Annotated in this window: 209 protein-coding genes, 2 tRNA genes, 1 other RNA gene, 1 pseudogene, 1 riboswitch and 6 other annotated features (2 of these 220 cut by a window edge); of the genes and pseudogenes, 29 read left to right on the top strand and 184 right to left on the bottom strand. The window is 39.4% G+C overall.

Translation table 11 applies throughout. From position 1 onward, the window contains the following. The 4 genes in view from mnmA to ACFW35_RS06540 are tightly spaced (at most 39 nt apart) and all read right to left on the bottom strand, a layout consistent with a single transcriptional unit that may run on beyond the window. Positions 1–427 carry the 5' end (the start) of a tRNA 2-thiouridine(34) synthase MnmA gene (mnmA, locus tag ACFW35_RS06555; RefSeq protein WP_379844578.1) on the bottom strand. The gene continues 701 nt to the left of window position 1, outside the view, so only the first 427 of its 1,128 coding nucleotides appear in the window; the start codon lies at positions 425–427; its stop codon lies off the left edge, out of view. A gap of 39 nt (positions 428–466) precedes the next feature. After that, positions 467–1,606 carry a cysteine desulfurase family protein gene (locus tag ACFW35_RS06550; RefSeq protein WP_379844576.1) on the bottom strand — a complete coding sequence of 380 codons (1,140 nt, stop codon included), beginning with the start codon at positions 1,604–1,606 and terminating at the stop codon, positions 467–469. A 14-nt stretch (positions 1,607–1,620) separates the two neighbouring features. After that, on the bottom strand, positions 1,621–2,040 hold the full coding sequence (gene cymR, locus ACFW35_RS06545; RefSeq protein ID WP_379844574.1) for a cysteine metabolism transcriptional regulator CymR: 420 nt from the start codon (positions 2,038–2,040) through the stop codon (positions 1,621–1,623). Continuing rightward, a complete protein-coding gene (locus ACFW35_RS06540) occupies positions 1,973–2,683 on the bottom strand; it encodes a YczE/YyaS/YitT family protein (protein WP_379844573.1) in 711 nt (236 codons plus the stop codon). The genes cymR and ACFW35_RS06540 overlap by 68 nt, the downstream gene beginning before the upstream one ends. A gap of 156 nt (positions 2,684–2,839) precedes the next feature. Between ACFW35_RS06540 and ACFW35_RS06535 the strand changes: the two genes are divergently transcribed. Next, the gene (locus ACFW35_RS06535) at positions 2,840–4,174 is read left to right on the top strand and encodes an AAA family ATPase (protein WP_379844571.1); all 1,335 of its coding nucleotides are present in this window, start codon (positions 2,840–2,842) and stop codon (positions 4,172–4,174) included. A 347-nt stretch (positions 4,175–4,521) separates the two neighbouring features. Further along, complete coding sequence (locus ACFW35_RS06530) at positions 4,522–5,328, top strand: RsfA family transcriptional regulator (protein ID WP_379844569.1); 807 nt, start codon at positions 4,522–4,524, stop codon at positions 5,326–5,328. Positions 5,329–5,946: 618 nt separating this feature from the next. Here ACFW35_RS06530 and ACFW35_RS06525 read toward each other — a convergent pair. The 11 genes and pseudogenes from ACFW35_RS06525 to ACFW35_RS06475 form a co-directional block, all read right to left on the bottom strand. Beyond that, positions 5,947–6,714, bottom strand: a complete 768-nt coding sequence (locus tag ACFW35_RS06525; RefSeq protein WP_379844568.1) for a tRNA threonylcarbamoyladenosine dehydratase — start codon at positions 6,712–6,714, stop codon at positions 5,947–5,949. A 119-nt stretch (positions 6,715–6,833) separates the two neighbouring features. Next, positions 6,834–7,014, bottom strand: a non-coding RNA gene (ssrS, locus tag ACFW35_RS06520) — 6S RNA. 90 nt (positions 7,015–7,104) lie between these two features. After that, positions 7,105–8,883: an aspartate--tRNA ligase gene (gene aspS, locus ACFW35_RS06515; RefSeq protein WP_379844566.1), complete on the bottom strand. Its 1,779-nt coding sequence runs from the start codon at positions 8,881–8,883 to the stop codon at positions 7,105–7,107. A 14-nt stretch (positions 8,884–8,897) separates the two neighbouring features. Beyond that, a complete protein-coding gene (hisS, locus tag ACFW35_RS06510) occupies positions 8,898–10,166 on the bottom strand; it encodes a histidine--tRNA ligase (protein WP_379844565.1) in 1,269 nt (422 codons plus the stop codon). A gap of 85 nt (positions 10,167–10,251) precedes the next feature. Then, positions 10,252–10,481: a binding site (T-box leader), on the bottom strand. 45 nt (positions 10,482–10,526) lie between these two features. Beyond that, the gene (locus ACFW35_RS06505; RefSeq protein WP_171978763.1) at positions 10,527–10,700 is read right to left on the bottom strand and encodes a hypothetical protein; all 174 of its coding nucleotides are present in this window, start codon (positions 10,698–10,700) and stop codon (positions 10,527–10,529) included. A 67-nt stretch (positions 10,701–10,767) separates the two neighbouring features. Then, the gene (gene dtd / locus ACFW35_RS06500) at positions 10,768–11,211 is read right to left on the bottom strand and encodes a D-aminoacyl-tRNA deacylase (protein ID WP_379844563.1); all 444 of its coding nucleotides are present in this window, start codon (positions 11,209–11,211) and stop codon (positions 10,768–10,770) included. A 21-nt stretch (positions 11,212–11,232) separates the two neighbouring features. Continuing rightward, entirely contained in the window at positions 11,233–13,416 is a 2,184-nt protein-coding gene (locus tag ACFW35_RS06495) for a RelA/SpoT family protein (protein ID WP_379844561.1), read from the bottom strand. 153 nt (positions 13,417–13,569) lie between these two features. After that, a complete protein-coding gene (locus ACFW35_RS06490) occupies positions 13,570–14,082 on the bottom strand; it encodes an adenine phosphoribosyltransferase (protein ID WP_130294702.1) in 513 nt (170 codons plus the stop codon). 20 nt (positions 14,083–14,102) lie between these two features. Next, positions 14,103–16,454, bottom strand: coding sequence for a single-stranded-DNA-specific exonuclease RecJ (gene recJ / locus ACFW35_RS06485; protein ID WP_379844560.1), 2,352 nt, complete (start codon positions 16,452–16,454; stop codon positions 14,103–14,105). 72 nt (positions 16,455–16,526) lie between these two features. Next, a pseudogene (gene secDF, locus ACFW35_RS06480) lies at positions 16,527–18,744 on the bottom strand (protein translocase subunit SecDF). Positions 18,745–19,341: 597 nt separating this feature from the next. Then, positions 19,342–19,596, bottom strand: a complete 255-nt coding sequence (locus tag ACFW35_RS06475) for a post-transcriptional regulator (RefSeq protein WP_379844558.1) — start codon at positions 19,594–19,596, stop codon at positions 19,342–19,344. 97 nt (positions 19,597–19,693) lie between these two features. Between ACFW35_RS06475 and spoVB the strand changes: the two genes are divergently transcribed. Continuing rightward, a complete protein-coding gene (gene spoVB, locus ACFW35_RS06470; protein WP_379844557.1) occupies positions 19,694–21,244 on the top strand; it encodes a stage V sporulation protein B in 1,551 nt (516 codons plus the stop codon). Positions 21,245–21,264: 20 nt separating this feature from the next. Here spoVB and ACFW35_RS06465 read toward each other — a convergent pair whose 3' ends face one another. Then, positions 21,265–21,924: a DUF421 domain-containing protein gene (locus ACFW35_RS06465; RefSeq protein WP_077359180.1), complete on the bottom strand. Its 660-nt coding sequence runs from the start codon at positions 21,922–21,924 to the stop codon at positions 21,265–21,267. 189 nt (positions 21,925–22,113) lie between these two features. On the opposite strand from ACFW35_RS06465, the gene ACFW35_RS06460 reads away from it, so the two are divergent. Next, a complete protein-coding gene (locus tag ACFW35_RS06460; protein WP_379834966.1) occupies positions 22,114–22,497 on the top strand; it encodes a TIGR04086 family membrane protein in 384 nt (127 codons plus the stop codon). Positions 22,498–22,528: 31 nt separating this feature from the next. Here ACFW35_RS06460 and yajC read toward each other — a convergent pair whose 3' ends face one another. The 12 genes from yajC to nadB all read right to left on the bottom strand — a co-directional run bounded on the left by yajC (position 22,529) and on the right by nadB (position 33,910). After that, positions 22,529–22,798, bottom strand: a complete 270-nt coding sequence (gene yajC, locus ACFW35_RS06455) for a preprotein translocase subunit YajC (RefSeq protein WP_066291308.1) — start codon at positions 22,796–22,798, stop codon at positions 22,529–22,531. Positions 22,799–22,821: 23 nt separating this feature from the next. Further along, on the bottom strand, positions 22,822–23,964 hold the full coding sequence (tgt, locus tag ACFW35_RS06450) for a tRNA guanosine(34) transglycosylase Tgt (protein ID WP_077359182.1): 1,143 nt from the start codon (positions 23,962–23,964) through the stop codon (positions 22,822–22,824). Positions 23,965–23,980: 16 nt separating this feature from the next. Then, on the bottom strand, positions 23,981–25,009 hold the full coding sequence (gene queA, locus ACFW35_RS06445; RefSeq protein ID WP_379844555.1) for a tRNA preQ1(34) S-adenosylmethionine ribosyltransferase-isomerase QueA: 1,029 nt from the start codon (positions 25,007–25,009) through the stop codon (positions 23,981–23,983). Positions 25,010–25,027: 18 nt separating this feature from the next. Next, a complete protein-coding gene (locus ACFW35_RS06440) occupies positions 25,028–25,219 on the bottom strand; it encodes a DUF2905 domain-containing protein (RefSeq protein WP_379844553.1) in 192 nt (63 codons plus the stop codon). Then, positions 25,216–26,217, bottom strand: a complete 1,002-nt coding sequence (gene ruvB, locus ACFW35_RS06435; RefSeq protein ID WP_379844552.1) for a Holliday junction branch migration DNA helicase RuvB — start codon at positions 26,215–26,217, stop codon at positions 25,216–25,218. Before ruvB ends, ACFW35_RS06440 begins: the two co-directional genes overlap by 4 nt. A 14-nt stretch (positions 26,218–26,231) precedes the next feature. After that, entirely contained in the window at positions 26,232–26,825 is a 594-nt protein-coding gene (gene ruvA / locus ACFW35_RS06430) for a Holliday junction branch migration protein RuvA (protein ID WP_077359186.1), read from the bottom strand. Positions 26,826–26,947: 122 nt separating this feature from the next. Next, positions 26,948–27,535, bottom strand: a complete 588-nt coding sequence (locus ACFW35_RS06425) for a YhcN/YlaJ family sporulation lipoprotein (protein WP_379844550.1) — start codon at positions 27,533–27,535, stop codon at positions 26,948–26,950. Between the two features lie 72 nt (positions 27,536–27,607). After that, entirely contained in the window at positions 27,608–28,594 is a 987-nt protein-coding gene (locus ACFW35_RS06420; RefSeq protein ID WP_379844548.1) for a phosphotransferase, read from the bottom strand. Continuing rightward, entirely contained in the window at positions 28,587–30,296 is a 1,710-nt protein-coding gene (locus ACFW35_RS06415; protein ID WP_379844547.1) for a LysM peptidoglycan-binding domain-containing protein, read from the bottom strand. The genes ACFW35_RS06420 and ACFW35_RS06415 overlap by 8 nt, the downstream gene beginning before the upstream one ends. 140 nt (positions 30,297–30,436) lie before the next feature. Then, the gene (nadA, locus tag ACFW35_RS06410; protein WP_379844545.1) at positions 30,437–31,537 is read right to left on the bottom strand and encodes a quinolinate synthase NadA; all 1,101 of its coding nucleotides are present in this window, start codon (positions 31,535–31,537) and stop codon (positions 30,437–30,439) included. Further along, complete coding sequence (gene nadC / locus ACFW35_RS06405; RefSeq protein WP_379847408.1) at positions 31,534–32,373, bottom strand: carboxylating nicotinate-nucleotide diphosphorylase; 840 nt, start codon at positions 32,371–32,373, stop codon at positions 31,534–31,536. Before nadC ends, nadA begins: the two co-directional genes overlap by 4 nt. Next, complete coding sequence (gene nadB / locus ACFW35_RS06400) at positions 32,327–33,910, bottom strand: L-aspartate oxidase (RefSeq protein WP_379844543.1); 1,584 nt, start codon at positions 33,908–33,910, stop codon at positions 32,327–32,329. Before nadB ends, nadC begins: the two co-directional genes overlap by 47 nt. Positions 33,911–34,005: 95 nt before the next feature. On the opposite strand from nadB, the gene ACFW35_RS06395 reads away from it, so the two are divergent. Next, positions 34,006–35,157, top strand: coding sequence for an IscS subfamily cysteine desulfurase (locus tag ACFW35_RS06395; protein WP_379844541.1), 1,152 nt, complete (start codon positions 34,006–34,008; stop codon positions 35,155–35,157). Beyond that, positions 35,148–35,684, top strand: coding sequence for a transcription repressor NadR (locus ACFW35_RS06390; RefSeq protein WP_379847407.1), 537 nt, complete (start codon positions 35,148–35,150; stop codon positions 35,682–35,684). The genes ACFW35_RS06395 and ACFW35_RS06390 overlap by 10 nt, the downstream gene beginning before the upstream one ends. A 245-nt stretch (positions 35,685–35,929) precedes the next feature. On the opposite strand, the gene ACFW35_RS06385 is transcribed toward ACFW35_RS06390, so the two are convergent. The 20 genes from ACFW35_RS06385 to ACFW35_RS06290 all read right to left on the bottom strand — a co-directional run bounded on the left by ACFW35_RS06385 (position 35,930) and on the right by ACFW35_RS06290 (position 56,179). After that, a complete protein-coding gene (locus ACFW35_RS06385) occupies positions 35,930–36,376 on the bottom strand; it encodes an ACT domain-containing protein (RefSeq protein ID WP_077359195.1) in 447 nt (148 codons plus the stop codon). Between the two features lie 568 nt (positions 36,377–36,944). Then, a complete protein-coding gene (gene obgE / locus ACFW35_RS06380) occupies positions 36,945–38,231 on the bottom strand; it encodes a GTPase ObgE (protein WP_379844539.1) in 1,287 nt (428 codons plus the stop codon). A gap of 18 nt (positions 38,232–38,249) precedes the next feature. Continuing rightward, on the bottom strand, positions 38,250–38,786 hold the full coding sequence (locus ACFW35_RS06375; RefSeq protein ID WP_379844538.1) for a Spo0B domain-containing protein: 537 nt from the start codon (positions 38,784–38,786) through the stop codon (positions 38,250–38,252). Positions 38,787–38,945: 159 nt separating this feature from the next. Beyond that, on the bottom strand, positions 38,946–39,236 hold the full coding sequence (gene rpmA, locus ACFW35_RS06370; RefSeq protein WP_066291343.1) for a 50S ribosomal protein L27: 291 nt from the start codon (positions 39,234–39,236) through the stop codon (positions 38,946–38,948). Then, a complete protein-coding gene (locus ACFW35_RS06365; protein ID WP_379844536.1) occupies positions 39,229–39,582 on the bottom strand; it encodes a ribosomal-processing cysteine protease Prp in 354 nt (117 codons plus the stop codon). The genes rpmA and ACFW35_RS06365 overlap by 8 nt, the downstream gene beginning before the upstream one ends. Before the next feature lie 5 nt (positions 39,583–39,587). Then, positions 39,588–39,896: a 50S ribosomal protein L21 gene (gene rplU, locus ACFW35_RS06360; protein WP_066291353.1), complete on the bottom strand. Its 309-nt coding sequence runs from the start codon at positions 39,894–39,896 to the stop codon at positions 39,588–39,590. 14 nt (positions 39,897–39,910) lie between these two features. After that, positions 39,911–39,983: a sequence feature (ribosomal protein L21 leader region), on the bottom strand. 46 nt (positions 39,984–40,029) lie between these two features. Next, positions 40,030–41,496, bottom strand: coding sequence for an Rne/Rng family ribonuclease (locus ACFW35_RS06355; RefSeq protein ID WP_379844534.1), 1,467 nt, complete (start codon positions 41,494–41,496; stop codon positions 40,030–40,032). A gap of 41 nt (positions 41,497–41,537) precedes the next feature. Continuing rightward, positions 41,538–42,389: a site-2 protease family protein gene (locus tag ACFW35_RS06350; protein ID WP_379844532.1), complete on the bottom strand. Its 852-nt coding sequence runs from the start codon at positions 42,387–42,389 to the stop codon at positions 41,538–41,540. Further along, on the bottom strand, positions 42,382–43,107 hold the full coding sequence (locus ACFW35_RS06345) for a peptidoglycan DD-metalloendopeptidase family protein (RefSeq protein ID WP_379844531.1): 726 nt from the start codon (positions 43,105–43,107) through the stop codon (positions 42,382–42,384). Before ACFW35_RS06345 ends, ACFW35_RS06350 begins: the two co-directional genes overlap by 8 nt. A 194-nt stretch (positions 43,108–43,301) precedes the next feature. Further along, entirely contained in the window at positions 43,302–44,096 is a 795-nt protein-coding gene (gene minD / locus ACFW35_RS06340; protein WP_379844529.1) for a septum site-determining protein MinD, read from the bottom strand. A gap of 15 nt (positions 44,097–44,111) precedes the next feature. Then, complete coding sequence (minC, locus tag ACFW35_RS06335) at positions 44,112–44,789, bottom strand: septum site-determining protein MinC (RefSeq protein WP_379847405.1); 678 nt, start codon at positions 44,787–44,789, stop codon at positions 44,112–44,114. Between the two features lie 63 nt (positions 44,790–44,852). Then, positions 44,853–45,371, bottom strand: coding sequence for a rod shape-determining protein MreD (gene mreD, locus ACFW35_RS06330; protein ID WP_165389375.1), 519 nt, complete (start codon positions 45,369–45,371; stop codon positions 44,853–44,855). After that, positions 45,371–46,243 (bottom strand): rod shape-determining protein MreC, encoded by an 873-nt coding sequence (gene mreC, locus ACFW35_RS06325; protein WP_379835002.1) that lies wholly within the window; start codon positions 46,241–46,243, stop codon positions 45,371–45,373. Before mreC ends, mreD begins: the two co-directional genes overlap by 1 nt. 14 nt (positions 46,244–46,257) lie before the next feature. Further along, positions 46,258–47,295 carry a rod shape-determining protein gene (locus ACFW35_RS06320; protein ID WP_289494963.1) on the bottom strand — a complete coding sequence of 346 codons (1,038 nt, stop codon included), beginning with the start codon at positions 47,293–47,295 and terminating at the stop codon, positions 46,258–46,260. A gap of 72 nt (positions 47,296–47,367) precedes the next feature. Further along, a complete protein-coding gene (radC, locus tag ACFW35_RS06315) occupies positions 47,368–48,039 on the bottom strand; it encodes a RadC family protein (RefSeq protein WP_139343039.1) in 672 nt (223 codons plus the stop codon). A gap of 44 nt (positions 48,040–48,083) precedes the next feature. After that, on the bottom strand, positions 48,084–48,665 hold the full coding sequence (locus tag ACFW35_RS06310) for a Maf family protein (protein ID WP_379844527.1): 582 nt from the start codon (positions 48,663–48,665) through the stop codon (positions 48,084–48,086). A gap of 269 nt (positions 48,666–48,934) precedes the next feature. After that, positions 48,935–49,933 carry an SPOR domain-containing protein gene (locus ACFW35_RS06305; RefSeq protein ID WP_379844526.1) on the bottom strand — a complete coding sequence of 333 codons (999 nt, stop codon included), beginning with the start codon at positions 49,931–49,933 and terminating at the stop codon, positions 48,935–48,937. 402 nt (positions 49,934–50,335) lie between these two features. Continuing rightward, positions 50,336–52,057: a sensor domain-containing diguanylate cyclase gene (locus ACFW35_RS06300; RefSeq protein ID WP_379844524.1), complete on the bottom strand. Its 1,722-nt coding sequence runs from the start codon at positions 52,055–52,057 to the stop codon at positions 50,336–50,338. Positions 52,058–52,159: 102 nt separating this feature from the next. Continuing rightward, on the bottom strand, positions 52,160–53,455 hold the full coding sequence (locus tag ACFW35_RS06295) for a bifunctional folylpolyglutamate synthase/dihydrofolate synthase (protein ID WP_379844522.1): 1,296 nt from the start codon (positions 53,453–53,455) through the stop codon (positions 52,160–52,162). Between the two features lie 75 nt (positions 53,456–53,530). Then, positions 53,531–56,179 carry a valine--tRNA ligase gene (locus ACFW35_RS06290; protein WP_379844521.1) on the bottom strand — a complete coding sequence of 883 codons (2,649 nt, stop codon included), beginning with the start codon at positions 56,177–56,179 and terminating at the stop codon, positions 53,531–53,533. A 47-nt stretch (positions 56,180–56,226) separates the two neighbouring features. Beyond that, positions 56,227–56,453 (bottom strand) — a binding site (T-box leader). Positions 56,454–56,620: 167 nt separating this feature from the next. Between ACFW35_RS06290 and ACFW35_RS06285 the strand changes: the two genes are divergently transcribed. Beyond that, entirely contained in the window at positions 56,621–56,815 is a 195-nt protein-coding gene (locus tag ACFW35_RS06285) for a hypothetical protein (protein WP_379844519.1), read from the top strand. Between the two features lie 34 nt (positions 56,816–56,849). Here ACFW35_RS06285 and ysxE read toward each other — a convergent pair whose 3' ends face one another. From ysxE to hemA, 9 genes are all read right to left on the bottom strand, one after another. Further along, positions 56,850–57,914, bottom strand: coding sequence for a spore coat protein YsxE (gene ysxE / locus ACFW35_RS06280; protein WP_379835015.1), 1,065 nt, complete (start codon positions 57,912–57,914; stop codon positions 56,850–56,852). Further along, positions 57,911–58,822, bottom strand: a complete 912-nt coding sequence (locus tag ACFW35_RS06275) for a hypothetical protein (protein ID WP_379844517.1) — start codon at positions 58,820–58,822, stop codon at positions 57,911–57,913. The genes ysxE and ACFW35_RS06275 overlap by 4 nt, the downstream gene beginning before the upstream one ends. A gap of 14 nt (positions 58,823–58,836) precedes the next feature. Further along, positions 58,837–60,315: a LysM peptidoglycan-binding domain-containing protein gene (locus tag ACFW35_RS06270; RefSeq protein WP_379844515.1), complete on the bottom strand. Its 1,479-nt coding sequence runs from the start codon at positions 60,313–60,315 to the stop codon at positions 58,837–58,839. Positions 60,316–60,642: 327 nt separating this feature from the next. Then, a complete protein-coding gene (gene hemL, locus ACFW35_RS06265; RefSeq protein WP_379844513.1) occupies positions 60,643–61,929 on the bottom strand; it encodes a glutamate-1-semialdehyde 2,1-aminomutase in 1,287 nt (428 codons plus the stop codon). A gap of 18 nt (positions 61,930–61,947) precedes the next feature. Beyond that, the gene (gene hemB, locus ACFW35_RS06260) at positions 61,948–62,922 is read right to left on the bottom strand and encodes a porphobilinogen synthase (protein WP_379844512.1); all 975 of its coding nucleotides are present in this window, start codon (positions 62,920–62,922) and stop codon (positions 61,948–61,950) included. Between the two features lies 1 nt (position 62,923). After that, a complete protein-coding gene (locus ACFW35_RS06255; protein WP_379844510.1) occupies positions 62,924–63,685 on the bottom strand; it encodes a uroporphyrinogen-III synthase in 762 nt (253 codons plus the stop codon). Then, entirely contained in the window at positions 63,685–64,614 is a 930-nt protein-coding gene (gene hemC, locus ACFW35_RS06250) for a hydroxymethylbilane synthase (RefSeq protein ID WP_379844508.1), read from the bottom strand. Before hemC ends, ACFW35_RS06255 begins: the two co-directional genes overlap by 1 nt. 20 nt (positions 64,615–64,634) lie before the next feature. Next, the gene (locus ACFW35_RS06245) at positions 64,635–65,453 is read right to left on the bottom strand and encodes a cytochrome C assembly family protein (protein WP_066291412.1); all 819 of its coding nucleotides are present in this window, start codon (positions 65,451–65,453) and stop codon (positions 64,635–64,637) included. Between the two features lie 37 nt (positions 65,454–65,490). Then, positions 65,491–66,858, bottom strand: a complete 1,368-nt coding sequence (hemA, locus tag ACFW35_RS06240; RefSeq protein WP_379844506.1) for a glutamyl-tRNA reductase — start codon at positions 66,856–66,858, stop codon at positions 65,491–65,493. A gap of 231 nt (positions 66,859–67,089) precedes the next feature. Here hemA and ACFW35_RS06235 point away from each other — a divergent pair, with 231 nt between their 5' ends. Then, the gene (locus ACFW35_RS06235; protein WP_379844505.1) at positions 67,090–67,566 is read left to right on the top strand and encodes a hypothetical protein; all 477 of its coding nucleotides are present in this window, start codon (positions 67,090–67,092) and stop codon (positions 67,564–67,566) included. Positions 67,567–67,824: 258 nt separating this feature from the next. On the opposite strand, the gene yihA is transcribed toward ACFW35_RS06235, so the two are convergent. From yihA to ACFW35_RS06080, 31 genes are all read right to left on the bottom strand, one after another. Next, entirely contained in the window at positions 67,825–68,412 is a 588-nt protein-coding gene (gene yihA, locus ACFW35_RS06230; protein ID WP_379835032.1) for a ribosome biogenesis GTP-binding protein YihA/YsxC, read from the bottom strand. Then, a complete protein-coding gene (lon, locus tag ACFW35_RS06225; protein WP_379844503.1) occupies positions 68,409–70,727 on the bottom strand; it encodes an endopeptidase La in 2,319 nt (772 codons plus the stop codon). The genes yihA and lon overlap by 4 nt, the downstream gene beginning before the upstream one ends. Positions 70,728–70,868: 141 nt before the next feature. After that, entirely contained in the window at positions 70,869–72,536 is a 1,668-nt protein-coding gene (gene lonB, locus ACFW35_RS06220; RefSeq protein WP_379844502.1) for an ATP-dependent protease LonB, read from the bottom strand. A gap of 305 nt (positions 72,537–72,841) precedes the next feature. After that, positions 72,842–74,116: an ATP-dependent protease ATP-binding subunit ClpX gene (gene clpX / locus ACFW35_RS06215; protein WP_066291429.1), complete on the bottom strand. Its 1,275-nt coding sequence runs from the start codon at positions 74,114–74,116 to the stop codon at positions 72,842–72,844. Between the two features lie 323 nt (positions 74,117–74,439). After that, positions 74,440–75,732 (bottom strand): trigger factor, encoded by a 1,293-nt coding sequence (gene tig, locus ACFW35_RS06210; RefSeq protein ID WP_379844500.1) that lies wholly within the window; start codon positions 75,730–75,732, stop codon positions 74,440–74,442. Between the two features lie 107 nt (positions 75,733–75,839). Then, positions 75,840–76,856, bottom strand: a complete 1,017-nt coding sequence (locus ACFW35_RS06205; protein WP_379844498.1) for a hypothetical protein — start codon at positions 76,854–76,856, stop codon at positions 75,840–75,842. A 214-nt stretch (positions 76,857–77,070) separates the two neighbouring features. Then, positions 77,071–78,021 (bottom strand): threonine ammonia-lyase, encoded by a 951-nt coding sequence (gene ilvA / locus ACFW35_RS06200; RefSeq protein ID WP_379844497.1) that lies wholly within the window; start codon positions 78,019–78,021, stop codon positions 77,071–77,073. 42 nt (positions 78,022–78,063) lie between these two features. Beyond that, on the bottom strand, positions 78,064–78,657 hold the full coding sequence (leuD, locus tag ACFW35_RS06195) for a 3-isopropylmalate dehydratase small subunit (protein ID WP_379844495.1): 594 nt from the start codon (positions 78,655–78,657) through the stop codon (positions 78,064–78,066). Then, complete coding sequence (gene leuC, locus ACFW35_RS06190) at positions 78,644–80,080, bottom strand: 3-isopropylmalate dehydratase large subunit (RefSeq protein WP_379844494.1); 1,437 nt, start codon at positions 80,078–80,080, stop codon at positions 78,644–78,646. Before leuC ends, leuD begins: the two co-directional genes overlap by 14 nt. 18 nt (positions 80,081–80,098) lie before the next feature. Then, a complete protein-coding gene (leuB, locus tag ACFW35_RS06185; RefSeq protein WP_379844492.1) occupies positions 80,099–81,193 on the bottom strand; it encodes a 3-isopropylmalate dehydrogenase in 1,095 nt (364 codons plus the stop codon). A gap of 18 nt (positions 81,194–81,211) precedes the next feature. Beyond that, positions 81,212–82,753: a 2-isopropylmalate synthase gene (locus ACFW35_RS06180; RefSeq protein ID WP_379844490.1), complete on the bottom strand. Its 1,542-nt coding sequence runs from the start codon at positions 82,751–82,753 to the stop codon at positions 81,212–81,214. Then, positions 82,740–83,765: a ketol-acid reductoisomerase gene (gene ilvC, locus ACFW35_RS06175; protein WP_379844489.1), complete on the bottom strand. Its 1,026-nt coding sequence runs from the start codon at positions 83,763–83,765 to the stop codon at positions 82,740–82,742. Before ilvC ends, ACFW35_RS06180 begins: the two co-directional genes overlap by 14 nt. A gap of 15 nt (positions 83,766–83,780) precedes the next feature. Then, positions 83,781–84,299, bottom strand: a complete 519-nt coding sequence (ilvN, locus tag ACFW35_RS06170; protein WP_066291458.1) for an acetolactate synthase small subunit — start codon at positions 84,297–84,299, stop codon at positions 83,781–83,783. Continuing rightward, positions 84,296–86,014, bottom strand: coding sequence for an acetolactate synthase large subunit (gene ilvB / locus ACFW35_RS06165; protein WP_379844487.1), 1,719 nt, complete (start codon positions 86,012–86,014; stop codon positions 84,296–84,298). The genes ilvN and ilvB overlap by 4 nt, the downstream gene beginning before the upstream one ends. A gap of 606 nt (positions 86,015–86,620) precedes the next feature. Next, the gene (gene ilvD / locus ACFW35_RS06160; protein WP_379844486.1) at positions 86,621–88,288 is read right to left on the bottom strand and encodes a dihydroxy-acid dehydratase; all 1,668 of its coding nucleotides are present in this window, start codon (positions 88,286–88,288) and stop codon (positions 86,621–86,623) included. 24 nt (positions 88,289–88,312) lie between these two features. After that, positions 88,313–89,215 (bottom strand): branched-chain-amino-acid transaminase, encoded by a 903-nt coding sequence (ilvE, locus tag ACFW35_RS06155; RefSeq protein WP_379844484.1) that lies wholly within the window; start codon positions 89,213–89,215, stop codon positions 88,313–88,315. A gap of 325 nt (positions 89,216–89,540) precedes the next feature. Then, positions 89,541–89,617 (bottom strand) — tRNA-Arg (locus tag ACFW35_RS06150). A 190-nt stretch (positions 89,618–89,807) separates the two neighbouring features. Further along, positions 89,808–89,881, bottom strand: a tRNA-Gly gene (locus tag ACFW35_RS06145). A 93-nt stretch (positions 89,882–89,974) separates the two neighbouring features. After that, positions 89,975–90,493 carry a metallophosphoesterase family protein gene (locus tag ACFW35_RS06140; RefSeq protein WP_379844483.1) on the bottom strand — a complete coding sequence of 173 codons (519 nt, stop codon included), beginning with the start codon at positions 90,491–90,493 and terminating at the stop codon, positions 89,975–89,977. Then, positions 90,478–91,086 carry an XTP/dITP diphosphatase gene (locus ACFW35_RS06135; protein WP_379844481.1) on the bottom strand — a complete coding sequence of 203 codons (609 nt, stop codon included), beginning with the start codon at positions 91,084–91,086 and terminating at the stop codon, positions 90,478–90,480. The genes ACFW35_RS06140 and ACFW35_RS06135 overlap by 16 nt, the downstream gene beginning before the upstream one ends. 99 nt (positions 91,087–91,185) lie before the next feature. After that, positions 91,186–92,232: a GerMN domain-containing protein gene (locus ACFW35_RS06130; protein WP_379844479.1), complete on the bottom strand. Its 1,047-nt coding sequence runs from the start codon at positions 92,230–92,232 to the stop codon at positions 91,186–91,188. A 342-nt stretch (positions 92,233–92,574) separates the two neighbouring features. Next, the gene (racE, locus tag ACFW35_RS06125) at positions 92,575–93,378 is read right to left on the bottom strand and encodes a glutamate racemase (RefSeq protein ID WP_379844478.1); all 804 of its coding nucleotides are present in this window, start codon (positions 93,376–93,378) and stop codon (positions 92,575–92,577) included. Positions 93,379–93,855: 477 nt separating this feature from the next. Further along, on the bottom strand, positions 93,856–95,571 hold the full coding sequence (gene ptsP, locus ACFW35_RS06120) for a phosphoenolpyruvate--protein phosphotransferase (protein ID WP_379844476.1): 1,716 nt from the start codon (positions 95,569–95,571) through the stop codon (positions 93,856–93,858). After that, a complete protein-coding gene (locus ACFW35_RS06115) occupies positions 95,571–95,837 on the bottom strand; it encodes a phosphocarrier protein HPr (protein ID WP_066294869.1) in 267 nt (88 codons plus the stop codon). The genes ptsP and ACFW35_RS06115 overlap by 1 nt, the downstream gene beginning before the upstream one ends. Before the next feature lie 13 nt (positions 95,838–95,850). Then, complete coding sequence (ptsG, locus tag ACFW35_RS06110) at positions 95,851–97,923, bottom strand: glucose-specific PTS transporter subunit IIBC (RefSeq protein ID WP_379844474.1); 2,073 nt, start codon at positions 97,921–97,923, stop codon at positions 95,851–95,853. Positions 97,924–98,131: 208 nt separating this feature from the next. Further along, complete coding sequence (gene glcT, locus ACFW35_RS06105) at positions 98,132–98,977, bottom strand: glucose PTS transporter transcription antiterminator GlcT (protein ID WP_379844473.1); 846 nt, start codon at positions 98,975–98,977, stop codon at positions 98,132–98,134. A 190-nt stretch (positions 98,978–99,167) separates the two neighbouring features. Then, complete coding sequence (locus tag ACFW35_RS06100) at positions 99,168–99,392, bottom strand: helix-turn-helix domain-containing protein (protein ID WP_066243534.1); 225 nt, start codon at positions 99,390–99,392, stop codon at positions 99,168–99,170. A 155-nt stretch (positions 99,393–99,547) separates the two neighbouring features. Then, on the bottom strand, positions 99,548–100,015 hold the full coding sequence (locus ACFW35_RS06095; RefSeq protein WP_379844471.1) for an acyl-CoA thioesterase: 468 nt from the start codon (positions 100,013–100,015) through the stop codon (positions 99,548–99,550). Between the two features lie 160 nt (positions 100,016–100,175). After that, complete coding sequence (gene sdhB, locus ACFW35_RS06090) at positions 100,176–100,931, bottom strand: succinate dehydrogenase iron-sulfur subunit (RefSeq protein ID WP_066291494.1); 756 nt, start codon at positions 100,929–100,931, stop codon at positions 100,176–100,178. Between the two features lie 2 nt (positions 100,932–100,933). Further along, a complete protein-coding gene (gene sdhA / locus ACFW35_RS06085) occupies positions 100,934–102,694 on the bottom strand; it encodes a succinate dehydrogenase flavoprotein subunit (RefSeq protein ID WP_379844469.1) in 1,761 nt (586 codons plus the stop codon). Positions 102,695–102,709: 15 nt separating this feature from the next. Continuing rightward, the gene (locus tag ACFW35_RS06080) at positions 102,710–103,318 is read right to left on the bottom strand and encodes a succinate dehydrogenase cytochrome b558 subunit (protein WP_379844467.1); all 609 of its coding nucleotides are present in this window, start codon (positions 103,316–103,318) and stop codon (positions 102,710–102,712) included. A gap of 305 nt (positions 103,319–103,623) precedes the next feature. Here ACFW35_RS06080 and ACFW35_RS06075 point away from each other — a divergent pair, with 305 nt between their 5' ends. Beyond that, positions 103,624–104,070 carry a YslB family protein gene (locus ACFW35_RS06075; RefSeq protein ID WP_066291502.1) on the top strand — a complete coding sequence of 149 codons (447 nt, stop codon included), beginning with the start codon at positions 103,624–103,626 and terminating at the stop codon, positions 104,068–104,070. Positions 104,071–104,111: 41 nt separating this feature from the next. Here ACFW35_RS06075 and ACFW35_RS06070 read toward each other — a convergent pair whose 3' ends face one another. From ACFW35_RS06070 to zapA, 18 genes are all read right to left on the bottom strand, one after another. Further along, positions 104,112–105,350 carry an aspartate kinase gene (locus tag ACFW35_RS06070; protein WP_379844465.1) on the bottom strand — a complete coding sequence of 413 codons (1,239 nt, stop codon included), beginning with the start codon at positions 105,348–105,350 and terminating at the stop codon, positions 104,112–104,114. A 114-nt stretch (positions 105,351–105,464) separates the two neighbouring features. Next, positions 105,465–105,653, bottom strand: a riboswitch (Lysine riboswitch). Between the two features lie 65 nt (positions 105,654–105,718). Further along, positions 105,719–107,470, bottom strand: a complete 1,752-nt coding sequence (uvrC, locus tag ACFW35_RS06065) for an excinuclease ABC subunit UvrC (protein ID WP_379847403.1) — start codon at positions 107,468–107,470, stop codon at positions 105,719–105,721. A 363-nt stretch (positions 107,471–107,833) separates the two neighbouring features. Further along, positions 107,834–108,574: a glycosyltransferase family 2 protein gene (locus tag ACFW35_RS06060; protein ID WP_379844463.1), complete on the bottom strand. Its 741-nt coding sequence runs from the start codon at positions 108,572–108,574 to the stop codon at positions 107,834–107,836. Positions 108,575–108,577: 3 nt separating this feature from the next. Then, on the bottom strand, positions 108,578–110,035 hold the full coding sequence (locus ACFW35_RS06055) for an alkaline phosphatase family protein (RefSeq protein WP_379844461.1): 1,458 nt from the start codon (positions 110,033–110,035) through the stop codon (positions 108,578–108,580). After that, positions 110,032–110,970, bottom strand: a complete 939-nt coding sequence (locus tag ACFW35_RS06050) for a lysylphosphatidylglycerol synthase transmembrane domain-containing protein (RefSeq protein ID WP_379844460.1) — start codon at positions 110,968–110,970, stop codon at positions 110,032–110,034. Before ACFW35_RS06050 ends, ACFW35_RS06055 begins: the two co-directional genes overlap by 4 nt. Continuing rightward, a complete protein-coding gene (locus tag ACFW35_RS06045) occupies positions 110,957–111,910 on the bottom strand; it encodes an NAD-dependent epimerase/dehydratase family protein (RefSeq protein WP_379844458.1) in 954 nt (317 codons plus the stop codon). Before ACFW35_RS06045 ends, ACFW35_RS06050 begins: the two co-directional genes overlap by 14 nt. Before the next feature lie 120 nt (positions 111,911–112,030). Then, a complete protein-coding gene (trxA, locus tag ACFW35_RS06040; protein ID WP_077359253.1) occupies positions 112,031–112,342 on the bottom strand; it encodes a thioredoxin in 312 nt (103 codons plus the stop codon). A 116-nt stretch (positions 112,343–112,458) separates the two neighbouring features. Then, positions 112,459–113,049, bottom strand: a complete 591-nt coding sequence (locus ACFW35_RS06035; protein ID WP_379844456.1) for a histidine phosphatase family protein — start codon at positions 113,047–113,049, stop codon at positions 112,459–112,461. Positions 113,050–113,357: 308 nt separating this feature from the next. Beyond that, on the bottom strand, positions 113,358–114,329 hold the full coding sequence (locus tag ACFW35_RS06030; protein WP_379844454.1) for an electron transfer flavoprotein subunit alpha/FixB family protein: 972 nt from the start codon (positions 114,327–114,329) through the stop codon (positions 113,358–113,360). A 12-nt stretch (positions 114,330–114,341) separates the two neighbouring features. Next, positions 114,342–115,112, bottom strand: coding sequence for an electron transfer flavoprotein subunit beta/FixA family protein (locus tag ACFW35_RS06025; RefSeq protein ID WP_379844452.1), 771 nt, complete (start codon positions 115,110–115,112; stop codon positions 114,342–114,344). A gap of 17 nt (positions 115,113–115,129) precedes the next feature. Further along, on the bottom strand, positions 115,130–115,903 hold the full coding sequence (locus ACFW35_RS06020) for an enoyl-CoA hydratase (RefSeq protein ID WP_379844450.1): 774 nt from the start codon (positions 115,901–115,903) through the stop codon (positions 115,130–115,132). Positions 115,904–115,926: 23 nt separating this feature from the next. Continuing rightward, positions 115,927–116,526 carry a TetR/AcrR family transcriptional regulator gene (locus ACFW35_RS06015; RefSeq protein ID WP_379844449.1) on the bottom strand — a complete coding sequence of 200 codons (600 nt, stop codon included), beginning with the start codon at positions 116,524–116,526 and terminating at the stop codon, positions 115,927–115,929. A 262-nt stretch (positions 116,527–116,788) separates the two neighbouring features. Next, positions 116,789–118,474, bottom strand: a complete 1,686-nt coding sequence (locus ACFW35_RS06010) for a long-chain-fatty-acid--CoA ligase (RefSeq protein ID WP_379844447.1) — start codon at positions 118,472–118,474, stop codon at positions 116,789–116,791. A gap of 268 nt (positions 118,475–118,742) precedes the next feature. After that, positions 118,743–119,147 carry a DUF350 domain-containing protein gene (locus tag ACFW35_RS06005; protein WP_379844446.1) on the bottom strand — a complete coding sequence of 135 codons (405 nt, stop codon included), beginning with the start codon at positions 119,145–119,147 and terminating at the stop codon, positions 118,743–118,745. 87 nt (positions 119,148–119,234) lie between these two features. Then, positions 119,235–121,592: an endonuclease MutS2 gene (locus ACFW35_RS06000; protein ID WP_379844444.1), complete on the bottom strand. Its 2,358-nt coding sequence runs from the start codon at positions 121,590–121,592 to the stop codon at positions 119,235–119,237. Positions 121,593–121,624: 32 nt separating this feature from the next. Next, positions 121,625–123,343, bottom strand: coding sequence for a DNA polymerase/3'-5' exonuclease PolX (polX, locus tag ACFW35_RS05995; protein ID WP_379847402.1), 1,719 nt, complete (start codon positions 123,341–123,343; stop codon positions 121,625–121,627). A gap of 337 nt (positions 123,344–123,680) precedes the next feature. Next, complete coding sequence (locus ACFW35_RS05990) at positions 123,681–124,217, bottom strand: CvpA family protein (RefSeq protein ID WP_379844443.1); 537 nt, start codon at positions 124,215–124,217, stop codon at positions 123,681–123,683. 1 nt (position 124,218) lies between these two features. After that, a complete protein-coding gene (gene zapA, locus ACFW35_RS05985) occupies positions 124,219–124,482 on the bottom strand; it encodes a cell division protein ZapA (protein WP_066291524.1) in 264 nt (87 codons plus the stop codon). A 154-nt stretch (positions 124,483–124,636) separates the two neighbouring features. Here zapA and rnhC point away from each other — a divergent pair, with 154 nt between their 5' ends. Next, the gene (gene rnhC / locus ACFW35_RS05980; RefSeq protein ID WP_379844441.1) at positions 124,637–125,581 is read left to right on the top strand and encodes a ribonuclease HIII; all 945 of its coding nucleotides are present in this window, start codon (positions 124,637–124,639) and stop codon (positions 125,579–125,581) included. Between the two features lie 602 nt (positions 125,582–126,183). Here rnhC and pheT read toward each other — a convergent pair. From pheT to ACFW35_RS05965, 3 genes are all read right to left on the bottom strand, one after another. Next, a complete protein-coding gene (gene pheT / locus ACFW35_RS05975) occupies positions 126,184–128,607 on the bottom strand; it encodes a phenylalanine--tRNA ligase subunit beta (protein WP_379844439.1) in 2,424 nt (807 codons plus the stop codon). Positions 128,608–128,625: 18 nt separating this feature from the next. Further along, a complete protein-coding gene (gene pheS / locus ACFW35_RS05970; RefSeq protein WP_379835100.1) occupies positions 128,626–129,660 on the bottom strand; it encodes a phenylalanine--tRNA ligase subunit alpha in 1,035 nt (344 codons plus the stop codon). A 39-nt stretch (positions 129,661–129,699) separates the two neighbouring features. Then, positions 129,700–129,922 (bottom strand) — a binding site (T-box leader). An 82-nt stretch (positions 129,923–130,004) separates the two neighbouring features. Next, positions 130,005–130,769, bottom strand: a complete 765-nt coding sequence (locus ACFW35_RS05965) for a TrmH family RNA methyltransferase (RefSeq protein ID WP_379844437.1) — start codon at positions 130,767–130,769, stop codon at positions 130,005–130,007. A 103-nt stretch (positions 130,770–130,872) separates the two neighbouring features. Between ACFW35_RS05965 and sspI the strand changes: the two genes are divergently transcribed. Then, positions 130,873–131,079 carry a small acid-soluble spore protein SspI gene (gene sspI, locus ACFW35_RS05960; protein WP_066291537.1) on the top strand — a complete coding sequence of 69 codons (207 nt, stop codon included), beginning with the start codon at positions 130,873–130,875 and terminating at the stop codon, positions 131,077–131,079. A gap of 70 nt (positions 131,080–131,149) precedes the next feature. On the opposite strand, the gene ACFW35_RS05955 is transcribed toward sspI, so the two are convergent. After that, positions 131,150–131,644 (bottom strand): dUTP diphosphatase, encoded by a 495-nt coding sequence (locus tag ACFW35_RS05955; RefSeq protein ID WP_379844436.1) that lies wholly within the window; start codon positions 131,642–131,644, stop codon positions 131,150–131,152. A 235-nt stretch (positions 131,645–131,879) separates the two neighbouring features. Continuing rightward, positions 131,880–132,482 (bottom strand): TVP38/TMEM64 family protein, encoded by a 603-nt coding sequence (locus ACFW35_RS05950; RefSeq protein ID WP_379844434.1) that lies wholly within the window; start codon positions 132,480–132,482, stop codon positions 131,880–131,882. Between the two features lie 143 nt (positions 132,483–132,625). On the opposite strand from ACFW35_RS05950, the gene ACFW35_RS05945 reads away from it, so the two are divergent. Next, positions 132,626–133,966 carry a cytochrome ubiquinol oxidase subunit I gene (locus tag ACFW35_RS05945; RefSeq protein WP_379844432.1) on the top strand — a complete coding sequence of 447 codons (1,341 nt, stop codon included), beginning with the start codon at positions 132,626–132,628 and terminating at the stop codon, positions 133,964–133,966. Positions 133,967–133,983: 17 nt separating this feature from the next. Next, a complete protein-coding gene (locus ACFW35_RS05940; RefSeq protein ID WP_379844431.1) occupies positions 133,984–135,009 on the top strand; it encodes a cytochrome d ubiquinol oxidase subunit II in 1,026 nt (341 codons plus the stop codon). Between the two features lie 4 nt (positions 135,010–135,013). On the opposite strand, the gene ACFW35_RS05935 is transcribed toward ACFW35_RS05940, so the two are convergent. From ACFW35_RS05935 to ACFW35_RS05895, 9 genes are all read right to left on the bottom strand, one after another. Continuing rightward, positions 135,014–135,265 (bottom strand): DUF1294 domain-containing protein, encoded by a 252-nt coding sequence (locus tag ACFW35_RS05935; protein WP_379844429.1) that lies wholly within the window; start codon positions 135,263–135,265, stop codon positions 135,014–135,016. Positions 135,266–135,342: 77 nt separating this feature from the next. Next, positions 135,343–135,702: a 50S ribosomal protein L20 gene (rplT, locus tag ACFW35_RS05930; RefSeq protein WP_379835112.1), complete on the bottom strand. Its 360-nt coding sequence runs from the start codon at positions 135,700–135,702 to the stop codon at positions 135,343–135,345. 39 nt (positions 135,703–135,741) lie between these two features. Beyond that, positions 135,742–135,945: a 50S ribosomal protein L35 gene (gene rpmI / locus ACFW35_RS05925; RefSeq protein WP_066291545.1), complete on the bottom strand. Its 204-nt coding sequence runs from the start codon at positions 135,943–135,945 to the stop codon at positions 135,742–135,744. 23 nt (positions 135,946–135,968) lie between these two features. Then, on the bottom strand, positions 135,969–136,472 hold the full coding sequence (gene infC, locus ACFW35_RS05920; protein WP_066291547.1) for a translation initiation factor IF-3: 504 nt from the start codon (positions 136,470–136,472) through the stop codon (positions 135,969–135,971). A gap of 639 nt (positions 136,473–137,111) precedes the next feature. Beyond that, positions 137,112–139,022: a threonine--tRNA ligase gene (gene thrS / locus ACFW35_RS05915; RefSeq protein WP_379844428.1), complete on the bottom strand. Its 1,911-nt coding sequence runs from the start codon at positions 139,020–139,022 to the stop codon at positions 137,112–137,114. 49 nt (positions 139,023–139,071) lie between these two features. Beyond that, positions 139,072–139,299: a binding site (T-box leader), on the bottom strand. Between the two features lie 92 nt (positions 139,300–139,391). Next, positions 139,392–140,234, bottom strand: a complete 843-nt coding sequence (ytxC, locus tag ACFW35_RS05910) for a sporulation protein YtxC (RefSeq protein ID WP_379844426.1) — start codon at positions 140,232–140,234, stop codon at positions 139,392–139,394. A 101-nt stretch (positions 140,235–140,335) separates the two neighbouring features. After that, complete coding sequence (locus ACFW35_RS05905; RefSeq protein WP_379835118.1) at positions 140,336–140,992, bottom strand: amino acid ABC transporter permease; 657 nt, start codon at positions 140,990–140,992, stop codon at positions 140,336–140,338. Between the two features lie 17 nt (positions 140,993–141,009). Next, a complete protein-coding gene (locus ACFW35_RS05900; protein ID WP_379847400.1) occupies positions 141,010–141,780 on the bottom strand; it encodes a basic amino acid ABC transporter substrate-binding protein in 771 nt (256 codons plus the stop codon). Positions 141,781–141,910: 130 nt separating this feature from the next. Continuing rightward, positions 141,911–142,636 carry a Crp/Fnr family transcriptional regulator gene (locus ACFW35_RS05895; protein WP_379844425.1) on the bottom strand — a complete coding sequence of 242 codons (726 nt, stop codon included), beginning with the start codon at positions 142,634–142,636 and terminating at the stop codon, positions 141,911–141,913. A gap of 355 nt (positions 142,637–142,991) precedes the next feature. Between ACFW35_RS05895 and ACFW35_RS05890 the strand changes: the two genes are divergently transcribed. Next, entirely contained in the window at positions 142,992–143,501 is a 510-nt protein-coding gene (locus ACFW35_RS05890) for a hypothetical protein (protein ID WP_379844423.1), read from the top strand. A 20-nt stretch (positions 143,502–143,521) separates the two neighbouring features. On the opposite strand, the gene ACFW35_RS05885 is transcribed toward ACFW35_RS05890, so the two are convergent. The 21 genes from ACFW35_RS05885 to ACFW35_RS05785 all read right to left on the bottom strand — a co-directional run bounded on the left by ACFW35_RS05885 (position 143,522) and on the right by ACFW35_RS05785 (position 166,566). Continuing rightward, a complete protein-coding gene (locus tag ACFW35_RS05885; RefSeq protein WP_379844422.1) occupies positions 143,522–145,153 on the bottom strand; it encodes a b(o/a)3-type cytochrome-c oxidase subunit 1 in 1,632 nt (543 codons plus the stop codon). Beyond that, a complete protein-coding gene (locus ACFW35_RS05880; protein ID WP_379844420.1) occupies positions 145,150–145,620 on the bottom strand; it encodes a cytochrome c oxidase subunit II in 471 nt (156 codons plus the stop codon). The genes ACFW35_RS05885 and ACFW35_RS05880 overlap by 4 nt, the downstream gene beginning before the upstream one ends. Before the next feature lie 12 nt (positions 145,621–145,632). Beyond that, positions 145,633–145,779: a cytochrome c oxidase subunit 2A gene (locus tag ACFW35_RS05875; protein WP_379844419.1), complete on the bottom strand. Its 147-nt coding sequence runs from the start codon at positions 145,777–145,779 to the stop codon at positions 145,633–145,635. Between the two features lie 461 nt (positions 145,780–146,240). Then, positions 146,241–147,347: a cyclic dehypoxanthinyl futalosine synthase gene (gene mqnC, locus ACFW35_RS05870; protein ID WP_379844417.1), complete on the bottom strand. Its 1,107-nt coding sequence runs from the start codon at positions 147,345–147,347 to the stop codon at positions 146,241–146,243. 130 nt (positions 147,348–147,477) lie between these two features. Then, complete coding sequence (gene dnaI, locus ACFW35_RS05865; RefSeq protein WP_379835129.1) at positions 147,478–148,422, bottom strand: primosomal protein DnaI; 945 nt, start codon at positions 148,420–148,422, stop codon at positions 147,478–147,480. Positions 148,423–148,434: 12 nt separating this feature from the next. Beyond that, on the bottom strand, positions 148,435–149,817 hold the full coding sequence (locus ACFW35_RS05860; protein ID WP_379844416.1) for a replication initiation and membrane attachment family protein: 1,383 nt from the start codon (positions 149,815–149,817) through the stop codon (positions 148,435–148,437). 130 nt (positions 149,818–149,947) lie between these two features. After that, the gene (nrdR, locus tag ACFW35_RS05855) at positions 149,948–150,409 is read right to left on the bottom strand and encodes a transcriptional regulator NrdR (protein ID WP_066291564.1); all 462 of its coding nucleotides are present in this window, start codon (positions 150,407–150,409) and stop codon (positions 149,948–149,950) included. A gap of 72 nt (positions 150,410–150,481) precedes the next feature. Beyond that, positions 150,482–150,877: a cytosolic protein gene (locus ACFW35_RS05850; protein WP_379844414.1), complete on the bottom strand. Its 396-nt coding sequence runs from the start codon at positions 150,875–150,877 to the stop codon at positions 150,482–150,484. A 437-nt stretch (positions 150,878–151,314) separates the two neighbouring features. Further along, on the bottom strand, positions 151,315–151,698 hold the full coding sequence (speD, locus tag ACFW35_RS05845; protein WP_066291566.1) for an adenosylmethionine decarboxylase: 384 nt from the start codon (positions 151,696–151,698) through the stop codon (positions 151,315–151,317). A 287-nt stretch (positions 151,699–151,985) separates the two neighbouring features. After that, the gene (locus tag ACFW35_RS05840; protein WP_379835135.1) at positions 151,986–153,029 is read right to left on the bottom strand and encodes a glyceraldehyde-3-phosphate dehydrogenase; all 1,044 of its coding nucleotides are present in this window, start codon (positions 153,027–153,029) and stop codon (positions 151,986–151,988) included. A gap of 537 nt (positions 153,030–153,566) precedes the next feature. Then, positions 153,567–154,172 (bottom strand): dephospho-CoA kinase, encoded by a 606-nt coding sequence (gene coaE, locus ACFW35_RS05835; protein ID WP_379844413.1) that lies wholly within the window; start codon positions 154,170–154,172, stop codon positions 153,567–153,569. 14 nt (positions 154,173–154,186) lie between these two features. Continuing rightward, positions 154,187–154,819, bottom strand: coding sequence for a sporulation membrane protein YtaF (gene ytaF / locus ACFW35_RS05830; RefSeq protein WP_379844411.1), 633 nt, complete (start codon positions 154,817–154,819; stop codon positions 154,187–154,189). Positions 154,820–154,879: 60 nt separating this feature from the next. After that, positions 154,880–155,701 (bottom strand): DNA-formamidopyrimidine glycosylase, encoded by an 822-nt coding sequence (gene mutM, locus ACFW35_RS05825; RefSeq protein ID WP_379844410.1) that lies wholly within the window; start codon positions 155,699–155,701, stop codon positions 154,880–154,882. A 63-nt stretch (positions 155,702–155,764) separates the two neighbouring features. After that, positions 155,765–158,401, bottom strand: a complete 2,637-nt coding sequence (gene polA, locus ACFW35_RS05820) for a DNA polymerase I (RefSeq protein ID WP_379844408.1) — start codon at positions 158,399–158,401, stop codon at positions 155,765–155,767. Between the two features lie 607 nt (positions 158,402–159,008). Continuing rightward, positions 159,009–160,742, bottom strand: coding sequence for a two-component system histidine kinase PnpS (pnpS, locus tag ACFW35_RS05815; RefSeq protein WP_379844407.1), 1,734 nt, complete (start codon positions 160,740–160,742; stop codon positions 159,009–159,011). Continuing rightward, positions 160,742–161,455 (bottom strand): winged helix-turn-helix domain-containing protein, encoded by a 714-nt coding sequence (locus tag ACFW35_RS05810; RefSeq protein ID WP_379844405.1) that lies wholly within the window; start codon positions 161,453–161,455, stop codon positions 160,742–160,744. The genes pnpS and ACFW35_RS05810 overlap by 1 nt, the downstream gene beginning before the upstream one ends. Before the next feature lie 377 nt (positions 161,456–161,832). Further along, the gene (locus ACFW35_RS05805; RefSeq protein WP_379844404.1) at positions 161,833–162,309 is read right to left on the bottom strand and encodes a MaoC family dehydratase; all 477 of its coding nucleotides are present in this window, start codon (positions 162,307–162,309) and stop codon (positions 161,833–161,835) included. 80 nt (positions 162,310–162,389) lie between these two features. Next, positions 162,390–163,328: a malate dehydrogenase gene (gene mdh, locus ACFW35_RS05800; protein ID WP_379844402.1), complete on the bottom strand. Its 939-nt coding sequence runs from the start codon at positions 163,326–163,328 to the stop codon at positions 162,390–162,392. Between the two features lie 78 nt (positions 163,329–163,406). Next, positions 163,407–164,675: an NADP-dependent isocitrate dehydrogenase gene (gene icd, locus ACFW35_RS05795; protein WP_379844401.1), complete on the bottom strand. Its 1,269-nt coding sequence runs from the start codon at positions 164,673–164,675 to the stop codon at positions 163,407–163,409. 110 nt (positions 164,676–164,785) lie between these two features. Continuing rightward, on the bottom strand, positions 164,786–165,901 hold the full coding sequence (gene citZ, locus ACFW35_RS05790) for a citrate synthase (RefSeq protein WP_379844399.1): 1,116 nt from the start codon (positions 165,899–165,901) through the stop codon (positions 164,786–164,788). A 206-nt stretch (positions 165,902–166,107) separates the two neighbouring features. After that, on the bottom strand, positions 166,108–166,566 hold the full coding sequence (locus tag ACFW35_RS05785; protein ID WP_379844398.1) for a DUF441 domain-containing protein: 459 nt from the start codon (positions 166,564–166,566) through the stop codon (positions 166,108–166,110). Between the two features lie 46 nt (positions 166,567–166,612). On the opposite strand from ACFW35_RS05785, the gene ytvI reads away from it, so the two are divergent. Then, positions 166,613–167,734: a sporulation integral membrane protein YtvI gene (gene ytvI / locus ACFW35_RS05780; RefSeq protein WP_379844396.1), complete on the top strand. Its 1,122-nt coding sequence runs from the start codon at positions 166,613–166,615 to the stop codon at positions 167,732–167,734. Positions 167,735–168,069: 335 nt separating this feature from the next. Here the strand turns inward: ytvI and ACFW35_RS05775 are convergent, their stop codons facing one another. The 8 genes from ACFW35_RS05775 to dnaE form a co-directional block, all read right to left on the bottom strand. Beyond that, the gene (locus tag ACFW35_RS05775; protein ID WP_379844395.1) at positions 168,070–168,465 is read right to left on the bottom strand and encodes an FxsA family protein; all 396 of its coding nucleotides are present in this window, start codon (positions 168,463–168,465) and stop codon (positions 168,070–168,072) included. Between the two features lie 393 nt (positions 168,466–168,858). Beyond that, positions 168,859–170,613: a pyruvate kinase gene (gene pyk, locus ACFW35_RS05770; protein WP_379847399.1), complete on the bottom strand. Its 1,755-nt coding sequence runs from the start codon at positions 170,611–170,613 to the stop codon at positions 168,859–168,861. Between the two features lie 89 nt (positions 170,614–170,702). Then, positions 170,703–171,662 (bottom strand): 6-phosphofructokinase, encoded by a 960-nt coding sequence (gene pfkA / locus ACFW35_RS05765; protein WP_379844393.1) that lies wholly within the window; start codon positions 171,660–171,662, stop codon positions 170,703–170,705. Between the two features lie 118 nt (positions 171,663–171,780). After that, positions 171,781–172,758 carry an acetyl-CoA carboxylase carboxyl transferase subunit alpha gene (gene accA, locus ACFW35_RS05760; RefSeq protein WP_379844391.1) on the bottom strand — a complete coding sequence of 326 codons (978 nt, stop codon included), beginning with the start codon at positions 172,756–172,758 and terminating at the stop codon, positions 171,781–171,783. Positions 172,759–172,760: 2 nt separating this feature from the next. Beyond that, on the bottom strand, positions 172,761–173,615 hold the full coding sequence (gene accD / locus ACFW35_RS05755; RefSeq protein ID WP_379844390.1) for an acetyl-CoA carboxylase, carboxyltransferase subunit beta: 855 nt from the start codon (positions 173,613–173,615) through the stop codon (positions 172,761–172,763). Positions 173,616–173,631: 16 nt separating this feature from the next. Beyond that, a complete protein-coding gene (locus tag ACFW35_RS05750) occupies positions 173,632–174,279 on the bottom strand; it encodes a FadR/GntR family transcriptional regulator (RefSeq protein WP_379844388.1) in 648 nt (215 codons plus the stop codon). A 20-nt stretch (positions 174,280–174,299) separates the two neighbouring features. Further along, complete coding sequence (locus tag ACFW35_RS05745) at positions 174,300–175,541, bottom strand: NAD(P)-dependent malic enzyme (RefSeq protein ID WP_379844387.1); 1,242 nt, start codon at positions 175,539–175,541, stop codon at positions 174,300–174,302. Positions 175,542–175,655: 114 nt separating this feature from the next. Beyond that, positions 175,656–179,039, bottom strand: coding sequence for a DNA polymerase III subunit alpha (gene dnaE, locus ACFW35_RS05740; protein ID WP_379844385.1), 3,384 nt, complete (start codon positions 179,037–179,039; stop codon positions 175,656–175,658). 162 nt (positions 179,040–179,201) lie between these two features. Between dnaE and ACFW35_RS05735 the strand changes: the two genes are divergently transcribed. From ACFW35_RS05735 to ACFW35_RS05725, 3 genes are all read left to right on the top strand, one after another. Then, positions 179,202–179,534: a YtrH family sporulation protein gene (locus ACFW35_RS05735; protein ID WP_379835170.1), complete on the top strand. Its 333-nt coding sequence runs from the start codon at positions 179,202–179,204 to the stop codon at positions 179,532–179,534. Then, on the top strand, positions 179,534–180,043 hold the full coding sequence (ytrI, locus tag ACFW35_RS05730; RefSeq protein WP_379835172.1) for a sporulation membrane protein YtrI: 510 nt from the start codon (positions 179,534–179,536) through the stop codon (positions 180,041–180,043). Before ACFW35_RS05735 ends, ytrI begins: the two co-directional genes overlap by 1 nt. A 120-nt stretch (positions 180,044–180,163) precedes the next feature. After that, positions 180,164–180,346 (top strand): hypothetical protein, encoded by a 183-nt coding sequence (locus ACFW35_RS05725; RefSeq protein WP_379844384.1) that lies wholly within the window; start codon positions 180,164–180,166, stop codon positions 180,344–180,346. 69 nt (positions 180,347–180,415) lie between these two features. Here the strand turns inward: ACFW35_RS05725 and ACFW35_RS05720 are convergent, their stop codons facing one another. Further along, entirely contained in the window at positions 180,416–181,363 is a 948-nt protein-coding gene (locus ACFW35_RS05720; RefSeq protein WP_379844382.1) for a DHH family phosphoesterase, read from the bottom strand. A gap of 85 nt (positions 181,364–181,448) precedes the next feature. Here ACFW35_RS05720 and ACFW35_RS05715 point away from each other — a divergent pair, with 85 nt between their 5' ends. After that, positions 181,449–181,748, top strand: coding sequence for a YtpI family protein (locus tag ACFW35_RS05715; protein WP_379844381.1), 300 nt, complete (start codon positions 181,449–181,451; stop codon positions 181,746–181,748). A gap of 573 nt (positions 181,749–182,321) precedes the next feature. Here the strand turns inward: ACFW35_RS05715 and ACFW35_RS05710 are convergent. The 7 genes from ACFW35_RS05710 to ACFW35_RS05680 form a co-directional block, all read right to left on the bottom strand. Then, entirely contained in the window at positions 182,322–183,638 is a 1,317-nt protein-coding gene (locus tag ACFW35_RS05710) for a DRTGG domain-containing protein (protein WP_379847397.1), read from the bottom strand. 82 nt (positions 183,639–183,720) lie between these two features. Then, on the bottom strand, positions 183,721–183,960 hold the full coding sequence (locus tag ACFW35_RS05705; protein WP_379835177.1) for a hypothetical protein: 240 nt from the start codon (positions 183,958–183,960) through the stop codon (positions 183,721–183,723). 54 nt (positions 183,961–184,014) lie between these two features. Next, entirely contained in the window at positions 184,015–184,695 is a 681-nt protein-coding gene (locus ACFW35_RS05700; protein ID WP_379844379.1) for a metal-dependent hydrolase, read from the bottom strand. Positions 184,696–184,836: 141 nt separating this feature from the next. Further along, a complete protein-coding gene (ald, locus tag ACFW35_RS05695; protein ID WP_379844378.1) occupies positions 184,837–185,961 on the bottom strand; it encodes an alanine dehydrogenase in 1,125 nt (374 codons plus the stop codon). 308 nt (positions 185,962–186,269) lie between these two features. Continuing rightward, on the bottom strand, positions 186,270–186,431 hold the full coding sequence (locus ACFW35_RS05690; protein ID WP_379844376.1) for a hypothetical protein: 162 nt from the start codon (positions 186,429–186,431) through the stop codon (positions 186,270–186,272). A gap of 66 nt (positions 186,432–186,497) precedes the next feature. Continuing rightward, positions 186,498–187,883 (bottom strand): argininosuccinate lyase, encoded by a 1,386-nt coding sequence (gene argH / locus ACFW35_RS05685; RefSeq protein ID WP_379844375.1) that lies wholly within the window; start codon positions 187,881–187,883, stop codon positions 186,498–186,500. Next, the gene (locus ACFW35_RS05680) at positions 187,880–189,082 is read right to left on the bottom strand and encodes an argininosuccinate synthase (RefSeq protein WP_379844373.1); all 1,203 of its coding nucleotides are present in this window, start codon (positions 189,080–189,082) and stop codon (positions 187,880–187,882) included. The genes argH and ACFW35_RS05680 overlap by 4 nt, the downstream gene beginning before the upstream one ends. A 215-nt stretch (positions 189,083–189,297) precedes the next feature. On the opposite strand from ACFW35_RS05680, the gene ACFW35_RS05675 reads away from it, so the two are divergent. After that, the gene (locus ACFW35_RS05675; protein ID WP_379844372.1) at positions 189,298–189,612 is read left to right on the top strand and encodes a hypothetical protein; all 315 of its coding nucleotides are present in this window, start codon (positions 189,298–189,300) and stop codon (positions 189,610–189,612) included. A gap of 38 nt (positions 189,613–189,650) precedes the next feature. Here ACFW35_RS05675 and ACFW35_RS05670 read toward each other — a convergent pair whose 3' ends face one another. The 11 genes from ACFW35_RS05670 to ACFW35_RS05620 all read right to left on the bottom strand — a co-directional run bounded on the left by ACFW35_RS05670 (position 189,651) and on the right by ACFW35_RS05620 (position 199,401). Continuing rightward, complete coding sequence (locus ACFW35_RS05670; RefSeq protein WP_379844370.1) at positions 189,651–190,157, bottom strand: MogA/MoaB family molybdenum cofactor biosynthesis protein; 507 nt, start codon at positions 190,155–190,157, stop codon at positions 189,651–189,653. Between the two features lie 11 nt (positions 190,158–190,168). Next, complete coding sequence (locus ACFW35_RS05665; RefSeq protein ID WP_077359317.1) at positions 190,169–191,005, bottom strand: EcsC family protein; 837 nt, start codon at positions 191,003–191,005, stop codon at positions 190,169–190,171. An 80-nt stretch (positions 191,006–191,085) separates the two neighbouring features. Next, positions 191,086–191,961: a helix-turn-helix domain-containing protein gene (locus tag ACFW35_RS05660; RefSeq protein ID WP_379844368.1), complete on the bottom strand. Its 876-nt coding sequence runs from the start codon at positions 191,959–191,961 to the stop codon at positions 191,086–191,088. A 208-nt stretch (positions 191,962–192,169) separates the two neighbouring features. Then, positions 192,170–192,841, bottom strand: coding sequence for a GNAT family N-acetyltransferase (locus ACFW35_RS05655; RefSeq protein WP_379844367.1), 672 nt, complete (start codon positions 192,839–192,841; stop codon positions 192,170–192,172). A 52-nt stretch (positions 192,842–192,893) separates the two neighbouring features. Next, on the bottom strand, positions 192,894–193,559 hold the full coding sequence (locus tag ACFW35_RS05650) for a GNAT family N-acetyltransferase (RefSeq protein WP_379844365.1): 666 nt from the start codon (positions 193,557–193,559) through the stop codon (positions 192,894–192,896). Positions 193,560–193,589: 30 nt separating this feature from the next. After that, complete coding sequence (locus tag ACFW35_RS05645) at positions 193,590–194,471, bottom strand: carbon-nitrogen hydrolase family protein (protein ID WP_077359321.1); 882 nt, start codon at positions 194,469–194,471, stop codon at positions 193,590–193,592. 185 nt (positions 194,472–194,656) lie between these two features. Beyond that, positions 194,657–195,844, bottom strand: coding sequence for an acetate kinase (locus ACFW35_RS05640; protein ID WP_379844363.1), 1,188 nt, complete (start codon positions 195,842–195,844; stop codon positions 194,657–194,659). Positions 195,845–196,050: 206 nt separating this feature from the next. Next, positions 196,051–197,049: a class I SAM-dependent methyltransferase gene (locus ACFW35_RS05635; RefSeq protein WP_379844361.1), complete on the bottom strand. Its 999-nt coding sequence runs from the start codon at positions 197,047–197,049 to the stop codon at positions 196,051–196,053. 625 nt (positions 197,050–197,674) lie between these two features. Then, on the bottom strand, positions 197,675–198,172 hold the full coding sequence (gene tpx, locus ACFW35_RS05630; RefSeq protein ID WP_264191145.1) for a thiol peroxidase: 498 nt from the start codon (positions 198,170–198,172) through the stop codon (positions 197,675–197,677). A 90-nt stretch (positions 198,173–198,262) separates the two neighbouring features. Further along, positions 198,263–198,727: a GerW family sporulation protein gene (gene ytfJ, locus ACFW35_RS05625; protein ID WP_379844359.1), complete on the bottom strand. Its 465-nt coding sequence runs from the start codon at positions 198,725–198,727 to the stop codon at positions 198,263–198,265. Positions 198,728–198,729: 2 nt separating this feature from the next. Then, complete coding sequence (locus tag ACFW35_RS05620) at positions 198,730–199,401, bottom strand: DUF2953 domain-containing protein (RefSeq protein WP_379844357.1); 672 nt, start codon at positions 199,399–199,401, stop codon at positions 198,730–198,732. A gap of 147 nt (positions 199,402–199,548) precedes the next feature. Between ACFW35_RS05620 and ACFW35_RS05615 the strand changes: the two genes are divergently transcribed. Continuing rightward, on the top strand, positions 199,549–200,346 hold the full coding sequence (locus tag ACFW35_RS05615; protein ID WP_379844356.1) for an NAD kinase: 798 nt from the start codon (positions 199,549–199,551) through the stop codon (positions 200,344–200,346). Between the two features lie 280 nt (positions 200,347–200,626). Here ACFW35_RS05615 and ACFW35_RS05610 read toward each other — a convergent pair whose 3' ends face one another. The 6 genes from ACFW35_RS05610 to ezrA form a co-directional block, all read right to left on the bottom strand. Then, a complete protein-coding gene (locus ACFW35_RS05610; protein WP_379844354.1) occupies positions 200,627–202,234 on the bottom strand; it encodes an amidohydrolase in 1,608 nt (535 codons plus the stop codon). An 85-nt stretch (positions 202,235–202,319) separates the two neighbouring features. Further along, on the bottom strand, positions 202,320–203,894 hold the full coding sequence (gene mbcS, locus ACFW35_RS05605; protein WP_379844353.1) for an acyl-CoA synthetase MbcS: 1,575 nt from the start codon (positions 203,892–203,894) through the stop codon (positions 202,320–202,322). A gap of 142 nt (positions 203,895–204,036) precedes the next feature. Then, positions 204,037–204,225 carry an alpha/beta-type small acid-soluble spore protein gene (locus ACFW35_RS05600; protein ID WP_066291687.1) on the bottom strand — a complete coding sequence of 63 codons (189 nt, stop codon included), beginning with the start codon at positions 204,223–204,225 and terminating at the stop codon, positions 204,037–204,039. 553 nt (positions 204,226–204,778) lie between these two features. Then, positions 204,779–205,990, bottom strand: coding sequence for a tRNA uracil 4-sulfurtransferase ThiI (thiI, locus tag ACFW35_RS05595; protein ID WP_379844351.1), 1,212 nt, complete (start codon positions 205,988–205,990; stop codon positions 204,779–204,781). A gap of 5 nt (positions 205,991–205,995) precedes the next feature. After that, positions 205,996–207,138, bottom strand: coding sequence for a cysteine desulfurase family protein (locus ACFW35_RS05590; RefSeq protein ID WP_379844350.1), 1,143 nt, complete (start codon positions 207,136–207,138; stop codon positions 205,996–205,998). 170 nt (positions 207,139–207,308) lie between these two features. Continuing rightward, on the bottom strand, positions 207,309–209,000 hold the full coding sequence (gene ezrA / locus ACFW35_RS05585; protein ID WP_379844348.1) for a septation ring formation regulator EzrA: 1,692 nt from the start codon (positions 208,998–209,000) through the stop codon (positions 207,309–207,311). Between the two features lie 213 nt (positions 209,001–209,213). Between ezrA and hisJ the strand changes: the two genes are divergently transcribed. After that, positions 209,214–210,047: a histidinol-phosphatase HisJ gene (gene hisJ, locus ACFW35_RS05580; protein ID WP_379844347.1), complete on the top strand. Its 834-nt coding sequence runs from the start codon at positions 209,214–209,216 to the stop codon at positions 210,045–210,047. Here hisJ and refZ read toward each other — a convergent pair. After that, positions 210,012–210,698: a forespore capture DNA-binding protein RefZ gene (refZ, locus tag ACFW35_RS05575; RefSeq protein WP_379835219.1), complete on the bottom strand. Its 687-nt coding sequence runs from the start codon at positions 210,696–210,698 to the stop codon at positions 210,012–210,014. The genes hisJ and refZ overlap by 36 nt on opposite strands. Before the next feature lie 151 nt (positions 210,699–210,849). Between refZ and ACFW35_RS05570 the strand changes: the two genes are divergently transcribed. Next, the gene (locus ACFW35_RS05570; protein WP_379835221.1) at positions 210,850–211,335 is read left to right on the top strand and encodes a GAF domain-containing protein; all 486 of its coding nucleotides are present in this window, start codon (positions 210,850–210,852) and stop codon (positions 211,333–211,335) included. 42 nt (positions 211,336–211,377) lie between these two features. Here the strand turns inward: ACFW35_RS05570 and megL are convergent, their stop codons facing one another. Further along, positions 211,378–212,556, bottom strand: coding sequence for a methionine gamma-lyase (gene megL / locus ACFW35_RS05565; RefSeq protein ID WP_379844345.1), 1,179 nt, complete (start codon positions 212,554–212,556; stop codon positions 211,378–211,380). 344 nt (positions 212,557–212,900) lie between these two features. Here megL and rpsD point away from each other — a divergent pair, with 344 nt between their 5' ends. Next, positions 212,901–213,503: a 30S ribosomal protein S4 gene (gene rpsD / locus ACFW35_RS05560; protein ID WP_077359336.1), complete on the top strand. Its 603-nt coding sequence runs from the start codon at positions 212,901–212,903 to the stop codon at positions 213,501–213,503. 88 nt (positions 213,504–213,591) lie between these two features. On the opposite strand, the gene ACFW35_RS05555 is transcribed toward rpsD, so the two are convergent. The 3 genes from ACFW35_RS05555 to tyrS all read right to left on the bottom strand — a co-directional run bounded on the left by ACFW35_RS05555 (position 213,592) and on the right by tyrS (position 216,886). Then, a complete protein-coding gene (locus ACFW35_RS05555) occupies positions 213,592–214,521 on the bottom strand; it encodes a methyl-accepting chemotaxis protein (protein ID WP_379844344.1) in 930 nt (309 codons plus the stop codon). A 137-nt stretch (positions 214,522–214,658) separates the two neighbouring features. After that, positions 214,659–215,561 (bottom strand): aldo/keto reductase, encoded by a 903-nt coding sequence (locus tag ACFW35_RS05550; RefSeq protein WP_379844342.1) that lies wholly within the window; start codon positions 215,559–215,561, stop codon positions 214,659–214,661. A gap of 65 nt (positions 215,562–215,626) precedes the next feature. Next, positions 215,627–216,886, bottom strand: a complete 1,260-nt coding sequence (gene tyrS / locus ACFW35_RS05545; protein WP_379844341.1) for a tyrosine--tRNA ligase — start codon at positions 216,884–216,886, stop codon at positions 215,627–215,629. A gap of 54 nt (positions 216,887–216,940) precedes the next feature. Further along, positions 216,941–217,166 (bottom strand) — a binding site (T-box leader). 125 nt (positions 217,167–217,291) lie between these two features. Between tyrS and ACFW35_RS05540 the strand changes: the two genes are divergently transcribed. Beyond that, positions 217,292–220,147, top strand: a complete 2,856-nt coding sequence (locus ACFW35_RS05540; RefSeq protein WP_379844339.1) for a transglycosylase domain-containing protein — start codon at positions 217,292–217,294, stop codon at positions 220,145–220,147. A gap of 29 nt (positions 220,148–220,176) precedes the next feature. Here ACFW35_RS05540 and acsA read toward each other — a convergent pair whose 3' ends face one another. After that, a complete protein-coding gene (gene acsA / locus ACFW35_RS05535; protein WP_379844338.1) occupies positions 220,177–221,892 on the bottom strand; it encodes an acetate--CoA ligase in 1,716 nt (571 codons plus the stop codon). 160 nt (positions 221,893–222,052) lie between these two features. Here acsA and ACFW35_RS05530 point away from each other — a divergent pair, with 160 nt between their 5' ends. Genes ACFW35_RS05530 through ACFW35_RS05520 form a run of 3 tightly spaced genes read left to right on the top strand, consistent with a single transcriptional unit; the run spans position 222,053 to position 224,524 of the window. Further along, complete coding sequence (locus tag ACFW35_RS05530; protein ID WP_379844336.1) at positions 222,053–222,685, top strand: GNAT family N-acetyltransferase; 633 nt, start codon at positions 222,053–222,055, stop codon at positions 222,683–222,685. 44 nt (positions 222,686–222,729) lie between these two features. Continuing rightward, positions 222,730–223,380: an acetoin utilization AcuB family protein gene (locus tag ACFW35_RS05525; RefSeq protein ID WP_379844335.1), complete on the top strand. Its 651-nt coding sequence runs from the start codon at positions 222,730–222,732 to the stop codon at positions 223,378–223,380. Beyond that, the gene (locus tag ACFW35_RS05520) at positions 223,370–224,524 is read left to right on the top strand and encodes an acetoin utilization protein AcuC (RefSeq protein ID WP_379844333.1); all 1,155 of its coding nucleotides are present in this window, start codon (positions 223,370–223,372) and stop codon (positions 224,522–224,524) included. Before ACFW35_RS05525 ends, ACFW35_RS05520 begins: the two co-directional genes overlap by 11 nt. 195 nt (positions 224,525–224,719) lie before the next feature. Here the strand turns inward: ACFW35_RS05520 and ACFW35_RS05515 are convergent, their stop codons facing one another. The 3 genes from ACFW35_RS05515 to ACFW35_RS05505 form a co-directional block, all read right to left on the bottom strand. Beyond that, entirely contained in the window at positions 224,720–225,430 is a 711-nt protein-coding gene (locus ACFW35_RS05515) for a 5'-methylthioadenosine/adenosylhomocysteine nucleosidase (protein ID WP_379844332.1), read from the bottom strand. A gap of 12 nt (positions 225,431–225,442) precedes the next feature. Further along, the gene (gene ccpA, locus ACFW35_RS05510) at positions 225,443–226,441 is read right to left on the bottom strand and encodes a catabolite control protein A (RefSeq protein WP_379844330.1); all 999 of its coding nucleotides are present in this window, start codon (positions 226,439–226,441) and stop codon (positions 225,443–225,445) included. A gap of 245 nt (positions 226,442–226,686) precedes the next feature. After that, on the bottom strand, positions 226,687–227,775 hold the full coding sequence (locus ACFW35_RS05505) for a bifunctional 3-deoxy-7-phosphoheptulonate synthase/chorismate mutase (protein ID WP_379844329.1): 1,089 nt from the start codon (positions 227,773–227,775) through the stop codon (positions 226,687–226,689). Positions 227,776–227,903: 128 nt separating this feature from the next. Between ACFW35_RS05505 and ACFW35_RS05500 the strand changes: the two genes are divergently transcribed. Beyond that, on the top strand, positions 227,904–230,057 hold the full coding sequence (locus ACFW35_RS05500) for a cell division protein FtsA (RefSeq protein ID WP_379844327.1): 2,154 nt from the start codon (positions 227,904–227,906) through the stop codon (positions 230,055–230,057). A 300-nt stretch (positions 230,058–230,357) separates the two neighbouring features. Here the strand turns inward: ACFW35_RS05500 and ytxJ are convergent, their stop codons facing one another. Beyond that, on the bottom strand, positions 230,358–230,686 hold the 3' portion of the coding sequence (ytxJ, locus tag ACFW35_RS05495) for a bacillithiol system redox-active protein YtxJ (RefSeq protein ID WP_379844326.1). It continues 10 nt past the right edge of the window; only the last 329 of its 339 coding nucleotides appear in the window; its start codon lies beyond the right edge, outside the window; its stop codon occupies positions 230,358–230,360.

The raw sequence follows: 230,686 nt of genomic DNA, 5'->3' as shown, positions 1-230,686 counted from the left end.
CATCTATTTCAGCCACACGTGCATAGTGGCCTGTAGCTACGTAATCTGCACCTAAGTTCATGGCATGCTCTAAGAAGGCCTTGAATTTAATCTCCTTGTTGCACATCACATCAGGATTAGGTGTTCTTCCAGCTTTATATTCTTCCAAAAAGTACGTGAATACTTTATCCCAGTATTCTTTTTCAAAATTCACAGCGTAATATGGAATGCCGATCTGGTTGCAGACCGCTATCACATCGTTGTAATCTTCTGTTGCTGTGCAGACGCCATTTTCATCGGTATCATCCCAGTTTTTCATAAAGATTCCGATAACGTCATAGCCTTGCTCTTTTAGTAAAAGTGCGGCAACTGAAGAATCCACACCGCCACTCATTCCAATAACTACTCGTGTATCTTGAGGTGCCTTTTTGTTTGATTCAGTTTGCATGCTGTCCACCTCATTTCTTCATATGACAAACATTGTAACTTATTTTGCTAAACGTTTCACTATTTTTGCTGTCTCGCGGGCAGCATATTCAATATCTTCCAATTCATTGCCTAATCCAAAGCTAAATCGAACGGATGATTTTGTACGTTCATCTTCTCCAAACATGGCAGCCAATACGTGCGAAGGCTCATGAGAACCAGCTGTACAAGCGGATCCGCTTGAAGCTGCGATACCTGCTATATCCAGATTAACTAAAAGCACTTCAGTCTTTACTCCAGGAAAACTGACATTTAAAATATGCGGCAGAAAGTATTCGTTACTGCCATTCTCTAAGTAATGAATGTTATCTTCATCCCATATTTTTTTCATCTTTTCCCGATAGTTCATGTATTGTACGAAGCGTTCATCCCGCTCTTTCATTGCTAAGGCGGCTGCTTTATTAAGTGCGGCGATTCCCGCGACATTCTCTGTACCAGCACGGCGTTTGCGCTCTTGCTCACCGCCAAAGCCTTGGGGAAGAAAAGGTACCGATTCTTTTACATATAGAAAGCCTGTCCCTTTTGGACTGTTGATCTTATGTCCTGACGCACTCAATAAATCGATGTTCAGTTCTGCAACATCTATCGGAATAAGTCCATAAGCCTGAACTGCGTCAGTATGAAATATAATATTTTTCTTTTTTAATAAGCTCCCGATCTCTTTAATGTCTTGTGTTGTCCCCGTCTCATTGTTGCAATACATTATAGAAACGAGGGTCGTGTCTTCTCTCAGGGACGCTTTTAATTCATCAAGGGAGATCCTTCCGTTCTTATCGACTGATAAATAAGTAACTTCAAAGCCTCTCTTTTCAAGCTCATGAAAGGTATGAAGAACAGCATGATGCTCCACTCGTGTCGTGATAACATGTTTTCCTTTTTCCATTAAAGCTGAAGCTGTACCCAGTATTGCCAGGTTATCACTTTCTGTTCCCCCGCTAGTAAATATAATTTCATTGCGGGCAGCATTAATAGAAGAGGCTATAGTAGTACGAGCATCATCAAGAACTTTGCGTGCACGTCTTCCGAATTGATGTATGCTAGAAGGATTTCCAAAATGCACCGTTAAATATGGGATTATCTCTTCGATCACTTCAGGATGAACAGGTGATGTTGCAGCGTGATCCAAATAAACGTTTTTCATGATCAGATTCCTTCCTAAATATAAAACATGTAGGCGTCCTGTGTGCCTTCGTCTTCATAGTTCGCTAGATCTTCTAATGTTGTAGAATCGAGCACATCCTTTACAGCATCACGAATCTTTATCCATAGATTACGCTTTGCTGGTTCCTCATCATCCATCACTTCTACGGGTGATATTGGTCCTTCAAGTACACGGATAATGTCTCCTGCAGTTATAGTGGAAGCGTCGTTAGCTAAAATATAACCCCCGTACGCCCCTCTTATACTTTTAACTAAACCTGCGTTTCTTAGCGGTGCGATAAGCTGCTCAAGATAATGTTCTGATAAACTGTGCTCTTTAGCAATCAGTTTTAAAGCGATAGGACCTTCACCTGATCTCTTTGCTAATGCCATCATGATGGTTAATCCGTATCTGCCCTTTGTTGATATTTTCATAATGTTCACTCCGTTCTAAAACAAACTTTACTGCTTTTTGACATAAAGGCAATGTTCTGCCTACGATTGCGCCAATAGTAACACAAAATAGGATAGTTCCATAAGAGATCGGCCCTTGCAGAACCCATCCGAAAAAAAGTACAAACAATTCCATGAATAAACGAATTCTGGAAACTTTCATTCCTGACTTTTCTGTTAAAGCCAGCATTAGACTATCCCGTGGTCCTGCTCCTCGATTAGAGGAGATATACAGACCGATTCCAAATCCTAAGATTAGTATTCCGATTAAAAGGTAAAACCATTTCCCTGCTAAAGTTATCGGGTTATGGAAAAAAGGAAGCCATAAATAAAAATCGATAAACAGTCCGACAAATATCATATTTAAAAAAGCTCCTGTTTGAGGAAACTTCTTTGTCAGCATCGCTGTTGCTAAAATAACGAAAAATCCCATAATGATCGACCAAGTTCCAATCGTTAATCCAAACTGTGAAAACAGACCAATGTGAAGAACATCCCAAGGGGCACTGCCCAGTTCAGCTTTGATCATGAGAGCAATTCCAAAGGCCATTATAAATAAGCCCACAAAAAAAACAGACCACTCAAACAAAAATTTGCCCGGTCTTGATTGCTTTTGGTCTTTCATTTTCCAAATTCCTTCCTGCCTGAAGCTCTTAAAGCAGCCTAAAATGATAAATCTAAAGCTTATTATAGCACGAAATAGTTTCACCTTGCATGAAGGACTGATGTATAGTATTGTCATATGACAATTAAGAACAAGTGTACGGAAGGATGAACATATATGGACTTGTTTTCCTATAAAGATGAAAGTTCTCATTCATTAAAACGACCGCTTGCCAATCGAATGCGTCCGCGGAAAATCCAAGAGTTTATCGGTCAGGAGCATATTGCTGGAAAAGGCAAGCTTTTAAGAAGAGCTATTGAAGCTGACCAGTTGACTCCTATGATATTCTTTGGTCCGCCTGGAACAGGAAAGACTACTTTGGCCAGAATCATAGCAAATTCCACATCAGCATGGTTCGAACAATTAAATGCCGTAACTTCTGGAGTTGCTGACTTAAAAGCTGTAATGAATGCAGCTAAAGAACGGCTTTTATTAGAGGATAAAAAAACAGTGTTATTTATTGATGAGATTCATCGGTTTAACAAGAATCAGCAAGATGCCCTTCTTCCTTTTGTAGAAGATGGAACAGTAATATTAATCGGCGCCACAACGGAAAGCCCGATGTTTGAAATCAATCCAGCACTATTGTCAAGATCCAGGCTATTCCGATTTGAACCGTTAACAGACCAACATATCGCAAAAATTATTGAGCAAGCACTGAATGATAAAGAAAGAGGATATGGAAAGCACCCGGTTAAGATGGAAAAAAAAGCATTGAATCACATCGTTTCTATAGCAAACGGAGATGCACGGACTGCACTTAATGCTGTGGAACTCGCTGTACTTACGACAAACCCGGATAAGAATGGTGATATCAATATCACACTGGAAATTGCAGAAGAATCTATACAGCAAAGAGTTCTTCAATATGATAAAAAAGGAGACAATCATTATGATACAGTCTCTGCATTTATTAAAAGCATTCGCGGTTCAGATCCTGATGCTGCCCTATACTGGCTTGCCAAAATGATTTATGCAGGCGAAGATCCACGTTTTATTGCACGCCGTCTAATGGTTCATGCAGCAGAGGATATTGGCCTGGCTGACCCTAACGCTTTACTGGTTGCACAGGCTGCCAGCTATGCAGCTGACTTTATCGGAATGCCAGAAGCAAGAATACCGCTTGCAGAAGCAACGCTTTATTTAGCAACCGCTCCAAAAAGCAACAAAGTTATTTTAGGGATTGATAAAGCATTAGAAGCTGTAAAAAAAGAAAAAACAGGTCTTGTACCCATTCATCTTCGTGATGCTCATTATAAAGGTGCCAAAGAATTGAACCATGGCGCTGACTATAAATACCCTCATAATTTTGAAGATGGCTATGTACCGCAAGAATATTTACCACAGCACATGCTTGGAAAATCATTTTATGAACCGACTGAACGGGGATATGAAAGAAATATTAAAAGAAGATTGGATTATTTTAATGACCGTAAGAAAAAAGGTGAGTAAATCTATCATTCTTTTAACTGTCTTATCAAACTAGCAAAATTTTTGTTCCTAAGTGTATAGGATTTTCTCTCTTTGGTAAACATGAAAATATTAAACGATATTTTAAAGGCTCTTTTTGCAAAACTTTGTTGCTCTTGAAAGTGGTTGATTTCCGTTCCAGGATGCTCGCTTTCCGCGGGGCGTGCGGTGAGCCTCCTTGGCGCTTCGCACCATTAGGAGTCTCACCTGTCCCGCTAATCCCGCGGGAGTCTCGCACCTTGCACTCCAATCAACTTATCAACGATGAGAATAAAAAAAGCAACAATCTTTCAGAGAAATGCCTTATAAAAGCTAAGGAGAGGATTTACGTGTCAAAAATCAGACAGGACGCTTGGTCAGAAGAAGACGATCTGCTCTTGGCCGAAACGGTTTTGCGCCATGTCCGTGAAGGAAGTACACAGCTTCATGCCTTTGAAGAGGTTGGAGATAAATTAGAAAGGACGAGTGCTGCAGTTGGTTTCAGGTGGAATGCGATCGTCAGGAAGAAATATGAACAAGCTTTAAAGATTGCTAAAAAGCAAAGAAAAGAACGCCAGCGTGCTCTAGCTAAGTCACAGCAGCAGCCGCAGTCCAAAACTGTATCGAAGCCAGCCATTCAGCCAGTTCAAACACCGCAGATGCATGATGATGAAACCTATCATCCTGAGGAATTCTTTAAAACCCCTTATACGTATGATAGAGGAGCAACTGCATCTTCAAATGTATATGACACACAGCCTGCCGCAAAACCTGCTGTACCAGCAGTAAACAATATACCAGCTGCATCTGCCAATTCTAGTTATCAAGCGCCGCAACCTAGTAAACAAGAAGAATTAACATTGGATGAAGTAATAGACTTCCTTAGTGGCTTAAAAAGAAACGGAATGTCGAGCGGAAAGCTTGTACAGGAAAACATGGAGCTTCGTTTGCAGATGAACGAATTGCTTCAGCAGAACAAGGTAATGAAAGAACAGCTTTCTGTCCTTGAGAAAGAACATCAAACTGTTCAAGAAGATTATCAAGCTCTTATTCAGATTATGGACCGAGCACGAAAGATGGTTCTATTTCAGGATGAAGAATCAAATCAAAGCTTCCGAATGGATAAAAACGGGAACTTAGAGAAGCTGGCGAAATAAATTATGGCTAAACTCAGACGATGAATTGTTTGAGTTTAGCCTTTTTATTTAGGAAATTCCGGAATATGCGTAATGTTTTACGGTACGTGTTCTAAAATTTTCGTAAACACTGTTGCTATTAGAAGTGTTGATTTGCGCTCCAGGATGCTCGCTTTCCGCAGGACGTGCGGTGAGCACCCTAGGCTAAACAAGCCTGCCGGGGTCTCACAAGGAAGTATCTGTGCTCCTGCGTCTGCCAAAAACCCTGCCGACGCCGGCTTCCTCGTCGCATGCCTTACGAGATGTATAATCATGTAGGTGGCACGCTAATCCCGCAGGAGTCTCGCACCTTGCGCTCCAATAAACTAGTCAAAGAAGCATACACCTCAAAAAATGTTCAAAAGCTACAATATTTTAGAAATGATCTAAAATTTTTACACGTTCGTTCAACAACTCTAGGTTTCACGCCAACTGCTTCGACTTTCACGCGTTTTACCTTCTGTTTCACGCAAAGTCCTTTTACTTCCACGCAGAAAACAAGCATATTCACGCAAAACAAAATTAATAAATTTTAAAAAGCAGAAAAGCTGCCCTGCAATAGTACAATCAGACGTGTACTTTACGGTCAGCTTTATAATTTTATCGAATTCGTTCCACTTTAATGTTATTTTTCTCGATAATTTTATTGATTACATACCCAGCCATGTACAAACCTGATACGGATGGAACAAATGCGTTGGATGATGGCGGCATTTTAGCTTTACGGATTCCTGGTGCATTCTCAGGAACGATTTCCTGCCTGATTTCCTCACGAATCTGAATCGGTTTTTCGTCTGAAAATACTACAGGAATACCTTTCGTAATTCCTTCTTTTCTAAGTCGCTGGCGAATAACCTTTGCGATTGGGTCATAGCTGGTTTTAGAAATATCAGTAATTTGGAGCTTTGTTGGATCCATCTTATTTGCTACACCCATGCTTGAGATGATCGGAATCTTACGGTTAAGACATTCCTTCATTAAATGAATTTTATAAGAAATCGTATCAGAAGCATCAACTACAAAATCCAAGCCGTATTCAAAAATTTGTTCATATGTTTCTTCTGTATAGAACATCTTTAGGGCGATAACTTCGCACTCAGGATTAATTAAAGCAATCCTTTCTTTCATTAAATCGACCTTCGGCTGTCCTACTGTAGTAACTAGAGCATGTATTTGACGATTGACATTGGTGATGTCTACATCGTCTTTATCTATAAGGATTAAACGTCCTACACCTGATCGGGCAAGAGCTTCTGCTGAAAATGAACCAACTCCTCCGATTCCCAGTACAGCTACAGTTGTGTTTTTTAGAACGTCAATTCCATCTTTTCCTATTGCAAGTTCATTTCTTGAAAATTGATAAAGCATAACTAATTTAAATCTCCTTTCAAAGTGCACATGAATAAAGAAAATGCATCTTTATCAGCATATCCACTTTTCAAAACAAAATCAATATGCTTACTCGGTTTAATTTAGACGCACAAAAAATGAGCCCCAAAAATGCCGTCTTCCCTTAGTTTTGAACCTGCTCTCGCAGGTGGGTGCCCTGTTTCGCATTTTGTCCGTCCCCTATCTTTCAGGGCGTGGACGCTGTGAGAAAACACAAGCTCCCAAGTAAATAATGTTGGCTCAAAACTTTCGGGTTGTAAACGGTCATCATAGGACCCATCGTTTAAATAAATACTATCATAGGAAATCATCATTTACAAGACAAAATGTGTCTTCGTAAAAAACAATTCTTATTTTTCTAAATTTTCATTAATTTGACTCTTTCTTTAAATTTAAACCTAAATGAAGCTCATCCAATTGCTTTTCATTTACAGGTGATGGAGCATTTGTCAGAAGACATGATGCGGATGCTGTTTTAGGGAAAGCAATGGTGTCTCTTAAGTTAGTTCTTCCTGCCAGCAGCATCACCATACGGTCCAGACCAAGTGCTATACCGCCGTGTGGTGGGGTACCATATTCAAAAGCATCAAGTAGGAAACCAAATTCCTCGCGAGCACCTTCTTCACTAAATCCTAATGTTTTAAACATTTTTTCCTGTACATCACGTTCGTAGATACGCTGCGACCCTCCGCCTAACTCATATCCGTTAAGAACTAGGTCATATGCTTGTGCTCTAACTTCTGATGGATTTGAATCCATTAAATGAAGATCTTCAGTCTTTGGCATTGTAAAAGGATGGTGTAATGCAACATAGCGCTCTGCATCCTCATCATACTCTACAAGCGGGAAGTCAACGACCCATAAGAAGTTGAATTTTGACTGATCAATTAATCCCAGGTCTTTTCCTAATTTTTGACGAAGAGCTCCGAGACTATCTGCTACAACAGAAGACTTATCCGCTACAAACAGAAGTAAATCTCCTTCTTCAGCATTTAATGCATTTGTAAGATTAGCTGCATCTTCTTCGTTAAAGAACTTGGAGATTGGACCTTTCAAACCATCCGCTTCCACTTTCATCCATGCAAGACCTTTAGCTCCGTATCGAGCCGTAAACTCAGTAAGACCATCAATGTCTTTTCTGGAATAATCAGCAGCTTTTCCTTTTACATTGATCGCTTTAACTTCTCCGCCGTTTTCAACAGCAGCAGCAAATACTTTAAAACCAGATTGCTTTACAACATCAGAAACATTGATGAGTTCAAGTCCAAAACGAGTATCAGGCTTATCTGAACCATAACGGTCCATCGCTTCTTTGTAAGTCATTCTTGGGAAAGGTTTTGGAATATCCGCACCTTTCACTTTTTTAACTAATCCTGTCATCATTTCTTCCATCATTGAAAGAAGCGCTTCCTGTCCCATGAACGATGTTTCGATATCGACTTGAGTAAATTCAGGCTGACGGTCTGCACGCAGATCCTCATCTCTAAAACAGCGAACGATTTGATAATATTTTTCAAATCCTGCAACCATTAAAAGCTGTTTAAATAATTGAGGTGATTGCGGCAAAGCATAAAATTCTCCCGGATGTACACGGCTTGGCACAAGATAGTCACGTGCTCCTTCAGGCGTGCTTTTCGTAAGCATCGGAGTTTCCATTTCCATGAATTCTTCTGTTTCTAAAAAGTTACGGATATAACGGGTAACTTCGTGTCTCATTTTCAAAGTTTCCTGCATCACTGGACGGCGAAGGTCTAAGTAACGATATTTCAAACGTATATCTTCATTCAGTTCCATATCTTCACTAATGGAAAAAGGAGGTGTTTTCGCACTGTTTAAGATTTTAATTTCTTCTCCTGAAATTTCAATCTTACCTGTGTTCATTGCAGGGTTCACCGTACTTTGATCTCTTTCTAGAACCGTTCCTGTAACTGTGAGTACATATTCACTTCTTACCTTCTCAGCTGTTTCCAAAGCTTCAGCAGAAACTTCAGGTGAAAATACGATTTGCACGATCCCTGATCGGTCACGCAGGTCGATAAAGATCAGTCCGCCAAGATCGCGTCTTTTTTGCACCCAGCCAGTTATTGTTACTTTTTCACCAATATATTGTTCAGTAATTTTTCCGCATTGATGTGTGCGATATTCCATAAGATGTATCCTCCTTATTTTCCTTGCTTAACAAAAGTGCTCAATTCCTCTATACGAATCTCTTTTTGTTCCCCGGATTCCATATTCTTCACGTTAATAATTCCTTTAGAGAGTTCTTCTTCCCCTAAAATAGCTACAAATCTTGCTTTTAAGCGGTCCGCTGCTTTAAACTGTGCTTTCATTTTTTTATCTAAGTAATCTTTATCACTTTTTATTCCAGCATTCCGAAGGTCATTTAAGATAGAGACTGACTTTTTCTTTGCATCGTCTCCAAGTGCAACAACATAACAATCTAGGTCTTCCTCAGTTTCTAATGTGATGCCTTCAGCCTCAAGTGCTAAGAGAAGGCGTTCGAGACTCATCGCAAAACCAATGCTTGGCGTTGCAGGGCCGCCTAAGTCTTCAACAAGACCGTTGTATCTTCCGCCGCCGCTTAATGTTGTTATTGCACCAAAGCCTTCAGCTTCGCTCATAATTTCAAATGCTGTGTGATTATAGTAATCTAGACCCCTCACTAGTGTTGGATCGATTACATATTGAATGTTCATATCATCTAATGATGTTTTTACTTGATCAAAATAGCTTTTAGATTCTTCATTTAAATACTCTAAAATAGAAGGTGCCGTCTTCATAAGTTCGTGATTGCGGTCTTTTTTACAGTCAAGAATACGAAGCGGATTTTTTGTTAAACGGTTTTGACAATCAGAACAAAACTCTTCAATTCTTGGTTCGAAGTGAGCAATTAATGCATCTTTATGAGCCTTTCTGCTATCTGCGTCACCAAGTGTATTTATCACTAATCGAAGTTTCTTCAATCCGAGTTCTTGATAAACCGTCATAGCTAGGGAAATAACCTCTGCGTCTATCGCTGGATCAGCTGAACCCATTGCCTCAATCCCGAATTGAACGAACTGGCGGTAGCGTCCTGCCTGTGGTCTTTCATAGCGGAACATCGGCTGGATGTAATAAAGCTTTACAGGCTGGCCTGGAAGTCCGAACAATTTATTTTCAACGTAAGATCGTGTTACTGGTGCCGTTCCTTCTGGACGAAGAGTTAAGCTTCTGTCTCCTCGGTCCGTGAACGTATACATTTCTTTTTGAACGATATCTGTAGAATCCCCTACTCCTCTTTGAAACAAATCAGTGTGCTCAAAAACAGGTGTGCGGATTTCTTTGTAATTAAATCTTGCAGATACTTCTTTTGCTTTTCTCTCAATTATTTGCCACTTTTCCACTTCTCCTGGGAGAATATCTTTAGTTCCCCTTGGAATATTAATACTCATTTCGTTTCATCCTCCCGAATGTTAATTAAAATTAATTATGAATAAAAATAAAAAAACTCCCATCCCTCATGAAATCAACGATTTCATAAGGGACGGGAGTTCCCGCGGTGCCACCCTGCTTCGAAGCAAAAAATGCTTCCTCATTTTGCAAGTAACGATTGCCCACGTGTAACTCTACTGAGGTTTAAACTAACCGTTCGAATTAAAACCTATGAAGTGTCTTTCACTTTATCATCAGGTAGAAATGCTTTCAGCCGAGGCATTTCCTCTCTAACCCTGTGGGGTAAAGATACTTTTCTTCGTCATCAGTTTTATCATTTTGGAATTGTAGATTATCATACTTTTCAAAGGGGCTATATGTCAATAGTTTTCTCGTTTTATTTTTTTCTTTAGCTGATTGACCTGATAAAGATCCAACCCGAATTCTTCAGCAAGCTCCATGTTGTTTGCCGATTTTTCTAAAGAAATAAAATCATGAAAACTTACCTGTTTCCATTGTGATACTCCTTCAATGCCCTTGCGATTCTGTCTCATAAAAAAACTCCTCCGCCTTTTTGGTTAGTCTGTCCATCAAGGCGAAGGTTTCATTCATTTCTTTTTCTTAAGCTCTAGAATCAATGATTAATGTCACAGGACCGTCATTAGTGAATTCAACATCCATCATCGCACCAAAAACACCCGTTTGGACACGGACTCCTAATGTCTTTATCTTTTCATTGAAATAATCATAAATTTGTTTAGCATGGTCCGGCTTAGCAGCCTCCATAAAATTCGGCCTTCTGCCCTTTTTCGTATCCCCATATAACGTAAATTGTGAAATCGAAAGGATACTGCCTTCTGTATCTTTTAATGATAGATTCATCTTGCCGTTTTCATCTTCAAAGATACGTAAATTAATAATTTTTTCAGCTAAATAATCAGCGTCTTTTTCTGTATCTTCATGTGTGACGCCTACCAAAAGCAATAAGCCGCTGTCTATTTGCCCTTTTACTTCAGAATCTACAGAAACAGCTGCATTTTTGGCTCGCTGAAGCACTATTTTCATTTTGAGGTCACTTCCCTATACCTATTGCATAATACGTCTTACTGCATAAATGTCTGGGATCCGCTTAATACGTTCAACTACTTTTTGCAAATGACTAACATTGTGAATTGAAATAGACATACTGATTGTCGCCATCTTATTTCGGTCTGATTTTCCGCTTACAGCTGTAATGTTTGTCTTTGTTTCGGCAACAGCGTGAAGGACTTCATTTAGCAGACCGCGTCTGTCAAATCCATTAATCTCAATGTCAACATTATAATTTTTCGGCTGCTCAAGATTGCCCTCCCATTCAACAGGAAGCAATCGTACTTGTGCATCTTCATTGTGGACGTTGACACAATCTTCACGATGGACAGAAACGCCTCGCCCTTTTGTAATATATCCGACAATTTCATCACCCGGTACCGGATTACAACATTTAGATAGACGAATCAGCATGTTATCGATGCCTTTAACAACGATGCCGGAGTCCGTTCTTCGTTTTACTTCAGGCTTATCTGCCGAATCCCTGATTGCATCCAGGAGTTCGGAATTATCAGGATCCTGCTCTTTTTTACGTCGGACTTTATCGGTTAAGCGAGTAGCGATTTGTGCTGCGGTAATGCCATTATAGCCGACAGCAGCATACATATCTTCGTCGCCTGCAAAGTTATATTTTTGAGCTACATATTGCAGGTTTTCAGTTGTGAAAATTTCTTTTAAATCATAGCCGCGGTTCTTGATTTCTTTTTCAACAAGCTCTTTCCCTTTAGCTACGTTTTCTTCTCTTTTCTCACGTTTAAACCATTGACGGATCTTATTCTTCGCATGTGAACTTTGCGTAATCTTAAGCCAATCCTGGCTGGGACCATAGGAATGTTTGCTCGTTAAGATCTCAATAATATCCCCGGTTTTCAAGCGGTAATCAAGTGTAACCATCTTTCCGTTTACTTTGGCACCAATACACCTGTTTCCGATCTCGGTATGAATGCGGTAAGCAAAGTCAATCGGGACTGACCCAGACGGCAGTTCATAAACATCACCTTTAGGAGTGAAAACGAAGACCATGTCTGAGAATAGGTCCACTTTTAGTGATTCCATAAACTCTTCCGCATCAACAACATCGTTCTGCCATTCTAATATTTCACGGAACCAAGTCAATTTATTTTCAAAAGAGCTGACAGGAGCCTTTGTAGCTCCCTCTTTATAAGCCCAGTGTGCAGCAATCCCGTATTCTGCTACACGGTGCATATCTGAGGTACGGATCTGGACTTCTAAAGGATCGCCTTTTGGTCCGATTACAGTAGTATGAAGTGACTGATACATATTTGCTTTAGGCATAGCTATATAGTCTTTAAAACGGCCAGGCATCGGCTTATAGCATGTATGAATAATACCAAGTGCCGCATAGCAGTCTTTAATATTCTGGACGATAATCCGAACAGCGAGAAGATCATAGATCTCATTAAACTGTTTACCTTGCTTCGCCATCTTCCGATAAATACTGTATATATGCTTCGGTCTTCCAGAAATATCAACGGTAATCTGGACTTCCTTCAGCTTGGATTTCATCTCGTCCATAACTTGCTGAACATACTCTTCACGCTCAGCCCGTTTTTGCTGCATCAAATTTACAATCCTATAATATTGCTGAGGATTTAGGTATCTCAAAGAAACATCTTCTAACTCCCACTTAATCGTCGAAATACCGAGACGATGAGCGAGCGGAGCGAAGATTTCCAAAGTTTCGTTCGCTTTTTGTATCTGTTTTTCTTTTGGCATATGTTTTAGCGTACGCATGTTATGAAGCCGGTCAGCGAGTTTAATTAAAATACAGCGTATATCCTGCGCCATTGCAACAAACATTTTTCTATGATTCTCTGCTTGCTGCTCTTCTTTGGACTTAAACTTAATCTTTTTAAGTTTTGTAACACCATCAACCAGCATTGCCACTTCTTCGTTAAATTGATTAGAAATATCCTTTAATGTGACGGACGTATCCTCAACAACATCATGAAGAAACCCTGCTGCTACTGTTACAGGATCCATTTGCAGGTTCACCAGAATACCCGCTACTTCAACAGGATGGTGGATATACGGCTCTCCGGATTTACGGAATTGTCCTTCGTGCGCACTTTTTGCGTATTCATAAGCCTTTGTTATAAAAGCGATATCGTCTTTTGACAGATAGCTTTCCGCTTTTTGCAACACTTGCTCAATCGTCATGGAATCACCTTACGTTGTCATTGTATATTGCTTCTATTATCGTTAAATTGAACCCTCATGTAAAGCGAAAAACGAAATTTGTCGAATGAATGGGCAATTTTTGTGACAGGAATGTAAAAAAGAGCACAAAACTAGTGCTCTTTCTCTTTATACTTAGTATTGGGTTAATGTGAAAATATCATAACCATTAAGCTTGCTGCGGCCATCTAAATATGTTAATTCAATCATGAATGCAATCCCTGCAACAATTCCGCCAAGCTCTTCAACAAGCTTGATCGTTGCTTCGATCGTTCCGCCAGTTGCGAGCAAGTCGTCAGTGATTAAAACTTTTTGACCTGGCTTGATAGCATCTTTATGCATTGTAAGTACATCCTTGCCATACTCAAGACCATAATCAACTTTGATCACTTCGCGGGGAAGCTTGCCTTCTTTACGAACTGGAACAAATCCTAATCCAAGCGTGTATGCAACCGGACAGCCTACAATAAAACCTCGTGCTTCAGGTCCGACAATAACATCAACATCTTTTTCTTTTGCATATTCTGCAATATCGTCCATCGCTTTTTTATATACAGCTCCATCTGACATAAGAGAGGTAATATCTTTGAAGCGAATTCCTTCGATAGGAAAATCATTTACTACTGAAATATACGGCTTATAATCCATGAATCTTTGCCTCCTGAAAATTACAAACTCGCTTTTGGCCGAGCTTGCTCTGTAAACCAGCTTTTTAATGAATGATAGGAAGAATAAACGAGCTGATTTTCTATATCTGCCTGTTCAAACTTTTTCTGATAAGTTTCAGAGCTATCAAGTTCTCTTTTTCCTGGTTCACTATTTATTGTAATTACACCATCGTCTATTGTAACAAAACCCAGCTCAAAAAACACCTGTGACATAAAATCTATTGTTTCTTTAGACCAGCCTTTCCACCTTGCTAGTTCTGTTCCATCTTTCTGAACATCGAATTTTTTTCTTTTAGCCAAGAAACCATAGTACCATTTAAAATGCTCTCGTGTCGGCAATGTTGTGAAAAAGTGATCTGCGTTTTGGTGAAAAACGGCATAGATCCTGGCCGGTTCACCTTTTGTTTCGATTATTTCAGCAAACTTTGCAAGTGAACAAGGAACATCTAAAAAGACAATATACTTATTTTGAAAACTGTTATTTGGGAGTCCTGCTAATTCTTTTCCATTTATTGTTTGCGAAGACAAGCTCTCCAATCCCAGCTCTGTCAAAGTATTATCGTTAAATGTTATATAATGTGTTTTTGCTTTTGGCAGATCCTTTAGCCTTTTTCCTGCATCTTTTAAGCCACGATAATCAAACAGCTGAAAATGTGGAACTGAAAGGTCTTCCAGAAGCATTTGAGGTTTTCTGTATCCGTTCCATTCGTTCAACTGTATTTGGCCAACAAGTGAAAGTATGGAGTAAGGCGTCATCTCATCAAGTAAATGGCCTTTTTGAAATCCAATACAATCCAGGACAGACATCTCGCCATTTCCGACTTGTAATTTTAGATGGTTAGACTGACTCCCTATTTTTTTCATCTCGCGGATCGGCACTTGATCAATAAGCACCCGCGGCGAAGGATTTCCGATACCAAATGGAGCCAGCGTACTAAGCATTTCTACCGTATCTAAAGAAATCTCATCTAAAGAAGCTGTTAGATCGATCATCGTCACTGGCAAGAAATCTTCTGGTTTTAGAATTTCTTTCGCCTGCTTTACTAACCGCTCTCTGAGAATGCCAACATCATCAAGAGCCAATGTCATACCTGCTGCCATCGGATGCCCTCCAAAGTGAGGAAGGATATCGCGGGACTCAGAAAGATTTTCAAACATATCAAAGCCTTGTATGCTTCGTGCTGACCCTTTTGCCGTTCTTCTTTCCGGGTCTAAACACAACACGATGGTAGGGCGGTAGAATTTCTCTACAAGCCTTGATGCAACGATCCCGATTACCCCTGGATTCCAGCCCTCTTTCGCAAGAACAAGCACTTCATTCTCTTCAGGAGGAAAACTTTCTTCCACCATGGCAATCGCTTCTTTCGTTATTTCATTTACGATCGCCTGGCGTTCTTTATTTACAGAATCAATTTCTTCAGCGAGCATTGCTGATTGCTCACGGTCATTTGATGTAAACAATTCAACTACAGGCATCGCTGATCCAAGCCTTCCTGCAGCATTGACTCGAGGCCCAACAGCAAAACCAACATCTTCTGCTGTTAATTCTTTTTCATAAAGCCCTGCAACTTTTAAAAGTTCCTGCAAGCCAATTTTGTCTGTTTTTGATAAAGCTTCAATTCCAAGCTTAGCTATGATTCTATTTTCATCTACTAAAGGAACAAGATCTGCAATTGTACCTATACAAGCATAATCCAGCAAGTGCATTGGAGGGTTTCCATGTAATGCATGAGCTACTTTAAACGCAACACCAACACCTGCAAGACCAGAAAATGGATATGTACATCCAGGCTTTTTAGGGTTAATGATGCTATAGGCGTCTGGCAATACAGGGGGGGCCTCGTGATGATCGGTAATAATGAAATCAAGCCCAATCTCTTTTGCAAACGCAGCTTCATGAACAGCTGAAATTCCGGTATCAACTGTAACCACAAGTGTATATCCGTCTTCCTTTGCTTTTCTTAACGCTGGCTCATTTGGACCATAGCCTTCTGTAAACCGGTTTGGAATATAATAGTTGAAATCGGCACCTAATTCTTTAAGTGCATAATACATAACGGTTGTACTGCTTACACCGTCTGCATCATAGTCACCAAAAACAAGAATCTTTTCATTCGATTCAACCGCTTTATGTATCCGATCAACACTCTCTTTCATGCCATCTAATAAAAATGGATCATGAAATTGATTTGTATCTATTTTCAAAAAAGCTCGAGCTTTCTCTATAGAATCTATTCCTCGTATCGCTAATAGATTTGCAATCAATAGCGGAATATCCATTTCTTGCGACAACCATTTTGCCTTTTCTTCCGAAGTTTCTTGAATCTTCCACCTCGTTCTTGGCTCCAGCATAAAAATCACCTCTTAACCTATTCATTATACAAAACAGGATAAGAGGTGACAATTTATGAATCGATATTTACTTTAGATTTTTGGTTCTGCTTCAACAGGACGCGTCTTTTTATTTTTCAATTGACGTGCCTTTAAAACATACCAGAGCTGTGAAGCAATAAAAATTGAGGAATAAGCACCAAACGTTAATCCAATCAATAGTGCAATTGAGAAATTCCGTATTGATTCCGCACCGAATATCAATAATGCTAAGGCTGCAATAACAACTGTTAGTACAGTGTTTATAGAACGACCTAATGTTTCATGAATACTTCGATTTACAATTTCAGCTAGCTTTTCTTGTGTTTTAACTTTTTCCAGCCTCATGTTCTCTCGGATACGGTCAAACGTTACAATAGTATCGTTAATGGAATAACCTACAATTGTAAGTACGGCGGCTATAAAAGGCAGATCCACCTCAATCCGGAACATACTGAAAATTGCAATGATCATAAAAGCATCATGCAGCAGGGCAATTACTGCTGCAACTCCCATTGACCACTCAAACCGAAATGCTACATAGATGATGATTCCTATTGAAGCAATTACTACAGCTATTACCGCATTTTGTGCTAGTTCACGACCGACTGTCGGAGTAACTGTACTTATACTCGGTGTTTCACCGTATTCTTTTTCAAAATGAGTGTTCAACTTTGCTATTTCTTCTTTTGAAAGTACTCCTTTAAAAGAGATATTTGCTTGGTTGTTATTTTTTCCTGCCAGTACAACTGTTGCGTCTTCGATACCTAAGTCTTCAAACTCCGATAGAACCTGCTCGTTTGTCAATGGTTCATTCGCATGAATATTTACACGGGATCCACTTTCAAAATCAATACCCAGTCTCAAACCTGTTACCAGCAAGAATACAAGCCCTATAACTGTCAGGAGAGTAGAAATAATAAAGTAAAGGTTTCTGTTTTTTACAAAATCGTACTTAAAGCGCACGGATGTCACTCTCCTTTACACCAAACAAACCTGGCTTTTTATCCATTAAACGAGACTGCACCCATAATCCAAGGAAAAGTCTTGTTCCGAAAACGGCTGTGATAAAGCTTGCTAGAACTGAGATGATCAGTACTAATGCAAATCCTTTTACAGAACTTGTTCCATATGCAAATAAAACAGCAGCAGCGAGGATCGTTGTAATATTCGCATCAAAAATTGTTGTAAATGATCGGCGGTTTCCGGCTTTAAATGCGCTTAAAACGGATTTACCACTCCTTAATTCTTCTTTGATACGTTCATACGTAATAATGTTGGCATCAACCGCCATACCTACACCTAGTATAAGTGCAGCGATACCAGGCAACGTTAATACACCATTCATCAAGTAGAATATGGCTAATATCAACCATATATAAATCGTTAAAGTTAAGACTGCTATTATTCCTGGTACTCGATAGAAGATCAGCATAAATAAGAAGATTACAGCTATACCAATAAAGCCAGCGAAAATTGTTTCATTTAATGCTTTTTCACCAAACTTGGCACCGATCGACGTTGAATATACTTCATCAAGCTTAACAGGAAGTGCACCTGCATTTAAAATCTTAGCAAGACTTTGGGCTTCTTCCACTGAAAAATCACCCGTTATCGTAACATCGCTCTGTGTAAGAACTTCATGTACAAAAGGAGCAGAAATATATTTAGGCTCTTTTCCTGCCATCTCTTTTTTAACTTCTTCTCTAAAAGAATCCCCTTTTTCATAATCCAGCCAGATAACTAAACGATTTTCTCCTTGAGGCTGACGCTTTAATATTTCTTCAGTTACTTTAGCAAATTTATCAGCATCTTTAAGCTTCAAGGACACGATCGGCTTGTTGGCATTAGGCTCAAACGTTTGTTTTGCTCCGTTCCCTTTAAGATCAGAACCATCAAGAAGCACTTTATCATCAACATCACGGAACGTTAATTCAGCTTGTGTAGACAATAATTCACGCGCTTTGTTCTGATCAGTAACGCCAGCCAGCTGCACACGAATCCGGTTATTACCCTCGATTTGGATTTCCGGTTCTGAAACTCCAAGGACATTGATACGGCTATTTAATGCTTCTACAGTACTCTTTAGCGTATCTTCTGTAACCTTTTGACCTTTTTTGACTGGCTTTACTTCATAAAGCACTTCAAACCCGCCCTGAAGATCAAGTCCGAGCTTTGTTCCCTTTACAATCTTTTCTGTTGTTAGACCTATAAGTGCGGCAAACATTAGAAGCACCACAAAAAAGATAACAATCTTACTCCGTTTTACCACTTCAAGAAACCTCCTTCATGCTGCATCAAAAACAACACTATGTATAAGTACGAATACTAACCCTTCCCATTATAGCGATTGTTGTTTTTTTCTGTCAATTTGTCCAGGAAATATTCATAAATAAAATGAAAAAAGGTGATGGCTCAAAAGCATAAAAACTTTTGTGGTCATACTTCTTTTTATTAGGATAATTTCTCAAAAATTGTTGCATTTTGGATGTTTTTGTAAAGTCGCTTCTTAGGTAGTTGTTTGGAGTGCAAGGTGCGAGACTCCTGCGTGCCAGCTACCTGAATATACTTCTTGCAAGGCATGCGACGAGAAACAAACTTAGATGCTGTTTTGCTTGCAGACGCAGGAGCACATATAATTCCTTGAAGGTGAGATCCCTAAGGCGCAACGTGCCAGGGGGGTCACCGGACGCCCCGCGGAAAGGGAGCATCCTGGAACGGAAATCAACCACTTCCAAGAGCAACAGAGTTTATGAAAAAATCCTGATAAGATAGTTGGAATCCAAGGATTTTATATATTTTTTATTTTGTAAAAATAAAAAATTGGGCTGCCAAAAGTAAGTTTACCTTACTTTTGGAACAGCCCCTTTTACTTTTTAACATCCTCTTTATAAGACTGGATCGTCAGCCAAGTCATAAAATCATTAAGTGAAAGTGACAAAATATAATCTACTAGTATATGCAGACGAGGTTCTTCTTTCTTTTTCTTCAATCTGGCCAAAACACAATTCCAAATTTCTTCCTCTGTAACACTTTCATAACCCAAATAATGAAATTCCTCTTTTTTACTTTTAACTGCTGGCCGAACTTCGTCTCTCCATTCCGTAAAATGTATGTTTTCCATATTCGCTTCCCCTTTCAATATGAAACAAGCTGTCATGACGGTTCACTCATCGTGCATATAGTTAGATATGAGATTGTCCCAGAAAGGACAGGTTAACATGACTAAACAAACACTCGTTCAAGGAACATTATTGCTTATTTTAGCTGGGCTCATTACGCGAATTCTCGGATTTGTGAACCGGATTGTAATGGCCAGGGTAATGGGACACGAAGGTGTCGGACTCTACATGATGGCGGTCCCGACTTTTTTGCTTGCTGTTACCCTGACCCGGCTAGGTCTTCCAATAGCTATCTCTAAGCTAGTCGCTGAAGCCGACGCAACAGGAGATCGATCAAAGGTAAGAAAAATATTAATCGTATCTTTAGCGATAACAGGAGTTTTAAGTTTCGTTATTACGATAGGGTTATTTATTGCTGCTCCTTTGTTAGCCGAACACTTTTTTACAGACGATCGGACGATATGGCCGTTACTTGCGATTGCGCCCGTTGTTCCTGTTGTTGCTGTTTCATCCGTTTTGCGGGGATATTTTCAGGGTCTTCAAAATATGCGGCCATCCGCTTACTCACAAGTAATTGAACAAGTTGTAAGAATTGCACTGGTAGCACTGCTTACAGGATTATTCCTTCCATACGGTGTACATTTCGCTGCAGCTGGAGCCATGATATCCGTCATCATTGGTGAGCTAGCTTCTCTTCTATACATGTTTTCCATGTTTAAGGTTAAAAAGAAGATGCGAATCCGAAAAGGTTTTTTCAAACAATTAAAACAAGGTCATCAGACACTTAGGGATTTATTGAATATCGCACTTCCTACAACAGGAAGTCAACTGATCGGATCGGTCTCATACTTTTTTGAACCGATTGTTGTTGCTAACAGTTTAGCGATCGCAGGTGTTACTACTGCTGTCGCAACTGCGCAATATGGCGAACTGGCAGGTTACGTAATTCCTTTATTATTTTTACCAACGTTCATAACCTATTCGCTTTCTGTTTCTCTAGTCCCTGCTATCAGTGAAGCAAATGCACAAAAAAAATACCATCTTATCGAGCATAGACTGAATCAGGCATTAAAATTGTCTATGCTTTCTGGTGGAATTGCTGTTGTTATCTTATATGTTTTTGCGGTGCCAATCATGGATTTAATGTACAATTCTCCGGCATCAGCTTCATATGTAAAAATCATGACGCCTTTTTTCTTTTTTCTTTATTTTCAAGGACCTCTTCAAGCCGTTCTTCAGGCACTCGATCTTGCCAGATCTGCTATGATTAACAGCCTAATTGGTGCTTTAGTAAAGCTTGCAGCTATTTTTGCACTTGCCACCCGTCCTGAATTCGGCATAATGGGTGCTGCGCTTGCAATCGTCATTAGCATTGTTGTAGTAACATTGCTTCATTTTGCTACCGTTATTAAAGCGATAAGCTATACGATTGTGGTTAAGGATTTTGCCTATTCTCTGTTTTCAATATTTATTACAGGAGCAGGTGCAGTCTATCTATACCGCTTCATGATGCCGAAGTTCCCTCCTGTCCACGGGCTTGTAATATGCGTTACAGCTACATGCGGAATTTATTTATTCACACTCATCTTCTTCAGGCTTTTAGGTAAAGATGATCTTAAGCATATACCTATAATCAAAAAATGGGTTTAAAACAGCCAATATAGGCTGTTTTATTTTTTTTCATTCTTTTCGTCCACGTATAAGGAACCATCTTCATTTAACGTACAAAAAGATATTCCTTTTATATCTTTAAATCCCGCTTTCTTTAATTCCTGCCTTAGCCAAAATGCTGTCTTATCGACTTTCTCCAAGTTGTCTTCCAGAACTTTTCCGTCTAATACAAGAGGAAGGATCATCTGCAGAGGACTTCTTTCAGTATCTTCATTCTTTTTTATTACTGACAATTTACCCGTCGTTTCTAATACGCCAAATTCGACTTCATTCAGACTTCTAATATTATTTTCCCTTAACTGCGTTAGCAGATCATCAAAGTTATACCTCTGTTTTCGCATTTCTTGTTCATCTACTTTTCCTTCTTTAATGATGACAGAAGGTTTCCCGTCAACAAGCTCTCTCATCTTTCTGCTTTTTAAAGAGATAATCGCCAGGATAAGCTGAATTCCCAGTAAGACAAATATGGATACAAGGGAATTTACCATTGGAATTTTCGGATCTTCAATCGAAATAACGGCTAGTTCAGCAATCATGATGGATACGACAAAATCGATCACTGATAATTTTCCGATTTCCCTTTTACCCATCATACGAAATACGACAACAATTAAAAAATATATAAAAAGCGTCCTGAAGATAATCGTATATAACTCCATAAATTCCCCTCCTTCCATATTATTTTCTTTGTTAGTGTGGCACAGATATGAAAAATCATGATACGAAGGTTTTGCCAAGTATTGAAATTATGGAAAGTAGAGGGAAAATCAATTGCTTGTACTTCTATTTCTAATTAGAGATGAATAAGGTATATAGAAAGCTTGCAGGATAAGGAGGACAAAATGAGGATGAAACATATGTTTTCTTCAATGGGACGCGGTTTGGCAGCAATTCTTCTTATGATTATGGTTTGCAGCTTAGTTCTTTCACTTTTATTGCGATTTACTGGCCTGACAGAGTCGTCTTTAAAATGGGTAACAATTGGATTATCTTTTTTATCTTTATTTATCGGAGGATTTATTTCAGGGAAAAAGGGACAAAGCAAAGGCTGGCTGCTCGGAGGTGGAACAAGTCTTCTGTTTTCATTTCTTGTTTTTCTAATACAGTATTTAGGGTATCAAAGCACATTTAACTCATCGCAATATATGTATCATGCTCTGTTCCTTGTATTAGCGATGATCGGTGGAATAATGGGTGTTAATTTAAGCAGCCATAAACAAGCATATAAATAAGACCCGTCAATCGACGGGTCTTACTTTTTTGTTATAGTGCAGCTTCTTCTTTCACTTCACGGATAGCGTTACGGTCAAATGTTAATTTTGCTCCATCATTTGAACGAATAACTGCGATTGTATCATCAATACTCTCTAATGTTCCGTGTAAACCGCCAATTGTTACAACTTTGTCGCCTTTTTTCAAATTAGACTGCATATCTTTAACAGCTTTTTGTCTCTTTTGCTGTGGACGGATTAGCAGGAAATAAAAAATTGCAAACATAAAAATAATCGGCAATAAACTTTTAATTGCATCCATTCTTCTTCACCCCTTTCTATTGGTTAAAAATTACGAGCATTCGGTTTGTTAAACCCATACATTTCAAAAAATTCATTTCTAAAATCAAGAAGTCTGTCTTCCATGATCGCTTGTCTGACTTGCTTCATTAAGTTTACCAAAAAATAAAGATTATGGTAACTTGTTAATCTAAAACCAAAAGTTTCGTTTGCTTTCACAAGGTGACGAATATATGCTCTGGAATAAGTACGGCATACGTGACAGTCACAATTTTCATCGATCGGACGGAAATCACGGGCATATTTTGCATTTCGCACGACAAGCCTTCCTTCACTTGTCATACATGTTCCATTTCTCGCAATACGTGTTGGCAGTACACAATCAAACATGTCTATCCCTCTAATAGCTCCGTCGATTAATGAGTCTGGAGATCCAACACCCATCAAGTAGCGAGGCTTGTTTTCAGGCAAGTGAGGCGTTGTGAAATCCAAAACGCGATTCATCACATCTTTCGGTTCCCCAACAGACAAACCTCCAACTGCATAACCAGGAAAATCTAATGAAACAAGATCACGAGCGCTCTGCTTTCGAAGTTCTTCATATTCCCCACCTTGTACGATGCCGAATAACGCTTGATCCTGTGGACGGGCATGTCCTTTTAAACAGCGTTCTGCCCATCTGCTTGTCCGTTCTACTGAAGCCTTCATATATTCATATTCAGCTGGATAAGGAGGACATTCATCAAAAGCCATCATTATATCAGAACCTAATGCATTTTGAATTTCCATCGCCCCTTCAGGACTCAGGAAAAGCTTTTCACCGCTAAGGTGGTTTCTGAAATGAACACCTTCTTCTTTAATTTCTCTTAGATCACTTAATGAAAAGACTTGAAAACCTCCAGAATCGGTTAGAATGGGACGGTCCCAGTTCATAAAAGTATGCAGTCCGCCGGCTTCCTTAACGATATCATGACCTGGTCTCAGCCATAGATGATACGTGTTGCTTAAGATAATTTCAGCACCAAGTTCTTTTAACTCTTCGGGGCTCATTGTTTTAACAGTAGCTAACGTGCCAACAGGCATAAAGATAGGAGTTTCAAACGAGCCATGAGGTGTATGAACTTTTCCAAGTCTTGCACCTGACTGTTTGCATGTTTTTATTAATTCATAGGTTACAGCTGGTTTCATCTAAAGATTATCCCCCTTAAAGTATAAGCATCGCATCACCGAAACTGAAAAAACGATACTTTTCTTCAACGGCTTCATTGTATGCTTTCATAACAAACTCTTTACTTGCAAATGCACTTACCAGCATGATTAATGTCGATTTGGGCAAGTGGAAATTCGTAATCAAACCATCAATAGCTTTGAATTCATATCCTGGATAAATAAATATATCAGTCCATCCAGAGTCCTCTTCAAATTTTCCATCAAATTTATTAGCAACGGTCTCTAAAGTGCGTGTACTTGTAGTCCCAACCGTTATAATTCTTCCGCCTGATTCACGGACATGATTTAAAAGTTCAGCTGTCCCTTTTGTTATTTGATAAAACTCTGCATGCATATCATGCTCAAGAATATCTTCAACACTTACAGGCCGGAATGTTCCAAGACCTACGTGCAGCGTAATAAAAGTTACATGAACGCCAGAAGCTTTAATTTCTTCAATCATTTCTTCAGTAAAATGCAAACCTGCAGTAGGAGCTGCAGCAGAACCTTGATGAACAGCATACACGGTCTGATAACGATCTTTTTCTTCAAGCTGTTCCTTGATATAAGGAGGCAACGGCATTTGGCCGAGATCATCTAAAAGCTCATAAAAAATCCCTGAGTAGATAAATTTAAGATGCCTTCCTCCATGATCACTTTCGCCTACACAAACCGCTTGCAACCTTCCATCACCAAACGTGATTTCCGTTCCAGGTTTTACCCTTTTAGCTGGTTTAACCAGCGTTTCCCAAGTATCCTGACCTTCTTCTTTTAAAAGCAGAATTTCAACTTTAGCTCCCGTATCCGCCTTTTGGCCAAATAATCTGGCTGGAAGGACTCGTGTATCATTTAATACGAGGCAGTCTCCCTTTTTTAAATGGTTCTTCAAATCGTAAAAATGTTCATGTTCTATACTTTTATTTTCCTTATCTAAAACCATCAGCCTTGATGAAGTTCTGTTCTCTAGCGGTGTTTGAGCAATCAGTTCCTCTGGCAGATGAAAATCAAAATCATTTACTTTCATTGATATAATTCCTGCTTTCTATTTAAATCGTCCAATAATCATAAAGATAAATGTAAGTACAACGCTAATGATAATAGAGGTCATTATAGGAAAATAAACCGTCGTGTTTCCTTTTTTCCACACCATGTCTCCAGGGAGTTTCCCAATAAACGTACCTATTAATCCTATAATAATCAGAACAATCCCTGCAATAATAAAAAGCCGGTTCATTCAGTGGACGCCTCCAGTCCAAAGTATTGATAGGCCTGTTCGGTTACCATTCTCCCTCTAGGAGTCCGCTGCAAAAAACCAATCTGCAGAAGATATGGTTCATAAACATCTTCAATCGTCATGGATTCCTCACCGATCGTTGCAGATATGGTTTCAAGGCCTACAGGACCACCTTTGTAAGTATGAATGATCCCTAGTAATAATTTATGGTCAATATGATCCAAACCTAAACGGTCAACCTGAAGCATCTCCAGTGCTTTTTGGCAAATTGGAAGTGAAATCATATCTTTGCCCTCGACTTGGACAAAATCCCGCACTCTTCTTAAAAGTCTATTTGCAATCCTAGGTGTCCCTCTCGATCTTCTAGCTATTTCTTCAGCCGAGAGATCATCAACTTTAATTCCAAACACATCACCGGTACGTCTCACGATTTCAGAAAGTTCATCTGGTTTATAATACTCCAGTCTTGCCATCACTCCAAAACGATCTCTAAGCGGCGCAGATAATGAACCAGCTCTTGTAGTGGCGCCGATAAGAGTAAATGGCGGCAGATCCAAACGAACAGATCTGGCTACTTCACCTTTTCCAATAACTATGTCTAGACAAAAGTCTTCCATCGCAGAATACAATATCTCTTCTATCGCACGTGAAAGCCTATGGATTTCATCGATAAACAGCACGTCACCCGGTTCAAGGGATGTCAGTATGGCAGCAAGGTCCCCTGGCCGCTCGATAGCGGGACCGCTTGTCGTTCGCAGGTTAACTTCCATTTCATTCGCGATAATTGAAGCAAGTGTTGTCTTTCCAAGGCCAGGAGGACCATAAAGAAGCACATGGTCCAACGGCTCATTCCTCAGTCTTGCAGCTTTAATAAATACCTTAAGGTTATCCTTAACTGATGATTGACCGATGTATTCATCTAGAGCCTCCGGACGCAGACTTAGTTCCATGACCGCTTCATCCTGGCGTTCTTCTGAAGAAACTATTCTCTCTTCCATCCATCCTCACGTCCTTATGCATTCATTAACTTTTTTAAAGCTGCTTTTACGTACTCATTGGCAGACATTTTTTCTTTCTTTAACTCCGGTAAAACCTTTTGGATCTCTTTTCTTCCGTAACCTAGAACAGTAAGAGCTTCAATCGCTTCATCGAGTTCGTCACCTGTAGTCTCAACCTCTGCAAAAAGACCTTCCGTTATATCAGCATCAGCAAATATTGACAGCTTGCCTTTCAAATCTAGTATCATTTGGCGAGCTGTCTTTTTGCCAACACCAGGAAACTTAGTTAAAAACTTTTCATCTTCATGTTCAATCGCATTTACAACTTGTTCCGGCTGTCCAAATGCCACAATCGCTAAAGCGCCTTTTGGACCGATTCCAGAAACATTTAAAAGTTTTAAAAACAGATCCCGTTCTTTTCTATTTTTAAACCCATATAAAGCAAGTACATCTTCTCTGACATAATGATAAGTGTATACACTTTTTTGTTCGTTCATTTTATATATAAATGGGTTTGGACAAATTATTTTATATCCAATACCGTTATTGTTTATGACAATGTATTCCGCTGTTATGTATTCTACATTTCCTGTAATGCTTTCTATCAACTTTTTCTCCCCTTAAACTCTTTACCCGAGCGTATGTTTCTATTTCTTATTGTAACATAGCACACCCCCTAATTCCTTATCAATGAACAAAAAAAGAGAACAGCGAACTGTTCCCTTAATATTTAACGATTATTCTCGAAAGGACGTTTTATCGCATTCCCAAGGTTGCTTCCAGCATCTACGATGTCTCCCATGATTCCGCGTACATCAGTTTCTACTTCCGTGTAGGCACGGCCATCACGCAGGTCATTATCGACATTCTCAATACGATCAACAATCTTTTGATCTGAAACAACTTTTACATCACGATCTGGTGTCATCTTTGCTGTGGTTTCCCTGACTTTTTTCGTCAGTTCTTCCTTTTTGTTTTCCTTCGTGTCTACTCCTACAATGACGTTGTTATCCTCAAGAATAACGTGAGCATCGTCTACACCACGAATGTCATTCACCTTATTGGCGATACGTTCAGCAAGAGCACCATCATAATCCTCGTGATAGGTTGAGGTATGATCTTTTGTATCTCGATCTGCCATATCAGAAATGAATCCACTGCCTCGGTCAAGATCACCGCGATTATCACCCTCATTAGAATAATATCCAATTGGGCGAACATCATTGTCATTCCTGTCCTGAGATTCATTTACACCGTTACAGCCCACAAGACCTCCAGCGAGGATAGTAAAAGCGAGCGTTTTCGCTATTGTTTTCAATGGAAAAACCTCCTTTCACCTATTAGGGTGGCAAGAGGAGGCATGAAATAATCTGTTAAATGTAGGATGAAATCAATTTATCTTTTTTAGTATCCTATCCACAAATTTTTTTCTGTGCGAAAAATCACGCAGCGTAAACTTTTCGACACCTTCAATCATCTCTTGATCTCCGGATTTCAGTGCACGGTTCCACTCTCTATATAAATCCGTTGGGAAGACCAAGCAAATAACGAACCACTTTTTATTAAACCATTTCAAATAATCCTGATTGCCCATCTCTTCCATTTTTGAATAAGACCAATACCAAAAAGGAAGTATTCGATTTGCATATTGAAGCCAGTCATAGGCTTGGGGAACAGCTGCAAAAAGGTCAAAATCGATTAGATATGCTTCTTTTGACTTTTCTTTATTCAAAACAAAATTGTGAGGTGCAACATCCCCATGTGTGATTTCCCTTCTTTTATATGCTTTTTTTTCTAGGGATTCAACTGCAGAGTGATCAAAGTGATCCAGACACCATTTTCCCCACATGAGGATATCTGGTATCAAAGGCTGCATCTCTTTGCTCCATCTAGCTTTTTTAGCATGATATTTAAATGCATCATACCGTTCACTCCATTTTTTATAGAGTGAATAAGTTGAAAGACTGTTGTATACATCGTACGGAAGATTTTTTGAAAAGGAATGAAATCTGCTTATAGCGTCCATTCCAGCAATAACGTCTTTCTGATTGCCAAAATGAAGACCATCACCTTTGTAAAAAGGCATGATTGCCCAAAAGTATTCTCTAAATTCTATATACCCTTTATCGTTTGGAAAAACGGTATAAGTACCCATAATTCTCGGTTTCTGGCCTTTATATAATTTTGAGATCTTTAATTGTTTTCTGCATGTTTCTTCTCGGCGAAATCCTTTTAAAACATACTTTCCTTCTAATGTTTTTATCCATATTACATTATCACGAAAAAAGCCAAAATCAATAATATCAAGACCGGCCTCTTTCATTTTTTTTAAAAAAAGACGATCTCCACGGAAACCGTCTCTATTATCCCTATTCATTTTCTTCCGATTCCTCTGCATCACCTTGTTCAGATTCACGGGATTGTGCTTGAGAATAAGGGTTTGGCATATTACCTAAACCTTGACCTTGTGGCATCATACCCATTTGACCCATTTGAGGCATTCCACCGTATTGAGGAATTCCTATCTGACCTAATTGAGGCATACCTGGCATCATACCCATTGGCGATCCGCCATTCTGTTGCGGCATCATACCCATCTGACCCATTTGTGACGTCCCTGGCATCATACTCATCTGACCGGTTTGCGGCATTCCTGGCATCATACTCATCTGACCCATTTGCGGCATTCCTGGCATCATACCCATCTGGCCCATCTGTGGCATTCCTGACATCATACCCATCTGGCCCATTTGAGGCATTCCCGGCATCATACCCATCTGACCCATTTGCGGCATTCCTGGCATCATACCCATCTGGCCTATTTGCGGCATTCCTGGCATTATACCCATTTGGCCCATTTGCGGCATTCCTGGCATCATACCCGTCTGGTCCATTTGAGGCATTTCTGGCATCATACCCATTTGACCCATTTGTGACATATCACCGCCTGGCATACCCATTGGCTGCATGCCCAACGGCATACCTTGCTGAGATTGCGGCCCACCTGGGGTATATTCACCAGCTGGCATTAAATCCATATCTGAGTCAGGAAATTCACCAAACGGCATTCCGCCCTGCTGCATCCCAGTACCTTGCTGACCACCCTGTGGGTATCCGCCACCATACAGTTGCGGCATTCCGCTGAATCCTTGCGGAGGCATCATTCCATAGCCTTGCGGAATAGGTGAATATGTTTGCGGTTTAGGGAACATCGGCGGCATTGAACCATACATATTTTGCATCATCCCTGAAGATTCTTCCATCAAAAATGGATGTTTATTCGGTTGATAGCTGTCTTTCCCGGAAGGATATAAACCATGTTTACCTGAAACATTCGGCTGATTTGCTATGTTTGGTAGATTAGCCATATTGGGCTGATTAACCATATTGGGCTGGTTAGCCATATTGGGCTGGTTAACCATATTCGGCTGGTTAGCCATATTGGGCTGGTTAGCCATATTCGGCTGGTTTGCTGCATTAGGGTAGCCCATTGGAACATAATGACCAAGGTTTGAGGATTCCATCATTCCTGCAAAATCTTTATCATGCAAAGGCGCCATTGGTGCTTTCATTGGAGCAGTATAGGTATCTTTTTTCATTGGAACATCTTTATGTTCCATCTTTGGTGATGGTTTCATTGGTGATGGTTTCAACGGTGATGGCTTCATTTCTTTTTTTGCCGGTGCCGGTTTCATTGGCGCTGGCTTCATTGGTGCTGGCTTCATTTCTTTCTTTGGTACAGGCTTCATCGGCGCTGGCTTCATTGGCACTGGCTTCATTGGCGCCGGTTTCATTTCTTTCTTTGGTGGTGCAGGTTTCATTGGTGCGGGCTTTGGTTTTTCCTGAACAGGTGCAACCGGTGCCTCTTGAACAGGAGCCATAGGTTTAGGCTGTTCCTTTATAGGTGCTTCTTTTTTTACTCCCGGCATTTTTATAGGGATCTTAATCTTTTCCCCCCGCTCGATTACATCCGTTCTAGAAAAGCCAGGATTTGCTTTTCTTAGTTCATTCACAGGAACATCATATTTTTCAGCTATTTTGTCAAGTGTGTCCCCTTTTTGCACAATGTGAATTCTCACGCTGCAAAACTCCCTCCTGCCAAATTTCCTTACAGTATATGAACATTTGGGCATATTGCTACATCTTAATGAAGTGTCAATATTTATTCCTTTATCAATTTATGCCTTTTAAAAGGAGGATATGACAGGAGGTAAGTCCATTACATCATGCGGTTTAACGCGATTATTGCATACTTTTTTGTTTCCTCATCTACAGAGATAATATTTCGCGGTTTTCCTTCAATGATGTTTTCTAATGACCATAACAAATGCGCCAGATCAATTCGATTCATCGTCAGACACGGACAAAGATTCGGATTAAGCGATACAATTTCCTTATCAGTGAATTGTGCTGCCAGACGATTAACTAGATTCATCTCAGTCCCCACCGCCCATCTCGTCCCAGGGCTTGCATTTTTAATCTTTTCAATAATGTAATGAGTGGAACCATTGTAGTCACTTGCTCTTACAACTTCATGGGTACATTCTGGATGTACAATGATTTTAAAATCTGAATGGTTCTGTCTAAATCCATGAATTTGTTCCACTGTAAATTTTTCATGAACTGAACAATGCCCTTTCCATAAAATCACTTTAATTTCTTCTAGATCAGAACCTTCATAGATTAATTTATTTTGGAGGGGATCCCAAACAGCCATGTCTTGAAGTTTAATACCAAGGTCAAACGCTGTATTTCGTCCCAAGTGCTGATCAGGTAAGAAGAGAAGTCTCTCCTTTTGTTGAAATGCCCATCTAACCATAGATTTAGCATTTGAAGAAGTAACTGTAGCCCCTCCATTTTTACCGCAAAACGCTTTAATGTCAGCAGTTGAATTGACATAAGTTAAAGGAAGAATGGTATCGCCAAATAATTTAGTTAATTCAATCCATGCTCTTTCTGTTTGATGAATATCAGCCATATCAGCCATTGAACAACCAGCTTTTAAATCAGGGATTATGACAGTCTGATTAGGATGACTTAACATATCAGCTGTTTCAGCCATAAAATGAACACCGCAAAACACAATATAATCGGCGTTTCTATTTTCTGCAGAAATTTTGGCCAATTGCAGAGAATCACCTGTAACATCAGCAAATTGAACGACTTCATCTTTTTGATAATGATGGGCAGGTAAAAATAACTTATCTTTTAATTGATCCTTAATTTCACGAATCCTCATCTCCATTTCGGAAGAAGTCATTTTGGAGTAATGATTTGGTATGGCTGCAGCAGTCTTAATAAATGTTTCTAGAATAGTCATGCTTTTACGGCTCCTTTAACATTTAAGCTAATATCAAGCGCTTTGTTTGAGTGTGTGAGAAAACCTAAAGATATATATTGAACCCCAGTCCGGGAGTATGCATCTATCGCATCAAGAGCAATACCACCCGAAGCTTCAGTTACAATTCCTTGTGGTACATATTTTAGTCTTTGAGTTATTTCTTCAGGTGCACAATTATCGAACATTATGATGTCTGCACCCGCGGAAACTGCTTCTAACACCTGCTCCTCTGTTTCTGTTTCCACTTCAATTTTTATTGTGTGGCCTAATTTTTCACGAGCTGTCTCTATCGCTTCTTGGATAGAGGAAAATCCAGCAAGGTGATTATCTTTTAACATAACCGTGTCATACAATCCAAATCGATGATTATATCCCCCGCCGCAGCGAACAGCATATTTTTCAAGCATTCTTAATCCTGGCGTTGTCTTTCTTGTATCACATATGCGTGTTCTTCCATCCGCAAGTGAAACAGCTTGAGCAGTGACTGTTGCAATTCCAGAAAGCCGCTGCATTAAATTTAATAATACTCTCTCACCTGTCAAGATATTTTTTCTTCTGCCTCTGATTTCTGCCAATATCATACCGCGTTCAATGTAATCACCGTCTTTTATATAAAGCTTTGTTTTTATACTTGAATCAATTAATTCATATCCAAGAGTCAGAACTTGATATCCTGCGAATATCCCATTCTCTTTTGCTATTATGGAAGCCGAGATTTCTGTTTCATCTTTAAAAAGGGCTGTTGATAAGTCACCAGTCCCAATATCTTCAATTAAGAATTCCTGCAGCTGCTTTTTTAGCAATAAGTGATTCATCACGCAGCACACTCCTTATTATCTTTTTTTGTTCCCACTCTTTTAGTGCGAAGGGAAAATCTCTTCGATAATGACTGCCTCTGCTCTCCTTGCGTTTAAGGCAGCTTGTTACTGTTAACCAAGCCATTGTCTGCATGTTTAATCTTTTGATTAACGCTATGGGCTGATCAAGGAGAGCAGGATTGAAATTCCTTAGCTGCAATTTATCTTTAGCCTTTTTCAAACCCTCTTCATCCCTGCAAATTCCGGCATATTTATCCATTATTTCTTGGATATCGTTTGTTTCAAGCAGTGCATCATTTAACCAGTAATCAGCAAAATAGGATTCTTGTAATAATGACAAGGAAAAGGAGAATGTCCTTTCATGCTTTTCAGAAATAATACATTGTGCTGTCTGTTTAGCAAAAACTGCACCTTCCAGCAAAGAATTGCTCGCAAGTCTGTTCGCTCCATGAACTCCTGTGTTTGCACATTCTCCAACAGCATACAAACCTCGCAGAGATGTTCTCCCAAATAGGTCAGTCTTAATTCCTCCCATCGTAAAATGGGCACCTGGAGCCACCGGAATTAAACCGGCATCTAGAGATATTCCAGCATTTTCACACAATGTAGTTACGCCGGGAAATTTTTTTTCAAAATTAGAAATACCTTTTATGTTCAAAAAAACAGACGCTCTTTGATTATGAATCTCAACAAATATTCTTCTTGAAACAATATCTCTTGGTGCAAGGTCTTTTAACGGATGGTCCCCCTCCATAATAGGTAAGCCGTTTGAGGATACAAGAACTCCGCCTTCACCTCTTACAGCTTCAGTAATCAGCCCGCTCATTTTTCCGCTTTTTAGTAATGTAGGATGGAATTGAACAAATTCTAAGTCTGCAAGTTCAGCACCAGCACGGTAAGCCATACATACTGCACTTCCGTCAGATCCATATGCATTTGATGTTGCAGAATAGATTCCTGCATATCCACCTCCCGCTAAAATGGTATGAGTTGATTTGTATAACGTGATGCTGCCATCATCATCTTTACAATAAACGCCATAACAAATACCGTTTGCTGCCAGCAAGTCAACAGCATATTGACCTGTTTCGATTCTCACTTTGTCATTAACACGACGAATTAAGGCTTCTATGACTTTCTTTCCTGTCTGATCGCCGCCTGCGTGTACAATTCGATTACGATGATGGCCGCCTTCTTTTCCTAACATAAATTGTCCATTTAGATTACGGTCAAACGGAACTCCCCAACAGGAAAGAGAATCTATAACATTACTTCCTTCTTTCACAAGAACCTCAGTCATTTCCGGTTCGTTATGAAAATGTCCGGCTTGAAGGGTATCCATATAATGTTCTTGCCATGTATCGTTCTTATCAATAACAGCTGAGATTCCGCCTTGAGCCAAATATGAATTTGAATGCTTGATATCAGACTTTGTGATAACTATCACATTCTTATTCAAGCTTAAATATTCAGCAGCTATTAAACCGGCTATGCCACCTCCGATTATTAACACTTCAGCTTCAACTATATCCAATCACAAACACCTCGACTTTACATGTGTCTTGACACCTATATTTACATAGAATTAAACTTGTTACAAGAATTTTATTATTTAATGAGGTGAAGGCCTTGATATATTTGGATTATGCAGCAACAACACCTATGTCAGAAAATGCTATCGAAGCTTTTATCCGTACTTCAAGAAATTACTTTGAAAATACAGAGAGTCTGCACGATGGAGGACTAAATGCGAAGGAACTATTAGAACATGCTCGAACTACTTTTGCAAAGGTGGCTGGCAAAGATTCAAACGGAATTTATTTTACGGGGGGAGGATCGGATGGAAACTTTTTAGCTATCACATCTTTAGCCTTTGGTTCAAAACGAAATGGAAGGCATATCATTACATCTAATGTTGAGCATCCATCTGTCGATTACGCTCTCAAGTTTTTAGAGGGCCAAGGGTTTGAAGTCACTCGGGTTCCCGTAGATTCATCAGGTAAGATCAGCATTGAACGAATAAAGGAAAATCTAAGACCTGATACTGTATTAGCAACAATACAGCATGTAAACAGTGAAACGGGCAACATCCAAGATCTTAAATGCATGAGTGATTTTTTTAAGAGAAACGATATTTTGTTTCACAGTGACTGTGTTCAATCCTTTTCAAAAGTAGACAAAGACTATTTTAATTCCATAAACATAGATTCTTTTACAGTTTCAGCCCACAAAATTCATGGTCCAAAGGGAACAGGAGCCGTGTATATATCACCTGCTATCCACATTTCTCCTCTTCTTGCGGGGGTCACCCATGAACGGGGATTTAGACCTGGAACAGTAGATCTCCCTTCTATCGTTTCTTTTGTGACGGCTGCAGAAGAATCTATAAATAAACAATCATCACATTATGTTCAAGTAGCAGAAATGCGAAAACTGTTTATTTCGCTTATACTTAATAATAGAGAGGTTATTTTAGAAGGAAGTTTGGACGGTTCGCCATATATACTTCCATTTAGAGTTAGAGGAATAGAAGGACAAATCGTAATGCAGGAACTAAGCAGGAGAAAGATTGCTGTTTCAACAGGATCAGCCTGCAAGAATGGACTGCAATCTCCTTCTAAAACCTTACTTGCTCTTGGCCGGACCGATAGTGAGGCACATGGTCTTGTACGAGTTTCGTTAAGTCACCTTACTACTACAGAAGATATTTACACGCTCTGCAAAGCGTTAAATGAGATAACGAATCAATTTTTATCAGTTAGAGAGGTTGCATTAAAATGAATAAGGCAGAAAAATTAAAAGGCGATGATAGAAGAACACAGCTTATGAGCTGGCTAAAAGAATCTTCAGAGCCCTTGAGCGGTTCATCACTCGCTGCAAAGACGAATGTCAGCAGACAAGTAATTGTACAGGATATGTCGCTCTTAAAAGCAAGCGGTGAACCAATTATGGCAACTGCTCAAGGTTATATTTACATGAAATCTGATAAGGGAAATTCATTCTCTTGTGTTGTCGCATCTGTCCATTCCCCTGAAGAAACCATCGAAGAATTGTACACAATCGTAGATCATGGAGTAACTGTTGAAGATGTAACAGTTGATCACCCTGTTTACGGTGATATCAAAGCATCACTTAAGCTGTCAAATCGTAACGATGTAGAGGATTTAATGAATCGTCTAAAGGAAACGAATGCTCCTCTTTTAAGTGAACTTACAGACGGAATACACATGCACACCCTATCTGCAGATTCTAAAGAAAAATTAGACAAAGCATGCCTTGCATTGCGCAAAAAAGGATACTTATTATAAAGCCAAACAAACAGAAACGAGGCTGACTCAAAAGTACAAAAAACTTTTTAAGTCATATCTCAATTTATTTAAACCTATTTAGATAACGTACATCGTACATCGTTATATAGTAGGTTATCTAATAAACTCGATTAGATAACGAAATTTTGGCGATTTTATTTATTTTTTATTTTGACAAAAATAAAAAATTAGGGGCTGCCAAAAGTAAGTTTACCTTACTTTTGGGACAGCCCCGTTTCTTAAAATTAAGCTCCTGTTCCTACCACTTCAACTCTTTCAACAGTTTCCATTCGATTTAAAGTTGCTAATAAGTCTTTCATATCTCCTTGCAGCATATTTGTTTCGATGGTCAGTGTAATATGCGCACGTCCTTGGAGAGGAATGGTTTGATTAATGGTTAATACATTGCATCCTTGTGAGGCAACGACGGTAAGAAGACTTGAGAGAGCACCGGATCTGTCTTCTAGATGGATGGACAGTGTAATAATTTTTTCTTTCACCATCGTATGGAACGGAAAAATCCCATCACGATATTTATAAAAGGCACTGCGGCTTAATCCTACTTTTTCAGCAGCTTCAGCTACAGTTTTCACTTTACCGCGATCTAATAGAGATTTAGCTTCTAACGCTTTTTGCATGGATTCTGATAATACATCTTCTCTTACCATATAGTACTGTTTATCATTTTTCATAAAAATTTCCTCCGGTGTAAATCTTACACTCATTATAATAAATGCAAAAGAAAATGTCTATTCCACACGGACATATAAACAAAAGAAGAATTGTTGTTCTTTGATAAACTTCTTGCAAGCGATTAGTTGATCGGAGTGGGACCTCTCATGGTACAAAAAGCACCGAGGGACTTACCACAAGCCAGCGAAAAGCTAATATCTTGTAGCGGAAATCTACCCTACTCTCACATGATTGGATTCATTTTCAACGGCTCATTTCCTAAATGATTTAGCTTTTGAACATTTTTTGAGTACGCTTCTTCGCATGGTTGATCGGAGTGCAAGGTGCGTGCCAACCACATGAGAGGCTTCTCGCTAGGCATGCGACGAGGAAGCTCACATCGGCAGCATTTACTTGTAGACGCAGGTGCAAGGATACTTCTATGAAGCGGGACAGGTGAGACCCCTCATGGTGCAAAATGCACAGAGGGGGCTCACCGCACGCCCCGCGGAAAGCGAGTACCTGGAACGGAGATCAACCCTTCTAGAGAACAACCTAAAAAACAGCCCTAGATGAGGGCTGTCTTGTTTAATCAATAAATTCAAATTCATATTTGAGGATTCGTACAACATCACCATGTTCTGCACCGCGATCTCTCAGTGCTTGGTCAACACCGAGCGTACGCATTTGACGTGCAAAACGTTTAGTTGCTTCTTCTCTAGAGAAATCTGTCATCTTAAACAATTTCTCAATCTTCGGTCCATTGATAACAAATATTCCAGCTGGATCACGAGTAATATAGAAACCTTCATCTTCTTTTTCGTGCTTATAAAGAACACGCTGCTGTTCAACCCCATCATCATGAATAAGAGGGAACTCAGGAGTAACTTCAAGAATATCTGCAGTTGTAAATAATACTTCACGAATTCCTTGGCGAGTAATGGCTGAAACAGGGAAAACTTTAACGTCGTCTCCTGCTTTTTCCTTAAACGCTTCTAGGTTTTCTTCCGCTCCAGGAATGTCCATCTTATTAGCAATCACAATCTGAGGACGTTCCATCAATCTCATATTGTATTGATTAAGCTCTTCATTGATCTTCACAAAATCCTCATATGGGTCTCGGCCTTCCATACCGGACATATCGATAACGTGAAGAATTACACGTGTTCTTTCAATATGACGCAGGAACTGATGTCCAAGTCCTACACCTTCATGTGCACCTTCAATTAATCCCGGCAAATCAGCCATAACAAAGCTTCTGCCGTCCTCAACTGGTACAACTCCTAAATTAGGTGTAATTGTTGTAAAGTGATAAGCCGCAATTTTAGGTTTTGCTGCAGAAACGATAGATAAAAAAGTTGATTTCCCTACACTCGGGAACCCAACAAGTCCAACGTCTGCTAAAACTTTTAATTCTAATGTTACTTCACGTTCTTCACCTGGTTCCCCATTTTCAGCAATTTCAGGTGCTGGGTTTGCAGGAGTCGCGAAACGAGTGTTGCCTCGGCCGCCTCGGCCGCCTTTTGCAATAATTGCTTGCTGCTTGTGATGTACCAAATCAGCAATTGTTTCTCCCGTATTCGCATCCGTTACAACTGTTCCTGGGGGAACCTTTACGATCATATCGTTAGCTTTTTTTCCATGCATGCCTTTAGACATTCCATGTTCGCCTCGAGGTGCTTTAAAATGGCGGTTATAACGAAAATCCATCAGTGTACGAAGTCCTTCTTCCACTTCAAAGATAACGTTCGCGCCTTTACCTCCATCACCACCGGCAGGACCGCCGTCTGGCACATATTTTTCGCGGCGGAATGCAACCATCCCGTTACCGCCGTCACCAGCTTTTAAATAAATTTTGACCTGATCGACAAACATTTGATTCTCCTCCTTTCATTAGGAAGTTAACTGAAATTCAAAATAACACTTATTCTCCTGAATATAGCTTTCGATGAGTGCCATGCTTTTATGTGTTGAAAAAATATTCTTCATTTTTTCGAGTGTATTCTCCTGATCGGAGAGATTACCCACAAATGTATAACTAACATGAAGATCTTCAGGTTCAAATGTAACAGTAAGTGAGTATTCCTCATATCCCGAAATCGAATTGTTCAGCACATCGCATAACTCATCCGTTGTATGTAACAATTCATCTTCAAACAAACTAAAATCTCCGCTTTCACCTTTAACTTTTCCATACAATTTCACCGGATGCTTCAGCCAATTATAGGTTAGTAAGTACTCTGATAAATTCGGGGTCTTCAGGTTAGAGATTCTGGATTCTTCCCGGGATAATTCAATAACTTCATTCATTATCTCTTTTGCCCGCTCCGTGCGGTCAAGAGACAGATTTGCTTTTATAAGCTGAAGCTGGTTTAGCCAGTCATGCCTGGCATGGCGCAAAAGATCGACAGTCGTCCATTTTTTTGACATCATCGCACTTCCAGCCTTTCCTTTTAATATGGCTATACCTTACACCAACAAATTTAGCGCAGTACTCAAACTTTTGTAAATGATAAAGAAACTTGGCCTATTTTACTATAGTGCAAAGAAAAAACCCTAACCAATCTGGTTAGAGTTTTTATCTCCCTCTTACGCTTCTTGCGCGATTGGGTAAACACTTACCTTTTTGCGGTCACGGCCATAACGCTCGAAACGAACGATTCCGTCAACCTTAGCAAATAGAGTGTCATCTCCGCCTTTACCAACGTTTGTACCAGGATAGATCTTAGTACCGCGTTGACGGTAAAGAATTGAACCACCAGAAACGAATTGTCCATCAGCACGCTTAGCGCCTAAACGCTTAGACTGTGAATCACGACCATTCTTTGTGCTACCTACCCCTTTTTTAGAGGCAAAGTATTGAAGGTTTAATTTAAGCATTCGTTGCACCTCCTTCATGTTCAGTCAATTTTATATACTCACTGTATCCTTCTTCAATCGAAGCAAGAGATACAATCATGCCTTCCAAAAGCAATTGCGTTTTTTGATAGGTCGAATCATCTAGATTATTCGGTACTTTGCACTTTAGAAATCCACCATCTTCATGAGTGGTCACTTCAGGCTCATAGCCGCAAAGTTTTTCAATAGCATTAATTGTACCGAACGACACTGCTGTTGCGGCTGCACAAACCAAATCCTGGCCATGTGGAGCAAAATCAGCGTGTCCATCCATCGTAAACGAAAGTACGTTTTGATCACTGTTTCTGAAAATAGAAACTGAAATCATGAGAATTACCCGTTAATCTTGTCAATCACAACTTTTGTGTATGGTTGACGGTGTCCTTGCTTACGGCGATAGTTCTTCTTCGCCTTAAACTTGTAGACAACGACTTTCTCGCCACGGCCATGTTTCTCAACTTTTGCCGTAACTGTAGCACCTTCAACTAAAGGAGCTCCAACTTTCAAGCTGTCTCCACCGACCATCAATACATCTTCGAATGTTACTGTTTCACCAGCTTCAACATCTAGTTTCTCAACATAGATTGCTTGACCTTCTTCAACTCGAACTTGCTTACCACCAGTTTGAATAATTGCGTACATCAACGTGCACCTCCTCTTATACTCAGACTCGCCATCCTAGGTGTATATAAAATACTTAAAACCTAGTCTGTGCGGTTGGAGCGGGTGCTCCAAACACTAACGAAAAAAGTTTACCATGTTTGGGACTGCTGTGTCAATGTGAAAATCGCTTTTTTATATCATTTGCAGCGCCTGTCTGTCTAACAATAATTTCACGATTTATCGAACCAGGAGACACAAATATCATGCTTCCGTACTTTTTCTCGATATAAGAGAGCTTGTCCTGATGATTTTGGAGCCATTCAGCAAAATATTGCGGAACATCTAGCCAAATCGCTTCATCAGCGTGATACTCATATTCCATAGCTATTCTTTCAAGCTCATAATAAAAGGTTTCCGGTCGAAGCTGGTGACTGTCCATTATATCGCTTTTTGGCTTTTCGGTAAGCGTTTCCAATAACGATGGCCGCTCTTTTTTTCTGGTCAGTTCAAAAAGCCCCATTTTTGTGAAGCCGTACAAATTAATTGTTGAAGAATCTTTTTTGATTTCTTCTTTTAACGCAGAGAAGATCATGTCTTTGTCTGAATTAGACTGCATAGTGATAAAGTCAATCACAATCATTCCCGCTAAATTGCGCAGCCGCAGCTGCTTCATAATTTCTTTAACAGCTAAAGCGTTTGTCTCTGCCACGGTTTTTGACCGGTCTTTTTTCCCGGTAAATTTTCCAGTGTTCACATCAATAACTGTTAAAGCTTCTGTAACATTGAAATAAAGTGAAGCACCATTTTTCAGCCAAATATGGGGCAACAAACTTTTTTGAATTTCTGCATCAATACCATACTTTTTAAAAATCGGTTCTTTTTCGTTATATAGTTTAACTTGAAAAGGTGTACGATACGTAGCTGAGTACTCTTTAAGCTGTGAATAAGTATCATGATCATCTACAATGATCTCTTCCACATTTGAATTAAGCCATCTTTCTAAAAAAGTATAATAAAATGGCGGACGGACAATTAACATTGGCGCTTTCATCCCCTCAGCCATTTTTACGGCTTCTGAAAATTGTTTCTTTAAGTTTTTTAATTCCAGATTCATTCCTTTTTCAGGAAAGGTTTCACAGCCAGTCCGGATAACCATTCCTTCTTTTTCATTGACTTGTTCAGAACCCCACTTTAATAAAACATCTCGCTCAGATTCTTTTATTTTTTTTGAAATCCCAATATGCGGAGTGTACGGGAAATATACGAGGAGATGTCCTGTAAAAGATAGGAGGGCCGTAAGTTTCGCACCTTTATCCCCGCTTTCTTCTTTTGCTATTTGAACGAGGATAGATTCTCCTTCTTTAATCAGGCTGGAAATTGATATTTTCTTTTTATCTTCATTAGATAACATCTGGAATGCAGGCAGGTCATCTCTATGCAGGAATCCGTTCTTTTTCGTTCCAATATCTACAAAGACAGCCTGCATGCCTGGAAGCACTTTTTGGACTCTTCCCTTATATATACTCCCTGTTGAAGGCTTTTCATCTGGTCTCTGATAGGCACATTCTACAAGTTTCCCTTTTTGAAGGAGCGCCGTTCTTTTTTCCAGACCAGCCGCATTGATTACTACCTGTTGCATAGTTATTACACATCTCCCTGTCCATGGTTCGTTTCTCTATTTTAACGAAAAACTTGGCCAATTGCACATTCAGGAGAATGTTTATGAAAATACGCTTCTAATAGTTCTTTTTCTTCTAATGTTATCGGGTTGTGGTCTTTGACAACTATGGAGTGTGAAATTCCTTTAATTAATCGGCTAGTGACTTTGGATAATGGCATTGTTGGGGGTACGATCAGTGTACGAGTTCGTTTTGAGGGATTCTGCTGCATTTTACTTAATAAAAAACGTATAAACACATAATGTCTTCTTTTCCATTCTAAAATATGAGCAACTAATATAAAGGCACAAATAACCCAAAGGTTTAAATGATTTGGCTGGAGATAGAGCTGCCAAGCTCCTCCAGTAATTAAAAGGAATGCTGACCAAAGCAGAAATTGACGCTGTGCAAATTTAAAAGGCATCCACTTCGTAAATAACGCAAAAGCTATCTTCCCGCCATCTAATGGCCAGATAGGCAATAAGTTAAATGTGAATAAGGTAAAATTCAAAAGCAGGAACCAAGTAAAATCATCTGGAGATATGATGCCTATGCTGTTAAGCATTAAAGCCAATCCTGTCATCCATACATGCTGCAGTGGCCCAAGTATAGCTACCCAAATCTCCTCATGAAATGGCCTTGTGCCGTGTTCTTCTACAACCGCAGCTCCACCAAAAGGAAGCAAATCAATTCTGGAAATTCTCCATTTAAAAAGATGGGCCCCGGCAAAATGACCCATCTCATGTATAAGCACAACGAAAAACCATACGATAATTTCTCTGAAATGTCCTGTAAAAACAGCGCCGAAAATAACAATCCAGAATGCCGGATTAACCTTTATTTTTCGGATAAATTGTACAATCAGGTTAATCAATATCAATCACCTTGCTTGGATCAATGAAGCTCTTGTCTTTTTTTATTGCGAAATAAAACTTCCCTGTTTTACCACCGTCATTTTCTGAAACTTTCCCAAGCCGTGTTCCGCTTTCAACATAGTTATAGAGTTTAATGGATTTATCGATTTCTTTTAGATCACCATACCAAGATTCTTGTTCATCAGAATGCTGAATAATAACGGTATACCCGAGATCTTCTTTTTTGCCCGCAAAAACGATATACCCGTCTTTTGCAGTCTCCACTGACTCTTCCTTGCTTCCTGTCTCTATCCATATTCCTTTGCCATTTGAACTGAAGGTTTCATAAACTTTCCCATCAGCCGGAACAGCGTACACCTCACTTGCTTGTTCAGGTTCGTCTTTTATCAATTTATCTTTCGGGAGCAATGCAAGTGGTTTTCCAAATTGATTTTCATACCAGTCTTTTGCTGCTGCAAAATGGAATTCGTCTTCATAAACATGCTTAATGAAATTTTGAGCTTTAGCCGTTTGTTCACCATTATTTTTAAAGATAATGCCAACGATTAAGAATAAAATAATAGAAAACATCACTTGCATTAAAAAGGCATGACGGTTAAATAGAGGGTGATTTTTCTCCGAGTCATCTCTGTTTATAGACACATTTTTTTCTTTTGATGTTCCTTGTTTTGATAAGTTTCCATACTTTTTTCGGATTTCATCTGCTCTATTTTTCATAACCGTTCCTCCATTTTTTCTCATATATATGTACATCCTATGACTTGTCCTCTGAAGTTATGAGTAAAATGAAATCCTAAAGAGCGATTATTGGAGGAATGGTGTTTTTAAAGAGTATTCTGAGCGGAAATCAACAACTTCCGATAGCAATAAAGTTTGCGAAAAATGAAAAAGCACTGGACTGAGCCAGTGCTTTATTTCATACCTAATAGTGTTTTAATCTTGCCAAAGAATCCTTTTTCTTCCTCTAATGACAAAAGAGGAACTGATTCTCCTAAAATTCTTCTAGCGATATTACGGTAGGCAATTGAAGCTTTAGAATCCGGCTGCATTACTACCGGTTCGCCTTTATTTGCTGCCTTAATTACGTTTTCGTCATCAATAACTACACCTAAAAGCTCAATGGAAAGTACTGATACAATCTCGTCAACATCGAGCATATCACCGCTCTTTGCCAGGTGATTACGCAGTCTGTTTACGATTAGTTTTGGTGCTTCTACTTCTTCTTGTTCAAGCAAACCGATAATACGGTCAGCATCACGAACTGATGAAATTTCTGGATTTGTTACAACAATTGATTTATCTGCTCCTGCTACAGCATTCTTAAAGCCTTGTTCAATTCCAGCTGGACAGTCAATAATAACATAATCATAATCTTGCTTTAATTCCTGTACAATTTTCTTAACTTGTTCAGGTTGAATAGAAGACTTATCTTTTGTTTGAGCTGCTGGCAGCAAATACAAACATTCAAAGCGTTTATCTTTAATTAAGGCTTGATTAAGTTTGCAGCGTTCTTCTGCTACATCTACCAGATCGTAAATGATCCTGTTCTCAAGTCCCATTAATACATCAAGGTTACGCAACCCAATATCGGTATCTACGAGACATACTTTTTTCCCAGAAAGAGCTAGAGCAGTCCCTATATTGGCTGAAGTCGTCGTTTTACCGACTCCACCTTTCCCAGACGTAATGACAATCGCTTCTCCCATGCTTCATTCCCCTTTCTATACCAAGCTGTTCAACGTCGGTCTAATTCGGTGGACAGCACTGATCCGATCAATCCGAATCTTTTGTTCCTCTTTGGATATGTAAGCAAACTCCATCTCATTCCTCAAATCCGGATAAGAGTCTGGTGCTCTATTAATATGATGTGCAATCCTTAGCTGAGAAGGTTTCATGACAGAAGCAGCAATTATCGCTTCTTCATTCCCTTTGCTTCCGCATTGAGCAATTCCTTTTAAGGCACCTAGAATATAAATGTTACCGGTAGCGATTACTGTTCCACCTGGGTTCACATCACCTACCAGGAGCAGGTCGCCCTGAATATCTAAAACCTGTCCAGATCTAACAATCTTTGAAACGGTTACAACTTGTGCATCTTTTCTCAGTTCCTCAGCTTCTGCCTTGGTGATAACATCTGATTCAATATGTTCTAAGACTAGATTCTCTTTTTGTTTTAAAACTTCCCGCAATTTCTCTTCTTGTTCAGCAGTAACATATCTATTTCCTGCTTTCACCTTCACAGAAATAACTGGACCATTAAGCAGCTGTCCACTGTTTGCAGTTAATTTATCATAGAGTTCCTCAATAATTTTTTCGAAGGAACATTTATCATCCAACAACAAAATGAGGCCGTCTTTTGTACCTTTTATTGTTACGTTGTGCTGCAGTTTCTGTACCATTGCCATTGTTCACCTCAACGTACTAACATTCGACAGCTAGGTCTAAATTCCTTTTTGCTGCTGTTAGTTTTCTTTTAGAGTATCCTTCAGCAGGTTTAGCTGCTTTACATATGGATAATAAATGAGTATCGCGAAGAAACCGTTTAAGATGAGGGTAGGCAACAATCTTTTATAGAGAAACATATCTATCATTTGATTGCTGATCCCGATAAGACTGTTTAAACCATATACAAAAAACTCCAGAATAGAAACACCGACAATGGAAAGAAGCAGGGTTACAATAAGATTTCCGAAAAGATATCTTGAAAAGACAGATGTAATATACGCAGTTGCAGCCATTGAAAATAAGTAAACACCGATAATATCTGTATAAAGCAAATCAGTAAGAAGTCCAAATCCTAACCCATAGACCAGTCCATACGTTGAATTTAAATACATGGCAATAAATAAGATCATTACCATTGAAAACCGAGGAATAAATTGCCATTCCATATTATTCTCCTGCGGCAATAAAGCTTGCATCAAGGAACTCTCACTAATAAATGCTAAATAGATAAGAAAAGGAAGAAGGATTTTTTTCATCATTCTTCCTCCTTTTCTTTTAAACTTTCATCTACTGCCGGCATCTCTCTTTCGAGAACCATCACATGATCCAAATCATACAAATCAGCAGACGGCTTTAAGTAAGCTGTCTGAGTTAAACCAACTTCATCCGGTTCAATATCAATAACTTCCCCGATTAGAAGATCAGGAGGAAAAACATCTCCAAGTCCTGAAGTAATAACTTTTTGACCTTTTTTAATCTTCGCATCTACTGGAATCTTTTTAAACAGCAAAGCCTGGCGTTTCGGATCGTATCCTTCTATCGTTCCAAAAATGTTTCTTTCTCCTTGAACAATAGCAGAAAAACGGTTTGTCCGATCATTATCACTTATAAGCTGAACAGTGGATTGAAACAGAGAAACATTCGTCACTTTACCTATAAAACCTTGGGGTGAAATAACTGCCATCTTCGGCTTGATTCCGTCTTTTTCCCCTTTGTTAATATAGATAAATTGATTCCATTGATCAGGAGATCTGCCGATCACAGTTGCTTCCCGCACCTTGAAGTCAGTTAAATCTTCTTCTTTATCAAGCTGCGCTTTTAACGTTTCGTTTGTTTTCTTAACTTCCTTGTACTGAACATATAATTTTGCGTACTCATCTAACCTTGCTTTTAACATTTGATTCTCTTTGTAAAGCTGTTTCATTTCAGCTAAATTCTCAAAGAAACCCGCTATTGTATTAGCGGGTTTATAGAAAATCGTTTGTGTTAGTCCTGCAGAATCTTTTAAAAACTGTTCAGGTAAGGTTAGGCTTTCCCTTTTTTTCATCGAAAAACCAATCAAAGCTACTAGAATAATAATACTTACTAGCAGGATGATAAGCCGTTTATTCGAAAAAAAATGTGGCATGAAAATACACCTACTTACTTGGATTTAGATCTAGAAGTTATACCAGCTTTGGATTTGAAAAGGTGCAGATTTTCAAGCGCTCGGCCAGTTCCGACTGCTACACAATCCAATGCGTTTTCCGCCACGATAACAGGCATCTTTGTCTCTTCGCTAATGACTTTATCCAAGTTTCTTAATAAAGCACCTCCACCTGTAAGAACAATACCGCGGTCCATAATATCAGCAGCCAGTTCAGGCGGTGTTTTTTCAAGAGTAACTTTTACAGCATCCATGATACTGTTCACCGTATCACGCAACGCGCTGGAAACTTCTTCCGCCGTAATCGTAATTGTTTTTGGAAGACCTGTCAATAAATCGCGTCCACGGATATCCATATCTTCAATACCTTCAGGCGTACCTGCAGAACCAATATCTAGTTTAAGAGTTTCTGCCGTTCTCTCACCTATCATTAAGTTATAAGTCTTTTTAATGTAAGCAATGATTGCATCATCCATCTCATCACCAGCGATACGAATTGACTGACTAGTTACGATACCTCCAAGAGAGATAATGGCAACTTCTGTCGTACCTCCGCCGATATCAACAACCATGCTTCCAGTTGGCTCCCATACAGGAAGATCAGCGCCGATTGCTGCCGCAAACGGCTCTTCAATCGTATAAGCTTCACGAGCACCAGCTTGCTTTGTAGCATCCTCAACAGCACGTTTTTCCACAGCTGTAATTCCAGACGGTACACAAACCATTACATAAGGCTTACGCGCGAATACAGAACGGTTCTTTTGTGCTTGCTGAATAAAATACTTCATCATAGTAGCAGTAGTTTCAAAGTCCGCAATAACCCCGTCCTTCATTGGTCTTACAGCCACAATATTCCCCGGTGTACGGCCGATCATATTTTTAGCAGCATTACCTACTGCCTCAATTGAACCTGTGTCAGTACGCAAAGCAACAACGGAAGGTTCACGCACAACAACACCCTTGCCCTTCACGTAAACAAGTGTGTTTGCAGTTCCTAAATCAATTCCTAAATCTCTTGAAAATCCACCAAACATTTATGTAAACTCCTTTCATCAAGCAAAACTCATACGTTTGATTATACGCTATAAAAGAATCAAAAGACAATGTTAAACATATCCTTTTTCTTTTAAACTTACGTATTTTTGATCACCTATAATAATGTGATCCAGCACTTCAATCCCTAGCATTTTTCCACACTCTACTAACCTTTTAGTAACTTCAATATCTTCCCTGCTGGGAGCAGGGTCTCCACTGGGATGGTTGTGAAAACAAATGATCGAAGCACTCGATCGTTTCAAACCCTCTTTGAACACTTCTCGCGGGTGTACGATAGAAGTATTCAAACTGCCAATAAAGACTGTTTTCTTATGCAGGACCTGATTCTTTGTATTTAAATACAAGCATACAAAGTGTTCCTGGTGCAAAAAGCGCAGTTCATCCATTAAGTATCTTGCACCATCTTCTGGGGAGCGGATCGTGTATCTCTCTTCAAATTGAAGACGGCTGATCCGTTTACCTATTTCAATAGCAGCAATTAATTCTACCGCTTTTGCAGGCCCAATGCCGTTAATTTCTTTCAGCTCGCCAATCGAAGCATCTTTCAAATGTCTTAATCCTTCAAAATGCTGAATGATATGGTGTGACAACTGTATGGCAGACATCTGTTTTGTTCCGGTACGTAAAAGGATGGCTAATAATTCATAGTTGGACAGGGTATCAGGACCGTCTTGCAACAGCCTTTCCCTCGGTCTTTCCTGTAAAGGATAATCTTTAATCATAAGCGGTTTTATTGCCACTTACGTTCCTCCCTCGTTTATTCAGTCTATATGACTGACCCGGTGAAAGAAAATCCAAAATCACTAAGTGTTCTTGCCACTTTGGATATCGGCAAACCTACAACACTAAAATAATCGCCATGAATCTTTTCTACGAGTAAAGAACCTGAACCTTGAATGCCGTAGCTTCCTGCTTTATCAAAAGGTTCACCTGTACTGATGTACCAGCGAATCGTTTCTTCGCTTATCGGATAGAATGCCACACTTGTCTTAACTGAAAATAAACGTTTCTTTTCTTGATCCATAATACAAACACCCGTGTAAACATCATGTGTCTGACCTGACAGCATCCTTAACGTTTCAGCAGCTTCTTGTTCATTTTGAGGCTTCCCAAGTCGCTTGTTGCCATAAACAACAATTGTATCAGCACCTAAAATAACATCATTTGGTTTATATGTAAGTACATCTGATGCTTTTTGTTCTGCAAGTGATTCTACCAATTGACTTGGACTGAGATTAGGATCCATTTTTTCTTCGAGTGTACTAGGATATGTTTCAAATGGAAGAAGCGTTAATGACAGAAGTTCATATCTCCGAGGTGAAGAAGAGGCTAAAATGAGGTGTTTCATGTAATCACCTTTCAATTCGTTCATTGATGTTAAATTTGTACAGTTTTACAATAACAAACTTGTAAAAAATAGACAAACAGCGTCAAAAACTTACTTCTATTAGTTTTTCGGCATTTTCGGCTTTTTTATGTGGGCAAATGGCAACATTTATAGACGATTTTTGACAAATTTCTCGAAAGTACCTAAAAAGACAGACAAAGCAGTTGCAAACTACAGCAGAGAAAAAAGCAGAGAAAGGGGAGGTATCTCTGCTTTTCTAAAGAACTTTTCTATTTTAATGTTTGAAGCAACTGTTTATAAGATTGAAGACTATCCATAGCCTTTTGCTGAAATGCCCAGTTAAGCTCGCCTTTCTTTGTATCTTTCAACGCTAGAAAAGCACCTTCTAGCTGTTTTTCGAAGTCTGATGCAGCATTAGCTGTTTCGTCCTTCCAGTTTTTCTTTTGGTTCTGTCCGTATTGTTTCCATTTATTAAAACCACTTAAAGTTTGATCAAGTCCGGAATCCTTTGTGCCGGACATTTGCGAAAGGGTTAATACATTCTGCAAAAGAATCTTGCCATTAGTGAAGTATGTTTCGTCTAAGCTGCTTGGTGTTTTTAGGTTATCGAATGAGAAAGACAGTTTTTTTACGATTGGTTTTTCCATTTTATTTTGATAGATTTCACCATAGCTTTCTAATTGGTGTTTTTCATTTGCTATCCCTACAATTACCGCATATTTTTCATCACCAGCTGAAATGATCACTGCAGAAAAGCCATTATCTTCAATGGATTTCACAACGTCTTGAGCTCTTTCTTTTGTTGAAAACACACCAGCCTGCAGGGCTGAGAATTCTAAGTTGATAGGAGGCAATGTGACAAGTTTTTTTCCAGATGAAGACTCTTCTTTTTGAACAGGAACCGTTTCAGCTTTAAGATTACCTGCTTCTGTTATATCAGTTGAAAATACCATCAAAACCATAATTCCTAAAACGGTACCTGTTACTACTGCAGCCATAACTGCTGCTAAGATCTGTTTTGGCAATGTTTTTCCTTTTTGAGGAAGATAAAAGCCTGTCCTTTTTGTAGAAAACAAATTCATTTTATTCCTTTTAAATACTATTTCATTTTTCTTTAACGGTTCTGCAAGCACCATGTATTTATCTTTATCTAGAACTTCAATAGCCGCTGCTACCTCATTGCTCGAATGCTCTTGATCGTTGTGGGATTTACTTTCACTATATCGTTGTTCCTTCCCATTTATTAATATCGAAATCTCCTGTTTCAAGCTCATCCGCTCCTCTCTAGCATCTACTAAATCATATGCAATTTGAAATTTAATAGAACAGAAGAAGCAGAATATAATTCAAAAATAAAGGCATTTTTGCTATCCTTGTTGTTCATATAAGTGGTTGATTTCCGCTCCAGGATGCTCGCTTTCCGTTGGGCGGGCGGTGAGCCTCCTCGCGCTTTGCGCCTTTGAGTGGTCTCACCTGACAGCTTCATGGAAGTATCCTTGCTCCAGCGTCTAAAAGTAAATGCTACCGATGTGAGCTTCCTCATCGCATGCCTGCGAGAAGCTTCTCATGTGGTAGGCACGCACCTTGCTCTCTAATCACTTGCAATGAATGGTTTTTTAGAACAAGGCCATAATAAAAGACCCCAGATGAATTCCTGTGGTCTTTCGGGACTATCCTATATAAGCTGCCACTTTATTGCGGCCTTGCTGTTTTGCACCTGTATACATTGCTCTGTCGGCATTTCTTATTAGTGTTAAAGGGTCTTCTCCTTGATGAGGAGCAGTAGCTACCCCAATACTCGCAGTTATGTATATCTTATGTTTACACTGATCGGTTAAATCGTTGTGTATTTCAAATCCATTGTCCGAAATAACAGAACGAAGCTGTTCAGCTATTTCTAAACATTCTTTCCCGCCAGATTCAGGCAGAAGAATAATAAATTCTTCCCCGCCATATCGGGCTACAGTTCCACGTTCCCCAATAAAATTTTCCAGCCTTCTAGCAAGCATTATTAGTACATCATTGCCGCTTTGATGACCGTAAGAATCATTTACTGCTTTGAAATGATCGATATCTAGCAATATAACAGAGAATTGTTTTCTGAAGTATTCGTAGTTGTTATACATACTAGCCAGAAGATCCTCAAAGTACCTGTAATTATAGAGACCAGTTAATGGACACTGCTCACTTTTGAGCTTTGTAGATTCATAGTTTCTAGCATTATCAATGGCAACCGCTAAATAGTTTGCCAAAATCTCTAAAATAATCAGGTGATGTTTTTGGTAGGCATGTTTTTTCTTAGAAGCAAAAGTAATAATGCCAACGATTTTTTGGTTTCGAATCATAGGAACGGCCACTACAGATTCTGCTTTACTCTGAAAGAAGGTTTCAGATATTCCTCTCCAGGCTTTGATCTTGCAGTACCTTATACTTTTACCGGTAGACCAGACTTTTCCGCTGATCGCTTCATGCTTTTTAATAGGGACAGATGCCAGAATCCCTTCTTCACTTTCATACTTTCTTATAATTTTTAAATGTTCACCAGCATCTGCGTCATAAATAAAGGCAAAATCAACAGACATAAATGCAACAAGTTTTTCAATAAAAATATCTAAAATATGATTTACTTTTAAATGTTCCGAAAGCTGCTGACCGATCTCGCTCGCTTTTTGCAAAGAAACATTGATCTGTTCACTCGAATGATAGAGTTTAATGATAAATGAAAGTGATACAAACGGTAGCCCTACATAAAAAATAGCAGGCTGTCCTAATTGGGAGTATAGAACGTACAGCATCAATCCAACTGGTATAGCAAGAACTTCTGAAACTAGATCCCATAATGCATCTCGTTCAATAAAACGACTGGATTGCTCATAAAGCACAGTAATAATGAAGTACAATCCAACATGATTCAGTATTAATCCTGTGAGAACATACCCAAACACAGGTATTAAATTGATCGATTCATTTAAGTCGAATGCTCCTGTTTCCCCGCCAAGAAAGTAAAAAACACTCGCTTCGCAAATGATAATCCATGAAAACATAAGCGTATTGGCCATATATCTGTAATACTCTTTGAAAATATGAGCTTTAAGTGATAAAAACATAGCAATTACAGATATAAGTGTCATAGATAAAGCTACTGTTAAACCATAGTATAAAAAGACAGCTAAATTTATACCTGACATAAAAGAGATATTTGTATTAAGAACCCTAATAGGAAACATAGAAACAATAATTGCTAAAACCGCAATTATGCCCAAGTCGATCAATTTTAAATCCGGCTGGTTATTGGTCATTTGAACAGCAGTCCACCAAGCCAAAGGGAATAAAATCAGCCATGCAGCTATTACATATTTGCGTTTTCTCATATTGTTCATCTGTGATGCCATGGCTTTTCCCTCCCCTATTAAGGTTTATATACACATCTATTTTACTAGTACATTTATCTTATCTTTTTATTTTATCAAAAGTTCAAAAAATTACAATAAATGTTATTCCATATTTTGAAAACTTTTTCTAACCTCTGAAATAAAGTAAAGAGATCCCGTGATGATAAGGACATCCTTATTTTCGAGCTTCTTCTTTATCTCTTCTAAAGCTACTTTCCAATTAGAGTTTGAACATGACCTTTGAAAAGGACTTTCAGCCAGTAACTGTTCTGCAGACGCTGCTCTCGGAAAATTAAATGTAGTGAAATAAGCCTCATGAATAATGTTCTCAAGCTCTTTCATCATGTTCTTATAAGCTTTATCATGCAATGCTGCAAACAGCAAATACATTTTTCTGCCCTTATAATGGTTTTCTATTGTTTGTTTCAGTGCTTGTATTCCTTGATGGTTATGAGCACCGTCAATGATTATATCGGGTGAAGATGAAACTTTTTCAAACCTGCCCGCCCAATTTGCACGAAACAATCCCGCTTTTATTTTTTCTGAATCAATTCTGTAAAAACCCTTTCCAGTCAAATATTCAACAGCAGCCAGAGCAAGTCCCGCATTTTTCACTTGATGTGTGCCTTTCATTGATATTTCCGCTGAAATATTTGAATCTTTAAGCCCCGTATATAAAAAAACTTCTCCATTGTCAGAACTCTTCTTATGCAGAACAGAAAAATCTCTGCCAAAAATATATGTGTCAGAATTCACTGTTTTAGCTTCCTTCTCTATCACATTTAAAGCTTCAATTTGTTCAACGGTTGTAATTACCGGAACATCTTTTTTAATGATCCCAGCTTTTTGAAATGCAATATCCTCAATTGTGTCCCCTAAAATTCCCATATGGTCATATCCAATATTTGAAATCAGACTTAAAATTGGTGTAATTACATTTGTTGAATCATATAAACCGCCTAATCCTGTTTCATAAATAATAATATCCGGCTGTTTTTCTGCAAAATATAGCAATGATATGACAGTGATCACTTCAAACTCTGTCGGACTGCCTAAAGAAGTTTCAGTTAGTTCATCAACCAACGGCTTTAGCAATTTTGCATATTCCAGCAATTCATCGTTTTTAATAGGTTCTTTATTAATTGAAACTCTTTCATTAAAAGTAATGAGATATGGAGAAGTAAAGGTTCCAACATTGTATCCAGCTTCATTAAAAATGCTCCGTAAATACTCAACGGTAGATCCTTTTCCGTTTGTTCCGGCAATATGTATACATTTAATTTTTTCCTCTGGATTCCCTGTTCTTTGCAGCAGCCATTCCACTCTCTTTAATCCTGGCTTTATACCAAACTTCAATAAACCATGTATCCATGTTAATGCCTCATTATAAGAATTCAAATTTAAGCCCGCCTTTCATAACGTAAAAGAAGGCGAATCCTGCATAGAAAGGATCCGCCTCGTAATCGTAAACTGTTAGCTTTGAAGCTCTTTAATACGTGCCTGAACGTTATCATATTTTTCCTGATAATCACTTTCTTTTGCACGCTCTTCAGCAATAACCTTTTCAGGTGCTTTTTTCATGAAACCTTCGTTGCTTAATTTTTTCTGTACACGCTCTACTTCTTTCGCATATTTTTCTGCTTCTTTTTCAAGACGCTTGATCTCTTCTTCAATATTCAGCAATCCTTCAAGAGGGAGATACATTTCGAGACCAGTTAAAACGGTACTCATGCTTTTTTCTGGTGCTGAGATTTCATCAGAAATCAAAAGCTCGCTCGGGTTGCAAAAACGTACTAAATAGTTGCGGTTTGACTCAAGAGCTTTTAAAATCTCTTTATTTTTTGGCTTGATTTGAAGTTCGATCTGCTTGCTCGGTGCAACGTTCATTTCTGAGCGGATGTTACGAACAGAGCGGATCACTTCCGTTACAAGAGCAAATTCGTTTGCAGCTTCTGGGAAATGAAGGTCATCTCGTTTTACCGGCCAAGAGGCAACAGTGATAGATTCACCTTCGTGTGGCAGATGCTGCCAGATTTCTTCTGTAATAAACGGCATGAACGGGTGAAGCAATCGAAGTGTCTGGTCAAGAACATAAGCCAAAACAGAACGAGTTGTTTTCTTAGCTTCTTCATCTTCCCCATATAGCGGAAGCTTTGCCATCTCGATATACCAGTCACAAAAATCATCCCAGATGAAGTTATAAAGAAGGCGTCCAACTTCTCCAAATTCATAAGCATCAATGAGTCTTGTAATGTTTTCTGACGTTTCGTTCAGGCGTGTCAAGATCCATTGGTCAGCAAGTGACTTTTTGCCGCTCAAATCAATCTCATCGTATTGCATACCATCCATATTCATAAGTGCAAAACGGGATGCGTTCCAAATTTTATTTGCAAAGTTCCAAGTAGACTCAACTTTTTCCCAATAGAATCGAAGGTCGTTTCCAGGAGAGCTTCCGGTTGTTAAGAAGAATCTTAGTGCATCTGCACCGTATTTTTCGATAACATCCATCGGATCTACACCGTTTCCAAGTGACTTACTCATCTTACGCCCTTCAGAATCTCGAACAAGTCCATGAATTAAAACATCATTAAATGGCTTTTGATCAGTGAACTCAAGCGATTGGAAAATCATTCTTGATACCCAGAATGAAATAATATCATATCCCGTTACAAGCACATTGCCAGGGAAGTAGCGTTTAAGATCAGCCGATTCTTCATCCGGCCATCCCATTGTTGAAAATGGCCAAAGAGCTGATGAGAACCATGTATCTAGAACATCTGTATCCTGATCCCAATTTTCAGGGTCACTAGGTTCTGTTTTTCCAACGTAGATTTCACCTGTTTCTTTATGGAACCATGCCGGGATACGGTGTCCCCACCATAGCTGGCGTGAAATACACCAGTCACGGATGTTTTCGATCCAGCGCATATACGTGTTTTCAAACCGATCTGGAACGAAATTAACTTTGTTTTCGCTGTTTTGAAGCTTGATCGCTTCTTCTGCTAACGGCTTCATTTTTACGAACCATTGTGTAGATAAGTACGGCTCTACAACAGCACCGCTTCTTTCAGAGTGTCCAACCGAATGCATATGTTCTTCAATTTTAAACAGAACTCCTTGATCCTGGAGGTCTTTTACAATCTGCTTTCGGCACTCGAAACGGTCAAGCCCTAGATATATTCCGGCGTTTTCGTTCATCTTTCCGCCTTCGTCCATTACCAGGATACGTTCAAGATCATGTCTGTTTCCTATCTCAAAGTCGTTCGGATCATGAGCAGGTGTAATTTTGACTGCACCTGAACCAAATTCCATATCTACGTAATCATCGCCAACAATTTCAATCTCACGTCCCACAATTGGCAAGATTGCTTTCTTGCCGATTAGGTGCTGATAGCGTTCATCTTTCGGATGTACTGCGATAGCTGTATCACCGAGCATTGTTTCAGGACGAGTTGTAGCTACTTCAATATGTCCAGAACCATCTGCAAGAGGATATTTCATATGATAGAAAGCACCTTGAACGTCCTGGTGAATAACTTCTATATCAGAAAGTGCTGTTTTGGTTTGGGGATCCCAGTTGATGATGTATTCTCCGCGATAGATCAAACCTTTTTCGTATAACGTTACAAATACTTCTTTTACTGCTTCTGAAAGCCCTTCGTCTAATGTAAAACGTTCACGGGAGTAATCTAACCCAAGACCAAGCTTAGCCCATTGCTGGCGGATAAAATCAGCATATTCCCCTTTCCATTCCCATGATTTCTCAAGGAACTTTTCACGGCCAAGATCATAGCGCGAAATTCCCTCTTCACGAAGCTTTCCTTCAACCTTAGCTTGAGTTGCAATACCTGCGTGATCCATTCCAGGCAGCCATAAAACATCATAGCCTTGCATGCGTTTTGTACGCGTAAGAATATCCTGCAGTGCAGTATCCCAAGCATGACCAAGGTGAAGCTTTCCTGTTACATTCGGCGGGGGAATTACAATCGTATATGGCTCTTTCTCTTTGTTCCCTTTTGCTTCAAAGAATTTACCTTTCAGCCAGAATTCATAACGGTTTTCTTCTGTTGCCTTTGGATCGTACTTAGTCGGCATCGTCAGTTCTTTCTGTTCGTTCGTCATCATTTCTCCTCCTTTTATTGCTAAAAAACACAAAAAGCCCAATCGTCTTAAAGGACGAAAGGACTTTTCCGCGGTACCACCTTAATTTACGGCAAGTTCAAATAACCTGCTGTACTCTTAATCGATAACGGATTTACCGTCTTCTTCTACTTCATCGTTCAAAGAAGATGCTCAAGGGCGACTTCCAACCAACTGGCCTTAAGGATTCTTTCAGCAGATGAACCCTCTCTCTAAAAGGTGTTGCATTTGTACTATTCCCTGTCTACGCACAATATAGAATCTGATTATATTTTATACAAGAGTGCTAATTTTAGTCAATAGGATAACCTTAACTTGTAAAAGTTATTCTATGCAGAAAAATAAATATGGTGAAGCCCGTCTTTCACGTCTTCAAACCCGATGCATAAGTTATAAAAAAGAGGCGAATGGGGGGGCTTCTTCTTGGCTCGGAGATATTTTAGGAAAGCCCGCTTTCCTGGCTGGCTTTTAACCGTTAAAAACACAATTGGACAATTAACAGTGCCGCTTATTATCTTTCAGCTGATCCGGACTTTATTATTTCCTTCAGCTGTAGATTTTTTCATTATTTTAATTCTCCTTGCACTGCATTTTGGTAGTGCCTATGAACTATTTTAAGATCAAACTAAACAAGAAGATCACATATATGTTGCTATATGTGATCTTCTTCATTATTTATATGAATTTTATTTGGTGCATTTTCTTCAAGAGCTGGCGGAGGAGCCATCATAATAGCATCACAAAAATCTCGTATTTTTTTCATCGCTCTTATCCTGCTCTCAAGCCTGTGCACCAATTCGATTTGAGAATATTGAGTTCTTTTGCTGCAGTATAAATCAACTGTATTAAATACTGGCTCTGGATATGATAAGTAGCTGATTAATAATCCTCGTTCTTCATTTAAAAGCGGTACATGTTTCTCATATAAATCCAATAATAACTTACCTTCTTCAATCGCCCAGTCTCTCTGATGTGCAGCTCTCCGAAAATATACAGCCAAATCTCTTACAGGTGTGTCCAGCACAGCTTTTTCAAAGTTCAGCAGATGACCTTCCCCAGTAGGATTAAATATCAAATGATTACGGGAAACCTTGCCATGGCATAAGACACTTCTATATCGTTTTTCACGCTGACAAGTATCGTACCAGTCTTTTAATCTTCTTTTGGCTTCTTCAGTCATTCTCATTATTTGATGAAAATGGCTTAAATAGGTTAATTCAAAAGGAGACATATACGTTTTTTGTTCAGCTTCCTCCGTAAACCTTTCCATTTCAAACTGCCTGTTTTCCCATCTGTTCATTAAATATTGATAAGAATGTTCGACGACTTCATTTGAAAAGTCCTGTTCTTTGAGTGTCAGAGCATGCACTTTGCCAAGATGATCAAGCAGCACTTCATCCTTTGCTCTTTCATTTCTCTCATCAGATGCAAACCATGGCATGAGGTAGTAGGTTTTTGGTCCAAGCTGAACGGTATAGTCACCAAATTTGGTTGGATACAATGGTACTACCTGATGGAAACCAATTTCTGAAAGCCTTTGAATAACATGTGTGAACCAGCTTCGTTCTTCCTCGTTCATCTCTGCTTCTTTAAGTGCAAAAGTTCCTCTTTTCGTTATGACCTTCTTTACTTTTCCGTGACGTTCAAGCTTTTCAGGAAATAGATCATAATGAAAAAGGACGGGCCCGTAATTTAGTGTTTCCTTTTCCGTTGTCATAGGGCCACCTTCCTTCTGTTTTCATCAAACCATTCAGTAACTGTTTTAAGAAAAGTCCGGTTTGCATCCCAAATGGCTTCGTACATGTTCATGCCTTCAACCATCTTTTCTAAACTGGTATTGTCTAATCGATTCAGGCATTCAGTTAGTTCCCAAGGTGTTGTAATTTCGGCTAACAATAGTAACCCATGATCACCATGTAATGGGAATATACGATCAATTTCAGACAGAAGCATTTTTAATGACAAGGGTGAATTGTGTTCCAGCCATTCGAATAGGAAATTTCGTATCGGCATATAACTTTGTACCGGTTTGGAATCACCACCTTGGTAAAATAAAAAGTGAAAGATTCGTTTTCCATTGGCAATACTTATTTCATTTTCCAAAATTGGAACTTCGGTGTTTTGAACTTTTTTATTAAGCGCTTCAGAGAATAATAGCCTCTTTTTTGCTTCAGCTAAACTTGTATTTAAAATTTGGAAAGTTCCATCCGTGTATTTTTGAGCTAATTCCAAGCAATGGTTAAAATCAAATACAGGGTGTTCAACAGCTAGATTTTTTTTATAGTTTCCTTGTACAGAAGCCGTTAACAGCTGACCAATAAATTGTCCCCACCGTTCTACTTCTTCGCAGCCAAACAAAGTATCTGCATAGTCATGAAGGGTAATCCAGTGCTTGCCGTCAAACACCGCTGCTTCTCCGTCTCTTGTTCGAATCATTCTGTCAGGTACGGCGCCAGAGCCTTTTGAAGACTCATCGCGCCATCTGACATGCCATTTTAACATCTCATCATCTTTCCAATACCTTATTCGTTTCTCTCCAAAATCTGTCATGATAATATGAGGCTCCTGCTTCCATCTCACCCCATATAGATCATATTCATTTTCTAAGAGGTTAATGAGCCCCATGGCAGCACCTCATTTTAGCGTGAACTTACAGGAATATAGATAATTTGACCTTCAGATACTTCACCCTGCTGCAATTTATTCATGCGCATCAGCGTATTTAGGGAGATATCATATCTTTCACAGATGTGTTCTAAAGAATCTCCGCGCTGAAGGATATACATTCTCATTTTTGAGAAGCGATCTTCTTTGCCTGACAGCATCTTCGTTAAATACAAGGCATTTTCATCCTTTGGTTCATCATCCCTCTCTGCTTGCTGTACTTCTTGTTCTTCATAGCTGCTGGCTTCTGCTTCATATTCATAGGACTGATCTTGTTCTTCTGTATGCTGATAGCTTTGATCATGGTATTCTTGTTCATCATGATACGTTTGTTCTCCATACTCTCCTGCTTCATATGGACGGTCTCCGTAATTTTGTGCCTGGTAATCCTGATAATTGTTTCCTTGCGTCGAGTAAGATTGCTGCTGATACGGATTATATTCATACGGTCTTTCTGGTTGTTGATAGGATTGCTGATTCTGATAAGGGTTCTGCTGATAATTATAGGCATCTTGAGCCTGATAATTCTGTTCTGCATACGGCTGATCATAACTCGCGTATTCCTGCTCTTCTGAATGGCTCTCATTAAATTTGAGTTCTTCTTGAGCGTCTTCATATTCCGGCAGGTAATGTTCTTCTGTTTCTGGTTCTTCTGTTTCTGGTTCTTCTGTTTCTTCCTCATTATTAGAATTCCTCATATCCTCATTAGAGAAAGCAATTGACTTTAATGAATCAAAGGTCGCATCCATCGTTGTATCATCAATTACTTCAAAATGCGGTTTGAATTCGAAAGCTGTTTTCTTCTCAGATCTAACTTCAGAAGCTTCCTCTCTAAAACTAGCTTGAAATTCATTTTGATCAGACTGAGAAGGTACACCTCCGCTTTGGCGAGCTTCAAATTGAAAAGGGGTAAATATCTCTGACTTCTCTTCATTCTGATCAGAACGTTCCTCGACAGCTGAGCGTACTGTTTCTTTCGGCAGTTCAAAGGCCTGACTCTCCTGGCGCTGTTTTTCATCCTTTATTCCATAAATACAGATTGATGCTGAAAGTTCAAAGCAAGTCGAGTTAGGAAGTTCATATTCAAAAGACTCTACTTCAACCTTCACCTGGTTTGAATCTTCAACACGATAGGACGGAATCGTAATGTCAACAGGAAAGCGATGAACCAGTTCTGCAACACCATCTTCTGCAACATTCAGCTGAGTAAGGGAACGATATGATACACCTTCAGATAAAGGATTCCCTTCTAAATTTGACCCGTCGTTATCAACTTGATTTTCTGCACGGTATTTACCGCTTAAAATAAGAGCTCCCTTGATATAAACCTGTCCGGCTTCCTCACTGATGTTTATTTCAGGATTAAGTGACATCGACAAAACTTCAGCTACTTCCTGTCCTTTCTTAAGCCAAACAGACTCCTCAATGGAGAAACGCAGCTTTGATTGACTCATGCCCTTCTCCTCCTTTCAATTGCATATAGTTATACAATATAGGTGTATGAGAGAACAGGACGAAATATGATTCCGAGTTCAATCGGCAAAAATAAAAATAGCGCCCGTTTTGATAAACGGACGCTATTTCGCATCTTGAAAGTAGTTGATTTCCGCTACAGGTTGCTCGCTTTCCACGGGGCGTGCGGTGAGCCTCCTGCCGCTTTGCGCCATTAGGAGTCTCCACCTGACCGCTCGTCCCGTAGGAGTCTCACACCTTGCGCTCCTATCAACTTGCAATTGATGAGTACAGAAACAAACAAAAGCAACAATCTTTTAGAAAACAGCCTATTTTAATAATGAAAAAGCTTTTCTGAATGCATCAACTGTCTTGTTAATATCATCTTCAGTATGTGCAGTGGATAAGAATAATCCCTCAAATTGTGAAGGAGGAAGAGAAACCCCTTCATGCAGCATCGTGCGGAAACAAGAATTAAAATGATCCAAGTTTGATAACTTAGCTGTTTCGTAATTAATTACATCTTGATTAGTAAAGAAGAAACCAATCATGCTTCCTGCACGGTTGATCGTATGGTCGATCCCGTAATGTTCTGCCGCTTCAGATATTCCTGCAGCAAGCTGATCACCAAGCTTTTTAAAATAATCGTAACTTTCTTTTGTTAGCTGAGAAAGAGTAGCATAACCTGCAGCCATTGCTAATGGATTGCCGGACAATGTTCCTGCCTGATAAATAGGTCCGCTAGGTGCGATTTGCTGCATGATTTCACGCTTGCCTCCATAAGCACCAACAGGAAGCCCCCCGCCAATTACCTTCCCTAAACATGTAAGGTCAGGTGTGACTCCGAAATATCCTTGAGCGCATTCAAAATCCACTCGGAAACCTGTCATAACTTCATCAAAGATTAATAGAGAGCCATGTTGTTCCGTCATTTTGCGGACTCCCTCAAGGAACCCTTTTTGAGGAGGTACTACACCCATGTTCCCTGCCACAGGTTCAACGATTACACAGGCAATATCTTCTCCGAATTGATTGAAAGCAACTTGGAGACTTTCAAGATCATTGTACGGAACCGTGATCGTATTTTGAGCTATCCCCTCAGGTACACCTGGAGAGTCTGGCAGGCCAAGAGTCGCTACACCTGAACCAGCTTTGATCAGCAATGAGTCACCATGACCATGATAACAGCCCTCGAACTTAACTATCTTGCTTCTCCCCGTATATCCGCGCGCAAGACGAAGCGCGCTCATCGTTGCCTCTGTTCCGGAGTTGACCATACGAACCACTTCTATAGAGGGAACACGGTCAATAACAAGTTTCGCCAGTTTCGTCTCCATCTCGTTAGGAGCTCCAAAACTACTTCCTCGTTCAGCAGTCTCTTTAAGAGCTTTTACCACTGCTTCATCTGCATGACCTAAAATTAATGGGCCCCATGATAGTACATAATCAATATATTCATTTCCATCGATATCATAAATTTTAGATCCTTTGCCGCGTTCCATAAATACAGGATCCATATTCACTGATTTAAAAGCACGTACAGGACTGTTAACACCGCCAGGCATATATTCTTTCGCTTCTTTGAACGCCGCGATTGATTTTTCAAAGTTTCTCATACTGATACCCTCCCCCATTTATTGGTTCTCTTTCAGCCATCTTGCCGCATCTTTAGCAAAGTATGTGATGATGAGATCTGCTCCAGCTCTTTTCATAGAAATTAATTTTTCAAGGACGATACTTTTTTCATCTACCCAGCCATTTAAGGCTGCTGCTTTAATCATGGAATATTCTCCGCTCACATTATAAGCAACGAGCGGAAGAGGATATCTATCCTTTAATTCCCGAAGAATGTCCAGATATGAAAGTGCCGGTTTAACCATTAAGAAGTCTGCTCCTTCAGCAATATCTGACTCTGCTTCACGAAGAGCTTCCAGGCGGTTTGCCGGGTCCATCTGATAGGTTTTTCTGTCACCAAACTGCGGTGTGCTGTGTGCAGCATCACGAAACGGACCGTAAAAGGATGAAGCATACTTTACAGCATAAGACATAATCGGAATTTCTGTATAACCCGCTTCATCCAATCCTTGTCTGATCGCAGCAACAAAACCGTCCATCATATTAGAAGGCGCTATAATATCAGCTCCTGCTTCTGCTTGAGAAACTGCTGTTTTTGCCAAAAGTTCAAGCGTTTCGTCGTTACGTACATAGCCGTTCTCAATAACACCGCAATGGCCATGATCTGTAAACTGACAAAGACAAGTATCTGCGATTACAGTTAGAGAGGGTGCGATCTCTTTAATTTGACGAATGGCTTTTTGTACGATTCCGTTATGGTCATATGCAGAACTTCCGCATTCATCTTTCTCAACAGGTACACCGAAAACTATAATAGACTGAATACCTAAGCTTTTAACCTCTTTAATTTCTTCCTCCAATAAATCGAGTGAAAGATGATAAACGCCTGGCATTGAAGGAACTTCTTTTTTAACATTCTCACCTTCCACAAAAAATAATGGATAAATGAAATCAGATACATGAAGATGTGTTTCTCGTACAAGTGAACGCAATGAGGCAGTTCTTCTTAAACGGCGATGACGCTGGAAATTCATATTAGCTTCCTCCTTGAAAATAAATTGCAGCAAGTTTCACCATGTCCTCAGCTGTATATCTTTCAGGCATAAAAACATGTTGGAACCCTTTCTCGACCGCTGCTTTTTTTGTAGTCGGCCCAATACAAAAAGCAGGGGTTTTCAAAATCCTGCTGTTTTGTTTCTTTTCATAATACGAAGTCATAAATGAGACAGCTGAAGGACTTAAGAAAAAGCAGCAATCTGCTTTTAAGACTAAACCCCAGTCAAGGTCCTGAGCGGGTTTTGTCTCGTAGACTACTAGTTCTTTCACATCTGCTTTATCTTTAAGTTGATCTTTAATGAAAGAAGGAGCGAGACTTCCCTTTGGAAAAAGTACTTTTTCTCCAACTTTAACTTCTTTTTTTAAAAGTTCAGCAAGTGCTTCAGCATCATAACGCTGCGGAACAAGGATCGAATGGATTCCCCGCTCCTGCATCGCTTGTGCAGTTTTCTCTCCAACTGCAGCAAATTTATGCTGGTCAAACGATAATTCCTTATCTTTGATTATCCGAAAAAAATGATCAACACCATTCTTGCTGGTGAAAATAATCCACTTAAAGCGGGATAGATGCTGTATCGAATACTCATCTAAAGTTTTGTCGGTTCCTGTTATTGTCACAACCGGAAAAGGGAGCGGGATGCCCCCTTGATCTTTGATTAGTGATAACAATGAATCTGCTTGCTCTTTAGGCCGGGTAACAAGTACAGTTTTACCTGCTAATGGACCGTCTGGTGTCTTCATTAAATGTCCAGGTCCTTTTTTACATCATCAAGAATCTTTTTTGCGCCGATTTCTTTTAATTTTTGAGCGAGTTCAACCCCTACCTGATGAGGGTCTTTTCCTGTTTTCATTTCTTTTAATACTTTTTTTCCTGACGGGTCAGCAACTAGTCCTGTTAACGTTACTTCATCATTGGTTAAAGTTGCATATGCAGCGATAGGTACTTGGCAGCCGCCTTCTAAAGTATCCAAGAAGGCGCGCTCCGCCTGAACCGTCTGAAACGTATACGAGTCATTTAAAGTGGCTAATAACTCTTTTACTTCATCGTCTTCATTTCTGCATTCGATCGCCAGCGAACCTTGTCCTACTGCAGGTAAACAAAGATCTGTATCCAAAAACTCCGTTACAACATCCTTAGACCAGCCCATTCTCGCTAACCCAGCTGCAGCGAGAATAATAGCATCAAATTCACCGGATTTCAGCTTTTCCAATCGAGTATCAATATTTCCTCGAATGGACTTAATCGATAAATCAGGGCGGGTATGTAAAAGCTGTGCCGCTCTTCTTAAAGAACTTGTTCCAACAACAGCACCCTCTGGCAATTCACGTAAAGAAGAGTATTTTTCAGAAATAAGAGCATCTCGCGGATCCACACGTTTAGGAGTACATGCAATCTCAAGACCTTCTGGCAGAGCTGCAGGCATATCCTTCATACTATGGACTGCTATATCAATCTCTTTATCTAACATAGCCTGCTCAATTTCTTTAACAAAAAGACCTTTTCCGCCTACTTTAGATAAGGTAACGTTTAAGATGACATCACCTTTTGTTACAATCTCTTTCACTTCAAACTCAAAAGGAAGACCTGTATTCTTTAACTGGTCGATTACCCAGTTCGTCTGAGTAAGAGCCAGTTTACTTCTCCTTGAACCTACTATTATTTTTCTCATTTAATAAAACTCCTGTCTCTTTACTTATACCAAAGATGAAACTCAGTAAATGTAGATGCTAAAAAGTAATTTATAAGGACTACCAGAAATGCTGCTGTGTTCCAGAGAGCAAGGGTTTTGCCTTGAACACCTCTGGCTACTTTTTGGTATAAATAAGTGCTGTAAACCAAAAGTACGATAAACGATGAGATGACTTTCACATCGAGAAGTGTAAAGTTATTTATCTTCCAGAATGCCCATATCACACCTAATATTAAACTAAGCAGCAGCAGCGGAACACCCACTGTATTTAAACGGAACGAAAGCTTTTCGAGATAAGAAAGACTTCCGAAACGCTGCAGCCTTTTGCTCCACTTTTTCTTTTTCAGCATGCCGTGCTGAATTAAATACATAAAAGAAAAAATAAAAGATAAAGAGAAAGCTCCATAAGATATAAAAGCCATCGTAATGTGAATGATTAATAGTTCTGAGATGAGCTGTTTTTCTATAACCGCACTCGCTTGCCCGGTTGGTGCAAATAAATGGATGGATACAAGCAAAAATCCAAGTACGTTCGTAAAAAATACGAGGAAGTCCACTCTAAAAAATTTACTCATAACAACAGAAAAAGTAACGAGGATCCAAGCATAAAAAAACAGGCCTTCTGACGGTGTTAAAATTGGAAAACGCTGATCTTCCAGCATCCGTAACACAAAGAAGACCGTTTGCAGCACCCAGACAATAGAAAGCAACCAGAAAGCAAACTGGTTCGCTTTCCGGTTGTTTTGAAGAAAATCTATAAAATAGCCCGTGATGCTTAGTGCATATAAGACAATTGTAAGATCATATATCCAATTCATTTTGCTCACACTCCATGAGCCCGAGGGAAACAATAAATTAAGTTCTTGCCGTAAAAGGATTGACAGCCTCATCAGATAAAGATGCTTTGTCTTCTCTGTTTGCAGCAAAACCTGTTTCCAACTGCTTTTGTTTATCTAAATAATCTTCCAATGCAAAAATCTCTGTAAATAACTGCAGCTGTTCTTCTGCATCAGCTTGTCCTGCTATTTCTTTAGCTCTCGTAACAGGATCACGCAAAAGCTGGTTTACAATACTCTTTGTATGTTTGCTTAAGATCTTTTTCTCTCGATCCGATAAATCAGGCAATTTGCGTTCTATACTCTGCATCGTTTCGGCTTGAATGTTCAATGCTTTTTCACGAAGAGCAGAAATTAAAGGTACTACACCAAGCATTGAGATCCAGGATTGGAAATCAACGATTTCTGATTCAATGAGAACCTCAATCTTTTCCGCTTCTTTTTTGCGCTCTGCCAAGTTTGATTCAACGATTCCTTCTAAATCATCAATATCATATAAGAAAACGCTGTCCAAATCATGCAATTCAGGATCTAAATCCCTCGGAACTGCAATATCCACCATAAATAGCGGAAGCCCTTTCCGTTTCTTAATTGCAGGTGCAGCCATTTCTTTTGTGATAACAAAATCACTTGCTCCTGTGGACGAAATAACTATATCGGCTCTAACAAGTAATTTCTCTAAATCGTTAAAAGGGTGAGCGACGCCATGAAACTTTTCTGCTACTTCTTTTGCTTTTTCGAATGTACGGTTAATTACCAGTACTTCATTGCCGCCGCTGGCATGAAGGTGTTTAGCTGTTAACTCGCCCATTTTCCCTGCCCCAACGATTAGAATCGTCTTATTCTGCAGTCCGCCAAAGATTTTCTTTGCAAGTTCAACAGCCGCGTAGCTGACAGAAACTGCGTTTTCTCCAATATCAGTTTCGGAATGGCACTTTTTCGCAAATGTAATTGCCTGCTTCATTAATTTATTAAAGATGGTTCCTGTAGCTGATAGCTTTTGTGATTCAAGAAAGCTGTCTTTTACCTGGCCAAGAATTTGAGTCTCTCCGATTACCATTGAATCCAAACCAGCTGATACACGGAATAAATGCTCCACAGCTGCTTCTCCGTCTCTTATGCTTAAAAAAGGAGAAAGTTCTTCTTTGTCAATGTTAAACCAATCTGCTAAAAACGATTTGATGTAGTATCTTCCTGTATGAAGCTGATCGGCAACCGCATAAATTTCAGTACGGTTACATGTAGAAACGATTACACATTCAAGTATACTTTTTTGTTTGCGGAGTAAAGAGATCGCATCCTGTATTTCAGCGGGCTGAAAAGCAACTTTTTCCCGGATTTCCACGGGAGCCGTTTTGTAATTAAGTCCTACCACTAAGATATGCATGCGCTCACCTCCTTTTTATGTATGTTTTCTGTGTTTATTATACCATGGACAAAAATACAAATTGCCGGTATATTGTGAACAGAATTTAAACGTTTATGCTATGATAGGATTAATAATTTTATGGTATGTAACTGTCTTATGATTTCCTGAACTTCTAAAACTTAACACCATTATTTAAAATAACAAATTTCGACCAAATTAGCAAAGGTTATACGCAATATTGGAGGACTTATGAAACAACAAAGCAAATTCAGCGGATTTATTTTGATTGGTATTGGTTTATTCTTTTTCGCAATTCAGATGAACATTGAAATGATCCAGCCTTATCTAACATGGCCAACATTGATTCTAATAATTGGACTGGCACTCCTTATACAAGCAGGTTCCGGCAAAGATTCAGCAAGTCTGTTTTCAGGTGTTTTCCTTACAGGACTCGGCATCCATTTTCATGCTGTTTCAAAGATTCCTTCCTGGCCGGAGCCGCTGCAAATGATTACTTTGCTTACAGGGATAGCATTCTTAATCCAGTATAAAAAGGCGAAAGACGGTCTTATTCCTGGACTATTGTTAACTAGTTTGTCACTTTGGCTTATCTTTTTTAACAATAATACCCCTTCTGTAGAAAATATATTTGCAAAAGCAGAAAGTTTCTGGCCGATCATCCTTATGGTTCTAGGAGCATACTTCATATTCTTCAAGAAAAAATAAAAGCAGTGTTCAATTTTGAACACTGCTTTTTTCTTTGGCTCTTTTCTAAAAGATTGCTGCTATGAGAAGAAGTTGATTTCCGCTCCAGTATGCTCGCTTTCCGCGGGGTGTGCGGTGAGCCCCCTAGGCTATTAAAGCCTGTCGTGGTCTCACCTGTCACACTGATCCCGCAGGAGTCTCGCACCCTTCCGCTCCAATCAACTAGTCAATGAAGCGTATTCAACAAAATTGTCAAAAGCAACTTTCAGAATGGTCCTTTTATTTTGTTAAATAAGAGTTCAGCACTCCCCAAGCCTCGTCTTTCCCATGTCCTGTTTCAGAAGAAAAAAGAACGATCTTGTCTGTCGGATCCATGTTTAATGTTTCTTTAACTACCTTTTTGTGCTTATCCCATTTCCCTTTTGGAATCTTATCACTTTTTGTAGCCACAATGATAACCGGCAGTTCATGATACTTAAGCCAATCATACATTAAACAATCATCCTTTGAAGGAGGATGCCTAAGATCGACAAGCTGGACAACGGCTTTCAGCTGATCCCTCTCAACAAGATATTGTTCTATCATCTTGCCCCAGGCTTCTCTTTCTGTTTTAGAAACTTTAGCAAATCCATAGCCTGGCACATCTACAAAATAAAAGCTTTCATTTAAAATATAAAAATTAAGAGTTTGCGTTTTTCCTGGCCTTGAAGAAGTACGCGCTAAATTTTTACGATGGATCATTTTATTGATAAAGGAAGATTTTCCTACGTTTGACCGGCCTGCCAGGGCAATTTCCGGAAGATTGCCTTCCGGATATTGTTTCGGACCTACGGCTGATATAACTATCTCTGCTGTATTAACTTTCACTTTTCATCACCTGCTAATGCTACTTTTAAGACTTCATCCAAGTGGGAGACTAGGATAAATGAAAGACCTTCTTTTACAGTTTCCGGAATTTCTTCAATATCCTTTTCATTCTCTTTAGGAAGAATGATTGTCTTTATACCCGCTCGGTGTGCGCTTAAAGATTTTTCTTTCAAACCGCCAATAGGCAGAACACGCCCTCTTAGCGTTATCTCACCTGTCATGCCAACATCACGCCTCACCGCTCTCTTTGTAAGGGCAGAAACAAGGGCTGTGGCAATTGTAATCCCCGCAGAAGGTCCATCTTTTGGAGTAGCACCTTCTGGGACATGAATATGAATATCTGTTTTCTCGTAAAAGTCTGGAGCAATCCCCAATTCTTCTACTTTCGTGCGGACATAGCTCAATGCTGCTTGTGCAGACTCTTTCATTACATCGCCTAGTTTACCTGTTAAAATAAGCTTGCCTTTTCCAGGAGACAAGGCTACTTCAATAGAAAGTGTATCTCCGCCTGCAGTCGTATAGGCAAGGCCTGTAGCGGCTCCAATCTGATCTTCAAGCTCAGCCTGACCATATCGGAAACGAGGCTTTCCAATGTAATCTTCAATGTTCTTAGCAGACAAGATTACCTTTTTCTTTTCAGACGACACAATTTGTTTTGCAGCTTTTCTGCATAAACCAGCAATCTGACGTTCTAAATTACGCACACCAGCTTCACGTGTGTAATTACGGACGAGTTTTAAAATACAATCATCCTTGAACTGAATCTGGCTCTTCTTAAGACCATGTTCTTTTAATTGTTTAGGAATTAAGTGATTTTTGGAGATATGAAGTTTTTCAACTTCTGTATATCCGGCAATCGAAATTACTTCCATTCTGTCTAAGAGCGGTCCAGGAATTGTAGAAAGTGAGTTTGCAGTCGTCACGAACATAACTTTAGATAAATCATAAGGCTCTTCGATGTAGTGATCACTGAAACTGCTGTTCTGCTCGGGGTCTAACACTTCAAGCATAGCTGAAGATGGATCACCTCTAAAATCACTCGACATCTTATCGATCTCATCCAGCAAAAATACAGGATTTACTGTTCCAGCTTTCTTCATACCTTGAATCAATCTGCCTGGCATAGCACCTACATACGTTCTGCGGTGGCCTCTGATTTCTGCTTCATCCCTGACTCCGCCTAAGGAGATTCTAACAAAGTTGCGGCCGATGGCCCGGGCAATAGAACGCGCTAAAGAAGTTTTACCAACTCCTGGCGGTCCTACAAGGCATAGAATAGGGCCTTTTAATGAATTCGTCAGTTTTTGAACAGCTAAATACTCTAAAACTCGATCCTTCACTTTTTCAAGCCCATAATGATCTTCATTCAGAACTGTTTCCGCATGCGGGATGTCCAGATTATCTACAGTCTCTTGTTTCCATGGCAAGTTAACAAGCCATTCTATATAAGTCCGGATTACAGAACTTTCCGCAGAAGAATTAGGCATTTTTTCATATCGGTCCAATTCTTTCCTTGCTATTTCCATAACGTGTTCAGGCATATCAGATGCTTCGATACGTTCCTTCAATGAGCTGACTTCGCCTATTTTACCTTCTTTGTCGCCCAGTTCCTTCTGAATGGCCTTCATCTGTTCACGCAAATAATACTCTTTTTGCGTTTTTTCCATCGCCTTTTTTACCCGCTGGCCAATTTTCTTTTCAAGTCCCAGCACTTCTTTTTCGTTATTTAAAAGTGCCAGCAAATGTTCAAGTCTTTCCTTAACATTAAAGATCTCCAGGATCTTTTGTTTTTCTTTAATCTTCAAGGAAAGGTGTGAAGAAATAACGTCAGCAAGTCTGCCAGGTTCTGTTATATCTTGTACAGACGCCAAGGTTTCAGGAGTTACTTTTTTAGAAAGGTTTATGTATTGTTCGAACTGCGCCAAAACTGCCCTCATCAAAGCTTCCGTTTCAGCTTCTTTCTCTTCCACTTCATCTGTTAGCTCTATTTCTACTTCAACATGTGTCTTTTCATCCATAAAAGAAGTAATTTTCCCACGCTGAATACCTTCTACCAATACTCTTATCGTGCCATTAGGCAGTTTAAGCATCTGATTGACTTTTGATAAAGTCCCAACATTGTAAATTTCCTCTTCAGCTGGATCTTCGATAGAAACTTCCTTTTGAGTTGAAAGAAAAATCATTTGGTCATCGAGCATCACCTTTTCAAGTGCTTGAATCGACTTTTCTCTTCCAACATCCAAGTGAAGCACCATTGTCGGATAGACCAACAATCCGCGTAGAGGGAGGAGCGGAAGAACTCGTTTTTCCCCCATTAAAAACACCTCCGAAAACTACTGTGTAATCATTATTTATATGCATAGTCTTTGTACAATTCTACCGATAATGCTTAACTTTGTCTAATGTTAGCTATCCCAAAAACTTTTATTAAACAAAAAAGAAACCCCTTCTTCTCCTTAAACTGAAGAAGGAGGGGAATTTAAAGCTGCTGAAGCTGGAATTGACTCCTCAGAGCTGTCATCTAAAAACACATATTGAAACACTTCTGTGAGTTTTTTCACCGGAATGATTTCTACATCTTCAATGCTTTCAAATATCTTTTGGTTGTTCTCAAATGGAATGAGCACACGTTTCGCTCCAGCGTCCTTAGCAGCTAAAATTTTTGCCATTACACCGCCAACTGGTTTTACTTTACCATGAATACTTATCTCACCTGTCATTGCTACTTCATGATCAACGCGTACTTTATGGATCGCAGAATAGATTGATGAAGCAATCGCGATTCCTGCTGATGGACCATCCACAGGTCCTCCTCCAGGGAAATTCACATGAATATCGTACATGGAAGCATCAACACCCATAAATCGAAGGACTGTTATAACATTCTCAACAGATCCTTTAGCCATACTTTTTCTTCGAATTGACTTGGACTGATTGCCGATGCTCTCTTCTTCAGCAATTCCTGTAATCGTAATAGATCCTTGCTTCTTAGCTGGAAGTACAGTTGTTTCTATTTCAAGAAGCGCACCGCTTGTCGGACCGTAAACAGCCAGTCCATTTACTAACCCGATTTTCGGTTTGCTGCCAATCTTTCTCTCAGGCCTTGGCGCCATTCTGCTTGAATGAGTAACCCATTCAACGTCACCTTTTGTAATATTCTCTCGCTGTTCAGTAATGGCTAATCCGGCGGCAATTTGTATCATATTAACTGCCTCACGTCCGTTTTTAGCGTATTGAGCCATATATTTTAGAGACTCATCGTCAATTCCAAGCTGAATTTTATCTGCAGCACGTTTTGCAATCTGCTCTATTTCCACAGGCTGAAGCTCTCTAAAGAAGACTTCCAGACATCTTGATCGGATTGCAGGTGGAATCTCGTCCGGCATACGAGTAGTGGCACCGATCATTCTAAAATCAGCCGGAAGTCCATTTTGAAAAATATCATGAATATGGTGCGGTATGTTTGCATTTTCTTCTGAATAATAAGCACTTTCAAGATATACTTTGCGGTCTTCTAATACTTTTAATAGCTTGTTCATCTGAATAGGATGCAGTTCTCCTATCTCGTCAATAAAAAGAACACCGCCATGCGCATTTGTAACGGCACCTTGTTTAGGCTGCGGTATACCGGCTTGCCCCATTGCACCTGCACCTTGATAAATAGGGTCATGAACTGAACCAATCAGCGGATCAGCTATTCCGCGTTCATCAAAACGAGCCGTTGTTGCATCTAATTCAACAAATACTGCTGTTGAACGAAATGGCGACGTTTTGTTTCTTTTTGCCTCTTCAAGAACCAATCTTGCTGCTGCAGTCTTACCAACCCCAGGCGGTCCATACACAATTACATGCTGCGGGTTTGGACCGCACAATGCTGCTTTTAATGCCTTGATGCCATCCTCCTGGCCAATAATATCTTCGAATTTTCCTGGGCGAACCCGCTCAGACAATGGTTCAGATAGCGAGATAGACCGCAGTCTTCTTAATTGTTCCATCTCTTTTCTTGACTCTTTATCTACGCTTACTTTTTGGGACCGCTGGTTTCGCAGCAAGTTCCAAAAATACAGACCGATTATAATCCCAAAGAATAATTGAATGATTAACGCTATCCCTGTCCAGTTCATCATTTTCCTCCCGGTACATATGTAGTGATAACCATAGTATCTCCGAGGATATGAGGACCTAAACGGTAATAATGCTAAAACAAATTTTGTTTATATGGAAGATTGTGGGTAGATGGAAATACATTAGGAAGTTCTGAAGTAAAGTGGACAAGCCCACATAATAAATTTCTATTTATGAACCTTCAAGGAAACTTATGAGCCTTCGTCCATTTTCATAAAGTTGATTTGGCTTAGCAGATAAAATATGGCAAAAAAAGACTGACTCAATCTGCCGTTAATGATAACAGCCATTGAGCCAGCCTATATTAAGCACTCTCTTTAGGAGTTTCTTTTGATTGTTCGATAACAGTACCATCTTCAAGTTCTAAAGTTGGTGGTACCTTATCAGAAATTGTTTCTTTTGTAACTATACATTTTACAACATCTTCACGAGAAGGGAGTTCAAACATTACATCAAGCATTACACCTTCAATAATCGAACGAAGTCCCCGCGCACCTGTTTTACGTTCAATGGCTTGTGCTGAGATTTCACGAAGTGCTTCATCTGTAAACTCAAGCTCTACTCCATCGATATCTAAAAGTTTTTGATATTGTTTTACCAAAGCGTTTTTAGGTTTTGTCAGGATTTCGATCAGTGCATCCTCATCCAATGGATTCAAGTTAGAGATTACTGGCAAACGGCCGATAAACTCTGGAATTAACCCAAAACGAAGTAAATCTTCAGGAAGCACTTTAGATAAGTATTCACCTGCTTTTAAATCTGCTTGTTTTGAATCTGAACTGAACCCAATAACTTTTTTACCTAAACGGCGTTTAATAATTTGCTCAATTCCATCGAATGCTCCGCCACAGATAAATAGAATATTCGTAGTATCGATTTGGATGAATTCTTGATGTGGGTGCTTTCTTCCGCCTTGCGGAGGAACACTCGCAACAGTGCCTTCTAGAATTTTAAGAAGAGCCTGCTGCACACCTTCACCGGAAACATCACGTGTAATCGATGGGTTTTCTGATTTACGTGCAATCTTATCGATCTCATCAATGTAAATGATTCCTTTTTCTGCTTTTTCAACATCATAATCAGCAGACTGAATTAATTTAAGAAGGATGTTTTCTACGTCCTCACCTACATAACCAGCTTCTGTTAAAGATGTAGCATCAGCAATAGCAAAAGGCACATTTAAAATTCGCGCTAAAGTCTGTGCAAGCAGCGTTTTACCGCTTCCTGTCGGTCCGATCATCGCGATATTACTTTTTGCCAGTTCAACTTCATCGGATTTTTGAGAAGAATTGATTCTCTTATAATGATTGTAAACGGCTACAGAAAGCGATTTCTTCGCTTGATCCTGACCGATTACATACTCATCAAGAATTTTCCGGATTTCTACTGGTTTTGGTACTTCTTTTAGTTCTACATCCTCTTCTGTACCTAATTCTTCTTCTACAATTTCAGTACAGAGTTCGATACATTCATCACAAATATATACACCTGGTCCAGCAACCAGTTTTCTAACTTGATCTTGTGTTTTACCACAGAAAGAACACTTCAATTGCCCTTTTTCATCATTAAATTTAAACAATGATATCACCCCTAAAACGATAATATGGATGAAACGCTTGACCTTTTTACAAATTCTATAGTACAGGTCTGTATTTATTTCTACTGCTTAAGCATTCCGTTGATTATAATGGATTGTATCACACTTCCATAATAAAACGGAAATAAAAACCCTTATTAAATATGTATGGTATGGCTCTATATAAGTATGAACAAACCTGCGTGTTTTAAAACCTATTTTTCAAATAGCAGTAGAAAATACCTAAATAATGTTATGTATTGCAAAACAAGGCACGATAGTAAGAATCGCGCCTTGTTTCATTTCTTGCATTGATATTATTGTAATTAAACTGTTTTGCTGTTTTCAACAAGGAAGTCGATTGCTTTGCGGACTTTTAAGTCAGCAGCAACTGCATCGTTTCCACCTTGCATAGCAAGCATTTGCTTAATTTGTTCAACTTCCATCTTGTACATTTCAGCCATCTTGTTAAGCTCTGCATCGATTTCTTCTTCAGAAACTTCAATGTTTTCTGCTTCAACAATTGCTTCTAGTACAAGGTTTGTACGAACACGCTTCTGAGCGTCTTCTTTCATTTGCTCACGAAGTGCTTCTTCACTTGTTCCAGAGAACTGGTAGTAAAGGTCAAGGTTCATGCCTTGCATTTGAAGGCGTTGACCAAACTCTTGAACCATACGGTCTAGCTCAGTGTTAACCATAGCTTCTGGAATTTCGATTTCAGCATTTTCAGAAGCTTTTTCAATCACAGTTTCACGTGTTTGATTTTCGGCTTCTTGTTTTTTGCTTTCTTCAAGCTTCGTACGAAGTTCTTTTTTCAAGTCTTCAAGTGTTTCAGCATCGCCTTCAGCTTCTTTTGCGAACTCATCGTTAAGTTCTGGAAGCTGTTTTGATTTGATGTCATGAATTTTCACTTTGAAAACTGCAGGCTTACCAGCTAATTCTTCAGCATGGTACTCTTCAGGGAAAGAAACGTTAACATCTTTTTCCGCTCCAGCTTTTTCACCAACTAGTTGTTCTTCAAATCCTGGAATGAATGAACCAGATCCAATTTCTAATGAATAGTTTTCAGCTTTTCCGCCTTCGAAAGCTTCTCCGTCAACAAATCCTTCGAAATCCAGGTTTACAGTGTCGCCATTCTCAATAGCACCATCTTCTTTAACAACTAATTCAGCTTGTTGTTCTTGTAAACGAGTAAGTTCGTTTTGAACATCTTCATCAGTTACTTCAGTTTCAGTTTTTTCAACTTCAAGACCTTTGTACTCGCCAAGTTTAACTTCCGGCTTAACGATTACTTTAGCAGTGAATACAAGGTTGCTTCCTTGCTCCATTTTTTCGATATCAACTTCTGGACGATCTACAGGCTCGATTCCTGTTTCTTGAACTGCATCACCATAAGCTTTTGGCAATAAAATGTCTAAAGCATCTTGGTAAAGAGACTCTACACCAAAACGTTGTTCAAAAAGTCTGCGCGGCATTTTCCCTTTACGGAAACCTGGCACGTTTACCTGTTTAACCACTTTTTTAAACGCTTGGTCTAGCGCTGTATCTACTTCAGAAGCCTCAACTTCAACAGTTAAGACACCTTGATTACCTTCTAACTTTTCCCATTTAGCACTCATTAATATATTCCCTCCAACATCGGTATTTCCATAAATATCATATAGATTACAACCATTCCATTATAGCATAGACGTACTGTATTTCAACAAGTTACATCACTTTCTCATCAAGTCTGCAAATAAAATCTTTCCAGTTCGACCAGAAGCTTTACTGCTTTCTGTATTTCAGAGTCTTCATTTTCCATGTCTTCTTCAATTCCGCATAAGACAGAAGCAGCTATTACAGAAGCTTCGAACCACAAAAGTTTATTTTCCGGCTGAGGAACGAATGGATAAATCGCTAACGTGTAGTCCTTCCAGACAGCCAATGCTATATCAAGTAAAGACGGGTTTTCTTGTTCCAATTCATCTTGAATTAAAGCTTTTACTTCCTTATAAAAGGGATGTTCGTTCCATTCCATTAATTCCTGGATTTCTACATCCTCTACCCGGCCATACTTTTCAAGCTTGACGACTTTATTAATTTGATTTTCTTTTAAATATTGGAGAATTAAACTTTTTACAGCTGGGTGTTTCGATTCATCAAGCAAAAAAGATTCAAATAAAGGCACCGTTAATTCGGGTCCCAGTTTTTTTAGCTGTTGAACTGCCATCCATTGAGAGTCCGCTCTTTCACTTTGGAGCATATCCTTTAAAGCACTTAAATTAGGATTTTCATTTGACACTGTTTCTTCAGGATTTATCTTTACTTCTGGAACTCCTTCTTGTTCGATGACCTTCCTGCTGAATTGAAGGAGCTGATAGAAGGTTTCTGCTTTATCAGCCGGGATTTTTTGTTCTTCTAAAACTGCTTCAATAACTGATACGACCGTTATGTACTCTGATAATTGAACAAGTATGCTTAAATAGATTTGAAGCACATCATAATACTCCCCAATTCCCTCTTTAAGCATCCTGTCACAGCGTGTTTTTGCTTCCTGCAATCTTCCTAACTCGACCAAACTTAAGACAAGTCCGAGATTTCCTTGTGAATGCATCGGATCCGTATGCAGCAGCTGTTCAAAACAAGACAGCGATTCATCGTAATGCTTATTTTTCAAAGAATCCATACCTTTTTCTAAAAGCCGACCTGTTAAATTTGGAAACCGAATGATATTGTTTTTGTTTTCCTTGTCGTTTGTCATCACAATTCTCCGCTTCCGTATAGATTTGACTAAAGAATATCAGTTTCGACTTCGGAACTCAAGAAACGGGTGGCTATTCCCATTCGCTCAGCATCTATAGAAGGATGATTCTCTTTGAGAAATACACGAAATCCACAGGTAAAGAGAAAAAGTTTAAATAATCATATAAAAAACTCTTAAAGGAGCAAGTTCTCCTTTAAGAGTTTTCTTAATATCAGCTGATCCGTTTCATGTTAAGTTTGTCAGCCATTCCTTTGTATTGTGACCATTTGTGAGGATCGACATTACCGCCGCTAATAATCACGCCTACTTTTTGATCTATAGCGAGTTGATTATTAAAAAGTACAGCTGCAAGGCTCGCCGCACCTGCTCCTTCAACTACTACTTTTTCACGCTCCAGCATGAACATCATCGCAAATGCAATCTGTTCTTCTGTTACGGTAACCATTTCATCTACATATTTTGAAATCATGGGGACTGTAAGCTCTCCTGGTTTTTTCACCGCAATTCCATCTGCTATCGAAGAACGGGACAATGTTTTTACATTCGCACCTGTGAATGCTTGATAGACGGCACTCGCATTTGCAGATTGAACCCCAATGACTCGGACGTCCGGTCTCAGCCTTTTAACCGCTAGACTGATGCCAGCAAGAAGACCTCCTCCACCAACAGGGACGATGATCGTTTTCAATTCAGGCTTTTGCTGCAGCATTTCAAGCGCTACTGTACTTTGTCCTGCAATAACGTCATAATCGTCAAAGGCATGAACAAACTTAGATCCGTTCAATTGTTCTTCCCTTTTAGCAGCTTCAAAGGCAGCTTGATAGTTTTCACCGTGCAATACGATATCTGCTCCATAAGACTTTACAGCTTCTATTTTAGATAGAGGAGCATTTTCCGGCATAAAGATTTTTGACTTAATGCCCCGTTTAGAACATGAAAGAGCCAAGCCTTGCGCATGATTTCCTGCAGAAGCTGCAATTACACCTCGAGCAGCTTCAAAGTCGTTGAGAGTAGAAACTTTATAATAAGCACCTCTTAATTTAAACGACCCTGTTTTTTGAAGGTTTTCTAACTTCATATAAACCTTGCCGCCCGTCCACTTGTTTAAAGTAGCAGATTGTTTTAAAGGTGTACGGTGTGCAATTTTCGAGACTTCCTCCATCGCATGAAACAACCTTTCATTCGTGACTGTTAAATCCCCATGTCAATTCACAATCCTTTCAAATTCAAATTTTTTTATTTTATCTTCATATTGAAGTGTTACTGAAATTTCGTCCCAGCCATTTAAGAGCATCTTTTTCCAATACGGATCGAATTCGAAATCAATCCGGTCACCGCGTTCATTCACAACTTGCTGGTTCTCCAAACTGACGGTTAAGTGATGGATAACAGCTGCGGAACGATCGGTATTTAATTGATGAATCTCATTTGCCGAAAGCCTTATTGGCAAAATGCCATTTTGTACACAGTTATTAAAAAAAATATCTGCGAAACTCTCTGCAATAATAATATCAAAACCATAATCTTTTAGCGCCCAGGGGGCATGTTCTCTAGATGAACCGCATCCAAAGTTCTTACCTGTAATTAAAATAGAAGAACCTCTTGTTTCTTCTTTATTAAGGTCAAAATCCGGATTTTCTTGTCCTTGTGAATGATATCTCCAATCAAAGAACAAAAATTCTCCATATCCCGCTTTATCGATTTTTTTCAAAAATTGTTTCGGGATAATTTGATCGGTATCCACGTGGTCCCTTTTTAAGAAAGCGGCTTTTCCCGTATGTGTTTTAAATCCCGACATATCGGTCCACCTCCGGATTTTTTGTTTGCAGCATTGATCGGACATCCGTAAATTTCCCGTTAATTGCAGCTGCGGCGGCCATAATCGGACTAACGAGATGCGTTCTTGCTCCTTTTCCTTGTCTTCCGGCAAAGTTCCGGTTCGAAGTAGATGCACATCTTTCCCCTTCAGGAACAATGTCATCATTCATCCCTAAACACATAGAACAGCCAGAGTCCCGCCATTCAAAACCTGCATTCAGGAAAATCTTATGAATCCCCAGACTTTCTGCTTCCCGTTTTACCGATTGTGACCCCGGTACAACGATAGCCCTCACATCAGGATGAACCTTTTCACCTTCAACCACAGCTGAAGCTTCTATTAAATCACTTAATCTGGAGTTCGTGCATGAGCCGATAAAAACATGCTGTACCTCTACATCTTCTAACCTTTCATGACCATGAAAACCCATATAAGAGAGTGCGCTCTCTATCGATTGCTTTTCTTCTATTGATAAATACGATTCTGCTGCGGGAATCTGCCCGCTTATCGGCAGGCACATAGATGGAGTAGTTCCCCATGTAATCATAGGTTCAATGTCAGTAGCATTAATTTCGATTACATGATCAAATAATGCATCAGTATCTGAAACAAGCTTTTTCCAAGCCTCGCATTTTGCGTTAAACTCACTTTCTTTTGGGGCATAAGGTTTCCCCTGAATATAGCTGAACGTTTTTTCGTCCGGCGCAATAACAGAGGCCTTTGCACCTGCTTCAATTGACATATTACAAAGCGTCATTCTTTCTTCCATCGTAAAATCACGAACTGTACTCCCTGAAAATTCAATGATGTAGCCTGTTCCTGCATTTGTACCATAATTGGCGATAAACCATAAAATTATATCTTTTGCTGTAACTCCATAGCCCAGCTCCCCTTCAATCTTTACGTTCATCTGTTTTGGTTTGTTCTGCCAGAGCGTTTGCGTAGCCAAAACATGTTCTACTTCACTCGTGCCGATTCCAAAGGCAAGTGCTCCAAATGCTCCATGTGTCGAGGTATGGCTGTCGCCGCAAACAATCGTTTTCCCGGGAAGAGTCAGCCCCAGTTCAGGACCGATTACATGAACGATTCCTTGCTGAAGGGAATCAAGTCCCTCCAGTTTAATCTCGAATTCTTCACAGTTTTTTTCGAGCGTCTGAACTTGAAGTCGAGAGGTATCATCTTTAATATTGAACCGGTCTACTGTCGGGATATTATGATCCATAGTGGCGAAACATAGATCTGGTCTTCTTACCTTCCTGTTCTTTTCTCTTAAACCAGCAAACGCCTGTGGAGAAGTGACTTCATGAAGCAAATGCAGATCAATATATAAGAGGTCGGGTTTATTCACTTCTTTTGCTACAACATGACTATCCCATAATTTATCTATTATTGTTTTACCCAATGGCTCTGTCCTCCCTTCTTACACATACACCTCAAGCAGTGTTGCACTTGTTGAATCTTCAATCATCCTGAAATGAATCTGATTAACCATCTCTTTCGTGGAAACAAGATTGCCCGTTCCATCATAAATATCTTGCGTTCGGTACCCTGCTTGCAATGTTTCAAAAACTGCCAGTTCAACAGCAGCAGCTTCTTTTTCGAGCTTGAACGAATGGCGCAGCATCATAGCTGTACTTAAAATCATTCCAATAGGATTCGCTTTCCCGCTTCCAGCAATATCTGGTGCTGAACCATGAATCGGTTCATACAGGCCGGGACCCTTTTGACTAAGAGAAGCAGAAGGCATCATGCCAAGAGATCCTGGAATAACAGATGCTTCATCAGATAAAATGTCACCAAACATGTTTTCAGTTACAACGACATCAAAACTTGTAGGACTGCTGATCATCCTCATTGCAGCATAGTCAACTAGTAAATGCTCTGTTTCAACATCGCTGTATTTCTTTGCTGTTTCTTCAACGATTTCTCTCCACAGCTTACTTGTCTCCAGAACATTCGCTTTATCAACTGAAGTAACTTTTCTTCTTCTCACTCTCGCCAATTCATACGCTTTTTCAATAATTCTTGTAATTTCTTCCCTCGTATAAGAAAGCGTATCAACAGCAAGTTTTTCGTCTCTTGTTTTCGGCTCTGAAAAGTAGATTCCACCCGTTAATTCTCTTACAAATACAAAATCCGCACCTTTAACTCTGTTTGATTTAAGGGGAGATAGATTTTCAAGACCAGGAAAGACTGTAACAGGTCTTAAATTGGCAAACACATTCAATTCTTTTCTTAATGCCAAAAGTCCTTGTTCGGGTCTCACAGTTTGACCGTCCCATTTAGGTCCTCCAACTGCTCCTAGCAGAACTGCATCACTATTTTTACAAGTTTCTAAAGTATCGTCAGGCAAAGGTTTGCCAATTTGGTCAATGGCTGTACCTCCAAACAATTTTTTTGTTGTTTGAAATTCGTGGCCGAATCTTGCAGCAACACCGTCTAATACTTGCAGAGCTCCCTTCATCACTTCAGGACCGATTCCGTCACCAGGCAAAACTGTTATCTTCTTTTTCATCTAACATCCCTCCCTAAATTAAATGCTCATTCTTTCATAGTTTGTTTTATCTGAATGAAGCTGAAGTTTATTAAATGCATGAACATAAGCTTTAGCAGAAGCTTCAAGAACATCCTGCGCTGTACCGCTTCCGTTGATTTCATGCCCATCACAGACGATCTGCACAAACACTTGAGCAAGTGCATCCCTGCCGGCTCCAACAGATTGAATACGGTAATCCTTCAGTTTCAATGATGATGGAAGCATTTTTCCGAGAGTATTATAAATAGCTTCTACGCTTCCAGAACCTGTTGCAGCATCCTGAATCACCTTTCCATCAGGAGTTAGGAGTCTTAATGTCGCAGTAGGAATCTGGTTAGTTCCATAGTTCACCTGTAAATCTTTTAATTGGTAAAGCGGAACTTCCGGCTGAATTCTATGATCAATTAAAAGTGCGAAAATATCTTCTTCTGTCATTTCTTTTTTCCGGTCAGCAAGTAATTTGAAATCTTCAAACAAAACTTTTATTTTGCTTTCTTCTGGCTGAAAGCCTAATTTGGCTAAATAATCTCTAAATGCATGACGGCCAGAATGCTTGCCAAGCACTAACTGGTTAGAAGGTACTCCGACAAGCTCAGGTGTAATGATTTCATAGGTCGATTTTTCTTTTAGCACGCCATCTTGATGAATACCCGACTCATGAGCAAAAGCATTCTTGCCCACAACAGCTTTATTTGGAGGAACCGCAATTCCTGTTAGACGGCTGACTAGCTGACTTGTACGGCTGATCTCCTTTAACACCAGGTTGGTTTTAGCCTGATAAAAGTCTTCTCTGATGGCTAACGCTACAGCAATCTCTTCTAAAGAAGCATTTCCAGCTCTTTCTCCGATCCCATTGATCGTGCATTCGATCTGATTTGCTCCGTTCTCAACAGCTGAAAGTGAATTTGCCACAGCCATTCCAAGATCATCATGACAGTGAGCAGATAAAACAGCTTTTTGTATGTTCGGTACATTATTTAATAGATAGCGGAATATTTTCCCGTATTCTTCCGGATTCGTGAATCCCACTGTATCAGGGATATTGATTATGCTCGCCCCTGCATCGATAACTTTTTCAACAATTCGTGCGAGGAAAACAAGATCTGACCTGCATGCATCTTCTGCAGACCATTGAACAACCGGGAATTTCTTCTTTGAATATTTAACCGCTTCAACTGCAGCTTCCACCACTTGATCAGGTGTTTTTTTCAATTTGTAAGTCATATGAATCGGAGAAGTTGCGATAAATACATGCAGCCTCGGTTCTTCAGACTCTTTCAATGCTTCCCATGCGTGATCGATATCTGATTGATTCGACCTTGCCAAACCTGTCACAGAGGAATTTTTAATAATAGATGCCACCTTTTTTACTGCATCTAAATCTCCTTTAGAGGCTGCAGGAAAGCCAGCCTCCATAACATCTACACCTAATCTTTCAAGCCTTTTTGCAATCTCTATTTTTTCTTCTGTATTTAAATTAACACCCGCTGTTTGTTCTCCATCACGCAGCGTCGTATCAAAGATTTCAATTGTTCGCACTGATGACAGCCCCCTTCTTTTGTTTTGCTTTAACAAACGGCATCATCGCACGTAATTCCCTCCCTACTTTTTCGATTGGGTGATTTTTTTCCTGATAATTTACTACATGGAATACAGGACGATTCGCTTGGTTTTCCAAGATCCAATTCTTTGCGAACTCACCAGATTGAACATCTTTTAATACTTCCTTCATCGATTCTTTTACTCTGCCATCAATAACACGGGGACCTGACTGGAAATCTCCCCATTGAGCGGTGTCAGAGATAGAATGTCTCATTCCTTCTAATCCGCCTTCATACATAAGGTCAACGATGAGCTTTAACTCATGCAGACATTCGAAGTAAGCAACCTCTGGCTGATATCCTGCTTCCGTAAGTGTTTCAAATCCAGCTTTAACAAGTGAAGTTAATCCGCCGCAGAGTACAGCCTGTTCTCCAAATAAATCTGTTTCGGTTTCTTCCTGAAAGCTTGTTTCCAGTACACCAGCACGGGCTGAACCAATGCCTTTTGCGTAAGAAAGAGCAGTTTCTCTAGCAGTACCTGTAGCGTCTTGGTAAACCGCAAACAATGCAGGTACCCCTTCACCCGCTTCAAAAGTCCTGCGTACTAGATGACCCGGACCTTTAGGGGCGACCAAGAACACATCCACCTCTTCAGGTGGTACAACTTGGTGATAATGAACATTGAATCCATGTGCAAATACAAGAGCATTTCCTGGAGAAAGTTCTGGCAGAATTTCATTTTTATATACCTCAGGCTGTCTTTCATCCGGAAGCAATACCATAACAACGTCGGCTAGACGAGCGGCCTCGCGAACGGGATATACTTCAAATCCGTCTTTAACTGCTTCATCAAAAGATCTTCCTTCTCTGACACCAACTACAACATCATAGCCGCTGTCTTTTAAGTTCAGTGCGTGTGCATGCCCTTGTGAACCATAACCAACTACTGCTACCTTCTTATTTTTTAATACATCATTTGATAGTTCGTTTTCGTAATATACTTTAGCCATTTTTAATAGTCTCCTTTACATAATAGAATAGGGGTGAAGCTCCAAAACTTTCTTTTGTGTTCCTCTTGGAATAGCTGTAATGCCAGTTCTTGAAATCTCTTTGATTCCATAAGGACGAAGCAGTTCTATCAGAGCATCTACTTTTTCACTGTCGCCGGTTACTTCCAGCGTTACGTTCTCTAATGAAACATCGAGAACTGTAGCCCTGAATGGTTCAATCAGCATTTTTATTTCACTTCGTGTATCCGGAGTGGTTAATACTTTAATAAGTGCCAGCTCTCTTGAAACAAGAGCCATATTTGTGAGGTCACGGACTTTTAAAATATTGATCTGCTTATGAAGCTGTTTAACCAGCTGTTCGGCTTTTCTGTCATCCTCAACCCAAACTGTCAAAGTCACTTTTGAAACGGCAGGGTCCTCCGTATGTCCAACTGTAATGTTTTCAATGTTAAATTGCCTTTTTGTAAGCAAACCAGTTAAGCGATTCAGAACACCGCTTTCGTTTAACACTGTTGCAGAAATAATACGTCTCATCCTCTCACTCCAATCATTTCATGAAGTCCTTTTCCTGGAGCAATCATCGGATATACATTTTCATCAGCCGATACTGCGCAATCTAATACGAAAGGTTTTTTTGAAGAAAGTGCAGCCTCTAATGCCTCCCTTACTTCAGCTTCGTTTTCAGCACGCCTGCCTTCAATCCCATATGCTGCTGCCAATTTTACAAAATCAGGCTGTATATCAAGGAGAGAATGCGAGTATCTTTTTTCGTAAAAAATCTCCTGCCATTGCCGGACCATACCTAGTGATTTGTTGTTAACAATCACCACGATCACCGGAAGTTCCCAATCCTGCAGAACACCCAGTTCCTGCAAGGTCATCTGGAATCCTCCGTCTCCTACAACGGCGACTACCGGAAGATCTGGTCTTCCTACTTTCGCTCCTATTGCAGCCGGAAAGCCAAAGCCCATCGTTCCTAATCCTCCAGATGTAATCCATCTGTTTGAAGTTGAAAACGTATAATATTGTGCTGCCCACATTTGATGCTGTCCAACATCTGTCGAAACGATTGCAGCACCTTTTGTAACTTCGTGTAAAATCTCCATTAATTTTTGCGGTTTTAATTCTTTATCATTGGATTTATACGTGAGTGGAAGCTCGCTTCTGTATTTTGAAAGCTGTATCACCCATTCGTTCGAATTGCCTTTTTCACCCCATGTATGGTTTAAAGCAGATAAGGTTTCTTTGGCACACCCTACAATAGGTATCTCTGTCGGAACATTTTTTCCGATCTCCGCGGGATCTATATCGATATGCGCAACGACCGCTTTTTTAGCAAAATGCTCTAGATTTCCGGTTAACCGGTCATCAAATCTAGCACCAATACCTATTAAAAGATCGCAATCATAGAGCGCCATATTTGCTGCATATGTGCCATGCATACCTGCCATTCCGTAGCATAAAGGATGATCTGCCGGGAAACCTCCAAGTCCTAGCAGTGTTTGAACAACAGGAATCTGATAATATTCCGAAAAGGCTAAAAGTTCTTCCTCAGCATTAGCAGCAAGTACTCCTGCTCCTGTAAGGAGAACAGGCTTCTTTGCCATCTGCAAAGCTTCGTTCAGCCTTTTTACTTGGAGGATGTTTGGTTTCAAAGTCGGCTGATAACCGGGCAGATGGATGTCTAAAACCTCTTTTAAAGGCGCTTTATTTACTGCGATGTCTTTTGGTATATCGATTAACACTGGTCCTTTTCTGCCAGTGTTCGCAATATGAAAAGCTTCTTTCATGATCCGAGGCAGATCCTCCGCCTTTTGCACTTGATAATTGTGCTTTGTGATCGGCATCGTAATCCCTACAATATCCGCTTCTTGAAAAGCATCAGTTCCAATTACTTTTGTAGCCACTTGCCCGGTAAAAATAACAAGTGGGATAGAATCAATCATGGCATCAGCAATGCCGGTTACAAGGTTGGTAGCACCTGGACCTGAAGTCGCAAGCACTACACCTGGGTTTCCAGTCACTCTCGCATAGCCTTGAGCCGCGTGAATCGCACCTTGTTCGTGCCTTGTTAGTACATGCTTCATTTCTGCTTTGTAAAGAGCATCATATATCGGAAGCACCGCACCTCCTGGATACCCAAAAACAACTTCTACCTTTTCATTCTTCAGTCCTTGAATAAATAGTTCAGCGCCAGAGACTAATGAAGATTCAACTGTTTTTTGTTCAGCCACCCAACTGGCCTTCATTTTCATTCCTCCTTCATCTTTTGAACCCTTTTATTTTTAAGAAAGAGACTCTTTTCTAAAGACATCGTTGACAAGTTGATTGGAGCGAAAGGTGCGAGACTCCTCGAAAATGAAATTCACATTTTCTTCGTGCGATGTAACGCTGTCGAAGCCTTCCTTGTCCTGCGGGATCAGGGTGACAGGTGAGACTCCTAACTGTGCATTGCACAGAGGAGGCTCACCGCACGCCCCGTGGAAAGCGAGCACCTGGAGCGTAAATCAACCGCTTCTAATAGCAACAGTCTTTTAGAAAACAGCCATTAAAAAAACTTCCCCACCCCAAATGGACAGGAAAATCCTATCCAAAGGGGTGAAAAAGTTTCATTTTCACGGTACCACCCTTTTTCACGGTAACTTCGTATAAAGAAACCGCCTCGTGACGGACAAGCCGTCATTTGATAACAAGCGGTTTAAAAATGGAAATAACCGCTTGGCCCTTCCTACTCATGTTTCTTTCAAAAGGACACTCAGGAGGGATGTCCTGGTATTAGGAATAACCGGCTCACAGCAACCCGGCTCTCTGTGTATTCCACATCTACCATTGTTCTCCGTCATCGTTTTAAGGTTTTAAATTTTTAGGATTCCGCCAGTATTGGCTGAAGTAACTAGAGCAGCGTAACGAGCTAAGTAGCCTTTTTTAATCTTAGGCTCCGGTTTAACCCAGTTTCGTTTCCTTTCTTTCAACTCATCTTCTGTCTGCATTACATGAATCGATCTATTTACTAAATCAATTAATATCGGATCTCCACTTTCGATAAATGCAATCGGACCACCTTGAGCAGCTTCCGGTGAGATGTGACCGATAGAAATTCCTCTGGATGCCCCTGAAAAGCGGCCATCTGTTATTAGAGCAACTTTTGTGCTTAATCCCATTCCTGCAATAGCAGATGTCGGAGTAAGCATCTCAGGCATTCCCGGTCCACCTTTAGGTCCTTCATAGCGAATAACTACAACATGGCCTTCTCGAACTTCACCATTGTTGATTCCTTGGATCGCTTCGTCCTGAGATTCATAAACGATTGCTTCTCCCTGAAATGTCTTGATTGAAGGGTCAACCGCTCCCACTTTGATAACACAGCCATCTGGTGCTATGTTTCCATAAAGGATAGATAACCCGCCAACTGGTGAATAAGCATTATCCCTTCGGCGAATGACATCATCATCTAAAATCTCAGCGTTACGGACCCTCTCTTGAAGAGTTTCACCCGTAATCGTAATACGGTCGTTATGAATTGCATCTTCCATTTTGCAAAGTTCATTGATGATCGCACTTACGCCTCCAGCTCGGTGAACGTCCTGCATGGAATAATCCGAAGCAGGAGAGATTTTAGACAAGTATGGAATTCTTTCTGCAATTTCATTGATCCGTGTCAGATCGTATTCAATTTCAGCTTCATTCGCTATCGCCAGCATATGGAGAACTGTGTTAGTCGAGCCTCCCATTGCCATGTCGAGTGCAAAAGCATCATCGATCGCTTCTTTCGTAATAATATCTCTAGGGCGGACATTCTCTTTTACTAGATTCATGAGAGAATTTGCCGCATCACGGATTAGCTCTCTCCGCTCATCGGATGTTGCAACGATTGTTCCGTTACCCGGCAAAGTAATTCCCAGCATTTCCATAATTGAATTCATACTGTTAGCTGTAAACATTCCTGAACAAGATCCGCATGTTGGACAAGCACTTGTTTCAAGCTCCAGCAGCTCTTCTCGGGTCATTTTTCCGGCTAAATGAGAGCCAACACCTTCAAAAACCGAGGCAAGTGAAAGTGATTTTCCTGCCAGCGATTTTCCGGCTTCCATCGGTCCGCCTGAAACAAATACGGCAGGAACATTTGTCCTTACAGCCGCCATAAGCATACCTGGTGTGATCTTGTCGCAGTTTGGAATATAAAAGACGCCATCAAACCAATGAGCGTTGATTACTGTTTCTGCTGCATCTGCAATGACTTCTCGGCTTGGAAGCGAGTAGCGCATTCCGATATGCCCCATCGCGATGCCATCATCGACACCGATTGTATTAAATTCAAATGGTATACCGCCTGCTTCCCTTATGGCTTCTTTAACCCACTGACCCACTTTATTTAAATGCATGTGCCCCGGAATAATATCAACATAGGAATTACAAACACCGATAAATGGTTTATCCATATCTTCTGGTGCAACACCCGCTGCGTGGAGAAGACTTCTGTGCGGGGCTCTATCTATTCCTTGTTTGATCATATTACTGCGCATGTTTGAAACACTCCTATACAACTTTTATCCTGCTTGCACGGTCTGTCCTGAATAAACTTTTACACCTTCTTCAACAACTTTTTTCCTGAAGGCCGCTAATAATTTATTTGTATGTTCGCCAGGTGCTCCGTTTCCGATCACCCTTCCGTCAACTTTTACAACTGCAATTACTTCTGCAGCAGTTCCGGTAAGGAAGACTTCATCAGCTACGTATACATCATGTCTAGTAAACGGTTCTTCCACCATTTTGTATCCAAGTTCATTAGCGATTTCAACAATTGCGTTTCTCGTAATTCCTTCTAATGCTCCTAGATAGCCAGGAGGAGTTTTGATCGTGTTTCCTTTAACGATAAATACATTATCTGCAGAACCTTCTGCTACATATCCTTGATCATTAAGCATCAGCGCTTCACTAACACCTGCCAGGCTCGCTTCAATTTTTACTAAAATATTATTTAAGTAATTCAATGATTTCACTTTTGGACTTAATACATCAGGTCTGTTTCTTCTGCTCGCAACAGTGATGATTTCAAGACCTGTTTCATAAAGTTTTTTAGGAAAGAGAGCAAGCTGCTCTGTAATTACAATGACTCCAGGTTTTCCGCATGTAAACGGATCTAAACCCAAATTGCCTTTACCTCGTGAAACAACTAATCGGATATAAGCATCACGATATTGGTTTTTCTGGAGCGTTTCTACAATGATGTTTGTTAACTCTTCTTTCGTGTGTGGAATATTTAGCATAATGGATTGAGCTGATTCGTATAAGCGCTGAAGATGTTCATCTAACCTATAAACGTTGCCATTATAGACTCGAATGCCTTCGAACACCCCATCTCCATATAAAAAACCATGATCATACACTGAAACCTTAGCATCGTCTTTTAATACGTACTCACCATTTACATAAACCCATTGCTCCTGCATCGTGATCCTCCTTTTCTTCGGAAAATGAATTATTAGAATTTTTTAAAAATAATTAATAATTGTTGACAATATTACGCCCATATCAAAGCAGGGTCAACCATGAATTTCATTAAAATGATTCAATTCTGACTTTTCTGATATTTTGTAGGCGCTTTCATTCCCATGGTTGAGGCAAACATATAGTTTAAAGTTATGTTTGTAAACATTTTTAAAGCGCTTACAACAAAACGAAATAATCACAAAAAAATACATAAAAAAACACGCTTCGTATCCTTTAATAGAGGACACGAAACGTGTTTGATTATGTATTACGTTAATAGTTATATGGCGTCCCAGGAGAGATTCGAACTCCCGACCGTACGCTTAGAAGGCGTATGCTCTATCCAGCTGAGCTACTGGGACATATGTATTGGAGCCCATTCCGCATAGCAATGCGCTTTCCGCAATTACCATGCGCTGCGGGCACACAGTGATTTGTTCCACCTGTCGACCGTGGATACAAATATGTTTTTTATAACATGCATTTTTAAATGTAAGATCTGTAAACTTCAGATGTAACTCTTTTGTGCCATTTGAACGTGAGAAAAACAAATGGAGCGGGTGATGAGAATCGAACTCACGACCAGAGCTTGGAAGGCTCTTGTTTTACCACTAAACTACACCCGCAGACATATTAGATCTTGTCGCGACGACATAATTTAATATACATGATATCTACAAAAGAGTCAACCTATTTCTTTATTTTTTCGCGATTTCTCTTTAATTCCCTTTAAATCCTTTTGATAGATGGTCGATTCGCTTTCCTTCCAGTGAATAAAAAATTACTGAAATATCGATATCATTAACTTCTAAAATAGCATACGTTTTTTCAAAAGTTCCTCTAGGCAGTCTTATACTTCCGGGATTGATAAAAACCATTCCTTCCCGTTCGTAAGCCTCAGCAATATGCGAATGACCGAAGCAGGCAATACCGGCACCTGTTTCTTCTGCTCTATAAGCAAGAGACAGATGAGACATCTTTACATCATATAAATGCCCGTGAGTAATATACAAACACTTATTTCCAAGCATCTCAATAGCTTCATTCGGAAAATCCTTGCCAAGAAAGTCCATATTACCTCTTACAGTAACATATCCAGACAGCTCCTTGGCATTTGTTTCAAGTTCAGAATCTCCACAATGGATCATTAGATCAATTTCATTCTCATGACGCTTTTTTATCGTAATTAATTCTTCTTTTAATCCATGACTGTCACTAACAATCAAGGCTTTTGCCATAGCATGTCCTCCTTGCTGATAAAATCTTTTAATTTTTGCAATGCGACAGCTCTGTGACTGATTTTATTCTTTTCTTCCTTCGACAACTCTGCCATGGAACTATCTAATTGGGGAAGGTAGAAGATCGGATCATACCCAAACCCTTCAGTACCCCGTTTTTCTGACAAGATTGCACCTTCGCATGTACCTCTTACAACAAATGTTTTTATGTCGGGTCTTGCAAAAGCTAATGCACAAACAAAACGTGCTGTCCGATTCGGCTCAGCTACTCCCCTAAGTTCGTTTAAAACTTTATCCATGTTAGCCTCATCACTTTTCTCGCTTCCCGCATATCTTGCAGAATAAACTCCCGGTCTTCCTTCAAGTGCATCTACCTCAAGACCTGAATCATCAGCGATAACTGGAATTTTCATAATGGAGCAGATGGCTTCTGCCTTTAAAATCGCATTTTCTTCAAAAGTAACCCCAGTTTCTTCAACATCCGGACTATTTTTTATGTCAAGCAGCGATATGACTTCAATACCAAAATCTTTGAACATGGCTTGAAACTCTTTAACTTTACCTATGTTTTTTGTAGCAATTAAAATTTTCATATATAGTCCTCCGCTATCATCGTAAATAAAGAAACCTTGGTGAAGCACAAAAAAGAGACGATTTTCTCGTCTCTTTACTTTATCACATCAGTTGCTGATTTAAAATTCACCTGTATTAACTTCTTTCGGACGGGAAACAGGGGCTGTAAGCTCTTTTCCCTTCTCAGTAAAGATCTTTGACTTTCCATCTACTTTTATGGCGACTTTCTTAACCTCCGAAAGCTCAGTTAAAGAAAGAACAATTGAATTTAATACTTCATCTGCAATCATACTTTCTTCTTTGTTATCTAATACAGCACCGTTGAAATTAAGCGTAACTACTCCATCTTTTACAACAGGAGTACTCAATAGTTTTACATCCGTTCTAAAATCAGTCAGAAGGTTGCTTTCAGCAGAAGGACCGTCTATTAGATGTTCAATTGTAGCTGTGACCTTGTCGGTTCCTTCTTTCGCTACACGGCGTGTTACAGGCACATAGTACGTTTGATCTTGTGTCTGGGCTAAAAAGTAAAGTGTTACAAGTTCACTGTTTGTTATATCTGCTACGCTGCCGTTCTCAAGATTAATTCCATCTACTCGGCTGACACCTTCTCCAACAGGTGTATTATTTACTGGCATTGAGTTTTGGTTCTTGCCTTCGATCTGTATCTTTACTTTTTTAATATTATCAAACTGTGTAAGTGTAAATGTTATGGCTTGAAGAATCTTCATTTCATCTTTTGCATTATACTCCGTAAATTCTTTTGAAAAGTTTGCAGTCGCTGTACCCTTTTTTATATTTACCGATAGAACTTCCGTATCTGCTGGTAATACAGCTTGAAAGCCATTCGGAATCATATTGCTTACCGGACCATCTTTTACAAGATATTGCAGAACCTGCTTGGCCGTTTCATCATTTTTCGGCAAAGCAAGTACTTGAGGTACAACCATTCCGTTGCTGTCGAATAAAAACAGCTGTCTTTTTTGAGTGCTCTCGGTCTTGGATGTTTTTTCTTTTTTATCAAGCGACTTTCCTTCCTTCACGTAATTCACTTTTGGGGGATCAAGCTCAGTTCCTGCTTTCTCTCCCCCTATTCCGCAACCTGATACCAGTAATGACACTGATAAAAAAAGCAGCGGAGCCCCTGACTTCATTATTTTGCGCATACTTTCCCTCCTCAAGTGGTTTGTACTATTATGTATACGAGCTATCTTCTTCTGATAGACCACTTGTACAAAAATAAAAAGAACAGCTTCACAAAAATGTGAGTCTGCTCTTTTTCAGGCTAGTTTCTGAATAATTGTTGCTTTCGAGTATTTTGTTACCTCTCTTCATTGCCAAGTTGATTGGAGCGGAAGGTGCGAGACTCCTGCGGGATCAGAGGGACAGGTGAGACCCCGCCAGCGCGAAGCGATAGGGGGCTCACCGCACGCCCCGCGGAAAGCGAGCATCCTGGAGCGGAGATCAACCCCTTACAAGTACAACAAAGATAGCGAAAACGGTATTTTTTAAAGCTTGATACATTCTACCTTATCTATTTTTGTATTTAGCCAATGATTGGCTATTTTTAAAAACTGGCTGCTTTCTGCAGTGGCCAAAAATCGGTGCGCCGGTTTCTTTTCTCCAGTGTTCAATAATCCGCTATGATCAAGAATAACAGAAACCTCCCGCGCAGTTTCCGCACCTGAACATAAGATTTTGATATGTTCACCCATTACGCGCTGAATAACCGGCCGTAACAAAGGGTAATGTGTACAGCCTAAAATCAGCGTGTCTATTGAAACATCCTTGAGAGGATATAATGTTTCTGAAACAGCATTCAATGTTTCTTCTCCGGAAAGCTTCCCTTGTTCAACCAGAGGAACGAACAATGGACAAGCCAGGCTCTCCACGATTACATCACTGCGGATCTGCTGAAGAGCCTGCTTATACGCTCCGCTATTTATTGTTCCTATCGTACCAATCACGCCTACATGGTTATTCTTAGTTGCTTTTAAGGCAGAACGTGCCCCAGGGTGTATAACCCCTATTACAGGTATATCGAGTTTCTTTTTCGCTTCATCTAATACAGCAGCTGTAGCGGTATTACATGCGATTACAAGTAATTTAATATCCTGCTCTATAAGAAAGTCAATCATTTCCCATGTATATGTTCTTACCTCTTCAAAAGGTCTAGGTCCATATGGACACCGCTTTGTATCACCTAAATAAATGATTTCTTCTTTTGGGAGCTGTTTCATCAGCTCTCTGACAACGGTTAACCCGCCCACTCCAGAATCTATTACGCCTATAGGTCTATTCAAAACATACATCGCCTCATCTCTATACACAATACTGAAAACAAAAGGCGTTTATCATTGTTTTCTATTCTGCTAATATTTTTATGAAAATGCAATAAAAATCGTTCGAATGTAAACTATTCTTGAAAGAAACTCGAAAATTTCAACAACATCCGTTCTAGCATCCTTGTTGCGCTTGAAAGAGGTTGATTTCCGTTACAGGTGCTCGCTTTCCGTGGGGCGGGCGGTGAGCCTCCTTCACCCTTTGGGGAATTAGGAGTCTCACCTGTCCCACTCGTCCCACAGGAGTCTCCCACCTTTCACTCCAATCAACTTTATCAATGAAGAAATTTACGAAATGAACAGTATGCAAAACGATCTAGTCCAGCCTTGACGTCCAAAAATAGATTTTGTTCCTTTTTTTACTGCAAAGACTAGAATGTACTTAAAAGGACTATGGAAACATCCCATAGTCCTTTTTAAATTTAAAATCAACTAGAATACATACTATTATTTAAAGTTCTGCTCTACAAATTCTACAACATCTTTCATTGTATCCATTTGGAGAATTTCATCGATGTGCGCACTGATTTTTTCTTTTGAGAGGCTTCTTATCTGGCTTCTTGCTGGCAGAACTGAAGTGGCACTCATAGAGAATTCATCCAAGCCTAATCCTAAAAGAATAGGAATAGCAATTGGATCACCTGCCATTTCACCGCACATGCCAGTCCATTTACCTTCTTTATGAGAAGCATCGATAACCATTTTTACAAGTCTTAAAATCGCCGGACTGTATGGCTGGTATAAATATGATACTTGCTCATTCATCCGGTCCGCAGCCATTGTATACTGAATCAGGTCATTTGTTCCGATACTGAAGAAATCTACTTCCTTCGCAAACGTATCTGCCATTACAGCAGTTGATGGAATTTCAACCATGATACCTACTTCGATGTTCTCTGAAACTTCTGTTCCTTCATTAACAAGCTTTTCTTTTTCTTCGATAAGAATGCTTTTTGCAGTACGGAATTCGTCAAGCGTCGCGATCATCGGGAACATAATCTTCAAGTTTCCAAATGTGCTTGCACGAAGCAGTGCTCTCAGCTGTGTACGGAAGATATCTTGTTCTTCCAGACAAAGACGGATCGCACGGAACCCTAAGAATGGATTCAATTCTTTAGGAAGATTTAAGTATGGAAGTTCTTTGTCGCCGCCAATGTCCAATGTACGGATGACAACAGGCTTTCCTTCCATTTTTTCGAGAACTTCTTTATATGCCTTATATTGCTCTTCTTCAGTTGGAAGCTGATCACGGCCCATGTACAAGAATTCTGTACGATATAATCCAACGCCTTCTGCTCCATTTTCCAGAACTCCTTTTACATCTGCAGGAGTACCAATATTCGCAGCAAGTTCTACTTGAACGTTATCAGATGAAAGGGTTTTTTCGTTTACAAGCTTCGCCCACTCTTCCTTTTGCTGCTGATATTGCTTCTGTTTCTCTTGATAGGTTGCGATTTCATCTTGTGTTGGATCAACAATAACTTGTCCATCTAAACCGTCGATGATAATCATAACACCATTCTCCACTTTTTCTGTAATGGTCTTGGTTCCTACAACTGCAGGAATTTCCATTGAACGGGACATGATCGCTGAGTGTGAAGTTCTTCCGCCGATATCAGTTGCAAAACCTTTTACATATTTACGGTTCAACTGTGCTGTATCTGATGGCGTTAAGTCTTCTGCGAGAATAACAACTTCCTCAGAAATACTCGCTGGTGTTGCAAATTGAACATCTAATAGATGAGCTAATACACGCTTAGATACATCACGAATATCTGCAGCACGCTCTTTCATATATTCGTTGTCCATTTGTTCAAACATGTTGATAAACATGGAAGAAACATCATTCATAGCTGATTCAGCGTTTACTTTTTCGTTTTCGATCTTTTGTTTTACAGCATCAACCAGTTCAGGATCACTAAGGACAAGAAGATGGGCAGCAAAAATCGCTGCCTTATCTTCGCCCAGTTCTTCATTTGCTTTATCTTTAATAACAGTCAACTCTTCCTTGGATTTTTCAAGAGCTGACTGGAATCGCTCGATTTCCTGAGATAAATCTTCAATTGATTTTTTTTCAATCGTTAATTCTGGATTTTGAAGTACAAACGCTTTAGCAATTGCAATGCCGGCTGATGCTGCAATACCTGAAATTTTTTCAGACATTACTCACCAAGCCCTTCCTTTTTCATTACATCTTCTAGTGCAGCAATTGCTTCGTCTGCATCTGAACCTTCAGCTTTGATCGTAATCTCAGCTCCTGATTGAATACCTAAGCTCATAACACCCATGATGGACTTTAAGTTAACACTCTTTCCGTTATAATCAAGAGTAATATCAGAGCTGAATTGACCTGCTTGGTTTACCAATGTTGTTGCTGGACGAGCGTGGATTCCTGATTCACTAGTTACTTTAAATGTTTTTTCTGCCATTTTAATTACCCCTTTATTTTTTGAATGTAATAATGTTTTCTTCTTCAATTGCCACTGTTCCTGTTTTTTCGACTGAAACAGTTTCACCCGATAAGTTTGTAAACACAATCGGTGTAATAATAGATGGTGCATTTTCTTTCACAAAGTTCAGATCAACTTGCAGAAGTTTTTGACCGGCTGTTACCTTATCTCCTTCAGAAACAAAGCTTTCGAAACCTTCACCTTTTAATTTAACAGTGTCAATTCCAAAGTGGATCAAAATTTCTTTTCCGTTATCTGATTCAATTCCGATCGCATGCTTAGTCGGGAAGACATTAATTATCTTACCATTTACCGGTGATACAACCAAACCTTCTGCTGGTTCGATTGCAAATCCGTCACCCATCATTTTACCTGAGAAAACTTGATCGGGAACTTCGGTAATCGGAATTATTTTCCCTTTAATCGGTGATACAAAACGTTCTACAGTTGAAATTGAAGAAGTTGGGTTTACAGTTCCTTGCTCAGAAGTATCAGCAAGTTCTCCTTGTTCAGGAGTTACTTCCCTGTTTTTAGGCTTTGCAACTGTCTTACCGTTCATAATATCTCTTATTTCGCTCTTGATTGTATCTGAACGAGTTCCGAAAATAGCTTGAATGCTGTTCCCCATTTCAAGAACTCCTGATGCTCCTAGCTTTTTCAAACGATCTTTATCAACTTCCTTAGGATCGCGTACAGAAACACGAAGACGTGTAATACATGCATCCAAATCAGCTATGTTAGATTCTCCGCCTAAGCCTTCTAAAATATTCGCAGCTAATGAATCTTTATTAGACGGTCCAACGTTTGTTTCTACTTCATCATCAACGATTTCACGTCCAGGTGTTTTTAAATCCCATTTTTGAATTGCAAAACGGAAACCAAAGTAATAGATAACGGAGAAGACTAAACCTACAGGAATAACAAGCCACCAGTCTGTGCGGTTTGGAAGAACTCCGAATAGTAAATAGTCGATTACTCCACCAGAGAAAGTCATACCAATTTTAACATTTAAAATGTGCATAACCATGAATGAAAGTCCTGCAAAAATGGCATGAATTCCAAAAAGAACTGGCGCAACAAACAAGAATGTAAATTCAATTGGTTCTGTAATCCCTGTTAAGAATGAAGTCAAGGCAGCAGAACCCATGATACCTGCAACTACTTTCTTTTGCTCAGGACGAGCAGCATGGTACATAGCAAGTGCTGCGGCTGGAAGTCCAAACATCATGAATGGGAACTTACCAGTCATGAATGTACCAGCTGTCAGTTCTACATTATCTTTTAATTGAGCAAAGAAGATGGCCTGGTCACCACGCACAAGACCTTCTGCAGCTGACTTATAGGAACCAAACTCAAACCAGAATGGTGAATAAAAAATGTGATGAAGACCAAAAGGAATCAATGATCTTTCAATTACACCAAAGATAAAGGCTGCAACTGTAAGGTTAGAATTGATCATGCTCTCAGAGAAAGCGTTAAGACCATTCTGTACAGGAGGCCAAATAAATGTCATTAAAATACCAAGAACAAGTGCTGATACTGCTGTAATAATTGGAACAAAACGTTTACCTGCAAAGAAACCTAAGTATTGAGGAAGTTCTATGTTGTAAAAACGTTTGTAGAGATACGATGCAAGGATACCGACAATAATACCTCCGAATACCCCAGTCTGAAGAGTGGGGATTCCAAGAACACTGGCAAATGACGGATCTTTTCCGATCATATCAGGTGTAACACCCTCAATGACACTCATCGTTACATTCATAATTAAGTAACCGATAATAGCAGCAAGACCTGCTACACCTTCACCGCCTGCAAGACCAACGGCAACACCTACTGCAAATAATAATGACAAGTTCGCAAATACGATGTCCCCGGATTTCTCCATTACATCTGCAACAAGCTGAAACCATGCTGCATCTAATGCTGGTAGTCGTTCAATCAATGCAGGGTTTTTAAATGCATTACCAAAAGCAAGCAACAGACCAGCTGCTGGCAAGATCGCTACTGGCAACATTAAAGCTTTACCTACACGCTGAAGTACACCAAAAAACTTTTTCCACATAGGAAGTCCTCCTTTTTTATTATGATAACCCTTCCATTTACTTCCGCTAAAAACAAAAAAGGCATAATAAAGAACATGAGCAAATTTACCTAATCAGATATAATATATCCTAATTAAGCATTCGCTACACTTTGTTCTTTACTTATGCCTGATCGAATCAGTAACACGTAAAAACGCTGTATATATTTAATTACTCATTACATTTTGTCTAATTGTCATATCGCGAAAGCCTTTGCAAATGCATGGTTAAGTACACTGCCTCTGCATGCGGCACGGGCTTGTTCAAGGAATTCTGCATAACCTTGATCAACTTCCAAGCCAAATTGTAGCACACCGGATATTCTTCTTTCAACACTTTTGCTAACTTTTCTTGTTCTTCCATTATATCTCCCATTGAGATTCGCTCAATAGCATGTCTCAAGTGTCTAACTAAACGGAGATAATTTATGCTCTTCGTATCAATTTCAAGAGCCAGTGAATGCTGAATCATCTGCATGAGTGTATTAATAAGCTCAGAATGTTTTTTTATATCTTTAACACTTTTATTTGTAATCGCACTATGGATATGGAGGGTAACAAAGCCTATTTCACCTTCAGGAAGGTGGATTTTAAGGGATTTGTTAATGACCTCAATCACTTCTTCTGCTACCGTATATTCTTTAGGATATAACGTCTGCGTCTCAGTCAGAAATGGATTTTTTATATCCATTCCTTGCTGCAGGCGTTTAATGGCAAAAGCGATGTGATCTGTTAAAGCGACATGTATATGCTCGTTCAAAACATTCTCAAAACGTGTTCTTATATGAAGAATAACATCATTTATCAACTCAACCGTTTCTTCATCTATATAAGTAAGGAGTGTCTTATATTGCTCTTGTTCGTTTTCATTTCTTAAAACAAACAATTTGTCAATTTGGTCAGAGAAGACTGTATCGCCTTGTTTTTTTGCAAATCCAATTCCTTTTCCAATCACAATCTGTTCTTTTCCAGAGGAATCTGTCACGATCACGACATTGTTATTTAGTACCTTTTTAACTTGCAGGCTATTATTCATGATTTTCACCTTTTTCATTATCTGGCCAGAAACCATAGACATCTTAGTCATCATATCTGAAAAAGAGATGAAAAATCAATTGCAACTTTTACCTGTATAGCAACATTGCTTACAACATTCTTGCCTATTAAGTCTTAGTTGAACTTAAACGCAAACTGAAAACGGCTTTCACGTGAAAGCCGCTTCCTGACTAAATCTCGAGTTCTCCAAGCCTCAATAACTCTACAACGGCTTGAGAGCGTCCTTTAACCCCAAGCTTTTGCATGGTATTCGAAATATGGTTTCGAACTGTTTTCTCACTAATAAATAATTGTTCCGCAATTTCTTTTGTGGTTTTGTCTTGGACTAATAGTTCGAAAACTTCTCTCTCTCTTTTTGTAAGTAGAGGCTTCGGTCGGTAGTGTTTATCTTTCAATGAATTCACCCCTCCTTGCTAGGGTTTAGGAACCGCCAACGAATATTGGAAGTATTTAGTCAACATATACTATGTCATAACACATGTGTAAGTGACTTGGTTAAGTTAAAAAGTCCCCATAATATTCCATAATAAATTAAAAAAAAGCCCATTTTTTATATATGGGCTTTCTGTGAAAAGTTATCCAATTGTTTTTTTAATGTTTCAGACCACTTTAAAGGTCGTCCGCTCTTTCTGGAAATCTGAACAATTGCTCCTCTTCCAGTGAAAACCGGTTTATTTTCCTCATTCATGCCCAAGTAATGCAGGTCAATAGATGATGATCCTGCTTCATTAATTTTTACATATATCTTTAATTTCTCATCATACATTATTTGAGCAAGGTAATCGCATTGCAGATCTGCGACAACAGGAATTTCCACTGAATCAGGCGCTCCCCACGATCTCATCAAACCTAGTTCTTTAAACAGCGCGATTCTTGCTTCTTCCATATAAATGAAGACGTTCGTGTTATTTACATGTCCAAAACCATCAATTTCGCCAAAGCGAACATTCAATTCATGAAAAAAATGAAATCCTTTTTTCCACTCTTCCATATTTGAAATATAATCTTGTCTCGCCATTACCTTACCACCTTTATCGAAATCTTTGGAAAGACTATCCTTCGAGTCAGTTCTAGGTGTGCTTACACGATCTGTTTTGAATGGTTGCTGCATCAAATAAGCTATTCTTTTTGATAGCGAAAAAAGCTTCTCCCTATCGAGAGAAGCCTTGATCTATAATTTATCTGTCACTTCCAAAGAAGTTCTTAAACGCTTGGAAAGTAGTATCACGGTTAAGAGCTGCAATAGAAGTTGTTAGAGGAATTCCTTTCGGACAAGACTGTACACAGTTTTGAGAGTTACCGCACTCTGCAAGTCCTCCATCATCCATAATCGCATTCAGTCGCTCTTCTTTATTCATTTCACCAGTTGGATGTGCATTAAACAGACGAACTTGTGAAAGCGGAGCTGGTCCAATAAAGTCTGAATTGCTGTTAACATTCGGACAAGCCTCTAAACAAACACCGCAAGTCATACACTTTGAAAGTTCATATGCCCATTGACGTTTTGTTTCAGGCATTCTCGGTCCTGGACCAAGATCGTACGTACCATCGATCGGAATCCATGCTTTAACACGCTTAAGAGCATCAAACATTCTGCTTCTATCGATCGCGAGGTCACGAACAACTGGAAAAGTCTTCATTGGTTCAAGTCTGATCGGCTGTTCTAGCTGATCAACAAGAGCCGTACAAGATTGACGAGGCTTACCGTTGATAACCATTGAACACGCACCACAAACTTCTTCAAGACATCCCATCTCCCATGTTACGGGAGTCGTAGCTTCACCTTTTGCATTTACAGGATTTCTACGAATTTCCATAAGAGCAGATATAACGTTCATATTTGGACGATGCGGAATCTCAAACTCTTCTAAATATGGGGCAGTCTCTGGGTTGTCCTGTCTTGAGATGATGAATTTCACCATTTTTGTGCTCATGTTTAAACCCCTGCCTTTTTCTTAGAATAGTCACGTTTACGCGGCTGGATAAGCGAAACATCTACATCTTCGTACTCAAAGTCAGGTCCGTTTGTTGCAGGATTAAATTTCGCTTTTGTTGTCTTTAACCATTGTTCATCATTACGTTCAGGGAAATCAGGTTTGTAATGCGCACCACGGCTCTCATCACGGTTTAATGCTCCAAGAGTAATAACACGTGCAAGCTGAAGCATGTGCCATAGCTGGCGAGTGAACGATGCACCTTGATTGCTCCACTTAGAAGTATCATTAATATTGATGTTCTTATAGCGCTGCATTAATTCCTGAATCTTTTCATCGGTTTGTTTCAATTTATCATTGTATCTAACAACTGTTACATTATCAGTCATCCATTCTCCTAATTCTTTATGGATCACATATGCATTTTCAGTTCCATCCATAGAAAGGATGTTGTTATATACTTCTTGATCTTTCTTAACTTGGTTTTCGAATACAGAAGAAGAAACATCTTCAACTGTCTTTTCCAAACCACTAATGTATTTTACCGCAGACGGCCCAGCCATCATTCCGCCAAAAATAGCAGATAAAAGAGAGTTAGCTCCTAATCTGTTAGCACCGTGATATTGGTACTCACACTCACCTGCAGCGAAAAGACCTGGTATGTTCGTCATTTGATCATAATCTACCCACATGCCGCCCATTGAATAGTGAACCGCAGGGAAGATCTTCATTGGAACTTTACGAGGATCATCTCCCATGAACTTTTCATAAATCTCAATGATTCCACCAAGTTTAATATCAAGTTCTTTTGGATCCTTGTGTGAAAGATCCAGGTATACCATGTTCTCTCCATTAATACCAAGCTTTAAATCTACACAAACGTGGAAGATCTCACGTGTTGCGATATCACGCGGAACAAGGTTTCCATAAGCAGGATATTTCTCTTCAAGGAAATACCACGGCTTTCCATCTTTATACGTCCAAACACGGCCGCCTTCACCACGTGCAGATTCACTCATTAATCGAAGCTTATCGTCACCAGGGATAGCAGTTGGATGAATTTGAATAAATTCACCATTTGCATAATGTACGCCCTGCTGATAAAGAGCTGACGCTGCTCCACCTGTGTTGATTACGGAGTTCGTGGATTTACCGAAGATGATACCAGGTCCGCCTGTTGCCATGATAACAGCATCTGCTGCAAAGCTGACAATTTCCATAGTCTTTAAGTTTTGAGCAGTCACACCGCGGCATTGTCCTTCATCATCAATGATGGCAGACAGGAATTCCCATCCTTCGTACTTTGTAACAAGTCCTGCAACTTCATGACGGCGAACCTGCTCGTCAAGCGCATATAACAATTGCTGTCCTGTTGTCGCACCAGCGAACGCTGTACGGTGATGCTGAGTTCCACCGAAACGGCGGAAATCCAGCAAACCTTCTGGTGTTCTGTTGAACATAACACCCATTCGGTCCATTAAGTGGATAATTCCAGGAGCAGCATCACACATAGCTTTTACAGGCGGCTGGTTTGCTAAGAAATCACCGCCATAAACTGAATCATCAAAGTGTTCCCAAGGTGAATCCCCTTCACCTTTTGTATTTACAGCACCGTTTATACCGCCTTGAGCACAAACAGAATGCGAACGTTTTACTGGAACTACTGAAAAGAGGTCGACATTTACACCAGCTTCAGCTGCTTTAATTGTAGCCATTAACCCGGCGAGACCTCCGCCAACAACGATAATTTTTTGATTACTCAATTTGTCTCACCCCTTTTAAATGAATGCAAAAATAGTACGTACGCTAACGATAGCAAGTGCTACGAACACACCCATCGTTACGTAAGTTGAAATCTTCTGTGAACGAGGCGAAACAGTAAGGCCCCAGCTGACAAAGAACGACCATAGTCCGTTAGCAAAATGAAATACTGCAGATAATACTCCAATTAAGTAGAACGCGATCATAAAGGGAGAACTTAAAATATCAGTCATCATAGAGAAGTTTACTTCCGCCCCCAGCGCAGCCTGAACGCGAGTTTCCCATACATGCCATGCAATAAATATTAATGTGATAACTCCTGTTACACGCTGAACAAGGAACATCATATTGCGGAAATATCCATAACGACTAACATTATTCTTAGCCTGGAATGTTATATAAAGACCATAAACCGCATGAAATAAAATTGGTAAGTAAATTACAAAAGTTTCTAGGAAAATACGAAACGGCAGATTTTCCATAAAATGTGCTGCGGCGTTAAATGCATCAGCATCCCTAGTTGCAAAATGGTTTACAACCAAGTGCTGAACGAGAAAAAGCCCTATAGGAATAACTCCTAAAAGTGAATGAATCCTTCTGTTTACAAAATCCTTACTGCCAGACATTCTCTTGCCCCCTTCAAATTTAGCCTCTCTCTGGCTGCTAATCTTTTGTTCCTCTCCACATGTAAGCGTTTTAAGTTCCCTCTTTTTTAGAGGAAAAAGTGTTAAACAATTAGTTTAATCAACTAGCAACATGTCCATTTTACTCCCATCGTTTGACACCGTCAAGAAAACGCTAACAACTTAATTGGGATATTTTATTGATACATAAGCGTTTGTTCTTTATTACTTTTTCGACAAATACCGAGTTGCTATAGAGTTTGCTCCCTTAACCCGTTATAATGAAAATTAGAAAGAAGGGATGCAGAATGTTTAAACAAAAAACAAAGGACGAGACTACCCCTGTCGAAAAGCCTTCTGTTTCAGCTTTTGGGTACGAGATCCTTCGCAGCGATTTATTACCTGAACTTCTTGGTAAACAAGAAAGAAATATTCTATATTGGGCTGGCAGACACCTTGCCAGAAAATACCCTTTACATACAATGGAAGAAGTAAGTGCTTTTTTCAATGAAGCAGGCTGGGGTAATCTCGAAATGATTGAAGCATCAAAAACAGAAATGGTGTTCTCACTTCATTCGTTACTTATCGAACAGCGGATCGAGAATTTCCAGCACAACACTTTCAGTCTAGAAGCTGGTTTTCTAGCAGAACAAATTCAGCTGCAAAAAAAATGTACAACTGAAGCACTTGAGTCAATGAAACGCAATAAAGTTTCCATTACGGTTCAATGGGACAAAAAAGATACAATTGAATGAACAAAAGCCGGCTGATGCCGGCTTTCTTTAATTGTAAGAAATTATTGGTTTTGAACAGGAACACGTGCATCCAGTTCAAATGTGTCGTGAAGAGTTTCAATTGATTTAATCATATCTTCCTGTTTCACTACAGTTGAAACTTTAATTTCAGATGTACTAACCATTTTAATCATTACATATTGGTTGGATAGTGCTTTAAACATCATTGCCGCTACACCAGGGTTAGAGATCATTCCTGAACCAACGATGGATACTTTAGCAAGGTTGCCTTCATAACTGATAGATTCAAAGCCAAGTTTATCTTGATTTTCAGCAAGTACTTCTTGAGTTTCTGATAATATACTGGAGTCAATGGAAAAAGAAATATTGGTCTTTTCTTCGTTCATCACGTTTTGAATGATAATGTCTACATTTATTCCGTTGCTTGCCAAGATCGTGAACAAATCCGACAAAGCATTAATTTCGTTTGGCATGTTGGTTACTGTAATCTTTGTTATGTTACCTTCAAAAGCTAAACCTCTAACCATTAAGTTTTGTTCCATAGTTGCTTCCTCCTCTACTAGCGTTCCTCGTTCATCACTCATACTTGATCTGACTTCTAAAACAATCGAATAGTTTTTTGCAAATTCTACAGCTCTAGGGTGCAGGACACCAGCCCCAAGATTAGCCATTTCAAGCATCTCATCATAAGAAATAGACGGTATTTTTCTTGCTGTCTTAACTGCACGAGGGTCAGTCGTGTAAACACCGGTAACATCTGTATAAATGTCACAGCGATCAGCTTTCAGAGCGGCCGCCAGCGCTACAGCGGTTGTGTCTGATCCGCCTCTTCCAAGTGTTGCAATATCATTCGTCTCAGGAATCAAGCCTTGAAATCCTGCAACCACCACAATATTCCCGTCTTTTAACAAACCGTTGATCCGTTCAGAATCAATGTCTAGTATTCTAGCATTTGAATGATTATTCTCTGTTTGAATGCCTGCTTGCCAGCCTGTCAGGGAAAGGGCTTTATAACCTTCCTGATGCAAAGCCATCGTTAATAAGGCTATAGTGACTTGTTCACCTGTTGTGAGGAGCATATCCATTTCACGTTTAGAAGGATTTTTGCTGATTTCTCCAGCCAATCTGACAAGTTCATCTGTTGTTTTGCCCATTGCAGATACAACAACAACAACTTCATTGCCATTGTTGACTTCGTTAATAATTCTTTTTGCGGCATTTTGGATCCGTTCAACCGAACCGACACTTGTACCGCCAAATTTTTGTACGATTCTCCCCATCTTCTCCAAATCCTTTCCTGTTGTAATTTTCTATCTCTTTAAGAAACAAAAAAGCAACAATAAGGAAAAACCCTATTGTTGCTATATCCGCAGCAAGCCAAGTTTGTTTCCCCCTAGTGAGATAGTCCTCCACACAAGTCCTGGGGGGAATTGTGTGACAGCTCTGTATTTATTCAATACAGGTCCAGCATAAAAGGCTAGAAGTCCTTTTACACTTCGGCAAGAATCCCCTTTCTTCCACCCTCACAAGAGCTTCTTCTCTTCAGATGGGATACTATTGGTTCCTGCTCCTCTACCATCACTTCATTAGAAGCATGGCATATTTATAAAGTTGGTCTCATTTTAACAAAGTTACTAAATGACTGCAACTAGTCTTTTGATAAAAATGCTTTGTTTATTTCTTCCGCAACTGCTCTTGGAACTCCCGCTTCCTGAATCTCTTCTACAGTTGCGTCTTTCATTTTTTTCATTGACCCGAAATGACGGAGCAGCATCTTCTTTCTTTTTTCTCCTATCCCAGCAATCCCATCCAAAGTAGACTCGAACATACTTTTTGACCGGACTTTGCGATGAAAAGAAATGGCAAAACGGTGCACTTCATCCTGCACTCTTTGAAGCAAGTAAAATTCTTGGCTGTTTCTCGGAAGGTGAATCGTCTCAGGCGGATCACCGAGCCACAATTGAGATGTACGGTGCTTCTCGTCCTTTGACAGCCCTGCAACAGGGATGAAAAGATTAAGTTCGTTTTCAAGTACATCTTGAGCAGCTGAAATCTGGCCTTTTCCGCCATCAATCAGGATTAAGCTTGGCAATTCACCTTCTTCTCTCAGCAATCTGGAATATCTTCTGCGAACAACTTCCTTCATAGAAGCATAGTCATCAGGCCCCTCTACAGATTTAATCTTATATTTTCGATAATCCTTTTTATACGGCTTCCCGTCAACAAAGACAACCATAGCTGAAACGGGGTCTGTACCGTGAATGTTAGAGTTATCAAAAGCTTCAATCCTGTAAGGCGGAGCAATTCCCATTCTTTCGCCTAAGTTTTCAACTGCTTTTACTGTCCGTGCTTCATCCTGCTCGATTAATGCAAACTTTTCGTTAAGTGCAAGAGTTGCATTTTTCGTGGCCAATTCAACTAGTTCCTTCTTTTGCCCTTTTTGTGGCTGAAGAACTTTAACATTAAGAAGCTCTTGAATCATATTAGCATCCACCTGTTTGGGCAAAAGAATTTCTTTTGGAAGCAGATGATTTTTTTGAAGATAAAACTGGCCAATAAAAGTAAGCAGGTCTTCGTGTGCCTCTCCGTAAAAAGGAAATACAGAAATATCTCTAGCAATCACTTTCCCTTGCCGAATAAAAAACACCTGTACACACATCCAGCCTTTATCGAAATGATAACCGAATACATCTCTGTCGACTAAATCCGAAGTCATCATCTTTTGTTTTTCCATAACTGCTTCAATATGCTGGATCTGGTCACGCAGCTCTTTTGCGCGTTCAAAGTTTAAGGCTTCAGATGCTTCAAGCATTTTTTCTGACAGCTGTCTCTTCACATCCTGGTAACCGCCATTCAGAAACTTTATGATACCTTCTACCATTTGTTTGTTCTGTTCCTGTGAAATTTCATAAACACATGGACCAAGACATTGACCAATATGATAATAGAGGCATACTCTTTTCGGCATCGTATCACATTTTCTTAGCGGAAAAATACGATCCAGGAGTTTTTTCGTTTCTTGTGCAGCATATGCGTTCACAAAGGGGCCAAAATATTTTCCGCCGTCTTTTTTTATCTTCCTGATATATAAAAGACGAGGATGTTTTTCGGAAGTAACTTTTAAATATGGATAGCTTTTATCATCTTTTAACATGACGTTATAACGGGGATCATGTTTTTTGATTAAGTTCATCTCGAGAACTAGAGCTTCCATTTCTGTAGAAGTAACAATATATTCAAAGTCTCTGATCTCACTGACTAACCGCTGGGTTTTTCCGTCATGCGATCCAGAAAAATATGATTTTACTCTATTTTTTAATACTTTTGCTTTCCCTACATATATTACTTTTCCAAATTCATTCTTCATTAAATAGCAGCCAGGCTGATCTGGAAGCAGCATTAATTTTTGTTTAATTGAGGTCAATATCTATCCACCCCTCTGATGTACCTATTATTTAATCATAATATCATAGAAAATGACTTTTTTAATTCATTACCGCTCATCCCTTTTTTCTGATCTTGCTTTTGGCTCGATTTTTTCATTCACTTCATTGACAAGTTGATTGGAGTGGAAGATGCGAGACTCCTGCAGGATGAGTGGGACAGGTGAGACTCCTGATAGCGCAGAGCGCTAGGAGGCTCACCGCACACCCTGCGGAAAGCGAGCATCTGGAGCGGAAATCAACTACTTACAAATCATTAAAGTTTTCGAAAGAAGCCTTTAAAAAAGACCTGCATCAGTAGGCAGGTCTTGAAATGATAATCATTCATTTGTATCGTAAGAAGGATACTCTCTGATCTTTCTTACAGGTCTTCTCATTTCATTCCATATTCCAGGTATCACATTCCTTAAATATTTCTTGAAAGTGATAAATGAAGTACCTGTCGTTCTAACTTTGTAGGTAATAGGAACTTCAATCATCCGAAATCCCTTTCGAACGAGATTAAGCGTCAATACTTGTGCATAGTTGTAATCATGAATAATTTCAAAGTCTCTCATCGTTTCTCTGTTAAAAGCTCTCATACCAGATTGGCCGTCACGAATCCATCTTCTTAATAAGAGGCATTGCAGCAATGTGAAAAAGTAATTTCCTAGGCGGCGATGCAATTTCATTCCTGAAATCGTTCCTAAAAATCGGGATCCCATTGAATAATCTGCCAAGCCATCAAGCAGCGGCTGAATAAGTTCAGGGATTTCATCAGCTGGATATTCGTTATCAGCATCAATCATTACAGCTATATCTGCCCCATGTAAATAACACGATTCTAATCCCGTTCGAACAGCTGCTCCAAGACCTTTGTTTACGGTATGTAAAATATAATGATCTGCGCCTGCTTCAAGAGAAACTTCTTTTGTTCGATCCGAACACCCATCATCAATAACCATGACTTCAACATCAACAGTTGAATGAAAATCACGGGGGATTTTTCGTATTACTTCTCCGATCGAATCTTCTTCATTATAAGCAGGTAAAAAAACAATGACTTTCGTTACTTTTTTCATGTATTACATTTCCCTGCTTTCTTTTATTGCCTGCTTTAAAACTGGACCTCTGCTGTTTTCCGGAAATGGTGCACCAAGAAGATGAGCGATGGTCGGTGCCAGAGAAACTAAGCTGTGCTTTTCTTCCACTGTTATACCTTTACGGATATGTGGTCCATGCATAATGAATGGAACAAAGCGTTCTCCTTCATCTAAGTGACCATGTCCGCCTATTCCGTCAGCTTGTCCGTGATCTGCACATATGATCAGTGTTGTATTCTCCATATGACCTTCTTTTTCAAGATAGTGGACAAAATCTTCGATGAGCTTGTCTGCTTCGTTAATCTTTTGAAGGTATTCATCATAGAAAACACCTCTGCTGTGACCGGTTTGATCCGTTGCGATCATCTGGACAATAAAGAGATCAGGATTATCTGATTCCATGATTTGCCTAGCTCGCTGCATGATAGAAGGATCTGCCACATCATTTTTCATTACTGCTGTTACCGTTTCAACATCACTGCCCATCGCGTCAACTAAATGTGCGATGCCAAGGAGCTTGCCTTTTTTACCAACCTTTCGCAAGGAATCAAAGATGCTTTCTACTTTAATTCCAAGACGCCAAACCATATTTGATGTGATCCCATGCTCCCGAGGATAAGTCCCTGTAAACATAGAAGAAAAACATACTACAGTTCTTGCAGGATAAACAGTTTCCATCTGTCTGTATTCTGTACCTTCTGCTTTTAACGCATTCAAAAATGGGGTATGAGCTTTTTCAAATCGGTCTTTTCTCATTCCATCCACTACGATTACAATCACTTTATCTGATTTAGCCTGAATCGCTTCCTTCTCAGTGAACTCTTCATATTCGGCAGGCTTCCAATCAAATAAATAACGGTGCAAGATCCATGCAAGCAAGCCGAAACCAGCTGTTACATAAAGGACTGGTGAGTATTGCGCAAGACTTAATCCGCCATCCTTTACCGTTTCAAAAAGGTAATGCCACACCAATAAAAGCATTAGTACTTTTGGCAGCTGTTCTTGGGCATTTCCACTTGTAGAATCACTATTCTTTAATACAAGTTTCCAAAAGCGAGTGAAGTTCAGCCATGTTGTTCCAATTCTCAAATGGTAATAAAGTGTTCCCCAAAAGAACACTGTAAAAAAGAAATAAATACCTGCAGCCAACAGCCATAATGATAATGGCGGAGTTTGCAATAACAGCAATGCGGCTATTAAAGGGATAAATAAATAATTTCTTAAAAAGAGCGGAAAATCATATAAAAAACAAAGAATAAATAATGGTATTGTCCCTGCCAGACTTAAGAAAAATGAAAACCAAAAAGAGGTTTCACTCCATTGCCCGATAAAGTACAACAAGAAAACACCCATTGTAAAAATCGGTGTAAAAGGTTTCCCTTCGTTTAACAGATTCCAGCAGCGTGCAGCAACTTTTTCAAATTTTGACGCTTTCTTCATGTTTGATTAACCTCTTTCTTTTGTTTCAGCGAAAGCCACAGTTCTTTAAAAGATATCGGTGCCCGTACTATCGTAAAAGCTCCCGCTAGATAAGAGAAAACAAATTTAAACAGATGGCTAATAATCGCAGCCTGCAAGGCTACAGCAGGTGTGATGCCAGCTGCAATCAGCGCTGATGACATCGTCGCTTCATATGTCCCTGCTCCTCCTGGTGTAAAATGAAATACCTGACCAGCGATCGTAATAGAATTTACCCATATACTTTCCCACACACCAGCCGTTTCAGAAAATGATAAAAGAGTGCCATAAACAACTGCAGCTTCAAGGATCCAGCTGAGTGAGATGACCAATAATATAACAATTGACCGGGCTGATAAAAGTATACAAAACAGATTTTTAGATATTCGATCTAGGAAAGGAATCTTCTTACGTAAAAGATATAGTAAAAGAATTCCTGTAAAGATAATGACCACAAATACATAAAAATAGTCCGGGGCTAGAGAAATACCTATAAATGATCCAAACCCTATGGCAGCTGCCCCTAGTACAATAAGATCAAAGATTCTCATAACAACAACTGACTCCATAATCTCAGTTTTTCCGGTATCGGTCTTAATGCTGCTTAAATACCCAATTCGCATAAGATCTCCAGCTTTTACAGGCAAGAGATGATTTACTAAAAGACTATAAAACAGGCCATAAAGGTAATGCCGAAAATTAATATTTTTTGATAAATACATCTGCCAGCCTAGTGCTCTCAGGAAAAATGCAGACAGATATCCAAAAAACATAAATAGCAATAAAAAAGGAGAACGTATTAGATTTGTTAATCCCTCAAGAAAGAGACTGTAGCTAAAATACCGTATCGAAAGCCAGACAAAGAGAGCAATAAGACTGACAGCAGCAGCAATTCTTATCGTTTTAAAACCTTTCATAGGTTTTAGCCCATTCAATTGTTCGTTCAATGCCTTCTGATATAGAGATTGATGGCTCAAAATTCAAATCTTTTTCAGCCTTATTAATATCAGCCCAAGTTGATTGTACATCTCCTAAACGATGCGGAAGCTCAATTGTTTCGAGCTGCGGAATAAACAAGCGGAATGTTTCAATGAGCTGTTCTATTGAAACTGGCTTTCCGCTTCCAAGGTTAAAAACTTGGCTCTCTTTCGGGCGTTTCATAACGGATAGAATTCCGGTGATTATGTCATCAATATATGTGTAATCACGAGCTGTCCCTTTAGAAAAAACAGAAACCGGCTCACCTTTTAACATCTTTTTCACAAACAGCGGGATCGCCATATCAGGTCTTCCCCATGGACCATATACGGTAAAAAAGCGCAGTATACTTAAATCGAAGCCGTACAAATGACGATAGGCATGGCAGAATGATTCAGCCGACCATTTGGAAGCTGCATACGGAGAAACAACTTGACCGTTCGCATCACTTTCTTTTAATGGACGGTGACCTTGGTTTCCATACACAGAGGAAGAAGAAGCAAATATAACATGCTTAACCTTGGTCCGTCCTGATGCGTTCAAAATGTTCACTGTTGCCTTTATATCCAAGTCTATGTATTCATGAGGATTTTGTATCGATTTAGGTACTCCAGGAATCGCTGCTAAATGAATAACCGTATCAAACTTTTTATTTTCAAAAAGCTCCATGACGTTTTTTTCGTTAAGCAGATCTAGTTCAATAAATTCAAATCCGGCACCAGCCATCTCTAGCTGATCCAATTTTCTTTCACGGCTGTAATACCCATGAAAGGAATCAATAGCCGTAATAGTAAAGTTTTTGTACAAGTTTAGGGAACGAAGCAAATGGCTCCCAATAAAGCCTGCCCCACCTGTTACCAGTATGTTCACGCTGGTCATCCTCCCCTGAAACTTTTTAATGATAATGATTTTCATTACCGATAGTATTATATCGATAATCAAATTAGGCGTCAACAGCTCCCATAGAAAAAAGCCCGGAATACCGGGCTTTGGCGTTGCTTACTTATGTTTGTTTAAAAGCTCAACTAATGCTTCTTTTGGCTGGAAGCCTACAACTTGATCAACGACTTGGCCGTCTTTGAATACTAGAAGTGTAGGAATACTCATTACACCGTATTTTCCAGCTGTTTCTTGGTTTTCGTCTACATCAAGTTTAACAACTTTAACTTCTTCAAGCTCTTGATCAAGTTCTTCAAGTACGGGAGCGATCATTTTACAAGGTCCGCACCAAGGTGCCCAGAAATCAGCAAGTACTAAACCTTCATTTGTTTCTGTATTAAATGTTTGATCTGATGCATTTACAATAGCCATTTATTTGGCCCTCCTTTTAAATTAACAAAGTGTAAACACAGTATATCATCACAAATTACACAGTTGCTAATAGTTTGCTCAAGCTTATGGTACCCAAGTTTTAATTATGACAAACGTTAAATGGTTTTTGCCTCTTCTAAATGCATTTGACAATTAAACAATTCACAAGACCAGTTTTGATCCTGAAGTTTAAAGATAGAAAGAGACGTGTTATTCAATCCATACCACTTATCCGTTTTGTCCTGTAAAAGAGATTTATAAATCCTCACAAGGAGTGCGCCATGAGTCACGACGAGAACTTTCTGGTTTTCGTGCTTCTGGACAATTTCCTTTAATACTTCCTGCCAGCGTATATCAGCTAGCTCATTTGTTTCCCTTCCGAGCTCAAGCTTAATCCAATCTTCTCCCCAGCGTTCTATTCTTTCAGCTTCAGTAGTTCCTTCTGTTTCTCCAAATGAGATCTCGCGCAGCCTATCATCCGGCACAATGTCCAGTCCTGTTAATTCCTGAATCGCTTCTGCCGTTTTAAAAGCTCTTGATAATGGACTCGCATAGATCGCATCCCATTTTTCTGCACGCAGACGTTCCGCAAGTGCTCTAGCCTGCTTTATTCCCTGATCATTCAATGGAATATCCATACATCCTTGAGCTCTTCTTTCAATGTTCCAATCCGTTTCTCCATGGCGAATAAAGGCTATTGTCGTCACTAAAAACTCCCCCTCTTCAATACACATCAAAGTACATTCTTATCTTTATAAAAGGCTGTTTTCAAATAGATTGTTGTTTTTGAATCGTTTTTTAAAGACACTTCGGTGAAAAGTTGATTGGAGCGCAAGGTGCGAGACTCCTGCGGGATCAGCGGGACAGGTGAGATCACGGCAGGCTTATTAGCCTAGGGGGCTCACCGCACGCCCCGCGGAAAGCGAGCATCCTGGAGCGGAAATCAACCCTTTCAAATAGCAACAAAGCCCCATAAAAAAACGTCCAGCGAACCGGACGTTTTTGGGTATTCATTTTATACTAACACTTTTTTAAACTCTTCTGTTAACAAAGGCACTACTTCAAAGAGATCTCCAACAATTCCGTAGTCAGCTACTGAGAAAATGCTTGCTTCTGGATCTTTGTTGATGGCAACGATGACTTTTGAATTCGACATCCCTGCTAAATGCTGAATAGCACCAGAGATTCCACAAGCGATATACAAGTCAGGTGTTACAACTTTACCTGTTTGGCCGATTTGAAGTGAGTAATCGCAATAATCTGCATCACATGCTCCGCGGGAAGCCCCAACTGCTGCACCTAGTACGTCTGCAAGTTCTTGAAGAGGCTTGAATCCATCTTCAGATTTCACTCCGCGTCCGCCAGCAACGATAATCTTTGCTTCTGATAAATCAACACCTGTAGAAGCTTTGCGAACGACTTCTTTAACAATCGTTCTTAGATCCTTAATTTCAACGGATACAGATTTCACTTCTCCAGAACGTGATTCATCTTTCTCTAATGGAGCGATATTGTTTGGACGAATTGTAACAAAGATTAGTCCATCATTGATTAATTTCTTTTCGAATGCTTTTCCTGAATAAACAGGACGTGTAAACACTGTATTTTCACCAGCTTGTTCTAATCCAGTTACGTCTGAGATCAGACCGGATTCTAAACGTGCTGCAAGCCTTGGCGATAAATCTTTTCCGAGTGAAGTATGTCCGAAAACAATTGCTTCCGGTTTTTCTTCATCGATAATTTGTTTCAAAGCTTGATAGTAGCCATCTGTTGTGTAGTTTGCGAGCTTTTCGTTTTCTGCTGTCAGTACACGATCAGCCCCGTAATGAATTAATTCATTTGCAAGGGATTGTACAGAGTCTCCGCACAATACAGCAAATACTTCTCCTCCGCCTGAAATTTCTTTTGCTGCTGCAATTGCTTCAAATGATACATTACGCAATGCACCGTCACGAGCTTCTGCAAGTACTAAAACTTTTTTTGCCATGATGTCTCCCCCTTATATAACCTTTGCTTCGTTTCTTAACAGAGATACAAGTTCTTTTACTTGATCTGCTGTGTCACCAGATAAGATTTTTCCAGCTTCCTTTTTAGGAGGAAGATAAATTTCTACTGTTTTTGTTTTAGCTTCTACATCGTCTTCATCGATATCAAGATCATCCAGCTCTAAAGTTTCAAGCGGCTTTTTTTTGGCTTTCATAATCCCTGGAAGCGATGGGTAGCGCGGCTCATTCAATCCCTGCTGTGCTGTAACCAGCAACGGAAGGGTAGTTTCAATCTTTTCTAGATCTCCTTCTACGTCACGCTCAATATTTACTGTTGTACCATTAATTTCAATTTTAGTTATCGTTGTTACATGAGGAATATCAAGCAGTTCTGCTAAACGCGGACCCACTTGACCAGTTCCGTTATCAATCGCTACATTTCCGCCTAATATGATGTCATATTCTTTATCCTTAAAATATGCAGCTAAAACGGAAGAAGTTGTGAATTGGTCCTGGCTGTCTAAGTCTTCGTTTGAAATAAGTACCGCTTGATCGGCACCCATAGCTAATGCTGTACGAAGCTCTTTCTCAGAGTCTTCATCGCCCACAGTTACAACTGTAACTGTTCCGCCATGTGCATCTTTTAATGTGATCGCTTCTTCAATCGCATACTCGTCATAAGGATTGATGATGAATTCAGCACTGTCTTCGGAAATTTTATTATTTGAAACAGAGATCTTTTCTTCTGTATCAAAAGTACGTTTTAAAATAACATAAATATTCATTATTACCCCTCCTAAAATTATCGGTCCTGAAATACAGGCTTTCTTTTTTCTATGAATGCTTGGATCCCCTCTTGGCCATCATGGCTCTTAAAAGCTTTTCCAAACAGTTCCTGTTCTTTCTCTGCTCCCTTTTCATAGAGACCATGTTTAGCATAATTCAGTAATTCTAATGTGTATTTAATAGATACAGCACTTTTTTCTGAAAAGCTCTCTGCCATTTTGTAAGCCTTTTCAGAAAGTTCTTCAGCAGGACAAGAGTCATTCGCTAATCCAAAAGATACAGCTTCTTTTCCTGATATAGGCTGGCTGGATAAGAGCATCTCACATGCTTTTGGAACACCTACTAACTGAGGCAGCCTTTGAGTTCCTGCAAATCCTGGAATTAGACCTAGAGTCAGTTCAGGAAGACCAAGCTTTGCATCTTCTGCAACTAGTCTGATATGACAGCTCATCGCCAGTTCAAGACCGCCGCCGAGAGCTGCTCCGTGAATTGCAGCAATAACCGGTTTTGAAAATTGTTCAATACGGTTAAAAACGTCCTGGCCTTTCTTTCCAAGCATTGCAAAACCTTTTTCATCAGGGACTTCCGTGAATTCCTTAATATCTGCTCCTGCTGAGAAAAAGCGCCCTTCTCCAAGAATAACAACTGATTTTATTGAATTGTCATTTTCTATTTGATCCAATGCTCCGTCAATTTCTTCGATCACACCTGTTGAAAGGGCATTAGCAGGTGCTCGGTTAAGCTTTATAGCGGCTACTTTACCTTGCTTTTCAACTTGCAAATAATTCACTTTATCAATCCTCCTAGAACGATTTATTCTGGCTGTACAGATCTGACTGCCAGACCATTAACGAGCATTTGATGAACAGGACCGGAGAGAGCGGGGAGATCATATCGATGATCATTCATTACCCAGTTCGTAGCCGTTTCATCTATTGTCCCGAATATCATCTGTCGAGCAAGCCTGTAATCCATATCTCTTACAAACACACCTTCATTCATGCCATCTGTCAGTATGGAATCTATTAAGTTTAAATACCTCTTTAATACTTCCCCAATTTTGGCCCGAAGCTGTCTGTTTGTCTGGCGCAGCTCTAATTGCGTTACGATAGATAATTCGTAATCTGCAGTTAATTGCTTAAAGTGCATCTCGACGAGTGTTCTAAGTTTTTCAATCGCCGAATCATTGCTTTTGAGCTCATTTTCTGTTTTTTCGATAAAGGTCCCCATTTTCTCATTAAAAACAGAAACAAGCAGATCTTCTTTGTTCTTAAAATAAAGATAGATGGTGCCATCTGCGACACCTGCTTCTTTCGCTATCTTTGAAACCTGGGATTGATGGTAGCCGTGTTCTGCAATGACAATAACAGCAGCATCAATTATTTTTTCGTATTTTGGACCTTTTCGTTTCATAACTATCGCCTCATTTGTGTATAGCACAACCATATAAAAAATGAATGATTGTTCATTCATAATTGTAAAACAAATCTTTCTTTTCTGTCAATTTCATTATGTCATTTTTTTATCTATGTTGACAAGCAGGAAGTTTTTAAAAGCCTGTTTTCCACAAACTTTGTTGCTTTTGGTAGTAGTTGATTTCCGCTCCAGGTGCTCGCTTTCCGAAAGGTGTTCAAGCCAAAACAAAAACCGCACGATGGCGGTTTTTAATAGTGAATCAGTTGTTTTGTTTTGCTTTTTCCCGTTCTTCTTCAAGAAGGACTCTTCTCAGAATCTTTCCTACCATTGTTTTAGGCAGTTCATCTCTAAATTCATACAGTCTCGGCACTTTAAATGATGCGAGATGTTCCCGGCAATATTTATTAAGCTCTTCTTCTGTACACTCCGCTCCATCTTTCAGTACAACAAAAGCTTTTACGGTTTCCCCGCGATATTCATCAGGTACACCAACGACTACTGCTTCTTTTACACTTTCATGCTCGTATAAAACCTCTTCGACTTCACGAGGATAAATATTAAAGCCGCCCGCAATGATAAGGTCTTTTTTGCGATCAACAATGTAAAAGTAGCCTCTTTCATCCATGTAGCCCATATCACCCGTAATAAGCCAGTCGTCTCTAAATACAGAAGCTGTTTCTTCAGGCTGATTCCAGTACCCTTTCATGACTTGAGGACCTCTTACAGCCAGTTCGCCAATCTCACCTGGTTCTGCCCATTCACCAGTTTCGGCTGATATAATAGCTGCTTCAGTATTCGGCCAAGGAAGACCGATGCTTCCTTTTACCTGCTCTCCATAAATTAAATTTGCATGAGTTACTGGAGAAGCTTCGGTTAGGCCATACCCTTCAACTAATGAACCCGAAATTATAGCCTGAAACTTTTCCTGAACCTCCAGAGGCAAAGCTGCTGAACCGCTTATGCAAGCCTGGATCGAAGAAAGGTCATATTTCTTTAAATCAGGATGGTTCAGAAGTGCAATATACATGGTCGGAGCACCCGGAAACAGTGTTGGACGTTCTTTATGAATCGTCTTCAAAACTTGTGCCGGATCGAATCGCGGAAGGATAATCATCTGCGCCTTCGTAATGATTCCTAAATTCATCACACAAGTCATTCCATACACATGGAAAAACGGCAGAGCCCCAAGTATCTTTTCTTTTCCATCCCGATTCTTAAACATCCACGCGTTGCATTGTAAAGCATTGACGACCAGGTTTTTATGCGTAAGCATTACACCTTTTGCCGGCCCTGTTGTGCCGCCCGTATACTGCAATAAAGCCAGATCATTATCGGGCGAGATGCTGACTTCGGGCTTAATTGGTTTTGAACGCTTAAGCAGTTCTGTGAAAGAATGAACTTCATGATTATAAGAAATGTTGACGATAACCGTTGGGTTTTGTCTTTTTTGCACAAACGGGTAAAGCAGGTTTTTGGGAAATGGCAAATAGTCCTTGATACCCGTTATTATTACGTGCTCAACATTCGTATCATTCCTTACAGCAGATATTCTTCCAAAGAGCAGATCCAAACTGACGATTACCTTTGCTCCGCTGTCCGAAAGCTGATGGCGCAGCTCTCTTTCCGTATAAAGAGGATTCGTCTGGACAACTATCCCGCCTAAGAACAAAGTACCGTAATAAGCAATTACAGCCTGCGGACAGTTTGGCAGCATGATTGCTACTCGGTCGCCTTTTTTCACTCCTAATGCTGAAAGTGAATGTGCAAACCGCAAAGAGCTCTCATACAGTTCACCGAACGTTAAAGTCTTGCCTAAAAAATGAACAGCAGTATTGTCTTTTTTCTGTTCTGCTGCTTCTTCTAAATACGCGAATAAAGGTTTGCTGTCGTAATCAAGATGTCCCGGAATTTCACTTGGGTAACTGTTAAGCCACCTTCTTTCCACTTGCAACTCCTCCTTTAATTCACGCCTTCCTTCAAAAAATTTCTATATCTTTATTCCTATTATATTGAAAACGTATACAATTTTATATACTTTTTTAAAAATTAAAAATAATCGGTAAAATTCCAGTCAAAAAAATCCAGACCCCATATAGGAAGGCCTGGATTTTTAATCATGTGAAAAATAATAAATAAACAATACCTGCAGCAATAAATACGCCGCTCAGAACAAAAAGTACTTTAAATAACGTTTCCATATTTTATCCCTTCAACTATTCAATACCTTCACCAATAACAAACGACAGACCGACTGAGATAACCATCGAAATAAAACCTACTGCTCTGTTATCATTTTCAATTTCCTTATCGATCTGGAATTTTGGCGTTAAAAATTCATAAATAAAATAACCGATTAAAAGCAAAATGAATCCAAATATTCCCCACATGACCATCATTAGCAAAGAGTCGTTCTGGGAAATAGAATAACGAAAAATATTTGCAATTCCAAAAATCTTCCCGCCTGTTGCCATTGCAACTGAAAGATTTCCGTTTTTAATTTCAACCCAGTTCTTATAACGGGTCACAAGCTCGAATACAGCTAAAAACAGTACCAGACAAAGTACTACAACACTATAGTTTGCTGCTGTTTTCAAAAAAGCGTTTTCCATAAAATCCATCGGCAGTTCTCCTTTGAAGATGGCTTTTTTTATATAAGCTCATTTCGTATATAACTCAGAGCAGTTGAATATGCATTATACTCTGGATTATTTTAGCACAGCTACTGTTACTCCGCCTCCGCCTTCACCTGCGGCACCCATTCTTGTAGACTTTACATTACGATGAGATTTTAATAGCTCTTGTACGCCTTTACGCAGCGCTCCAGTACCTTTGCCATGAATGATATAAACTTGGTTAAAGCCTGCCATCATGGCTTCATCTAAATATCTGTCAACCTCAAGCATCGCGTCTTCATACCTTTTACCTCTTAAGTCCAGTTCTGGGCGTGAAGAATCATTTGAACCTGTTACCTTTACAAATGAACGCGGTTCAGGTTTTGGTTTAGATTCTTTTATCCATTCCAGATCACGTTCTGATACATTCATTTTTAAGATACCGATTTGCACTTGATACTCGCTGCTGCTGACTTTTTCAACGATGTGTCCTTTTTGACCGACACTTAACACTCTTACTTCATCACCAGGAACATATTCTTTCTTAGTGGATGCAGCTTTTGGTTTCTTATTCTTCGTCTTTGATTTTGGAACAGCTTCTTCCAATCTCTTTTTTGCTTCAATCAGTTTATGCTCTTTGATCTGTCCGCCTGATTTTTGAAGTTCACGAATTTCAACAATAATCTCTTCAGCTGTTTCCCGTGCTTTTTCAACAGCTCGTTCCGCTTCTTCTTTTGCCTTCTGATACAGCCGCTCTTTCTCATTTTGATAGAGCTCTAACTCGCGTTCAAGATCAGCTTTAATCGCTTCAGCTTCTTTTCTTTTAATCTCAGCTTCTTGCATCTCTTTTTCTGCTTGTTTGCGGTTATCTTCGAGAGATCGGATCATATTGTCTATTTTATTTTCGTCTTCACTGATCTGGGATCTAGCTGAATCGATAATATCTTGACGCAAACCGAGTCTTTTCGATATTTCGAAAGCATTGCTTCGTCCTGGAACACCGACTAACAGCCTGTATGTTGGACGCAATGTCTGTACATCAAACTCTACTGAGGCATTCATAACTCCTTCGCGGTTGTAAGCATAGGCTTTCAATTCACTGTAATGTGTTGTGGCTACAACGCGAGCTCCTCTTGCAAATACAAAATCCAGAATAGAAATCGCGAGTGCGGCACCTTCTTGCGGATCTGTTCCTGCGCCAAGTTCGTCAAACAGGACAAGAGATTCATAATCCAGCTTGTTTAAGATATCAACAATGTTTACCATGTGGGATGAAAATGTACTCAAAGACTGTTCAATAGACTGCTCATCGCCGATATCTGCAAAAATAGTTTTAAAGACAGCCATCTCAGATTCTTCCTGTGCTGGTATCTGCAATCCGCATTGGGCCATTAATGTAAGAAGACCAATCGTTTTTAAAGTAACGGTCTTCCCTCCTGTATTTGGACCTGTGATAACAAGAGATTGATACTCTCCTCCCAGCTTCACACTCGTTGGAACCACTGTATCCTGATCCAGCAGCGGATGTCTGCCGTTATAGAGAGAAATGAAGCCTTTGTCATTCATAATCGGTCTAGTACATTTTAGTTCATTTGCAAATCGCGCTTTTGCTAATATAAAGTCAACCTCTGCTAAAACATCCACGTTCAGGAGAATATCATCAGCTGTTTCAGCAACTTGTGCAGTGAGTTCTCTTAATATCTTCTCTATTTCACGTGTTTCTTTCGCTTTTGTTTCTTTCACCTGATTATTTATGGTAACGACTGATTGCGGTTCAATGAATAGCGTAGCACCGCTGGCAGACTGGTCATGCACCATACCGCCAAAGTTCCCTCTGTACTCTTGCTTAACAGGAATAACAAATCTATCATTACGAATCGTTATGATAGAATCAGACAGCATCTTTTGATAGCTTGAAGATCTGACGATCGATTCTAGCTTTTCTCTGACTCTAGCTTCGAAAGTACGGAGCTGCTGGCGAATTGTTCTTAGCTCTGAACTCGCACTATCCATCATATTTCCGTGGTCATCTATGCAATTTTTTATAGACTGCTCAACTTCCTGCAAAGGAATGATCTGTTCAGCAGCATTTTTCAAGATATGAAGCTCGATGCCATCTTCCACTAAACCCTCTATAAAACGTTTAAATCTTCTGCCGCCATAAAGAGTTGACGCAATATCCATCAAATCTTCCTCGTTTAAAAGACTCCCGATTTTCGATCGTTTTATGTTTGAACGAATATCAAATATACCGCCAAAAGGAACCTGCCCTCTTAGACGGAGTACCTTTACACCTTCATCTGTCGCTTCTTGTGCGGCGTTCACTTCTTCAAGTTCTGTTAAAGGGGCAAGTGCTTCAATCTTATTTATTCCTAATGAACAGCTTGCATGCTTCTTTAATCTTTCAATTACTTTTTTCAATTCTAAAACTCGCAACATTTTTTCTTGCATGTTAAACTTCCTCCTGCTCCGAGGATATAGAGCTATTTTTTACGGTTTAAATAGGTTTCAAATTCTTTTAAAGTCATAGTATTTATAACAGAACTTTTTTTAATAAAACCTTTTCGTGCTACCGCAGCCCCAATCTCCATATGTTTCATCGTTTCTTTGTAATGCGCATCCGTATTAATAGCAATCTTCACACCGAGCTCCTGTGCTTTCCTTAGCCAGTCTGGCGATAGATCCAGTCTGTTTGGATTAGCATTTAACTCAATTGCGGTATCTGTTTCATACGCGAGCTGAAGCAGCATATCCACATCAACATCGTAGCCTGTTCTTCGGCCGATCAGTCTCCCAGTCGGATGAGCAATTAAATCTACCTTTTTATGATCAAGCGCCGTTTTTAAACGTTTCATAATCTTACTCTGATCTTGTGAAAAAGCAGAATGGATACTCGCAATAACAAAATCCATCTCATCGAGAAGATCATCATCATAGTCTAGTGTACCATCCGGTAATATATCCATTTCAATACCAGCAAATATTTTGAAGTCCTTATATTTTTCGTTCAGCTTATCAATCTCTTTCCGCTGCATGCGGATCCTCTCTGGAGTGAGTCCGTTTGCAACTCGAAGATATTGTGAATGATCTGTAATAGCCATGAACTCATATCCACGGATCCTTGCTTCTTCAGCCATTTCCTCTATAGAGAATGCGCCGTCACTCCAAGTAGAATGCAGATGCAGATCACCTTTAATATCCGATAATTGAACAAACTCATAATCTTCCATCAGAAGTTCGATTTCTTCCCCATTTTCTCTCGCTTCTGGCGGTATCCAATTCAACCCGAAGTGCGCGTAAAATTCTTCTTCGGTTTTAAACGTTCGAACTTCACCTGTCTCTATATTTTCAACACCGTATTCGCTAATCTTTTCTCCTCTGGTCTTAGCAAGCTGCCTCATTTTAACGTTATGTTCCATTGAGCCTGTAAAATGATGCAGTGTCGTTGCGAATTGATCGGGTTCAACAATTCTAAAATCTACTGAAACAGCCACTTTCTCTCCTAAAACGAGTGAAACCTTCGTTTCACCGCTTGCAATGACATCCGTAACTCCCTGCAAGTTTAGGAGCTGTTCTTTCACTTTACCAGGATTTTTTGAAGAGATAATAAAATCAAGATCTTTTATCGTTTCCCTGTACCGTCTTAGACTACCAGCTCTCGAATATTTTACGATATGTTCCATCGATTCCAGCTGGGTCTCAATACTTTCAGCTATGGGAAGCATATAAGCGATTGGCAGTCTTTCCGGTCTTTTTCCAATATCGTCTAAAGAAGCAAGAATTTTCTCTTCTGTCTTAGCTCCAAATCCGGCAAGTTCTCTTACTTTACCAGCCGTACAAGCTTCTTTTAATGTTTCGATATTTGTTACGCCCAGCTCTGAGTAAAGTTTCGCAATCTTTTTTCCGCCCAAATTAGGCACTTGTAATAATGTAATAAGTTCAGAGGGTACTTTTTCCTGAAGTTCAATAAGAAGTTCAGATTCACCTTTATCCATGATTTCGATAATAACCGTGGCTGTTCCTTTGCCAATGCCTTTTATTTTCGAAACATCTTCTATTTGATCCATCGTTCGCTCATCACCTTCAAGAGCATTTGCTGCTTTTCGGTAAGCGGAAACTTTAAAAGAATTTTCTCCTAGAATTTCGAGATAAAGAGCAATTTGTTCTAACGCACGTACGATTTCTTTCTTATTAGCCATAATGTACTCCCTTTCTATCAATCTCGATGTTTCGCCAACTTTGTAGCTCTTGGAAGTAGTTGATTTCCGTTACAGGATGCTCGCTTTCCGCGGGGCGTGCGGTAAGCCCCCTAGGCTAATCTAGCCTGCCGGGGTCTCACCTGTCCCGCTGGTCCCGCAGGACAAGGAAGGCTTCGACAGCGTTACATCGCACGAAGAAAATGTGATTTTTATTTTCGAGGAGTCTCGCACCTTGCACTCCAATCAACTTACAATGAAGAGAACAAACAAAATAAGCTGAAAGTAATAGCCTTTTAGATTAGAGCTTTAATAAAAAAACTTCTCCAAGGAGGGAGAAGTTCTACGCCATATGTTTCATCCACATTTCCTTAACTGACTCAGAAAATACGGGGGTGTTTTTGACCATTCCCTGTGCAATCCATGAATTATCATAATGCGCCTGAAATGATTCGATAGGCACTAATGTTGCGATATACAGTAAAATAAATACGATCAGATAAACTTCTACAAAGCCTAGCAGTCCGCCAAGCCATCTGTTTGCAGTATGCAGAATCGGCAAATGTGCAAGAAAATCCAGCATTGAGCCTAATATCTGAAGAATGATTTTTGTTGCAAAGAACAAAATGGCAAAAGCGATCGCATTGTAATAGGCCTGCTCCAGTGAGATGCTATTAAGTAATAAAGAGACAGAACCCTCATTTGAAGAAGGATACGGAATCCATAGCTCAAGCTTTGGAGCCAGATCATCATAATACAGATAAGCAACGATATAAGCTGCGATAAATCCGATCAAGTGCACGAGCTGCATAATAAACCCGCGTTTTAATCCGATCAAAAAGCCACCCAATAATACAATAAACAGAATTAAATCCAGCATGTTAACTTTCCTCTTTTCCAATTCTTTGTTGCAATTTTTTCAGCTCTTCTTTAATCTTTAAATATTCACTCATTGTATTTACCGCTGTCAGTACAGCGAGTTGTTTCGAATCAAGAAACCGGTTATGAGACTGAATTTCTCTCATTTTCAAATCTACTTTATCAGCTACTAAATGAATGTGGCTGGAAGGTTCGGTCCCTGCAATTACATAGCGCTGTCCATAGATCTCGACCGTCGTACGGTTTTTATTTTTGTCTTCCGCCACGAAAAAACCTCCTTGTCATAAAAAGGATCGATCATTAGATGAATACTCTAATCTACATCTTATCAAATATCTTACATAGTTGAAAATATTTCTGTTCATTTCTAGAGAAATTTTGATATATTTGGAAATCCAATAACTTTAGGGGGCATTTATTATGGCTCATGTTGTAAAAAAAATGACGAATACCGAAATCTTAGCAATGAAAAAAGATCTGGCTCATGCCGTTCAGGATAAAACTCCGCCTGGTGCAGTCTTCTCTGCAAAACTTCCAGATTGTACAGTAACAGCTTACAATTCTGGGAAAGTACTGTTTCAAGGTAAAGGAGCAGAAGAAGCATCTCAAAAATTTTCAGGTCAAGTCTCACCATCTAAAGTAAAAAGCAAAACATCCAAACCTCCGCATTGTTATGCACCGCCTCAAAATGCTGCAGAATTATCGATGATCGGAAGCGATGAGGTTGGTACAGGTGATTATTTTGGACCAATGACAGTTGCAGCAGCTTATGTATCACGCGATCAGCTTGAACTGGTAAGGGAACTTGGCGTTAAAGATTCCAAGCATTTAAACGATAAGCAGATTGTTCAGATTGCGAAAGAACTTATTCATACAGTTCCCTATTCTCTCCTTGTACTTAATAACGAAAAATACAATGAGCTACAGCAAAAAGGAATGACTCAGGGGAAAATAAAAGCGATCCTGCATAACCGCGCTCTTCAAAATGTTAAAGCTAAAATAGAAGGAGAAGAGATCGATGGAATATTAGTAGATCAGTTTTGCGAACCCGGTGTGTATTTTAACTACTTAACGAAAGAGAAAAACCTTTTAAAAGAAGGCATCTATTTTGCTACAAAAGGTGAATCTATTCATCTTGCAGTGGCTGCAGCCTCTATTTTAGCAAGATACAGCTTTTTAAAGGAAATGGATAAACTCGGAGCACGATTTAACACAATAATTCCAAAAGGTGCCGGGCACCATGTTGATGTGAAAGCGGCTGAACTAGCAGAAAAGTTTGGGGAATCCGTTTTTGATACAGCAACAAAAAAACATTTTGCAAACACTCAAAAGGCGTTGAATCTGTTGAATAAAAAGCGATCATAATCTGCATTTTAGGCCGAAACACTAGTTTGAGGCGTAATCCGTTATGGCATGGGGCTGTGATGCTTGAAAATATGCGTCTGGGGCCGGTCGTGTAGGGATATTGGGTGAAACTCGGCGGTGTTCGGGTGAAACCAGGTCGCATTGGGGTGAAACGTGTACTTGTTTGGGTGTAAGTCCAAAATACTGGGCGAACATGTAATAAATAAAAGAACATGTACCGTAAAAGCTTAAAATGAATACTAAATCAAATAAAAACTGGCTTGCATGGAAGCAAGCCAGTTTCTTTTAACTTTTAAGCTCTTATCTATGATTGATGCTCTCGGTCATTTATTTACTTCACTGATAAGTTGATTGGAGTGCAAGGTGCGAGACTCCGGCGGGATCAGCGTGCCTACTACCTGAGTATTCTTCTTGCAAGGCATGCGACGAGGAAGCTTTCTTCGACAGGATTTTCAAGTAGACGCAGGAGCACATAAACTCCTTTGAATGAGACTCCTAATGGTGCAAAGCGCCAAGGAGGCTCACCGCACGCCCCGCGTAAAGCGAGCATCCTGAAACGGTAATCAACAACTTTCAAAAGCAACAAAGAAAACAGCCTACCTTTATTTTCTTAACTGCGCTCCAAAGTGTTCTTCTAAACTTTTTAAAACGCGATTATGTGCTGTTACAACTTCTTCGTCAGTCAGTGTACGTTCTGGATCAAAATATTTTAAAGAGAAAGCAAGTGATTTCTTTCCTTCTTCCATCTTCTCTCCTTGATAGAGATCAAAAAGATTTACTTCTTTCAGCAGCTCACCGCCAGCAGCTTGAATCACTGTGAACAGATCGCCTGCAGGCAAGTCTTGATCAACGACTAAAGCAATGTCACGAGTGATTGAAGGATAACGCGGCAATGTCTGATATACCATTTGCTCTGTTTCTGCTTCGATCAAACTCGTTGCGTTCAGCTCGAACACGTAAGTGTCTTTTAAATCCAACCCTTTTTGAAGTGCTGGGTGAAGCTGACCTACAAGCCCAACTGGAATACCATCCAGTTTTACAACCGCAGTTCTTCCAGGGTGCATGTTTTCAATTTCGGCAGACTCATACGTAATGCGTTCAGAAAGATTCAATTCGCTCATTAGACCTTCTAAGATCCCTTTTAACACATAGAAATCTACTGTTTTTCTTTCGCCTTGCCACAAGTGTTCGTTGAATACGCCTGTTACAGCTCCTGAAACAAATACGTATTCTTCAGGAAGATCGTTTAAAACTTCCTGGCGATTAATGAAAACTGATCCCATTTCATAAACTGCCAAGTCTTCCATAGAGCGATTCTGGTTATAATGAAGCACTTCCAGAAGCTGAGGCAATAAACTCATACGCAAAGTACTGCGCTCTTCACTCATAGGATGAGCAACTGATATTGGGTAAACAGCATCTTCAGTGTATGAGAAATGCGTAGATTTTTCTGGTGTTGTCAATGCATAAGTTACTGCTTGATAAAGACCGGCACCTTCCAAATATTTACGAATCTCACGGCGCTTAGCCTGACTTGCTGTTAAACCTCCAGGACGAGCCTCTGATAAAAGGTACGTCGTAGGGATGCGATCGTATCCATAAATCCGCCCAACTTCTTCAATTAAATCAGCCTCGATTGTAATATCAGGTCTTCTAGTAGGAACAACAACTTCAAATACACCGTCTGATTCTTTGTACGAAAAACCTAAACGATCAAAAATAACAGAAGTTTGTTCAGCTGTGATAGTCGTTCCAAGCAGATTATTCATTCTGGAAACATCCATTTTTACAGAATACGTATTCACTTCGCGTTTTCCACCTTCTACGATTCCATCTGCTACTTTACCGCCAGCTAATTCAGCCATTAACCCTGCCGCTCTTTTCGCTGCTGCATAAACACGGTTGCGGTCGATTCCTTTTTCATATCTTGAACTTGCTTCACTTCGCAAGCCTAGATCTTTTGAAGCTGCTCTCACACGGCTTGAAGCGAAATATGCTGCTTCTAGGAGCACGTTCGTTGTATCATTTTGCACTTCACTAGTTGCTCCACCCATAACACCCGCAACTGCAATCGGCTCTTTGCCATTTGTAATCACTAAGTGAGTATCTTTTAATGAGCGGTCCTGATCATCGAGTGTCTGAATTTGTTCACCTTCTGCAGCACGCCGAACTACAATATCCTTTGAACCCAGACGGTTGTAGTCAAATGCGTGGAGCGGCTGGCCATATTCAAGTAGAACATAGTTTGTAATATCAACAATATTATTGATCGGGCGAATTCCTGAAGCCATTAAACGATTCTGCATCCATAATGGAGATGGTCCAATTTTAACATCACGAATGATCATCGCCCCATAATAAGGATTGTCTTCTAAAGATTCAATGCTGACAGAGATAAAATCTTCAGCTTTTTCTTCGGAAGCCGTGATCGATGTATCTGGAAGTTTAACGTCTTGCTCTAAAATAGCGGCTACTTCATAAGCAACACCTAACACGTTAAGACAATCTGCGCGGTTTGGCGTAAGACCAAGCTCCAGCACATGGTCATTCAAGTTTAAATATTCCAATGCATCGCTCCCGGGCTCTGCATCAGAAGGCATCACAAAAATTCCTGAAGAATACTCTTTTGGAACAAGCTTTGTGTCAACTCCAAGCTCCTGCAGGGAACAGATCATTCCAAGGGATTCTTCACCGCGAAGCTTTGCTTTTTTAATTTTGAAGTTCCCAGGCAGCACTGCTCCAGGAACTGCTACTGCTACCTTTTGTCCTTGAGCAACATTCGGTGCACCGCAAACGATCTGAGAAACTTCCCCTTGTCCGATATCAACTTTACAGACTCTCAGCTTATCAGCGTTTGGATGTTGTATACACTCTTGTACATACCCGACAACAACTCCGCTGATCCCTTTATTCAAGGATTCAACCATTTCAACTTCGATACCGCTCTTCGTTATTTTATCCGCTAGTTCAGACGGACTGATTTCTACATTTACATACTCTTTTAGCCAGTTATAAGAAATTAGCATCAAATTTCCCCTCCCTAATTATGCATTTTTGAATTGTTTTAAGAACCGGATATCATTCGCATAAAAATGGCGGATATCATCTATGCCGTATTTAAGCATTGCGATTCGCTCAGGCCCCATACCAAATGCAAAACCTGTGTACTTCTTAGAATCAAAGCCAGCCATCTCAAGAACGTTTGGATGAACCATACCTGCTCCTAAAATTTCAATCCAGCCTGTCTGTTTACAGATAGAACATCCTTTTCCGCTGCATTTAAAACAAGAAATGTCCATTTCTACAGACGGTTCTGTAAACGGGAAAAAGCTAGGACGCAAACGAATTTTACGGTCTTCACCAAACATTTTTTTCGCGAACGTTTCAAGAACACCTTTTAAGTCACTTAAACGCACGTTCTGGTCAACCACAAGTCCTTCAATCTGCATGAATTGGTGAGAATGTGTAGCGTCATCGTTATCTCTTCGATAAACCTTCCCTGGAGAGATGATTTTCACAGGACCTTGACCTTCATGCTTTTCCATCGTACGAGCTTGAACCGGTGAAGTCTGTGTTCTAAGTAAGATGTCTTCTGTGATAAAGAAAGAATCTTGCATGTCACGAGCCGGATGGCCTTTAGGCAGATTAAGAGCCTCGAAATTATAATAATCTGTCTCAACTTCTGGACCTTCTGCAATCGTAAAGCCCATACTTAGGAATAAGTCCTCAATTTCGGTTACAACGGCTGTTAGCGGATGCGCATTTCCTTGTTTTACAGGTCTTCCTGGCAAAGAAACATCAATTGTTTCCTTCGCAAGCTTTTCAGAAATCGCAGCATTTTCTAATTCTGTCTGCTTTTTTTCTAATTCAAGCTGAATGCTGTCACGCACTTCATTTGCATAAGCACCGATCACCGGTCTTTCTTCTGCCGACAATTTCCCCATTCCTTTTAAAACTTCAGTAATGGGTCCTTTTTTTCCTAGATAAGCTACCTTAACAGCTTGAAGATCTTTTAAATCATGACTTTGATTGATTTTTTCGATTGCTTCTACTTTTAGTGCTTCTAAACGGTCTTTCAAGTACAACCCCTCCTTAAAAATATAAAAACTCCTCATCCAATAAGGGACGAGGAGTTCGCGGTACCACCCAATTTAACAATGAAAATACACTGTTCACTTCATTTTAATAACGGCTCTTCACCGGCCAGCCCTACTCCATAATGTTCAGGTGGCAACTCAGGAGTGAATTCAATAATACCTACCAAAGAAATGCTTACAGTCCAGGACATTTCCTCCCTTTTTGGCGGAATCATTATCTACTCTTCTCCATCTGCGTTTTTTCGATCTATTCATATTCGTCTTTTTACATTATATATGAACAAAATCAAGAATTGCAACGAATCTCATATAAAAACAAGAAAACATCATCTTTTGCGCTGAAGCTCATAAAGAAGAATACCCGTTGCAACTGAAACGTTAAGTGACTCTGCTTGACCAAAGATTGGAATCTTCACATTAATCGATGATTCTTCTTGAAACATCTCTTGAACACCTTGTCCTTCATTTCCCACGATAAGTGCAAATCCGTTCATCTCAGGCAGCTCTCTCATATCAACTGCCTCTTGCAGGGATGTTGAAATCACAGGAACTTCTTCAAGTTTACATTCAGTTATTATTTCTTTTAGATCAGCTTTTATAATCGGCAAATGGAATAGCGATCCTTGAGTAGAACGAACTGTCTTTCCATTATAAAGATCTGCTGTACCCTCACCTAAGAAAACCCCATCAAGTCCTGCACTGTCTGCAGTACGAATGATCGTTCCTAGGTTCCCTGGATCTTGAACGCCATCTATCAGCAAATAGCGTCCATTTCTTTTAATTCGTTCTTCGGGCTGTTCCGTCATTTCGCACACAGCAATAATACCTTGGGGTTTTTCTGTTTCAGAAAGCTGTTTCATTAACTTTGCCGGAACAGACCATAACGTAAATTTCTCTTTGAGCCAATTCTCATTAATCTCAAAGTTCTCTTCAATAATGACTTGCTGAAGTTTTGCACCAGAGGAAATTGCTTCTTCAATAAGATGAGGACCCTCCAGCAGGAAAGTACCTGTTTTTTCTCTTTCTTTTCTTGTATGCAGTTTTTTCCATTGCTTTAACGAAGCGTTGGAGTCGGATTCGATGTGTTTCATAATAAGTACTCCTTTAAATCATAAATATTTATTAATTTTTTCATAAAACAAGTTCAGAACGTGCACAATAAAAAAAGAAAAATATTAACAGAGGTGCTTATCCATGAATCTTGATTTGAGAAAAGCTGTATTGCATAACGTTACTGGCAACAATAAAGAACAATTGCAAGATACGATCGTTGATGCCATCGAGAGCGGAGAAGAAAAAATGCTTCCTGGTCTAGGTGTCCTTTTCGAAGTAATCTGGAAGAATTCAGACGAACAAAAGAAGGAAGAAATCTTAACAACTTTATCTAACGGCTTAAAATAAAACCCGGTCTTTCCGGGTTTTATACTTTTGAGTGTTTTGCAAGACTTTGTTAAATAGCGAATCTTCCTAATTAATACCCCGAATCCTGACGCTCGTGATTTACAGCATTTTTATTTAAGTAAGCCGCTTCAATCTCTTGAAACGAAAATCCAAGCTTTACACCTAATCCCAAAAATTCATTCAAAAATAAATTAAATTCTTGCTTCAATAAAGATTTAGCTCCCCACTGATAAAGTGAAAGAAACAGGTGGTTTAACTCTATCTTGTCCATCTTTTCTGTAAGTTCAACCTCAATGGGCAATTCAATTTCTGTAAAACCTAGTTCTAGTCCAATTGATAAAACAAAATGTAGTCCGTCTACATATTCTTCTAAGATTACTTCTTTTTCAGATGCTGGACGTTTACTCCAATATTTAAAGCATCTTGTTTCGTTGGCAAGCTCGCCTAGCTCAACAAGAAATGCTAATCTTCTCTTATCGGATAATGAAACATTTTCAAGGTTATGTTCTTTTACAATTCGAGTATTTAATTCATTCTGCATGGAAAAAAGCTTTTCAATTTTCACGTTCGTCCCCTGCCTTTCATTCCTAAGCTATTATAACGTTATCTAGTCATACATTCGAGGATGAATTTTCGAAAAAGCTGATAGCCGATATTTTTGTCGAAAAATGCAAACTAGCGGCTTTATTACTTAAACTCGCGGGATTCTTATCGATTCTCGCGGAATTATCATGAAAATTTCAGGGATTATCATTTAACTACTGCTTATGTGAACCTTTTCACCATAAAAAGCGCATGACTCATGCAGGCATGCGCTGTTTTTCTCTATTTTTAGGTTCTTCCTCAAAAAACTCACTCCATTTTATGACCCATTCTTTCCGTCTTAGCAAATAAAACAGGACTGAAAGCACAACAAGCAGTATGGCTGAAGTTGAAAGAGACAGGGAAAGCATTATAGATCCGAATGATGAGTAAAAAATGGCTATGGGAATGTTTGAGATGATGCTTGCTTTCGTATATTCTTTAAAATTTGACGAAATTTCAATCAAACAAAGACTTAACAGATGAAAATGCATGAATGGAATCATCTTTAAAATGGCAATCTGACCTACTGAAAAAGGCATTCTTTTTCCGATCCATTTTCTTTGAAGTCTTTTTACTTTTTCCATAAGCTTCGGCATACTTTTCATTCCAAAATAAAAGAGTACACTCGACAGGGTAATGCCGATGACAGAATACAAAGTGCCTGCTACTGCACCGAATAAAATCCCTCCTGTAAGACAGATCAAACCGACTGGCAAGAAAAAAAATTGCCTGAACGCTTGCAAAAGGATAAAGAGCAAAGGGGCAAAAATCCCGCTGAACTTAAGGACTTCCATGTAAACACTAGTATCCTCTAACACGCCGCACCTCCCCTTTAAGTCAACTTATGACAGCAGACGAGCACTATATGACAATTTTATCGCATGAATAAACCTATGTGCTTTATGACACCTTAAACATAGATTGTCTGTTTACATAGTTTTATTTTTTAGGAGGATTCGGCATGGACACAGTTGTACTCGCGAGAGCTTTTTTTGGCACATCACTCGGTTTTCATATCATTTTCGCTACCCTCGGTGTTGGTCTTCCATTAATGATTGTTATCGCTGAAATTATCCACCAAGTAAAAGGGGACAATGATTATGCCATTATGGCAAAGCGCTGGACAAAAGCGTTTGCTGTTTTATTAGGTGTTGCTATTCCCTCTGGAACAATAGTAGGTGTCCAGCTTTCTTTACTTTGGCCAGGGTTCATGGAAATTGTAGGTAAAGTAATCTCACTGCCTTTTCAGATTGAGATCTTTGCTTTTTTCTTAGAAGCTCTTTTCATGTCAATCTATGTATATGCCGCTGACAGACTTCCAAGATACTTCCGCCTGATCTCAGTCTTCTTTGTTGCCTTTGGGGCAGTTGCTTCAGCTATTCTCATTACTGCGGTTAATACATGGATGAATACACCTGACGGCTTTAAGATTAAGCCAGATGGTACGATCTATGATGTTCATCCTTGGGACGCATTCTTTAACCCAAGTTTCGTATCTTCTGCGTTCCACGTAGCTATTACGGCTTATATGACAGGTGCTTTTGCTGTAGCTTCAGTAGCAGCATTCAAACTATTAAAAAAGCGTTCTGACCGGGAACGAGCTTATCACCTTAAAGGATTGTTCATGTCTCTTGCGGTTGCTTTTACGATGAGTTTCGTATCTGCTTTATCGGGGCATCACTCAGCGCAGATTCTTCATCAGCATTCTCCAGAGAAACTAGCTGCTGCAGAAGGTTTATTTGAAACACAGCGATATGCACCTCTGGCGATAGGCGGCTTCACCGATCCGAAGACAGAAGAAGTAAAATACGGCATCGAAATTCCTTGGGCATTGAGCTGGCTTGCAGCAGGAAAGTTTGATACAGAAGTAAAAGGTTTGTATGAATTCCCCCGGGAAACATGGCCGCCTTTTTACGTGCATACTTTATTTAACTTAATGGTGGGTATTGGAACACTCTTATTAGGACTTGCGGGTATCGCATTGTTGTATTGGTGGTTCTTGATTAAGAAAAGGGGCGAACCTTTCCCTAAATGGCTGCTTTGGTCTCTCGTTTTATCTGGTCCTCTTTCCATGCTGTGCATTGAATTTGGCTGGGTATTCAGCTGCAGCGGCAGACAGCCATGGACCATTTACAGAGTTCAAACAACTGCAGAAGCAGCCACGAGGAATGAAAATCTTGGAATGCTTTTCCTCTTGTTTTTACTTTTGTATGCTCTATTGAGTGTTTTGACGATTTTAATATTAACTGCTTATTTCAAACGCAATCCAGTGTCTAAAGATATGGATAAACTATACGGATAGGAAGGAGGGGAATGGGTATGAGTGAAGAGGTACTTGCGATACTCATCATGTGGAGCTTCATCTTTGTCTACAGTATTTTTGGTTCAATTGATTTCGGCGCAGGATTTTGGGCGATGGTTTATAACAATCACAAAACAATGGCAGGAAAGATCGCAAATCGTTTTCTTTCGCCGACATGGGAGATAACGAATACTTTCCTTGTCCTTTTAGTTGTAGCGTTCGTAGGATTCTTTCCTAAAGGTGCCTATACGCTTGGAACAGTAATGCTAGTCCCAGTATCCCTGATCCTATTTTTTCTGGCTATCCGGAGTGCTTTTATGGTATTTTCCTATTCTGTGCAAGGCTACCGGAAGACGATGTTTTTTATTTCAGGAATTTCCGGACTATTAATCCCATCCCTGCTAATTGCCGTACTTCCTATTTCACAAGGAGGTTTTATCAGTGTTGATGGAGAAACTCAAAGCCTTTTATTAGGTAAGCTTTTTTCCAGTCCTACTTTATATCTGTACGTGTTATTCGGACTGACTTCTGAGCTGTATCTATCTTCTCTTTTTTTAGCTGACTATTCGCGTGTTTCCAATAGAGAGGATGCCTATCGGCTATATCGCGGAAATGCGTTACTTCTTGGACCGCTAACACTGTTATCAGCTCTATTCACCCTTTTATTTATGGCTCCAGAAGCTGGCTGGCTTGTTGATAACCTTATGGATCAAAAAATATGGTTCATTTTATCATTAATCGCATTCTGCATCGCCTACGCTTCTCTTTGGTGGCCAAAACAAAACCGCCCAGGGATTGGACGGCCAAGATTTACACTGCTCGCAACAGTATTACAATATGGGCTGGCAAGCGTCGGATATGGAATGGCACATCTGCCTTATATCGTCTATCCCGATCTAACCATCTATGAGGCTTTCACTGCTACGGAAACTTTCTACTCATTAATGATTATGTATATAGTAGGTCTCGCCATATTAACACCAGGTTTCTATATTTTCTGGCGGCTATTCTTAAAAGACAAACGATATTTGCAGCAGGATTAATAATCTACAAAAACCATCCTGCGATAACTGTAATAAAAATACTTAGAATCGGCAAGCCGTTACGAAATGACGGATGCTTCGTTTTATGGCGGAATTTCTTCATTGCAAGCCACATACCAGGAGCTCCTCCAGCAATAGCAAGCATCCATAGTCTTGATTCAGGCGTACGCCAATTTCCTTCTTGTGCATAAATTTTGTCTTTTTTCATGACCAAGTAAGCAACTGTATTCATTATGATCAAATATAAGATTAACACCTTTTCCCTTTTCCTTTCAGAATGTAAAAAAGATCATCTCCATCAAATGAGGAAATGATCTTTTCTTTTAGTCAAATTTAAGCTTTTAAGCTGTCTTTTGCTTTTGAAGCTAATTGTGCAAAAGCTTTTTCGTCTGAAATTGCGATTTCAGAAAGCATTTTACGGTTGATGTCGATACCAGCTAATTTAAGCCCATGCATTAAACGGCTGTAAGAAAGACCGTTTGTACGAGCAGCAGCGTTGATACGAGTGATCCAAAGCTTACGGAAATCACGCTTCTTTTGACGACGGTCACGGTAAGCGTACATTAAAGATTTGAATACTTGTTGTTGAGCTACTTTAAATAATTTATGTTTGGAACCGAAATAGCCTTTAGCTAGCTTAAGGACTTTTTTACGACGACGACGTGTTACATAGCCACCTTTTACTCTTGGCATATTAAAAACCTCCTATTTTTAAATCAACTTTTCGTATGATTAACGTTTTTTGTAAGTTAACAATGTACGGATACGCTTGTAGTCACCACTGTTAACAAGTTTCGCTTTGCGAAGCTTACGCTTAGCTTTAGTAGACTTGTTAGCAAACAAGTGACTTGTATAAGCGCTCGCACGCTTTAATTTACCTGATCCGGTTTTTCTAAAGCGCTTTGCAGCACCTTTATGAGTTTTCATTTTAGGCATAATGGTTACCTCCCTGGTAAAAATTATTTTTCGGCTTTAGGTGCTAGGATAAGAAACATGCTTCGGCCTTCCATTTTTGGTGATGTTTCCACCGTAGAAAGATCTTCACATTCTTTCGCTAATTTCTCCAATACCGTTTTTCCGATTTGAGAATGAGTGATTGCACGTCCACGGAAACGAATACTTGCCTTTACTTTGTCGCCTTTTTCAAGGAACTTACGGGCATTTCTAAGCTTCGTATTGAAGTCGTTTTCCTCAATTGTTGGACTTAAACGAATTTCTTTAGTCGTAATGACTTTTTGATTTTTTCGTGCTTCTCGATCTTTACGCTGTTGCTCGTATTTAAACTTACCGTAGTCCATTATACGACATACTGGCGGTTTAGCAGTTGCAGCAACGAGTACAAGGTCAAGATTTGCGTTTGCCGCAAGGTCTAAAGCTTCCTGTCTTGTTTTAATGCCAAGCTGGCTTCCATCAGGACCGATTAAGCGTACCTCACGTGCACGAATGCCTTCATTGACAGACATGTCCTTACTAATAGTAAGTCACCTCCAAATTTTCTCAGTGAGTGTTAAAAACACCCGACTTGTTATTTCTGCAAATAAAAAAAGCGTCGGCGCATATATCACCCACACGTAAACCGGCTATGTACTAATGACATGCCTGAATTCCATCTACCCATCAACAGCCACGAATTGGCGTCGAATCAGGTGAGAAGCGGGTGCTTCTGCTTGTTTGATGCTTAAGCTTATTTTATTAACCTTACATACTATAACATATTGGCGTGAAATGTGTCAAACAGCGAATGTAATAAGCAACGAAATTAATTTTACTTCGTTTTGAAAAGTAATGCAAGAGTTTTTTTAGAGAGTGACTAAAAAAGCATTTCGTTAATGTTATATTTTTACGGTACGTGTTCTTTTATTTAATACACGTTCGCCCCGTATAGGAAGTGTTTAACCCCTTTGAACATCCGATTCACCCAACGCGGCCTAGTTTCACCCAAAGACGACTCTGTTTCACCCGGTGGCTCCTTATTTTCGCCCGGAGATCTAAATACGAATATGAATTCCACTAAAAAAATGTTCCTATTTGTAACACTTTAACATAAATAGAAAAGCTGATCCCAAAAAAATAGTATCTTTTGGGTCAGCTTCTTCTTAAAATTATCTTTTTTCGTTAATTTGAGTCAGAATCTTATCTCTGAAATCTTCATAAGATACAGTTTCCGATTTTTGTTCACCGTATTTACGTACGTTTACTGCGTTATCTTCGATCTCTTTATCGCCTAAAACGAGCATGTAAGGGATCTTCTTCATTTGAGCTTCACGGATCTTATAACCCATCTTCTCATTTCTTGTGTCGATTTCAACACGTACCGCATGTTCTTTCAAGTCTTCCTGCAGCTTATATGCGTATTCATTATGAACGTCAGAAACAGGGATCAGCTTCACTTGTACGGGTGCCAGCCAAGTTGGGAATGCTCCTGCAAAGTGCTCGACTAAAATTCCTAAGAAACGGTCGATCGAACCATAGATTGCACGGTGAATAACGACAGGACGAACCTTTTGGTTATTTTCATCTACGTAAGTAAGGTCGAATTTTTCAGGCATCTGGAAATCCAGCTGAATTGTTGCACACTGATGGCTTCTCTTAAGTGCATCTTTAATGTGGAAGTCGATTTTCGGACCATAGAATGCGCCGTCACCTTCGTTAAGGTGGTAGTTCATACCCAGATCTTCTAATACATTCTTCAATGCGCCTTCAGCTTGTTCCCATAAACGGTCATCGCCCATAGAGTCTTCTGGACGAGTTGAAAGCTCAACTGAGTATTCAAAACCAAATGTGCTGTAAATTTTATCAACTAACTTAAATACGTTTTTAATTTCACTTTCAATCTGTTGTGGTGTTACAAAAATATGTGCATCATCCTGGCAGAAAGTACGTACACGGATCATACCGTTTAATGCACCACTGTATTCGTGGCGGTGAACCTGTCCAAATTCAGCCATACGCACTGGCAGGTCTCTGTATGAGTGAAGCTTATTTTTAAAGATAAGCATGTGGCCTGGGCAGTTCATCGGCTTCATCGCGAACTTTGTATCATCTACTTCAGAGAAATACATGTTTTCATGATAGTGATCCCAGTGTCCTGATTGCTCCCAAAGGCGCTGGTTCATCATAAATGGTGTACGCACCTCATCATAATCAACTTGACGCTGAAGTTCACGAGAGAAATTTTCAAGCTCTGTACGAATTGTTTGACCGTTCGGAAGATAGAAAGGCATTCCCGGCGCTTCTTCTGAGAACATGAAAAGTTCTAATTCTTTTCCTAGTTTACGGTGATCGCGCTTTTGTGCTTCTTCAATAAAGTACAGATACTCATCAAGATCTTTTTGGCTCAAGAATGCAGCTCCATAAATACGCTGAAGCATTTGGTTGTCGCTGTCCCCGCGCCAGTAAGCTCCAGAGATGCTCATTAGTTTATATGCCTTGATTTTCCCAGTGGAAGGGACATGTGGACCGCGGCAAAGGTCAAAGAACTCACCTTGCTCATAGATCGTAATCTTTTCTCCTTCAGGAAGATCGCGGATCAGCTCAAGTTTCAAATGATCATTTAATTTTTCATAAATCTCAAGAGCTTCTTCACGTGTTACTTCTTTACGAACAATCTGAAGATTTTCGTTTACAATCTTCTTCATTTCTTTTTCGATTGCCGGAAGGTCTTCCGGTGTTAAATTATGAGCCATGTCTACATCATAATAAAAACCATTATCGATTACAGGGCCAATTCCAAGCTTCACATCTGGATATAAACGCTTAAGCGCTTGAGCAAGCAAGTGGGCATTTGAGTGTCGAGTCATCTCAAGACCTTCTTGTGAATCATGCATTACGATTTCAATTGATGCATCTTCTTCAATTGGGCGTGAAAAGTCAAACAATTGCCCGTTTACTTTTCCTGCAACAGCTTTTTTCTTTAAGCTGGAGCTGATGCTTTCAGCAACTTGTTCTGAAGTTACTCCTTTTGGAAATTCCTTGACCGATCCGTCTGGGAATTTAATTGAGATTGACGACATAAAAAACATCTCCTTTTATTTATATAAAACAAAAAACACCCGTCCCTATAGAAGGGACGAGTGATTATCTCGTGGTTCCACCCTTGTTCCGCAAAATAAAAATAAATGACGGCACTCGGACAGGATAACGGACTGCTGCCGTCAGCGATTACTCGAAATTTTTCACCGCTGAAGTTCCAAGGTGGTAAAGCAAATTTTCGTGTTAGGAAGCTTTCAGCCGGGACTTCCCTCTCTAAAAACCGTAAAAGCTGCTTCATGTCCTCATCAATACAGATTAAATGATAAAATTATAAACTTATTATATGCAGATGCTTTTCAAAAAGCAAGAGGCCAATGACAGTTTATGACTTTTTTTTATACGGATACGGGTTATCCTTTAAAAGTCATCTTTTCAATTGGTGATATTATAACCTTCTCTTGAAAAATATTTTTTACCGTCTGCAGAAGCGGATGATCCAAGTCATATGCGTAAATCCGGGCAGATGAAGGAGCTAATCCGATTAAAGGACCGAGAAGTCGTTCATCCAAGTTCACGGCATTCGTTAATTTCAATGCCCTATCATGCAAGTTCTTTAGTTCAGTTTTTGATAGCTGATTTTGATGTTCATCAAAAACAACCACATTCTCACAATCAAAAATAATTACAATATCATTTTTCAAAATAGATTTTTGTTTTGATAAGCACGTTCGCAATTGTTCAATAAATAATTGATACTCAAGCTCTAATTTATATTCATCAATAGCACATTCAACAATCTTAAGCAAAGTTGCTAAATAATCTTTAAGACGAAACTTTAAAAAAGCTTCATACTCTAAGAAGTTTCTTTTTTCCGACAAGATAGATTGCCACTGACCTTGTATGAGCCCACTCAGACTTGGCAGGTTTTTGACCTCTGGGATTCCTTCAATTTCCCCTAAGATGATGCTCTTAGATATTGAGAATATTTCCTTCTGTTCAGCAGAGTCACTATAAAAAAAGGCATGTTCAATCATTTCCTTTAAACAAATATCTTCTACCTTATTTCTTGTAAATTCCGTTAACACATCCAAAATGAATTCTTTATTTTCATGTATGTGCAGTTCAAGAATTTTTGAAGAAGCATCAGATAATTTGGCAAAGGAAGGGTTAATTTTATTTTTTGCTGCAGACCGGATTATTTTTTTAAGGATGGCGATTCCGTCAGACGGGTGTGAAAAAGCGATCGTGAACAAGCAAGTCCCCCCCATATAAAATCTCAATAATACAATATATGGGACCAGGTCTTAAAAAATGTTACCTAAACAAGGAAAAAACAACCCGGAAACCGAGTTGTTTAATCATAAACAAATTTTCGTTCAATTTTGGAAAGGATATAAGCCATACCTAGAGTCAGGATCAAATACATGAGAGCTGCAGTCATGTATGGTTCCCAAGGACGATAATACTGACCCATCATCGCCCGGGCATAATACATTAGTTCAGGTGTGGCAATGATTGAAACGAGTGATGAGTCTTTTATCAATACGATAAATTCATTGCCAAGAGGCGGTATCATTCTTCTTGAAGCTTGGGGAAGAATAACATGTTTCATAGCTTGCACGTGATTCATGCCTAACGACCTTGCAGCTTCCATCTGTCCTTTATCAATCGACTGAATTCCAGCCCGGAAAATCTCTGCAATGTAAGCCGCTGCATTTAACGACAATGCTAACACACTCGATATAAAAACATTTGGCGGCTTCATTATGAGCGGCATCAGCGCTGAATGAATCAGTAAAATCTGAACAAGCAATGGTGTTCCCCGAAAGAAACTGATATACCACATACATGGTAAATTAATATATGGCTTTTTCACAATTTTTCCTAACCCGATAAATAAACCAAGTATTGTTCCAAAAAGAATGCCAAGTAACGAAAGCTGAATTGTTACCCAAGTTCCTTTTAAAAACAATGGCATGTATTCACCTATGATTTGTAAAGAAAATTCCATGTAGACCTCCTGAAAGTTTATTGTTTCAATGCATCTACATTGGGTTCTTCACCAAACCATGTTTTATAGATTTCTGCATACTTGCCATTTTCAATTACTTTTTTCAAAGCTTTGTTAATTTCTTCTTGATGCTCGCCGTCTTTAGGAAAAATAATGCCATAGTACTCACTTTCAAAATTCTCTTTGTCAGTAATTGTGACTAGCTTCTTATCAGGATTATTCTTTGCATATTCCTGAACAACTGCATTGTCTGCAACAACTGCCTCAACTTCCCCGTTTAATAAAGCTTGAATAGCTAAAGTGTTATTCTCAAATTTCTTAATGTTGTCGCTCTTACCAAACATTTTTTCTAACGCTTCCTGACCTGTAGTCCCATTTTGAACACTTACTTTTTTTCCTTCTAAATCCTTAGCACTTGTAATAGAAGTACCATCTTTTGCAAGAATCATATTAATAGATTCAAAATAAGGTGATGAGAAGTCATATGTTTTCTTTCTATCATCATTAATTGTGATAGCAGATATTCCTGCATCAACCTCATCATTTTTAAGAGCAATAAATAACGGCTCCCAACCTGTATTTTTCATTTCGTATTCGAGACCAGCTTCTTTCATAACCGCATCAAGCAAATCCACATCAAAACCAACAATCTTGTCCCCATCCAAAGATTCAAAAGGGGCGTATGCTGCATCTGTTCCAATTGTTAATTTATCCCCAGAACCAGCTCCGCAGGCTACCAGGAATACTGCAGATAACCCGATGACACCCATTTTTAATTTCTGTTTCATGTTCATTATTTCGTTTCCCCCTTTATGCTAAATATTCTTATATTATACACAAAATTTTTAATTTAAGGAAAATTCAAATAATAATTTTATTAGAAAAAGATCCCAATTGTTTGGGATCTCAGTTAAAACTTTATATTCTGCAGATTTCTAAAGGACAGTCTTCACAGCTGCATGCATTTTTTAAATAAGCTAAATCTGTAATCTTAATATTTCCTCCAGTTTCAAAAGTCACAACACCGTCTTTTTTCAGCTGACTTAACATACGGTTAACCGTTTCACGCGATGTCCCTATAAGTTCTGCTAAATCAGTATTCGTAAAATGCTGTGATAAAGTGATACCTGAAGGAGTCATTTTACCATAAGAGTTAGCCAGTCTGATTAACGTTGAACATAATGCTCCTTTTTTTCCATAAAGCATTAGATCTCTAAACTTTGAACGTGTAATGGCATGCATGTTGCTCATCCACTTCATGAATTCTACAGCAACTTCGCCATGCTGCCAGATGATTGTTTCTAAATCCTGCTGCTGAATAACACCCACATCACAATCTCTTGTCGCTTTTGCACTATAGTTATAGCGTGAATCCGGAGAAATTCCCAGTTCACCGATTAAATCTCCTTCTTGAAAGATGTAAAGAACCAGTTCCTTACCCTCTTCTGTCACCTTCGTAATTTTAATCTGGCCTTCTCTTAAATAAAACAATTTGTCTGCTGTATCATTGTCCAAAAATAAGTATTGATCTATTTCCACTTTCTTGGAATACATAATACTTTCTAAATATTGAAAAGTGTTTTTTGAAAAAACATCTGTATTTTGATAAGAACAAAAATTTTGTTGCTGTGTGCAGGCACCCATATTTAAAACCTCCCCGCTTCTCATATTTCCATTATAATCCACAATAAAAAATTTAAGTGTGATTTTAATCACACCAGCTGTGAACAATGTGTGATTTTTGATACATCTTTACTTGGAAATTTGTTTTATTCTTTTTTAAAGGCTGTTTTCGTAAACATGTTGCTATTAGTAGATGTTGAATTCCGCTCCAGGATGCTCGCTTTCCGCGGGGCTGCGGCGAGCCTCCTCAGCGCTTTGCGCCATTAGGAGTCTCGCACCTTGCTCTCCAATCAACTAGTAAAGAAGCCTACTCAATAAAAAATGTTAGATAGCAACAATCTTTTAGAAATGAGCCTTTTCAAAAGGAGGGATCAAAGTGACTGCCGCAGTCATATTAACTGAAATCAGTGAGACTAAAACTTTATCAAAAAATGATAAATCAGCTGTTGTCAGCTTAATTAGCGAACTTCAGCTCTATTTCAAAGAAATAATAGTGGTTAGTGATCAGCCTGCTGTTTATTTGCCTTATGTAAAAGATACCGCTCGTATTCTAACCCCTTTTTACAAAGGAATGGATCCACTATCTTCTCTGCATGCTGCTTTATCTCTAGCGATCTCTGACGATGTTTGGATTCTTCACGAGGCTTTTCCTTTTCCCGGTATTAACACTTTTAAGGAAATAAAGACACTTAAAGAAAACAGCAATTCACAATGTGCAGTATATGATAAGAAGAATCCGAATCTTTTATACAGTATATTTGATAAAAGAGTTCTTCATGTTCTAGATGAAGCGATTAATACGAATAGTAATAGAATAGCAGATTTTTTTAATCATATAGACTGTACTTATTTTCCATTACAAAAAAAGAAAAGCTTGCAAACTTGAAAAAGTTTGCAAGCTTTTTTCTACCAAAACTTATACCCAGGTGATCCTGGCGGCGCATGATCTATCATATGCCAAAAAGGAATCGTATAAGCTATTAAGATCAGTGCAGCACAAATGCCTACCCAAAGCTTCCAATTCTCTAATATTACCGGAGTAGCTACCGCTTCCTCCTCCACCTCTCCTACTGGAAAATCCATTTCTCCTTTCGGTGCTTTAAAAGCCAGATAACCTATGATATACATCAAGAGCAAGATTGCTATAAAAAGAATCGTTCCTCCGATTGCCATCGCTGCTTGATAAGGAACCCAATCAAGAGCTTGAGGATGGTCTGAGTAAGTCGTATAGGCCGTTCTGCGAGGTGCTCCAAACAAACCTACTAAATGCATTGCACCGGACATAAAAGCCATACCAACCGTCCACATGATTGTTTGAATGATTCCAAGTTTATTCATTTGCGGTGTTAAAGTTCTCCCACTCAGATACGGAACAAGCCAGTAGGCGATTCCGAAAAAGGTAAGAGCAACTGTTGAAGCAACAGTTAGATGAAAATGTCCGGTGACCCATAAGGTATTATGAATAACCTGGTTTAATTGATGGCTTGCGTTAATAATTCCACCCGCACCTGCAGGAATAAAAATAAGCATTCCCATCATTGGTGCAAAAAAACGTACATCTTTCCAAGGTAAAACTTTAAACCATCCAAAAAGACCTTTAGCGCCTTTTTTTCTTCCTGCTGTTTCAAAAACGGCAAACATTGAAAATGCAGTCATTAACGAAGGAACAATTACCATAAACGTAAGGACTACTTGGAAAAACTTCCATGAATGCGAGATACCAGGCTCTAAAAGCTGATGGTGAAAGCCTACAGGAATACTGAATAAAAGAAAGAGTACAAAAGAAAGCCTTGCTAATGCATCACTAAATATTTTCCCTCCAATAATTTTAGGGATTACCACGTACCAGCACATATAAGCTGGAAGAAGCCAGAAATACACGAGCGGGTGTCCAAAATACCAAAACAGCGTCCGGCTGATTAATATATCAATTTTATCTACCCAGCCGATCGACCAAGGGATGAACTGAAGGATTACTGTTGCTGCAACGCCTAAAGTTGCGATGAACCATAAAGCCATCGTCATAACAGCCATGTAGCTGAAAAGAGGAGACAGCTTGCTGTTCGTTCTTCTCTTCCAAATATAATACTGATTCCACATAGAGAAAGCGCAAAGCCAGCTTCCCACCACAACATGAACGAGTGCTACATAAAACCATGGTGATGCCTGCAGCGGAGCGTAGAACGTATAAAGTACAGTTGCTTTGTTCAGCAGAATAAATATGGTTGCCAATATTGTTCCGAAAGTCATCATGGCAAATCCGAGCCATCCACTTCTTCTCGGAACGTCATAAAGTGCTCCCATCGTTTTGCTTATTCCGGCATATAAAAAACCAACAATAAAAAAAGTTGTAAAAATAAGTGCTAATAAAACACCATGAGCAGTTAATAGTTGATAATATCCGATAGAAAGCGGAAGCTCGATTGTACCGCTTCTAACCAAAGTCTGTAAAAGCCCTGCTATGGCACCAATAAATAGTGCAATAAAACTGACACTTAGAAAACCAAGACTTAACTGTGCATCTCTTTTATCAATCATGACGTCACCTCCAAAGTTACCGCCATTACTTGATGACCAACTCCACAATACTCATTACATAAAATAAGATATTTGCCGGGTTTATCAAATGTATGTGAAATTTTGCTCACATACCCTGGCGTTACCATCATGTTGACATTTGTTGCAGGGATTTCAAAGCCGTGAACGACATCAGTACTTGTCACTTTAAAATGAACGGTTGAACCTTTCGGAACAGTCATTTTAGATGGTGTAAATGTGAAAGCTTGAGCAAGCATGACTGCTTCATATTCCTTATCCCCTATCTTCGTCAGAGCTGGTTTATCGAATGGTGCCGTTAACGTTGCTTTTTGGGGATCGATTGTTTCCATGTGACTTGGAGGCTGGTTCCCCATAGCATAGGCGGAGACACCTACAATTAATAAAAAGATTGTTAAACACACTGCTCCGGACCAAAGCCAGATCTTCTCGTATTTATGAATATGCATTTTTAAAACCTCCTATCTAGATAGATACAGCAAGTAAACTGCTGCCCATGACAAAACGATAAACAAGCCAACACCCATAACCGAAAGAAGAGTTCCTAACAATTCTTTTTCCTTTTTCACCTTTACTTTTTCTTTAGTCCTACTTTGCAGCTGCGGCATCTTCATTCCTCCTTAGGTTTCACACTTAAAGAATAAGCGCAATAAAAAAATACCGCTGTGACAAATGTCATAACGGTATCTAATATGGTTTTTCTGTGATGTTGATTTCCGTTTCAGGATGCTCGCTTTCCACGGGGCGTGCGGTGAGCCTCCGTGAAAGATATGAAGTACTGCTCCTGCGTCTACAGGAAAATCCTGACGAAGCGAGCTTCCTCGTCGCATGCCTTGCGAGAAGAAACTCAGGTAGCTGGCACGCTGATCCCGCAGGACAAGGAGGCTTCGACAGAGTAAAATCGCACGAAAAAAATGTGATTTTCATTTCCGAGGAGTCTCGCACCTTACTCTCCAATCAACTAGTCAAAGAAGCCTACTCAACAAAAAACATTCAAAAGCATCAACCTTTAAGAAACAAATAAAACACCTGACTCTTGTTTATAAAAACAGTGTCAGGTGTTCTTGAATTAGTTTTGCATAACAAAATCTTTTTCTGCATTTTCTTCATCTTGGAAAACACGAAGAACTTCATACTTCGTATTTCTCTGAGCAGGAATTTTCCCTGCTTCACGAATAAGACGCAATGTTAAGTTTGTATTTACTTTATGTGTAGTTCCAGCAGCAGAAACAACATTCTCCTCCATCATCGTGCTTCCAAAGTCGTTGCAGCCGTAATGAAGAGATTTTTTACCGACTTCTGGTCCCATCGTTACCCATGAGGATTGGAAGTTTGGAATGTTATCCAAGAAAATGCGTGAAATGGCTACGTTCTTCAGATATTCTCTTGGTGTTGTTTTTTCTGCTTTCATATTTGTATTATCCGGCTGGAAAGTCCACGAAATGAAAGCTAGGAAACAATTCGTTTCATCCTGAGCATCACGGACTCTTTGTAAATGAAGTGCTCTTTCTTCAAAAGTTTCCCCAAATCCGATAACCATCGTAGCAGTTGAATGCAAACCAACTTTTTTAGCCGTTTTCATACATTCAATCCACTCTGTCCATGAACCTTTTAGTCTGCTGATCTTTTTGCGTGTACGATCATCAAGAATCTCTGCTCCTCCGCCAGGAAGAGAGTCAAGACCCGCTTCTTTTAATTCATGAAGAACTTCTTCTAGTGATAATCCTGATACTTCAACCATCTTCCAAACTTCAGCTGGTGAGAAAGAATGCATGGTAATATCAAAACGCTTTTTTATCTCTCTCAATAAATTTGTATAATAGCTAAACGGCAGGTTTGGATTCGTCCCGCCTTGCATTAAAATTTCTGTACCGCCAACATCAACTGTTTCCTGGATCTTTTGAAAAATCACTTCATCATCAAGTACATATCCTTCTTCACTTCCAGGAGGACGGTAAAAGGCACAAAATCTGCAATATGTATCACAAAAATTAGTGTAATTAACGTTGCGTCCGATCACAAAAGTAGTGACAGGTTCTGGGTGCCATCTTTTCATAATGATGTCAGCAACTTCTCCCATTCGCTCCACTTCATCACTTTCATATAGTTTAACTGCATCTTCTACAGATAAACGTTCACCATCTAATGCTTTTTGTAAAATTGATTCAATACTCATAGGCAACCTCCGAATCGAATTTCTTATGTACTTATCCTATCATATTTTGATAGAAGAGACAGCTTTGTACGAGAAAGAAAAAGAAAAACAGCGTAAAAAAGACCTCTGCCACATAACGGACAGAAGTCTATTAGAATTCTTCTCTGAAATTTTTATTGCCGCCCATGAAAACAGGAGAACTTAAGTGCTTAATACGTTCCATGATTCTTAGAGCTTTAACTTCATCAAGTCCGCCCTTTTGCGAGTATGATAAATGCTGCTGCAGCATGTCATAATCACAATTTGACGTATAAAGAGTTGGAAGCTTTTCCATCATTCTATACTGAAGGATGACTCCAATAATCTCATCACGAACCCAGTTTGTCATGTTCTCGGCTCCGATATCATCAAGCATCAGTACTGGAACAGTTTTTAAGAGCTCCATTTTCGTATCAAAACTTCCATCAGAGAGAGATTGCTTCATCTCTCGTAAGAATTCCGGTGTATGAACCATCAGTGAATGAATTCCTTTTTCAGCCAGTCCATTCGCGATTGCCCCAAGAAGATATGTTTTTCCCACACCAAACTTTCCATAAAAATAAATGCCTTTTACCGGCTGGTTGGTCCCTGCCATCTGTACGAATTCATATGCTTTAGAAATCGCATTTCGTCTTGTATCATCAATGCTATGTTTATAAAGTCGGTCAAATGTAGCACCAAGTATCTCTTTCGGTATAAAATAACTCTTTATGAGCGAGGCCATCGATTTTTTATGTTCATCATGTAACTTCAGTTCGCAAGGCTTGTATCGTAGTTCCACAGTCTGTCTCACTCTTGTAAGTTCAGATCTATAACCTTGCATCAAATTAGGGCATCTATCTAAGCCAGGACAATTGCTGCATGCCTGCTGTTCATTTTTGAATGTATAAAAACTAGATAATAATTTATCTGCATGAGTATCTGAAATATCAGGGTTTTCTCTTAAAAAACGCATCACTTTTGGATCTGTAAGGACTTGTTGTTTCATTAATTCGTATTTTTCCTGAAATTTTTCAAATCCCGGCATTTGCTTAACAGATTCCTTTATTGATTCCACGTTAATCCCCCCTTATTTCGAATTATTTAACAAGCTTTCAAGCCATTTTCGATTTTCATCTTCGTTTGAAAAGCTGCTCTCATCCTCTTTTGCCAAATTTGTTTCTGGCTTCAGCCAATCTGGAACAGACACATTTGGCTTTTGATTTCCATTATAAAACTTAGATTTTGATGTCTTCTTTTCTTGCCACTCTTTTGATTTTCTTTTTTCATCCCGCGCAAGCGCCATTGCTTCTGGCACCGTCTGTACTTTTTTTCGCGCCCAATGTGATGCTATCCGTTCTATTAGACCCTTTGCAAGTTTCATATCATTACCAGACAAAACATAATCCAATAGAACATTCGTAACACCCGGTGTTAAATTTTGATCAATCATACAATAGGCAACAAGCTTCAAATCAACTTCAGAAGGTGTTGTTCCGCTATAATCTTCTAATAGACGAAACGGTGATACTTCTTCAAAGTATTTGATAAGTTCTTCTTCTTTTGATTTTGGTTCCATCCCTTGAAGTGCTTTAAGGTGAACGGGCTGTGTTCTTAATGCTAACACAGGCAGACCTTCTTCGTGTTCAAAGCGATACCATTTTTGAATCTCTCTGCGCAGATTTTCAACATTGATTTCTCCTGTTGAATAATAAACGTTTTGTATTTGTCTGCTCATATCCATTGGTTCAAGCTGATAGATATATGCTAGTTTATAGATCGATTCTTTTAGTTTAGGAGTTAAAACTTCTTTAGGCACTACAAAAGTCGAGATTTGATTTACCATTGCTTCAAAATCAAAGTCTGTCTCCCCAAAGGTAACTTTACCCTGCACTCCTTTTTCTAAAAGAGATACATTTTCGGAAACAACATTCTCATTGATCTCAGAATAACTTTTTGATGTCATTTCAGAAGGATGCAAAGAAGTGAAAACATCGCTAAACGAAGCTGTTACCTCAGTAAAACCAGATGAATCTGCTTGCGGAATTAAAAATGATTCCCTTATCTCATTAAACTTTGTTTGTCCAAGACGGTTGAATAAATAGATGCTGAGAAATCCATCTGTGAAAAAAGCTTTTGGAGAAAGCGGCAGCTGCAGATCATATATATATTCCCTGGAGCTCTCACCTTCTTTTTTCAGCGTTTTTAATAATCCAATCGCTTCTAGCTTTTTTCTCCCAGATAAGATATCTTTTAAAGAAAATTGCGTTAGATTCATGAGATGCTGATGCTTTTTTGATTGATGGTTCATTTTAGCTTCGCACCATAAAGTCAAATATAAGCTGTGTGCAAATGCTCCTATTAATGGCTGATAGAGCAAAGTCAGTACGTTTTGATCTACCTCATTCAATACGCCTTTGCTCTGGACGGAATAAGTATCAACGGGCACTACTTCCTGAAAATGTACCGTCATCGTTTTCACCCTTTATATACATAAAATTCTCTTAACTGTGAAAGAAACTTGGCTGACGTATCATTTGTCCGTCAGCCAACGTTGCACTATTACGAAAATAAAAGAGCGTTATAGCTGTTCAACTGAAGCTTTAACGCTCATCTTTGTTAATCAGTTCTTTTAGTTCTTGTATGAATACATTAATATCTTTAAATTGGCGATAAACTGAGGCGAATCTTACATATGCCACCTCATCAGTTTTTGAAAGATGTTCCATTACCTGTTCTCCAACTGCTGTACTGGAAATCTCGGACGCTCCACTGTTTCTCAGTTCTTTTTCGATATTATCCACTATATTTTCAAGGGTTTCTAAGGGGACAGGTCTTTTTTCGCAAGCTTTAATAAGCCCTCTAAGAATCTTTTCGCGGCTGAATTCTTCTCTCTCTCCGCCCTTTTTAACAATGATAAGCGGTGTTTGTTCTACCGTTTCAAATGTAGTAAATCTATAGCTGCAATCTTCACATTCCCGTCTTCGGCGAATAGACCGGCCGCTATGAACAGGTCTGGAATCAAGCACTTTTGTTCCATTATGCTGGCAAGAAGGACACCTCATTGTAATCATCCCCAAAAAATTTTCTATTCTATATCTATCTTAAAGAAAAGGGAGGTTTGTGACAAGCTATTCCTATAAATTTTCAGCCATAGATGTTCCCAAAAACGGGAGTCTTTGTTTTAAAATCTCATATATGCTTGTAATCAGGCGCTGATTGTTTCCAAAATTAAAAGGAAGAGCAGACTCTATTGAAACATTTAGATCTACTGCAGTATGATTATGTCTTACTGTTACAACACTGACCACAACAAATGCAACTTTGGGCTGTCTTACTTCAAATGTCGCTTCTCCCCTTTCCTCAGAAAATCCAAGCTCTTTAAAGTTCGTGTCTTCATCCAAGATTTGTTTTATAACTTTCATCACTTCCGTCTTGTTAGTTTTAAAGTAATGGGTTCGAAGTCTTTCGTCCACATGCTGTTCACTCGTTTCCGCGTGATTTTCCATTAGAGTTTGAAGCTTTCTAAACATAACAAACCTCCAAAACGACATAATTTGTAACGTATTATTTCCTATTTATATAAAATAAAGGCTTAATTGCTTTTGATTCATTTCTTCATTGACAAGTTGATTGGAGTGTAAGGTGCGAGACTCCTCGAAAATGAAAAATCACATTTTCTTCGTGCGAGGTAACGCTGTCGAAGCCTTCCTTGTCCTGCGGGATCAGCGTCCCAGCTACCTGAGTTTCTTCTTGCAAGGCCTGCGACGAGGAAGCTCGCTTCATCAGGATTTTCCTGTAGACGCAGGAGCAGTACTTCATATCTTTCAGGGTGGCTCACGGCACGCCCCGCGGAAAGAAAGCACCTGAAACGGAAATCAACCACTTTCAAGAACAACAATGAATTCAAAAACAGCCAAAATAAAAAAGAGGTGTGAAATTTTCACACCTCGCTTACATTCTGTTTTTATTATTGAGCTGTAACTTTTGATTTGGCAACGGCAATCGGACCCATTCCGCGTGGAACTTCCAGATTTTCACGTTTTTTAGCGCCTAATGCTTCTGAAATGTAATCAGCAGCTACGTTAGGATCAATTCGATCTCCACACGTATAAACATCAATACTTGCATAACCATGCTCAGGAAAACTGTGAATAGTTAGATGAGATTCAGAAATAATGACCACTCCACTTACACCGTGCGGAGCAAATTTATGAAAAGCAACCTCACGAATTTCTGCACCTGCTTTCAATGCAGCATCTACGAAAGTCTCTTCAATAAACTTCATGTCATTTAATTTTTCAGAATCACAACCCCATAACTCAGCAATTACGTGTCTTCCCATTGTATCCATTAGCATAGTCCCCCTTTTAAAAATAATCATGCCTTCAAGCATGCGGTATCGAACATCTACCACGGGGGCAAGTTAGTCCAGAGAGGTCCTAACCCTTTAAGTAGCATTCAATGCCTTGGTTTGCTTTATTTGAAGTTCACGAAACATAGTATACTTCTTTTAAAATTGATTTGCAATAATTCTGGGTAAATTTTTTTAATAGTTTTTTAAACAAAAAAGCTTATCTGTACTAAACATAAAGAAGCCGGGAGTTTTCCCGGCTTCTAATATTTATTCTTCATTCACCTTTATGAAACGGAAGCGTTTTTCTCTACTGGCACTTTGCTGTTAAGTGCAAATGCTACATGTTTCGCCAAATCAACAACTCGGCAAGAATAGCCCCACTCATTGTCATACCAAGCCAATACCTTGACTTTATTTCCATCCATCACCATAGTAGATAGACCATCAACGATAGAAGAGTTTTCATTTCCGTTATAATCAATTGATACTAAAGGCAGATCACTATAACCTAAGACGCCTTTCATTGATCCCTCTGCTGCTGATTGGAATGCATGATTCACTTGGTCTTTTGATACAGGAGTCTTCAATTCTACAACCACATCAACTAAAGATACATTTGGTGTTGGAACTCTAAGTGCCATTCCATTTAGTTTGCCCTCTAGATGTGGAAGAACTTTAGCAATTGCTTTAGCTGCTCCAGTTGAAGTAGGAATAATGGATGTTCCGCAGGCACGGGCACGTCTAAGGTCCTTGTGCGGGTTATCAATATTTTTTTGATCATTTGTATATGCATGAACCGTTGTCATCATACCGGATTGAACACCAAACTGGTCGTCGAGCACTTTTATAACAGGGGCAAGACAGTTTGTAGTACAAGAAGCATTTGAAATAATATGATGTTCTGACGGAATGTAATCGCTGTCATTTACGCCCATAACAATCGTAATATCTTCATTTTTGCCTGGTGCTGTAATAATTACCTTTTTAGCACCGGCTTCAATATGAAGTCCTGCAGTTTCCTGAGATACAAATTTACCTGTTGCTTCAATTACGATATCAATTCCGAGATTACCCCAAGGCAACTCACGAGGGTCACGGGAATTCACTAAAACAACTTTTTTTCCATTAACAAAAAGGGCATCTTCTGCAGCTACAACATCTCCTGGAAAAGTCCCATGTATAGAATCGTATTTAACCATATGAGCAAGTGTTTCTGCTGGATAGCTGGCATTAACAGCTACAACCTCGAAATCGTCATTCTCCATCATTTTGCGGAAGACCATTCTTCCGATTCTCCCCAAGCCATTAATTGCAATTTTTGCTTTCATGAAGCTGCTCCTTCCAATGTGTTATACTCTTTAAGGTCTCTATCTGCAATTAGTATATCATAATGAACCTCAAAAAGAACATACTTTTATTGAAATTAGGCAAAAAAGGGGCAGTAATTTAATTAAACTTCTATTAGAAATTGTTGATTTCACTCAAGAATTGCTTACATTTTTGTACGGCGTGCGGTGAACCTCGCCTACAATAATAAAGCTTAGCATGTCTTTATAATATTGTTGCTTTTAACTCATTAATTTTTCTCGTCATTGATAAGTTGATTGGAGTGCAAGGTGCGTGCCTACCACATGAAAAGCTTCTTGCTAGGCATGCGACGAGGAAGCTCACAACGGTAGCAATTACTTGTAGACGCAGGAGCAAGGATACTTCCATGAAGCGGACAGGTGAGACTCCTGACTGCGCAAAGCGCAGAGGAGGCTCACCGCACGCCCCCCGGAAAGCGAGCATCCTGTAACGGAAATCAACCACTTCCAAGAGCATCTAAGTTTTGCTTTAGAAAAGAACCAAATAAAAAAACAGACCTATTTCATAAAGTCTGTTTTCTTATCTTCTTGAAGAAGTCTAAGTAATTTTTGTTTCAAATCTTCTTTTGTACCATTATTCTCAATCACAACATCAGCTAATTCTTTTTTCTCATCAATTGGCATCTGAGATTTAATCCTTGACAATGCTTGTTCTTCAGAATATCCATCCCGCTCCATTAAACGCCTAAGCTGTAAGTCTGGATGAGTATAGATTAGCCATGTTTCATCTACCATGTGAGTAAGTTTACTTTCAAATAATAAAGGGATATCCATAATTACTAAAGGATTGCCGTCGCTCAAATGCAGTTCAGCTTGTTTTTTCATTTCTGACCGCACAGCGGGATGCACGATTTCATTCAGCTTTAGCCGTTTCTCAGAGTTATTAAATATAATTTCTCCTAGTCTTGCCCTGTTTAAGGTCTTGTCAGAAAGAAGAACGTCATCTCCAAAAAAAGCGACTATTTTTTCGTAAGCTTCTTTTCCAGGCATTACTACTTCCCTTGCAATAATATCAGCGTCGATGACAGGTATTCCTTGTTCGCTTAAGATAAGACTGGCTGTAGATTTCCCGGTTGCGATTCCGCCTGTTAATCCAATAATCAATGGTTTTCCTCCTGTTACATTCTTAATAAACCCATTACAATCAGTAAAATACCTGGTAGAACTGATAACCGTTTCATCCAATTCGTTTTATTAAAAAAATATAACCCTAATGCCATACCGCCCCATAAGAACTGAGCACTCATAACTGCAATTGACACTGTGGTCAAAATAGGCGAAAGATCAATTAACGCAGCTCCAATTCCCGCTCCAAACGCATCAAGCGACAAAGCTATTCCCAGCAGAACTGCTTCCCAGCCAGTAATGGAACCAGATTTATCTATATCAGCCATGACTGGTTTTTTCAAAATATGAATGACGATTCCTAATGATTTTATTTCGAATAGCACTAAATTTTTTGGTTCTGTTTCGATGTTTTCTTTCTCTGGTAAAAAAACCTGCCAAAGAGAGTAGATTCCGATTCCAAGAAGAATTAAGCCGCCTATTACTTCACCTGTTTTTTGAGTAATAAACTGTTCTAAGGTAAATCCGAGGTACATTGAAAATAAAAAGGTAACAGCTGAACATATTGCGATGATTAATATGGAGCGAAAAGGTATTTTAATGGACTTCATTCCATACGTTAATCCGGCTCCAAAACTGTCCAGGCTGACGGCCAGTGCCAGTAATACAAATGAGTAAGCCACCATGTCCCTGTACTCCTTTCAGTTAACGGTAAAAGCAGTATATGAAAGGAGTATAAAATTGGTTTATTTTTGACAGTTCTTACAAATGTGAGTACCTCTTCCTGCTACAACCATGCGCTCAATCTCATTCCCGCATATACGGCAAGGCTCACTCTTTCTTCCATACACAAACAATTTCAGCTGAAAGCCTCCAGCTTCACCCATCGAATTCGTATAGGAACGAATCGTACTTCCACCATGTTTTACCGCTTCAGCTAAAATATCAGTAATTGCTTTCTTTAATTTTTTTAACTTGTGTATAGATAATTTATTAGCAGGTGTTTCAGGATGAATTTTCGCTTTAAATAACACTTCATCAACATAGATGTTTCCGAGACCTGCAATGAATGTCTGATCAAGGAGCACCGCTTTAATGCTGCGTTTTGTCTTGGAGAATAACTTTTTCATCAGTCCCGCTGTAAGAGAATCTGATAGCGGCTCAACACCTAATGAGCTTAACGGAAGGTGATTTTCTTCTGTACCTTTAGGATATAGATGCATTGTACCGAATTTACGGACGTCTCTATATCTGAGTTCAGTTCCATCTGTAAAAGAAAAGATAACATGAGTATGCTTGTCAGGTTTTTCTTCCTTGTTGAACAGCCCATATTTGCCTTCCATCCTCAGGTGAGAAACAAGAGAATCCTCATTTAGATGAAAAATTAAAAACTTCCCTCTCCGGTATACTTCTTCAAAACTCTGACCTTTAAGCCTTAAAGCAAATTCTTCAGTTATAGGATGCTTGATGATATTATTCCAATAAATTTTTACTTCCTCAATGACTTTCCCAGGTAAAAAAAGATTGAGTGTATTTTTCACATTTTCTACTTCAGGTAATTCAGGCACGAGTTTCACCACACTTTACTATGAAAAACAGCACCCCATAGTACGGGGATGCTGTCTTATTATTTATTTCGCTTCATACCACGAATCGCCCCAGCTTACATCAACTTTAAGAGGCACATCGAGTTGAACAGCCTGTTCCATAACTTCACAGACAATTTTCTTCAGCTTTTCAATCTCATGTTCTGGCGCTTCAAAAATTAATTCATCATGAACAGTTAACAGCATTTTTGCTTCGAGTTTTTCGTCATTGAGACGGTTGTCCATATCAACCATTGCTTTCTTTATAATATCGGCTGCTGTGCCTTGAATAGGAGTATTCATGGCAGTCCGCTCAGCAAAACTGCGTAAATTGAAATTTCTGCTGTTGATCTCCGGCAGGTAGCGGCGTCGATGAAGCAATGTAGAAACGTATCCGTTTTGTTTAGCTTCAGCAATACTATCCTTCATATATTGCTGTACACCCGGGAAGCTCTCCAGATAGGACTTAATAAATTCACCAGCTTCTTTTCTAGTTATCCCTAAGCTTTGAGATAAACCATAATCACTGATTCCATAAACGATACCAAAGTTAACAGCTTTCGCATGTCTTCGCATTTCAGATGTCACTTCATCCTGGTTGACATGAAAAACATCCATGGCTGTTTTTGTATGAACATCCATCTCGCTTTGGAAAGCCTCCATCAGATTTTCATCCTGGGATATATGGGCCAGTACACGAAGCTCGATTTGAGAGTAATCTGCAGCTAGTATTTTCCATCCAGGCTGAGATGGTACAAAAGCATGTCTGATTTTTCTCCCTGCTTCCAGACGAATTGGTATGTTCTGCAGGTTCGGATCGATCGAACTAAGGCGTCCTGTTTGAGCAAGCACTTGATTAAAACGAGTATGAATTCTCCCTGTATCTTCATGAACAACTTTTAACAAGCCTTCAATATAAGTTGATCTTAGTTTACCTAACTGGCGGTATATTAAAATTTTATTGATAATCTCATGTTTGCCTTCTAATTTTTCTAAAACATCAACGGAGGTAGAATAACCTGTTTTTGTTTTTTTAATTGCAGGGAGATTTAATTTTTCAAAAAGAATCTCCCCGAGCTGTTTTGGTGAATTTATATTGAACGTAACACCTGCAAGTTCATGTATATCTTTTTCAAGCGTAGAAAGTTGTGCTTCTAAGTCAGTGCCCATTTCTCTCAGGGCATCTGCTTTTACCTTCACACCGATTTCTTCCATTTTCGCAAGTACCAAAGATAACGGCATCTCTAAATCATAGAACAAGTTGCTTTGTTCATTTTCTTTTAATTTATCTGCTAATACATCAGTTAAAATGAAGATAGCATGTGCTTTTCGGCTAAGGTGTTCTGCTAGAATATCTTCTTCGGGCAGTTTTTTCTTTGCCCCTTTTCCATATACCTTCTCATTTGAGTCAACGTTTAGCTTTCCATATTGCTTAGCCACATCAGCCACTTCGTCTAATGACTCCGACGGATTCAGGAGATAAGAAGCAAGCTGGATATCAAATTCGATGCCATTTAATTGAATCCCTTGTCCTTTTAAGGCAACGTGAGCTCTTTTAGCATCAAACATTCTCTTCTTTTGATTATCATCTTCAAGCCATTCTTTAAACTCATTTGAACCTTCAGCTAGACTTGATGAAATATAATACGTTCCGTTCTCATTACTTATCGCATAACCTTGAATGTCAGCTTTATGGTAATCCTCAGTCAGCGTTTCTACAATTAATGCGGATGGATTCTGCAGCATTTCAGCATCAATAGAAGAAACCGTTTGAAATTTCAATTCTTCTTTTTCGATCTCTGGAAGAAGTTCTTCATCTCCGCCTAAGCGTTCTAGCAGAGATTGGAAACCGAGTTCTTTAAACAACGGAAATACAGAGGAATTTTCATACCCTTCGTAGTTTGTATCTTCTAATCCTAGCTCGATCGGTGCTTCTTTTGTAATCGTTGCAAGCTCTTTACTCATTAAAGCCTGATCTTTATTTTCTGTTAACCGTTCTTTTAATTTGGCTCCTGAAATCTGATCGATCGACTCCAACACTTTTTCTACAGAGCCATATTCTTTAATGAGTTTAATAGCCGTTTTTTCTCCTACTCCGGGAACACCTGGAATATTATCGGAAGGATCTCCCATAAGACCTTTCATATCAATAATTTGATCTGGGGTAATTCCATATCGCTCGTTTACTTGTTCAACTGTATAAGCTTCTACTTCAGTTATACCTTTTCTCGTCAGAACAACTTCGACATCAGGCGTTACGAGCTGAAGCAAATCTTTATCCCCCGTAAATACTTTTACATCCCAGTTGCCATCTGCGGCATTTGAAGCGAGTGTTCCGATGATATCATCCGCTTCATAATTCTCAAGTTCATATCTTTTAATCTTAAAAGCATCCAGCAGCTGTCTGATAAAAGGGAACTGCTCAGAAAGCTCAGGCGGTGTTTTTTGACGGCCGCCCTTATATTCACCGAACGTTTTATGGCGAAAAGTCGTTTTTCCCGCATCAAAAGCGACAAGCATATGCGAGGGCTTTTCATCTTCTAAAATCTTAAGCAGCATTTGTGTAAAGCCATAAACAGCATTCGTATAAACACCTTTATCATTGTTTAACAGCGGCAAAGCAAAGAAAGCTCTATATGCAATACTATTTCCATCTACTAAAACTAATTTATTTTTTCCCAAGTCCGTTACCTCCTGAGGACATTTCTCTAATTTCTATTGTATCATGACGGCTAAAAGAAACAAAAAAGAAGAAAACGGTATGTAAGGATTGGAAGTTTAAGAAGGAGGTCCGCTGCTTTTCAATCTGCCCTTAAAATTCTTGTAGATCTAAAACCATACAAGAATACTCTAAGTTACAAAATTTATATTAATTTTGTCATTATACTTCATTGCCAAGTTGATTGGAGTGCAAGGTGCGTGTCAACTACCTGAATACTCATCTCGCAAGGCATGCGACGAGAAAGCCCGCTTCGATAGGATTTCTAGCAGACGCAGGAGCACATATGCTTCATTATAGGAACCCCACAGGCTTACATTCCCAGGGCAACGCCCCGCGGAAAGCCAGCATCCTGGAGCGGAAATCAACGACTTTCAAGGCATCAAAGTTTACGAAAACAGCCTTTCAACAAGATTGTTGTATTGCTCGTAAATTCGCCGCTTATCAATCTACAAAAAAAGGCGAGAATCCATGGAGGATTCTCGCTAAGGGGGTACTGAAAAAGGATACTTTTATAATACGGTTTAACTATTAATTAAAGAAAACAACGGTGTAAAGGAATTGTAAATCTTATAACTCTAACTTTTTTGGGAAGAGTATAATAAATTGAGAACCTTCTCCGATTTTGCTTTCTACTTTAATTGTACCGTGGTGCGCTTCTACTAGATGCTTTACGATAGCAAGCCCTAAACCTGTTCCGCCAGAATTCCTGCTTCTTGCTTTATCAACCCGATAGAATCGTTCAAATATTCGGGGAATCTCACTTTCTTTAATACCTATTCCTGTATCTTTAACAGTCAGCCTCACATGTTCTTTCTTATCTTCTACATTTACAGATACTGATCCATCTGCTGGTGTATAGTTTAGACTGTTAGATACGAGATTAATGATAATTTGCTTTAGACGCGGGGCATCCCCGTCCATTATTGGATTACCAGAAACGGATATTGAAAGTGTGATATTTTTCTTTTCAGCTTTTGGCAGCAATATCTCTATTGTTCCTTTAACCAAATCCTCCAGGTTAACTTTCTGCACATCCAGGTGGAATCCTTGCTCACTTTTTGAAAGGTCCAGCAAGTCTTGTATCAAAGCTTGAAGACGGTCACTCTCATTCAAAATAATCGTTAAAAACTTATTGCGAAATTCTTCATTTTCTCCTGCTCCATCTAAAAGGGTTTCCGCAAAACCTTTTAAAGATGTGATCGGGGTTTTCAGTTCATGGGATACGTTTGCAACAAAATCTTTTCTGACCTGTTCAAGCTTCTTCAATTCAGTTATATCGTGAAATACGAGTACTATGCCCCTAAGCTTACCTTTCACATCTAAGACTGGAGCACTGTATACATCAAAGTGTTTTCGCTCAATATGAATCGGGATGACTACATTCTTCTTGACGTTCTTTTCGGTTAAATATGTTTCTTTAACGATATCTTTAATTTCTGCATGCGGGAAAACTTCGTAAAACAAGTGACCAGTCCAATAGTCAGCATGCTCTTTAAATAATTCTTTGAATGCTTTATTCACCAGGTTAATGTATCCATTCGAATCAATCAAAATTAATCCGCTGCCCATATTTTCAATCAATGTTATTAGCCTGTCATGCTGAGACTCCTGAGACTTCGTCATTTTTTCAAGATTACGTGCCAGAACATTTAGTGAATAGTTCAGTTCCCCAATATCTTCACCGTAATATTCATATGTTCTAGCTTTAAAATTTCCTTTAGCGAGCTCTTTTGCAGTTTGCGTTGCTTCTTCAACAGGGCGGACAATTTTATGAATGACCTTTACTGATACATACAGGATAATGACAAAACATATTAGAAAACCAATAGACATCATAATCCAGATGGATCTTTCCGCGGCTTCTGCTGCACCTTCTGGAATAGCTAACTGTATATAGCCCGTATTTTCTTTTTGTTTTCGCTCGAGCGTATAATAAATTTTTCCGCTCTCATTTTTTTGAACCAGTCCATTATCAGAAGATTGCTTTTCCGGGTAATAGGACGACATGTTTCTAGGACTATTTCCATCCGAAGTATATTTAACGTTCCAGTTCGAATCCAAAACATAAATGTCTCCATTTAAATCCTTTGAGGCATATCTTAATAGGTTTTTAATTGTTGAAGGCTCTTCTTCTGTATTTAAGACTTGTTCAATTAACCCTAACTCTCCAGCATAAAACTGCATTCTTTTTTCTTTAACACTGTGATGAACAATATTGCCCATAATGAGTGCCAGGAGTATGAAAACCAGTAAAATCCCGAGTAAAAAAAACGTGAGTACCCGGTTTTTAAATTCGTTCATTATTGAGGCTCCTCTAATTTATATCCTAGTCCTCTAATTGTTTTAATATAGATCGGCTTCCTAGTGTTCGTCTCAATTTTCTCCCGAAGATGGCTGATATGAACATCAACAATCCTAGTATCTCCGACAAAATCATAGTTCCAGACAGCTGACAAAAGCTGTTCCCTCGAAAGAACGCGCCCTTTATGTCTCGCAAGGTACACTAGCAATTCAAATTCTTTTGGTGTTAATTCCAGCGCTTTCTCTTTAAAATAAGCTTCATAATTTTCAGGGTAAATATCTACCTCTCCAATTTGAAGATGTTCCACTTCATCTTTTATATGTTTTTCTGCACCAGGTTCCGCTGCTACAGTCCGGCGGAGAATCGCCTTCACTCGTGCAACTACTTCTCTTGGACTGAAAGGTTTTGTCATATAGTCATCAGCGCCTAATTCAAGACCCAGCACTTTATCAAATTCATCATCTTTAGCCGTCAGCATAAGAATTGGAATGTTTAATTTTTTTGAGCGCAGCTCTTTGCAGACTTCCAGCCCGTCCATTTCTGGAAGCATTAGATCTAATATGATCAGGTCAGGAATTTCGCTTTCTGCTTTTTCTAGTCCGTTTTTGCCATCCATTGCTGTTACTACTTGAAATCCTGCTTGTTCTAGATTGAATTGCAACAATGTTGAAATTGAAATTTCATCTTCTACCACGAGTAACTTTTGGCTCATTCAAATTCCCACCTTTATAGCGACTTTTACAAATTTATCATACTATGTTTTTGTTAGTGTGTACAAAAAACGATAAATTTTCATACTTGCTTAACATTTTCTTTACATATTTTTTACATTCACTATTCTATTTTTCTTAATCTTTGTTGTTTTATAAGGTATTGTTATCGCTGAATAGTTGATTGGAGCGTAGGGTGTGAGACTCCTGCGGGACAGGCGGGCAGGTGAGACACTTATAAGTGAAACGTACGAATGTGGCTCACCGCCTGCCCCGCGGAAAGCGAGCACCTGGAGCGGAAATCAACCGCTTTAACTAGCAACAAAGCACTACGAAACAACCTTCACAAAAAAATAAAACCCTTTCATCAGAAAGGGTTTTAAAAGTTTTCCATCGTATTTGATGTAATGGGTTTTGGCGGATATGGTGGGCAAACTTGAAGGTCAGCGTACAACACTTCATTTCCCTCTTCATTTTTTGCAGCTGCTTTCATCGCAACCAAATGATTATCCCTGTCTACTTCTGTAATTTCAAACAAGAACGTTAGTTTTGAATAATGATATACGGGTTTTATAAAATGAAAGTGTGATTGTGTAATAGAGCTTCCTGGGCCAGGCAGGTATTTTGATACTGCCGAAGTTACCATCCCCATCAGCATAATTTGCGGTACTATAGGCTTTTTAAATGGTGTAAGTGTCGCATAATCATGCTGTATAAAGAGAGGGTTGTTATCGTTTGTTAATCCTAGATACAGCAAAAGGTCTTTATCTTCAATCGTTTCTTGCATCTCGAGTTTCTCTCCGGCCTGGATTTCATTAATTTTCCGGCCAAGCTTTCTCTTTTTTCCGATCAGCACTTTAGTTCCTCCTTCATGTTAACGCTTTCATTGTAAATAGGAGAAAAGATTCGGGACAAGCTCCCGAATCTTCTTTTTCATTATGCCAGAACTTTCATTACAGCCTTTACAGATTCTGCAGATTGATCAAGAGCAGATTTTTCTTCAGCTGTAAGCTCTAATTCAATGATTTCTTCTAAGCCATTGCCGCCTAGAATTGTAGGTACTCCTAGACAGATACCATTGTAGCCATATTCGCCTTCTAAATAGGCGATTGAAGGAAGCACCCTGCGCTGATCCTTCACGATTGCTTCTACCATTTCAACCAATGAAGCAGCTGGTGCATAATACGCTGATCCGTTACCTAATAAGTTAACGATTTCACCGCCGCCTTTACGTGTGCGCTCAACAATTGCATCCAGTCGTTCTTTTGAGATTAATTTTTCTAAAGGAATTCCACCCGCATAAGAGTAGCGGACTAAAGGAACCATGTTATCACCATGTCCGCCAAGAACGAAACCAGTTACGTCTTTTACAGAAAGGTTTAACTCCATAGCAACAAAAGTACGGAAACGAGCTGTATCAAGAATTCCAGATTGACCGATTACACGCTGTTTAGGGAATCCAGACTCTTTTAAAACTGTATAAGTCATGGCATCCACTGGATTAGTTAATACGATGATCGTACAGTCAGGTGAATGTTTAACGATTTCCTTTGTAACACTCTTCATGATTCCTGCATTCGTATTGACAAGGTCATCTCGGCTCATACCAGGTTTGCGTGCGATACCAGCAGTGATTACTACAACATCAGACCCAGCAGTATCAGCGTAATCGCTAGTACCCGTAATGGCAGCGTCAAAACCTTGAACAGGACTTGCTTCCATCATGTCAAGCGCTTTCCCTTTTGTAGGGTTTTCCATTTGAGGAATATCAACTAGTACAACATCCCCGATTTCTTTTTGCCCTAAAATGAAAGCAGTTGTTGCTCCGGTAAATCCTCCACCAATAACTGAAATCTTTTTACGCTTGTTTGCCATGTCTTTCCCTCCAGAAACATTATAGAAAACGTTTACTAAACTAATTTCAGCAAAGCCCCTAGTTAAAGGGGCAGCTGCTTACATATTTTTAATTAGTTCGTCTGCAAACTCAGAACATTTAACTTCTGTAGCACCGTCCATCAAACGTGCAAAGTCATATGTTACTACTTTACTTGCAATAGTATTTTCCATCGATGAAAGAACTAGTTTAGCTGCTTCTCCCCAGCCTAAGTGTTCTAACATTAGTACACCTGAAAGGATAACAGATGAAGGGTTTACTTTATCAAGACCTGCATACTTTGGTGCAGTACCGTGAGTTGCTTCAAAAATAGCATGTCCTGTTTCGTAGTTGATGTTTGCTCCAGGAGCAATACCGATTCCGCCAACTTGCGCAGCAAGAGCATCAGAAATATAGTCCCCGTTCAAGTTCATTGTTGCTACTACGTCAAATTCAGCTGGACGAGTAAGAATCTGCTGCAAGAAGATATCAGCGATTGAATCCTTAACGATGATTTTGCCTGCAGCTTCTGCATCAGCTTGTGCTTTGTTAGCTGCATCCTTGCCGCTTTCTTCAGCAATACGGTCATATTGAGCCCAAGTGAATACTTTGTCACCGAATTCAGCTTCTGCCAACTCATAACCCCAGTTTTTGAAAGCTCCTTCAGTGTATTTCATGATGTTTCCTTTGTGAACAAGTGTTACACTCTTGCGGCCTTCGCTGATCGCATATTGGATCGCAGCACGCACTAGACGCTGTGTACCTTCAGAAGAAACAGGCTTAATACCGATTCCTGATGTTTCAGGGAAACGGATTTTGTTAGCACCCATTTCATCTTGAAGGAATTGAATAAGCTTTTTCACTTCGTCAGAACCGCTCGCATATTCGATACCTGCGTAGATATCTTCAGTATTTTCACGGAAGATAACCATGTTAGTATCTTCAGGACGTTTTACCGGTGAGGGTACACCTTTGAAATATTGAACAGGACGCAAGCAAGTGAATAAATCTAATTCTTGTCTTAGTGCAACGTTTAGAGATCTGATTCCTCCGCCGACTGGTGTAGTTAGAGGTCCTTTAATCGCAATTATGTAATCGCGAATAACATCTAAAGTTTCTGATGGAAGCCATTCTCCCGTTTGGTTAAATGCTTTTTCTCCAGCAAGAACTTCTTTCCAAACAATCTTTTTCTCACCGTTATATGCTTTTTCAACAGCAGCTTCTAATACTCTTGAAGCAGCAGCCCAGATATCTGGTCCAGTTCCGTCACCTTCGATGAAAGGGATAATTGGCTGGCTTGGTACATTCAACACTCCGTTGTCAACTGTAATACGTTCTCCGTTAGACATTCTAAATTCCTCCTATTTCTGCAAATACATTTACCATACTAGTCTACTAAAAAACATAGTGAAAAGAGAAGAAGAATCCCTTCTCTTTTTTAAATGATTGTTTTTTTTGTTTATCTTTCCTCTAATGGAACGAACTTTTGCATATCAGGTCCGATATACTCAGCACGAGGACGGATCAGACGATTATTTTCGTACTGCTCCAAGATGTGTGCAATCCAGCCGGAAACACGGCTGATAGCAAAGATTGGCGTAAATAGGTCATGATCAATACCCAGGCTGTGATAAACACTCGCAGAGTAGAAGTCAACGTTTGGAAGCAAGCCTTTCTTTTGCTTTAACGTTTCATCAATTTTCACACTCATTGAATACCATTTTTCTTCACCAGTAATTGAAGTTAACTGCTTAGACATCTCACGCAAATGTTTCGCACGAGGATCTCCATTTTTGTATACACGGTGTCCAAAGCCCATAATCTTTTGCTTATTTTCAATAGCTTTATCCAAGTATGATTCAACGTTAGCTTCTTCACCTATCTCAGAAAGCATCTTCATAACCTGTTCGTTTGCTCCGCCATGAAGCGGCCCTTTAAGAGCGCCGATTGCAGCTGTGATTCCTGAGTAGATATCAGAAAGTGTCGCAACACATACACGTGCAGTGAATGTAGAAGCATTTAATTCATGGTCTGCATGCAGTACCAGTGCTTTATTAAAAGCAGTTTCAGAAATTTCATCAGGTTCTTTACCTGTTAGCATATATAAGAAATTAGCAGCATAGCTTAAATCTTTTTTAGGAGATAAAGGATCTTTTCCATCTCTAATACGTGCAAATGCCGTTACTAGTGAAGACATTTGTGCCTGAAGTCGGATGGCTTTTTTGTAGTTTCCTTCCGTAGACATATCCTCTGCATCCTTATCATACATCGCAAGTGTAGACACGATTGTACGCAAAACTGTCATTGGATGTGCGTTCTTCAAAGGAAGCGATTTCATTTGTTCCAACAATTCAGCAGGAAGCTCACTCGCTTCTGAAAGTTCTGATTTGAACTCATCTAGTTCAGATTGGTTAGGCAGTTTACCATTCCAAAGCAAGTATACAACTTCCTCAAAAGTTGCATAATCAGCTAAGTCATCAATGCTATATCCTCTATAGGTTAAAACATCGTCAATGATAGAGCTGACAGAAGATGTTGTTGCAACAATTCCTTCTAATCCTCTTGTAGCTGTCATGGCTATCTCTCCTTTTTTTCTGTTATTCTCTCTTCTCCTTTAATTGTTTCATTTTTTCAAAAATAGAAAGAGCTTACATTTTTCTTCTCAAAAAAGAGAGAAGAAAATGAAAGACTATTTAAAGGAAATGGGACATACACATCAATTATAAACAAAAATCTGATTTTTGTGAACGGATAACGCTTAATTCATGCCTATTAAGGTGATTATGCTGTAAACATTCCAACTATTCTCATGGCAAGATATGCAATGCCTGCACCGATTAATGGACCAACAGCAACTCCTTTAAAGAGTGCCACTGCGAGTATTGTACCAAAGACTAAAGCAGCGGTAATATGCGGGTCATTTTGAAGCAGCACCAGTCCTCTGCTGGCGATAACAGCAACGAAAATACCTGATAGCAGCGCAATCCATGCATAGAAAGAGCGGAGTGATTCCTGCAGCTGTTTAAACCCGATATCACCTGTTGCAATTGGAATTAGTACCGCTATCGTAATAATGGTGACTCCCCAATTTATACCTTTTTGTTGTATAACCGAAAACCATTTATCACCTAAACCCGTATATTTTAACACTAATAAAAATGCGATAGCGATCATGAGGGATTGATTTTTTGCAGCCACCCCAATAATTAATAGACCAATTAAAAAAAGTAAAGATTCCATAATAAATTCCTTTCTATTTTTAGTAACCAGAAAGCAGGTGATAACCTTGCAGTCCGACATGGTAATGCGGATTATCCGCTTCAGTTATATTATTATAATTGCTGCTGGTCTTATTTTTACAGGCTATTATGTTTCAGCCATTCTTTATCCATTTATAGCAGGTGCCTTAATTGCACTTATTATAAATCCATTAGTAGGATTTTTATCATATCGTTTTAAAATGAACAGGGCACTTGCTGTTATACTCTCGATTATAGCGCTTCTCGGATTTCTGGTCTTAATTCTCACCTTGCTTATCCAGGAAATGATGACTGGATTTGCTTATATTGCTCATGAACTGCCTTCCTATATTCAGGAGCTTGTCTTTTATTTTGAGAACTACTTTAAAACCCAAATTCTTCCCCTCTATCATGATTTACTTTCTATTTACAGTAAATTGGGTACCGATCAGAAGGAAACCGTGATGGATAACATCGAAAAAATAGGAACAGGCATCACTACAAACGTAACTGGAATTACGCAAGCGATTATTAATAGTGTGTCATTAATGATAGTAAGTTTGCCTACATTTTTAACTGTATTTATCTTTTCACTGCTGGCAGCATTTTTTATAAGTAAGGACTGGTATCGTTTAACCGGTTTTTTAACAGGCATCTTTCCAGAGAAACTTACGTTTACTGTTAAAACAGTATATTTCGAGCTTAGAAAAGCTCTATTTGGCTTTTTGAAAGCACAGCTGACTTTGATATCGATAACAGCCTTCATCGTTTTAATCGGTCTTCTTATTCTGAGAATTGATTATGCCGTTACGATCTCTGTTTTGATAGGTGCTATCGATCTTCTTCCTTATTTAGGAACGGGAGCTGTGTTTCTCCCATGGATTGCATATTGTTTTTTAACTGGCAACTACACACTTACCATTGGGTTATCTATTCTTTATGGAATTGTCGTTATACAAAGGCAGATCATGGAGCCTAAACTGCTTGCACAAACGATAGGATTGGATCCACTGGCTACATTAGCCGCACTATTTGCAGGATTTCAGCTGTTTGGATTTGTCGGTTTGATTATAGGTCCTGTCTTCCTAGTTGTTATCCGTGCATTATATGAAGCAAAATTCTTTCATGAAATATATCAATTTATTATGAAACCAGTAAAAAAAATATAAAAAAGAACGTCTGCACGCTGCAGCGTTCTTTTTTATTAGCTGTTTTCGCAAACTTTGTTGTTTTTGAAAGTAGTTGATTTCCGTTCCAGGTCGCTCGCTTTCCGCGGGGCGGGCGGTGAAACATGTAAGCATGTAAGATGTCATATTCAAGGAAGTATGTGTGCTCATGCGTCTAATAGATATCCTATCGAAGTGGGCTTCCTCGTCGCATGCCTTGCAAGAAGAATACTCGAGTAGTTGGCACGCACCTTGCACTCCAATCAACTTCTCAATGAAGTGAAATGAAAATCATAAGCAACAATCTTTTAGAAAAGAGCTATTTATTTAAAGGAGATCTATGGTCGTCTAATAATATAAAACTGGCCTGATTTTATTTTATTATAAAGTTTAGCTTTGAGCCAAATCTTCACTGCTTTTCGAAACGGAGGGAACAGCAGAGAGAATCCCGCAAAGTCTGTTAGAAATCCGGGTGTTAAAAGCAATGCACCACCTACTAGAATACAGGCACCGTCAAGGACTGCATCCCCTGGCATCTGGCCGCTTGCCATTTGCATTCTAATTTTGTTAATCGCCTCTGTTCCTTCTCTTTTTGCTAGAAAAGCTCCTATTATTCCTGTTAAAAAGATAATCGCAATAGTAGCTGGAATTCCAATATACTGTCCTGCAAAAATGAAAAGTCCAACTTCAATGGCTGGCACAAGAATAAAAATAAGCAATAAAATTCTAAACATGACATATTCACCGCTTTCACTCAACAAAGAATAAGACACAGATTCTTGATCTGCTACTTCCACTTTGTCATACATATACATTTTTACGTATGAAAAAAGAGAAGGTTTCGTCCCTTCTCTTTATATTTTAGCTTATTTTTAAGAATCTTCTATAAAAGATTGTTGCTTTTATCTAATTTGCTTCATTATCTTCTTCGGCAAGTTGATTGGAGCGCAAGGTGCGAGACTCCTGGGGGATCAGCGGGACAGGTGAGACACCTCAGGGCGCAAAGCGCCGAGGAGGCTCACCGCACGCCCCCCGGAAAGCGAGCATCCTGGAGCGGAAATCAACGACTTTCAAGAGCAACAAAGTTTGCGAAAACAGCCTTTTCTAAAGCTATAAAAGCTTACTTATTAGATTACATTCTTCCTGCCGTCATAAATATATCCAACAGATGCGTCGATCGTAATTTCCTGACCATCAGTGAAGATATCTGTAGCATTTTGAAGCCCTACGATTACAGGTATGCTCATAGATACTCCGCAAACAGCAGCATGGCTTGTAAGACCGCCTTCTTCTGTTATAACAGCAGCGGCTTTTTCAAATGCAGAGATCATATCACGATCTGTTCCAACCGTAACAAGTATTGCTCCTTCTGTCATTTTTTCCATAGCCTCTTTTGCTGTCTTCGCTACTACTACTTTACCTGACGCCGATGATTGTCCAATTCCTTGCGCTTTAGCAAGTACATCTCCGATGATATGAACCTTCATCAAGTTTGTTGATCCAGATTCACCAACAGGAACTCCTGCAGTAATGACAACCAAGCTGCCATGCTTAACGGCTTCTGCTTTAAGTGCAGAATCAATCGCCACCTGGAACATTTCATCTGTCGTTGCTGCTTTTTCACCAAAAACCGGTGTAACACCCCACACTAATGCAAGCTTTCGGCAAACATCTTCATTGCTTGTTACAGCGATGATTGGTGCTTTTGGACGGTATTTTGAAATCATGCGTGCGGTTTGACCTTTTTCAGTAGCAGTAATAACAGCATCTGCTTCTAAATTCAAAGCAGTAAATGAAACAGATTGTGAGATCGCATCTGTTATCGTTGTTTTGCTTTCCTTGCTCTTTGAAGATAGAAGGTTCTTATAATTTAATGAACTTTCAGCACGGCTAGCAATCTTATGCATCGTTAATACTGCTTCAACTGGATAGTTACCAGCAGCTGTTTCACCAGATAACATGATTGCATCTGTACCGTCAAAAATAGCGTTTGCTACGTCACTCGCTTCTGCGCGTGTCGGGCGCGGGTTGCGCTGCATAGAATCAAGCATCTGTGTCGCAGTAATAACCGGCTTTCCAAGTTCATTACACTTTTTAATAAGCATTTTTTGAACAAGCGGCACTTCTTCAGCAGGAATCTCAACACCTAAATCTCCGCGCGCTACCATCAAACCATCAGAAACAGCAAGAATTTCATCGATGTTTTCGACACCTTCTTGGTTCTCGATCTTAGGGATGATTTGAATATGATTAGCTTGATGTCTGTCTAAAATTTCACGGATTTCAAGAACATCTGTTGCACGGCGAACAAAAGATGCAGCAATAAAGTCAACACCTTGCTGAATTCCAAACTCAATATCCTTTGCATCTTTGTCTGTTATGCCAGGCAGCTTCACGCTGACATTAGGTACGTTAACACCTTTTTTGTTCTTTAAAGTTCCAGAGTTTAAAATTTTCGTTGTCAGTTCTTTGCTTCCAATCTCCATAACTTCAAGTTCAATAAGTCCATCATCAAGCAAGATTCTTGATCCTACTTGAACATCTTCAACAAGACCCGGATAGGTTACTGAAATCTTTTTATCATTTCCGATTACTTCTTCCATGGATATGATAAGTTCATTTCCAGCTACAAGCTCTGCAACTCCGCCTTCAAGTGTTTGAGTACGGATTTCTGGACCTTTTGTGTCTAAAAGAATAGCAACCGTTTTGCCAAGTTCTTTTGAGGCTTCACGGATATTTTTGATTCTTTGTCCATGCTCATCAAAATCACCGTGGGAAAAATTAAGACGGGAAACATTCATTCCGGCGTTCATTAAATCTTTTAATTTATCAATGCTTTCGCTTGCCGGACCTATAGTACAAACGATTTTTGTTTTGCGCATCATGTAAATTGCCTCCTGATTTTCTTTTTCGCAAGAAGGCATCGTACAGACTGAAGATAAACATCAGCTATACGATGCTATTTTGCGGGTTATATGGATAGTTCCTGAGATAATCTGTACATATCTTTATCTATTGAATGCTTTCTAGATAAGACCTCTGTAATGTCATAATCCACAAGTTTATTATTTTCAATACCTACAGTTCGTCCAGCTTTGCCCTGCAATAGCAGTTCAACAGCTTGAGCTCCAAGACGGCTGGCTAATACACGGTCAAATGCAGTAGGTGATCCTCCGCGCTGAATATGACCCAGAACGGTCACTCTTGTTTCAAAGTCTGTCAAAGTTTCAATCTCTTTTGCAACATCTACACCGCTTCCGCAGCCTTCTGCAACGATGATAATACTATGCTTCTTACCGCGTTCGTGCCCTCTTTGCAGCTTCTGTACAACTTGTTCCATTTTATGTTCTTCTTCTGGAATAAGAATTGTCTCTGCTCCATCGGCAAGTCCTGCCCAAAGTGCAAGATCACCTGCATCGCGTCCCATTACCTCAATAATATACGTCCGTTCATGCGATGTAGCTGTGTCACGGATTTTATCAATCGCATCAATAATTGTATTAAGTGCTGTATCAAAACCAATTGTGAAATCAGTTCCAGGAATGTCATTATCAATTGTTCCGGGAACCCCAATCGTAGGGTATCCTTGTTCAGATAGTTTCTTCGCTCCTTGGAATGAACCGTCACCACCTATTACAACTAATCCTTCAATTCCGTATTTTTTCAGCTGTTCAATTCCTTTTTGCTGACCTTCTGGTGTTTTAAACTCCAGGCAGCGGGCAGAATGAAGCATCGTTCCGCCTCTATGAATAATATCACCAACAGAGCCAAGCTCTAGTTTCTTTATATTCCCTGAAATCAGTCCTGCATAACCATTGTATATCCCATAAACTTCTAAATCATGATATATACCTTTTCGGACAACCGCACGAATTGCGGCATTCATGCCCGGAGAATCCCCGCCGCTTGTTAAAACTCCTATCCGTTTCATGAAACCTTTCACCTCTCTAGTTCTCTCGTCTTATTAAAATATCATGTTCAAATGTTGAACACAATAGACAACAATAGGCAAAAAAATGCGCCCTTCCTATAGCGGAAGAGCACATTCCTTATTTAACAACAATGGAATCGTTTACAAACCCAAATTGTCCGATATTTTTATATTTTTCATAACGCTGCTCAATTAATTCATCTCGAGACATTGAAAGTAAATTGTTCAACGAAGACTCTAAGACACTGTCAATTTCTTCTGCTTGACGTTTTGGATCTTTATGAGCTCCGCCTTTTACTTCTTCAATAATTTCATCAATAATTCCTAGCTCTTTTAAATCAGGAGCAGTTATTCTCATAGATTCAGCTGCTTTTTTGGCTAATGAAGCATCTTTCCAGAGTATTGCAGCTGCCCCTTCTGGTGAGATAACAGAATACGTAGAGTTCTCAAGCATGTGAACATAGTTACCCACACCAAGAGCTAATGCACCCCCGCTCCCGCCTTCTCCAATCACAATACAAATAACAGGAACTGTTAATCCTGCCATTTCTACTAGATTGCGGGCGATCGCTTCACTCTGTCCTCGTTCTTCAGCCGCCTTACCAGGGTATGCACCCTTCGTATCGATAAAACAAATGATCGGCCGATTAAACTTCTCAGCTTGTTTCATCAATCTTAAAGCTTTTCGATAACCTTCTGGATGAGGCATACCAAAGTTTCTGCGCAGATTTTCTTTTGTATCTTTTCCTCTCTGGTGCCCGATCACAGTAACTGGAAGACCTTTATAAAAAGCTACTCCTCCAACGATTGCTTCATCATCACCAAACAGACGGTCTCCATGAAGTTCAATAAAGTCCGTGAATAAATAGCTTATATAATCAAGGGTAGTAGGGCGTTCAGCATGTCTGGCAATTTGAACACGATCCCATGGTTTCATCTCGGAATATGTGCTGTTTTCCAATCTAGAAAGTTTTTCCTCAAGTCTTTGAATTTCATCTGTAAGATCAATATCTTTCTCTTCCATAAAAGACTTTAATTCTGCTATTTTCTTTTCGAGTTCGTGTATCGGTCTTTCAAATTCTAGCTCTGCCGCCATGCTTAACGCCTCCCTTCTGAGTGAATTTTTAATAATGTGCCCAGCGTTTTCTTCATATCGCTGCGGTGAATCACACCATCCAGCTGACCATGCTTCAATAAAAACTCTGCTGTCTGAAAATCATCCGGCAGTTCCTGTCTTATTGTCTGTTCAATGATTCTTCTGCCTGCAAATCCTATAAGGGCTTTTGGTTCGGCAAAGTTATAATCTCCTACTGATGCGAAGCTCGCTGAAACCCCGCCAGTAGTCGGATGAGTCATAACGGAAATAAATAAAAGTCCCTTGTCACTGAGTTTCTTCAAAGCCACACTTGTCTTCGCCATCTGCATAAGACTGAGAACGCCTTCTTGCATACGTGCGCCGCCTGAAGCAGTGAAGATGATAAACGGATTTTCATTCTCGATGGCTTTCTCGATAGCACGTGTAATCTTCTCACCTACTACAGAACCCATGCTTCCCATTCTGAAACGGGAATCCATTACAGCTAGCGTTACGTCCATACCGCTTATTTGTCCTTCACCTGTAACTACAGCTTCATTGATTTTTGTTTTCTTTCGGTCACTCTCAAGTTTTTCAAGATAATCAGGAAATTCCAATGGATTTTTTGAAATCATATTTGCGTCATATTCAGTAAAAGTACCTTCATCTATCAGACTCGCTATTCTTTCTTGCGAAGACATTGAGTAATGGTACTGACAGCCTTGACATACAAGCAGGTTCTTCTTTAATTCTTTTGTGACCATAATATGCTTGCATTCGGGGCATTTACTCATAATCCCTTCTGGTACATCTTGTTTTACTTTACCAGTAGGTATTGTGGCATATTTTTTCTTTTTTACGAACAATCCTTTAATCATGAATGAATAACACCACCTATTCGATTGCGTTTAGGCCATCGTTTTGTTTTGATAACAGATCCGTTAACTTCTTTGCATTCTTATCTGTAAGAAGAGAAAGAACTTCCTTGCACAATTCTGGAGACCAATGTGAATAAGTTCCTTGTAATGATGACCCATAACCCGTAAGTTCCACATATAAACGATAAAGAAGATGATTGCCGCATGACTGAATTACATTTTTTTCGAATGCTTTACAAAGATTATTGATTTCTTGAGCGCTTTGTTCCATCTTCTGAGTTAACTGCTCGAGTTTACTTATCTCTAGAGAAGTGATTCTCAATGTTGCAAGTTCGATGCAGTCTTTAATAACTATATTTCGTGTTTCTTGCAGATCGTGCCGGGCCTTTTTATCGTTAAGAATAAAGGATGCGAGTACTTCTACCAGTCTGTGTCCTGTTGCCTCACGTATAAAAGTACCCTCGCCTCTTCTCGTTTCGATTAAGCCAAGCAGCTCAAGAGCTCTTAAAGCTTCACGGACAGAAGACCTTCCTGCGTTTAAGCGGTCACTGAGCTCCCTTTCTGATGGGAGCTTGTCACCTGCTTGAAGACGGTCCTCAACAATAATTGCCTGGATGCTCTTTAAAATTTCAATATATACTTTTTCGGTAGGCTGGACAGACATTCCTCTCTCCTTTACCGGTTTCATTCATCTTTTCCAATGATGGCAAGCCTCTTTGTCTTTTCAGCGATTTCTGCTGGATTCATACGAATTCTTGCTACACCTGTTTCCATAGCCGCTGTTGCTACAGCCGCTGCGACTGCAGGAGCTACTCTTGGATCAAAAGGAGCAGGAATAACATATTCTGCGCTTAATTCCATCGGATTTACAAGACTTGCAATAGCATGAACCGCTGCGATTTTCATTTCTTCGTTTATATGGGTTGCTCTTACATCTAAAGCTCCACGGAAAATACCTGGGAAAGCTAGTACATTATTAACTTGGTTAGGGAAATCGGAACGGCCTGTTCCAATAACCATTGCGCCTGCTTCACGTGCTTCGTGAGGCATAATTTCCGGGTTAGGGTTAGCCATTGCAAAAATGATTGGCTCTGGGTTCATAGATTCAACCATAGATTTTGTCAGTGCACCCTCAACAGACACACCTACAAATACATCTGTACCACTGATCACATCAGCAAGGGTACCTTCTTGTTTTGTACGATTAGTAAATGATGCAACTTCTGTTTTAACAGAGTTCATACCAAAAGGACGGCCTTCATAAATAGCGCCTTTTGTGTCACACATGATGATGTCTTTAACACCAAAGCGGTCTAATAATTTAATAATCGCAATCCCAGCTGCACCTGCACCATTTACGACTACTTTGATTTTGGACATCTCACGGCCGGTTAATTTCAGTGCGTTAACGAGGCCTGCCAAGGTGACAATAGCTGTACCGTGCTGATCATCGTGAAAGATAGGGATATTTGTTTCTTTTTTCAATCGTTCTTCAACTACGAAACAATTAGGCGCTGCGATATCTTCTAAATTAACACCGCCAAATGTAGGCTCCAGCAGCTTAACCGTTTCAACAATTTTATCTACGTCCGTTGTGTTTAAACAGATTGGAAAAGCATCAACACCTGCGAAACTTTTAAACAATACTGCCTTTCCTTCCATAACAGGGAGAGCAGCTTCAGGACCGATATTCCCTAAACCTAATACAGCTGTTCCATCTGAGACAACAGCTACAGTATTCCCTTTCATCGTATAATCATAGACTTTTGATTTGTCATCATAAATATCCTTACAAGGTTCTGCAACACCAGGAGAATAGGCAAGGCTTAAATCCTTTGCATTACGTACTGGCACCTTTGATTTTGATTCCAGTTTTCCTTGATGTGTTCTGTGCATGTGTAGAGCTTCTTCTCGTAAAGTAGACATCGTTTCATCTCCTAATGTTTTTATATTTAAGGTTGATGAGTCAAATTAGGAGGTGGTCAGACCACTGTTATTGACTCATCCATTATATCAAATGTTAACAAGCTGTAAAGTTTTTTAATTTCTTTTAAATGCCACATTACCTTCGCCTGCAACGGATTGAAGCTCCAAGAGCAAATCCTCTGTAGCATTAATTTTTTGTGATATCTGTACTTTTTGTTTTGTTTCTTCATAGATCAAAACAACGGGAATGCTTCCTTTCGATTGATCCAATATTTGCTTGATCGCATTCAAATGTTCAGGTGAATGATGCTGTTTATCGATTTTGATAAACACAGCAGCTTGCTCTTTTGATTTCAGTTCATGCAGCGGCTTGCATTTATTTATCAATACTTGCAAAGCATCATTTCGCTGTTCAACACTTCCTTCCAAAAACAGTTGCTCTCCTTTTTGCAGAAGTACATGATATGACTCGTACACTTTTGGGAAAACGACAGCCTCTATCTCTCCGCTTTCATCACTTATCGAAAGAAAGGCCATTAGTTCTCCTTTTTTCGTTTTTATGACACGGACTTTATCTATTAAAACACCAAGTCGTACAGAAGGATCTTTACCCTTAATACCAGCTATGTCAGTTGCTGCCCAGCTTTTCAGCACAGTGCGGAATCTTTCTAAAGGGTGTGATGAGAAGAAAAAACCTAATGATTCTTTCTCGAATTTCAGTTTCTCACTATCCTGAAAGGGCTGAACGTGGACGTAAGAAGGTTTAGGAAGATTAATATCATCATCAAACAGATACATCTGATTTTTTCTCGATATTTCCTGAAATTCCTCACCATATTCAATTGCTGTTTCAAGCGAAGCAAGCAATACAGCTCTGTCTTCGCCTAAATCATCCATCGCTCCTGCAAAAATCAAAGACTCCAGTGTTCTTTTGTTCACAATTTTTTGAGGACACCGTGCACATATTTCAAAAAGGTCTTGAAATGGCTCCTTTTTATTTTCGTGCATTAAGGTATGAATGGCATTTATCCCTACGTTTTTAACGGCCAAAAGACCAAAGCGAATACCTGATTCTTCAGGTGTGAAAATTGCTGTACTCTTTTTAATAGAGGGAGGGAAAATTTGAACGCCCTTTTGCATCGATTCCTTAATATACTGATTTACTTTATCATGATTGCCAATAACGCTCGAAAGTAATGCTGCCATAAAATGAATGGGGTAATTGGCTTTTAAAAAGGCGAGCTGATATGCGATAACACTGTAAGCTACTGCATGGCTTCTTGGAAAACCATAATCAGCAAACCGTACAATCAGATCATATAAAGCATCTGCAGACTTTTCATCATATCCCTGATTTAAACAGCCTGCAACAAAATGTTCGCGTTCTTTCATCAAAATTTCACGCTTTTTCTTTCCGACTGCTCTTCTCAGCAAATCTGCTTCACCCAGTGTAAAGCCAGCTGCCTTTGTCGCGATCTGCATAATTTGTTCCTGGTATACAATTACTCCGTACGTGCTCTTTAAAATTGGCTCTAAATCGGGATGCATGTACTCCACTGTTTTCAGACCGTTTTTGCCACCGATATAATCTGGTATGTTCTTCATGGGTCCTGGTCTGTATAAGGCATTGACAGCAACAATGTCTTCAAATTCAGTAGGTTTAAGCTGCTGCAGAACTTTTCGCATGCCGTCTGATTCTAATTGGAATACTCCTGTCGTGTCACCTTGTGAAAGAAGTTCAAAAGTCTTTGGATCAGTGAATGATATTTCATTAAGGTTAATCTTGATTTGTTCATTTTTTTCTATAGATAGCAAAATATTTTCAATTAATGAAAGATTGCGCAGGCCAAGAAAATCCATTTTCAATAGTCCGGCAGCTTCAAGCCATTCCATACTGTACTGAGTTAACGGAATTCCATCATGTCCTGTTTGCAAGGGAACCGTCTGTACGAGAGGGGTTCGGGAGAGTACAACCCCTGCAGCATGGGTTGAAGCATGCCTCGGGAGACCCTCAAGCTTCATCGCAATTTCAATAAGTTTTTGCACACTTTGATCTGATTGATAAGTCTTCTGCAAACCATGTGATTCTTTTAATGCGTCTTCTAAAGAGATGCCTGGTCTAGAAGGAATATTTTTCGCAGTTTGATCAATCAGGCCCGGAGGCAAGTCCATCACTCTGCCTGCGTCTCTCACAGCAGCTCTTGCGGCAAGTGTACCGAACGTAATAATTTGAGCTACATAATCTGTACCGTACTTTTCCGCTACATACCTCAAAACTTCATCGCGGCGATTATCCGGGAAATCTATATCAATATCAGGCATCGTAACCCGCTCAGGATTTAGAAACCGTTCAAAAATGAGACTGTGATGAATCGGATCCACATTGGTAATCTCAAGCACATATGCAACTAAAGATCCCGCAGCCGAACCTCTTCCAGGTCCGGTTATCATCTTTACATCATGTGCATATTTCATAAAATCCCATACGATCAGGAAATAATCTTCAAAATTCATGTTCTTAATAATATTAAGTTCATATTGGAGACGGTTTTCGATTTCAGAAGTCACCGTATCAAATCTATTCTTTACACCTATTAAGCATAACTCTGTCAAATATTCAAAACTGTCTCTTTCACCCGGAACAGGATATTTCGGAAGTGCAATCTCTCCTAAAGTGAGCTCAAGGCTGCACATGTCCGCTAGTCTTTGAGTTTCTTCTAATACTTCAGATGAATGGGAGAATAATCGTTCCATTTCACTGTGAGATTTAAAATAAAATTCTCCTGTAGGCAGTTTATACCTGTCAGGATTATTTATCTTCTCTCCATTTTTGATGCAAACAAGAACATCATGAGCCTTTGCATCCTCAGCATGTAAATAATAGATTTCATGCGCACAAAGGAGCGGAAGATTAAATTCTCTTGCAAGAGACTGAAGTTGAAGATTTAATGTCTTCTCAAAGCCTGTACCATGATCCTCCAGACCAAGGTAGAAACGATCCGGAAAAACATCTTGATAAAAACGAATACATCTTTCCAGCAAATTCGCTTCACGTCTTTCAGCGGAAAGATACTGTTGAATCTCCCCTTCTGGACCTGACGATAAAGCAATAATACCTTTTGAATGCATGGAAAGTTCTTCATGTGTTACAGGTGTGATATCTCCACCCTGCTTTGTTTGCATTAGTGTCGATAGCTTCAGAAGATTCTGATACCCTTCTTTGTTTTGTGCATATAAAAGGATCTTACTCCATTGTTTTGTATGTGAATCACTTTCCGAATCTGATTCTCTAATTTCCGCCTCTAAACCTATAATTGGCTTTATACCCGCTTTTTTGCATGCCGTATAAAATTTTAATGCTCCATACATATTGCCTTTATCTGTTAATGCCAATGCAGAAAAACCAGATTCAGCTGCTAGTTCTACAAGTGCTTCTATGCGGCAAGAGCTTTCGAGAAGAGAATACTCGCTATGTATATGCAGTGGAACAAATCCCATACCTTCACTTCCTTTTTTGCACCTATTTCCAACTCCATTATAGTATAGAAGTAAGAGTGTGTTAATGAAACAGGCTATCCGATGTCTGTTAAACTCTTTATCTGTAAAACGAGCATACTCTTCTTTTATTATCCATACATTGGATAAGAGAGGAGGGTTCTCATGGTACGCGATTTTTTTGCAAATATAATTCTTGATTTTGCCATTGCATTTGGTGTGCTTCTAGGAGGTGCGCTAATAGGCGGACTCGCAGCATTTCTTGTTGGAAAAGCCCCTATTCTCGAAATGATGGAACTGGCTAAAAAACTAAAAATCTGGGCGATTGTTGCAGCAATCGGAGGTACATTTGATACCATATCAAACTTTGAAAGAAGCTTTGAAACTGGAGCAACTTTTGAGATTTTTAAGCAGCTCACTTATATCTTTGTTGCAATTGCAGGTGCTAATACGGCAATTATTTTAATTCAATGGCTAAGCCAGGAGCATATGAACTAATGAGGATTCCGCCGCTCTATCACCGAAAGGGCTATCAGCGTTTTTTTGCAGGAGTCGCCATCGGCTTCATCATTGGCTGGGCGTTTTTCCTTTTTCAAGGCGGGTTAGCGCATGAACGACTAATTCAATTAGTAAAAGAACAAAAGACAGAGTTAGATGATTATAAGAAAAAAAATGAAATTCTCACTTCTGATGATAAGAAAGCAAATGAAGAACTGGCAAAGAAATTCAAACTGCATGAAATTAATGTCCGTTTTTCAAATACCACATCTGATAAATTGTCTAACCTGACTAAACTGCATTTAACAAAGGCAGTCGAGGATGATCTGGAGCATCTGATAGGTGAGGATACCGAGACAATCGCAAAAAGTCACGTTTTACTCGTACAAGCTATCGAAAATAAACTGTTTCAGTTTGATGATGAACAAAAATATGAGGTGAATATCGATCACTTATATCTCTATACGGGAATACTGCGAATTTATATTTCTGCTCGTGTGATTGAATGAATATGCATAAATTATGGTCTAAATATTACGTTTTCATGAATCTTTAGGCTGCAGAATAGCATTTACCCCATTTTTTGTATAGAATATTATTAAAAGAGTGAATATTGGGGGGAAACTAAAATGATTATTAATCGAAAAGAACTTGCACGTGAAAAGGTTAAAGAATTGCAGAATGGTTTCTCTGCTTTCGCAGAAACGAAAGAAGTAGCAGATTTAATTAAAAGAGAGCTCGCTAAGTTAAACTTGAAAGTTCATGAAGATGTTACTGATCTAGGCTCTTGGTTTATCCCAGAAAAAAATTAATGACTACACAATGTAAGGCTTGATTGCAAGTCTTCGAAAGTGTAAAAAGGCCCCCCGATGAGGCCTTTTTTATTTGTTTTTATATTCAATACAAGCTTTCCTTAATTCTGAAAGAACAGACTGAGTCTCTTCTTTCGTATATACAGTAGCTCCTGATGCTCTAGGGTGTCCTCCTCCATTAAACTTAGCTGCAATCTTATTTACAACCGGTCCTTTTGAACGAAGTCTGACCCTGATTTGATCAGGCTCATCCACAAAGAAAACCCAAGCTAACAGGCCTTCAACATGCGAGAATGAATTGACTAAAAGTGAAGCCTCACCCGCACTTGCATCATATTTCTTTAATGTTTCTTCTGTGAGATGAATATAACCGACACATTCATCTACAATTGAAAAATGCTGAAGAACATAACCATTTAATCTTACCAGCTTCTCTGAAATTTTATAAAGGTTCTCATGAATCTCAGAAGGTGCAAAACCTGTTTTAATCAGCATACCTGCATATCTATGTGTCTTTTCTGTTGTATTCGAAAACAAGAACCGCCCTGTATCACCAATAATACCAGCATACAAAAGTCTCGCGGCATTAGTATTCAGCCTTAAGCCATTATCAGCTCCATAGAGATAAAAATCCATAATCATTTCACTTGTTGAGCTTGCCGCTGTATCTACCCAAACTAAATCACCATACGGATCTTCATTAGGATGATGATCAATCTTTATAACCGTTTCACCTAAAGTGTAACGCGTATCACTGACTCTTGGCGAATTCGCCGTATCGCATATTATTACTAAAGATCCTCTGTACATGTCGTCTTCGATAGTATCCATTTTATTTAAGAAGATAAGGCTATCATCCTCTTCCCCCACTGCATAAACTTCCTTCTCAGGAAAGCTTGCCTTAATTATGGCCGCAAGTCCGCCTTGTGAACCAAGCGCATCGGGATCTGGTCTTACATGTCTGTGAATAATAATTCGTTCATATTGTTTAATTTTATTTAAAATTTCCTCTTTCATAATGAACTCCTTTTACACCTAGTTGTGGCAATTCTTGTTTTAAACGTTTACAATATAGTGGAGTAAATACTTGGGGGAATTTTCAATGCCGATTTTTATTATCCTTATTATACTTTCTTTTGCTCTTTATGTGTTTTATAAAGTTCGTGAAGTACGTGCAAAAGAGCCTTTTTATAAACAATGGACTGCGACAAAAGCAAAGATGGCGCTTGGGGCATTTTTAGCTTCCTTTGGTTTAAACGAATTAACAGCTGTAGAAGGCCGTGTTCAGCTTTGGGTTGCTCTTATTTTCCTGGCTTACGGAATCGTTCTTTTACTGATGAACTGGAAAATGTACAAGCATTTTTTAACACTTGCTCGTCAAGAAGCAAAAGAAACGAACTGAAAATAGTATGAAAAAGTCCCTCCGAAGGGGACTTTTTTCTTGGCTGTTTTCGTTAGCTTTGATGCTCGTGGAAGTGGTTGATCTCCGTTTCAGATGCTCGCTTTCCGGGGGGCGTGCGGTGAGCAACCTCGACGCTTTGCGTCCTTAGGTGTCTCACCTGTCAAACTGATCCCCCAGGAGTCTCACATCTTACACTCCAATCAACTTGTCAGTGAAGTCTTTTAAGCAACAATTAAAAAAACGCTCTTTTCTAAAAGATTGTTGCTACTGAGAGGTTTTGACATAAATTGCTTCAATGAAAAGTTAGTTGGAGTGGAAGGGCGAGACTCCTCGAAAATGAAAATCATATTTTCTTCGTGCGATATATCGCTGCCGGAGCCTTCCTTGTCCTGCAGGATGAGTGGGACAGGTGAGACCATTCAATGTCGCAAGGCGACGAATGGGCTCACCGCACACCCTGAGGAAAGCGAGCCCTGTAACGGAAATTAACCTCTTACAAAAGCAACAAAGTTTACGAAAAACAGCCTTTAAAAAAGTTCGCTTCTAAAAGAATGCTGCTTGGTGATTTGTTTTTTAAGACCGGTGATCGATTAGTTGAGCCATCATCATAGCCTTCCCTGCAATCTTACCGTCATGATATATCTCAACATCTACTTTTCCAAATTTCCTGCTCACTTCCAGTACTCTTGGAACAAATTGTATTTCACTCTCTATTTGAACAGGCTTAATATAGTAAAAGGTTACATTTTCAACGACTAAATCACCTTTTTTAATTCTTCTTAAAGTCTTGCGAGCTGTTTCTGTTACTAGCGTCATTAATACCCCGTATGAAACTGTTCCTAAATGATTCGTCATTTGCGGAGTAATTTTACAGGTGAAGTTAACTTCATTCTCATACTTATGTTCTTTTAATTCTGTCGTGATTAAATCATCGAATGTCGCACCCACTTGAGGCTGCTTCTGCATCATCTGCATTGCCTTTAACACATCTTGCCGGGTTAAGATTCCGATCAGTTTATGTGAAGAACCTGTAACCGGAAGCAGCTCAATGCCTTCCCAAATCATCATGTGTGCACATGCTGCGACAGATGTTTTTTCAGTTACTGTTAATGGTGATCGTGTCATCACTTTTTCAATATTCATGTCCTCGGATACACCAATAATATCTTTCGATGTTACTACACCGGTTACACGATTCGATTGATCTACTACAGGATAACGGCTGTGCATTGTTTCACGGTTAAGTTCATGCCAGCGCTCGACCTTATCGTTCTGAAAAAGATAATGTGTTTCATCAATTGGAATTAGAATATCTGAAGCTAGTACAATATCTTTTTTAATTAACCGGTCATGAATCGCCTTATTGATCATTGTCGCAACAGTAAACGTATCATAACTCGTAGAGATAACCGGCAGTTCTAATTCGTCAGCAAGTCTTTTCACTTCTTCTTCCGTGTCAAATCCACCGGTGATCAAAATCGCGCTGCCAGCCTTCAACCCTAACTCATGAGCATTAACACGGTTACCGACAATCAATAAACTCCCCGCATCAACATAGCGCATCATCGCTTCTAGTTTCATTGCACCGATTACAAATTTGTGCAAGGTTTTATGAAGTCCAGCTCTGCCTCCAAGTACCTGTCCTTCAACAATATTAACAACTTCGGCAAATGTTAATTTTTCAATATTGCTTTTTGCTTGCCGTTCAATGCGAATGGTCCCTACACGTTCAATCGTGCTGACAATCCCTTGGTTTTCTGCTTCTTTAATCGCTCGATAGGCCGTTCCTTCACTAACTGTTAAATCTTTTGCGATTTGCCGAACGGAGATTTTCGACCCAACATCAAGCTCAATAATGTGCTGCAATATTTGTTCATGCTTTGTTAGCATTGCATTCACCGTTCCTTTTACCTGTATCTATCTGTTTCAGTTATTTGACTAATACAGATTATACAGGCAATGGAACAGAAACTCAACTTTCCATGTGCACCCTTTTTCGTGACTTTTGATTAACAAAAGGCTGCCTCTTAACTGTTCTTTTTCTAGCTTCATTTTTATTAAACAGTAAACTTAACACCAGCATGCCAGCAAATCCTGTCCAGGCAACTGAAAAAAAGGTTTGCATCGTAAGGCCTTCAAATGATAATGCAGGTAATCCCACGTAAAACAATACGACAAGCATAAGTAACTTTGCTATTTTTTCCTGACTCATAAAACAACCTCCCTTACTATCATTCGTATGCATAGAAAGGGAGGTTAGAATCATTTATATATTTAAGCTTTCACCACTCTGAAGCACTTTTCCTTTACTTCCGAGCTTGGACACAAAAGAGCTTTCTGGATCTTGTTCGATAGGCGGGAAAGTATTGTAATGAATAGGAACGGTTATTGGAGCTCCGATCCATTTAGCTGCGATTAAGGCATCTTCTGGTCCCATCGTAAAATTATCTCCAATCGGCAAGAAAGCTGCGTCAGGTTTCTCCAGTTCACCGATCATTTTCATATCGGAAAAGAGTGCAGTGTCCCCTGCATGATAAAGGGTTTTATTGTCAGAGGAAAATAAAATTCCTGCAGGCATACCTGTATAGACGACTGTTCCGTCCTCTTCCTCGTAACTAGATCCATGAAAGGCTTGTGTGAATTTCACTTTTCCCCATGAAAATTTACGGCTGCCTCCGATATGCATCGGGTGTGTTTCTACACCTTTTGAAGCAATGTAGTTTGCAAGTTCAAACGGCGCAACAACCAAGCTGTTATTTTTCTTTGCAATTTCCACTGTGTCGCCAACATGATCATTATGACCATGCGTTAAAAGAATTACATCTGCTTTAACATCTTCAACGCTGATTTTACATTGACCATTTCCATTAATAAAAGGGTCGATCCAAACGGAGTGCTCACCCGTTTGAATTTCAAGTACAGAATGTCCATGATACGTCACTTTCATTATAAATACACCCTCCTTCAAATAATAGGATTCGTTATTGCATCCTACTTTCCTTTTCATACCCTATTATAGGACATAAAAAAAGTCCGATTCCAGCCACAAGGAATTAAAGGCTGAAAATCGGACTTTTATTCTTTTCAGTTATTGTTTTTGAGCCAGAATTGAACCTGCGTCTTTGTAGTCTAACTGATGAGCTTCTGCAACTGCTTTATAGGTTACAAAGCCATGGAGTGTATTTATACCTTTTAATAATGCTTCATTATCCAGACAAGCTCTAATATATCCTTTGTTAGCAATCTGCAATGCATAAGGAACCGTTACGTTAGTCAGACCAATTGTGGATGTACGCGGAACAGCTCCAGGCATATTCGCAACCGCATAATGCAGCACACCATGTTTTTCATAAGTAGGGTTGTCATGTGTCGTAATGCGATCAACTGTTTCAAAAATTCCACCTTGGTCAATAGCTACATCAACGATGACAGATCCCGGCTGCATCCCCTTAATCATCTCTTCTGTTACCAGTTTCGGTGCCCTTGCACCCGGAATTAGAACTGCACCAATAACTAAAGCCGATTCTTGAACAGCAAGTGCTATGTTAAGGGGGTTCGAAATCAGAGTATTGATCTCGACACCAAAAATATCATCGAGCTGACGAAGACGTTCAGGGTTTAAATCGATAATAGTAACGTCAGCACCAAGACCCATAGCAATTTTAGCTGCATTCGTTCCCACAACTCCACCGCCAATAACAGTTACCTTTCCGCGCCTTACACCTGGAATTCCGCTTAGCAGAATCCCAAGTCCGCCTTTAGGCTTCTCTAAAAACTGTGCGCCAATTTGTGCGGCCATTCTTCCAGCAACTTCACTCATCGGTGTCAATAATGGGAGCGTTCCATTTGGAAGCTGAACGGTTTCGTACGCAATTCCGATTACCTTATTTTCAGTTAAAGCTTTTGTCAATTCAGGTTCAGGAGCCAGATGCAAATAAGTGAATAAAATCAGACCTTCACGAAAAAAACAGTACTCTTCCGGCAATGGTTCTTTAACTTTCATAACCATTTCCATTGACCACGCTTGGGTCGGAGTCTCAACAATTACTCCGCCTGCACCTTCATATTCTTCATCTGAAAAACCAGATCCAATTCCAGCACCTTTTTGTATAAAAACTTCATGGCCAGACGCCACTAAATTTAGTACACCAGCAGGAGTCATTGCAACTCTGTTTTCATTATTTTTAATTTCAGTCGGTACACCGATCTTCACTGCATTCCCTCCCTGAAAGTTATTGGAAATTTTTTCTTCATATCTATAGTTACCATACCACCAAAAAACTAAAATAAAAAGACGGATTTATTTCTATTTGTAAGACAGCTTTTAATGTTCCCGAATTATAAAGAAACATTCATTAGAACGTGATTGAAGAGAGAAAGTACGTGTCGAAGCATGCCGAAAATCACGTATATTTAACGTGCGATTAATAAAATTATCGTGTGTTTTCCTTAATGTTGTCTGCGATATATATAAGTAAATAGAAAAAGGATAACTCCTGGTGAGTTATCCTTACTTTATTGCTATTGAAGACTTTCCTCTTCGTCTAACTTTGTGCGCTGCTGGCCTTGATCAACTTTATCAACAACTCCGCTTTGGTAAGCTTCAGTAATCTGCTGATGAACGGTCATTTCGCCTTCTTGATCATATTCCAGCTGCTGATTCGGATGCTTCTCATATTCCATGTAACTTCCTCCTTCGATATTGAAACCTTGCCATTAGTTTCTGTCTTCAGGAGAAAGTTATCTCGGTTAATTATTGGAAATATATACGGCGGATTTTGCTGCCTCAAGCTGCTGGCGTACTGCTTGGAATCCGGTTCCGCCTTCAGAATTTCTTTTTTCAACTGCAGTCTTTGGAGAAAGTGCCTCATACAAATCCTCTTCTACGACCGGACACCATTCTTTATATTCCTCAAGGCTAATATCTAGCAGATAGCATCCCTTTTGAATGCAATTAAGAACCATCTGCCCTACTAGTTCATGTGCTTCTCTAAAAGGAATCCCGTTCTTCGCAAGATAATCTGCAAGTTCTGTTGCATTTGAAAAATCTTGATGGACGGCTTTGTTCATTCGGTCTTCATTAATCTTTATTTCATTCATCATGCCAGTCATAATGCTCAAGCAGCCTTTGACTGTTTTTACAGCATCAAATACCGGCTCTTTGTCTTCTTGCATGTCTTTGTTATATGCAAGGGGAAGACCTTTCATTAATGTAAGCAATGAAAGAAGAGAACCATATACTCTTCCGCTTTTTCCGCGAATCAGCTCAGCCATATCCGGATTCTTTTTCTGCGGCATCATGCTGCTGCCGGTTGTGAAGCTGTCACTGATCTCGATAAACCCAAATTCTTCAGATGACCAGAGGATCAGTTCTTCACAAAAACGTGATAAATGCATCATGATCATGGAAGCATTGCTGCAGGATTCGATAGCAAAATCTCGATCACTGACTGCATCTAAGCTGTTTAAATATTTTTTAGAGAATCCTAGTTCGTTCATTGTTACATTTCGATCAATCGGAAATGTTGTTCCAGCAAGTGCACCTGCTCCAAGCGGCATAATATCTGTTCTTTTCAAACTGTCTTGAAGCCTCTCTTTATCTCGTTCAAGCATCCAAAAATAAGCTAATAGATGATGAGCAAATGAAACAGGCTGTGCACGCTGAAGGTGCGTGTACCCAGGAATAATTGTTTCAACATGGTCTTCAGCTAAATTCAGCAGTGAGTTTTGAAGTTCATTAATATGATCTATAATGACCAGGGTTTCTTCTTTTACAAAAAGATGAAAATCAGTTGCCACTTGGTCATTTCGGCTTCTTGCGGTATGGAGTTTTCCGCCATCCGGACCGATTTGATCGGTAAGCAGCTTCTCAAGGTTCAAATGTATATCTTCATACTTTACTGAATACTCCAGCTTGCCTTCCTGCTCTTGTACTTGAAGATCTTGAAGACCATTTTTTATATTTTCATATGCACTCTCTTCGATAATTTCACTTTGGAATAACATTTTGGCATGAGCAAGGCTGCCATTAATGTCATGGCTAGCTAGTTGTTTATCAAAAGATATGGAAGCTCCAAATTCATCTACCCATTCTTCCGGCTGTTTCGAAAAACGGCCTCCCCATAATTTTTTCACACTCTCACCTCATTTTTTTGAACCATGCTGCTAACTTTTGTCGGCAGACCCCATAATGAGATAAATCCTTTTGCAGCACCGTGATCAAACATGTCGTCAGATGTATAAGTAGCAAGTTTTTCATCGTAGAGTGAGTAAGGTGATTTTCTTCCTTCCACAATTGCGTGGCCTTTGAAGAATTTAACTCGCACAGTTCCTGTTACATAAGTCTGTGTTTCATCTAAAAAGGCTTTTAAAGATGCATTTAATGGAGAGAACCATAGACCCTCATAGATTAATTCAGTCATTTTCTTTTCGATGATCGGCTTGAAGTGAGCGACTTCTTTAACAAGTGTCAAATCTTCAAGCTCTTTATGGGCTTTAATTAAGGTCGTAGCTGCAGGACATTCATACACTTCACGTGATTTAATTCCAACCAGTCGGTTTTCAACATGGTCAATACGTCCAACACCATGTGCACCGCCCCATTCGTTAAGCTGATCAATAAGCTTTTCAAGTGAAACGTTCTTTCCGTTTAATGAAACTGGAACACCTTTTTCGAATCCGATTTCAACGATTTGAGGCTCATCTGGTGTATTTTCCAGTGCAGCTGTCATCTCATATGCTTCTTCTGGAGGAGCTGCCCATGGATCTTCTAAAATCCCGCACTCATTGCTTCTTCCCCATAAGTTCTGGTCAATAGAAAAAGGATTTTCTTTTTTAATCGGAACAGGAATATCATGCTGTTTTGCATATTGAATCTCTTCTTCACGTGACCAGCTCCATTCACGCACTGGCGCTAATACTTCAAGATCCGGAGCTAAAGCTGCAACTGAAACTTCAAATCGAACTTGGTCGTTCCCTTTTCCTGTACATCCATGAGCAACTGCAGTAGCTCCGTATTTTTTAGCCGTTTCTACTAATTTTTTTGCGATTAAAGGTCTGCTCAATGCAGAGATCAACGGATATTTCCCTTCATACATTGCATGTGACTGCAGTGCAACTAATGCATATTCTTCTGCGTATTCTTTTTGGACATCTAATACGATAGATTCTGAAGCTCCAATTGACAAAGCTTTAGATTGGATAAATGGAAGGTCCTTCCCTTCGCCAACATCCAGGCATAGTGCAATTACCTCATAGCCCTTTTCTGCCAGCCACGGAATTGCTACCGATGTATCTAATCCCCCAGAGTACGCTAAAACAACCTTTTTTCCCATATAATATCTCTCCTCCTGAAAACTTGATAATGTATATTTTATTTATTTTTATACATAATTGTTTATAAAAATACCATTTATAATAATTCATACTATAACAAAAAGAGAGAATAAAATGCAAGGTTATTCTTAAAAATGTATAAAAATAATATCAGTGATTATTCTGGCTACATTGCAGCGCCTTTTGTACAATGGAAGTAAGAGGTGATGATCGGATGCACAACCATTTTGTTTGGGATGATAAGCTTGGAATTTCAGTTCCTAAGTTGCATAAATCATGGGAAGCATATAATAGGGCTGAACAAGCAGCCATTATGCTGCAATGGGAAAAGATTAGAGGCACGATTCCAGACCGAATTAGAGAAATTGAAACACAAATTAATAAACTTCAAGACCGTTTATCATTAGAAGAAAACTTTGAGTTATCCTGTGAATTAAACGATAAAATTGCAAGCCAAGCATCCATCATTAATGATCTCTGGCTTTGGTACAGATTAAACCAGCAGGTAACCATGAAAATACACGGATAAAATACACAAAAAAAAGAGGGTGCCTATGCATCCTCTTTTTATTTATGAAGCTGTTGTACGATATGCGTAAGTTCTGGCAAAATTAATTTTTCCATTCCGAGCTTCACAGCACCCGATGAACCTGGCAGTGCAAAAATAGCTGTTTTTCCGTGCACTCCGGCAACAGCACGGCTAAGCATTGCCCCTGAACCTATATCTTCTGTATAGCTTATCATACGGAAAAGCTCCCCGAATCCGGTGATTTCTTTTTCAAATAATGATGATAAGGATTCTATCGTTACATCTCTGGGGGCGATTCCTGTTCCTCCATTAAATATGACAACATCAATCTCTTCATCCTTAATAGCAGCTTGAGCCGCTTCATTAATCAAATTCATGTCATCACTTACAATTCTATACTCACGGATGTCATGATTTTGTTCAGTGAGGAATGATCGAATGATCCTGCCGGATTTGTCTGTATCCTTATTTCTTGTATCGCTTACGGTTACAATCATGCATTTTGCTTTCTCAGGTGCTAGTGCTTTATGTTCTTGTATACTCATAAAATGAACACCTATCCGTTATATTTTTCAAAGAGATATCTTTTTTGATAAAACTTATGTGCAATTTCAGTTATTTTTCTTGATTGCTGATAGTTCAATACAGCTCCGAGCGCCATCCCAAAAACAGGAATGCCCTGCATGAGTTTCTTTCTTACCAGCAAAATAGCCATCACCTTTACAATTTGTTTAACTGGATGAGACATCCAGGAAATATCAGCAACGACATCTGTACCTGCATAAAAGATTGGATCATCTTCCCCTCGTATCTCCTCCATCAGTTCATCCCACTTTTCCTGCTGGTAACGCTTTGGCATCGTTGCAGCATGATACACTTTCAGTGAGCGCATCATTTCAGATGGTCTCTGGATATCATAGCCATAATGCATAGCTATCGACTGGACAGAACGAACACCGAGAGCTACCATCGCTGGGAGATCAGTTCCCAAAAAGAGCACACCACCCGTACCCGCAAGCCCCCCCTGGGAAAAGGACAGCAGTCTATTCCGTGCGATTTGCTGATCAGCCATATAGGAAAGCTGGTCAATCGTACACTTTTTTAGATCTTCTATTTCATAAATATCGTCTCTGAAGACTCTTGCTTCGGAAAGCAGCCGCTGTTTGGTATCAAGCTGAAATTGCGAGTTTTGAATAAGGGCATGAATATGGAAAAGCACAGAATCCACATAACCTCCTATTTTATCCTGCATTTCATCTGGTAAAAGGGTGAGTCGGTTGGTAACCCATTTTTCATAAGTTCGCCCAAAATCCGTTGGCTCATATGTAAAATAATTTTGTTCCCACGCTTCGATCGATTTCCATATCTGTTCTTCACGCTCGGTATAAGACATGCTGCTCCTCCTTTGTCTTTTTTTATAGTTTAGTATAAACAAGCAATGAAGTAAAAAATGACTAAATATTCATCAATCATTTACCGTGAACTTAACTTTTGAAACTCCTTTGGACTAAGAGCAAACTTCTTTTTAAACTGCTGAAGAAAAGCTGATGTACTCTGATAACCTACTTGGGCAGCAATATCAGCGATTGCAACGGCTGGATTGCGAAGCAGGATTGCGGCTTGCTCCATCCTTATATCTGTCAGCCGCTCCATAGGAGACATTCCGATATATTTTTTATACAGACGGTTCAACTGGGACTCACTAACCATTGCTATCTCCAATAAATGCTGAATCCGAATTCTTTGATGATAGTTTTCCAGGAAAAAACCCTCTGTATTTAATACAGGATCAGGGTAATAATTGGTTTCCATCATGTACGAAATCTTTGAGAGCATATGTTCATCCGGAAAGATGAAGTACAGCAGTTTGTTCAACAAAAGTACCACAAAGAAATCCTGGTCTTCATTAAGACTCGTTACTCTTTCTATGGTCTCAGCAAGAACTGCTCCTATTTCTGCAGACCAGTCTTGATGTAGAATGCACACTCTATTGGTTTCCTTTAACTCGAGCTTTCTTTTTCCATACTGAATAAGCATCTGAATAAACTGTTCAACAATCTCTTTCTTCAGGTAAAACAAAGCCCCAAGCGATTCTTTTTCTGCTTCAATCGTAATAGTGACTCCTTTTGGGTACAGCAGGAAATCCCCGGTCTTTACTGTTCGGAATTCATCATCACCCACACGATAGTTCACTTTTCCCTCTAACACAAACAACAAGCCGGGTTCATATGAAAATTCGGTTTGTTCACTTTCCTCTTTAAACGTTTTAAAAGAGAGATAACTGGACTTTACTCTCGTAAGCTGTTCACGCTTCTCTCGAATAACCTTTCCTAAAATGGCAGAAGTCACACCATCACCCGCTTCACTCATAGTACTATCATTTTACACCAAATAAAGAAAATTCGCCGGTTGGCATGACTGTATGCAAAGCTAGCGACATGGTTGACCTAATATTTAGTTCTTGAAAATTTTTGGTGTATCGATCTATCTAACCTGCAAAAATATTATCTTTCTTAACGTATAAAAAGCTTGCTCCCTCAGGAACAAGCAATCCGTTTTATATAGCTACAAGCTCAATTTTCTCTTTGTCCTGCAAAATTTGAATCATCTTTAGCCATTCTGCAGGTTTTTTTTCCAAAACACTGTAATAGGTGGAAAGAAACTCGGCAATAAAACCTCCGCTTAATGAAGTGATTTCAGAATCGAACGGAAGGAAACAAAGGTCCAATCCGCTTACCGCTCCCCCGTCATCGAGCCATGATGGATGTACATAAGAGAAGTTCAGTTTCTGGTATCCCATGTGGGACAATACCTCACGCCGGACATAAGGATTCATCGCAGAAACCCCTCCGAACGGAATCGCCTCCACCTTATAAGGATTATAGATTTCTGCGAACATTCCACGAATCTTTTTTCCGTGTTCTGCTGCAAGTCGATTAAGATCCTCCAGCCTATTTTTTGCAAGGAAAATACCGATTCCTTTTCCTTCTTGGCCGATCAGTGTGAAATCCGTCATAGCAATATTCATATCAGGATAATAGCGGTACTCAGTAGCTCCGACTACTTTACCTTCGTCTACTGCAACAAACATCCGGATAGAAGGATCGATAAGGGGTTCTCTCCAAAGTTCAAAATCCAATACTTCTTCTTTTGGAAAGATCTCTTTCATCAGCGAATAAAATTGTACAAATAAAGGATCATCAATATTTTTTATCTTTATATATTCCATGTTTCTCCCCCAATATATATTTTATTGAAAATTAACCATACCTTAACGATACCTATTGTATAAAAGGATTTTTCCATTCCATCAAAGCGGCATAGTTATGAGACTCTTCATCTTCCAGATAATTAGACACAATTTGTAAAGGAGTTCTTCCGCAGCGGAGCAAGAAGGAAATAACAGGATCGCGGATCTCCGCTTTTACTACTCCCTCGAGGTATTCCTCTGGATTCATCTCATGTGAATGTTTATGAAATCCCGGCATTCTCCCTCCTCCGAGGAGCCGCTTTGCCCCAAGGCTGATCACTGTTTCATACATAGATTGCATAAGAAGTTTACCCAGATCAAGGCTTCGATAGGAAGGGCGTACACAAATATCTACAATATATAATGTATCTCCATCTTTATCATGGTTCCGAATATAACCATTGTCTGTGATCTCTTCCCATGTATGTTCAATGTTGTTAAGATCCAGTTTTACAAGAAGCCCTGTTATAGAACCGGCAAGCTTGCCGTCAATCTCCACACAAAGAGCACCTTCGGGAAAGAGTGTTATATGATTGCTTAGTTGCTCTTCGTTCCACCAAAGTTCTGAAGGGAAAGGAGGCGGAAAACTTTCTTTCTGAATGCTGATCAGTTCTTCAAAGTCTTGCTGTGAATAATTTCGAACGACAGCCTTGTATGCTTTACCTTGTTTATAAAGATATTGTTCTTTTCTGTACATGAACAGCATCCTCCATTTCACCTTCACTTGTTACCCGATCAGTTCTTCTTTTACAAAGTGTTCCCAATCAGGATAAAGGTCACTCCTTCTATCTCTCCATGTGGTCACCGAACCGCTTTCCCGAACCTCATAAAGGAGGTCGAGATCAAGATCAGCACTAATGACCATGTCGTTGTTGATGTCTCCTTCAGCCATAATGCCTCTCTGCGGAAACGGAACATCGTTAGGTGTAATAACAGCCGCCTGGCCATAGTTCATACGCATAAAGTCAACTGTTGGAAGGGAACCTACTGTACCAGTTGTTACTACATATACCTGGTTCTCGATTGTTCTAGCATGACAGGAATATCGTACTCGGTGGAAGCCTTGTGAATCATCGGTACAAGAAGGACAGAATATCACATCTGCTCCCATCGCTCTTGCCATACGCACTACTTCAGGAAATTCAATATCATAGCATGTTAATATCGCTATCGTACCCTTGTTTGTCTCAAACACCTGCAAGCCCTCGCCAGGGGTTATGTTCCATTCTTCTACCTCGGTAGGAGTGATATGAAGTTTCGGCTGTTTGCCAATTCTTCCGTCCGGATAGAATAGATGAGCTACATTATACAGCTTCCCCTGTTCTTCAATGACATGTGTTCCGCCGATAATATGAACACGGTACTCTTTTGCAAGAGATGTAAACAGCTGATAATACACCTCAGTAAATTGGGGCAGCTGATTGATCTGCTGGGCTTGATTCAAATATGGAATCGACATCAGTTGTGTCGTAATAAACTCAGGAAATAAAACAAAATCTGTTTTAAATTCAGCAGCGATCTTCACATAATGTGTGATCTGCTTTTCAAACTCCTCAAAACTGGAAATCGTATGCAAATGATATTGCACAGCTGAAACGCGAAGTTTCATCGTGATCCCCTCCTTCATAAAATTACAATATCTGTATCTAATTACTTTCTTTTAAAGTGTAGCAAAAAAGAAAGTTTTATCTATATGTAATTCCTTCAAAAATCCATGTGTTTCTGTCAACTTTACACATCAAAAAAGCAATCGTTGTTCATGCCATACACATGAACAACGATTGCTTCTATAAACTACATTGCGATACGCATCGTATCTCTTGCGATCATAACTTCTTCGTTTGTAGGAATGACGATTACTTTTACAGGTGAATGCGGATAGCTGATAAATGCTTCTTTCCCGCGAACCTGATTTAAAGCAGGATCCCAATAAACACCCATAAATTCTAATCCGCGCAGTACACGCTCACGGACTGCTGTACTGTTTTCACCGATTCCTGCAGTAAAGATGATTGCATCGATCCCTGCCATTCTTGCTGCATAAGAACCGATATACTTGTGGATTCGGCTAGCAAATACTTCTAGCGCAAGCTCAGCACGTTCATTTCCCTTCTCCGCTTCACTCTCGATGTCACGCAGGTCAGATGAGAAACCAGAAACGCCAAGCATACCACTCTTATTGTTTAACACGTTCAATACTTCTTCAGCACTTTGACCCGTCTTCTGCATGATGTAAGGAATTAATGATGGGTCAATGTTTCCTGAGCGAGTTCCCATTGTTACACCAGCTAAAGGAGTGAATCCCATAGAAGTATCTATTGATTTACCACCTTCAATTGCTGCAATACTTGCTCCGTTTCCGAGATGGCAAGAAAGAAGACGAAGCTGTTCAACCGGACGGCCTAGAAGTTCAGCCGCTCTTTCCGAAACATACTTATGACTTGTACCATGGAAACCATATTTACGGATTCCGTATTGCTCATAATACTCATATGGCAAGCTGTAAAGAAATGACTTTTCCGGCATTGATTGATGGAAGGCTGTATCAAACACAGCAACTGCTGGTACATTCGGCAATACATTTTTAAATGCCTTAATGCCCACAACGTTTGCAGGGTTATGCAATGGAGCAAGATACGAAATCTCTTCGATTTCTTTTAAAACTTCATCTGTAATTAATACTGAATCATTAAACTTTTCTCCTCCGTGTACGACACGGTGGCCAATTCCTTCAATTTCATCAAGGGAAGAAATAATATTATGTTTGATCAATTTATCTAAAAGCATAGATACAGCTTCAGAGTGGTCTTGAATATCTTTTACTTCTTTTACTTTTTCACCATTTACTTCGGTTGTGAAAATAGAATCGTTCAAACCGATACGTTCAACAAGTCCTTTAGTTAAAACTTCTTCTTCTGGCATTTGCAGAAGCTGAAACTTTAAGGACGAGCTTCCGGCATTAATTGCAATAATTTTAGCCAAAATAGACATCTCCTTCATATTCAATGAAAAAGAAGAGCGCTTTGGTGCGCACTTCTAACTCATTAATACTATAATCCTTCCTTATTTAAACATTGCCCCTATTTATAATCAAGGCTGTAAAACGCTTACACCTTATATTCATGCAATTCAGATTTGAATGCGTTTGCAACTTAACAAAAAAAAACAGCATAGGTTATCCCACGCTGTTATTTTTCACGTTCCCATTCAGTTTTAAACCACTCATCTATTTGTTCCATCACATTCGCAAGTCCTGCTTTATTCGAGAAGGAGGGAAGCTGCGCTAGCATTGCTTGTTTAGGTTTTATAGCTCCTTCGCCATTTTTCTGAAGAATAAGGATACTTTTTGCATGGACAGTTGATTTAAAAAGAGATTCAGGCAGCTGAAGCAATCCTAAAATTGCTACATTTTCTTTAATCCAATCCTTCAACAAACCTGATTGCTCGCTTTCAAAAAGGTTGTTAGGAACGATAAATATTCCGATTCCAGATTCCTTCAGGTGATGTACGGCTTGCTCAATGATGAGATGGTGTGCGTATGTGTGGCCGTCTTTTTCACTGACTTTAAACACTTTAGCACTTTCGTCATCTGGGTAGTATCCAACCGGAAGATCAGCTACGACTACGTCTACGGGATCAGCATAAAGAGGTTTAATCACATCTTGATGAAAGAGTTCTACTTTATGTTTTTGAATATTTGCATTTACCCAAGCTAAACGCAATAGTGTTTCATCTACCTCCACACCAAAAGCTTCACATTGCTTTTCTTTAAGCTGGTTTAATACAGCAGTCAATAAGTTACCTGAACCTGTTACAGGATCCAGCAGTGTAAGATGTTCAGCTTTTTTCATAAACTTTTGAACGAGATAGCCCGTAAATAAAGCTACAGCATCGGGAGTCATCGCGTGATGCGGCTGCACTGCTTCCTTCATGCCTTTTAATACAGCAAGCTGAAATGCCTTTCGCAATTCTTCCTTGTCATATTCCGCAAAATTAACCTTTTTATATTCATCTGTTAATGCACTTATTAGCTCTTTTGGATATTCTTTAGGAATCTCTTGAAAAAACAGATTTTCTCCTGTATCAACGAGAGCATCTAAATAAGGGAGATCAAGCTTCTCCTTAATTACCGTTGCAGTATTATCCATTACTATAAACATTTTTTCTACATCTTTAAAATTACTCATTACCGCGTCCTCCTATGTTTGCACAGGAAACATTTTAACAAATGAAGTGCATGGTACACAATCTAAAGGGCTTTTTGTAAACTTTGTTGCTTTTGAATGTAGTTAATTTCCGTTGCAGGACTCGCTTTCCGCAGGGTGTGCGGTGAGCCCATTCGTCGCCTTGCGACATTGAACGGTCTCACCTGTCCTACTCATCCTGCTGGAGTCTCGTCCTTCCACTCCAATTAACTTTTCAGTGAAGCACTTTGTGATAGCCTCTCAGTAGCACAATCTCAAAGAAAGGCTGTTTTCTTAAGGATTGCTGCTTATGGCTTTTTCTATTTTCATCATTTGCAAGTTGATTGGAGCGAAGGGTGCGTGCCTACCACATGAGAAGCTTCTTGCTAGGCATGCGACGAGGAAGCTTATCTCGTTAGCAATTACTTGTAGACGCAGGAGCAAGGATACTTCTAAGAAGCGGTCAGGTGGAGACTCCTAATAGCGCAAAGCGGCAGGAGGCTCACCGCATGCCCCGTGGAAAGCGAGCAACCTGGAGCGGATATCAACTACTTTCAAGAGCAACGATAAGAAAAAAGCTTATAAAAAATCTCCGGTACAGACGGTGCACCGGAGATGACTGGTTTGTTTATTTTGCAGCTTTAGCAGCTTCAATGGCTGCTTCATAATTTGGATGACTCGTTACTTCGTCTACATATTCAACATATGTAATTTTGTCCGAGCTATCGATAACGAATACAGATCGAGCAAGAAGACGAAGCTCTTCAATTGCAACACCATAAGCTTTACCAAACGAAAGATCACGGTGATCAGATAGTGTTTGAACATTTTCAATACCCGCTGCAGCACACCATCTTTTTTGTGCAAATGGCAGATCTACAGAGATTGTTAATACTTTAACATTTCCAAGCTTTGAAGCTTCTTCATTAAAACGGCGAACTTCTGCATCGCATACACCTGTATCAACTGAAGGTACAGCTGCAATCAGTCTTACACTGCCTTTTGAATCTGCCAAAGTAACTTCTGACATATCATTTGCAAGAACTTTAAAATCTGGAGCTTGATCCCCTGCTTTTAACTGGTTTCCTAGTAAAGTGACTGGTTTATCTTTAAATGTTACGCTCATGGTCTATAACTCCTCCTTTAAATTTATGTACTTCCATATTCATCTTAAAACATCACAGAAGAAAAAGCTAACAAGATGTTAGCTTCCTTTTTAAAACTCATTTGTTTGTGTGTTTGCAGACCCTTTTTGCTTATTTTTATTCATTAAATGCTGCAGCTTATCGATAACGCCAGGAGCTAAGTCTAATATTCTTTCATATAGATGCGTACTATTGTCTAGGTGTATGGTTTTTATACCAGTATTGCTTACGACAAGGAATGCGATAGGAGTGATTGAAACTCCGCCTCCGCTTCCTCCACCAAACGGCATTTCTTTTGAACCGTTCGAAGACCCTTGCTGAGAGCCTTGAGACCCTTGAGATGATTGTTGATATTCCTGCTGATTTCCAAATTCACTTCCTCCAGCAGCAAATCCAAATCCAACTTTTGAGACAGTAAGGATCACACTGCCGTCAGGAGTTTCAACAGGATCTCCGATAATTGTATTAACATCAATCATTTCTTTAAGATTTTCCATAGCGGTTTTCATTAAACCCTGGATTGGATGTTCACTCATTTTTACACTCCTCCAGTCATATATTCAGAATTTACGTGAGATGAACGTCTTGAATTCCTCCAAGACTTTAGTATTTTTAACATAACGACAATAGCATGCCCGATTTTAAAAGAAACCATACAGGATAGCCTTGTTTCACTGTGCATTCCTTGAAAAACGGGAACTACTGAAATCGATGGAGTTCCTTTTAAACGGAAAAAGGTATTTATCAGCTGCAAAACAATCCCTTTAATTCCCCATACGGTTCCAGCCGCAACTGCTGATGATGAAGCTTCACCGAGACCGATAGCACTATGCCATTCAAGCTGAGACACTTTTATCTTTTTTAAGAAGTATGCAAGTATCCGATACAGGTTTTGAACATGTTTTAATGTTTTTTGAAACGATTCATACTGATTTTTTAATTTTTTAAATGAAATCTTCTTTTTCTTTTCTTTCTTCTGTCCCATACTCGTTTGCTTTTCTTCTTTTATCTTTACTGAATGGTCTTCTGCATCTATTTGGACAATCGGTATATGCAATGTGTACCGAATTATCCGATACATACGCAGCGTGATCTGTATATCACTGTTATCGTTGCGATGAACAAAATGAAGCGCTACATTCAGCGTCGAGAACATCAAAATAGTAAATAGGAATAAAAAAATTCCTAAAATGATTAAAATCCATTCCATAAAAGCTCTTCCCTTCTCTTTTTTCAGTATAGGCAATCGACATTTAATCTAAACGTAACGAGAATGTCTGATACAATATAATAGGAATCAATATTTTTAAGACCGAACACAATAACTGCGGAGAATCATTTAAAGGAGGAATGGAAAATGCCAGAAAGAAATAAGATTTTCTTTTTCTATAAAAGAGAAGAGTCTATTCTCGAAAGAGCTGAAGGATTAAAATCGTTAGCCGAAAGAGAAGGATTTGAAGTTGTGGAGAATGAAAAAGAAGCCAACATTATTGCAAGTATTGGCGGTGACGGTTCGTTTTTGCAGGCAGTACGCAAAACGGGATTTAGAGAAGATTGTTTATACGTGGGAGTAAGCACATTAGATTCGGAATTTTATTGTGACTTCCATATCGACGATCAAGCAGGCATGATAGAAGCAATGAAGAACGAACAGATCGAAGTTCGTAAGTATCCGGCACTTTCCGTTACGATTGATGGACAAGGTTCTTTTTATTGCTTGAACGAATGTTCACTTCGTTCCTCTATTATTAGAACACTTGAAATAGATGTTTTTATTGATGATCTTTATTTTGAAACTTTCCGCGGCGACGGTTTAATCATATCCACACCTACTGGAAGTACAGCTTATAACAAATCAGTCAACGGTGCTGTAGTTGATCCAATGCTGGCATGCTATCAGATCAGTGAGCTTGCTTCTTTAAACAATAATCAGTATCGTACGCTCGGTTCATCATTTATTTTGAGTGATAACCGAAAAATGTCCTTAAAGATCAAACATGATAACAGCCATTACCCGATTATCGGAATGGATAACGAAGCGATGAGTATTAAACATTGCGAAAGCCTGAGTTTTGAAATTACAGAGAAAAGAATTAAAACGGTAAAACTAAAAGATAATTCATTCTGGCATAAAGTAAAAAGAAGTTTTTTGTAGAGCTCTAAACGAGTTCGTTTTAGTTTAATAGCATGAAAAAAGCAGGTTTCCGTCCGGGAACCTGCTTTTTAATCTGATATAGCTTATCCATGTGCAAAATTGAACTTATGAGCCTTTAAATTTTTTTATGAGCCTTCAAAACTTTTTATGGTCCTTCGACTTTTTTACGAGCATTCAAAATTTTTTATGAGCCTTCAAATGAATTGTAGGCTTTTCTACAATGTTAGCTTGCTATTCTAAGTAAAAAAACTACAGCCTGCATTGGTAAGCAGGCTGTTTCTTATTCAGAGCGTACTTTTTTAGCAGATTGGCTGAATGCGATCTCACCATCGACTATTGTGTAAACTACTTCAGCATTCAGTAAATCATCAATAGGCACAGTAAACAAATCACGGTCATAAACCGTAAAATCTGCAGCATAGCCCGCTTTAATAAATCCTCTATAGTTTTCTTGCTGTATAGCTGCAGCACTTCCATAAGTGTATAGGCCGATCGCTTCATGTCTCGTAAGCTTTTGCTCTGGAACATACCCTTCATGGTCTTCACCAGGTTTTCTTCGTGCATTTGCTGCATAGATGCCTAGTAGCGGATCAACTGGTTCTATTGGAGCATCTGATCCTCCCGCACAAATAATACCTTCATCCAGTAAGGTTCTAAAAGCATAAGCATACGGTATACGTTCTGTACCGAGACGCTCAATCAGCCATGGGAAATCGGATGCAACAAATCCTGGCTGAACATCTAAAATAACGGATAGTCCTTTCATCTCTTCGATCAAAAACTCTGATACTAAACCTGCATGTATCAGACGGTCCCTGCCACCATTAGGCGGGCATTTCTTAATCGATTCAATCGTTTTCTGCAGAGCCATATCACCAATGGTATGAACGGCGATATTCATGTTTTCTTTTCGTGCTTTTTGAATTAAGTTTAATAGTTCATCGTCTTCGTGAATATAAACACCAGAGGTTTCAGGAGCATCATTATATGGATGAGAAAGCCATGCTGTCCGTCCTCCAAAAGCTCCATCCCCGAAAATTTTCATGGCACCATATTCTACAAACGGCAGCTGATAATTTTGTTTAACCTTCTTAAAATCATCAAGTGCCTCATGATGAACGAGTAAATGAGCTTTAAATTTCACATGATCTTCTTCAAAAACCTTTTTGTAAGCTTTTAAAGGCCTTTCAACATATCCATAATAACTAAGATCCTCTGTATGGCCACCGGTTAATCCTAACGAGAGCAAGTATTCAACGGATGTTTTTAAAGCTTTGTTCAAATATTCCTGCGAAACTTCCGGAACTGCTTTTTTAACTAGGTCAGCTGCACTGTCATGCAATAAACCAGTAGGTTCCCCGTCAGTATCTCTTTTAATAATGCCTCCCGCAGGATCAGGTGTTTCACTCGTAATACCAGCTAACTCAAGAGCTTTTGAATTTGCTAAAAATGCATGACGGCATACTCTTGATAATAAAACCGGACTTCCATCAGCAATAGCATCTAATTCGAACTTATGAAAAATCTTCCGGTCAATAAAATTGTTCTCGTTCCATCCTTCGCCAAGCAGCCACTCATCTTTACCCAATGTTTGCGCTTTTTCTTTAAGGGCTTTCTCCATTTCTTCTGCAGAAGTCATTTCAGAGAGATCTAATCTTATAAGCTTTTCACCATGGCCGATGAGATGGAGATGACTGTCCACAAATCCGGGAAACATCACATTGCCTTCTAAATCAACAGTATGAGTAATTTCGCTGCCATACAATTCAAGCAGCTCATTCTTTGTTCCCGTTTTTACAATCTTCCCTTCCTCTACATACGCTGCCTTACATTGATCACCTTCACTGACCATCGTATATATTGTTCCGTTGTGAAACAAAGTCCCCACTATACTACCACCTTTGTACATTTGCTTTTTTTGTATTATAACGGTTTTCAGAAAAAAAGCAGACAAAAGCCTGCTTTTTTCAACCTTATCTCGTTTTCGATGCTTCTAACTGACGAAGCTCGATGCGTCGGATCTTTCCAGAAGTCGTTTTCGGAAGATCGGTCACATACTCAATCAAGCGGGGATATTTATAAGGTGCTGTCAGTTGTTTAACATGTTCCTGTAATTCTGGTGTTAAAGCCTCTTTGCTTGCTGTTTCATCTTTCAATACTACAAATGCTTTTACAATATGTCCTCTAATTTCATCGGGACTTGCCACAACTGCACATTCTTTAACCGCAGGGTGCTTTACAAGGGCATCTTCCACTTCAAATGGACCGATCGTATAGCCTGATGAAATAATGATGTCATCTCCTCTTCCTTCAAACCAGAAATACCCGTCATCATCTTTCTTCGCTTTATCCCCAGTAACGTAATACTCTCCTCTAAAAGCCATTAACGTTCGATCCTGATCTTTATAATACTCTTTAAAAAGTGCTGGACAATTTTTGTGAACCGCAATATCACCGACTTCACCAGCCTTTACTGGAGCACCGTTCTCATCAATAATTTCAACATCATTTCCTGGTGTTGGCTTCCCCATAGATCCAGGTTTAATTTCCATTCCTTCCATAGTCCCAACCAGTAAAGTATTTTCCGTTTGGCCGTATCCGTCACGGACTTTAATATGGAAATACTTTTCAAATGTATCGATCACCTCTCGATTTAGAGGTTCGCCTGCGGAAACAGCACTTCTTAAATGCGGTAAACGATACTGATCGAGATTGTCCACTTTTGCCATTAAACGATATTCTGTCGGGGTGCAGCATAAAACAGAAATCTGTTCATTCTCTAGCAGAGTTAAATATTTTTGAGGATCAAACTTCCCCTGATAAACGTATCCTGCAGCTCCTGTACCCAAAGTGGAAAGAAACGGGCTCCAAATCCACTTTTGCCAGCCAGGACCTGCCGTAGCCCATACTTTATCGTTCTCGGAAATATTTAGCCAGCTTTTCGCAGCAGTACGAATATGGGCAAATGCCCAACCGTGTGTATGGACAACTCCTTTAGGCTGACCTGTTGTACCCGATGTGTAAGAGAGAAAAGCCATATCATCCTTTGAAGTTTCAGGCGCCTTATAGGAAACGCTTACATTCTCTGTTATTGCATTTAAACTTAACCAATTTTCCGTGTCACCGTTAGCGCTTATTTTGTATGTAAGAGTCGGAAGAGCGTCTTTTATTTCGTTTACCTGTTCTGTGTATTGATGGTCTGCAATAATTGCTTTTGCTTCACTATGCTGAACACGGTAGCATAAGTCTTTAGCTCTAAGCATCTCGGAACATGGGATAACTGTAATGCCTGCTTTTAAACACGCGATATATACAGCGTACGTTTCAATCAGCCGCGGCATGATAATAAGAACTCGATCGCCTTTAGCTAAACCCAATTCTTCAAGTGAATTAGCGATTTGGTTTGACCGTTCTATTAATTTTTTATAGGTTATGGTTTGTCTTTCATTACTTTCGTTCATCCAAATTAAAGCGAATTTTTCGGGGTTCTCTGCGTATTTTTCAATTTCTTCTGTTAAATTGTAGATACTTGGAGCTGTTAAATTCATTTTAACATCCACCCTTTCGTATGCATCATAGTTGAATACAATTTATATTATAATATATTTTAGAAAATTTTTAAAATTTAGTCAGCGGAAAAGGACATATTAAAAGGAGCGGGGACAACCCGCTCCGTTAGCCATTTATTATTTACTTTGTGAATCCACCTAGAGCTTGAGCTACTAGACGCTTAGTGATTTCTCCACCTACAGATCCGTTAGCGCGAGAAGTTGAATCTGGTCCAAGGTTTACACCGAATTCAGAAGCGATTTCATATTTCATTTGGTCAACAGCTTGTTGTGCACCTGGCACTACTAATTGGTTGCTTTGGTTTGCCATTTTGTTTCACCTCCTTCGTACTAATAATGTGTGACGAAATGACCGTTTCAATTCTTGGAAATTGTTGTGAGTATTGCCATTTCAGAAGGTTTTGTCTCTTTCTTACTGTTTAAAAAGTATAAAAAATTTTGAGGTCATGCTTTTTTTATAGGGGTGTTCTTGTATTGTTGATTTGAAAGTGGTTGATTTCCGTTTCAGATACTCGCTTTCCGCGGGGCGTGCGGTGAGCCCGCAGGACAAGGAAGGCTGCGACAGCGTTACATCGCACGAAGAAAATGCGATTTTCATTTTCGAGGAGTCTCGCATCTTACACTCCTATCAACTTTCAATGAAGAGGATTAACTAAATGACTTGAAAGCAACTTTCTTTTAGAAAACGGCCTTTCAAAAATCTTTTTAAATAAAGTTGTTATTCTAAGATGGTAAATTATCGAATAATCCTCGATAATTTAGCTTGAATTCAAGGATATTATTTATTTTTTATTTTGTAAAAAATAAAAAATTGGGGCTGCCAAAAGTAAGTTTACATTACTTTTGGAACAGCCCCTTTACAATTAAAACAGGTCTTCAAACGTATTTTCTGTTGTCTTGCCTTCTTCAAGGATAATGGTTTCAATATTTTGAACCGCTTCTTCTATCAATTCTTCCAGATTCTCAATATTTTTTTCAAACCATATCGCCTTATCGCGCTTCGGCTTTGTTTTTGGAGCAGATGGCAAGAAGATTGTACAACAGTCTTCATATGGACGAATTGAGATATCATAAGTTCCGATTTTATGGGAGATATTCATAATTTCCTGCTTGTCCATTGTGATAACCGGGCGCAGAATCGGCATGTTTGTTACTTCGTTTATAGCATACATGCTGTGCATCGTCTGGCTGGCTACTTGTCCGAGATTTTCTCCGTTTGCAATTGCCATTGCATGGTTATTTTCAGCAAGCTTTTCCGTTATTCTCAGCATCACACGTCTCATGATGGTCATGCTGTAGCTTGCCGGAATCTTATCTTTAATCGTTTGCTGAATCGTTGTAAACGGAACGATATGAAGCTTAATCTTTCCTCCGCTATAGCGTGTCAATTCCTGTGTTAGATCAACAACTTTTTGTTTAGCGCGTTCGCTTGTAAATGGAGGGCTATGAAAATGAACACCTTCTATACGGACACCGCGTTTCATTGTTAGATATCCTGCAACAGGACTGTCAATCCCGCCTGAAAGCATAAGCATTGCTTTTCCGCCAACGCCTATAGGCAGTCCACCAGCACCTTCATAAGTTTGGCAGCTGATATAAGTTCCTGAATCTTTAACTTCTACTTTCACATTTACATCAGGATTATGAACATCTACTGTAAGACCATCTGTATGCTCTAAAAGATAGCCGCCAACTTCGCGGTTAAGCTGCATGGAGTTTACAGGAAAAGATTTTAATGCACGCTTACCTGTCACTTTAAAAGTCCCTTTTTGAATCATCGCTTCTTTAAGTGCAAGTAAAGCTGCTTTTTGGATTTCTGCTAAATCATTTTCCGCTCTAAGTGCAAGGCTGATCGAGTGAATACCAAAGATGTCCTGAAGTGCTTTTACAACAGGCTCATGTGGCTCGCCATTCAATTCAACAACGATTCGGTCAAATAATTTAGCCATTTTAAGCTTGTCATATTGACGGAGCTTTCTTTTTACAGTGACAAATAATTGAGATTCGAAATGTCTTCTGTTTTTCCCTTTTAGAGATAATTCTCCATAACGTACTACTAAATGATCATAAAGCATTTATATTACCTCATTACCTTTTTAAAATTTATAATTTCTTCTTCTAATACGGTTAACGTGTTTTTTGCCTCTTCCGCTGTATTGTCATAAGATGTGCTGATACGAATCGCAGTAGAGGCGCGCGGTTCACCAAGACCCATTTCCAACAGTATCCTGCTTGCTCCTCCTTGTTTAGAAGAACATGCAGACCTTGTCGAAACAAATATATCTCTTTTATCAAGAGAATGAATCAGCACCTCTGGTTTAATGCCGTCCACAGAAAAATTAACAATATGAGGAGCTGAATGTTTCTCTGGTGTATTGAGCTCTACACCTTCTATTTTTTTCAATCCTTCTGTAAATACTTGCTTTATTGCCAGCATCTTTTCTTTTTTTATGCGCATCTCATCCAGTGTTAACCGTAATGCCTTTGCCATGGAAGCAATTCCTGCCACATTCTCTGTTCCTGCACGTTTTCGATATTCCTGTTCACCGCCTGTAAAGAGGGCAGAAAGAGTTACACCGTTTTTAATATAAAGCAAACCGGTTCCTTTCAAGCCGTGTATCTTGTGAGCAGATATGGTACAAAGGTCTATTCCCCATTCTTTTAGCTGCAGTGGTACTTTCCCAATTCCTTGAACATTGTCGACATGAAAAAATATTTTTTTGTAATCTTTTAGAATTTCACCGATTTCTTTTATGGGCTGAATCGTTCCTGTCTCATTATTTACATGCAGCATCGAAACGAGAACCGTTTCTGGACGTATGGCCTGCTTTAAATCTTCTAATGAAATCATACCTGCCCTATTCACTGGCAAATATGTAACTTCAAAGCCCTGTGTCTCTAAGTATTGAAAGGACTCAAAAGATGAAGCATGTTCTACAACTGTAGTAATTAAATGTTTTCCGCGATTTTGATGCTGGTATGCAATTCCTTTTATAGCTATATTGTTACCCTCGGTTCCACCTGAAGTAAAAACTATTTCAGAGGACGAGACCGCTAACAAATCAGCAATTGACTTCCTAGCGGCTGCAAGCAGATTCTCCGCTTCTCCACCTTTAGAATGGAGTGAAGATGGGTTAGCAAAATATTTTTCAGAAACCGTAGTAAATGTATCAAGCACTTCCTTATATGGCTTTGTTGTAGCACTATTATCAAGATAAATCATTGTTAAATCCTCCAATTAAAACATACCGTCCATAATGCACATTACAATATCATATCATAATTCAAATACCGTGGCATCTATGCAATTCCTACTAAATAGTCTTTGCAAGAAGGTGAAATTCACTCTTTTACAACAGTAAAAAAACTGCAGGAAATAGATCCTGACAGTTCTTATACATGTGATTTCATATTGATTTCCATTTCTTTTAGTATTCCTGGCTGCACACTTTCAATGGCGGAAGCCGCAATCTGGAGTGCGTCATCATACTGATAATTCCGGAACGCAATTTCAGCTTCAATCAATCTGATGGAAACTGATTGATAGGAACTTCTAAATCTGTTTCCATATTGAATAAGCTTTTCTGCCAGGAATGCATTCTCAATCATTTGGGATGTTTCTTCATAGCCTTCGTTCACAGCATCATGGGCTTTATTGAGTACATAGGATACATCAGACATTTCTAAAGGCTTTTCATCAAGCTTTTTTGAAACTTCTATAATGTATTCTTCTGCTTTTCCAATCGTAATTAAATAATGTTCTGGAAGACCAGGAAGATTGCTTTTTTGAACCATTCGTCTTGCTTCCAGAAGTTTTCTTCTTAATTCTTTAAGACTCTGCTTTGTCTCTAATTCGTCTTTTCTTAGATTATGCAGCATCTCTTCATACACCTTTTGAGAACGCTGCAGTTCTTCCATTTGTTTCTGCATTTCTTCCATCATTTCACGAATAACAGAAAATGACTCTTTTTTCTCATCGATTGATTCTTGAATAATAATGAATCGGCTTTGAAGCTTGTAGAAAAGCTTTTCAATTTTCTTTTGCATGTCAGCTTCATTCTGTTCAATTAAATAAGTGGAAGAAACAACTTCTGTTTCCACTTTAAGATTTTCAATGCGTTCCTGGAGATTTTGTATGTTAAATGTAAAGATCTCTCTTTCTTTAATAACAAACTGTTTGGAATGCACTTCATTTTCAAGCATTTCATAAAGCTGGTCCATTTTCTGAATAAGCTCATCCATATCCTTTTGAGCAGATTCTAGTTCCAATTCAAATACTTTATTTAAGGCTACATCATTTAATTCTTTTAAAGAGGAAATCTCTTTTTCAATTCCAATGTGATGCAGTACATAACCTTGCTGTTCCATTTCTGCAAAGCCTGCACTAAGCTCTTTTAAAGATACTGGTATATCAGACTGCAAAATGACAAGAAGCTCAGGAACACCTTGCATCTTGGTTTTGCACTCAGAAATGCGGTTTAAACTTTCAACAAGTTTTTGTCTCGCTTCAAGGTGGCTGCCTTGAACCGTAAGTGCTTCAAACGTTTCAAACAGCGATTTAATTTCATCTAACTCTTTATCAAAAAGCGTTGCAGTTTGTCCAAGTGCGCGAATATGTGTTAAATAATACTTTTTTGTCTCCTGCAGTTTTTCTTTCGCTTCTACGATCTCTTCCCTATTAAGTTCTTCACTCGTCACCAATTCATTGATTTCAGAAGTTATTTCTTTCATTCTGGCATCCATGCCGTCTAGAGCTTTATTTACACCAGTTAATATGGTACGGGCTTTTTTAAATCGGTATTTGTCAGTATACTCTTCTGCGTCAAAAAGGTCTTCTTCTAGATTTGGAAGGTGTGTCGTAACCATCTCATCCCATTCCTGACGCCACATTTCAAATTTTTCTTCCGTTTCCCCGATCATCGCCATTCCCTTAACCTTTGAAATTTCTTCTGTTAAAGGACGGTTCATAATTTGCATCTTCCATGCTTCCAAGCGGTCAATTTCATTATATATTCTTCGGCGCGACATGGTACCGTAAAGGATTATTGCTAGGAATGTAACTATGGCAATGACTATGTATATCATTGGAGGCACCCCTTCTACTGTTCTATTTCTTTAAGTCCTTGTATTATGTATTAAGAATATCATTTTCTATTTAATAGGTTTATCTGCGTATAAAATTGCAGTTTAATGCTTTTATGATAACATGTAAACACACATTTGACGCAAAAAAATTGCATAATTTGATAATTTTTTTCCAAATTAATGAAGATTTTGTCGAAAGAAGGAGGAAAAAGGATGTATTATGATGGACACGTCCATACTCCATTTTGTCCCCATGGGTCTAATGACACATTTGAAAAGTATATTGATAGAGCTATATCACTTGGAATAAAAGGCATTTCGTTTACTGAACATGCCCCATTGCCTAAAAATTTTGCAGATCCTGCTCCTGCTAAAGACAGTGCAATGCTGTATTCAGATCTAAATAATTATTTTCAAAAACTGCAAGAAGTAAAAAATACTTACAAAAAATTCATCACTATTAAAACAGGTCTTGAAATTGATTTTATTGAAGGATATGAACAGGAGACAGAACAATTGCTTCGGGAAGTCTCGCCGGAACTGGACGATGCCATTCTTTCTGTTCACTTTTTGCAGATCGAGGGAAAACATTTTTGCATGGATTATGATGAGAATGTTTTTGAAGAGATGGTAAGGAAATCGGGAAGTATAGCTTCTGTTTATAAAAATTATTTTTCTGCGGTTGAAAAATCTGTTAAACACTCTTTTATAAGCCTCCAGCCGCTTAGGATCGGTCATATAACTCTAGCTAAAAAGTTTCAGAAGCTGTTTCCAGCAGATTTCAGTATCGAAGGAGACATCCATAACATTTTAATTGAAATCTCTGAACGTGGAATGTCATTAGACTACAACGGCGCTGGTGTTGTTAAACCTTTTTGCGGGGAGCCTTATCCCCCAAGCTGGATTATAAAAGAAGCGCACAAAAGAAAAATCCCTCTCGTGTATGGGTCAGACGCCCATAGCGCTAAGGGACTGGGGCAAGGGTTTGAACAGCTCGAACCATATGCAAAATTAACTTCCCCACTTCTCTTGGATAGAGCCAAATAATGGCGCTTGAACAGCAGACAGCAGGGGATTTTTTCTTTCGGTTTGGCACACGCATTTATCAAACCAATTAACCATCCACTTTTTGTACGGTTTAATGAAAGTCTCCGTTTCCGCTGAAATCTGATAGACTTCAGCTAAATACAAAGGATGCAAAAAAGGCAGCATCATCATATCTTTAAATTGAATCGTTAAAAAATCTATTGGCTGTTTCCGGAATTCCTTTTTCTTCATACCTTTCTCAAACATCGTTTGCAAAAAATATTTTTCTTTTACAAGATAAGTTGACATTAGTTCACGAACAAGAGTTGAATCGAGCGTCATTTCCCGATAAACGAATCGAGCAAGCGGCAGATTCTTTTGCTGGTAAATCAATAGCGTCTCAACAAGTTCAATAAAACTGCCTTTAACCGATGAAGAACTTGAAGTATGATACACGATTTCGATTCTTCTGATATACCCTTCAAAAAATGAAGTGATCAGTTCTTCAAGCAGCCCCTTTTTACCGCCAAAGTGGTATGAGATCAGTGCGAGGTTCACACCTGCTTTTTTTGCGATCTGTCTTACAGTCGTACCTTTAAACCCTTGGCTTGTAAAAAGATAAATGGCCGCTTCAGCAATTTTAAGCTTCGTTTCTGCTGTATCTTTCTTCATTTTTTTCACCGTCCTTCCTTAATGTATAAAATTCTTGGGCGGAAGACATAAACCTTTAATAATCGCTCGACAAATAAGGGCTTAAGGGTGTATAGTTCAACATAATTTGATAGGATAGAATAAACAATTTATCAGGTTTGGAGGAATCTTGATGTTTTCCGTTCAACAATATAGTACTGACAGAAATAAAGCTTATGATCTATTATGCAAACAGCTTTCAGCACTTCTTGAAGGTGAAACAAATGCAACAGCAAATTTAGCTAATGCATCTGCATTATTAAATCAATTTTTGGATAGAGTAAATTGGGTTGGTTTTTACACATTTGAAGAAGAATCAAACCAGCTTGTTTTAGGGCCGTTTCAAGGACTCCCTGCTTGTGTAAGAATCCCTCTAGGAAAAGGTGTGTGTGGTACATCTGCTCAGAATCAGGAAACTCTCGTCGTTAAAGATGTACACGAATTCCCTGGGCACATCGCATGCGATGCAGCGTCTCAATCAGAAATCGTCGTTCCTCTTGTGAAAAACGGGAAGCTTTTAGGCGTTCTAGATATCGATAGCCCTGAAAAAGAAAGATTCGATGAAGTGGATCGGGAGAATTTAGAAAAGTTTACTAACATTTTGCTTCAATACATTTAGCAAATCAAAAGCACTGAGCAAAAACTGCCCAGTGCTTTTTGATTATATTCTATTCAATGCCTGTTCCAGGTCACTCCAGATATCTTCCCAAGCTTCTAGACCAACAGATAAACGCAGAAGCTGATCATTAATACCCATTTGCCTTCTGTTTTCTTCAGGAACAACCGCATGTGTCATGGTTGCCGGGTGCTGAATCAGAGTTTCTGCGTCACCGAGACTGACCGCAATTTTTATTAATTGTAACGAATTCATAAAAGATTGAGCAGTTGCTTTATCTCCTTTAATCTGAAAACTGATCAGACCTCCTGCATTTTTCATTTGCTTATTTGCCAGTTCGTATTGAGGAAATTCAGGATCACCAGGGAACAGAATCTTTTCTACTGCCGGATGTTCTTTTAGCAATTCTGCAAGTTTTTTTGCATTATCACAATGACGGTCCATTCGTACAGGCAATGTTTTTATACCGCGCAGCAGCAGCCATGCATCAAATGGAGACATGATACCGCCAATATCTTTCTGAGTTGTCATAGCAAGATGACTCATAAGTTCATTGCTTCCTACTGCCAGCCCGCCTATAACATCACCATGGCCGCATAAATATTTTGTTGCGCTGTGAATGACAACATCACACCCTAATTCAAGCGGACGCTGCAAGTATGGCGAAGAAAAAGTATTATCCACCACAACAGGTATACCATATTCCTTTGCAATCCTTGCCACCATTTCTATATCCACAAGTTTCATTGTCGGATTGATTGGAGACTCTATATAAATGACAGTTGTATGATCCGTTATAGCTGCTCGAATAGAATCTTCATCATTCATGGAGTGAAAATCGTGTGTGATATGATATTTCTCTTCAATAAGCTGCAAAAGACCAAACGTACAGCCATATACACCTTCTGAACAAAGAATATGATCACCTGTTTTAGTAAGCCCCAGCAAAATAGCGGATACTGCAGCCATTCCGGATCCAAAAGCCAGACCCTTTTCGCCATTTTCCATGGAAGCAATCCGTTCTTCAAGCATTGAAACAGTAGGATTGCTTAACCGTGAATAGATGTATCCTTCTTGTTCACCAGCAAAACGGCTTGCTCCAGTTTCAGCTGTATCAAACACAAACGTAGACGTCTGAAATATTGGAGGAGACAAACTTCCATGGTGCTGCAGAGCATGATACCCTTTATGAATTACTTCTGTCTCAAAGCGTTTTGTATCCATTTCGACTTCTCCTTTTAGGACGATTTAAAAATGTAAGCGCTTTCTTAATTATTATCATATATGATTGAATACTTTTTTACAAATTGTCCTCTTAAATTTTGTGTATTTAGCAGGTATGGTTGACACAAAGGACAAAAAAAGTTTATACTGTTCTTTGTGTAAAATAAGTAGCACTGTGCCCATCAACAGTTATTATTTTGTACCTTGATTTTTAAATCAGGGAACACCGTGTAGCTTCGTGGCTGCTGAAGTGAAAGTGTTTTTCATACAAAATAAGCTTTTGAAAAGGTCATAGTCACTGTATTGTTTTAACACAAAACAAACAAGTGAAGGAGGAGTCATTAATGGCTCGTTATACAGGTTCAACATGGAAAGTTTCCCGTCGTCTTGGAATTTCTCTAAGCGGAACAGGAAAAGAATTATCTAAGCGTCCTTACGCACCAGGACAACATGGTCCTACTCAACGTAAGAAAATCTCTGAATATGGTTTACAACTACAAGAAAAGCAAAAGCTTCGTTTCATGTACGGTGTAAATGAGCGTCAATTCCGCCGCATTTTCAATGATGCTGGTAAAATGCCTGGTATCCATGGTGAAAACTTCATGGCTCTATTAGAAGCTCGTTTAGACAACGTTGTTTACCGTCTTGGTCTTGCTCGCACTCGTCGTGCATCTCGTCAATTAGTAAACCACGGTCACATCACAGTAAACGGAAAGCGTGTTGACATCGCTTCTTACCGTCTTTCTGCTGGAGATGTAATCGGAGTACGTGAAAAGTCACGTAACCTTACTGCTGTTAAAGAAGCTATCGAAGTAAACAACTTCGTACCTGACTTCTTAACTTTTGACGAAAACAAATTGGAAGGTACTTTCACTCGCTTACCAGAGCGTTCTGAACTTCCAGCTGAGATTACAGAACAACTTATCGTTGAATACTACTCTCGTTAAGAGTTTAAAAAACCTGAAATCCTTTATGGACTTCAGGTTTTTTCTTCTTCTGACAACGAAAAAGCCGTCTGAAAAACAGACGGCTTTTTTATAATATATCCTTAAACATACTTGCTTTTATGTCTAGCTGACGAGCTGCTGTTTCAATTCCAGTAAATTCTCCCATAGCTTGTGTAATAAGCTTTTGACTGTTTGAAATTCCTTGCTGAGATCGATGCGTCACATCACTGATTCTTTTTATTTCACTTGAAATGCCTTCAATGTGCGAATTAACTTCCTGAATGGAATCCTGTACGCGGTTGGCTAATTTACGAACCTCTACTGCAACCACATTAAAGCCTCTCCCATGGTCTCCTGCACGGGCAGCTTCTATAGCTGCATTTAAAGCTAAAAGATTTGTCTGAGTAGCAATTTCACGAATCGTTTTAACAATATCCTCTATAGAAGCTGCTTGCTGTTTTAAAGAATTTAGAAATTCTAGGTTCTCAGTAGATTCATGGACAAGCTTTTCCGTAGCAGCAGCTACCTCTCCGCTCTTATTTATTCCTTCTTCAGCACGATTAAGCAGTTCAGCTGCCATTTGCTGCAGTTGAGAAACGACTTCCATCGTATTTTTTTCTCTTTCTGTTATCTCAGTTGCAATCTTAACAACAGCTATGACATTTCCATCTTCATCTCTTACTGGTGTATAAGTTGCTTCAAGCCAGATTAGCCGGTTTGATTTTGTCACTCTTTGAATCTTTTCCTGAAAAGCCTTTCCCTCACGCAAGCTTTTCCAAAAGATATCATATTCCTTGCTTCTAGCAAATTCTTCTGTACAAAATTGTTTATGTAACAAGCCTGGCATCTCATCCAGTTCATATTCCACTGTTTTCGCAAAATTACTGTTTGCCCAAAGCACTTTGCCCTGCAGGTTAAATTCAATCATAGCTACCGAATTTTCGATAGCAGCAAGCACAGCACCTTCATTTAACACTTGTGTACTCGTTGTGTAATTTTTCATCATGGTCAATGACATTTCTTTTCCCCATTTTCAAGTAGTATTTATTTCTAATATTATACTAATAAGTTATTCATTACTAATTATAAAACCGGTTTTGGATAAATAAAAAACCTCTTAACTGAATGTCATTAGTTAAGAGGTTCATGCTTTTATTAATCTACTTCTTTTCCCATACTCTCTTGAAGAATATCAAACCATTGTTCACGGGTTAATGTGATATTTGCAGCATTGACCGCTGACTGAATCCGATTCATTTGTCCGCTGCCAACGATCGGCATCACTTGTGCCGGATGAGCCAAAAGCCATGCATAGGCAACTTCATCAATCGATTCAGTACCTATTTCTTTAGCGACTTTCTCAAGGACTTTCCTTGCTCTCAGACTTCCTTCATCTTGTCCTTTAAAAAGTTTTCCTCCAGCTAATGGAGACCAAGCCATTGGTTTAATGTTTTCTTTTTGGAGATAGTTTATCGTGCCGTCAAAGAACGGCTGTTCATGCAGCACTGATAATTCGATCTGATTCGTTACTAAAGGGCCATTGAATTCACGCTGCAGCATATCCATTTGGCGCGGCGTAAAATTGGAAACACCAAAGTGCCTTACTTTTCCTTGTTCTTTTAATTGATGGAAAGCTTCAGCCGTTTCGTACGGATCCATAAAAGGATCTGGACGATGAATCAAAAGAACATCGAGATAATCTGTGTTCATCTTTTGCAATGAATTCTCAGCTGATGTAATGATATGCTCTTTGCTTGTGTCGTAGGATTTTATCTTATGATGCGGCCTGTTTTCTGATACCAGTTTAATGCCGCATTTTGTAACGATTTGAATATCTTTTCTTAATGAAGGTTTTAAAGCTAGAGCTTGTCCGAAGATTTCTTCACACATATAATTTCCATAAATATCAGCATGATCAAATGTCGTAATGCCTGCTTCTATACATTGTTCCATAAGATGAAGCAATTCTTCTGAGGTTATGTTCCATTCAGCTAAACGCCAGTGTCCATGAATGATTTGTGAGAAAGAAAGATCTTCTGCAATTTGAACTCGTTTCATATCTGCACATCCTTTCGAAAATAGAGAAGAACCCTATAAGTTTAAGGGTTCCTTCCTTTATATATTTAGTATCTGATCAATGTGTACTTCTTCTTCCCTCTTCTAAGGATAACAAAACGATTTTCGATTCTGTCTTTCGCATCAATCGTGTATGAGAGGTCTTGAACCTTGTCGCCATTTACAGAAACAGCACCGTTTGTTACATCTTCTCTTGCCTGACGCTTAGATGGAGAAATCTTTGCTTCAACTAAAAGATCTACAATGTTCATGTCTTCTTGGTTCTCAACAGAAAACGATGGAACATCTTTAAATCCTTGTTCGATTTCACTTGCAGTAAGGTCGCTAAGATTCCCGCTGAATAATGCTTCAGTAATTTTTACTGCTTGAAGGTATGCGTTTTCTCCATGAACAAGCGTTGTTACTTCACGTCCTAAAGCTTTTTGTGCTTCACGCTTTTCAGGAGCTTCAGACATTGATTTTTCTAGTTCTGCAATTTGGTCCTTAGATAAGAATGTAAAGTATTTCAGCCAATTAATAACGTCAGCATCTGCTGCATTCACCCAGAACTGGTAGAACTCATATGGCGTCGTTTTATCAGCATCTAACCAAATTGTTCCTGATGCTGTTTTCCCGAACTTTGTGCCATCCGCTTTAGTAATCAAAGGTATGGTTAATCCAAAAGCCTTCTCTTCTTCTCCAGATCGTCTGATTAACTCCATTCCTGCAGTAATGTTGCCCCACTGATCACTGCCGCCGATCTGCAGCTTAATATCTTCTTTTTGGAAAAGATTTAAGAAGTCATAAGACTGCAAAATCATGTATGAAAACTCAGTAAAAGAAATTCCGCCTTCTAAACGTGAATCTACAGAATCCTTAGCAAGCATGTAGTTAATAGAGAAGTTCTTCCCTACATCACGCAGAAATTCAATCATTGTCAGCTGGCTTAGCCAGTCGTAGTTATTCACTGTATTTGCAGGGTTACCTTCTTTTTCAAAATCAAGGAGCCTGGAAAGCTGGCTTTTAATTTTTTCTGTCCATTGAACGACGATTTCAGCTTCGTTTAATGTTCTTTCTGTCTGTCTTCCGCTTGGGTCACCAATCAGACCTGTACCTCCGCCAACAAGAGCATAAGGCTGATGCCCTGCTTCCTGAAATCTTCTTAAAGTAAGAATCGGCAGTAAGTTACCAATATGGAGACTGTCCGCTGTAGGATCAAATCCGCAGTAAAGCTTTAGTTTCCCGCTTTCAAGTTCTTTTTCAAGCCCTTCTCGATCTGTAACCTGATTAAGCAGACCTCTAAATTCTAAGTCTTGTAAAATGTTCATCTCTTTCTTTCCTTTCTCTTTTTTAATGGCAATAAAAAAAGTCCCTTTCAAATTGAAAGGGACGTGATTACAATCTCGCGGTACCACCCTAATTAAAAGCTCGCTAAAAAAAGCTTTTCACTTCATTTCGTAACGGTTTCTATCCGTTCCTTGCTACTAAACGGTTCACAAGGAAAGCTCCAGGAGGTAATTCACAAACTGTCTTTGTACTGGTTTGCATCAACCACCAGCTTTCTGAAACAGGGAGACATCTGCTACTTATTCCTATCTTAGCTATCTCATTATTATTGTTCTTTTATTTTTACCATATGGACGAAATTCATGTCAATCTTATAATTTCAAAAAAACTGCCCATTTTCACAATTCGACCGTATGTTATACTTATACACAGGGGGGGAGTACCAAATGATGTCTCATTTTGATGGACTTAAACAAAAATGGGAGAAATTTGTCCACTTTTTGAATGAAAAAAGTATTATTCGAACAGCACGAATTACATATAACGTTACTTGGAACATGTTTTTGATCGTCACAGTTCTTTTTGTTTTGGGTGGTGTTTTCGCAGCTGGAGTCGGAGCAGGATTCTTTGCGTCACTAGTAAAGGATGAACCAGTACGCGCTTACTCCGCTATGAAAGAAGACATCTACAACTACGAGGAAACAAGCACTGTTTATTTCGATAACGATCAATACATGGGTAAACTTCAATCAGACTTGGACAGGCAAGAAATTAAATTAAAAGACGTTTCTCCATACGTAATAAAAGCGATTATCTCTACAGAAGATCAATATTTTTATGAACATAAAGGCATAGTGCCGAAAGCGATTCTGCGTGCAATGTATGAAGAATTTTCGGGTGCCTCAATCGTAACAGGCGGAAGTACGCTGACACAGCAGTTAATAAAAAATCAAATCCTTACTAATGAAGTTTCATTTGATAGAAAAGCAAAAGAAATACTTCTAGCTATGCGTCTTGAAAAAGTATTAAAGAAAGATGAGATTCTTGAAGCTTATCTCAATATTGTCCCTTATGGCCGTAATTCTTCTGGACGAAATGTGGCAGGAATCCAGGCAGCATCTGAAGGTATATTTGGAGTAGAAGCTTCCAAGCTTAATCTAGCGCAATCAGCCTACATAGCAGGACTCCCAAAGAACCCGTTCGTGTACACACCTTTCAACAATGGCGGTGAGCCAAAAGAAGATATTTCAGCAGGCTTAAAACGGATGAAGACTGTTCTATGCCGAATGCTCTCAGCTGGAACGATTACACAAGCTGAATATGATGAAGCGGTTAAATATGATATAAAGAAGAATTTAACGACGAATAAACAATCATCCTTTGAAAAATATCCGTTCTTAACGGTTGAAGTACAAAAACGTACAGTTGAAGTACTTACAAAATTAGAGGCTGAGAAAGACGGGAAGAAAGTAGAAGAATTAACTCCTGAAGAATTAAAAGAATATCAGGATAACGCACGTGTTCAGATCAGGCAAAAAGGAATTAAAATTCATACAACTATCAATCAAAAAATTTATGATGAAATGCAGCAAGTAGTTAAAAATGATGGATTATTCGGACCAGCTAATCAGTATGTATACAATAATAAAGGGCAGCGAATAAAACTCGAGAAACCGCAGCCTGAAGAAGTCGGAGCAACATTAATTGACAATAAAACAGGAAAGATAATCAGTTTTGTTGGCGGGCGTGATTTTAATAGGGAACAAACCAATCATGCGACAAGCGCACCTAGACAAAACGGTTCAACAATGAAGCCATTACTCGCATACTCTTATGCTGTCGAAACAGGCAAAGTTCAGCCAGGAACAATTGTACCAGACACTCCAATCGACATAAATGGATGGAAACCTAATAACTATGATAAAGATTTTGATGGTCTAGTTTCTGTTCGTCATTCACTTAAGAAATCTAGAAATATTCCTGCTATCAGATCTTATCAAAGAGTAGATCATGCGAAAGCTACTGAAAAGCTGATTCAAATGGGGGTAACTACTCTTACTAAAGGTGATAGAGCCCACACTGCAATGGCACTAGGTGCTCTGGATGTAGGGATTACAGTTGAAGAAAACGTGAATGCTTTTTCAACATTTGCAAACAGCGGGAAATTTGTTGATGCTTATATGATTGATAGGATAGAAACGAATGATGGTGAAGTAATCTATCAGCATAAAAGTGAACCGAAACAAGTTTATAGTCCGCAAACTTCATATCTTATGATCGATATGATGAGAGATGTACTTTCATCTGGCACTGCCGCAGGTGTACCTCGTAAACTGGCTTTCCAATCTGATTGGGCGGGTAAGACAGGGACAACGAATGAAGATAAAGATTCTTGGTTTGTAGCATCTAACCCTAATGTCACATTCGGAGTTTGGATTGGTTATGACACACCTGCTGATTTAGCCGGTAACACCGGCCAAAGAAATCAGACAATATGGGCCCAGCTTATAAATGCAGCTCATAAACACGCACCTCAATTAGTAGATCCTGAGCAAAGATTTGCGATGCCATCAGGAATTGTACGCCGTGAAATTTGCGGAATCTCAGGTAAACTTCCATCAGATCTTTGCCGAAGTGCGGGTCTTGTAACAACAGATTTGTTTAATGCAAAGTTCACTCCTAAAGAAGTCGATGATACTTTAACAAAAGGCCGTTATGTAGTTGTAGGAGACGCAAAATATAAAGCACTGCCAACAACACCTGAAGAATTTACTAAAGAGGGTGTGCTTATAAAAGAAGAATTCTTAAAGGAACTCGGATTAGAAACTCTGAATAAGCTTACCCAGAAAATTGATCTCTTGAGCAACATCGTTCCTGAGAAAGAGTTAAAAGAGAATGGCAAAGTGCCTTCACCTGTTGCAGGAGCGAAAATGTCTGATGGCGTATTATCGTGGTCAGCGCATGGTGAGAATGATGTGATTGGATACAGAATCTACCATTCTACGGATGGCAAATCGTTTAATAAAATAGGATCCGTTACAGCAGATAAAACTTCTGCGAAAGTGTCTAACGGAGTTGTCTATATAACAGCAGTTGATATCGCAGGAAAAGAATCCGCTGCTCAAACAAAGGTTCAGGTCGGGGAAAAGAAACCGGCAGAACCGGAGACGCCTCCTCCAGGTGATGGAGATAAACCGGGTGAACCACAGGATCCTCCGCCGCCTCCAACTGATCCAGGTACAGGAGATCCTCCACCAGCAACTACACAAAATAAAAAGAAAGACAAAAAACCCTCGAATTGATTCGAGGGTTTTTGCTGTCTGTTATTCTTTTAGTCTTCCATTGTAGAAAGGTCGCCTGTAGGAAGATCAAGCTCCCAAGCCTTTAGTACACGTCGCATAATTTTACCGCTTCGTGTTTTTGGAAGTTTATCGCGGAATTCAATCTCACGAGGAGCCGCATGCGCTGCGAGTCCGGATTTCACAAAACTTCTAATCTCTTCTATCAGCTCGTCGTTTGGCTCATAGCCAGAACGCAAGGCGATAAATGCTTTAATAATTTCACCGCGAACAGGGTCTGGCTTACCAATTACACCTGCTTCTGCAACAGCCGGATGTTCAACAAGCTTGCTCTCCACCTCAAAAGGTCCTACACGTTCTCCGGAAGTCATGATCACATCGTCAATTCTTCCCTGGAACCAGAAATATCCGTCTTCATCCATGTATGCTGAATCACCTGATACGTACCAGCCGCCAGGAGTAAAATATGAATCATACTTTTCAGGGTTATTCCAAATTTTCCGCATCATGGACGGCCAGCCCTTTTTAATCGCAAGGTTACCCATTCGGTATGGAGGCAAGATATTATCCTGATCATCAATAATTGCTGCTTCAACACCAGGGAATGGTTTCCCCATTGAACCCGGTTTAATTTCCATCGCAGGATAGTTGCTGATCAACTGTCCTCCTGTTTCAGTCATCCACCAGTTATCATGGATACGAAGATTAAATACCTTCATCCCCCAACGGACGACTTCAGGGTTTAAAGGTTCACCTACACTCAGGATATGACGGAGAGTGGACAGATCAAATTTCTTCACAACTTCATCACCAGCACCCATCAGCATACGGAAAGCTGTAGGAGCACTGTACCATACTGTTACGCCGTATTTTTCAATGGTTCCATACCAATCTTCTGGTGAAAAACGTCCGCCTCTAATTACACTTGAAGCTCCGTTAAGCCATGGTCCAAAGATTCCATAAGATGTTCCAGTCACCCAGCCTGGGTCTGCAGTACACCAGTATACATCTTCTTCTTTTAGATCCAGAACCCATTTAGAAGTCTGATAATGCTGAAGCATTGCATTGTGTACATGCAGTACTCCTTTCGGCTTACCTGTTGAACCTGATGTATAATGAAGGATTAATCCATCTTCGCGGTCAACCCATTCAATATCGAGATCTTTAGAGGCTTTAGCCATGCGGTCATAGTAACTTACATATGGACCCTCTTCTTTTACATCTTCTCCAACAAGAATTACATGTTTTAAGTTAGGAAGTTCACTGACAGGTACACGTTCTAAAAGTGAAGGTGTTGTAACCAGCACTTTTGCTTCACTGTCTTCAAGTCTATCTCTTACGGCACCTTCCATAAATGCTTCAAAGAGAGGACCAACAATAGCTCCTAATTTGACGGAACCAAGGAATGCAAAATAAAGCTCAGGTGAACGTGGCATGAAAATAAACACACGATCCCCTTTTTCTACTCCTAGCTGACGCAGCATATTTCCTGCTTTATTAGACATTTCCTTCATTTCTTTAAACGTGTACTTCTCGTCCCTCTTTTGATCGGAAAAATAGAGAGCGACTTTGTTTTTTCGATGGGATGCAGCATGACGGTCAATGGTTTCATAAGCCATATTTACTCGACCAGTCTTATGCCAGGAGAATTCTTTTTCAATGTCTTTCCATTCAAATGCTCCGTATGCTGCCTCATAATCTTGTAAATTAAAATCACCTTTTATTATCGGAAGCGCTTCCAGTTTCATTGCTATTTCTCCCTTCCCTATTGAATATCTCTTCAAGTATAACATATTATCAAAATTTTTTAACTTATTAGAACTATCTATAAAAAGGGTTATGAAACCCCTTACAATAGGAAGATATCATGTATAATAGAAGATGGAAACAAACCTAGGTGGTGTAGACATGAAACACAATAAAACATATAACTGCGTTGCTTTAAAAACATCTCATGGCACAATAACCGTTGAAGGACCCGTGTCAGCCGAAACACTGGAGGGTCTTTATTTTCATGAAGATCTAAAGGCGTTCAGACCAGCTAACGAGCAAAAAAAGGCTGTTACTGAAATTGCTAAGCTGGATGAAGGAAGAATTATTATTGCAAGAAATAAAGATACAGTCATCGGCTATGTTACATACGTGTATCCTGACCCTCTTGAACGGTGGTCACAAGGCAACATGGACAATCTGCTGGAACTTGGTGCTATTGAAGTAATACCTGACTACCGAAATTTTAAAGTTGGTAAGACGCTTTTAAAAGTTTCTATGATGGATGATGCAATGGAAGACTACATCATCATCACAACTGAGTATTATTGGCATTGGGACTTAAAAGGAACAAAGCTTTCTGTATGGGATTATAGAAAAATCATGGAAAAAATGATGAATGCAGGTGACCTTGAATATATGGCCACAGACGATCCAGAAATCAGTTCACACCCAGCAAACTGTTTAATGGTGCGGATCGGAAAGCGAATCGACCTTGATAGCGTTCAGCGGTTTGATCGAATCCGTTTTAAGAATCGATTTATGTATTAATTCGACTGACAATCCAGAGAGAAATTCCATGGGAGTGGTATATTGTGATCGTTCAAAATATGATGCAAATAAACACAGTGACAATTCATGCGGAAGAAACAATTGGAACAGCCCTTAAACTTATGCTTGATAAAGATGTCCGTTACCTCCCTGTTGTTGATGACAGCGGAAATCTGATGGGTCTTGTTACTGACCGGGAAGTAAAAGATGCAAGTCCATCCATCTTTCATCAAAATGAGCATCCTGAAGATTTTGAGAAACCAGTTTCAACCATAATGAAAAATGCCGTTTTCACAGCTCATCCTTTAGATATTGCAGAAGAACTCTCTACTATTTTTTACGAACATAACATAAGCTGCATTCCAGTTTTAGAAGATAGCAAACTAGTAGGTTTAGTTACCGAGCGGGAAATGCTCCATGCTTTTATTCAATTAACAGGTACTCATCAGCCTGGATCTCATTTGGAAGTTGCTGTACCAAACGAAGCTGGCCAGCTAGCGAAAGTAGCCAGTGTATTAAAGGATTTTCATTTAAATATCAGCTCTGTACTCGTCTACCCCTCTCATGATGAAAAAGAGAAGATTGTTGTTTTCAGAATTGGAACGATGAACCCTTTGCCAGTAATCGAGCATTTAATAGATCATGGCTATGAAGTGAAGTGGCCTCCAGTTCCAGGTGAGAACAATGGGAAATGATTCTGTCTTTGTTTATTCACCAGATCTTTTACGCTATAAATTTAATGATACACATCCCTTTAACCAGCTTAGAGTTCAGTTAGCCTATGAACTATTAAAAGATTCAGGCTGTCTTGATGATAGCAAGATTGTCCTTCCAAGACAGGCTACAGACGAAGAAATCATGCTTATTCATGATAAAGGTTATGTTGAAGCAGTTAAAAAAGCGGGAGAAGGAAATCTCAGCAAAGAAATCGGGCTTAATTACGGACTTGGTACGGAAGATACGCCGATCTTCCAAAACATGCATGAAGCAAGCAGCTGGATTGTGGGGGCTACACTAACAGCTGTCGATTGGGTCATGGAAGGGAAAGCAAAACACGCTCTTAGTTTGAGCGGAGGCCTCCATCACGGATTCAGAGGTAAAGCATCCGGTTTTTGTATCTATAATGACAGCTCTATCGCCATTGAATATATGAAGCAAAAGTATAAAGCACGTGTTCTGTACGTGGATACAGATGCTCACCACGGAGACGGTGTTCAATGGGCTTTCTATGACGATCCAGATGTATGTACGTTATCCATTCACGAAACGGGAAGATATTTATTTCCTGGAACAGGCTCCATTCATGAAAAAGGTGCTGGGAAAGGTTATGGCTATTCCTTTAACGTTCCAGTTGATGCCTTTACTGAAGATGAATCTTTTTTAGAATGCTATGAAAAAAGCCTGTGGGAAGTTGCTGACTTTTTTAAACCTGATGTAATCATCACCCAAAATGGTGCCGATGCTCATTATTATGATCCTCTAACCCACTTGTCGGTGACGATGAAAACGTATGCTGAAATACCAAGAATAGCAAAAGAAGTAGCAGATAAGTACTGTGGCGGGCGCTGGATAGCAACAGGCGGAGGCGGATATGATATTTGGCGTGTCGTGCCGAGAGCATGGTCTTATTTATGGTGTGTTATGAATGATAATGCACCTGCTGGTCCGATCGCAGAGAACTGGCTAACCCGCTGGGATAAAGAAGCCAAGCATCCGTTGCCTCGTACATGGGAAGATGAAGCTGGCATCTATAAACCGATTCCAAGAAAAGACGAAATCACTTCCAAAAACAGGGCAACTCTTGAAAAAAGTCTGTATTCCATTCGAAAAAGCTCATAAAAAAGGAGGACTCTGCAGCGAGTCCTCCTTTTTTAATACTATTCTATGTCAATTATTGATAATCGCACGTTATTTTAACAATAAACGATTTTCGACAAAGTCTCGTATTCCTTCTGCAATATAGAAACGTCCCCTATCAAAAAAACTGGCTCAACTTGGCCTGATATATGCCTATGTTGAGCCAGCTGTATAATTTTATATGGATTCTATAATAGATTCAACCATATCAGATGAACGCCTTGCTGCAAGTGCGGTAAATTCTCCAAAGCTTGCTGGAGCTTCACCGTTTGCTTTATCTGATATGGAGCGAATAATAACAAATGGTACCTCGTTTAAGAAGCAAGCTTGAGCTACAGCCGATCCTTCCATCTCGATGCACGATCCATTAAACAGTGTACGGTAAATTTCCACCAGCTCACGATCTGCAATGAACTGATCACCGCTTAATACTTTGCCAACCTTTACTTGTGGTCCTGAAAGATTTTCAGCCGCTGTCTCTGCCAGTTTAACAAGCTTCTCATCTGCTTTAAACTCAGAATCAAAGGCAAACATAGGAATTGTTCCCTTTGGAAAATCAGGACTCAATGCAGATGCATCGATATCATGCTGCATCGCGCTCGAAGAAATGACGATATCCCCCACTTCAAGAACATGATCAAGTGCACCAGCAACACCAGTGAATAGGATGTGAGTTACTTGGAATCTGTCGATCAGAATCTGTGTAGTAATGGCTGCATTAACTTTACCTACACCTGATTTACAGAGTACTACCTCTTTATTATGATGTGTGCCCTCATAAAATTTATTTTGTGCGAAAATGCTTTCCCCATATATATCAAGTGCTTTTTTCATATATACGATTTCTTCATCCATTGCACCGATAATACCAATTCTCAATTCTCCCACCTCATACAGAACTTATTTTGTAGAATCTCTAAATTGAATACGATGAGGCAATACAACAGTATGTTCTTCCACCGTTTCTTTGTTCATTAACTTTGTCAGCAATCTCATTGCTACCGCTCCGATATCATACATAGGCTGTACGACTGTTGACAGGGTTGGACGAACCATAGTCGCAAGTCTGGTATTGTCGAATCCGATAACTTCAATATCTTCAGGAACCTTTAACCCGCGATCCTGTGCGCCATGAATAACACCTAAAGCCATTTCATCCGTTCCTACAAAAATAGCAGACGGTTTATTATCGCTATCAAGGAAAGACTCGACAGCTTCAATACCTGAATCGTATGTGTATTCACCAACAAAAACTTGACTCTCATCCACTTTTTTCCCGTGTTCTTCTAACGCTTTTCGGTAGCCGTTAAATTTATAGTAACCGTTGATTGGATCCTCTAGAGGTCCTGTCACCATAGCGACAGATGAATGTCCTTTTTCAAGAAGGTTTGTAACTGCTTCGTAAACAGCATTTTCATAATCGATATTAACTGAAGGAACTTCTTCGTTCATGTCCACCGTTGCTGCCATAACAATCGGAACCGGAGCACGCTTGAACTCCTCTACATGTTCTTCTGTAATTTTTCCGCCCATGAACACAATTCCATCTACTTGTTTTCCAAGCAGCGTGTTTAACAGGTGGATTTCTTTTTCCTTGTTCTGATCAGAGTTACATAAAATAATATTGTATTTATACATTGTAGCAATATCCTCAATACCCCTTGCTAATTCAGCAAAGAAGATACTTGAGATATCTGGGATGATAACCCCAACAGTGGTAGTTTTTTTGCTTGCTAGTCCTCTTGCTACTGCGTTAGGGCGATAGCCTAGTCTTTCAATTGCTTCTAATACCTTTTTACGGGTAGATGGCTTAACGTTTGGGTTTCCGTTAACAACACGTGAAACCGTTGCCATTGAAACGCCTGCCTCGCGTGCCACATCATAAATTGTTGTATTCAAAAAAAGTCCTCCTTTTTTACTGCATGTCCGACAGCTATGTAATGCTAATATCATACGATAAAGTAGTAAAGTAGGCAACGAATAGGAGCATGTTTCACGATTTATTCGATAAATGAAATGTTTTTAAAAGAAAACATACCTATTTTGCTTATTTTTGGCGAATTTAGGGTTTATCATACTCTTTTTTAATGTTGAAACATAATAAATACCGGCAGCGTTAGTTGCTGCCGGCTAGTTGAAACACTTTATACCATCTGATTCATTTTTATAAAGCCTGTTTTAACAAGTTCACTAACGAACTTTTCAAACTCGCTAATGTTCATTTGCTGTGCGGCATCTGATAAAGCCACTGCAGGATCTGGATGTACTTCGGCCATTACTCCATCAGCTCCAATTGCTAATGCTGCTTTAGCAGCAGGAAGGAGCAGATCCTTTCTCCCTGTAGAATGTGTAACATCTACAAATACAGGAAGATGTGTTTCTTGTTTTAGAATTGGAACAGCAGTTATATCCAGCGTGTTTCGAGTTGCTCTTTCATAGGTACGGATTCCTCTCTCACAAAGGATGATCTGGCCGTTTCCTTGAGACATGATATACTCAGCTGAATTGATAAACTCTTCGATCGTAGCAGATAATCCTCTTTTTAAAAGAATAGGCTTGTCTATTTTCCCTGCCGCTTTTAGTAATTCATAGTTTTGCATATTTCTTGCACCTATTTGGATGATATCCAAATACTCAGAAGCCATTTCTAAATCATCTGGATGAACGATTTCACTGATTACTGCACAGTTGTATTCATCTGAAACTTTTTTTAATATTTTCAGCCCATCAATACCAAGTCCTTGAAAATCGTATGGAGAAGTACGAGGTTTAAACGCCCCGCCACGAAGAATTCTCAAACCATTGTCCGTTACAGCTTGGGCTGCTTCTGCTGTTTGTTCATAGCTTTCTACAGCACAAGGACCCGCAATTAGAATCGGACTTCCGCTTCCGATTTCAGTCCCTTTTACCGATATAACAGTATCCTGTGATCGCTGTTTTCTAGATACGAGCAGCGCCTTTCTATGATCATCTTCTTGCAGTTCAAGTCCTGCTTTAAATATTTCTTTGAAAAGGTGCTGCATTGTAGCTGTTTCAAACGGACCCTCATTTTCTGATGCAATTAAGTTCAGCATGTGTCTTTCTCGTACAGGATCATATTTTTTCATGCCTTGTGCGATCTTAACCTTTCCGATCTTCTGAACAAGCTCGCCGCGTTTACTGATTAGCTCCAAAAGCTCTTTATTGATTTCATCAAGCTCAGTCCGTAATGTGTTTAATTCTGGATGATTCATCTATATACACCTCTGTATTTATAAAATGTAAAAAATGTGATACATTTCTAATAATTAGGCTATAAAATTATCAGCTTAAATCGTTTAAACAATTCTTTACGTCTATCGTATCAAAAAGAGGTGCCTTCGTGGACAAAAATCTTTTATTTGCACTGGATATCGGCACTCGCTCAGTTGTCGGTATGATATTAAAGCAGCATTCTGATGGAAAATATGAAGTTTTGCATATGAAAGTCATGGAACATGAAGAGCGTTCTATGCTGGATGGACAAATCCATCATATACCTGCAGTTGCTAAAGTTATTAAAAAAATTAAAGAACAGCTTGAAATGGAAACCGGGCCGCTCCAAAAAGTTTGTGTCGCTGCTGCAGGACGAGCATTAAAAACAGTTAAAGGCAGATCAGAAAGAGACATATCAACCGTTGCTGTATCAATGCAAGAAGAAGTTATACATATGGAGCTTGCAGCCGTTCAGCATGCCCAGTTCCAGCTGGCTAGCATGCTGGATGAAAAATCAAATCAAATCTACGATTGTGTAGGATATTCGGTTCTTCATTATTACTTGGATGATCAAGAAATCGGAAGCTTTATCGGTCAGCAAGGTTTAACAGCTTCCGTCGAGGTAATTGCAACTTTTCTCCCAAGAGTGGTTGTAGAATCCTTAATGAGAGCTTTACGAGAAGCAGATCTTGAGATGGAGGCTTTAACTCTTGAGCCAATTGCAGCAATCAATGTGCTGATCCCCCAATCTATGAGGAAATTAAACGTGGCTCTCGTTGACATAGGGGCAGGAACATCTGATATTGCTTTAACTGCTGAAGGTACTGTTGTGGCTTATGGTATGGTTCCTGTAGCAGGTGATGAAATCACTGAAGCGATCAGCTCAGAATTCCTATTGGATTTCCCGGTGGCTGAAGAAATGAAGCGTTCGCTATACAAAAAAGATTTCGTGGAATATACCGATATATTAGGATTTTCTTCAAAGAAATCTAAATTTGAAGTTCTAGAAAAAATACAGCCAGCTATTGATAATCTTGCTGAAAAAATAACGAAAGAAATTCTTCATCTGAATGCGAAACCACCGCAAGCTGTCATGCTTGTAGGCGGAGGAAGTATGACACCAGGATTGCGTGAGAAAATTGCTAAAAAGCTTAATTTACCTGCAGAACGAGCAGCTATCCGGGGTATTGATGCTATATCATCACTTACTTCAACCATCGAACAGACCGGTCCTGAATTTGTTACCCCTGTTGGGATTGGGATAGCTGCAAGAGAAAATCCTGTTAAATATGTAACCGTCACTGTTAACGAAAAAACGATAAGGTTATTCGAAGTGAAAAAACTAACGATTGGGGATGCACTGATAGCTGGCGGCGCTGACCTTTCCAAGCTATATGGAAGACCTGGTATGGGGCTGATGATCAAGGTCAATGGGGAAGTAAAAATGTTCAAAGGCGATCTTGGCACTCCACCGCAAATTATTATGAGCGGAGAGGAAGCTTCTCTCTCGCATGAAATTTTTGACGGAGCTGTTATCTCCTATAATGCAGGTGTAAATGGAGCAAATGCCTCTATTGCCGCAAAAGGAGCCGTTCAAGAACATTTAATCAAAACGATCGTTATTGACGGTGAACCAACAACCATCGAAACCCAATATTATGTTAATCATCAATCTGTTACCCCTGAAACTATTTTAAATGACCGGGATGAACTTATTTCTTATTTTCCTGGTACTATAGAAGAAATCATAGAGATAAAAGGTTTGCACCTGATCGACAACAACTCTACATTCTCTGTAAAAGTCGACGGCAAGCCAATCCCTCTGTCCCGCAGTATAAATAATTCCATTTATTTAAACGGCTGCGTCATTGATAGAGGATCAAACTGGAACGATGGTGATCATCTCACTATTGAAGCATCTAAAGACAAGCAGGTAACCTTAAATGAATTACTTGATGTTCTTCAATTAAATCTTGTTCAATCCTGTTCGGTCGCATTTAATAATGAAGAAGTATCACTGACCAGGCCTTTATTCAAGTTCTATCGTAATGGTGAGTCACTTATGGAAGATTCAGTTCTTTACCCAAATGACGATCTTAATATGGAAAAAACAAAACAGCAGCCTTTTATTTTTCAAGATATCTTTACAATGGTCGATATTGCAATTTCCCCACGGCCAGGTGAAACGTTAGTCATATTAAAAAACAAAGAAAAAGCCGGCTTTCAAACAGAAATTGAAACAGGAGATGTTTTAGAATTAAAGTTCGAGGTTCTTATTTAATGGCCGTTTAAGTTGATTGGAGCGGAAGGTGCGAGACTCCAGCGGGATCAGCGTGCCAACCACCTGAGTATACTTCTCAGCAAGGCATGCTACGAGGAAGCACGCTGCGATAGAATTTCTTGCAGACGCAGGAGCACATTTTTACCTCCTTGGATATGAGACCCCTGCAGGCTTGAATAGCCTAGGAGGCTCACCGCACGCCCCGTGGAAAGCGAGCATCCTGGAGCGGAAATCAACCACTTACAAAGGCAACAAAGCTTGCGAAAACAGTCTTAAAGAAAAAGCGCAGCAGTCTAACTGCTACGCTTTTGTGTTTTCATTTGCCTGAGTCAATTTTTTATTTGTGATATTCCAATGTGAATCATGCCAAACGACTGTATCATCTTCAAAAATCAGTACTTGCGGTGATTCATGTTTTACCCCTGATTGATCTGCAATTAGATTAGAGAGCGGTCTGGAGTCTTGAACATTTAAGTAATATAGCGTTTCTTCTTCATTTTCAGAAGCGAATTTTTGATATTCTTTAAACGCTTCATGACTAACAGGACATGTAGTGCTGTTCTTCATAATAATGATACGTTTTTTTTGTTCCTTAACTAAATTCCAATCCTGTTCATTTTGCAGTTGAA

It is taken from the genome of Fictibacillus sp. NPDC058756 (assembly GCF_042746035.1).
Lineage (GTDB): Bacteria > Bacillota > Bacilli > Bacillales > Fictibacillaceae > Fictibacillus.
Note: the sequence above shows the minus strand (reverse complement) of the source record. Positions and strands in the feature narration are given on the sequence as shown.

What these genes read in the sequence shown, in the direction of transcription:
- ACFW35_RS06550 (WP_379844576.1), bottom strand. Translation starts at nt 1,606, where the DNA reads ATGAAAAACGTTTATTTGGATCACGCTGCAACATCACCTGTTCATCCT.
- cymR (WP_379844574.1), bottom strand. Translation starts at nt 2,040, where the DNA reads ATGAAAATATCAACAAAGGGCAGATACGGATTAACCATCATGATGGCA.
- ACFW35_RS06540 (WP_379844573.1), bottom strand. Translation starts at nt 2,683, where the DNA reads ATGAAAGACCAAAAGCAATCAAGACCGGGCAAATTTTTGTTTGAGTGG.
- ACFW35_RS06535 (WP_379844571.1), top strand. Translation starts at nt 2,840, where the DNA reads ATGGACTTGTTTTCCTATAAAGATGAAAGTTCTCATTCATTAAAACGA.
- ACFW35_RS06525 (WP_379844568.1), bottom strand. Translation starts at nt 6,714, where the DNA reads ATGCTTTATCAATTTTCAAGAAATGAACTTGCAATAGGAAAAGATGGA.
- aspS (WP_379844566.1), bottom strand. Translation starts at nt 8,883, where the DNA reads ATGGAATATCGCACACATCAATGCGGAAAAATTACTGAACAATATATT.
- hisS (WP_379844565.1), bottom strand. Translation starts at nt 10,166, where the DNA reads ATGAGTATTAATATTCCAAGGGGAACTAAAGATATTCTCCCAGGAGAA.
- ACFW35_RS06505 (WP_171978763.1), bottom strand. Translation starts at nt 10,700, where the DNA reads ATGAGACAGAATCGCAAGGGCATTGAAGGAGTATCACAATGGAAACAG.
- dtd (WP_379844563.1), bottom strand. Translation starts at nt 11,211, where the DNA reads ATGAAAATAGTGCTTCAGCGAGCCAAAAATGCAGCTGTTTCTGTAGAT.
- ACFW35_RS06495 (WP_379844561.1), bottom strand. Translation starts at nt 13,416, where the DNA reads ATGACGATTGAGCAAGTGTTGCAAAAAGCGGAAAGCTATCTGTCAAAA.
- ACFW35_RS06490 (WP_130294702.1), bottom strand. Translation starts at nt 14,082, where the DNA reads ATGGATTATAAGCCGTATATTTCAGTAGTAAATGATTTTCCTATCGAA.
- recJ (WP_379844560.1), bottom strand. Translation starts at nt 16,454, where the DNA reads ATGCTGGAGCCAAGAACGAGGTGGAAGATTCAAGAAACTTCGGAAGAA.
- ACFW35_RS06475 (WP_379844558.1), bottom strand. Translation starts at nt 19,596, where the DNA reads ATGGAAAACATACATTTTACGGAATGGAGAGACGAAGTTCGGCCAGCA.
- spoVB (WP_379844557.1), top strand. Translation starts at nt 19,694, where the DNA reads ATGACTAAACAAACACTCGTTCAAGGAACATTATTGCTTATTTTAGCT.
- ACFW35_RS06465 (WP_077359180.1), bottom strand. Translation starts at nt 21,924, where the DNA reads ATGGAGTTATATACGATTATCTTCAGGACGCTTTTTATATATTTTTTA.
- ACFW35_RS06460 (WP_379834966.1), top strand. Translation starts at nt 22,114, where the DNA reads ATGAAACATATGTTTTCTTCAATGGGACGCGGTTTGGCAGCAATTCTT.
- yajC (WP_066291308.1), bottom strand. Translation starts at nt 22,798, where the DNA reads ATGGATGCAATTAAAAGTTTATTGCCGATTATTTTTATGTTTGCAATT.
- tgt (WP_077359182.1), bottom strand. Translation starts at nt 23,964, where the DNA reads ATGAAACCAGCTGTAACCTATGAATTAATAAAAACATGCAAACAGTCA.
- queA (WP_379844555.1), bottom strand. Translation starts at nt 25,009, where the DNA reads ATGAAAGTAAATGATTTTGATTTTCATCTGCCAGAGGAACTGATTGCT.
- ACFW35_RS06440 (WP_379844553.1), bottom strand. Translation starts at nt 25,219, where the DNA reads ATGAACCGGCTTTTTATTATTGCAGGGATTGTTCTGATTATTATAGGA.
- ruvB (WP_379844552.1), bottom strand. Translation starts at nt 26,217, where the DNA reads ATGGAAGAGAGAATAGTTTCTTCAGAAGAACGCCAGGATGAAGCGGTC.
- ACFW35_RS06420 (WP_379844548.1), bottom strand. Translation starts at nt 28,594, where the DNA reads ATGAATAGGGATAATAGAGACGGTTTCCGTGGAGATCGTCTTTTTTTA.
- nadA (WP_379844545.1), bottom strand. Translation starts at nt 31,537, where the DNA reads ATGACTATTCTAGAAACATTTATTAAGACTGCTGCAGCCATACCAAAT.
- nadC (WP_379847408.1), bottom strand. Translation starts at nt 32,373, where the DNA reads ATGAATCACTTATTGCTAAAAAAGCAGCTGCAGGAATTCTTAATTGAA.
- ACFW35_RS06385 (WP_077359195.1), bottom strand. Translation starts at nt 36,376, where the DNA reads ATGAAAAATGATAAACAGTACTATATGGTAAGAGAAGATGTATTATCA.
- obgE (WP_379844539.1), bottom strand. Translation starts at nt 38,231, where the DNA reads ATGTTTGTCGATCAGGTCAAAATTTATTTAAAAGCTGGTGACGGCGGT.
- ACFW35_RS06375 (WP_379844538.1), bottom strand. Translation starts at nt 38,786, where the DNA reads ATGTCAAAAAAATGGACGACTGTCGATCTTTTGCGCCATGCCAGGCAT.
- rpmA (WP_066291343.1), bottom strand. Translation starts at nt 39,236, where the DNA reads ATGCTTAAATTAAACCTTCAATACTTTGCCTCTAAAAAAGGGGTAGGT.
- ACFW35_RS06365 (WP_379844536.1), bottom strand. Translation starts at nt 39,582, where the DNA reads ATGATTTCAGTTTCTATTTTCAGAAACAGTGATCAAAACGTACTTTCG.
- rplU (WP_066291353.1), bottom strand. Translation starts at nt 39,896, where the DNA reads ATGTACGCAATTATTCAAACTGGTGGTAAGCAAGTTCGAGTTGAAGAA.
- ACFW35_RS06355 (WP_379844534.1), bottom strand. Translation starts at nt 41,496, where the DNA reads ATGCAACAGGTAGTAATCAATGCGGCTGGTCTGGAAAAAAGAACGGCG.
- ACFW35_RS06345 (WP_379844531.1), bottom strand. Translation starts at nt 43,107, where the DNA reads ATGAAAAATAGAGCAGATGAAATCCGAAAAAAGTATGGAAACTTATCA.
- minD (WP_379844529.1), bottom strand. Translation starts at nt 44,096, where the DNA reads ATGGGAGAAGCGATTGTCATTACGTCTGGGAAAGGTGGAGTCGGTAAA.
- minC (WP_379847405.1), bottom strand. Translation starts at nt 44,789, where the DNA reads ATGGTACAGAAACTGCAGCACAACGTAACAATAAAAGGTACAAAAGAC.
- mreD (WP_165389375.1), bottom strand. Translation starts at nt 45,371, where the DNA reads ATGAAAAAAATCCTTCTTCCTTTTCTTATCTATTTAGCATTTATTAGT.
- mreC (WP_379835002.1), bottom strand. Translation starts at nt 46,243, where the DNA reads ATGCCACATTTTTTTTCGAATAAACGGCTTATCATCCTGCTAGTAAGT.
- ACFW35_RS06320 (WP_289494963.1), bottom strand. Translation starts at nt 47,295, where the DNA reads ATGTTTGGTGGATTTTCAAGAGATTTAGGAATTGATTTAGGAACTGCA.
- radC (WP_139343039.1), bottom strand. Translation starts at nt 48,039, where the DNA reads ATGATTAAAGATTATCCTTTACAGGAAAGACCGAGGGAAAGGCTGTTG.
- ACFW35_RS06310 (WP_379844527.1), bottom strand. Translation starts at nt 48,665, where the DNA reads ATGAAACACCTCATTTTAGCCTCTTCTTCACCTCGGAGATATGAACTT.
- ACFW35_RS06300 (WP_379844524.1), bottom strand. Translation starts at nt 52,057, where the DNA reads ATGGCATCACAGATGAACAATATGAGAAAACGCAAATATGTAATAGCT.
- ACFW35_RS06290 (WP_379844521.1), bottom strand. Translation starts at nt 56,179, where the DNA reads ATGACGAACGAACAGAAAGAACTGACGATGCCGACTAAGTACGATCCA.
- ysxE (WP_379835015.1), bottom strand. Translation starts at nt 57,914, where the DNA reads ATGACAACGGAAAAGGAAACACTAAATTACGGGCCCGTCCTTTTTCAT.
- ACFW35_RS06275 (WP_379844517.1), bottom strand. Translation starts at nt 58,822, where the DNA reads ATGGGGCTCATTAACCTCTTAGAAAATGAATATGATCTATATGGGGTG.
- ACFW35_RS06270 (WP_379844515.1), bottom strand. Translation starts at nt 60,315, where the DNA reads ATGAGTCAATCAAAGCTGCGTTTCTCCATTGAGGAGTCTGTTTGGCTT.
- hemL (WP_379844513.1), bottom strand. Translation starts at nt 61,929, where the DNA reads ATGAGAAACTTTGAAAAATCAATCGCGGCGTTCAAAGAAGCGAAAGAA.
- hemB (WP_379844512.1), bottom strand. Translation starts at nt 62,922, where the DNA reads ATGAATTTCCAGCGTCATCGCCGTTTAAGAAGAACTGCCTCATTGCGT.
- ACFW35_RS06255 (WP_379844510.1), bottom strand. Translation starts at nt 63,685, where the DNA reads ATGAAGACACCAGACGGTCCATTAGCAGGTAAAACTGTACTTGTTACC.
- hemC (WP_379844508.1), bottom strand. Translation starts at nt 64,614, where the DNA reads ATGAGAAAAATAATAGTAGGTTCAAGGAGAAGTAAACTGGCTCTTACT.
- ACFW35_RS06245 (WP_066291412.1), bottom strand. Translation starts at nt 65,453, where the DNA reads ATGAATTGGATATATGATCTTACAATTGTCTTATATGCACTAAGCATC.
- hemA (WP_379844506.1), bottom strand. Translation starts at nt 66,858, where the DNA reads ATGCATATCTTAGTGGTAGGACTTAATTACAAAACGGCTCCCGTGGAA.
- ACFW35_RS06235 (WP_379844505.1), top strand. Translation starts at nt 67,090, where the DNA reads ATGAAACAACAAAGCAAATTCAGCGGATTTATTTTGATTGGTATTGGT.
- lon (WP_379844503.1), bottom strand. Translation starts at nt 70,727, where the DNA reads ATGGGGGAAAAACGAGTTCTTCCGCTCCTCCCTCTACGCGGATTGTTG.
- lonB (WP_379844502.1), bottom strand. Translation starts at nt 72,536, where the DNA reads ATGAACTGGACAGGGATAGCGTTAATCATTCAATTATTCTTTGGGATT.
- tig (WP_379844500.1), bottom strand. Translation starts at nt 75,732, where the DNA reads ATGAGTGCTAAATGGGAAAAGTTAGAAGGTAATCAAGGTGTCTTAACT.
- ACFW35_RS06205 (WP_379844498.1), bottom strand. Translation starts at nt 76,856, where the DNA reads ATGACAAACGACAAGGAAAACAAAAACAATATCATTCGGTTTCCAAAT.
- ilvA (WP_379844497.1), bottom strand. Translation starts at nt 78,021, where the DNA reads ATGGAGGAAGTCTCGAAAATTGCACACCGTACACCTTTAAAACAATCT.
- leuD (WP_379844495.1), bottom strand. Translation starts at nt 78,657, where the DNA reads ATGTCGGGATTTAAAACACATACGGGAAAAGCCGCTTTCTTAAAAAGG.
- leuB (WP_379844492.1), bottom strand. Translation starts at nt 81,193, where the DNA reads ATGAAAAAGAAGATAACAGTTTTGCCTGGTGACGGAATCGGTCCTGAA.
- ilvC (WP_379844489.1), bottom strand. Translation starts at nt 83,765, where the DNA reads ATGGCTAAAGTATATTACGAAAACGAACTATCAAATGATGTATTAAAA.
- ilvN (WP_066291458.1), bottom strand. Translation starts at nt 84,299, where the DNA reads ATGAGACGTATTATTTCTGCAACAGTGTTAAACGAAAGCGGTGTTCTG.
- ilvB (WP_379844487.1), bottom strand. Translation starts at nt 86,014, where the DNA reads ATGAAGGCCAGTTGGGTGGCTGAACAAAAAACAGTTGAATCTTCATTA.
- ilvD (WP_379844486.1), bottom strand. Translation starts at nt 88,288, where the DNA reads ATGCGCAGTAATATGATCAAACAAGGAATAGATAGAGCCCCGCACAGA.
- ilvE (WP_379844484.1), bottom strand. Translation starts at nt 89,215, where the DNA reads ATGCAGGAGCAATGGGTTTATGTAAATGGTGAGTACGTATTAAAAGAC.
- ACFW35_RS06140 (WP_379844483.1), bottom strand. Translation starts at nt 90,493, where the DNA reads ATGGCAAAAGCCTTGATTGTTAGTGACAGTCATGGATTAAAAGAAGAA.
- ACFW35_RS06135 (WP_379844481.1), bottom strand. Translation starts at nt 91,086, where the DNA reads ATGAAAATTTTAATTGCTACAAAAAACATAGGTAAAGTTAAAGAGTTT.
- ACFW35_RS06130 (WP_379844479.1), bottom strand. Translation starts at nt 92,232, where the DNA reads ATGCGCAAAATAATGAAGTCAGGGGCTCCGCTGCTTTTTTTATCAGTG.
- racE (WP_379844478.1), bottom strand. Translation starts at nt 93,378, where the DNA reads ATGTATGTTTTGAATAGACCTATAGGCGTAATAGATTCTGGAGTGGGC.
- ptsP (WP_379844476.1), bottom strand. Translation starts at nt 95,571, where the DNA reads ATGTCTGAAAAAATTTCAGGTATTGCAGCATCAGCCGGCATTGCAATT.
- ACFW35_RS06115 (WP_066294869.1), bottom strand. Translation starts at nt 95,837, where the DNA reads ATGGCAGAAAAAACATTTAAAGTAACTAGTGAATCAGGAATCCACGCT.
- ptsG (WP_379844474.1), bottom strand. Translation starts at nt 97,923, where the DNA reads ATGTGGAAAAAGTTTTTTGGTGTACTTCAGCGTGTAGGTAAAGCTTTA.
- glcT (WP_379844473.1), bottom strand. Translation starts at nt 98,977, where the DNA reads ATGAATAATAGCCTGCAAGTTAAAAAGGTACTAAATAACAATGTCGTG.
- ACFW35_RS06095 (WP_379844471.1), bottom strand. Translation starts at nt 100,015, where the DNA reads ATGGCGAGACAAGATTATATTTCAAATATGGAAGAGTGGAAAAAAGGA.
- sdhB (WP_066291494.1), bottom strand. Translation starts at nt 100,931, where the DNA reads ATGAGCACAAAAATGGTGAAATTCATCATCTCAAGACAGGACAACCCA.
- ACFW35_RS06080 (WP_379844467.1), bottom strand. Translation starts at nt 103,318, where the DNA reads ATGTCTGGCAGTAAGGATTTTGTAAACAGAAGGATTCATTCACTTTTA.
- ACFW35_RS06075 (WP_066291502.1), top strand. Translation starts at nt 103,624, where the DNA reads ATGTTTAAACAAAAAACAAAGGACGAGACTACCCCTGTCGAAAAGCCT.
- ACFW35_RS06070 (WP_379844465.1), bottom strand. Translation starts at nt 105,350, where the DNA reads ATGGGGAGAATCGTACAAAAATTTGGCGGTACAAGTGTCGGTTCGGTT.
- uvrC (WP_379847403.1), bottom strand. Translation starts at nt 107,470, where the DNA reads ATGCTGCTTCCAGATCAGCCTGGCTGCTATTTAATGAAGAATGAATTT.
- ACFW35_RS06060 (WP_379844463.1), bottom strand. Translation starts at nt 108,574, where the DNA reads ATGAAAAAAGTAACGAAAGTCATTGTTTTTTTACCTGCTTATAATGAA.
- ACFW35_RS06055 (WP_379844461.1), bottom strand. Translation starts at nt 110,035, where the DNA reads ATGAAGAAAGCGTCAAAATTTGAAAAAGTTGCTGCACGCTGCTGGAAT.
- ACFW35_RS06050 (WP_379844460.1), bottom strand. Translation starts at nt 110,970, where the DNA reads ATGAAAGGTTTTAAAACGATAAGAATTGCTGCTGCTGTCAGTCTTATT.
- ACFW35_RS06045 (WP_379844458.1), bottom strand. Translation starts at nt 111,910, where the DNA reads ATGACCAGCGTGAACATACTGGTAACAGGTGGGGCAGGCTTTATTGGG.
- trxA (WP_077359253.1), bottom strand. Translation starts at nt 112,342, where the DNA reads ATGGCTATTGTAAATGCATCAGATCAAACATTTAATACAGAAACAAAT.
- ACFW35_RS06030 (WP_379844454.1), bottom strand. Translation starts at nt 114,329, where the DNA reads ATGGCAAAAAAAGTTTTAGTACTTGCAGAAGCTCGTGACGGTGCATTG.
- ACFW35_RS06025 (WP_379844452.1), bottom strand. Translation starts at nt 115,112, where the DNA reads ATGAATATTTATGTTATTTTAAAACGTACTTTTGATACAGAAGAAAAG.
- ACFW35_RS06015 (WP_379844449.1), bottom strand. Translation starts at nt 116,526, where the DNA reads ATGAAACGAAAAGGTCCAAAATACGAAAAAATAATTGATGCTGCTGTT.
- ACFW35_RS06005 (WP_379844446.1), bottom strand. Translation starts at nt 119,147, where the DNA reads ATGGATTTTATGGAAAACGCTTTTTTGAAAACAGCAGCAAACTATAGT.
- ACFW35_RS06000 (WP_379844444.1), bottom strand. Translation starts at nt 121,592, where the DNA reads ATGCAAGAAAAAATGTTGCGAGTTTTAGAATTGAAAAAAGTAATTGAA.
- ACFW35_RS05990 (WP_379844443.1), bottom strand. Translation starts at nt 124,217, where the DNA reads ATGCTGGATTTAATTCTGTTTATTGTATTATTGGGTGGCTTTTTGATC.
- rnhC (WP_379844441.1), top strand. Translation starts at nt 124,637, where the DNA reads ATGGCTCATGTTGTAAAAAAAATGACGAATACCGAAATCTTAGCAATG.
- pheT (WP_379844439.1), bottom strand. Translation starts at nt 128,607, where the DNA reads ATGCTAATTTCTTATAACTGGCTAAAAGAGTATGTAAATGTAGAAATC.
- ACFW35_RS05965 (WP_379844437.1), bottom strand. Translation starts at nt 130,769, where the DNA reads ATGAAACACATCGAATCCGACTCCAACGCTTCGTTAAAGCAATGGAAA.
- sspI (WP_066291537.1), top strand. Translation starts at nt 130,873, where the DNA reads ATGAATCTTGATTTGAGAAAAGCTGTATTGCATAACGTTACTGGCAAC.
- ACFW35_RS05945 (WP_379844432.1), top strand. Translation starts at nt 132,626, where the DNA reads ATGGACACAGTTGTACTCGCGAGAGCTTTTTTTGGCACATCACTCGGT.
- ACFW35_RS05940 (WP_379844431.1), top strand. Translation starts at nt 133,984, where the DNA reads ATGAGTGAAGAGGTACTTGCGATACTCATCATGTGGAGCTTCATCTTT.
- rplT (WP_379835112.1), bottom strand. Translation starts at nt 135,702, where the DNA reads ATGCCAAGAGTAAAAGGTGGCTATGTAACACGTCGTCGTCGTAAAAAA.
- rpmI (WP_066291545.1), bottom strand. Translation starts at nt 135,945, where the DNA reads ATGCCTAAAATGAAAACTCATAAAGGTGCTGCAAAGCGCTTTAGAAAA.
- infC (WP_066291547.1), bottom strand. Translation starts at nt 136,472, where the DNA reads ATGTCTGTCAATGAAGGCATTCGTGCACGTGAGGTACGCTTAATCGGT.
- thrS (WP_379844428.1), bottom strand. Translation starts at nt 139,022, where the DNA reads ATGTCGTCAATCTCAATTAAATTCCCAGACGGATCGGTCAAGGAATTT.
- ACFW35_RS05905 (WP_379835118.1), bottom strand. Translation starts at nt 140,992, where the DNA reads ATGGAATTTTCTTTACAAATCATAGGTGAATACATGCCATTGTTTTTA.
- ACFW35_RS05900 (WP_379847400.1), bottom strand. Translation starts at nt 141,780, where the DNA reads ATGAAACAGAAATTAAAAATGGGTGTCATCGGGTTATCTGCAGTATTC.
- ACFW35_RS05895 (WP_379844425.1), bottom strand. Translation starts at nt 142,636, where the DNA reads ATGGGTGCCTGCACACAGCAACAAAATTTTTGTTCTTATCAAAATACA.
- ACFW35_RS05885 (WP_379844422.1), bottom strand. Translation starts at nt 145,153, where the DNA reads ATGATTGATAAAAGAGATGCACAGTTAAGTCTTGGTTTTCTAAGTGTC.
- ACFW35_RS05880 (WP_379844420.1), bottom strand. Translation starts at nt 145,620, where the DNA reads ATGCATATTCATAAATACGAGAAGATCTGGCTTTGGTCCGGAGCAGTG.
- ACFW35_RS05875 (WP_379844419.1), bottom strand. Translation starts at nt 145,779, where the DNA reads ATGCCGCAGCTGCAAAGTAGGACTAAAGAAAAAGTAAAGGTGAAAAAG.
- mqnC (WP_379844417.1), bottom strand. Translation starts at nt 147,347, where the DNA reads ATGAGTATTGAATCAATTTTACAAAAAGCATTAGATGGTGAACGTTTA.
- ACFW35_RS05860 (WP_379844416.1), bottom strand. Translation starts at nt 149,817, where the DNA reads ATGACGGTACATTTTCAGGAAGTAGTGCCCGTTGATACTTATTCCGTC.
- nrdR (WP_066291564.1), bottom strand. Translation starts at nt 150,409, where the DNA reads ATGAGGTGTCCTTCTTGCCAGCATAATGGAACAAAAGTGCTTGATTCC.
- ACFW35_RS05850 (WP_379844414.1), bottom strand. Translation starts at nt 150,877, where the DNA reads ATGTTTAGAAAGCTTCAAACTCTAATGGAAAATCACGCGGAAACGAGT.
- speD (WP_066291566.1), bottom strand. Translation starts at nt 151,698, where the DNA reads ATGGATACAATGGGAAGACACGTAATTGCTGAGTTATGGGGTTGTGAT.
- ACFW35_RS05840 (WP_379835135.1), bottom strand. Translation starts at nt 153,029, where the DNA reads ATGAAAGCAAAAATTGCAATTAATGGCTTGGGGAGAATCGGAAGAATG.
- ytaF (WP_379844411.1), bottom strand. Translation starts at nt 154,819, where the DNA reads ATGGTGGCTTACTCATTTGTATTACTGGCACTGGCCGTCAGCCTGGAC.
- pnpS (WP_379844407.1), bottom strand. Translation starts at nt 160,742, where the DNA reads ATGAACGAATTTAAAAACCGGGTACTCACGTTTTTTTTACTCGGGATT.
- ACFW35_RS05810 (WP_379844405.1), bottom strand. Translation starts at nt 161,455, where the DNA reads ATGAGCCAAAAGTTACTCGTGGTAGAAGATGAAATTTCAATTTCAACA.
- mdh (WP_379844402.1), bottom strand. Translation starts at nt 163,328, where the DNA reads ATGGCAAACAAGCGTAAAAAGATTTCAGTTATTGGTGGAGGATTTACC.
- icd (WP_379844401.1), bottom strand. Translation starts at nt 164,675, where the DNA reads ATGTCTAACGGAGAACGTATTACAGTTGACAACGGAGTGTTGAATGTA.
- citZ (WP_379844399.1), bottom strand. Translation starts at nt 165,901, where the DNA reads ATGACAGCTACAAGAGGATTAGAAGGAATTGTTGCAACAACATCTTCT.
- ACFW35_RS05785 (WP_379844398.1), bottom strand. Translation starts at nt 166,566, where the DNA reads ATGGAATCTTTACTTTTTTTAATTGGTCTATTAATTATTGGGGTGGCT.
- ACFW35_RS05775 (WP_379844395.1), bottom strand. Translation starts at nt 168,465, where the DNA reads ATGTTTAGAATTTTATTGCTTATTTTTATTCTTGTGCCAGCCATTGAA.
- pyk (WP_379847399.1), bottom strand. Translation starts at nt 170,613, where the DNA reads ATGCGCAAAACAAAAATCGTTTGTACTATAGGTCCGGCAAGCGAAAGC.
- pfkA (WP_379844393.1), bottom strand. Translation starts at nt 171,662, where the DNA reads ATGAAACGGATAGGAGTTTTAACAAGCGGCGGGGATTCTCCGGGCATG.
- accA (WP_379844391.1), bottom strand. Translation starts at nt 172,758, where the DNA reads ATGGCGGCAGAGCTAGAATTTGAAAGACCGATACACGAACTCGAAAAG.
- accD (WP_379844390.1), bottom strand. Translation starts at nt 173,615, where the DNA reads ATGATTAAAGGATTGTTCGTAAAAAAGAAAAAATATGCCACAATACCT.
- ACFW35_RS05750 (WP_379844388.1), bottom strand. Translation starts at nt 174,279, where the DNA reads ATGTCTGTCCAGCCTACCGAAAAAGTATATATTGAAATTTTAAAGAGC.
- ACFW35_RS05745 (WP_379844387.1), bottom strand. Translation starts at nt 175,541, where the DNA reads ATGTCTACTTTACGAGAAGAAGCTCTACACATGCACAGAACACATCAA.
- dnaE (WP_379844385.1), bottom strand. Translation starts at nt 179,039, where the DNA reads ATGGGATTTGTTCCACTGCATATACATAGCGAGTATTCTCTTCTCGAA.
- ACFW35_RS05735 (WP_379835170.1), top strand. Translation starts at nt 179,202, where the DNA reads ATGGTACGCGATTTTTTTGCAAATATAATTCTTGATTTTGCCATTGCA.
- ytrI (WP_379835172.1), top strand. Translation starts at nt 179,534, where the DNA reads ATGAGGATTCCGCCGCTCTATCACCGAAAGGGCTATCAGCGTTTTTTT.
- ACFW35_RS05725 (WP_379844384.1), top strand. Translation starts at nt 180,164, where the DNA reads ATGATTATTAATCGAAAAGAACTTGCACGTGAAAAGGTTAAAGAATTG.
- ACFW35_RS05720 (WP_379844382.1), bottom strand. Translation starts at nt 181,363, where the DNA reads ATGAAAGAGGAAATTTTAAATAAAATTAAACAATATGAACGAATTATT.
- ACFW35_RS05715 (WP_379844381.1), top strand. Translation starts at nt 181,449, where the DNA reads ATGCCGATTTTTATTATCCTTATTATACTTTCTTTTGCTCTTTATGTG.
- ACFW35_RS05710 (WP_379847397.1), bottom strand. Translation starts at nt 183,638, where the DNA reads ATGCTAACAAAGCATGAACAAATATTGCAGCACATTATTGAGCTTGAT.
- ACFW35_RS05705 (WP_379835177.1), bottom strand. Translation starts at nt 183,960, where the DNA reads ATGAGTCAGGAAAAAATAGCAAAGTTACTTATGCTTGTCGTATTGTTT.
- ACFW35_RS05700 (WP_379844379.1), bottom strand. Translation starts at nt 184,695, where the DNA reads ATGAAAGTGACGTATCATGGACATTCTGTACTTGAAATTCAAACGGGT.
- ACFW35_RS05690 (WP_379844376.1), bottom strand. Translation starts at nt 186,431, where the DNA reads ATGGAATATGAGAAGCATCCGAATCAGCAGCTGGAATATGATCAAGAA.
- ACFW35_RS05680 (WP_379844373.1), bottom strand. Translation starts at nt 189,082, where the DNA reads ATGGGAAAAAAGGTTGTTTTAGCGTACTCTGGGGGATTAGATACATCG.
- ACFW35_RS05675 (WP_379844372.1), top strand. Translation starts at nt 189,298, where the DNA reads ATGCACAACCATTTTGTTTGGGATGATAAGCTTGGAATTTCAGTTCCT.
- ACFW35_RS05670 (WP_379844370.1), bottom strand. Translation starts at nt 190,157, where the DNA reads ATGAGTATACAAGAACATAAAGCACTAGCACCTGAGAAAGCAAAATGC.
- ACFW35_RS05665 (WP_077359317.1), bottom strand. Translation starts at nt 191,005, where the DNA reads ATGTCTTATACCGAGCGTGAAGAACAGATATGGAAATCGATCGAAGCG.
- ACFW35_RS05655 (WP_379844367.1), bottom strand. Translation starts at nt 192,841, where the DNA reads ATGGAATATATAAAGATAAAAAATATTGATGATCCTTTATTTGTACAA.
- ACFW35_RS05650 (WP_379844365.1), bottom strand. Translation starts at nt 193,559, where the DNA reads ATGTACAGAAAAGAACAATATCTTTATAAACAAGGTAAAGCATACAAG.
- ACFW35_RS05645 (WP_077359321.1), bottom strand. Translation starts at nt 194,471, where the DNA reads ATGAAACTTCGCGTTTCAGCTGTGCAATATCATTTGCATACGATTTCC.
- ACFW35_RS05635 (WP_379844361.1), bottom strand. Translation starts at nt 197,049, where the DNA reads ATGAGTAATTTTAAAGATGTAGAAAAAATGTTTATAGTAATGGATAAT.
- tpx (WP_264191145.1), bottom strand. Translation starts at nt 198,172, where the DNA reads ATGAGCGTAACATTTAAAGATAAACCAGTCACTTTACTAGGAAACCAG.
- ytfJ (WP_379844359.1), bottom strand. Translation starts at nt 198,727, where the DNA reads ATGAGTGAACATCCAATCCAGGGTTTAATGAAAACCGCTATGGAAAAT.
- ACFW35_RS05620 (WP_379844357.1), bottom strand. Translation starts at nt 199,401, where the DNA reads ATGGAATGGATTTTAATCATTTTAGGAATTTTTTTATTCCTATTTACT.
- ACFW35_RS05615 (WP_379844356.1), top strand. Translation starts at nt 199,549, where the DNA reads ATGCCAGAAAGAAATAAGATTTTCTTTTTCTATAAAAGAGAAGAGTCT.
- mbcS (WP_379844353.1), bottom strand. Translation starts at nt 203,894, where the DNA reads ATGAATTTAACAGCTCCAAGTATCTACAATTTAACAGAAGAAATTGAA.
- ACFW35_RS05600 (WP_066291687.1), bottom strand. Translation starts at nt 204,225, where the DNA reads ATGGCAAACCAAAGCAACCAATTAGTAGTGCCAGGTGCACAACAAGCT.
- thiI (WP_379844351.1), bottom strand. Translation starts at nt 205,990, where the DNA reads ATGCTTTATGATCATTTAGTAGTACGTTATGGAGAATTATCTCTAAAA.
- ACFW35_RS05590 (WP_379844350.1), bottom strand. Translation starts at nt 207,138, where the DNA reads ATGATTTATCTTGATAATAGTGCTACAACAAAGCCATATAAGGAAGTG.
- ezrA (WP_379844348.1), bottom strand. Translation starts at nt 209,000, where the DNA reads ATGATATACATAGTCATTGCCATAGTTACATTCCTAGCAATAATCCTT.
- hisJ (WP_379844347.1), top strand. Translation starts at nt 209,214, where the DNA reads ATGTATTATGATGGACACGTCCATACTCCATTTTGTCCCCATGGGTCT.
- refZ (WP_379835219.1), bottom strand. Translation starts at nt 210,698, where the DNA reads ATGAAGAAAGATACAGCAGAAACGAAGCTTAAAATTGCTGAAGCGGCC.
- ACFW35_RS05570 (WP_379835221.1), top strand. Translation starts at nt 210,850, where the DNA reads ATGTTTTCCGTTCAACAATATAGTACTGACAGAAATAAAGCTTATGAT.
- megL (WP_379844345.1), bottom strand. Translation starts at nt 212,556, where the DNA reads ATGGATACAAAACGCTTTGAGACAGAAGTAATTCATAAAGGGTATCAT.
- rpsD (WP_077359336.1), top strand. Translation starts at nt 212,901, where the DNA reads ATGGCTCGTTATACAGGTTCAACATGGAAAGTTTCCCGTCGTCTTGGA.
- ACFW35_RS05555 (WP_379844344.1), bottom strand. Translation starts at nt 214,521, where the DNA reads ATGTCATTGACCATGATGAAAAATTACACAACGAGTACACAAGTGTTA.
- ACFW35_RS05550 (WP_379844342.1), bottom strand. Translation starts at nt 215,561, where the DNA reads ATGAAACGAGTTCAAATTGCAGAAGATCTTTCTTTCTCACAAATCATT.
- tyrS (WP_379844341.1), bottom strand. Translation starts at nt 216,886, where the DNA reads ATGAACATTTTACAAGACTTAGAATTTAGAGGTCTGCTTAATCAGGTT.
- ACFW35_RS05540 (WP_379844339.1), top strand. Translation starts at nt 217,292, where the DNA reads ATGATGTCTCATTTTGATGGACTTAAACAAAAATGGGAGAAATTTGTC.
- acsA (WP_379844338.1), bottom strand. Translation starts at nt 221,892, where the DNA reads ATGAAACTGGAAGCGCTTCCGATAATAAAAGGTGATTTTAATTTACAA.
- ACFW35_RS05530 (WP_379844336.1), top strand. Translation starts at nt 222,053, where the DNA reads ATGAAACACAATAAAACATATAACTGCGTTGCTTTAAAAACATCTCAT.
- ACFW35_RS05520 (WP_379844333.1), top strand. Translation starts at nt 223,370, where the DNA reads ATGGGAAATGATTCTGTCTTTGTTTATTCACCAGATCTTTTACGCTAT.
- ACFW35_RS05505 (WP_379844329.1), bottom strand. Translation starts at nt 227,775, where the DNA reads ATGAATCATCCAGAATTAAACACATTACGGACTGAGCTTGATGAAATC.